Source organism: Streptomyces physcomitrii (assembly GCF_012273655.1).
Lineage (GTDB): Bacteria > Actinomycetota > Actinomycetes > Streptomycetales > Streptomycetaceae > Streptomyces > Streptomyces physcomitrii.
This window is the reverse complement of record NZ_JAAWWP010000013.1, coordinates 57672-227131: the sequence shown is the minus strand read 5'-3', so window position 1 is coordinate 227131 and position 169460 is coordinate 57672. Positions and strand designations below refer to the sequence as shown.

At 73.5% G+C, this 169460-nt stretch carries 141 protein-coding genes, 1 tRNA gene and 2 pseudogenes (1 of these 144 only partly in view); 80 read left to right on the top strand and 64 right to left on the bottom strand.

Features of this window, described 5'->3' with window-relative positions; genetic code table 11:
* The 3 genes from ccrA to HFV08_RS21550 all read right to left on the bottom strand — a co-directional run.
* Window positions 1-984: crotonyl-CoA carboxylase/reductase (ccrA, locus tag HFV08_RS21560; RefSeq protein WP_168541503.1), on the bottom strand; the 984-nt coding region annotated here is incomplete at its 3' end.
* Between the two features lie 577 nt (window positions 985-1561).
* Window positions 1562-2374 (bottom strand): TetR family transcriptional regulator, encoded by an 813-nt coding sequence (locus HFV08_RS21555; RefSeq protein WP_040246205.1) that lies wholly within the window; start codon window positions 2372-2374, stop codon window positions 1562-1564.
* Between the two features lie 136 nt (window positions 2375-2510).
* On the bottom strand, window positions 2511-4316 hold the full coding sequence (locus HFV08_RS21550; protein ID WP_168541499.1) for a 3-hydroxyacyl-CoA dehydrogenase family protein: 1806 nt from the start codon (window positions 4314-4316) through the stop codon (window positions 2511-2513).
* 330 nt (window positions 4317-4646) lie between these two features.
* On the opposite strand from HFV08_RS21550, the gene HFV08_RS21545 reads away from it, so the two are divergent.
* Entirely contained in the window at window positions 4647-5216 is a 570-nt protein-coding gene (locus HFV08_RS21545; protein ID WP_168541497.1) for an adenylosuccinate lyase, read from the top strand.
* A 25-nt stretch (window positions 5217-5241) separates the two neighbouring features.
* On the opposite strand, the gene HFV08_RS21540 is transcribed toward HFV08_RS21545, so the two are convergent.
* The gene (locus tag HFV08_RS21540) at window positions 5242-5775 is read right to left on the bottom strand and encodes a GNAT family N-acetyltransferase (protein WP_168541495.1); all 534 of its coding nucleotides are present in this window, start codon (window positions 5773-5775) and stop codon (window positions 5242-5244) included.
* A gap of 143 nt (window positions 5776-5918) precedes the next feature.
* Between HFV08_RS21540 and HFV08_RS21535 the strand changes: the two genes are divergently transcribed.
* Window positions 5919-6920, top strand: coding sequence for an ATP-binding cassette domain-containing protein (locus HFV08_RS21535; protein ID WP_168541493.1), 1002 nt, complete (start codon window positions 5919-5921; stop codon window positions 6918-6920).
* Entirely contained in the window at window positions 6917-7726 is an 810-nt protein-coding gene (locus tag HFV08_RS21530) for an ABC transporter permease (RefSeq protein ID WP_168541491.1), read from the top strand. Before HFV08_RS21535 ends, HFV08_RS21530 begins: the two co-directional genes overlap by 4 nt.
* Window positions 7727-7779: 53 nt before the next feature.
* Here HFV08_RS21530 and HFV08_RS21525 read toward each other — a convergent pair whose 3' ends face one another.
* Complete coding sequence (locus tag HFV08_RS21525) at window positions 7780-9339, bottom strand: alpha/beta hydrolase (protein WP_168541489.1); 1560 nt, start codon at window positions 9337-9339, stop codon at window positions 7780-7782.
* 152 nt (window positions 9340-9491) lie between these two features.
* Complete coding sequence (locus tag HFV08_RS21520; protein ID WP_168541487.1) at window positions 9492-10532, bottom strand: Rv2578c family radical SAM protein; 1041 nt, start codon at window positions 10530-10532, stop codon at window positions 9492-9494.
* A 135-nt stretch (window positions 10533-10667) separates the two neighbouring features.
* On the opposite strand from HFV08_RS21520, the gene HFV08_RS21515 reads away from it, so the two are divergent.
* The 9 genes from HFV08_RS21515 (at window position 10668) to HFV08_RS21480 (ending at window position 24423) form a co-directional block, all read left to right on the top strand.
* Window positions 10668-11111 (top strand): SRPBCC family protein, encoded by a 444-nt coding sequence (locus HFV08_RS21515; protein WP_168541485.1) that lies wholly within the window; start codon window positions 10668-10670, stop codon window positions 11109-11111.
* 251 nt (window positions 11112-11362) lie between these two features.
* Window positions 11363-13753 (top strand): MFS transporter, encoded by a 2391-nt coding sequence (locus tag HFV08_RS21510; RefSeq protein WP_168541524.1) that lies wholly within the window; start codon window positions 11363-11365, stop codon window positions 13751-13753.
* Window positions 13754-13959: 206 nt separating this feature from the next.
* Window positions 13960-14793, top strand: coding sequence for a M55 family metallopeptidase (locus tag HFV08_RS21505; protein ID WP_168541483.1), 834 nt, complete (start codon window positions 13960-13962; stop codon window positions 14791-14793).
* Window positions 14786-16123, top strand: a complete 1338-nt coding sequence (locus HFV08_RS21500; protein ID WP_168541481.1) for a M20/M25/M40 family metallo-hydrolase — start codon at window positions 14786-14788, stop codon at window positions 16121-16123. The genes HFV08_RS21505 and HFV08_RS21500 overlap by 8 nt, the downstream gene beginning before the upstream one ends.
* A gap of 13 nt (window positions 16124-16136) precedes the next feature.
* A complete protein-coding gene (locus HFV08_RS21495; RefSeq protein WP_376770683.1) occupies window positions 16137-18113 on the top strand; it encodes a S9 family peptidase in 1977 nt (658 codons plus the stop codon).
* 92 nt (window positions 18114-18205) lie between these two features.
* Window positions 18206-19153, top strand: a complete 948-nt coding sequence (locus tag HFV08_RS21490; RefSeq protein WP_168541522.1) for a S66 peptidase family protein — start codon at window positions 18206-18208, stop codon at window positions 19151-19153.
* Between the two features lie 652 nt (window positions 19154-19805).
* Complete coding sequence (locus HFV08_RS31195) at window positions 19806-21617, top strand: CocE/NonD family hydrolase (protein ID WP_376770685.1); 1812 nt, start codon at window positions 19806-19808, stop codon at window positions 21615-21617.
* A 121-nt stretch (window positions 21618-21738) separates the two neighbouring features.
* Window positions 21739-22317: a GNAT family N-acetyltransferase gene (locus HFV08_RS31190; protein ID WP_312885766.1), complete on the top strand. Its 579-nt coding sequence runs from the start codon at window positions 21739-21741 to the stop codon at window positions 22315-22317.
* 126 nt (window positions 22318-22443) lie between these two features.
* A complete protein-coding gene (locus HFV08_RS21480; RefSeq protein WP_168541475.1) occupies window positions 22444-24423 on the top strand; it encodes a DUF5107 domain-containing protein in 1980 nt (659 codons plus the stop codon).
* A 179-nt stretch (window positions 24424-24602) separates the two neighbouring features.
* Here HFV08_RS21480 and HFV08_RS21475 read toward each other — a convergent pair whose 3' ends face one another.
* The 3 genes from HFV08_RS21475 to HFV08_RS21465 all read right to left on the bottom strand — a co-directional run bounded on the left by HFV08_RS21475 (window position 24603) and on the right by HFV08_RS21465 (window position 27656).
* A complete protein-coding gene (locus HFV08_RS21475) occupies window positions 24603-24956 on the bottom strand; it encodes a VOC family protein (protein WP_040246186.1) in 354 nt (117 codons plus the stop codon).
* Between the two features lie 248 nt (window positions 24957-25204).
* On the bottom strand, window positions 25205-26014 hold the full coding sequence (locus HFV08_RS21470) for a methyltransferase domain-containing protein (RefSeq protein WP_168541474.1): 810 nt from the start codon (window positions 26012-26014) through the stop codon (window positions 25205-25207).
* A 112-nt stretch (window positions 26015-26126) separates the two neighbouring features.
* Window positions 26127-27656 carry a bifunctional phosphatase PAP2/diacylglycerol kinase family protein gene (locus HFV08_RS21465; RefSeq protein ID WP_168541473.1) on the bottom strand — a complete coding sequence of 510 codons (1530 nt, stop codon included), beginning with the start codon at window positions 27654-27656 and terminating at the stop codon, window positions 26127-26129.
* Between the two features lie 333 nt (window positions 27657-27989).
* Between HFV08_RS21465 and HFV08_RS21460 the strand changes: the two genes are divergently transcribed.
* The 3 genes from HFV08_RS21460 (at window position 27990) to HFV08_RS21450 (ending at window position 30170) form a co-directional block, all read left to right on the top strand.
* Window positions 27990-28223 carry a DUF6158 family protein gene (locus HFV08_RS21460; protein WP_040246184.1) on the top strand — a complete coding sequence of 78 codons (234 nt, stop codon included), beginning with the start codon at window positions 27990-27992 and terminating at the stop codon, window positions 28221-28223.
* 2 nt (window positions 28224-28225) lie between these two features.
* Window positions 28226-28813 (top strand): TIGR03086 family metal-binding protein, encoded by a 588-nt coding sequence (locus HFV08_RS21455; protein ID WP_168541472.1) that lies wholly within the window; start codon window positions 28226-28228, stop codon window positions 28811-28813.
* 76 nt (window positions 28814-28889) lie between these two features.
* Window positions 28890-30170 carry an aminotransferase class I/II-fold pyridoxal phosphate-dependent enzyme gene (locus HFV08_RS21450; RefSeq protein ID WP_168541471.1) on the top strand — a complete coding sequence of 427 codons (1281 nt, stop codon included), beginning with the start codon at window positions 28890-28892 and terminating at the stop codon, window positions 30168-30170.
* A gap of 8 nt (window positions 30171-30178) precedes the next feature.
* Here HFV08_RS21450 and HFV08_RS21445 read toward each other — a convergent pair whose 3' ends face one another.
* Window positions 30179-30787 carry a DedA family protein gene (locus HFV08_RS21445; protein WP_168541469.1) on the bottom strand — a complete coding sequence of 203 codons (609 nt, stop codon included), beginning with the start codon at window positions 30785-30787 and terminating at the stop codon, window positions 30179-30181.
* Window positions 30784-31557 carry an MBL fold metallo-hydrolase gene (locus tag HFV08_RS21440; RefSeq protein WP_168541467.1) on the bottom strand — a complete coding sequence of 258 codons (774 nt, stop codon included), beginning with the start codon at window positions 31555-31557 and terminating at the stop codon, window positions 30784-30786. Before HFV08_RS21440 ends, HFV08_RS21445 begins: the two co-directional genes overlap by 4 nt.
* A 180-nt stretch (window positions 31558-31737) precedes the next feature.
* Between HFV08_RS21440 and HFV08_RS21435 the strand changes: the two genes are divergently transcribed.
* From HFV08_RS21435 to HFV08_RS21425, 3 genes are all read left to right on the top strand, one after another.
* Window positions 31738-32187 carry a recombinase family protein gene (locus HFV08_RS21435; RefSeq protein ID WP_168541465.1) on the top strand — a complete coding sequence of 150 codons (450 nt, stop codon included), beginning with the start codon at window positions 31738-31740 and terminating at the stop codon, window positions 32185-32187.
* 142 nt (window positions 32188-32329) lie between these two features.
* Window positions 32330-34513, top strand: coding sequence for a phage holin family protein (locus HFV08_RS21430; RefSeq protein WP_168541463.1), 2184 nt, complete (start codon window positions 32330-32332; stop codon window positions 34511-34513).
* A gap of 122 nt (window positions 34514-34635) precedes the next feature.
* Entirely contained in the window at window positions 34636-35061 is a 426-nt protein-coding gene (locus HFV08_RS21425; RefSeq protein WP_040246178.1) for an OsmC family peroxiredoxin, read from the top strand.
* 43 nt (window positions 35062-35104) lie between these two features.
* Here HFV08_RS21425 and HFV08_RS21420 read toward each other — a convergent pair whose 3' ends face one another.
* Window positions 35105-35917 carry a helix-turn-helix domain-containing protein gene (locus tag HFV08_RS21420; RefSeq protein WP_168541461.1) on the bottom strand — a complete coding sequence of 271 codons (813 nt, stop codon included), beginning with the start codon at window positions 35915-35917 and terminating at the stop codon, window positions 35105-35107.
* A 111-nt stretch (window positions 35918-36028) separates the two neighbouring features.
* Here HFV08_RS21420 and HFV08_RS21415 point away from each other — a divergent pair, with 111 nt between their 5' ends.
* The gene (locus HFV08_RS21415) at window positions 36029-36334 is read left to right on the top strand and encodes a 4a-hydroxytetrahydrobiopterin dehydratase (RefSeq protein WP_168541459.1); all 306 of its coding nucleotides are present in this window, start codon (window positions 36029-36031) and stop codon (window positions 36332-36334) included.
* A gap of 90 nt (window positions 36335-36424) precedes the next feature.
* On the opposite strand, the gene HFV08_RS21410 is transcribed toward HFV08_RS21415, so the two are convergent.
* From HFV08_RS21410 to HFV08_RS21400, 3 genes are all read right to left on the bottom strand, one after another.
* Window positions 36425-37258: an aldo/keto reductase gene (locus tag HFV08_RS21410; RefSeq protein WP_312885765.1), complete on the bottom strand. Its 834-nt coding sequence runs from the start codon at window positions 37256-37258 to the stop codon at window positions 36425-36427.
* Window positions 37259-37356: 98 nt separating this feature from the next.
* The gene (locus HFV08_RS21405) at window positions 37357-39183 is read right to left on the bottom strand and encodes an AMP-dependent synthetase/ligase (RefSeq protein ID WP_168541457.1); all 1827 of its coding nucleotides are present in this window, start codon (window positions 39181-39183) and stop codon (window positions 37357-37359) included.
* 202 nt (window positions 39184-39385) lie between these two features.
* Window positions 39386-40876 carry an MFS transporter gene (locus HFV08_RS21400; RefSeq protein WP_168541455.1) on the bottom strand — a complete coding sequence of 497 codons (1491 nt, stop codon included), beginning with the start codon at window positions 40874-40876 and terminating at the stop codon, window positions 39386-39388.
* A gap of 142 nt (window positions 40877-41018) precedes the next feature.
* Between HFV08_RS21400 and HFV08_RS21395 the strand changes: the two genes are divergently transcribed.
* Window positions 41019-41996, top strand: coding sequence for an Lrp/AsnC family transcriptional regulator (locus HFV08_RS21395; RefSeq protein WP_168541453.1), 978 nt, complete (start codon window positions 41019-41021; stop codon window positions 41994-41996).
* Here the strand turns inward: HFV08_RS21395 and HFV08_RS21390 are convergent.
* Both HFV08_RS21390 and fdhD read right to left on the bottom strand, forming a co-directional pair.
* A complete protein-coding gene (locus HFV08_RS21390; RefSeq protein ID WP_168541451.1) occupies window positions 41972-43915 on the bottom strand; it encodes a sialidase family protein in 1944 nt (647 codons plus the stop codon). The genes HFV08_RS21395 and HFV08_RS21390 overlap by 25 nt on opposite strands.
* Before the next feature lie 380 nt (window positions 43916-44295).
* On the bottom strand, window positions 44296-45144 hold the full coding sequence (gene fdhD / locus HFV08_RS21385; RefSeq protein ID WP_168541449.1) for a formate dehydrogenase accessory sulfurtransferase FdhD: 849 nt from the start codon (window positions 45142-45144) through the stop codon (window positions 44296-44298).
* A 270-nt stretch (window positions 45145-45414) separates the two neighbouring features.
* Between fdhD and HFV08_RS21380 the strand changes: the two genes are divergently transcribed.
* Window positions 45415-46359 (top strand): beta-ketoacyl-ACP synthase III, encoded by a 945-nt coding sequence (locus tag HFV08_RS21380; protein WP_168541447.1) that lies wholly within the window; start codon window positions 45415-45417, stop codon window positions 46357-46359.
* Between the two features lie 26 nt (window positions 46360-46385).
* On the opposite strand, the gene HFV08_RS21375 is transcribed toward HFV08_RS21380, so the two are convergent.
* From HFV08_RS21375 to HFV08_RS21365, 3 genes and pseudogenes are all read right to left on the bottom strand, one after another.
* On the bottom strand, window positions 46386-47801 hold the full coding sequence (locus HFV08_RS21375; protein WP_168541445.1) for an amidase: 1416 nt from the start codon (window positions 47799-47801) through the stop codon (window positions 46386-46388).
* 80 nt (window positions 47802-47881) lie between these two features.
* Window positions 47882-47969 (bottom strand) — tRNA-Leu (locus tag HFV08_RS21370).
* A 93-nt stretch (window positions 47970-48062) separates the two neighbouring features.
* Window positions 48063-48287: pseudogene (locus HFV08_RS21365) on the bottom strand (MFS transporter); the annotation flags it as partial.
* Between the two features lie 359 nt (window positions 48288-48646).
* Here HFV08_RS21365 and HFV08_RS21360 point away from each other — a divergent pair.
* Both HFV08_RS21360 and HFV08_RS21355 read left to right on the top strand, forming a co-directional pair.
* Window positions 48647-49318, top strand: coding sequence for an MmyB family transcriptional regulator (locus HFV08_RS21360; protein WP_168541443.1), 672 nt, complete (start codon window positions 48647-48649; stop codon window positions 49316-49318).
* 79 nt (window positions 49319-49397) lie between these two features.
* A complete protein-coding gene (locus HFV08_RS21355; RefSeq protein WP_168541441.1) occupies window positions 49398-50216 on the top strand; it encodes an LURP-one-related family protein in 819 nt (272 codons plus the stop codon).
* Window positions 50217-50372: 156 nt separating this feature from the next.
* Here the strand turns inward: HFV08_RS21355 and HFV08_RS21350 are convergent, their stop codons facing one another.
* Window positions 50373-51323: a DMT family transporter gene (locus HFV08_RS21350; RefSeq protein WP_168541439.1), complete on the bottom strand. Its 951-nt coding sequence runs from the start codon at window positions 51321-51323 to the stop codon at window positions 50373-50375.
* 298 nt (window positions 51324-51621) lie between these two features.
* On the opposite strand from HFV08_RS21350, the gene HFV08_RS21345 reads away from it, so the two are divergent.
* Together HFV08_RS21345 and HFV08_RS21340 are read left to right on the top strand one after the other, a co-directional pair.
* On the top strand, window positions 51622-52236 hold the full coding sequence (locus HFV08_RS21345; RefSeq protein WP_040246163.1) for a TetR/AcrR family transcriptional regulator: 615 nt from the start codon (window positions 51622-51624) through the stop codon (window positions 52234-52236).
* A gap of 311 nt (window positions 52237-52547) precedes the next feature.
* Window positions 52548-55220, top strand: a complete 2673-nt coding sequence (locus HFV08_RS21340; RefSeq protein WP_168541437.1) for an ATP-binding protein — start codon at window positions 52548-52550, stop codon at window positions 55218-55220.
* 319 nt (window positions 55221-55539) lie between these two features.
* Here the strand turns inward: HFV08_RS21340 and HFV08_RS21335 are convergent, their stop codons facing one another.
* Together HFV08_RS21335 and HFV08_RS21330 are read right to left on the bottom strand one after the other, a co-directional pair.
* Window positions 55540-56484 carry a DUF3048 domain-containing protein gene (locus HFV08_RS21335; RefSeq protein WP_168541435.1) on the bottom strand — a complete coding sequence of 315 codons (945 nt, stop codon included), beginning with the start codon at window positions 56482-56484 and terminating at the stop codon, window positions 55540-55542.
* A gap of 80 nt (window positions 56485-56564) precedes the next feature.
* Window positions 56565-57629: an ATP-dependent DNA ligase gene (locus HFV08_RS21330; protein WP_168541433.1), complete on the bottom strand. Its 1065-nt coding sequence runs from the start codon at window positions 57627-57629 to the stop codon at window positions 56565-56567.
* Window positions 57630-57692: 63 nt separating this feature from the next.
* Between HFV08_RS21330 and ligD the strand changes: the two genes are divergently transcribed.
* From ligD to HFV08_RS21315, 3 genes are all read left to right on the top strand, one after another.
* Complete coding sequence (ligD, locus tag HFV08_RS21325) at window positions 57693-58715, top strand: non-homologous end-joining DNA ligase (RefSeq protein WP_168541431.1); 1023 nt, start codon at window positions 57693-57695, stop codon at window positions 58713-58715.
* A gap of 158 nt (window positions 58716-58873) precedes the next feature.
* Window positions 58874-59662, top strand: a complete 789-nt coding sequence (locus HFV08_RS21320; RefSeq protein ID WP_168541429.1) for a VOC family protein — start codon at window positions 58874-58876, stop codon at window positions 59660-59662.
* 114 nt (window positions 59663-59776) lie between these two features.
* A complete protein-coding gene (locus tag HFV08_RS21315) occupies window positions 59777-60034 on the top strand; it encodes a WhiB family transcriptional regulator (RefSeq protein WP_168541427.1) in 258 nt (85 codons plus the stop codon).
* A gap of 84 nt (window positions 60035-60118) precedes the next feature.
* On the opposite strand, the gene HFV08_RS21310 is transcribed toward HFV08_RS21315, so the two are convergent.
* Window positions 60119-61093, bottom strand: a complete 975-nt coding sequence (locus HFV08_RS21310) for an acyl-ACP desaturase (RefSeq protein ID WP_168541425.1) — start codon at window positions 61091-61093, stop codon at window positions 60119-60121.
* Window positions 61094-61256: 163 nt separating this feature from the next.
* Window positions 61257-62924 carry an ABC-F family ATP-binding cassette domain-containing protein gene (locus HFV08_RS21305; protein WP_168541423.1) on the bottom strand — a complete coding sequence of 556 codons (1668 nt, stop codon included), beginning with the start codon at window positions 62922-62924 and terminating at the stop codon, window positions 61257-61259.
* 332 nt (window positions 62925-63256) lie between these two features.
* On the opposite strand from HFV08_RS21305, the gene HFV08_RS21300 reads away from it, so the two are divergent.
* Complete coding sequence (locus tag HFV08_RS21300) at window positions 63257-63928, top strand: GOLPH3/VPS74 family protein (RefSeq protein ID WP_168541421.1); 672 nt, start codon at window positions 63257-63259, stop codon at window positions 63926-63928.
* Window positions 63929-63975: 47 nt separating this feature from the next.
* Here HFV08_RS21300 and ssgD read toward each other — a convergent pair whose 3' ends face one another.
* The gene (gene ssgD, locus HFV08_RS21295; protein WP_168541419.1) at window positions 63976-64389 is read right to left on the bottom strand and encodes a spore wall synthesis regulator SsgD; all 414 of its coding nucleotides are present in this window, start codon (window positions 64387-64389) and stop codon (window positions 63976-63978) included.
* Window positions 64390-64637: 248 nt separating this feature from the next.
* Between ssgD and HFV08_RS21290 the strand changes: the two genes are divergently transcribed.
* Window positions 64638-65336: an endonuclease V gene (locus HFV08_RS21290; protein WP_168541417.1), complete on the top strand. Its 699-nt coding sequence runs from the start codon at window positions 64638-64640 to the stop codon at window positions 65334-65336.
* 140 nt (window positions 65337-65476) lie between these two features.
* On the opposite strand, the gene HFV08_RS21285 is transcribed toward HFV08_RS21290, so the two are convergent.
* On the bottom strand, window positions 65477-66676 hold the full coding sequence (locus tag HFV08_RS21285; RefSeq protein WP_168541415.1) for a saccharopine dehydrogenase family protein: 1200 nt from the start codon (window positions 66674-66676) through the stop codon (window positions 65477-65479).
* Window positions 66677-66942: 266 nt separating this feature from the next.
* Between HFV08_RS21285 and HFV08_RS21280 the strand changes: the two genes are divergently transcribed.
* The 4 genes from HFV08_RS21280 (at window position 66943) to HFV08_RS21265 (ending at window position 72811) form a co-directional block, all read left to right on the top strand.
* Window positions 66943-68079, top strand: coding sequence for a CaiB/BaiF CoA transferase family protein (locus HFV08_RS21280; protein WP_168541413.1), 1137 nt, complete (start codon window positions 66943-66945; stop codon window positions 68077-68079).
* Window positions 68080-68182: 103 nt separating this feature from the next.
* Window positions 68183-69325, top strand: a complete 1143-nt coding sequence (locus HFV08_RS21275; RefSeq protein WP_168541411.1) for an acyl-CoA dehydrogenase family protein — start codon at window positions 68183-68185, stop codon at window positions 69323-69325.
* Window positions 69326-69382: 57 nt separating this feature from the next.
* Window positions 69383-70597 carry an acetyl-CoA C-acetyltransferase gene (locus HFV08_RS21270; protein ID WP_168541409.1) on the top strand — a complete coding sequence of 405 codons (1215 nt, stop codon included), beginning with the start codon at window positions 69383-69385 and terminating at the stop codon, window positions 70595-70597.
* 42 nt (window positions 70598-70639) lie between these two features.
* Window positions 70640-72811 carry a 3-hydroxyacyl-CoA dehydrogenase NAD-binding domain-containing protein gene (locus HFV08_RS21265; RefSeq protein ID WP_168541407.1) on the top strand — a complete coding sequence of 724 codons (2172 nt, stop codon included), beginning with the start codon at window positions 70640-70642 and terminating at the stop codon, window positions 72809-72811.
* A 119-nt stretch (window positions 72812-72930) separates the two neighbouring features.
* Here HFV08_RS21265 and HFV08_RS21260 read toward each other — a convergent pair whose 3' ends face one another.
* Window positions 72931-73668 carry a MerR family transcriptional regulator gene (locus tag HFV08_RS21260; RefSeq protein ID WP_168541405.1) on the bottom strand — a complete coding sequence of 246 codons (738 nt, stop codon included), beginning with the start codon at window positions 73666-73668 and terminating at the stop codon, window positions 72931-72933.
* Window positions 73669-73957: 289 nt separating this feature from the next.
* Between HFV08_RS21260 and HFV08_RS21255 the strand changes: the two genes are divergently transcribed.
* On the top strand, window positions 73958-75406 hold the full coding sequence (locus tag HFV08_RS21255; protein ID WP_168541403.1) for an amino acid permease: 1449 nt from the start codon (window positions 73958-73960) through the stop codon (window positions 75404-75406).
* A gap of 96 nt (window positions 75407-75502) precedes the next feature.
* On the opposite strand, the gene HFV08_RS21250 is transcribed toward HFV08_RS21255, so the two are convergent.
* A complete protein-coding gene (locus HFV08_RS21250) occupies window positions 75503-77026 on the bottom strand; it encodes a M1 family metallopeptidase (protein WP_168541400.1) in 1524 nt (507 codons plus the stop codon).
* A 335-nt stretch (window positions 77027-77361) separates the two neighbouring features.
* Here HFV08_RS21250 and HFV08_RS21245 point away from each other — a divergent pair, with 335 nt between their 5' ends.
* A complete protein-coding gene (locus HFV08_RS21245) occupies window positions 77362-79122 on the top strand; it encodes a BCCT family transporter (protein WP_168541398.1) in 1761 nt (586 codons plus the stop codon).
* A 236-nt stretch (window positions 79123-79358) separates the two neighbouring features.
* On the opposite strand, the gene HFV08_RS21240 is transcribed toward HFV08_RS21245, so the two are convergent.
* On the bottom strand, window positions 79359-80309 hold the full coding sequence (locus HFV08_RS21240) for an FAD-dependent oxidoreductase (protein WP_168541396.1): 951 nt from the start codon (window positions 80307-80309) through the stop codon (window positions 79359-79361).
* Window positions 80310-80544: 235 nt separating this feature from the next.
* Between HFV08_RS21240 and HFV08_RS21235 the strand changes: the two genes are divergently transcribed.
* The 3 genes from HFV08_RS21235 to HFV08_RS21225 all read left to right on the top strand — a co-directional run bounded on the left by HFV08_RS21235 (window position 80545) and on the right by HFV08_RS21225 (window position 85429).
* Window positions 80545-82182, top strand: a complete 1638-nt coding sequence (locus HFV08_RS21235) for an ABC-F family ATP-binding cassette domain-containing protein (RefSeq protein WP_168541394.1) — start codon at window positions 80545-80547, stop codon at window positions 82180-82182.
* 124 nt (window positions 82183-82306) lie between these two features.
* Window positions 82307-84346 carry a hypothetical protein gene (locus tag HFV08_RS21230; protein WP_168541392.1) on the top strand — a complete coding sequence of 680 codons (2040 nt, stop codon included), beginning with the start codon at window positions 82307-82309 and terminating at the stop codon, window positions 84344-84346.
* A gap of 249 nt (window positions 84347-84595) precedes the next feature.
* Window positions 84596-85429 (top strand): PIG-L family deacetylase, encoded by an 834-nt coding sequence (locus HFV08_RS21225; RefSeq protein ID WP_168541390.1) that lies wholly within the window; start codon window positions 84596-84598, stop codon window positions 85427-85429.
* A 170-nt stretch (window positions 85430-85599) separates the two neighbouring features.
* On the opposite strand, the gene HFV08_RS21220 is transcribed toward HFV08_RS21225, so the two are convergent.
* The 3 genes from HFV08_RS21220 to HFV08_RS21210 all read right to left on the bottom strand — a co-directional run bounded on the left by HFV08_RS21220 (window position 85600) and on the right by HFV08_RS21210 (window position 89919).
* On the bottom strand, window positions 85600-88029 hold the full coding sequence (locus tag HFV08_RS21220; RefSeq protein WP_168541388.1) for a Tex family protein: 2430 nt from the start codon (window positions 88027-88029) through the stop codon (window positions 85600-85602).
* 281 nt (window positions 88030-88310) lie between these two features.
* The gene (locus tag HFV08_RS21215; RefSeq protein WP_168541386.1) at window positions 88311-89177 is read right to left on the bottom strand and encodes an SCO6745 family protein; all 867 of its coding nucleotides are present in this window, start codon (window positions 89175-89177) and stop codon (window positions 88311-88313) included.
* Between the two features lie 349 nt (window positions 89178-89526).
* Window positions 89527-89919, bottom strand: coding sequence for a VOC family protein (locus HFV08_RS21210; RefSeq protein ID WP_040255986.1), 393 nt, complete (start codon window positions 89917-89919; stop codon window positions 89527-89529).
* A gap of 79 nt (window positions 89920-89998) precedes the next feature.
* Here HFV08_RS21210 and HFV08_RS21205 point away from each other — a divergent pair, with 79 nt between their 5' ends.
* Window positions 89999-90553 (top strand): GNAT family N-acetyltransferase, encoded by a 555-nt coding sequence (locus tag HFV08_RS21205; RefSeq protein ID WP_168541384.1) that lies wholly within the window; start codon window positions 89999-90001, stop codon window positions 90551-90553.
* Window positions 90554-90624: 71 nt separating this feature from the next.
* On the opposite strand, the gene HFV08_RS21200 is transcribed toward HFV08_RS21205, so the two are convergent.
* Window positions 90625-91308, bottom strand: coding sequence for a glycerophosphodiester phosphodiesterase (locus HFV08_RS21200; RefSeq protein ID WP_168541518.1), 684 nt, complete (start codon window positions 91306-91308; stop codon window positions 90625-90627).
* Between the two features lie 276 nt (window positions 91309-91584).
* On the opposite strand from HFV08_RS21200, the gene HFV08_RS21195 reads away from it, so the two are divergent.
* The 5 genes from HFV08_RS21195 to HFV08_RS21175 all read left to right on the top strand — a co-directional run bounded on the left by HFV08_RS21195 (window position 91585) and on the right by HFV08_RS21175 (window position 97789).
* Complete coding sequence (locus HFV08_RS21195) at window positions 91585-93012, top strand: DUF6421 family protein (protein ID WP_168541382.1); 1428 nt, start codon at window positions 91585-91587, stop codon at window positions 93010-93012.
* A 26-nt stretch (window positions 93013-93038) separates the two neighbouring features.
* Window positions 93039-93803 (top strand): SDR family NAD(P)-dependent oxidoreductase, encoded by a 765-nt coding sequence (locus HFV08_RS21190; protein ID WP_168541516.1) that lies wholly within the window; start codon window positions 93039-93041, stop codon window positions 93801-93803.
* A 5-nt stretch (window positions 93804-93808) separates the two neighbouring features.
* Window positions 93809-94882 (top strand): threonine aldolase family protein, encoded by a 1074-nt coding sequence (locus tag HFV08_RS21185; protein WP_168541380.1) that lies wholly within the window; start codon window positions 93809-93811, stop codon window positions 94880-94882.
* Window positions 94883-95336: 454 nt separating this feature from the next.
* Window positions 95337-96032, top strand: a complete 696-nt coding sequence (locus HFV08_RS21180) for a B3/B4 domain-containing protein (RefSeq protein WP_168541378.1) — start codon at window positions 95337-95339, stop codon at window positions 96030-96032.
* Window positions 96033-96460: 428 nt separating this feature from the next.
* Complete coding sequence (locus tag HFV08_RS21175) at window positions 96461-97789, top strand: chloride channel protein (RefSeq protein ID WP_168541376.1); 1329 nt, start codon at window positions 96461-96463, stop codon at window positions 97787-97789.
* Window positions 97790-97814: 25 nt separating this feature from the next.
* Here the strand turns inward: HFV08_RS21175 and HFV08_RS21170 are convergent, their stop codons facing one another.
* Both HFV08_RS21170 and HFV08_RS21165 read right to left on the bottom strand, forming a co-directional pair.
* Window positions 97815-98534 carry a lysophospholipid acyltransferase family protein gene (locus HFV08_RS21170; protein ID WP_168541374.1) on the bottom strand — a complete coding sequence of 240 codons (720 nt, stop codon included), beginning with the start codon at window positions 98532-98534 and terminating at the stop codon, window positions 97815-97817.
* 178 nt (window positions 98535-98712) lie between these two features.
* Complete coding sequence (locus HFV08_RS21165; RefSeq protein ID WP_168541372.1) at window positions 98713-99129, bottom strand: DUF4395 domain-containing protein; 417 nt, start codon at window positions 99127-99129, stop codon at window positions 98713-98715.
* Window positions 99130-99206: 77 nt separating this feature from the next.
* Here HFV08_RS21165 and HFV08_RS21160 point away from each other — a divergent pair, with 77 nt between their 5' ends.
* From HFV08_RS21160 to HFV08_RS21135, 6 genes are all read left to right on the top strand, one after another.
* Window positions 99207-99620: a TlpA family protein disulfide reductase gene (locus HFV08_RS21160; RefSeq protein WP_168541370.1), complete on the top strand. Its 414-nt coding sequence runs from the start codon at window positions 99207-99209 to the stop codon at window positions 99618-99620.
* A gap of 211 nt (window positions 99621-99831) precedes the next feature.
* Entirely contained in the window at window positions 99832-100341 is a 510-nt protein-coding gene (locus HFV08_RS21155) for a flavin reductase family protein (protein ID WP_168541368.1), read from the top strand.
* A gap of 257 nt (window positions 100342-100598) precedes the next feature.
* A complete protein-coding gene (locus HFV08_RS21150; RefSeq protein WP_168541366.1) occupies window positions 100599-101384 on the top strand; it encodes an electron transfer flavoprotein subunit beta/FixA family protein in 786 nt (261 codons plus the stop codon).
* Window positions 101385-101442: 58 nt separating this feature from the next.
* Window positions 101443-102405, top strand: a complete 963-nt coding sequence (locus tag HFV08_RS21145) for an electron transfer flavoprotein subunit alpha/FixB family protein (protein ID WP_168541364.1) — start codon at window positions 101443-101445, stop codon at window positions 102403-102405.
* Between the two features lie 139 nt (window positions 102406-102544).
* Window positions 102545-103831: a DUF6986 family protein gene (locus HFV08_RS21140; RefSeq protein WP_168541362.1), complete on the top strand. Its 1287-nt coding sequence runs from the start codon at window positions 102545-102547 to the stop codon at window positions 103829-103831.
* An 86-nt stretch (window positions 103832-103917) separates the two neighbouring features.
* Entirely contained in the window at window positions 103918-105663 is a 1746-nt protein-coding gene (locus HFV08_RS21135; protein ID WP_168541514.1) for a serine/threonine-protein kinase, read from the top strand.
* 24 nt (window positions 105664-105687) lie between these two features.
* Here HFV08_RS21135 and HFV08_RS21130 read toward each other — a convergent pair whose 3' ends face one another.
* Window positions 105688-106674, bottom strand: coding sequence for a LacI family DNA-binding transcriptional regulator (locus tag HFV08_RS21130; protein ID WP_210430593.1), 987 nt, complete (start codon window positions 106672-106674; stop codon window positions 105688-105690).
* Between the two features lie 188 nt (window positions 106675-106862).
* Here HFV08_RS21130 and HFV08_RS21125 point away from each other — a divergent pair, with 188 nt between their 5' ends.
* On the top strand, window positions 106863-107816 hold the full coding sequence (locus HFV08_RS21125) for an ROK family protein (RefSeq protein WP_168541360.1): 954 nt from the start codon (window positions 106863-106865) through the stop codon (window positions 107814-107816).
* Here HFV08_RS21125 and HFV08_RS21120 read toward each other — a convergent pair.
* Window positions 107806-108204, bottom strand: coding sequence for an anti-sigma factor antagonist (locus HFV08_RS21120; RefSeq protein WP_168541358.1), 399 nt, complete (start codon window positions 108202-108204; stop codon window positions 107806-107808). The genes HFV08_RS21125 and HFV08_RS21120 overlap by 11 nt on opposite strands.
* Before the next feature lie 299 nt (window positions 108205-108503).
* Between HFV08_RS21120 and HFV08_RS32130 the strand changes: the two genes are divergently transcribed.
* A complete protein-coding gene (locus HFV08_RS32130) occupies window positions 108504-109511 on the top strand; it encodes an NUDIX domain-containing protein (protein ID WP_168541356.1) in 1008 nt (335 codons plus the stop codon).
* Here the strand turns inward: HFV08_RS32130 and HFV08_RS21110 are convergent.
* From HFV08_RS21110 to HFV08_RS21100, 3 genes are all read right to left on the bottom strand, one after another.
* Window positions 109481-110941, bottom strand: a complete 1461-nt coding sequence (locus tag HFV08_RS21110; protein ID WP_312885764.1) for an MFS transporter — start codon at window positions 110939-110941, stop codon at window positions 109481-109483. The two genes, HFV08_RS32130 and HFV08_RS21110, sit on opposite strands and share 31 nt — an antisense overlap.
* On the bottom strand, window positions 110938-111627 hold the full coding sequence (locus HFV08_RS21105) for a TetR/AcrR family transcriptional regulator (protein ID WP_168541354.1): 690 nt from the start codon (window positions 111625-111627) through the stop codon (window positions 110938-110940). The genes HFV08_RS21110 and HFV08_RS21105 overlap by 4 nt, the downstream gene beginning before the upstream one ends.
* A 176-nt stretch (window positions 111628-111803) precedes the next feature.
* On the bottom strand, window positions 111804-113162 hold the full coding sequence (locus HFV08_RS21100) for a dipeptidase (RefSeq protein ID WP_168541352.1): 1359 nt from the start codon (window positions 113160-113162) through the stop codon (window positions 111804-111806).
* 174 nt (window positions 113163-113336) lie between these two features.
* Here HFV08_RS21100 and HFV08_RS21095 point away from each other — a divergent pair, with 174 nt between their 5' ends.
* The 3 genes from HFV08_RS21095 to HFV08_RS21085 all read left to right on the top strand — a co-directional run bounded on the left by HFV08_RS21095 (window position 113337) and on the right by HFV08_RS21085 (window position 116557).
* On the top strand, window positions 113337-114539 hold the full coding sequence (locus tag HFV08_RS21095; protein ID WP_168541350.1) for a geranylgeranyl reductase family protein: 1203 nt from the start codon (window positions 113337-113339) through the stop codon (window positions 114537-114539).
* An 87-nt stretch (window positions 114540-114626) separates the two neighbouring features.
* The gene (locus HFV08_RS21090) at window positions 114627-115895 is read left to right on the top strand and encodes a sensor histidine kinase (RefSeq protein ID WP_312885763.1); all 1269 of its coding nucleotides are present in this window, start codon (window positions 114627-114629) and stop codon (window positions 115893-115895) included.
* Complete coding sequence (locus HFV08_RS21085; protein ID WP_168541346.1) at window positions 115892-116557, top strand: response regulator; 666 nt, start codon at window positions 115892-115894, stop codon at window positions 116555-116557. The genes HFV08_RS21090 and HFV08_RS21085 overlap by 4 nt, the downstream gene beginning before the upstream one ends.
* On the opposite strand, the gene HFV08_RS21080 is transcribed toward HFV08_RS21085, so the two are convergent.
* Window positions 116518-116790: a DUF6332 family protein gene (locus tag HFV08_RS21080; RefSeq protein ID WP_168541344.1), complete on the bottom strand. Its 273-nt coding sequence runs from the start codon at window positions 116788-116790 to the stop codon at window positions 116518-116520. The genes HFV08_RS21085 and HFV08_RS21080 overlap by 40 nt on opposite strands.
* A gap of 75 nt (window positions 116791-116865) precedes the next feature.
* Window positions 116866-118374, bottom strand: a complete 1509-nt coding sequence (locus HFV08_RS21075; protein WP_168541342.1) for an MFS transporter — start codon at window positions 118372-118374, stop codon at window positions 116866-116868.
* Window positions 118375-118461: 87 nt separating this feature from the next.
* Here HFV08_RS21075 and HFV08_RS21070 point away from each other — a divergent pair, with 87 nt between their 5' ends.
* The gene (locus HFV08_RS21070) at window positions 118462-118872 is read left to right on the top strand and encodes a MarR family winged helix-turn-helix transcriptional regulator (RefSeq protein ID WP_168541340.1); all 411 of its coding nucleotides are present in this window, start codon (window positions 118462-118464) and stop codon (window positions 118870-118872) included.
* 19 nt (window positions 118873-118891) lie between these two features.
* On the opposite strand, the gene HFV08_RS21065 is transcribed toward HFV08_RS21070, so the two are convergent.
* The 3 genes from HFV08_RS21065 to HFV08_RS21055 form a co-directional block, all read right to left on the bottom strand.
* Window positions 118892-119407, bottom strand: coding sequence for a putative immunity protein (locus HFV08_RS21065; protein WP_168541338.1), 516 nt, complete (start codon window positions 119405-119407; stop codon window positions 118892-118894).
* 150 nt (window positions 119408-119557) lie between these two features.
* Complete coding sequence (locus HFV08_RS21060; RefSeq protein WP_168541336.1) at window positions 119558-120289, bottom strand: maleylpyruvate isomerase family mycothiol-dependent enzyme; 732 nt, start codon at window positions 120287-120289, stop codon at window positions 119558-119560.
* A gap of 130 nt (window positions 120290-120419) precedes the next feature.
* On the bottom strand, window positions 120420-121199 hold the full coding sequence (locus HFV08_RS21055; protein WP_168541334.1) for a DeoR/GlpR family DNA-binding transcription regulator: 780 nt from the start codon (window positions 121197-121199) through the stop codon (window positions 120420-120422).
* 147 nt (window positions 121200-121346) lie between these two features.
* On the opposite strand from HFV08_RS21055, the gene HFV08_RS21050 reads away from it, so the two are divergent.
* From HFV08_RS21050 to HFV08_RS21015, 8 genes are all read left to right on the top strand, one after another.
* Entirely contained in the window at window positions 121347-122231 is an 885-nt protein-coding gene (locus tag HFV08_RS21050; RefSeq protein WP_168541332.1) for an SIS domain-containing protein, read from the top strand.
* A 28-nt stretch (window positions 122232-122259) separates the two neighbouring features.
* Complete coding sequence (locus tag HFV08_RS21045; RefSeq protein ID WP_168541330.1) at window positions 122260-123117, top strand: class II fructose-bisphosphate aldolase; 858 nt, start codon at window positions 122260-122262, stop codon at window positions 123115-123117.
* 71 nt (window positions 123118-123188) lie between these two features.
* Window positions 123189-123851 carry an alpha-ketoglutarate-dependent dioxygenase AlkB family protein gene (locus HFV08_RS21040; protein WP_168541328.1) on the top strand — a complete coding sequence of 221 codons (663 nt, stop codon included), beginning with the start codon at window positions 123189-123191 and terminating at the stop codon, window positions 123849-123851.
* 38 nt (window positions 123852-123889) lie between these two features.
* Window positions 123890-125131 carry an ROK family protein gene (locus tag HFV08_RS21035; protein ID WP_168541326.1) on the top strand — a complete coding sequence of 414 codons (1242 nt, stop codon included), beginning with the start codon at window positions 123890-123892 and terminating at the stop codon, window positions 125129-125131.
* A gap of 369 nt (window positions 125132-125500) precedes the next feature.
* Window positions 125501-125932, top strand: a complete 432-nt coding sequence (locus tag HFV08_RS21030; protein WP_168541324.1) for an SSI family serine proteinase inhibitor — start codon at window positions 125501-125503, stop codon at window positions 125930-125932.
* A 443-nt stretch (window positions 125933-126375) separates the two neighbouring features.
* Window positions 126376-126651, top strand: coding sequence for an SHOCT domain-containing protein (locus tag HFV08_RS21025; protein ID WP_168541322.1), 276 nt, complete (start codon window positions 126376-126378; stop codon window positions 126649-126651).
* Entirely contained in the window at window positions 126648-127424 is a 777-nt protein-coding gene (locus HFV08_RS21020) for an ABC transporter ATP-binding protein (protein WP_168541320.1), read from the top strand. Before HFV08_RS21025 ends, HFV08_RS21020 begins: the two co-directional genes overlap by 4 nt.
* Window positions 127421-129991: an ABC transporter permease gene (locus HFV08_RS21015; RefSeq protein ID WP_168541318.1), complete on the top strand. Its 2571-nt coding sequence runs from the start codon at window positions 127421-127423 to the stop codon at window positions 129989-129991. Before HFV08_RS21020 ends, HFV08_RS21015 begins: the two co-directional genes overlap by 4 nt.
* Window positions 129992-130066: 75 nt before the next feature.
* Here HFV08_RS21015 and HFV08_RS21010 read toward each other — a convergent pair whose 3' ends face one another.
* Window positions 130067-130582 (bottom strand): ATP-binding protein, encoded by a 516-nt coding sequence (locus HFV08_RS21010; RefSeq protein WP_168541316.1) that lies wholly within the window; start codon window positions 130580-130582, stop codon window positions 130067-130069.
* A 196-nt stretch (window positions 130583-130778) separates the two neighbouring features.
* Window positions 130779-131099 (bottom strand): hypothetical protein, encoded by a 321-nt coding sequence (locus HFV08_RS21005; protein WP_168541314.1) that lies wholly within the window; start codon window positions 131097-131099, stop codon window positions 130779-130781.
* A gap of 232 nt (window positions 131100-131331) precedes the next feature.
* Between HFV08_RS21005 and HFV08_RS21000 the strand changes: the two genes are divergently transcribed.
* Complete coding sequence (locus tag HFV08_RS21000; RefSeq protein ID WP_168541312.1) at window positions 131332-132531, top strand: PLP-dependent cysteine synthase family protein; 1200 nt, start codon at window positions 131332-131334, stop codon at window positions 132529-132531.
* Window positions 132532-132643: 112 nt separating this feature from the next.
* On the opposite strand, the gene HFV08_RS20995 is transcribed toward HFV08_RS21000, so the two are convergent.
* Window positions 132644-133489: a DeoR/GlpR family DNA-binding transcription regulator gene (locus HFV08_RS20995; RefSeq protein ID WP_168541310.1), complete on the bottom strand. Its 846-nt coding sequence runs from the start codon at window positions 133487-133489 to the stop codon at window positions 132644-132646.
* Window positions 133490-133745: 256 nt separating this feature from the next.
* On the opposite strand from HFV08_RS20995, the gene HFV08_RS20990 reads away from it, so the two are divergent.
* Entirely contained in the window at window positions 133746-136142 is a 2397-nt protein-coding gene (locus HFV08_RS20990; RefSeq protein WP_168541308.1) for a lipase family protein, read from the top strand.
* Here HFV08_RS20990 and HFV08_RS20985 read toward each other — a convergent pair.
* From HFV08_RS20985 to HFV08_RS20970, 4 genes are all read right to left on the bottom strand, one after another.
* A complete protein-coding gene (locus tag HFV08_RS20985) occupies window positions 136112-138538 on the bottom strand; it encodes a right-handed parallel beta-helix repeat-containing protein (RefSeq protein WP_168541307.1) in 2427 nt (808 codons plus the stop codon). The genes HFV08_RS20990 and HFV08_RS20985 overlap by 31 nt on opposite strands.
* A gap of 111 nt (window positions 138539-138649) precedes the next feature.
* Window positions 138650-139255: an Rv1733c family protein gene (locus HFV08_RS20980; RefSeq protein ID WP_168541306.1), complete on the bottom strand. Its 606-nt coding sequence runs from the start codon at window positions 139253-139255 to the stop codon at window positions 138650-138652.
* Between the two features lie 368 nt (window positions 139256-139623).
* The gene (locus HFV08_RS20975) at window positions 139624-140079 is read right to left on the bottom strand and encodes a DUF6643 family protein (RefSeq protein ID WP_168541304.1); all 456 of its coding nucleotides are present in this window, start codon (window positions 140077-140079) and stop codon (window positions 139624-139626) included.
* A 460-nt stretch (window positions 140080-140539) separates the two neighbouring features.
* Entirely contained in the window at window positions 140540-141769 is a 1230-nt protein-coding gene (locus HFV08_RS20970) for a glycosyltransferase (protein WP_312885762.1), read from the bottom strand.
* A 57-nt stretch (window positions 141770-141826) separates the two neighbouring features.
* Between HFV08_RS20970 and HFV08_RS20965 the strand changes: the two genes are divergently transcribed.
* The 6 genes from HFV08_RS20965 (at window position 141827) to HFV08_RS20940 (ending at window position 147433) form a co-directional block, all read left to right on the top strand.
* A complete protein-coding gene (locus tag HFV08_RS20965; RefSeq protein WP_168541300.1) occupies window positions 141827-142612 on the top strand; it encodes a glutamate racemase in 786 nt (261 codons plus the stop codon).
* A gap of 218 nt (window positions 142613-142830) precedes the next feature.
* On the top strand, window positions 142831-143379 hold the full coding sequence (locus HFV08_RS20960) for a hypothetical protein (RefSeq protein ID WP_168541298.1): 549 nt from the start codon (window positions 142831-142833) through the stop codon (window positions 143377-143379).
* A gap of 266 nt (window positions 143380-143645) precedes the next feature.
* Complete coding sequence (gene lnt, locus HFV08_RS20955; RefSeq protein WP_168541296.1) at window positions 143646-145256, top strand: apolipoprotein N-acyltransferase; 1611 nt, start codon at window positions 143646-143648, stop codon at window positions 145254-145256.
* A gap of 27 nt (window positions 145257-145283) precedes the next feature.
* Window positions 145284-145757: an NUDIX hydrolase gene (locus HFV08_RS20950; protein ID WP_168541294.1), complete on the top strand. Its 474-nt coding sequence runs from the start codon at window positions 145284-145286 to the stop codon at window positions 145755-145757.
* Between the two features lie 102 nt (window positions 145758-145859).
* Entirely contained in the window at window positions 145860-146888 is a 1029-nt protein-coding gene (locus HFV08_RS20945) for a glutathione S-transferase family protein (RefSeq protein ID WP_168541292.1), read from the top strand.
* A 143-nt stretch (window positions 146889-147031) separates the two neighbouring features.
* Entirely contained in the window at window positions 147032-147433 is a 402-nt protein-coding gene (locus tag HFV08_RS20940; protein WP_168541290.1) for a VOC family protein, read from the top strand.
* Window positions 147434-147567: 134 nt separating this feature from the next.
* Here the strand turns inward: HFV08_RS20940 and HFV08_RS20935 are convergent, their stop codons facing one another.
* Both HFV08_RS20935 and HFV08_RS20930 read right to left on the bottom strand, forming a co-directional pair.
* Entirely contained in the window at window positions 147568-149103 is a 1536-nt protein-coding gene (locus HFV08_RS20935; RefSeq protein WP_168541288.1) for an AMP-binding protein, read from the bottom strand.
* 101 nt (window positions 149104-149204) lie between these two features.
* The gene (locus tag HFV08_RS20930; protein ID WP_168541286.1) at window positions 149205-149657 is read right to left on the bottom strand and encodes a MarR family winged helix-turn-helix transcriptional regulator; all 453 of its coding nucleotides are present in this window, start codon (window positions 149655-149657) and stop codon (window positions 149205-149207) included.
* Window positions 149658-149850: 193 nt separating this feature from the next.
* Between HFV08_RS20930 and HFV08_RS20925 the strand changes: the two genes are divergently transcribed.
* Together HFV08_RS20925 and HFV08_RS20920 are read left to right on the top strand one after the other, a co-directional pair.
* Window positions 149851-151872 (top strand): NADPH-dependent 2,4-dienoyl-CoA reductase, encoded by a 2022-nt coding sequence (locus HFV08_RS20925; RefSeq protein WP_168541285.1) that lies wholly within the window; start codon window positions 149851-149853, stop codon window positions 151870-151872.
* Window positions 151873-151943: 71 nt separating this feature from the next.
* A pseudogene (locus HFV08_RS20920) lies at window positions 151944-152483 on the top strand (PadR family transcriptional regulator); the annotation flags it as partial.
* A gap of 127 nt (window positions 152484-152610) precedes the next feature.
* Here the strand turns inward: HFV08_RS20920 and HFV08_RS20915 are convergent.
* The 8 genes from HFV08_RS20915 to HFV08_RS20880 all read right to left on the bottom strand — a co-directional run bounded on the left by HFV08_RS20915 (window position 152611) and on the right by HFV08_RS20880 (window position 159231).
* Window positions 152611-153198 (bottom strand): hypothetical protein, encoded by a 588-nt coding sequence (locus HFV08_RS20915; RefSeq protein WP_168541283.1) that lies wholly within the window; start codon window positions 153196-153198, stop codon window positions 152611-152613.
* 189 nt (window positions 153199-153387) lie between these two features.
* Complete coding sequence (locus HFV08_RS20910; protein WP_168541282.1) at window positions 153388-153804, bottom strand: PTS-dependent dihydroxyacetone kinase phosphotransferase subunit DhaM; 417 nt, start codon at window positions 153802-153804, stop codon at window positions 153388-153390.
* Complete coding sequence (gene dhaL, locus HFV08_RS20905; protein WP_168541281.1) at window positions 153797-154417, bottom strand: dihydroxyacetone kinase subunit DhaL; 621 nt, start codon at window positions 154415-154417, stop codon at window positions 153797-153799. The genes HFV08_RS20910 and dhaL overlap by 8 nt, the downstream gene beginning before the upstream one ends.
* 73 nt (window positions 154418-154490) lie before the next feature.
* On the bottom strand, window positions 154491-155483 hold the full coding sequence (gene dhaK, locus HFV08_RS20900) for a dihydroxyacetone kinase subunit DhaK (protein WP_168541280.1): 993 nt from the start codon (window positions 155481-155483) through the stop codon (window positions 154491-154493).
* A gap of 476 nt (window positions 155484-155959) precedes the next feature.
* Window positions 155960-156232 carry a hypothetical protein gene (locus tag HFV08_RS20895; RefSeq protein WP_168541279.1) on the bottom strand — a complete coding sequence of 91 codons (273 nt, stop codon included), beginning with the start codon at window positions 156230-156232 and terminating at the stop codon, window positions 155960-155962.
* A gap of 81 nt (window positions 156233-156313) precedes the next feature.
* The gene (locus tag HFV08_RS20890; RefSeq protein WP_168541278.1) at window positions 156314-156874 is read right to left on the bottom strand and encodes a type 1 glutamine amidotransferase domain-containing protein; all 561 of its coding nucleotides are present in this window, start codon (window positions 156872-156874) and stop codon (window positions 156314-156316) included.
* Window positions 156875-156986: 112 nt separating this feature from the next.
* The gene (locus HFV08_RS20885) at window positions 156987-158507 is read right to left on the bottom strand and encodes a catalase (protein WP_168541277.1); all 1521 of its coding nucleotides are present in this window, start codon (window positions 158505-158507) and stop codon (window positions 156987-156989) included.
* Between the two features lie 271 nt (window positions 158508-158778).
* Window positions 158779-159231 (bottom strand): SRPBCC family protein, encoded by a 453-nt coding sequence (locus tag HFV08_RS20880; RefSeq protein ID WP_168541276.1) that lies wholly within the window; start codon window positions 159229-159231, stop codon window positions 158779-158781.
* A gap of 1523 nt (window positions 159232-160754) precedes the next feature.
* On the opposite strand from HFV08_RS20880, the gene HFV08_RS20875 reads away from it, so the two are divergent.
* The 4 genes from HFV08_RS20875 (at window position 160755) to HFV08_RS20860 (ending at window position 165203) form a co-directional block, all read left to right on the top strand.
* Entirely contained in the window at window positions 160755-162011 is a 1257-nt protein-coding gene (locus HFV08_RS20875) for an ABC transporter substrate-binding protein (protein ID WP_210430590.1), read from the top strand.
* Window positions 162012-162088: 77 nt separating this feature from the next.
* A complete protein-coding gene (locus tag HFV08_RS20870; protein WP_210430602.1) occupies window positions 162089-162991 on the top strand; it encodes a carbohydrate ABC transporter permease in 903 nt (300 codons plus the stop codon).
* 1 nt (window position 162992) lies between these two features.
* Window positions 162993-163829: a carbohydrate ABC transporter permease gene (locus tag HFV08_RS20865; protein WP_040246078.1), complete on the top strand. Its 837-nt coding sequence runs from the start codon at window positions 162993-162995 to the stop codon at window positions 163827-163829.
* Between the two features lie 102 nt (window positions 163830-163931).
* Window positions 163932-165203, top strand: a complete 1272-nt coding sequence (locus HFV08_RS20860) for a pyroglutamyl-peptidase I (protein WP_168541275.1) — start codon at window positions 163932-163934, stop codon at window positions 165201-165203.
* A 155-nt stretch (window positions 165204-165358) separates the two neighbouring features.
* On the opposite strand, the gene HFV08_RS20855 is transcribed toward HFV08_RS20860, so the two are convergent.
* Window positions 165359-167413, bottom strand: coding sequence for a GTP-binding protein (locus tag HFV08_RS20855; RefSeq protein WP_168541274.1), 2055 nt, complete (start codon window positions 167411-167413; stop codon window positions 165359-165361).
* A gap of 401 nt (window positions 167414-167814) precedes the next feature.
* On the opposite strand from HFV08_RS20855, the gene HFV08_RS20850 reads away from it, so the two are divergent.
* On the top strand, window positions 167815-169460 hold the 5' portion of the coding sequence (locus HFV08_RS20850; protein WP_168541273.1) for a PIG-L family deacetylase. It continues 403 nt past the right edge of the window; only the first 1646 of its 2049 coding nucleotides appear in the window; its start codon is at window positions 167815-167817; its stop codon lies beyond the right edge, outside the window.

Below are 169460 nucleotides of genomic sequence, written 5' to 3'. Positions count from 1 at the left end.
ATAGACGGAGGCGCCGAAGGTTTCGCGGCCGGGGTGTTCGAAGACGATGTCGACGTCCTCGCCGCCGGTGAGTTCGCGGATGCGCTTGCCGAAGCGCTTCCATTCGCGGGGGTCCTGGGTGGTGGCGTCCTTCCAGAACCGGTAGTCCTCGGCCTTGCGGTCGATGATGGCCTCGGCGCCCATCTTGCGGCAGATCTCGGCCTTGTCCTCGCTGGAGACGACGCAGATGGGGTTGGCGCCGCCGGCGAGGGCGAACTGGGTGGCGTAGGAGCCGAGGCCGCCGCTGGCGCCCCAGATGAGGACGTTGTCGCCCTGCTTCATGCCGGCGCCGTTGCGGGAGACGAGCTGGCGGTAGGCGGTGGAGTTGACCAGGCCGGGGGCGGCGGCCTCCTCCCAGCTGAGGTGGTCGGGCTTGGGCATCAGCTGGTTGGACTTGACCAGGGCGATCTCGGCGAGCCCGCCGAAGTTGGTCTCGAAGCCCCAGATCCGCTGCTCGGGGTCGAGCATGGTGTCGTTGTGCCCGTCGGAGGACTCCAGCTCCACCGAGAGGCAGTGCGCGACGACCTCGTCACCCGCGTGCCAGGCGTTCACTCCCGGACCCGTGCGCAGCACCACACCGGCGAGGTCGGAGCCGATCACGTGGTAGGGCAGGTCGTGCCGCTTGGTCAGCTCCGAGAGGCGGCCGTACCGCTCCAGGAACCCGAAGGTCGACACCGGCTCGAAGATCGAGGTCCACACGGAGTTGTAGTTGACCGAGGAGGCCATCACGGCCACCAGGGCCTCGCCCGGGCCCAGCTCGGGAAGCGCGACCTCGTCGAGGTGCAGGGACTTGCGCGGGTCCTTCTCGCTCGAGTCCAGGCCCGAGAACATCTCCTGCTCGTCCTTGTGCACGGTCACCGCGCGGTAGGACTCGGGCAGCGGCAGAGCGGCGAAATCGGCGGCCTTGGCGTCCTGCGATTGGATCGCGTCCAGGATGTCCTTCACGGTGTTGCCTCCAGGGGTCCCCCCGGGCCGAGCCGGGGAGAGAAGCGCGTCTTGGGGTTTGAGGGAAATCCCCGGGATGTACGGGGCGGTACTGCTGTGGAGGTGTGCCGTCGGTTCGGCGGGTGGTGCCGGCAGCGCCTGGTGGGCGCGTGATGTCGAGTTGCCTGTGACGCAGGCGTCCGGGCGCGCAGGCCTGAGGGGGCTTGCGGGGACAGCCGGCGTACGAAGCTGCTCTGCACGCCGGCCGCCCGGACACTCTCAACGTATGGCACCGCGTGCCAGGTGACAAGACACTGCGTGCCAGCAATTTCTCTCAGGTGTCATCTGGATGTAACAAGTGAGCGATCATCGATCGAAAAGGGCCGGATTCCCTGCGAAGCGGACGCTTGCCTCGATGATCGCGGATGTGCCGGTGCCCGGCGAGCCGGGGCCGTCGGGGCCGCCTCCGGTGCCGAAGCGGAAGCGCCGGAGACGCCCGGGCGCGGGCGCCGGAACGCCGAAGTGGCCGCTGCCGGCTTCGGGTGCCGGGAGCGGCCACTTCGGGGTGGGAGTGCGGGAGGGTGCCGCCGCCGCGGGGTCAGGTGCGTTCGCGCAGCGCCTTCTCGATGGTGCGCATGACCTCGTCCAGCGGGGCGTCGGTACGGGCGACCGCCACCAGGACGTCCCCGGCCGGGTTGACCGAGGCAGGCGGCGGTGCCTCCTCCTCGGCCGTGCGACCGGCGCCTATGCCCATGCCGAAGGTGCGGCGCACGATCGCGAAGGCGTGGTCGAGCTGCGCCTCCACATCGCCCTGGCCGTCGGCGCGCAGCCAGCGGCGCAGTACGTGGTTGTGGGCGGTGACCACCGCGGAGGCCGCCACCTCGGCGAGCAGCGGGTCGTCGTTGCCGTCGCGGTGGTCCTGCTCGTCGAAGTGGCCGAGCAGATAGCGGGTGAACAAGCGCTCGTAGCGGGCCACCGAGGCGATCTCGGCCTCGCGCAGCGTGGGCACCTCGCGGGTGAGCTTGTAGCGGGCCACGGACAGCTCGGGCCGCGCCGCGTACATCCGCATGACCTCCTTGATCCCGCGGCACACGGTGTCGAGCGGATGCTCGTGCGCCGGGGCGGCGTTGAGCACCGACTCCGCCCGGATCAGGGTGTCATCGTGGTCGGGGAAGATCGCCTCTTCCTTGGAGCGGAAGTGCCGGAAGAAGGTCCGCCGGGCGACCCCGGCCGCGGCGGCGATCTCGTCGACCGTCGTCGCCTCGTACCCCTTGGTGGCGAACAGCTCCATCGCCGCGGCGGCGAGCTCCCGGCGCATCTTGAGTTTCTGCGCCGCGGCCCGGCCGAGGGCGGAACGCTCCGGTGCCTCGGGGGAACTCGTCGTACGCGGGGACTTGGCGGACTGCGGCATGCCACGAACGTACTGCATGTGGGGGGTCTCACGCGCCTGCCCCGGGGCCCCGCCGCCCCGGGTGGGCGGCGGGTTCCCCGCGGGTCCGAGGAGTCCGCCCCAGTCTGTCGCTTCCGTACGTTCTTCCCGGCCCGCCTCAGCGCCGGGCATATTCGCGGAAGCCGCGGCCGGTCTTGCGGCCGAGGCAGCCCGCCGCCACCAGGTGCTCCAGGAGGGGCGCCGGGGCGAGGCCGGGGTCGCGGAACTCGGCGTGCAGCACCCGCTCGATGGCCAGCGAGACGTCCAGGCCGACCACGTCGAGGAGTTCGAAGGGGCCCATCGGGTAGCCGCCGCCGAGCTTCATCGCGGTGTCGATGTCGTCCAGGCTGGCGTAGTGCTCCTCCAGCATCTTCACCGCGTTGTTCAGGTACGGGAAGAGCAGCGCGTTCACGATGAAGCCGGCCCGGTCGCCGCAGTCCACCGGGTGCTTGCGGATCCGCGCGCAGACCTCGCGGACCGTGGTGTGCACCTCGTCCTGGGTGAGGACGGTGCGCACCACCTCGACCAGCTTCATGGCGGGGGCCGGGTTGAAGAAGTGCATGCCGATGACGTCCTGCGGGCGCGAGGTGGCGCGGGCGCAGGCGACCACCGGCAGCGAGGAGGTGGTGGTGGCGAGCACCGCGCCCGGCTTGCAGATCTTGTCCAGCTGGGAGAAGAGCTGCTGCTTGATCTCCAGGTCCTCGGCGATGGCCTCCACCGCGAGGTCGACCTCGGCGAAGGAGTCGTAGGAACCGGACGGGGTGATCCTGGCCAGCGTCTCGGCGGCCTTCTCGGCGCTCAGCCTGCCCTTGTCGACAGAGCGCTGGAGCGATGTGGCGATACGGGCCTTGGCCTTCTCGGCCTTCTCCTCGCTGCGGGCCGCGAGCACCACGGTGAAGCCGGACTTGGCGAAGACCTCGGCGATGCCGGAGGCCATGGTGCCGGAACCGGCCACGCCCACCGACTCCACGGTGCGGCCGCGCGCGCCCTGGGCGTCCTGGTGCGGGGTGAGGGCGTCCGCGACGACGGCGGCGGAGCCCGCGGCCTCGTAGGAGTAGAAGCCGCGCCCGGACTTGCGGCCGGTCAGGCCCGCCTCGCTGAGCTGCTTGAGGATCGGGGCGGGGGCGTGCAGCCGGTCGTGGGAGGCCTGGTACATGGCCTCCAGGACGGTGCGCGCGGTGTCGACGCCGATGAGGTCGAGCAGTTCCAGCGGCCCCATCGGCAGTCCGCAGCCGAGTTTCATCGCGGCGTCGATGTCCTCGCGGGAGGCGTAGTTGGCCTCGTACATCGCGGCCGCCTGGTTGAGGTAGCCGAAGAGCAGTCCGTCGGCGATGAAGCCGGGGCGGTCGCCCGCGGTCACCGGGTCCTTGCCGAGCGCGGACACCAGGGAGGTCACCGCGGCGGCGGGCGCGGGCCCGGTCAGCACCGTGGAGACCACCTCGACCAGCTTCATGGCGGGCGCCGGGTTGAAGAAGTGCAGCCCGAGCACGCGCTCGGGGTGCTCGGTGTCGGCGGCGAGACGGGTCACGGACAGGGCGTTGGTGCCGGTGGCCAGGACCGTGTCCGGCCGCACGATGCGGTCCAGGGCGCGGAAGATCTGCTGCTTGATCTCGTACGACTCCGGGGCCACCTCGATGACCAGGTCGGCCTCGGCGGCGGCCTGGAGGTCGGTGAAGGTGCGGAAGCGGGCGAGGACGTCGCCGCGCTCCTGCTCGCTCAGGCGCTCGCGCTCCACGGCCCGGGCGGTCGAGGCCTCCAGGGCGGCCACGGCCTTGGTGGCGGCGGCCTGACTGACGTCGATGCCGATGACCTCGCGGCCTGCGCGGGCCAGCACCTCGGCGATGCCGGAGCCCATGGTGCCGAGGCCGACGACGGCGACGGTCTTGAGGGAGAGCGGGGGGAGGTCGGACAGAGGAGAGGCCATCGCGGGACTCCAGACAATGAGTGACGACTGAGAGGGTTCGCGGCGCGCAGAGGAAAGGGGGCCGCGCAGGGCAATCGCTGCCTCGCCGGGCCGCGCCCGAGGGCGCCCGGCAAGGAGAGCCGACCGGCCCTGTCCCGGGGCCGCGTCGTAGAGGTACCGAAATACCGAACCGACAAGCACTCGCGGTGGCTGCGTCACCAGGCCACCTGAGCGAGCGGGGAGGTTGTCCCGCTCGAATGAGCTTAACTCGTGAGTAACGAGCACGCCAGAGCGCGACTCATTCCTGTGTGTGACCTGTATCGCGGACCGCGAAACCCCTAAAGTCGAGTCGTGGACAAGGAGTTACGGGCCCTCACGGAGCGTCTGCGCGTCGAGGCGCGCGGTTCCGGAGGCTACGAGGAACTGCTCGGCACCGCCGACCACGAGGCGCTCGCGGCGGTGCTCACCGTGCCCGGGCAGCCCCTGTGGGCGCGCGAACTCGCCGCCTTCCGGCTGGGCAGCGCCGGGGACAAGCGCGCCTTCGAAGCCCTGGTGCTGCTGCTCAACCACCGGGATCCGGAGCGCTGCGCCACCGCGGCCGAGGCGCTGGCCCGGCTCGGGGACCCGCGCACCGCCCGCGCCGCCGCGGCGCTCGCGACCAACTCCCTGCGCACCGCCTACGCCCTCCACCCGGTACGGCTGCTGACCGCGCTGCGCGCCCCCGAGTCGGTGCCCGCCCTGATCACCACCCTGGAGCGGCTGCTCACTCCGCACGAGATCCACTGGCGGGTCGCCCTCGCCTGCGTGGAGGGCCTCGGCGCGCTGGGCGACCCACGGGCCCGCCCGGTCCTGACCGCCGCGACCGGCCACCCCCGGCTGGCCGCCGCCTCCGCCGCGGCACTGGCACGACTGGGCAGTTGACCGGCGCCGGGACCCTCCGGCGACCTCACCCGAGGCGCAGGCCGTACCGCACCTCGGTGACCGGCTCCCCGCCGACCGGATCGGTCTGCTCGGAGCCGTCGGGGCGGAAACCGGCTTGCTCGTAGAAGCGGCGGGCCCGGGTGTTGCCCGCCACCACCCACAGGCGCAGCCGCGGGTACCCGGCGGCGGCGCACCGCTCCAGGCAGTCGCTCAGCAGCAGGTGCCCGAGACCGGTGCCGATCCGCTCCGGCCGCACGTAGAGGGCGTACAGCTCCGCGTCCCGCGAGCCCTCGGACGACCCGGGCCCGGCGTCCTCACGCAGCGGTCCCCAGCAGGCCCAGCCCCTGACCTCGCCCGCCTGCTCGGCCACCGCGTCGACCACCGAGGGCGGTGCGGCGGCGAGAATCCTGCGGCGCAGGGCCGCGTCCTCGGCAGGGTCCAGGGCGTCCAGATACGCGCGCGGCATCAGGCCCGCGTACGCCGCCCGCCAGCCGTCGGTACGCAGCCGGCCCACCGCCTCGCAGTCGGCGTCCGTCATCGGGCGTACGAGAGCGTCCATGGCGGGAGCCTAGGCGGGCGTCCGGGCCCGCCGCCCCCAGGGGTACGAGCCGCTGCGGAAGCGCATTGTCAGTGGTGTGCGTCACAGTTGGGGGAGGAGCGGGCGCCGTGCCGGACGTCCGTGACCGACCGAGGGGTCCCACCATGACGTATGCCATCCAGGCCGAAGGGCTGACCAAGAGGTTCAAGGAGACACCGGCGCTCGCGGGCGTCGACCTGGCGGCGCGCACGGGCTCGGTGCTCGGCCTCCTCGGGCCGAACGGCGCGGGCAAGACGACCGCGGTCCGGGTCTTCGCCACCCTGATCCGGCCGGACGGCGGCCGGGCCTTCGTCGCGGGGCACGACGTGGTCCGCGATCCCGGCCGGGTGCGCGCCGCGATCGGGCTCACCGGGCAGTACGCCGCGGTCGACGAGAACCTCACCGGCACCGAGAACCTGCTGATGATCGGGCGCCTGCTCGGCATGCCCCGCCGTGAGGCGAAGGCCCGCGCCGCCGAACTCCTGGAACGCTTCCAGCTCAGCGACGCCGCCGGACGGGCCGCCAAGACCTTCTCCGGCGGGATGCGCCGCCGCCTCGACCTCGCCGCCAGCCTGGTCGGCCGCCCGCAGATCCTCTTCCTCGACGAGCCGACCACCGGCCTCGACCCGCACAGCCGCGGCGAGGTCTGGGACATGCTGCGCGGCCTGGTCTCCGAAGGCGTCACCGCGCTGCTGACCACCCAGTACCTGGAGGAGGCCGACAAGCTGGCCCACGACGTGGTGGTCATCGACAAGGGCCGCGTCATCGCGGAGGGCACCCCCGACGAGCTGAAGTCGGCGGTCGGCGGTCAGGTCCTGCAACTGCGGCCGGTGCACGCGGCGGACCTGTCCGCCGTGCACGCCATGGTCGTCGAGACCGCGGGAGAGGAGACCCAGTCGGAGGGCGAGCTGATCACCGTGCCGGTGAAGGACCCGGCCGTGATGCCCGCCATCGTGCGCCGCCTCGACAGCGCCGGGATCGCGGTGAGCGAGCTGGCGCTGCGCCGCTCCTCCCTCGACGAGGTCTTCCTCGCCCTGACGGGCCACCGGGCCGAGGAGCCGAAGGAGGCAGAGGAGGGCGAGTCGCCCGAGGACGCCGGTTTCGAGCGGGTGGGGAGCACGTCATGACGGCGGGATCGATCACCGCGCCCCTCGCCAAGAGCGGCCGGGTGCGCGCCGGGGCGGGGATCCGGCAGACGGCCACCATGGCCTGGCGGAGCCTGGTGAACGTCAAGCACAACCCGCTCGAACTGGTCGACTACAGCATCACGCCGATCATGTTCGTCTTCCTCTTCACCTACGTCTTCGGCGGGCAGATGGCGGGCAGCCCCAAGGAGTACCTGCAGTACGCGCTGCCGGGGATCATCGTGCAGAACACCCTGTTCATGAGCATGTACACCGCGATGTCGCTCAACAGCGACCTCACCAAGGGCGTCTTCGACCGGCTCCGCAGCCTGCCGATCGCCCGGGCCGCCCCGCTCCTCGGCCGTATCACCGCCGACCTCGCCAAGCAGCTGTGGGCGATGCTCCTCATGCTCGGCCTCGGCGCTCTCCTCGGCTTCCGCCTCACCGGCGGCTTCGCCGGATTCGTGGGCGCGGCGCTGCTGCTGATGGTCTTCGCCGCGGCGGTGGCCTGGAGCGCGGTCCTGATCGGCATGCTGGCCGGGGACCCGGAGAAGGTGCAGGTCTTCGCCTTCGTGGTGATCTTCCCGCTCACCTTCACCAGCAGCGCCTTCGTCCGGGTCGAGACGATGCCGGGCTGGCTGCAGGCCTGGGTCGACATCAACCCGGTCACCCATCTCTCGGACGCCTTCCGCGGGCTGCTCGTCGGCGGCGAGGTCGCCGAGCCGGTGCTGTGGTCCCTGGTCTGGGCGGCGGCGATCGCGGCGGTCTTCATCCCGCTGTCCATGCGGGCCTACCGGGCGCGTACGTGAGGAGGCGCACCGGAGCCTGCCGGGGCCGCGGTCCCGGCAGGCTCCGGTGGATCTCAGGGACGGGAGCCGAGCAGCCCGTGCAGCGCGATCCCGCGGGTGGCCGCCTTCTTCGTCTGCTGCGGCTCGGGGTCCGGCTGCCGGGCGCAGACCGCGTCCGCCGGGCCCTCGCCGCGCGGCACCTTGCCGGACTCCAGGTACCGGCTCAGGTACCCGTCCAGGCAGTCGCTGCCGCTCAGCGTGATGCCGTGGTTGCCGCCGCCGTCCTCGACCACGAAGCTGGAGCGCTTCAGCGAGCGGTGCAGGGTGGCGCCGCCCTCGTACGGGGTCGCGGCGTCGTCGGTGGCCTGGAAGAGCAGCACCGGCGGCAGCTTGTCGTTGGACACGTCGGGGCGGCTCAGCGACCGGGTCGGCCAGAAGGCGCAGGGGGCGTTGTACCAGGCGTTGTTCCAGGTGGAGAAGGGAGCCTTGCGGTGCACCGCCCAGTTGTCCTCGCGCCAGGTGTTCCAGTCGCGGGGCCAGTGCGCGTCCCGGCACTGCACCGCGGCGTAGACGCTGTAGCCGTTGTCGCCCGCCGCGTCCACGGCGCCCAGCTCCTGGTAGGCCTTGACCAGCGGCTTGGTCTCGCCCTTCTTCGTGTAGGCGGTGAAGGCCTCGGCGAGCTGCGGCCAGTAGCCGTTGTAGTAGCCGCCGGGCAGGAAGGTGTCCTCCAGCTCCCCGGCACCGACCTTGCCGCCCGCGGGCTTGCGGGTCACCTCCTGGCGCATGCGCTCCCAGCGGGCGCCGATCTTCTCGGGGTCCGTGCCGAGCCGGTAGGTGGCGTCGTGGCGCGCCATCCAGGCGAGGAAGGCCTCGTGCCGGGCGTTGAAGGCGAGGTCCTGGTCGAGGTTGTCGCGATACCAGACGCCCGTCGGGTCCACGATCGAGTCGAGGGCCATCCGGCGCACCCGGTCCGGGTGGAGCTTGGCGTACACCGCCCCGAGGTAGGTCCCGTAGGAGTAGCCGAAGTAGTTGATCTTCGGGGCGCCCAGGGCCCGGCGGATGCGGTCCATGTCGCGTGCGGCGCTGAGCGTGTCGATGTACGGCAGCACGTCCGCGTACTTCTTGCCGCAGGCCTCGGCGAAGCCGCGCGCCCGGTCCAGGTTCGCGTACTCCGCCTCGGCGCTGTCCGGGATGCTCGGCGGGCGCACCGGGTCGAAGTGGCCGGGGGAGCAGTCGAGGGCGGGGGAGCTCTTGCCGACCCCGCGCGGGTCGAAGCCGATGACGTCGTACTGGGCGGCGACCTTCTTCGGCAGCCCGGAGGCCACGAAGCCGGCGAGGTTCAGCCCGCTGCCGCCCGGCCCGCCCGGGTTCACCAGGAGCGGTCCCTGCGAGGTGGCGGCCGTGTGCGGGACGCGGGAGAGGGCGAGGGTGATCTGCCGTCCCTGGGGGCGGCTGTGGTCGAGCGGGACCTTGAGCGAGGAGCACTGGAGCGTGGGGTAGGTCTTGGTGCCGCACTTCTTCCAGCTGAGCCCCGCGGGCGCCGCCGGTTCTGCGCTCGCGGCGTGCGGTACGGCCGAGAGCATCCCGGCGACTACCGCGGCGGCACCGCACAGCGCGGCTGCGCGCTTGTTCATATGGCCTCCCGAGGTGGGGGGTTCGGGGCCGCGGTCACGACCCCCGCCCGCATCGTCGCGGAAAGGGCGGCCTGAAGAGCGTCTTATGTCATGAAGTGAAGAGAGTTGAACCGGATGGCGGAACACCGGGCGCCGCCGGTCCGCCGACCGCCTCAGAGCAGGGTGAGCTGGGTGGCCTCGGCGTGCGGCGGCTCCGCCTGCGGTGGTACCACCGGCAGCCGGCGCGCGGTGCCCGGGCGGCTCGGGCCGATCCCGAACTCCTCGGCCAGTTCGTGCACCTGACGGGTGATCCGCCGCTGGTACCACTTGGGGGCGTAGGCGCCCTCCGCGTACAGCCGCTCGTAGCGCCGCACCAGATGCGGGTGGTGGTGGGCCAGCCAGCTCATGAACCACTCGCGCGCGCCGGGCCGCAGATGCAGCACCAGCGGGGTCACCGAGGTGGCGCCGGAGGCGGCGATCGCCCGTACCGTCGCGCGCAGCTGGTCGGGGTGGTCGCCGAGGAAGGGGATCACCGGCGCCATCAGGACCCCGCAGCCGATGCCGTGCTCGGTGAGGGTGCGGACGACGCCGAGCCGCCGTTCGGGCGCGGGGGTGCCCGGCTCCACGGTGCGCCACAGCTCCCGGTCGGTGAAGCCCACCGAGACCGAGATGCCGACCTCGCACACCCGCGCCGCCTGCCGCAGCAGATCGAGGTCGCGCAGGATCAGGGTCCCCTTGGTGAGGATGGAGAAGGGGTTCGCGTGCTCGCCGAGCGCGGAGATGATGCCCGGCATCAGGTGGTAGCGGCCCTCGGCGCGCTGGTAGCAGTCGACATTGGTGCCCATCGCGATGTGCTCGCCCTGCCAGCGCGGGGAGGCGAGCTGACGGCGCAGCAGATCGGGGGCGTTGACCTTGACCACGATCTGGCTGTCGAAGTCCAGCCCGGTGTCCAGGTCGAGATAGCTGTGCGTCTTGCGGGCGAAGCAGTACACGCAGGCGTGCGAGCAGCCGCGGTAGGGGTTCACCGTCCACTCGAAGGGCATCCGGGACGCCCCGGGCACCCGGTTGACGATCGAGCGCGCCCGTACCTCGTGGAAGGTGATCCCGCGGAACTCCGGGCTGTCGAAGGTGCGGGTGGTCACCGCGTCCGCGCCGAACAGGGCGGCCTCGCGTGCCCGGCCCGTTCCGTCCGCTGCCAGGTTCTCCCAGCGCATGTGGCCTCCTCGGTAGCTCTGCCGAGAGAATAGAACAAACGTTCCCATGATCGTGCGACCCCGGTTTGGGGCTCGTGTCGTCCCAGTGGTTGGCTTGCCGCGACTTCCGAGCAACTCACCCCTGGAGGAACAGCAATGGCGCAGGTCGAGGCCACCACGCAGCGCACTCTCTCGGCAGAGCCCGACGACGTCTTCCGCGCCCTCGCGGACTACTCCGGCACCCGCGAGTCGCTCCTTCCCGAGCAGTACAGCGAGTACGAGGTCCGCGAGGGCGGCACCGGCGAGGGCACCCTCGTCCACTGGCGCCTCCAGGCCACCAGCAAGCGGGTGCGCGACTGCCTGCTCGACGTCACCGAGCCCGCCGGGGGCGAACTCGTCGAGAAGGACCGCAACTCCTCGATGGTCACCACCTGGCGCGTCACCCCCGCGGGTGAGGGCCGCTCCCGGGTCGTCGTCAGCTCGGTGTGGAACGGCACCGGCGGGATCGGCGGCTTCTTCGAGCGGACCTTCGCGCCCAAGGGCCTCAACCGGATCCACGACGAGATCCTGGCCAAGCTCGCGGTGACCGCCGAGAAGTGAGCCCCGGAGCGCCGCGGGCGGCAACTCACCCGCGGCGCCCGGCTCTTCACAGCTTCCCGGCAGGCCCCGGCGCCTCACCGGTTCGGGTGGTTCTCCCGCCCGGCGCTCCGCCGCCCCGCAAGCCCCCCACCGGCACCGATGCGCTCCGGCGCACGGGGCGGTGCAACTCGTCGCGCTTGCTTGCAGTTGTCGCGTAATGCGAGAAATGGGCGGCCAGGCGCGACGAGGGGAGCAGCTACGTGGGCCAGACCATGCTGGTGGAGAGTGCCGAGGGAAAGGCGCCGCCGTCCGCGCGGGCGCCGCGGGAGCCGGCCGGACCGCCGCCGGGGACCCCCGCCCACGGCCTCGGGCCCCGCCAGGTCCGGCTGGTCTTCCTCGGCCTGATGCTGGCGCTGCTGCTCGCGGCCCTCGACCAGATGATCGTGGCCACCGCCCTGCCCAAGATCGTCGGCGAACTGCACGGCCTGGACAAGATGTCCTGGGCCATCACCTCGTACCTGCTCACCTCGACCATCGGCCTGCCGGTCTACGGGAAACTCGGCGACCTCTTCGGGCGCAAGCGGGTCTTCCAGTTCGCCATCGCGGTCTTCGTCATCGGCTCCGCGCTCGCCGGGTGGTCGCGCACGATGGACCAGCTGATCGCCTTCCGCGCGCTCCAGGGCGTCGGCGCGGGCGGGCTGATGATCGGTGTGCAGGCGATCATCGCGGACATCGTCCCGCCCCGCGAACGCGGCCGCTTCATGGGCCTGATCGGAGCGGCCTTCGGCGTCGCCTCGGTCGCCGGACCGCTGCTCGGCGGCTTCTTCACCGACCACGCGAGCTGGCGGTGGTGCTTCTACATCAACGTCCCCTTCGGCGTGGTGACCTTCGCCGTCGTCAGCGTCGTCCTCAAGCTGCCCCGGCCCCGGGTGAAGCCGCGCCTCGACGTCCTCGGCATCCTCCTGATCGCGGCGCTCTCCAGCTGCCTGGTCCTGCTGACCAGCTGGGGCGGCACCGAGTACGACTGGGACTCCCGGGTCATCCTCGGCCTCGGCGCGGGTGCCCTCGTCTCGGTCCTGCTCTTCCTGCTGGCCGAGCGCTTCGCCGCCGAACCGCTCATCCCGCTGCGGCTGTTCAGGGATCCGGTGTTCTGCCTGACCGGCCTGATCGGCATGGTCGTCGGCGTCGCGCTCTTCGGCGCTGCCAGCTATCTGCCCACCTTCCTGCAGATGGTGGACGGGGTGAGTGCCACCGAATCGGGACTGCTGATGCTGCCGATGATGGCGGGCATCGTCGTCGCCTCCATCGTCTCCGGGCAGCTCATCAGCCGTACCGGGCGCTACAAGGTCTATCCGCTGCTCGGCTCGCTGCTCTCGGTCGTCGGGATGTGGCTGCTCTCCGGGCTCGGCTCCGGGACCTCCCGACTCGCCTACAGCGTCTGGATGGCGGTGCTCGGCGCGGGCATCGGCCTGGTCATGCCGGTCCTCGTGCTCGCCGTGCAGAACTCCGTACGGCCCCTCGACCTGGGCACCGCCACCAGCGCCAACAACTACTTCCGTCAGATCGGCGGCAGCGTGGGCGCCGCGATCTTCGGCACCCTCTTCGCCGACCGGCTGGCCGAGGCCCTGGCCGAGCGGCTGCCCGTTGAGGCGGACCTGCCGGACCCCGAGTCGATCACCCCGGGTCTGGTGCACTCGCTGCCCGCCCCGGTGCGGGACGCCTATATCGAGGCCTACGCGGACGCCATGCCGCGGATCTTCCTCTATCTGGTGCCGGTGCTCGCCCTCGGCCTGCTCATCGCCTTCTTCCTCAAGGAGAAACCGCTGGTGTCCCACCACAGCCCGGCCGCCGACGCCACCACCGCCGACCCCGCCGGGGTCCCCCCGGCCCGCACCGCCCCGCTCGCCGGCTCCCCGGTCTGCGGCAGCCTGCGGCACCACGACGGCACCGCGGTCCCCCACGCGGCGCTCACCCTCATCGACGTCACGGGGCGCCAGATCGGGCGCGGCGCCAGCGCCGAGAACGGGCGGTACGCGCTGTCCACGCCGGGCGCGGGCACCTATGTGCTGATCGCCGCGGCGGGCGGGCACCAGCCGCAGGCCGTCTCGGTCACCGTGGGGGAGCGGCCCGTCGAACTCGACCTGGTGCTCGGCGGCGCCGGACGGCTCGCGGGCACCGTGCTCACCGCGGACGGCGCGCGCGTACGGGACGCCACCGTGACCCTGACCAACGCGCACGGCGAGGTGGTGGCCAGCACCCGCACCGCGGCGGAGGGCGGCTACGCGCTCGGCGAGCTGGTGGCCGGTGAGTACACCCTCGCGGCCAGCGCCCCCGCCTTCCGCCCGGCCGCGCTGCCGGTGACCGTGCAGGCCGCCCGCGAGACGCGCCAGGACATCGAACTGGCGGGCGGCGCCGTGCTGCGCGGCACGGTACGCGGCAGCGGCGGCAGGCCCGTGGAGGACGCCCGGGTCACCCTGCTCGACGCCGCGGGCAATGTCGTCGACACCCTCACCACCGGAGCCGACGGGGTGTTCCGCTTCTCCGACCTCTCCTCGGGCGAGTACACCGTGATCGCCGCTGGATACCCGCCGGTCGCCACCGTCCTCCGGATGGCCGGAGGCGGCCGTACGGAGCGGGATGTGCAACTGGGGCACGAGGACTGACACGGCCTGCCGCCCGGCCGCCGGGGCGGCGTCGGGGGCGGCGGCGTCCTGGCTGGTCACGGCGGTCGGCGGGGACGCGGACCGGACCGGCGGGACGGCTCCGCGAGGTCGGCGGCGGACCCTTCCGGGCGCTCCCATTGGTCTAGACCACTGAGAGTTATCCACAGGCCTGGCCGTCACTTTGCCGACCGCGTACGGTTCGAGCCATGAAGATCCTGATCAGTGCCGACATGGAGGGCGCGACGGGCGTGACCTGGCCCGCCGACGTCCTTCCCGGTACGCCGCAGTGGGAGCGCTGCCGCGCCATGTTCACCTCGGACGTGAACGCGGCGGTGCTCGGCTTCTTCGACGGCGGCGCGGACGAAGTGCTCATCAACGAGGCGCACTGGACCATGCGCAATCTGCTCCTCGAACAGCTCGACGAGCGCGCCCAGATGCTCACCGGCAGACACAAGTCCCTGTCCATGGTCGAGGGCGTCCAGCACGGGGACGTGGACGGCATCGCCTTCGTCGGCTACCACACCGGCGCCGGCATGGAGGGCGTGCTCGCCCACACCTATCTCGCCAACTCGATCACCGGGGTCTGGGTCGACGGGGTGCGCGCCAGCGAGGGCCTGCTCAACTCCCGTGTCGTCGCCGAGTACGGCGTCCCGGTCGTCCTCTTCACCGGCGACGACCTCGCCTGCGAGGACGCCCTCGGGTACGCCCCCGGCGCGCTCAAGGTCGCGGTCAAGGACCACGTCTCCCGGTACGCCGCGGTCTGCCGGACCCCCACCCGCACCGCCGCCGACATCCGCGCCGCCGCGAAGGAGGCCGCCGCCCTCGCGGTGCGCCACGAGCCGGTGCGCGGCGGACCGTTCACGGTGGAGCTGGAGTTCGACGCCGAGCACCTGTCGATGGCGGCCACCGTGGTCCCCGGCGTGGTGCGGTCGGGGGAGCGCAAGGTCGCCTACACGAGCGACACCATGTACGAGGGCATTCGCACCTTCAAGGCGGTGACCACGGTCGTCTCGGCCGCGGTGGAGGAACAGTATGGCTGAGCAGTCCGACGCGACGGCACTGGACGAAGTGGTCCGCTTCACCAGCGACCTCATCCGCATCGACACCACCAACCGCGGCGGCGGCGACTGCCGGGAGCGGCCCGCCGCCGAGTACGCGGCCGCCCGCCTCGCCGAGGCCGGTCTCGAACCGGTGCTCCTGGAGCGCACCCCCGGCCGGACCAACGTCGTCGCCCGGGTCGAGGGCAGCGACCCCTCGGCCGAGGCGCTGCTCGTCCACGGCCACCTCGACGTGGTGCCCGCGGAGGCCGCGGACTGGACGGTGCACCCCTTCTCCGGGGAGATCCGGGACGGTGTGGTCTGGGGCCGGGGCGCCGTCGACATGAAGAACATGGACGCGATGATCCTGGCGGCCGTACGCCAGTGGGCCCGCACCGGCGAGCGCCCGCGCCGCGACCTGGTGATCGCCTTCACCGCCGACGAGGAGGCCAGCGCCGAGGACGGCTCCGGCTTCCTGGCCGACCAGCACCCGGAGCTCTTCGAGGGCTGCACCGAGGGCGTCAGCGAATCGGGCGCCTTCACCTTCCACGACGGAATCGGCAACCAGCTCTACCCGATCGGCGCGGGCGAGCGCGGCACCGGCTGGCTGAAGCTGACCGCCCGCGGCCGCGCCGGACACGGCTCCAAGGTCAACCACGAGAACGCGCTGATGCGGCTCTCCGAGGCGGTGGTGCGCATCGGCGGACACCGCTGGCCGCTGCGGCTCACCCCGACCGTGAAGGCCGCGCTCGGCGAACTGGCCGCGGTGTACGGCATCGAGGGCGCCGATCCCGCGGCGATGGACGCGGCCTCCTTCGACGCCGACGCCCTGGTCGACCGGCTGGGACCGGCCCGCTCTCTGGTGGAGCCGGTGCTGCGCAACAGCACCAACCCGACCATGCTCGACGCCGGTTACAAGGTCAATGTGATCCCGGGGGAGGCGACCGCCTTCATCGACGGGCGCTTCCTGGCCGGCGCCGAGGAGGAGTTCCGCAGCACCCTGGACGAGCTGACCGGCCCGTACGTGGACTGGGAGTTCCACCACCACGAGGTCGCGCTCCAGTCGCCGGTGGACTCGCCGGCGTTCAAGCAGATGCGTGCGGCGGTCGAGGCCTTCGCCCCCGAGGGGCGCGTCGTGCCGTACTGCATGTCCGGCGGCACCGACGCCAAGCAGTTCTCGCGGCTCGGCATCACCGGCTACGGCTTCGCCCCGCTGAAGCTGCCCGAGCAGTTCGACTACCAGGCCCTGTTCCACGGCGTCGACGAACGGGTACCGGTGGAGGCACTGCACTTCGGCGTCCGCGTTCTCGACCGCTTCCTGCGGACGGCCTGACATGGGGGAGAAGATGACAAGCCTGCCGTACGGATCCTGGCCCTCGCCGATCGACGCCGCGCTGGCCGCCGCACACGACGGGCACGCGGAGTACCTCGGCGCCGTCGGCACCGAGACCTGGTGGACCGAACCCCGCCCCGCCGAGGCCGGCCGCCGCGCCCTGGTGCGCCAACGCGAGGACGGCGTCCAGGAGTCGGTGCTGCCCGCCCCGTGGAACGTCCGCAGCCGCGTCATCGAGTACGGCGGCACACCCTGGACGGCCCTCGCCCGCGAGGAAGGCCCCCTCGTGGTCTTCGTCCACTTCCCCGACCAGCGCCTCTACGCCTACGAACCCGAGGTGCCCGGCAGCGAACCGCGCCCGCTCACCCCGCTCTCCCCGGTGGGCGGCGGACTGCGCTGGGTGGAGCCGAGCCTGCACCCCGAGCGCGGCGAAGTCTGGTGCGTACTGGAGGAGTTCACCGGCGAGGGCCCGAGCGAGCTGCGCCGGGTGCTCGCCGCGGTGCCCCTGGACGGCACCGCCGCCGAGGACCGCGGCGCGGTGCGCGAACTCAGCGACGACAGCCACCGCTTCGTCACCGGACCCCGGCTCTCCCCGGACGGCCGCCATGCCGCCTGGCTGGCCTGGGACCACCCCCGGATGCCCTGGGACGGCACCGAGATCAAGCTCGCCGAGGTGCGCGCCGACGGCAGCTTCGGCGCACCGGTCTCCTTCGCGGGCGGGCCCGAGGAGTCCATCGCCCAGGTCGAATGGCTCGCCGACGGGCAGTTGCTCTTCGCCAGCGACCGCACCGGCTGGTGGAACCTCTACCGCGCCCCGCTCGAAGGGCCCCTCCAGGCGCTGTGCCCCCGCGAGGAGGAGTTCGGCGGCGCCCTCTGGAAGATCGGGCACCGCTGGTTCGCCCCCCTGGACAACGGCCTGATCGCCGTCGTGCACGGGCGCGGGAGCACCGCGCTCGGCATCCTCGACCCGGAGAGCGGCGAGCTGGTGGACGCCGCCGGTCCCTGGAGCGAGTGGGCGCCCACCCTCGCCGTGCACGGCAGCCGGGCGGTCGGTGTCGCGGCCAGCCCGCGCAGCGGGTACGAGGTGGTGGAGCTCGACGCCATCACCGGCCGCGCCCGGGTGATCGGCGCCCCCCACACCGACCCGGTGGACCCCGCTTACTACCCGGCCCCGGAACACCGCACCTTCCGGGGCCCCGGCGGGCGCGAGATCCACGCCCAGGTCTATCCGCCGCACAGCCCCGACCACACGGCGCCGGAGGGCGAGCTGCCGCCCTACGCGATCTGGGCGCACGGCGGGCCCACCGGCCGGGCACCGCTCGTACTCGACCTGGAGATCGCCTACTTCACCTCGCGCGGCATCGGCGTGGTCGAGGTCAACTACGGCGGCTCCACCGGGCACGGCCGCGAGTACCGCAACCGGCTGCGCGAGCAGTGGGGCGTGGTGGACGTGGAGGACTGCGCGGCGGTGGCCCGCGAGCTGGCCGCCGAGGGCAGCGCCGACCCGGACCGCCTGGCCGTCCGGGGCGGCAGCGCGGGCGGCTGGACCAGCGCGGCCTCCCTCGCCGCGACCGAGGTCTACGCCTGCGGCACGGTCATCTACCCCATCCTCGACCTCACCGGCTGGGGCACGGGGGAGACCCACGACTTCGAGTCGCAGTATCTGGAGTCCCTGGTGGGCCCGCTCGCCGAGGTCCCCGAACGGTACGCCGAGCGCTCGCCCTCGGAGCACGCCGAGAGCGTCACCGCCCCCTTCCTGCTGCTCCAGGGGCTCGACGACGTCATCTGCCCGCCCGTCCAGTGCGAGCGCTTCCTCGCCAAGATGAAGGGCCGGGGCGTGCCGCACGCCTACCTCACCTTCGAAGGGGAGGGGCACGGTTTCCGCCGCGCCGACACCATGATCCGCGCCCTGGAAGCGGAACTCTCCCTCTACGCCCAGACCTTCGGCCTCACCGGTACCGGGGTTCCGCACCTGGAGCTCAGCCGGTGACCAGCACCACCGCGGGAGCGGGCGCGCGTACGGCGGCGGATCCGGCGAACGGCGCGGTGCTGCCCGGCGCGCCCCGGCCGGGGGCCGAGCCGGTGCCCGCGCTCCACCGGCCCCGCCGGCTCGCCCCGGGCGCCCGGGTGGCGGTCGTCGCCCCGGGCGCCCGGGTGGCGGTCGTGGCGCCGAGCGGGCCGGTGCCGGGCGAGCGTCTGGAGGAGGGCCTGCGGATCCTGCGCGAGTGGGGGCTCGACCCCGTGGCCGGGCCCCATGTCCTCGACCGCCACCGGGAGTTCGGCTATCTCGCGGGCAGTGACGCCGACCGCGCGGCGGACCTCCAGTCGGCCTGGTGCGACCCCCGGGTGGACGCGGTGTTCTGCGCCCGGGGCGGCTACGGCGTCCAGCGGATGGTCGATCTGCTCGACTGGGAGGCGATGCGCGCCGCGGGACCGAAGGTCTTCCTCGGCTTCAGCGACATCACCGCACTCCACGAGGCCTTCGCCCGGCGGCTCGGACTCGCCACCCTGCACGGGCCGATGACCGCGGGCATCGACTTCCTCCGCAACGCCGACGCGCGGGAGCACCTGCGGGCCACGCTCTTCGAGCCGGAGACGGTACGGACCCTCGGCCGCGGCCGGACACTGATACCGGGCCGGGCGCGCGGCGTCACCCTGGGCGGCTGCCTGTCCCTGCTCGCCGCCGGTCTCGGCACACCGGACGGCCGGGCCTCGGCGCGCGGCGGGCTGCTGCTCCTGGAGGACGTCGGCGAGGAGGCGTACCGGCTCGACCGCTACCTCACCCAACTCCTGCGCGCGGGATGGCTGGAGGGCCTCGGCGGAATCGCGCTGGGCTCCTGGGAGGACTGCGGACCGGCCGCCGAGCTGCGCCCGCTCTTCCTGGACCGGTTCGGCTCCCTCGGCGTCCCGGTGGTGGAGGAACTCGGATTCGGCCACTGCGCGGGGGCGTTGACCGTGCCCTTCGGCATCCCGGCCGTACTCGACGCGGACGCCGGGACCTTGTCCCTCGAGGAGCCTGCTCTGGCTTGAGGCGGGGCCGGGGGACGGGGGCCGCCGCTCCCGGTGCGGCCGTCGTCCCTTCAGGGCCTCGTGCGGCGCTCACGTCTGCGGCTGCTGTGGGCGCTGTGCGTGGTCCGGTTCTCGCTGAGCTGCACGGCCTCCGCATCGGCGACACCACCACGCTGCGCACCCTCGCCCCGGCGAAGGTGCGCCTGGTGGGCCTTTGAGCCGAGCTGAGCTGAGCCGGGGCCGAGCCGGACGAGTGTCCTGAGCGCCCCGGGCGGCGCCGGTTGCCGCATCCGCCACCGCGCCCGAGCATCAGCTACCCGCACCCGCACCCGCACCCGCACCCGCACCCGCACCCACGGGACCACCCCGCGCCCCCATCCCCACCCCGACGCCGATGCGTCACCCGGCGCCCCGCAACGCCGAGTTGAGACCACCCCCGCACGCGCACCTGCCCCCGCACCCCCGCGCGCGCCGGAGTGCGCGCCGTTTTCACCACTCTCCGCTGCCCCTCTGCACCGGTTCACCGCACGCCCGTTGACCCTTTTCCGTATATCTCCCAGCATGAGCGACGACCGGTACCAACCGGTCGGTAGGCGACCTCAGCGTGGAGGATTCCGTGTACCGAGCACCCCTCAAGCCCCGGCCCTTATCCCTGCTGCCTCTGCTGCCTCTGCTGTCTGCGCGACCTCTGCGTTCGACCCGGCGTCCACGGCGGGCCCTGGCCCTGGCCGCGACCGCCGCGCTGGCCGCGCCGCTGGCGTTCACCGCCCCCGACCGGGCCGCCGCCACCGAGCCGTACACCCTCACTCCGGTGCAGGTCACCGTGGACACGGGGGCCAGGGACTGCCGTGTCGACGCCGACCTCTACCGGCCCGCCGGGGTGAGCCGGGAGCACCCGGCACCGGCCGTGCTGATCACCAACGGCTTCGGCGGGAGCAAGAACGACGGCTCCACCGACGACACCGCCCGGGCCTTCGCCTCCCGGGGCTATGTCACCCTCGTCTACTCCGGCCTCGGCTTCGGCAGATCGGGCTGCACGATCTCGCTGGACGATCCGCGTATCGACGGTCGGGCGGCCTCCGGACTGGTCGACTTCCTCGCCGGTGAGCGGCCCGCCGAGGACGGCACCCGGCCCGACTTCGTCACCCTCGACCGGCGCGGGGACCCCCGGGTCGGCATGATCGGCGGCTCCTACGGCGGAGCCGTTCAGCTGGCCACCGCCTCCCGCGACCACCGGCTGGACGCCCTGGTGCCGATGATCACCTGGAGCGATCTCGGACAGTCGATGCTCCCGAACGGCAGCGGCGCGAAGGGTACTTCCGGGGACACCCCCGGGGTCTACAAATGGCAGTGGACCAACGGCTTCTACCTGATCGGCGAGGGCCAGCCGATCACCGTGCCGAACGCCGACCCCTCCCGCATCAACTCGCTGGCCTGCCTGCACTTCGTCTCCGAGGCCTGCAACATCTTCAAGACCCTCAACTCGGGGGTGCTGCGCGAGAAGCCGATGCGCGAGCTGCTCGGGTACGCGCGCGGTATCTCGGCCGCCGGGTACGCCCAGGGCATCAAGGCGCCGACCCTGCTGATCCAGGGCCAGGCCGACAGCCTCTTCACGCTGAACGAGGCGGAGTCCACGTACCGGATGCTGCGTTCGCAGGGGGTCAGCACGCGGATGATCTGGCAGTCGGCGGGCCACAGCGGGGGCGTCAGCGATCCGGCGAGGGGCGAGCTGAACATGGACGCCGGGAATCTGGAGACCTCCTACGTGGGCAAGCGGATCCTCGCCTGGTTCGACGGCTATCTGCGGCACCGGGACGTCGGCACCGGACCCGCCTTCGCCTACTACCGCGACTGGATCGAGGACCCCGCCCGCACCTACGCCACCGGCCCGGCGGTGCCCGCGCTGAGCGAGCGGCTCTATCTGTCCGGGGACGGCAAGCTGGTCGGCGAGCGGCGGCAGGTGCGGTCCGGCAGCAGGACGTACGCCAATCTGCCGGTGCCCACCAGCCATTCGGGCAGCCCGCTCCTGCACACCCTGGGCCTGCCGGATCCGGCGCCGTACGACCTGAAGGGCACCCACCTCGCCTGGACCTCGGCCCCGCTGCCGGAGCCGACCGAGGTGGTGGGCGCGGCCCGGGCGCACCTGCGGGTGCACTCGCCGCGGACCGAGCGGGTGCAGCACTCCGGTGACGCCGCCGACAAGCTGGTCCTCTTCGCGAAGCTGTACGACCTCGCCCCGGACGGCAGCAAGACGCTGGTGCACCGGCTCGTCGCCCCGGTCCGGGTCCCCGATGTGCGGCGCGACTTCAGCGTGGAGCTGCCGGGCATCGTCCACCGCTACGAGCAGGGCCACCGGCTGCAGTTCGTGGTGGCGGCCAGCGACGACGCGCACTTCGGCAACCGCGGCATCAAACCGGTCACCGTCACCAGCGCGCCCGGCAGCACCGGCACCCTCGACCTGCCGGTGGTCGGCGGCTCCGGCTGACCGCGCGGGCGGCCCCCGTCCGGTCCGCACACCACGGGCCGGCCGGGCGGGGGCTCGGCCGGACACCCCGGGCGGCCGGGCGGGGCCCTCCCGGTGCGGCGGCCTCCCGTACCGTTGCCCCGTGTCCGACGACCCTCACCTCGCCCGCGGTCCCCGTGTGGGCATCCGCCCGTTCGCCGCCGCCGACTCGGCGGAGTTCACCGCGCACGCCCGCGCGAGCGCCTCCCTGCACCACCCGTGGCTGTTCCCGCCCCGGACCGAGCGGGAGTTCGCCGCCTACGAGGGGAGGCTGCGCGAGGATCCGGCCAAGCGCGGCTTCCTGGTGTGCACCGCCGAGGACGGGGGGATCGCCGGATTCGTCACCGTCAACAACATCGTCGGCGGCGCCTTCCAGTGCGGCGCCCTCGGCTACGGCGCCTTCGCGCACGCGGCGGGGCGCGGCCTGATGACCGAGGGGCTCGGACTCGTGGTGCGGTACGCCTTCGGGCCGCTGGGGCTGCACCGCCTGGAGATCAACGTCCAGCCGGAGAACGCGCCCTCCCTCGCCCTGGCCCGGCGCGCCGGGTTCCGCAAGGAGGGCTACTCGCCGGAGTTCCTCTTCGTCGACGGCGCCTGGCGCGACCACGAACGCTGGGCCCTCACCGCCGAGATGCTCCGCGCGCGGGAGGCCGCCGGGCCCGGCGCGGACGGCCGGGCCTGACCCTCCGGGGCCGGGCGGCGCGCTTTGCGCAATCCTGTCCCGTGATCCCCTGGTCACCGCGGCGATCCCCGTGTTCCATGGTCATCGGGGCGGGGCCGGATGCCGTGCCCTCGTGAGGGAGGCCGCATGCCGAGCGCCGCGACGACGATCCGCCGCGAGCAACTGACCCTGCCCGCAGCCGAAGTGGGCCCCGACAACCCGCTGCCGCCGCTCTGCCCGCTGGACGAGGTCCACGAGGTCGACAGCCGCACCCTCGAGGGGCTGCCGCGCGCGATGGCACGCCAGATCGGCTACGAGCCGCTGCACAGCATCCTGCCCGCCCGCCTCCGGGACGGCTACGGGCGCGAGCGGAGCGAACGCGCCCTCGACGCGCTCGTCCTGGAGAACGACCATCTCAGGGTGACGGTGCTGCCGGGGCTCGGCGGCCGGATCCACTCGCTGTTCCACAAGGCCACCGGCCGCGAACTCCTCTACCGCAACCCGGTGGTGCAGCCCGCCTCCTTCGCCCTCAACGGCGCCTGGTTCTCCGGCGGCATCGAGTGGAACATCGGCGCCACCGGGCACACCACCCTGTCCTGCGCGCCGCTGCACGCCGCGACCCTGCCCGGCCCGGACGGCACCCCGATACTGCGCCTGTGGGAGTGGGAGCGGCTGCGCGACCTGCCCTTCCAGGTCGACCTGTGGCTCCCCGCCGACTCCGAGTTCCTCTACGCCGGGGTCCGCGTCCGCAACCCGCACGAGCGGCCGGTGCCCACGTACTGGTGGACAAATATCGCCGTACCCGAGGAGCAGCGCGTCCTCGCGCCCGCCGAGGAGGCCTGGCACTACGGCTACGAGCGGACCCTGCGGCGCGTCCTGGTCCCCGTCTCGGACGGCGTCGACCGCACCTACCCGCAGCGCAGCACACACGCCGCCGACTACTTCTACGAGGTGCCCGCGGACCGGCGCCCCTGGATCGCCTCCCTGGACGAGCGGGGCCAGGGCCTGGTGCAGACCTCCACCGGGGTGCTCCGCGGGCGCAAGGCCTTCGTCTGGGGCAGCGGCCCCGGCGGCCGGCGCTGGCAGGAGTGGCTGACCGAGCCCGGCACCGGCGGCTACGCCGAGATCCAGGCGGGGCTCGCCCGCACCCAGCTCGAACACGTCCGCCTGGAGGCCGAGTCGGAGATCGGCTGGCTGGAGGCGTACGGCCCGCTCGCCGCCGACCCCGGCCCGGTGCACGGCGACGACTGGGCGGCGGCCCGCGCCGAGACCGAGGACCGCCTCGCCAAGGCCCTGCCGGGCGCCGCCGTCGACGCCGCCTACGCGGAGTGGCTGCCGTACGCGGATCACGAACCGGTCGAGACGCTGGCCACCGGCTCCGGCTGGGGCGCCCTCGAAGTGCTGCGCGCGGGGCACAAACTGCCCGGTACCCCCTTCGAGGAGAGCACCCTCGGCCCGGACCAGGAACCCTGGCGGGCTCTCCTGGACACCGGCAGCTTCCCCGCGCCCCGCAGGGTGGCGCCGCCCGGGCCCTCCCTGGTGGCCACCCACTGGCGCGACATGCTGGAGACCGCGCCCGCCGAGCCGCTGACCGAGTACCACCTCGGGGTGGCGCAGTGGCACGCCGGGGACCTGGCGCAGGCCGTCCGCAGCTGGGAGCGCGCCCTGCCGCTCGCGCCCTCGCTGTGGCCGCTGCTCCGGTGCCTGGCCGTCGCCGACAGGCTCGGCGGCAACCGGGAACGCGCCGCCCAGCGCTACGCGGAGTCCTTCGAGGACCTGGTGAGCGAGCGCCGGGACACCGGTGAGACCTGGCGCGCGGTGACGGCGGCCCTCGGACGCGAGGCCATCGAGGCCCAGTTGGCGATCGGGGACACCGAGGCCGCGCGCCGCGTCTGGGCCGGACTGCACCCCTCGACGCGCGAACGCGGCCGGTTCCGCTTCCTCGAGGCCATGCTGCTGCTCGCCGAGGACAGGCGCGAGGAGGCGCGGGCCGTGCTCGCGGAGGAGTTCGAGGTCGCCGATCTGCGGGAGGGCGAGGAGTCGCTGGGCACCCTGTGGGAGAAGCTGGGCGAGGGGCGCCCGCTGCCCCAGCACTACGACTTCCGGATGCGCCCGACGGGCAACTGACCGCGCGGTTGGCCGGATCGCAGCGGTCGGGCGATCCGGCAGGCGGTCACCTCGCGAGGCGGTCCGGTGGGGACAGCCGGTCCGGCGGAGGCCGCCTGCCGGACCGCGCGGTCCGCGGCGGGCCTCGGGCGTGGCTACGTCACGGCCCACCGCACCACGGGCCGCCGCATCACCCGGCGCTACATCACCGCGCGGCGGTCCGCGTACTCGAAGACGGCCCCGTCGGGGTGGAGCGCGATGAGGTTGCGGCCCACCGGGGTGGGCAGCGGACCGGCGATCACGCGGGCGCCCGAGGCGCTGAGCACCTCCTGGGCCTCCTCCACGTCCTCCACGGCGATGGTGGCGGTGACCTTGCGCAGCACCTCGAGCTCCTGCTCGGGTCCGCTCATCAGCAGGAAGCAGCCGATCGCGGCGACGGACACGCCGCCCCGCTCGAACCGCATCGCCTTCGTGCCCGCGAGCCGCTCGTAGAACTGGACCGAGGCCTCCAGGTCCTCGACGCAGATACGCAGGGTCGCTCCCAGGATGTCCATAGGGCGGAGCCTAGTTGGCGCCGCCCGGGAAGGAGATCGTTTCGGCCGCATCGATCCGCCGCTTCGATCGGCGGCTTCGATTCGCGGCATCGGCACCCCGCCCGATCGACCGTTGTGATCCCCGCCCCGTAGCGCTCCGGTCCACCGCCCGGGCCCGCCGGAACCATGCCCCCGAAGCCGAAGCCGAAGCCGAAGCCGAAGCCGAAGCCGAAGCCGAAGCCGAAGCCGCCTCCTGAACCCTGCCCGTCTCAGGCCCGGCAGAGCACCTCGCCGTGCAGCACCGCGAACCAGCCGTCCGGTGAAGCCCCCCAGGTGCGCCAGCCCTCGGCGATCTCCCGGAGCCGGCCGGGATCGGCGTGGCCGCCCTCCACCGCCTGCTGTCCGTAAGGGGAGTTGAGGGTCCGGTCCGCCCACAGGCCGCTCCACCAGGCGCGCTCCTCGGCGGTGGCGAAGCACCAACTCCCGGTCGTCGCCGTGATGTCGGTGAAACCGGCCGCCCGCGCCCAGGACTTGAGGCGGCGGCCCGCGTCCGGCTCGCCCCCGTTGGCGCGGGCGACTTGCCGGTAGAGCGCCAACCAATCGTCCAGGGCCGGGACTTGGGGGTACCAGGTCATCGCCGCGTAGTCCGAGTCGCGGGCCGCGACCAGGCCGCCTGGCCTGCACACCCGCCGCATCTCGCTCAGCACCCGCACCGGATCGCCCACGTGCTGGAGCACCTGGTGGGCGTGGACGACGTCGAAGGACCCGTCGGGGTAGGGGAGTTCGTGGACGTCCCCCGCCTCGAAGCCCAGATTGCGCAGCCCGCGTCCGGCGGCGTCCTCCCGGGCCTGCTCCAGGATCCCCGGGGCGCGGTCGAGACCGGTGACCCGGCCCTCGGGGACCAGCGCCGCGAGGTCCGCGGTGATCGTGCCCGGTCCGCAGCCGATGTCGAGCACCGTGTCCCCGGGGCCGAGCGAACCGAGCAGATAGGCCGCGGAGTTGGCGGCGGTGCGCCAGGTGTGCGAGCGCAGTACGGATTCGTGGTGCCCGTGCGTGTAGACGGCGCTCTCCCGCGGCATGCCTGTTCTCCTCTTCGTCACCGGTGCTGCTCCCGGGGCCACGGTACGCCGCCAACCGCATGGTGAGACCGGATGTCTCACCATGCGGAAGCAGGCAGGGAGCGGGCGGGGCTCAGAGCGCCGAGGGGCGGTAGACGGTGAGCGCCTCGTGGCGCTTGTCCACCACCAGCTCGCCGCCCGAGGTGGTGGTGATCTCGCCGTCGAAGGCCAGCGGCGTACCGGGAGCCAGCCCCTCCACCACGAGACGGGTGCTGCGCACCGCGGCGTGGAAGGGCGAGCGGGTCAGCGGTCCCGCGAGGGCGGCCCCGAGCAGCCGCAGGCTCGGCAGCCGTCCGCCGTGCACGGCGCGGACGTCGAGCAGCCCGTCGGCGAGGTCGATCCGCCGGGCGGCCACCGGGCCCATCCGGGCGTAGGTGCAGTTCCCGGCGAAGAGCAGCCACAGGGCGCGCTGCTGCCCGTCCAGGCGGGCGTCGAGCGGGTGGTCCCGGCGCAGTACGTGCACCGCGCCCACCACATCGGCGAGCCGTCCGCCGACCCGCTTCGACCAGCGCTCGCGCTCGCGTACGAGTTCCGGATAGACCCCGAGGCTGAAGGTGTTGAGGAAGATGCCCTCGGTCCGCCCGGAGCGGAAGCGGCCCACGTCCACGGCGACCGCGTCTCCGTCGCGCACCGACTGGAACAGGTCCCGCGGATGCTCTATGCCGAGGTCGTAGGCGAAGTGGTTGAGGGTGCCGCCGGGCAGCACCGCGAGCGGGAGGCCGTGCCGCAGGGCCACGGCCGCCGCCGCGTTCACCGAGCCGTCGCCGCCGCAGACCCCGAGCGCCTGCGCGCGGCCCGCGGCCTTCTCCAACTCGGTCTCCAGCTCGGCACCTTCGCACTCGATGATCTCGGCGAGCGGCAGCGCGTCGGCGAGGCCCCGTACCGCGTCCGGGGTGCCCGCACCGGAGTTGACCACCATCACCAGGCCCTGGCCGCCGGGCAGCGGGGGCGCGTCCACCAGCGGGCGGCCGGGCGGCGGCAGCATGTCGCGGGTGGGCACCAGACCCCGCACCGCGAAGGCCGCGCCCGCGCCGAGGGCGGCGCCCGCGAGGACATCGCTCGGGAAGTGCACCCCGGTGTAGACGCGGGAGAAGGCGACCGAGGCGGCGATCGGCGCGACCACCGCGCCCCAGCGCTTCGACTCCAGGGCCACCCCGGTGGCGAAGGCGGCCGCCGAGGCGGCGTGCCCGGAGGGGAAGGAGGTGGTCACCGGCTGCCGGTTCAGCTGCCGTACGAGGGGGACCCCGTCGCGTACCGGGCGGGGCCTGCGCACGGCCCGCTTGCCCAGGGTGTTGACCGTGGCGGAGGCGAGCGCGAGCGAGGAGAGCCCGCGCACCGCGGCCCGCCGGGCGCGCGGGGAACCGGTGGCGGCGATCCCGGCCGCCACCCCGAGCCAGAGCACCGAGTGGTTCGCGGACTGGCTGAGAGGGGGCAGCACCTGCTGGGCGCCCGGCCAGTTGCGGGACGCCACCGTCTCGAAGGCACGCCGGTCGAGCCCGGTGAGGCGGGGGAACCCGCACCCGGCGGCGGGCGGCTCGCTCCCGAGGGCGCGCAGCAGTTTGCGGAGGCCGAGGACCCGGGGACGGGCGGTTTCGTAAGGCATTCCACTCGGTTACCCGCAAAGCGTCCGGGCACCCTGCCATGCGGCGCATTTCACGTCGATTGCCCCGCGCGGGCCTCCACCGGCGCTTCCGCCCCAGGTCACGGCCGTCTCGCCGGGCCCCGCCCGCGCTGGAAGGGACGCGGCGGCCGTGGCTTCGTACAGTGGACTGAGTACGGCCGGACGCGCGCCCCGCGGGTACCGGGCCGCCGGACACGGCACGGGGTGTGCCGGGCGGTATACGGAGCGAGCGATCGCGGAACGTCGAGGATCCCGACAGGATCGGGGAGAAGGACGGAGCCCACCCCCGGCCACGACTGAGAAGTGGGGTGCACCATGATCGGAGTCGAACCCGGGCGCCTGGACGACCAGCAGCTCATGAAGGAGCTGGAGACCATCCACCGCACCCGCCACTCCACCCTGCTGCACGGCTCGAACGACGCCCTGCACGCCCACAACGAACGCATGGCGCAGCTGGAGGGCGAGTACCTCCGGCGCCATCCGCGCCGCGTCATCACCAGCGGACGTACCCGTTCGGGCGCACGCGAACGGGAGCCGCAAGGAGAGTGACCATGCCAAGGACCGCCACCCGCAACCCCCTGCTCGAAAGGCACGGGCGGGCGCTGGACCTGTTCACCGACCGGGTCCGCGCGGTACGCCCCGCCCAGTGGCAGGACCCGACCCCCTGCGAGGGCTGGGACGTCCGCGACCTCGTCGGCCACCTCACCTCCGAACAGCTCTGGGTGCCGCCGCTGGTACGGGACGGTGCCACCGTCGAGTCCGCCGGCGGTGCACTCGACGGCGATGTGCTCGGTCCCGATCCGCTCGCGTCCTGGGAGCGCGCCGCCGAGGGCGCCCGGGAGGCCTTCCGGCAGCCCGGCGCCCTGGACCGGACCGTGCACCTCTCCTACGGCGACACCGAGGCCCGGCACTACTGCGCCGAGATGGTCTGCGACCTGGTGGTGCACGCCTGGGACCTCTCCCGGGCCGTCGGCGCCGAGGAGCGCCTGCCGGAGGCTCTGGTGGACTTCGTCGTACGTGAACTGACGCCCCGCGCGGCCGACTTGGCGCGCAGCGGACTCTTCGCCGCCCCGGTCGAACCCCCGCCGGACGCCGATGTGCAGACCAAGCTGCTCTGCCTGCTGGGGCGCAGGCCCTGACCACGGCCCGTCCGGCACCGGCGCGCGGACCCGGCGGCCGCCCCACCCGCGCGCCCCACCCAGCCCGGAGGTACGGATGACCACCGCGGACGGCGCGGCCTCCGGCGGGCAGGTCCGCCACCTGCCCCCACCGCCCGAGCAGGGCTTCGGCGTGCTCGACGAGCTGGCCGAGGCCTTCGAGCGGGCGGCCGGCAGCACCCGGGCCGTCCCGCCCGGCGGGGACCCGGCCCTCCTGGAGGCGGCCGCGGGCTACTGGGAGCGCCGGGGCCTGGCCACCGGCCCCGGGCACCTCGCCGCGGCGCCCGGCGCCGGGACCTTCCTGCTCGCCTTCGACGCCCTGCTCGGCGGTGACGTCCTGCTGCCCCGGCCCTGTCCCGCCCACTGGGCGCCGCAGGTGCGCCTGCTCGGCCGCCCGGTCTTCCCGGTGCCCGCCCCGGCCGACTCCGGGGGCGTGCCCGATCCCTACGCCCTGCTCGAAACCGTCCGCAGACTGCGGGCCGAGGGGCGCGACCCCCGGCTGCTGGTGCTCTGCCCGGCCGACGATCCGACCGCCTGCGTACCACCGCCCGAGCTGGTGCACGAGACCCTGGAGGCCGCGGCCGGGGAGGGCCTGCACATCGTCAGCGACGAGACCTGGCGGGACACCCTGCACCACCCGGACGAGACCGTCTTCCTCAGCCCGGCGGAGATGCTGCCGGAGCGGGTGACCGTCTTCGCGGACCTCTCCGGCGCCTTCCTGCCGCCGGGCTGGCCCGCCGCGGTCGCCCGCTTCCCGGCGACCGCCGAGGGCGCCGCGCTGCGCGCCCGCACCCTCGACGTACTGACCGCGCTCGGCGCCCGGCTCACCACACCGGTGGCGGCCGCCGCCGCGCACGCCCTCGGCGAGAGCCCGCCGACCACCCGGCGGCTGCTCGACTCCGCGCGTCTGCACGGCGTGGTCGCCGCCGCCGCGCACCGGGCGCTCGGCGGCGCCGGGGTGCTCGCCCGCTCACCGCAGTCGGGGCGGCATCTCTACGCGGACCTCGCCCCGCTCGGCGGCGCCCTGGAGCGGCGGGGCGTCGGCGACTCGCAGGAACTGGAGAACGTCCTCGGCGGGCTGCTCGGCATGCCCGCACCCGGCGGCCACCGCTTCGGCGACGATCCGGCGGCCCTGCGCGTACGCCTGTCGACGGGGCCGCTCCTCGGCGCCACCGAGGCCGACCGCGAGCGGGCGCTCGCCGCCCCGGACCCGCTGCTGCTGCCCTCGGTACAAGACCGCCTGGACTCCTTCACCCGGGTCTTCGCCGCCCTCGCCGCCGACAACGGGGCGGCCGGTGAGCCCGCCCCGCCCGCGTCCTCCCCGGCTCCCCCCGGCTGACCGGATCCTCACTGCCGAGGGGCGCGCACCCGCCGCCACAGTGAGGGCGCCGCGCTGATCAGCAGGGTCAGCGCCACCGCGGCGACCACACCCTGCCAGGGCTCGGGGAAGAGCGAGCCGCCGAGGACACCGATCAGCTGGTACGCCAGCGTCCAGGCGAGGCAGGCGGCGGCGTCGGCCCGCGCGAACTCCCGGGTCGGCATCCGCGAGAGCAGGCAGGCCAGCATCACCGGCAGGCGGCCCGCGGGCACCAGCCGGGAGAGCACCAGCACCGTCACACCGTGGCTGCCGAGTTTCTCCTGCGCCTGGTAGAGCTGCTCCTCCGGTGCGCGGCGGCGGATCGCCTCCAGCCAGCGGGAGCCGTTCTTCGAGTGCAGCCCGCGCCGCCCGAGCCAGTACAGCGCCACATCACCGGCGAAGGCCGCGGCGGAGGACACCACAAAGACGGCGAGCAGGCCGAGCGGCGACTTGTCGTGGAAGGCGACCACGGCCGCCGAACTGACCAGCGCCCCGGTCGGCACCACCGGCACCAGCGCGCCGACCAGCACGAGCAGGAAGAGCGAGGGGTAGCCGAAGGCCTGGTGCGAGCCCTCGGCGGAGGCGGCGGCGAGGATCACCGGCGCACCTCCGGGCGCACGCTCTCCCCGTGGTCGAGCCGGAGCACCCGGCTGCCCGGCGCCCGCACGGCGGCGAGCCGCACGAACTCCTGCCCCGGGGCGTGGAATTCGTGCGGCCGCACCGCGTCGAGCCCGATCGGCCAGTATGTGCCGTAGTGCACCGGCACCGCGTGCGCCGCGCCGATCCGGGCCAGCGCCTGTGCCGCCCGCCCGGCGTCCAGGTGCTCGGGCCCGAGCCGGGGCCCCCAGCCGCCCACCGGCAGCAGGGCCACGTCGACCTCGCCGACCTCCTCGGCCATCGCGTCGAACAGGCCGGTGTCCCCGGCGAAGTAGGTACGCGTCTGCCCGCTGAGCACATAGCCGAGCGCGGGCGACAGCTGCGGCCCGAGCGGCAGCCTGCGCCCGTCGTGCCGCGCGGGCACGGCCCGCACCCGTACCCCGCCCTCCTCGAACTCCTCGCCCGCCGAGACCTCGGTCAGCCGCAGATGGTCCAGTTTGCGCAGGGCCGGTACGGCGCGGGCGGCGCCGCGCGGGACGACCAGGCGGGCGCCGGGGGAGACCCGGGCCAGCGAGGGCACATGCAGATGGTCGGCGTGCAGATGCGAGACCAGGACCAGATCCGCCCGGCAGGCCTCCGCCGGGGGGACGGCGCCCCGGCGGCGCCGCAGATGGGCGAGGCGCCGGGCGAACAGCGGGTCGGTGAGGATCCGCAGCCCGGAGTCCTCGACCGTGCAGGTGGCATGCCCCCACCAGGTGATCTCGGCAGGCACCTGTTTCCTCCCTCGGCCGACTCCCGAGAGCCTAGCCGCCCGGTCCCGGAGACGGTCGCCCACGTCCCGCCGGGACCCCGGCAGGCGCGATTTCGACGACGCCGCCCGGGGCAGGAGTAGGGTCGGCGGCGCGCGCAGAGAGCGGGCAGGGGCCGGGGAAGACACGGAACGAGGGGGCCCATGGCGGGAAGAGGGACGGGGGCCGCCGCCCCCGCGCGGGGCCGCCCGGGCGCACTGCGGGTGACCGCGATCACCAGCCTGGTGCCCCTGGAGGAACTCGACCGCGAGCCCTTCCTCGTCGACTCCCGCAGCCAGTACGCACTGTGCGCCGCCTGGGCCGCCCGGCACGGCCACGTCCTCACCCGCCAGCTCCTCGTGCACGGAGTGCGCCCCGATCACCGCGCCCTGTGGACCGATGTCGAGGCCGGTCTCGTCGACCTCTTCGTGGCGGCCGGGCCCCGGGTCCTCGCACGGGCCCTCGCCTCGGTCGAGGAGTTCACCGCCGAGTGCGCCCGCCGCGGCGTCCGGGTCGAGAGCACCGGCCTCGGTGAGCCCTCCTACGACGCCGCGATGAAGGCCGATGTGCACCGCAGGCTCTCCATGCCCACCGCCGGCTACGACGGGCGCTGAACCCGCCGCCCTCCCCGCTCGCGCTGAGACGGCTGCCCTTGGCCCGCTCCCGCTGGGGTCGCTGCCCTTGGCCGATCGCCGTGCCGGGCAGCCGCGGCCCTGTGACAAAGTGGAGGCCGTACGGACGTGAGGTGGGCGAAACGTGAGCGACGGCAGATGGCGGGCGGCGGGCCGCGCCCTGTGGCGGGTGGTCGCCGTCTGGTCCGTCTCCACCCTCACCATGCTGGCGCTCGCCGGGATCCTGCCCGACTTCCAGCTCCAGTCCGACTCCGGTGACAGCTCCACCCGGATCGCGATGACCGCGGCCCTCGGCGCCGGAGCCTTCGGCCTGCTGTCCGCCCTCGTCTGGCCGCTGCTCGTGCGGGCCCTGCTCCTGGTGCCCGCCCTGGTGCTCGGCCTGCTCGTCTTCTTCCTCAACGGCTCCCTGCTCCTGCTCGCGCTGCGGCTCAACCCCTCCGGCCGGGGCGAGGTGGCCCCCGAGACCGCGGTGGTGGTCGCCGCCGTGATGTCCGCGGTTGCCTCCGCCACCGGCGGTGCGCTGGCCGTGCGGGACGACGACGCCTACCGCCGCCGACTGGCCCGGCGTGCCGACCGCCGCCGCAGACGCGATGCCGAGGCCGGCGGTCCCACCACCCCCGGCACGGTCTTCCTGCAGTTCGACGGCGTCGGCCACGATGTCCTCCTCGACGCCGTCGCCCGGGGCCGGATGCCCACGGTGGCCGACTGGCTGGGACCCGCGGGCGCTGCCGCGGCCACCGGTGAGTCCCCGGCCGGGGCCTCCGCCGAGGGCGCCGCCGGGACCCACCGCCTGAGCAGCTGGCGCACCGACTGGTCCAGTCAGACCGGCGCCAGCCAGCTGGGCATCCTGCACGGCAGCAACCACGACATCCCCGCCTTCCGCTGGTACGAGAAGGACACCGGCGAGGTCATGGTCAGCAACCGGCCCGCCTCCGCCGCCGAACTCCAGCGCCGCGCGGCCGAACGCACCGGCGACCGCGGACTGCTGGCCCAGGACGGCGCCAGCCGCGGCAACCTCTTCAGCGGCGGCGCCGACCAGCTCGCCCTGGTGCTCTCGGTGGCCGCCCGCCGCGGCCGCCGGAACCGCTCCCGCGCCGGATACTTCGCCTACTTCTCCGATCCGGCGAACGCGGTGCGCACCGCGATGTCCTTCCTGGCCGAAGTCGCCCGCGAGACCGGCCAGTCCACCCGGGCCCGGCTCTCCGGCCGCCGCCCCCGGGTCGGCCGCGGCGGTCTGTACCCCCTGATCCGGGCCTTCGCGACCGTGGTGGAACGCGATGTGGTGGTCGCCGCGGTCATCGGCGACATGTTCGCCGGGCGCACCGCCGTCTACGCCGACCTGGTCGCCTACGACGAGGTCGCCCACCACTCCGGGCCGCGCAGCCAGGACGCGTACAAGGTCCTGCAACGCCTCGACCGCTCGCTCGCCCTGCTCGCCAAGGTCGCCGAACACGCCCCGCGCCCCTACCGGATCGTGGTCCTCTCCGACCACGGCCAGAGCCCCGGCGAGACCTTCCGCACCCGCTACGGCCTGGGGCTCACCGATCTCGTACGGGCGGGCTGCGGGCTGCCGGTGCCGCGCCGGGCCCGGCGCACGCACAGCGGGGCGGAGGCCAGGGCGACGGTCCGCGCGGCCCTGCACCGCTCGGTCGAGGCGGACGCGGCACAGGACCCGGGGCGGCGCCCGCGCGAGCCGATCGTCCTCGCCTCCGGCAACCTCGGCCTGGTCTCCTTCCCGGACGTGCCGCACCGGATGAGCCAGGAGGAGATCGACCGGCGCCACCCGGCCCTGCTCACCACCCTCGCCAACCACCCCGGCATCGGCTTCGTCCTGGTGCGCAGCGAGGCGGACGGCGCGGTGGTGCTCGGGGCCGGCGGCGCCCGGATCCCGCTCGCGCGACTGGACGCGGAGCCGGGCCCGCTGGCCGACTTCGGGCCGGGCGCGGCCGAGGCGGTACGCCGCACCGACTCCTTCCCGCACTGCGCCGACATCATGATCAACTCCTGGTACGAGCCCAAGGAGGGCGAGGTCCTCGCCTTCGAGGAGCAGATCGGCTCGCACGGCGGCCTCGGCGGCGACCAGACCCGGGCCTTCCTGCTCTGGCCGCACGAGCTGTCCGACCCGCTGGCGGGGCAGGGCGAACTGGTCGGCGCGGAGCAGGTGCACCGGGTGCTGCGCCGCTGGCTGGGCGAGCCCGCGGGGCCCCGGGTGCCGGTCGCACCCCGCCGCCGGATCCGCGGGCTGCGCACCCCGCGCGGGGCCGGCGCCCCGGAGCGGCCCAACACCCCGCGCGAGCACAGCACCTGAGCCGCCCTCGGCCGCTTCCCGCCGCCCGCCGGTCCTCGCGTCCTGCGTGTACGCGCGGGGCCGGTGTGATCGGATGGGCCGTGCGGAATCCACGTACCGCACATTCTGAGGAAGGAACCACGGTGGCAACCACTCGCTCCGCACACACAGTCTGGGACGGCAGCCTGACCGAGGGGCAGGGGGTCGTGAAGTTCGACTCCTCCGACATCGGTGAGTACGCGGTGACCTGGGCTTCGCGCGCCGAGGAGCCGAACGGCAGGACCAGCCCCGAAGAACTCATCGCGGCCGCCCACTCCAGCTGCTTCTCCATGGCGCTCTCGCACGCGCTCACCCAGGCGGGCACCCCGCCGACCCGGCTTGTCACCTCCGCGGACGTCGACTTCCAGCCGGGCACCGGGATCACCGGCATCCACCTCACCGTCGAGGGCCAGGTCCCGGGTCTGGACGAGGCGGCCTTCACCGCCGCCGCCGAGGACGCCAAGAAGAACTGCCCGGTCAGCCAGGCGCTCGCCGGCACCACCATCGGCCTCACCGCCAAGCTGGCCTGAGACACCCGGGCCGCTGCCGTCCCCGGGGCGGCCGCGTCCCGGTTCAGTCCCGCCCGCGCAGCCGGGCCAGGGTCTCCGCGTCGGCGGGCAGGAAGGCCTCGACGGCGAGTCCGGCGACGGTCACGTCCATCGGGGTGTTGAAGGTGGCGATCGTCGACAGGAACGACAGCACCCGCCCCTCGTGCTCGATCCGCAGCGGCAGCGCGAAGTGCGCGGCGCCGCCCGTCTCCTCGGTGCCGGGATCGGCCACCGGATAGGCCGCGACCTCCTCGTACAGGGCGCGCAGCGCGGGGGAGCGGTCGAGGGCGATCTCGCGCTCCATCTGGGCGAGCAGATGGGCCCGCCACTGGCCGAGATTGCGGATCCGGGGCGCCATTCCGCGCGGGTGCAGCGTCAGGCGCATCGCGTTGAGGGGGCCCGCGAGCAGCTCCTCGGCGACTCCGGCGAGCAGGGTGTCCACGCCCTTGTTGGCGGCCACCACCTCGTAGTGCGCGTCCAGGACCAGGGCCGGATACGGCTCGTAGCCCGCGAGCAGGGCCTCGATCCCGGCGCGTACCGGCGCGAAGGAGGGATCGCTCAGCGGGGTCTCGGTGAACCGGGGCGCGTACCCGGCGGCGAGCAGCAGGGCGTTGCGCTCGCGCAGCGGGACGTCGAGGTGGTGGGCCAGCTTCAGGACCAGTGCCTCGCTGGGGCGGGAGCGGCCGGTCTCGACGAAGCTGAGGTGGCGGGCGGAGGATCCCGCCCGCAGCGCCAGGTCCAGTTGGCTGATCCGCCGCCGCTCGCGCCAGCCGCGCAGCAGCGGACCGATTCCCCTGCCGGAGGAGGGAGTCGGGGTACGGGGCGGGGCCGAGGTCATGGGCCGACGGTAGCCCAGTCAGGGGCGCGCGGCCCGGATCGGCCGCCGGGCGGACCTCCTGTGGCAGGCTGCGCAGCGGACCCCGCACCCGTACCCGAAGGAGCCGCGGCCATGGCCGTCGAACCGCTCGCCCAGCAGGACATCGAGAACCGGCTCGCCGAACTCCCCGGCTGGACCCTGGTCGGCGACAGGATCTCGCGCTCCTATGTGATCGGCCCGCACTTCGCGGCGGCGGCGCTGGTCATGCACATCGCCCAGGTCCAGGAGGAACTGGGCCACCACGCCGACCTCACCCTCGGCTACAACAGCGTGGCGGTGGCCGTGAACACCCACAGCGCGGGCGGCGCCATCACCGAACTCGACATCGACCTGGCCCGCCGGGTGGAGACCCTGGCCGCGGCGCACGGCGCGGAGTAGGCCGGACGGGCGCACCGGAACGCAGCGGAGCCGCCGCACCAGGAGTGCGGCGGCTCCGCGCTGTTGCGTACGCCTCGTGCGTACCGCCGCTCAGACGGCGTCGAAGGTGGCCGGGTCGGGGCCGAGGCGGCGCTCCTCGTTGAGGGCGCGGATGGCGGCCAGGTCCTCCTCGTCCAGTTCGAAGCCGAAGACGTCGATGTTCTCCTCGATCCGCGCGGGGGTCACGGACTTGGGGATGACGACGTTGCCGAGCTGGAGGTGCCAGCGCAGCACGACCTGGGCGGGGGTGCGGCCGTGCTTCTGGGCGATGGCGACGATCGCGGGCACCTCCAGGAGCCCCTTGCCCTGGCCGAGCGGCGACCAGGCCTCGGTGGCGATGCCCTCCTCGCCGTGCAGCTCGCGGGAGGCGATCTGCTGGAGGTGCGGGTGCAGTTCGATCTGGTTGACCGCCGGGATCACGGAGGTCTCGTCGATCAGGCTCCGCAGGTGCTCGGGAAGGAAGTTGGAGACGCCGACCGCGCGGACCCGGCCGTCCTGGAGCAGCTTCTCGAAGGCCCGGTACGAGTCGATGTAGGTGCCGCGCGAGACCATCGGCCAGTGGATCAGATACAGGTCGAGGTAGTCGAGCCCGAGCTTGCGCAGGGACTCGTCGAAGGCGCGCAGCGTCGCGTCGTAGCCCTGGTCGGCGTTCCAGAGCTTGGTGGTGACGAAGAGCTCCTCGCGGGGGACGCCGGAGCGGGCGAGTGCCCTGCCGGTGCCCTCCTCGTTGCCGTAGATCGCGGCGGTGTCGATGCTGCGGTACCCGGCCTCCAGCGCGGTCGCGACGGCCGTGGTGGCCTCGTCGTCCGGCACCTGCCAGACGCCGAAGCCCAGCTGCGGCATCTCGACGCCGTTGTTCAGGATGATCGGGGGGACCTTGCTCACGAGCTCTCGATCCTTAGTTCTCTCGGGGGTGGTACTCCCATGGTCAACGATCGGCACCCGGAGTGCATTCCAGACGGGCGGGCGGCCGGGCCCCCGGCTCAACTGCGGTACAGCGCCTCGACCTCGGCGGCGTAGACCCCTTCGATGGCCTTGCGCTTGAGCTTGAGCGAGGGCGTGAGCAGCCCGTGCTCCTCGGAGAACTGGTGCGCGAGGATGCGGAAGGTACGGATCGACTCCGCCTGGGAGACCAGCGTGTTCGCGGCGACCACCGCGCGCCTGACCTCCGTCTCCAGGTCCGGGTCGCGCACCAGCTCGGCCGGGGAGAGCGAGGGCTTCTCGCGCATGGCGAGCCAGTGCTCCACGGCGTCCGAGTCCAGGGTGACCAGGGCGGCGATGTACGGCCGGTCGTTGCCGACGACGATGCACTGCGCCACCAGCGGATGGTCGCGCACCCGCTCCTCCAGCTGGGCGGGGGAGACGCTCTTGCCGCCGGAGGTCACCAGGATCTCCTTCTTGCGGCCGGTGATCGTCAGATAGCCGTCCTCGTCCAGGGAGCCGAGGTCACCGGTGGCGAGCCAGCCCTCGTGCAGGGTCTCGTCGGTGGCCTTGGGGTTGTTCAGATAGCCCTGGAAGATGTTGCCGCCCTTCACCCAGACCTCGCCGTCCTCCGCGATGTGCACCGTGGTGCCGGGGATGGCCTGGCCGACGGTGCCGAAGCGGGTCCGCTCGGGCGGGTTGGCGGTGATGGCGGCGGTGGTCTCGGTCAGCCCGTAGCCCTCGAGGACGCTGACCCCGGCGCCGAAGAAGAAGAGGCCCAGCCGGCGGTCCATCGCCGAGCCGCCGGACATCGCGTACCGGACCCGGCCGCCCATCGCCTCGCGGACCTTGGCGTAGACGAGCTTGTCGTAGAGCTGGTGCTGCATGCGCAGGGCCGCCGAGGGGCCCGGGCCCCGGCCGAAGGACTTCGCCTCCAGGGCCTCCGCGTAGCGCACCGCGACGTCGACCGCCTTCTCGAAGGGGCCGTCCTTGCCGCTCCGCTCCGCCTTGCGCAGCCCGGCCTGGAAGATCTTCTCGAAGATGTACGGGACCGCGAGGATGAAGGTCGGACGGAAGGCCGCCAGATCGGGCAGAAGGGCCGTGGCGTTGAGGTTGGGCTGGTGGCCGATCTTGATCCGGCCGCGGACGCAGGCCACTTCGACCATGCGGCCGAAAACATGCGCGAGCGGCAGGAAGAGCAGGGTGGCGGGCTCGTCCCCGCGCCTGCGCCGGAAGACCGGGTCCCAGCGGGCGATCACGGTGTCCGCCTCGAACATCAGGTTGGCGTGCGAGATCAGACAGCCCTTGGGGCGGCCGGTGGTGCCGGAGGTGTAGATGATGGTGGCGATGGAGTCCGGGGTGATCGCCCGGCGGTGGCGGTCCACCACCTCGTCGTCGAGGTGCTCGCCCGCGGCGGTCAGCTCCCCGACCGCGTCCGCGTCGAGCTGCCAGAGCCGCCTGAGCTGCGGCAGCCGGTCGACGACCGAGCCGATCGTCATGGCGTGGTCCTCGTGCTCGACCATCGCCGCCGAGACCCCGGAGTCGTGCAGCATCCACAGGACCTGTTCGGCCGAGGAGGTCGGGTAGACGGGCACCACCTGGGCGCCCACGGTCCACAGTGCGAAGTCGAAGAGCGTCCACTCGTAGCGGGTACGGCTCATGATCGCCACCCGGTCCCCGAAGCGGACCCCCTGCGCGAGCAGCCCCTTGGCGAGCCGCTGCACCTCGTCCCGGAACTGGGCCGCCGTCACATCCCGCCAGCGCCCGTCCGCGCCCTTGCGTCCGAACACCACATGCCGCGCGTCGTCCCGCGCATTGTCGAACACGGCGTCCGCCAGGCCGCCCACGGGCGGCGGCGTCGCCACCGCAGGGTTGGTGAACTCGCGCAATGTTGCTCCTTGTGGCGCTCCGCACAGCGCCGTGACGGTACCCCACAGCGCGCCCTGGCGGGAGGGGTGCCAGGGCGCGCTCACTGGTGTATACCTACAGGTCAGCGCGGCTAAATGGGGCCACAAGGGGAGCGGCGGGACAGAACAGTTACGGGTCGGTAGGTTTCGGTGCCGTAATCTCCACCGAATCTGTACCTGCCGGTTACGGCCGATGAACGACGTCCCGGGCGCCTTCGTTCTTGATCGTCTCATCTGGCCCCACTTGTCGGGGATCGCGGACGAGCGCCAGTACGACGACCCCGGTCACTATGCCCGCCACCCCCGCGAAAACGGCAGCCGTGTTCAGGCCAGAAGCGAAGGCGTGGCGCAGAGTGCCCTCCGGGAGGGCGCCGCGCAGCGCGTGGGCGCCGCCGCCCGCCAGCGCGTGGGCCTGCTCGGCGCTGAGCGAGTCCTGCATCCGCGAGGTGACGGCCGTACCGAGCAGGGCGACCCCGAGGGCGTAGCCGAGCTGGCGGAAGGCGTTGACCGAGCCGCCCGCCATCCCCGCCCGCTCCGGCGGCACCGCGGCGAGCGCCGCCCCCGCGAGGGAGGGCGAGGCGAGCCCGGTGCCCACGCCGACCGCGATCAGGCCGGGAACCAGCGCCTGCCAGCTCGACCCGCTGTCCAGGACCGCCTGGAGCAGGCAGCCCGCGCCGATCAGCACCAGACCGCCGCCGATCGTGAAGCGCGCCGGGACCCCGTGCAGCAGCCGCCCGCCCGCCGCGGCCACCAGGAAGGAGGCGGCGGACAGCGGCAGCAGGACCAGGCCGCCGCGCATCGGGCTCATGCCGAGCACGGTCTGCAGCCAGATGGAGGTGTACGGCAGCAGCCCGAAGGCGGTGGCGTTGAAGACGAAGGCGGCCAGGCTCACCCCGAGGAAGGCCGGTGTGCGCAGCAGCCCGATGTCGAACATCGGATGGTCGCTGCGCCGCTCGATCAGGACGAAGGCGATCAGCCCGGCCAGCGCGAGCGCGGCCGACAGCGCGGTCTCGCCGGAGAGCCATCCGGCCTCGCCCGCACGCACCGCGCCGAAGGTCGCGAAGCCCGCGAAGACGGCGAAGGCCGCGGTCCCCGGCCAGTCGATGCGCCGCTCGCGCGGCCCGCGGGACTCCGGTACGGCGACCGTGGTCAGCCACACCGCGGCGACGCTGACCGGCAGGTTCACGAAGAAGATCCAGCGCCAGCCGGGGCCCTGGGTCAGCAGTCCGCCGAGCACCGGACCGAGCGCGGCCGCGGCGCCGTTTACCGCGCCCCAGACGCCGAGCGCGACCGAGCGGTCCTTGCCCTGGTAGGCGCTGGCGAGCAGCGGCAGGGTGGTCGCGAACATGGCCGCGCCGCCGAGGCCCTGGCAGGCGCGGGCGGCGACCAGCATGCCGGGCCCGGTGGCCAGTCCGCAGGCCAGCGAGGCGAGCGCGAAGAGGGCCACGCCCGCGAGGTGGACGCGTTTGCGCCCGAGGATGTCGGCCGCCGCCCCGATGCCGAGGAGCAGCGCGGCGAGCGCGAGGGCGTAGCCGTCGATGACCCACTGCAGGTCGCTGAGCGAGGCGTCCAGCGCCCGGGCCATGTCGGGAAGGGCGACGATCGCGATGGTGACGTCCAGCAGCAGCATGAACGTTCCCAGGCAGACCGCCGTGAGCGGCCCCCACTTGCGCATGTTCCAACCCCTTGGGTTTCTCGTCGGTTTCTCGCGTCGAGGGACGCGCGATTGCACTGTCGTACGATCAGCTCGCGCAGGCCGAGATCTCCCATGAGGCGGGAGTGATCGGCGGATTCCGACACCGAGGGGAGGGCAGGCGGTGAGAACTGACGCGTTCGACCTGCTCGACCGGCAGCTCGTCCAGGCCCTGGAGATCGACGGGCGGGCCCCCTTCAGCCGGATCGCGGAGGTGCTCGGCGTCTCCGACCAGACCGTGGCCCGCCGCTACCGCAGGCTGCGCACCGCCCTCGGACTGCGCGTGGTGGGGATGCGCGACGCGCTGCGCACCGGGGAGGGGCAGTGGATGATGCGCCTGCGCTGCACACCCGACGGCGCCGAACCGATCGCCGCGGCCCTCGCCAAGCGCCCCGACACCGCCTGGGTCGGCCTCGCCTCGGGCGGGACCGAGGTGCTCTGCTCCACCCACCCCCGCTCCCGGGACGAGCACGACGAACTGCTCTTCGGCAAGCTGCCGCGCACCCCGAGCATCCTCGAACTCCGCGCCCACCAGGTCCTGCACCGCTTCGCCGGGGGCCCGCTGCACGCCCTGGCCCGGAGCGGCGAGCTGACCGGCCAGCAGCGCGACCGGCTGCGGCCGCGCCACCAACCGGGCACCGGCCCCGGGCAGTTGACGCCCGAGGACGGTCCGCTGCTGGCCGCCCTGGAGCGCGACGGCCGGGCCGGCTACCCCGAACTCCAGAAGGCCACCGGCCGATCCGAGTCCGCGGTCAAGCGGCGCCTGGAAGCACTGCTCGCCTCGGGGGCCCTCTACATCGACACCGAGCTGGACCACGACCGCCTCGGCTACGGCCAGAGCGCCCAGCTGTGGATCACCGCCGCCCCCGCCGCCCTCGACGAGGTCGGCAGGAGCCTCGCCGCCCACCCGCAGATCCCCTTCGCCGCGGCCACCACCGGTTCCTCCAATCTGGTGGCCTCCGTCCTGGTACGCGACACCGCCGAGCTGTACGCCTATCTCAGCGGGCCGCTCGGCACCCTGGACGGGGTCCGGCGGATCGAGACGCTCCCGGTGCTGCGCCGGGTCAAGCGGCTGACCTACCCCTCGCCCCCGCGCGGCTGACCGGCCCCGCGGGCGGGCCGCTCGCCGACCCGGTCGAGCGGCAGCCGGAGCAGCGGGCTGCCGGTCACCGCGGCGCCCCGGCCGCCGAGGCCGCGGATCTCGGTGTCGCTCAGCGCCCGGGCGTAGACCCGTACCTCGTCGAGGTCGCCGTCGAAGGACGCCCGGCTGTCCAGGCGCTGCCCCACATGCACGCCGAAGGGCGAGGTACGGGTCACCGAGCCCGGTACGTCGGCGGCGGTGACCGGCGTCCCGTCGAGGAAGAGGCTCAGCTTCCCGCCGCCGCGCCGCAGCGCGAGATGGTGCCACCGGCCGTCGTTGTACGCCCCGGTGGTGCGCACCGAGGCGGTCGCGGGCGGGGCCGCGCCCCGGCGGGTGGTGATCAGCCCGGTGATCCGGTCCGAGGCGGGCTCGCCGCGCAGCCAGACCTGCGGCTGGGTGGTGCCGATCCCGCCCATCCAGAGCATCGGCTGCTCACCCGTGCCCGCGGTGTACCTGAACCACAGCGAGCTGGTGAAGTCCCGGCCGCCGAGCGGGAGCTGCTCCCGGTAGGGCAGGCGTACGGCGTCGTCGCGGCCGTCGAAGCGCAGCGCCTTCCCGTATCTGCCCCCGGTGCTCGCGGGGGAGCCGAGGACGGTGGCGCGTCCGGCGCCCGGGGCGCGGTCCTCGGTGCTCGGGCCGGGGCCGCGGCGCTCGCCCAGCCAGTCGAGGCCGAAACGGGCGAAGCGGATCTCGTCCCGGGCGTCGACGGTGCCGCCCTCGTAGAGCAGGCCCACCGTGTCCCGGCCGAGCGCCGCCATGTCGGAGTACCCCGACCAGTCGGTGGTGACCACGGTGCCCCGGTCCACGGTGTCCCAGGTGTCCCCGTCGTCCCAGGAGCTGCGGATCATCATGGTGCGCCGCCGGTCCGGGTCGGCCGGGGCCGCGAGCAGCATCCGCCCGCCCATCCGCAGGCAGGAGGCCTGGACCTGCGGGGTGTAGAGGTCGGGCATCGACCGGAAGGGCCGGGTGAAGCTTTCGCCGCCGTCCCGGCTGACGGTGTGGGTGCGGTGGCCGAGGTCGGTGCCGTCCTGCTCCCGGCCGCTGACATAGACGGCGCCGTCGCGTCTCTCCTCGACGGTGAGTTCCGAGGGCTTCTGCCGGAAGGTGCCGTCCGCCGCGATCGGATAGCTGTCCTTGGCGCCCACCCGCCAGTGCTCGCCCCCGTCGTCGCTGATGATCAGCGCGGCGTGGTTGGCGGTGACCCGGCTGCCGTCCCAGGACTCGGCGTTGACCCCGATGACCAGGCGTCCGGCGTGCCGGCCACGGGTGAGCTGGATGCCGTGCACCGGACCGGTGGCGTACCAGGAGTTCCACTCCTTCGGCAGGATCTCGCCGCTGAGGTCGCGGGGCGTGGACCAGGTCCGGCCGTCGTCGTCGCTGTGCTGCAGATGCGGAGTGCGGTCGCAGGGCACGTCGCAGTTGCCGCCGCCGGGCTTGCCGGTGTTCCAGGTCTGGGCGAGCAGGATGCGGCCGGTGCGCCGGTCGACCACGGGGGCGGGGTTGCCGTGGCTGTCGCCGGCGCCCTCGTCGACCACCGAGAGCGCGCTCCAGGTGCGGCCGCCGTCCTCGGAACGTTTCACCACGAGGTCGATGTCCCCGGCGTCCGAGCAGTCGTGGGTGCGGGCCTCCGCGAAGGCCAGCAGGGTGCCCTTGTTCGTCCGGACCATCGCCGGGATCCGGTAGCAGGCGTACCCCGGATCCTGGGAAGCCTTGAAGAGGACCTGCTGTTCGAGTCCCGCCGCCTTCGGGGCCGCGGCGCCGGGGGCGGCCGCGGCCGTACCGGGCAGGGAGACGACGGCGGCGGCCGAGGCCCCGGCGACCAGCAGACGTAAGAAGCGATGAGCTGCGGTGGTGAGGTGTGCCCTGCGGGGTGACGGCATGGTGCGACCTGCCCTTCATGACATCCGAACATCTGGACATCCCACGTCCAACCTGCGCAACTCAGACGCTACTTGTGCGTCTGCGCACCTCACAAGGACCGTGCGCACGGGTAATGCGGTAAGCGCATTCTCCGCTTATGTCATGCCTTAGCCGCCGCCTTCCCGGGCGGCTCTTCCCGGCCTCGCAGGGGGTCTCGGGTGTAGGTCAACTCCCGCTTTTCCGGGCTTAGTTGACGGCCGTACGACGGATGGCCGACGCCTCTCCGGGTCCCGGTGACGGTGTGTCAGGGCATGACGGAGCGCGGCGCGATACCTGATGGGCCGTCACTCATCCGGCCCCGCCTGGGCGATTCGCGCCGGGACGGGGACCCGGCGGGCGCTCAGGCCTGGTGGGCGGGTTCTTCGAGGGCGAGCCGCTCCTCGCCCGCGTAGACGTTCATCGAGGAGCCCCGCAGGAAGCCCACCAGGGTGAGGCCCTGCTCGGCCGCCAGGTCCACCGCGAGCGAGGAGGGCGCCGAGACCGCGGCGAGCACCGGGATCCCGGCCATCACCGCCTTCTGCACCAGCTCGAAGGAGGCCCGCCCCGAGACCATCAGCACCGCCCGCGACAGCGGGAGCAGCCCCTGCTGGAGGGCCCGGCCGATGAGCTTGTCGACGGCGTTGTGCCGCCCCACGTCCTCCCGCAGGTCGAGCAGTTCGCCCCGCTCGGAGAAGAGCGCCGCCGCGTGCAGCCCGCCGGTGCGGTCGAAGACCCGCTGGGAGGCGCGCAGCCGCTCGGGCAGCGCGGTGAGCAGCTCCGGGGTGAGCCGCAGCCCCGGTTCGTCCGCGAGCGGGAAGCGCGCGGTGGTGCGCACCGCCTCCAGACTCGCCTTCCCGCACAGCCCGCAGGAGGAGCTGGTGTAGACGTTCCGCTCCAGCGTGATGTCCGGGACGGCGACCGTCGGTGCGGTCCGTACGTCGACGACGTTGTACGTGTTGGAGCCGTCCTCGGTGGCGCCCGCGCAGTACACGATGCTGGTGAGGTCCGAGCGGTGCGCGAGGACGCCCTCGCTCACCAGGAAGCCGGCCGCGAGGGGGAAGTCGTCGCCGGGGGTGCGCATGGTGACGGCGAGTCGCTTGCCGTTGAGGCGGATCTCCAGGGGCTCCTCGGCGGCGAGGGTGTCGGGCCGGGCGGAGACCTTCCCGTCCCGGATGCGGACGATCCGTCGGCGTTCGGTGGCACGGCCCATGGTCAGATCAGCCCCGGTCTCTCTCGCTGCGTGCGCGGTGGCCCCCGCCCTTTCGGGCCATTGTCCGCCACCGGGCCCACCCGTGCCGAGTCCTCCGGTACGGCCTGCCTCGCGGATACCGGCTCGGCCCGCGGATAACGTGAGCGAAATGGACAAGGAGTGCCGATATTTCCTGTCGGAGTCCACGCCCCTGTGCGGCCCGGCCGGTGACCAGACTCGTCGACGCGGGGCACCGCGCACCGCAGACCACACAGACCAGGGGGGCGGCCGATGAACGGCTCGCGAATCACGGCGGTGGGCCACCACCAGCCCGCGCGCGTGCTCACCAACGGCGAACTGTCCACCCTGGTCGACACCAGCGACGAGTGGATCACCAGCCGCGTCGGCATCCGCACCCGGCACCTCGCCGGCCCCGGGGAACCGGTGGACGAACTGGGTGCGCACGCCGCCGCGAAGGCGCTGGCCACCGCCGGGCTCGCTCCCGCCGACATCGACCTGATCCTGGTGGCCACCTCCACGGCCATCGACCGCTCCCCGAACACGGCCGCCCGGATCGCCGCCCGCCTCGGGGTGCCCGGCGCCGCCACCCTCGACCTCAACGTCGTCTGCGCGGGCTTCACCCACGCCCTGGCCACGGCCGACCACACGGTCCGGGCGGGCGGCGCGCGGCGGGCCCTGGTGGTCGGCGCCGACAAGATGTCCGAGGTCGCCGACTGGACGGACCGCAGCAGCTGCATCCTGATGGGCGACGGCGCGGGCGCGGTGGTCGTGGAGTCCTGCGCCGAGGACGAGGCCGGGATCTCACCGGTGCTGTGGGGTTCGGTGCCCGAGATGAGCGACGCGGTACGGATCGAGGGCTCGCCGCCGCGCTTCCGGCAGCACGGGCAGAGCGTCTACCGCTGGGCCACCACCCGGCTCCCGCCGCTGGCCCGGGAGGCCTGCGCCCGCGCGGGCCTGGCCCCCGCCGACCTCGACGCGATCGTGCTGCACCAGGCGAATCTGCGCATCATCGAGCCGCTGGCCGAGCGGCTCGGCGCGCACCGGGCCGTGATCGCCCGGGACGTGGTCGACTCCGGCAACACCTCGGCCGCCAGCATCCCGCTCGCCCTCTCCAAGCTGATCGAGCGCGGCGAGGTGGTCAGCGGCGACCGGGCCCTCCTCTTCGGCTTCGGCGGCAACCTCTCGTACGCGGGCCAGGTCGTACGCTGCCCCTGAGCGGCACCCGCCCCCGTGCTCCCGGCTCAGCTCTCCCGGTCCTGGATCCGCCGCCAGGGCACCGCCTCCTCGATCTCGAAGGCCAGCTGCAGCAGGGTGCGCTCGTCGCCGTGCGCCGCGGAGAAGTGCACACCGATCGGGAGCCCGTCCGCGGTGCGGCCCATCGGCAGCGAGAGGCCGGGGCCTCCGGCGGTGTTGTTGAACGGGGTGAAGGCGACGTAGTCGGTGAGGTGGGCGAAGAGCCGCTCGTAACCGGCCTCCGGGGACAGGTGCCCGAGCGGCGGGGTCGTATGGGCGAGGACGGGGGAGAGGACCACATCGGCGCCGGTGAACATCCGCGCGTAGTCCGCCTTCGTCCGGCGCAGCCGCAGCACGGCGCCGGGCAGCCGCCGCCGGTGGGTGCGGAACTGCCGGGCGAGACCGGCGGTCAGCGGGTCCAGGGCGCGCCGGTCGAAGTCGCGGGCGAACATCCGCTTGCCGTTGCTGCTCAGCAGGTGGGCGAGGAGTTCCCAGTAGAGGGCGAAGTCGGCGGGGAAGGTGGGCGCCGCCGTGATCTCCACCGGGGAGACCTGGTGGCCCATGCCCTCCAGGAGCCGGGCCGCCTCCTCCACGGCGGTCCGGGTCTCGTCGTCGGTGCGCTGCCCGGTGATCGAGTCCAGGACGAGGCCGATCCGCAGCCTCCGGCGCCCCGGGCCCTCGACTCCGCCCGCGGGCATCAGCCCGCCGGAGGGGCGGTGGGTCCGCTCGATGCCGGTGAAGACCCGGGCGGTGTCCCGCACGCTGCGGGTCAGCACCCCCTCCGAGACGATGCCCACCGGGAGCAGCCCGTGCCCGGCCGGCGCGGGGAACCTGCCCCGGGTGGGCTTGAGGCCGACGAGACCGCAGGCCGCGGCGGGGATGCGGATGGAGCCGCCGCCGTCGTTGGCGTGCGCGAGGGGTACGGCCCCGGAGGCGACCAGCGCGGCCGAGCCGCCGGAGGAGGCGCCGGAGGAGTAGGCGGGGTTCCAGGGGTTGCGGGTGGGCGGCAGTCCCGCGTACTCGGTGGAGGCGTTGAAGCCGAACTCCGGGAGCGTGCTCTTGCCGAGGTTGGCGAGGCCGAGGCCGAGCAGCAGCCGGGAGATCGGCGCGTGCGCGGCGGCGGGGCGGGCGGTGAAGGCGGTGGAGCCGTGCTGTGACGGCAGCCCGGCCACATCGGTGTTGTCCTTGATGAAGGTGGGCACCCCCGCGAAGGGCCCGCTGCCCGCCGGGGCCGCGAGCGCGCCCTCGAAGTCCGCGTGCCGCACGGCGTTCAGCTCCGGCTGCACCTTCTCGATCCGGGCGATGGCGGCTTCGAGCACCTCGCGCCTGCTCAGCGCCCCGGCCGCGAGGAGTCCGGCGAGGGCGGTGGCGTCGTGCTCGCCCAGGGCGTCGTCGGCGTATGCGTGCACCCGTGTGCTGTCCATGCCAGGGATGTTACTCACGGGAAACCATGGCCCGGCAGAGGGAGACAGCAAAAAGACCCCAGGTCGACTGGGGTCTTCGCTGGTGTCCGAGGGGGGACTTGAACCCCCACGCCCGATAAAGGGCACTAGCACCTCAAGCTAGCGCGTCTGCCATTCCGCCACCCGGACAAGGTGTCTGCCGGTCCGCGAGGATCTTGCCCCGCGGCGACAGAGACAACAATACCAAGGTTTCCGGGTGCCTCTCACCTCCATATCGGCACGTCAGTGCGGTGCCTTCCGCGACGGTCCGACGGGCGCCCCGGCCTGTCCGGAGGGTGCCGGATGGTCCCGTTCGCCCTCCGGGTCGGTCAGCCGGTTGAGCCGGCCCGGGACGTCGAGTCCCACCATGAGGACGACCAGGATCGTGCCCGCGAAGGTGAGGACCGCCAGGGAGCGGCCCAGCTCCATGCCGGAGGCGAGACGGGCGCCGAGCACCGGGGCGACCGCGCGGTCGGGGTGCCGATGTCCCGGAAACCGAGGTTCGGCCGGCGAGGTCGAGCGTCCGTGTTCGGCCGCCTTCTCTCCGTGCCCGTCCCTCCCGGTGGCTCGCCTTCGCCCATGATCGCGGGGGAGGCGAGGGGAAAGGTCCGAGTACCCTTCCGTACGTCCGGTTTGTAGGGTGGCCAGGCGCGCCAAATTTGGCATTGACCTGTCAAGCATTGGCATATGCCAGGATGGTTGCGATGGCAACAGTGCCTCGTCATGGGGTACATGACGAGGGGTCGTGCGCCGTACGCTTCCGCCCCGAGGCGGGGCCGGGTCCCGCGCGACAAGAGCACACAGCCCGCAAGAGGGGTGGCGAGTCGATGGCACACCAGGCGTCAGGTCCGCGGCCGGGTCCGGGCCTGCAGGATCCCGGGCTGCACGGCTACCTCCAGGACTACGCGAGACTCCTCGACTCGGTGCCGCACCCCTCGGTCGTCTTCGACCACCGCTGGGACGTCCTGCTCGCCAACCCGGCCTTCGACGTCCTCTTCTCCGGCCTCGACCGCTGCCCCACGGCCATGCCCTGCGAGAACTTCCTGCGCTTCGTCCTCTTCCACCCGGACGCCGGGAGCGTGCTCGTCGACCGGGAGGCGCTGTGGTGCCTGCCGATGATGGCCAACTTCGCCCGGGCGGTGGAGCGCGACACCGAGGACCCCTCGCTCCAGTCCATCCGGCGCGACATCGCCGTCGACCCGCTGATGGAGGAGGCCTACGTCCGCGGACTCCCGCACTGGATCCGCTCGGTGGGCGAGGACGGGCTCGAACACGACGGCGCGGTACGCCCGTTGAGGCATCCGGACCCGCGCTGGGGCCGCACCTCCTGCCGGGTGGTCGGCGACACCCCGCGCACCCTTCAGTCGCGCGGCTACTCGCGGCTGACCCTCGTACTGCGCGAGCCCCGGCCGCGACCCGCGCCCCTCGCGGGCCGGCTCCCGCGCCAATCGCGGCGCGGGGCGGGCCACTTGAAGGCGGTTCCGCTGCACGACCGGTGAGCCCTCACTCGTACGAGTGCAGGTCCGGCAGATGGTCCGGCATCCCTCGAACGGGTGGAACCGGGGTAATGTGCCCCGGATGACGACACATGCGAACACTCCCGCCGGCTGGTACCCCGACCCGCACGGCGCCACGGGCCTGCTGCGCTGGTGGGACGGCAGTACCTGGACCGAGCACACCAGCGGCCAGGGCGGGAACACCCCGGGGCAGCAGGTGCCGCAGCAGACGGCCGATCCCGCGCGGGTGCAGCGCCAGGTGCGGCAGCAGGCCGGTCTCGCCCCGGGCGGCAAGGGCGGCGGGACGCTGTTCACCGAGCCGGTCCTGGTGGTGAACCAGAAGGCCAAGCTCATCGAACTGACCAATGAGTACGGTGTCTTCGACCAGAACGGCGGCAGTCTCGGCTCGGTCGTCCAGGTCGGCCAGAGCGGGCTGAAGAAGGCGCTCCGCTTCGTCGCCAGCATCGACCAGTACCTCACCCACCGCCTGGAGATCCGCGACCCGCACGGGCAGGTCCAGCTGGTCCTGACCCGCCCGGCGAAGTTCCTGAAGTCCCGGGTCCTGGTGGAGTGTCCGGACGGGCAGCCGGTGGGCGAGATCGTCCAGCAGAACGTCTTCGGGAAGATCAACTTCGCGATCATGGCGGACGGCCGGCAGGTCGGCGCGATCAAGGCGGAGAACTGGCGCGCCTGGAACTTCGCCATCGTCGACCACACGGACACCGAGGTCGCCCGGATCACCAAGACCTGGGAGGGCCTCGCCAAGACGATGTTCACCACCGCCGACAACTACGTCCTGCAGATCCACCAGCAGCTGCCCGAGCCGCTGCGGAGCCTGGTGGTCGCCACGGCCCTCACCGTGGACACGGCCCTCAAGCAGGACGCCCGCGGCCTCGGCTGAACCGCCGCCGGTGAGCGGCGGCCTGCCGGGGAGCGTTCCGGGCCGGTCCCGCCCCGGAACGCGGGCGGTGGGGTCCTGCCCGGGAACGCGGGTGTTCGGGTCCTGCCTGCCGGGGAGCGGCGCCTCGGGCCTGTTGGGGAGCGCTCCCCGGCCGCCTCAGCTCGCCCGCCGCTCCCGCTCCGCCCCCGGCGGCGGGGCTGTGCGCCGGTGCAGCCACCGGGGCGGGTCCGCGAGATCCGCGGGCTGCGGCGGTACGTAGGAGAGCACCGGGCCGGGTGCCGCGTCGCCGCGCGGGGGTGTGGCGCGGGCCAGCAGCAAGACCCCGCGGGCGGCGAGGCCCGCGCCGCACAGGGCGAGCAGCACCCCGAGCGGCCCGCCCTGCATGCGCTCGCCGAGGAGGGTGATGCCGATCGCGGCGGCCGCGATCGGATTGCTGAGGGTCACCACCGCGAGCGGCGCCCCGAGCCCGCCGCGGAAGGCGGTCTGGGCGAGCAGCAGGCTGCCCGCGGCGAAGGCGGCCACCAGGACGGCCACCACGACCACCTGCACACCGAACGGCGAGGCCTTGTCGTCGGTAACCGCGACGGTGACGGTCTGGGTGAGCGCGGAGGCGAGCCCCGAGGCGATGCCGGAGGCGCTGGCGAAGCGCAGCCCGGGGCGGGCCCCGCGGCAGAGCACGGCGATGAGCAGCCCGGCGGTGACCGCCACCGTCATCGCCTCGTTGGTCGACAGGGTCTGCTCCGGGGCGGGCCCGGTCGCGGTGACCAGCAGGGCGCCGAGGCCGAGGAGGGTGAGGACGGTGCCGCGCCACTCGATCCTGGCGACCCGCCGGTGGGCGAGCCGGGCGCCGAGCGGCACCGCGGCCACCAGGGTGAGGGCGCCGAGCGGCTGCACCAGGGTGAGCGAGCCGTACTTCAGCGCGGCCACATGCAGCAGCGCGCCCCCGGAGTTGAGGCTCACCGCCCACCACCAGGAGCCGCGGGCGAGCAGCCGCCAGACCCCGCCGGTGCCGCTGCGCGCGGCGAGCCGCTCCTGGGCCACGGCCGCGGCGGCGTAGGCGACCGCGGAGAGCAGGCTGAGGAGGACCGCGAGGAGGGTCGCGCTCACCGCGCGGCCCACGGGGGGACGGCGCTGGAGCGCAGCCAGACGGGGGAGTGCGCGGGATGGCGGCGGGTGCGCGTGCCGGTGGCGGCCGGCGCCGAGGCGAAGACGTCCTTCACGGTGAGGCTCCCTGACCCTTTCGCGCGGGATGCGGCGGTCGTACGTTTGTGGACACGGGAGCCCGTCGGGGCGCACCGCAGTTACCGAAACGACAGTGTACCGATACGACCCCGTACCGGTACACTGTCGTATCGATGAATCGTCGAAGGATTCCGTCACGTTCCCGGCCCGAGGGAGTGCAGCCATGACCGCGAAGGAGGCGGGTGTCGCGGTGTCCTCCTCGCCGCGGTCCAAGATCACGCCCGAGCGCGAGCAGGAGTTCTACGAGGCCGTGCTCGACGAGATCAGGGAGAACGGCTACGAGGCGCTGACCATGGAGGGGGTGGCCGCCCGTACCCGGTGCAGCAAGTCGACCCTCTACCGGCAGTGGGGCTCCAAGCCGCGCCTGGTGGTCGCCGCGCTGCGTTCCACCCGCTGTGTGCGCTTCGCCGGGATCGACACCGGCTCGCTCGCCGGGGACCTGCGGCAGGCGGCGCGGGCCGCGGGCGACGGCCCCGACGACGACACCACCCTGCTGCACGCGCTGGCGCACGCCGCGATGCGCGACCAGGCACTCCAGAAGGCCCTGCGCGAGACCCTCATCGAGCCGGAGGTCGCGGCCGTCGGTGAGATGATCCGGCGCGGAGTGCTCCGGGGCGAGCTGGCGGCCGACCACCCGGCGGCGCCCTTCCTCGCCGCCCAGCTGGTCGGGGTGATCCGGGTCCGGCCGATGCTGGAGGGCCGGTTCGCCGACGCCGAGTACCTCGGCCGCTTCGTCGAGCACTGCGTGCTGCCGCCCCTCGGGCTCACCGGCCCCTGAGCCCGGGCCGCCGCCCGCCGGACGACCGGGCGGCACTCCCGCGCGCCGCTCCGTGGGGACGGGCGCGGCGCAGGCCCGGCCGGGCCGGTCCCGCCGCCGAGAGGTGACCCCGCCCCGGCGGGCAATCGGCCCCGCCCGCGCGGGAGTTGGCCGGTTATAGCGCACCGCGGCGGCGAATACCACACCTGGGCACGGAAGTTCGTCCCACCCGGCCAAGGTGCGCGGACCGCCACCGCCGGGCGGCCGCTGCGGTTAGTCTCGAACGGGTACACCGAAAGGCGGCTCGGACAGGTGACGGTGGAGGTAGCGCGATGACGCACGGCCTGGACGGGTCCGCTGCCCCGCTGTGGGAGCGCGACACCGAACTCGCCGGAGCCGCGCAGGCCGTGGAAGCCCTCTGCGCCCCGGCCCGCTCCGGCAGCCTGCTCGTCTTCTGCGGCGAGGCCGGGATCGGCAAGACCGCTCTCCTCGCCGAGGTCCGCCGACTGGTCCGCGACCGCTGCACCGTCTGGTCGGCCCGCGGCGGGGAGGCCGTCACCTCCGTCCCCTTCAACGTCGTACGGCAGCTGCTCCAGCCCGCCCTGCTCGCCCTCGGCCCCGAGGAGGCGCGTGAATACCTCGGGGACTGGTACGACATCGCGGGACCCGCGCTCGGCATAGCCGAGCCCACCGGGCGCCAGGCCGACCCGCGGGGCGTCTGCGACGGACTGGTCGAGGCGGTCGGACGGCTCGCCCGGCGCCACTGGCCGCTGGTCCTGCTCATCGACGACGCCCACTGGGCCGACCAGGAGACCCTGCGCTGGCTCGCCGCCTTCGCCGAGCGCCTGGACGATCTGCCGGTGCTCCTGGTCGTCGCCCACCGGCCGGACGAGGCGCACGGGGAGAGCGCCGTCCTCCTTGACCGGGTCGGCGCCGCGGCCCGCCCGCGCAGCACCCTGCGGGCGCTCACCCCGGACGCGACCGCGGGCCTGACCCGCGCGAGCGTCGGGGAGCACGCCGACGCGCCCTTCTGCCGCGAGGTCTGGGCGGTCACCGGGGGCAATCCGTACGAGACCGTGGAACTCCTCGCCAAGGTGCAGGACGCCGGGCTCGCCCCCGTCGAGTCCTCCGCCGCGGAGCTGCGCGACCTGAACCGCTCGGCCCGCGGCCGCGGCCTCGTCGCCCGCCTGGAGACCATGGGCACCGACGTCACCCGCTTCGCCTGGGCCGCCGCGATACTCGGCACCCGGATCTCCATCCCGCTCGCCGCCACCCTCGCGGGCATGAAGCCGGAGGACGCGCGGCGCTGCGCCGAGCAGCTGTGCACGGCCCGCATCCTCGCCACCGGTGTCCAGGCCGCCGAAAGCCGTTACGCCGAGGGCGAGATGGAGTTCGTGCACCCGCTGATCGGCAGCGCGATCTACCAGTCCATCCCGGGCGGGGTGCGCACCGCGATGCACGGGCAGGCCGCCTGGGCGGTCACCCAGTCGGGCCGGGGCGCGGCCGCCGCCTCCCGGCACCTGCTCGAAGTCCACCCGGACGACGACGCGGAACTCGTCGAGCAGTTGCGGGAGGCCGCCCGCGAGCACCTCGCCGTCGGCGCCCCGGACGCGGCCCGCCGCTGCCTCGAACGCGCCCTGAGGGAACCGCCGTTGCCCGGGACCCACGCGGGCGTCCTGTACGAACTGGGCTGCGCCACCCTGCTCAACTCGCCCGCCACCACCGTCCGGCATCTGCGCGAGGCCCTGTCGATCCCCGGCCTGGAGGGCGAGAACCGGGTCGACGCGGTCTGCCGCCTCTCGCAGGCGCTGGTCCACAACGGTGAGCTGGAGGAGGCCGTGCGCACCGTGGACGCCGAGGCCGACCAGCTGCCGCCCGGCCCCGCGCGGCTGCGGCTGCAGGCCGTCCACTACATGTGGGAGGGCATCCACGCGGGCGAGGAGGACTCACCGGCCCGCTCGCGCAGCCTCGCCACCCTCGCCGGGCCCCTGACCGGGCGCGACAACTCCGAGCGCGCGCTGCTGATCCTGCGCGCCTTCGACGCGATGACCCGCGGCGAGAACGCCGAGGAGGTCGTCGAGCTGTGCGACCGCGCCCTGGTCAACGGTCAGCTCGCACCCGGCCTCGGCTGGACGGACACCGAGTGGGGCTTCGAACTCCTCGTCATGCTGGGCAGCGCGTACGCCTTCGCCGACCGGCTCGACCGCGCCGAGAGCCTCTTCAACGACGCGCTGCGCAGCTACGAGAGCGCTGGATGGAGCGGCGGCCACCTCGCCCTCGCGCACGCCTTCGTCGGGCATGTGCACCGCAGGCGCGGGCGGCTCGCCGAGTCGGAGGCCTTCCTGCGCGAGGCGCTGCGGCTCGCGGACCGGGTGGGCAGCGGCCTGCCCATGCACTGGGACGCCGCCTGCATGCTGATCGACACCCTGCTCGCCCGGGGCCACGTCGAACAGGCGCAGGAGATCGCGAGCCTCTACCGCATCGAGCCGCCCTATCCCTCCACGATCGTGCTCCCCGACCTGCACTCGGTACGCGGCCGCCTGCTCGTCGCCGCCGACCGGACCAAGGAGGGCATCGGCGAACTGGAGGCCGCGGAGCGCGCCGCCGCCACCCGCGGCCGGCACAACATCGTCATGGCGCCCTGGGCGGGCGACCTCGCCCGCGCCCTGGCCGGCGAGGATCCGGTGCGCGCGGGGGCGCTCGCCGTGGACGCCCGGGTGCAGGCGGAGCGCTTCGGCACCGACACCGCCATAGGCGAGGCGCTGCGCACCGCCGCCGCCCTGGAGACCGGCCAGCGCTCGGTCACCCTGTACGCCCAGGCCGTCGCCTATCTGGAGGCCTCGCCGAGCGCCTTCGAACACGCCCAGGCCCGGGTCGAGTACGGCATCGCCGCCCGCTCCCGTACCGAGCTGACCCGCGGCCTCACCCTCGCCCGCTCCTGCGGCGCCGACGGCCTGGCCCAGCGCGCCCGCGAGGTCCTGGAGACGGGGCGGGGGCTGCGCTAGGCGTATTGCGCCGCCGGGGTGTTCTCGCGGGTGACCGGTGGGTGGCCGGTGAGTGCGGGGTGGCAGCGGTGGTGAGCCCGGTTGACCGTGGAGTCCACCGATACCGTCCCCTCCACCGGCCCGGCGCAGGTCACGCCACGGGGCACCGGCCCGCAATCCCACCACGGATCAGGTCCGGGCACCTTCAGGAGGCCGCCGCCCACCACAGCAACTGCCGTCGCGGGCGCACCGGTTCGGGCTTCCAGGTGGCCGGGTTCTCGTAGATGTCCATGGCCGGAATCCTGTCGTATGCGCGCGGGCGGCCGTCGGGCGGCCCCGGTCACTCCTGCCGGTCCTCCGCGAGGACGATCCAGACCGGCCCCTCGGCGAAGGGCAGGTGCCCGCCGTCCCGGTCGGTGAACTCGGTGGCGCTCGACGCGGACGGGCGCTGCCAGCGGCCCTCGAAGGCGCGGCCGTCGCGGAGCACCTGGGCGCGGCCCGAGCCGGTGCTCTGCGAGTAGGGGGAGTTGCTGCCGCGCACGTCGTGGTAGCCGGACTCGCGCACCTTCACGTACTGCACCACCACCGTCGCCGCGGTCAGCGGACCGCCGCCCGCCGCGGTGGCCCGCCTGCCGTCCATCGAGACCAGCCAACGCCCCTTGCCCGCCGACCAGTCGAAGGTGAAGCGCGCCGAGGGATAGCCCACCGTGCGCGAGCCGAGCGCGGTGCCGCCGTCCGGCCGCGGACCGAAGTCGACACCGGCCCGGGACAGTGCCTCCTGCCCGGCGGCCTTCTTCAGCAGCCGGTCCGGGTGCAGATAGAGGTTGTGCGGGGCCGCCCGGCCGCTGTCCCGGAAGAAGGCGCCGCCGGGCGCCGAGCCCGGGGTGACGGCGCGCAGCGGGGCCCGGCCGATCACTGGCAGCAGCTTCGACTGCGCGCCGGAGAAGGCGAGCACCGGGTCCTCGAACTGCCGCAGCAGCTCCAGGTCGCTCTCCCGGGCGCTGCGCACCGGGCCGACGGTCTTCGGCAGCCGGGTGGCGTAGAGCGCCATCAGCCTGCTGAGGCCCGCCTCGACCCGCTCCACGTAGACGACGTCGGCGCCTTCGACGCCGGTCTGCGGGCGCGCCGGGCCGACATTGTCGATCTTCACCGCGAGGACGGGGCCGCCCCCCGCGGAGCGGTCGGGCGTCTTCTCGTCCTCGGGGGTGCAGGCCGGCAGCACCACGGCGAGCAGCGCTGCGGCCACCACCGCCAGCCGCCCGCGTCCCTTGCTCGCCTTGTGCATCGCGCCCCCTCAGGGTTCTGCGCCGGTTCCTACCCGGGTACGGGCCCCGGCACCCCCGGCCCGTGTCCGCGGCCCCGCGCTCAGCCGCCGAGGATCTCGTCCAGGTCGTAGCGGACCGGTTCCTCCAGCTGGGCGTAGGTGCAGCTCTGCGGGGTGCGGTCGGGGCGCCAGCGGCGGAAGCGGGCGGTGTGCCGGAAGCGGGCGCCGTTCTCCATGTGCTCGTACGCCACCTCGCAGACCCGCTCCGGGCGCAGCGGAATCCAGGACAGGTCCTTCTTGCCGGTCCAGCGGCTCGGGGCACCCGGCAGCCGGGCGCTCTCGTGAGCGGACTCCTCGGTCCAGGCGGCCCAGGGGTGCCCCTCGGCGCTCTCCATCCGCAGCGGGGCCAGCTCCTCGACGAGTTCGGCCCGGCGCTTCATGGCGAAGGCGGCGGCGACCCCGACGTGCTGGAGCACCCCGGCCGCGTCGTACAGGCCGAGTAGGAGCGAGCCGACCACCGGGCCGCTCTTGTGGTGGCGGTACCCGGCGACCACGACATCGGCGGTGCGCTCATGCTTGACCTTGAACATCACGCGCTCGTTCTGCCGGTAGCCGAGCCCGAGCGGCTTGGCGACCACCCCGTCGAGACCTGCGCCCTCGTACTCCTGGAACCAGCGCTCGGCCACCGCGCGCTCGGTGGTCGCGGGCGCCAGGTGCACCGGCGCGCGGACGCCCGCGAGGACGCTCTCCAGGCGCTCCCGCCGCTCCTGCTGCGGGGTGTCGAGCAGCGAGGCGGAGCCGAGGGCGAGCAGGTCGAAGGCGACGAAGGAGGCGGGGGTGCGCTCGGCGAGCAGCCGCACCCGGGAATCGGCCGGGTGGATGCGCTCGGTGAGCGCGTCGAAGTCCAGATGCCCCTCGCGGGCGATCACGATCTCGCCGTCCAGGACGCAGCGCTCCGGCAGCCGCTCGGCGAGCGCCGCGGCCAGCTCGGGGAAGTAGCGGGTCAGCGGCTTGCCGGTACGGCTGCCCAGCTCGACCTCGGCGCCGTCCCGGAAGACGATCGCGCGGAAGCCGTCCCACTTCGCCTCGTAGAGCATGTCCGGCGGGATGCTCGCCACGGACTTGGCGAGCATCGGCTTCACAGGGGGCATCACCGGCAGGTCCATGGGGAGATTCTGCCGCCGTATGCCGACATGCGCCCCCGGGCGGGCTGCGCCTACCGTGACCGCATGGCGGCACACGGCAAGGCCCTGGAACTCCGGGCGGGCGCCCGTACGGTCCGGCTGTCCAGCCCGGACAAGATCTGCTTCCCCGAGCCCGGCTACACCAAGCTCGACGTGGCCCGGTACTACCTCGCGGTCGGCGAGGGGATCCTGCGGGCGCTGCGGGACCGGCCGACCACCCTGGAGCGCTATCCGGAGGGGCTCACCGGCGAGTCCTTCTTCCAGAAGCGGGTGCCCAAGAACCACCCCGAGTGGATCCCCACCGCACGGATCGAGTTCCCGAGCGGCCGGCACGCCGACGAGATGTGCCCCACCGAGGTCGGCGCGGTGATCTGGGCCGCGCAGTACGGGACCCTCACCTTCCACCCCTGGCCGGTGCGCCGCGGCGACACCGAGCACCCCGACGAACTGCGGATCGACCTCGACCCGCAGCCCGGCACCGACTACGAGGACGCCGTCCGCGCCGCCTTCGAACTGCGCGCCCTGCTCGACGAGTTCGGGCTGCGCGGCTGGCCCAAGACCTCCGGCGGCCGGGGACTGCACGTCTTCGTGCCGCTGGTGCCGCGGTGGACCTTCACCGAGGTGCGCCGCTGCGCGATCGCCTGCGGGCGGGAACTGGAGCGCCGGATGCCGGGCCGGGTGACCACCGCCTGGTGGAAGGAGGAGCGCGGCGAGCGGATCTTCGTCGACTACAACCAGACCGCCCGGGACCGCACCATCGCCTCCGCCTACTCGGTACGCCCCCACCCGCGTGCCCAGGTCTCGGCGCCGCTGCGCTGGGCGGAGGTCGACCGGGCGCACCCGGCCGACTTCGACCTCGGCACCATGCCGGGCCGCTTCGCCGAGCTGGGGGATGTGCACGCCGACATGGACGAGCACGCCTTCCGCCTCGACGGCCTCCTCGAACTCGCCGAGCGCCAGGAGCACGACCACGGGCTCGGCGATCTGCCCTATCCGCCGGAGTACCCGAAGATGCCGGGCGAGCCCAAGCGGGTGCAGCCCTCCCGGGCCGCCAAGGACGAGGGCTGAGCCCGGCCGCCCGAGGACTCCGCCGTGCCCGAGGACTCCGCCCCGGGGGAGCGCGGCGGCAGAAGTCGGCCCCGGGTGGAAGACTCGGAGGTACACGCCCGTACCGGGCCGCCTGGCACCTCGGGCGTGACACGGACGTACCCGAGGAGGGTCGCATCATGCTCACCACTCGACCCGTGGACGGTGCCCCCAACTGGATCGACCTGGGCACCCCCGACATCGAGGCCGCGGGCCGCTTCTACGGGGAGATCCTCGGCTGGGAGCTGGAGCGCCTGGGGCCGGAGACCGGCGGCTACGGGATGTTCAGCGTCGGCGGGAAGTACGCGGCGGGCGCCATCCCCGTCCCCGCCGACCAGGGCCCGCCGTCCTGGAGCGTCTACTTCCGCAGCACCGACGTGGACGCCACCGTACGGCGGGTCGAGGAGCACGGCGGCAGCGTCACCTACGCGCCGATGGACGTGACCGACCAGGGGCGGTACGCGCACCTGGTGGACCCCGCGGGCGCGGGGTTCGGCGTCTGGCAGGCCGGGGTGCACCAGGGACTCGGCTTCGCCGGGGCCGGCGGGCTGTGCTGGACCGAGCTGTACACCCCGGACATCGAGGCGGCCACCGGCTTCTACGCGCGGGTCTTCGGCTGGACCAGCGAGGAGGTCGCCTTCCCGGGCGGCAAGTACACCGTGGTCAGCCCCGGCCCCGAGAAGGGCGACGGCGGCTTCGGCGGCGTCGCCGACCTGGAGTCCGACCCGAGCGAGCGCTACACCGACCCGCACTGGACCCTCTACTTCGCGGTGGCCGACGCCGACGCCGTCTGCGCGCGCACCGCGGAGCTGGGCGGTACGGTGCGCAGCGGCCCCGAGGACATGGCGGGCGTCGGCCGCCTCGCCCAGCTCGCCGACCCGCAGGGCGCCCGCTTCGCCATCCTGAAGCCCGCGCCGCAGGAGGGCTGAGCGGGCGGGCCCCCGTACCGGCGGGACCGTCTCCCAGCAGCTCGTATACGGCGTGTCCTGCGCGTTGATCGGACGTTGATCGGTCGTTTTTCGCCGGTCGGCAGCATCGTGAGCATGCAGACCAATGTGATCGCCCAGGAAGACCTCGCCTGGCAGGAACAGGCCCTGTGCGCACAGACCGGTGCCGGCTTCTTCTTCCCGGAGCCGGGCAGCTCGGTGCGCGAGGCCAAGCAGATCTGCCGGATGTGCGAGACGCGCGCCGAGTGCCTGGAGTACGCCCTGACCCACGACGAGCAGTTCGGGGTCTGGGGCGGTCTCTCGGAGAAGGAGCGGCTGCGGCTCCAGCGCCTCAGGCGGGCGGAGGCCGCCTGAGGCGCGCGCTGCGGCGGCCCGGACGCGGCGGGGCGGCGGCGCCGCGGTCGCCCGGACCCGGCGGCCCGGCGGCCCCGCCCTGGCTCAGCCCGCGGCGCGGGCGGCCATCCGGGCCTTGCGGGCCGCGAGGCGCTCGTCGAAGCGGCTGGCCTCGCTGTCCAGGCCCTCCATGTAGAGGCCGAGCTCCTGCTGGGCGCGCTGCCCCTCGGGGCCGAGTCCCTTGATCTGGAGCACGCCGAGGTAGCGCAGCACCGGCTGGAGCACGTCGTCGTGGTGGATGCGCAGGTTGTACACCTCGCCGATGGCCATCTGGGCGGCCGCCCGCTCGAAGCCGGGCATGCCGTGGCCGGGCATCCGGAATCCGGTGACCACGTCGCGTACGGCCTGCATCGCGAGGTCGGGGGCGAGCTCCAGGGCGGCGGCCAGGAGATTGCGGTAGAAGACCATGTGCAGGTTCTCGTCGGTCGCGATCCGCGCGAGCATGCGCTCGCAGACCGGGTCGCCGGAGATCCGGCCGGTGTTGCGGTGCGAGATGCGGGTGGCCAGCTCCTGGAAGGCCACATAGGCGACCGAGTGCAGCATCGAGTGCCGGTTGTCCGACTCGAAGCCCTCGGACATGTGGGTCATCCGGAAGGACTCCAGCTCGTCGGGGTCGACGGCGCGCGAGGTGAGCAGGTAGTCGCGCATGACGATGCCGTGCCTGCCCTCCTCGGCGGTCCAGCGGTGCACCCAGGTGCCCCAGGCCCCGTCCCGCCCGAAGAGGCTCGCGATCTCGTGGTGGTAGCTGGGCAGGTTGTCCTCGGTCAGCAGATTGACCACCAGGGCGATCTTGCCCAGATCGGTGACCGAGGACTGCTCCTTGTGCCAGGCCTCGCCGTCCTCGAAGAGCCCGGGGAAGTTGCGGCCCGCGGACCAGGGCACGTACTCGTGCGGCATCCAGTCCCGGGCGGACTTGAAGTGCCGGTTCAGCTCCTTCTCGACGATCTCCTCCAGCGCGAAGAGCAGCCGGGTGTCATCCCAGGTGTCCGAGGCGAGGGGGCGGGTGTGGGAGATCGTCATGGTGGCTCCAGCAAGACGTGCGGGCGGATCAGTCAACCTACGACACCGTAGGCTACGACACCGTAGGTTACGGGAGCGTAAGGATGATCGGCCCGCCGGGGCCCCGCCGGGACCGGCCGGATCCCGTGAGGGGGCCCGGCGTGGCGCGGGCCCCCTCGCGTGCTCAGTCGAGCCGGGCGCGCACCTCCTCCTCGCTGGTCGGGCGCAGCTCCCCGTCGAGGAGCAGCCAGCGGGTGAGGCCGAGGCCGGCGAGGAAGTCCAGGTCGTGCGAGGCGACCAGGAGCGCGCCCCGGTAGGCGGCGAGGGCGGTCGTGAGCCGGGCCACCCCCGAGGCGTCCAGGTTGTTGGTCGGCTCGTCGAGGAGGAGCAGCTGCGGCGCGGGCTCGGCCAGCATCAGGGCGGCGAGGGCCGCCCGGAAGCGTTCACCGCCGGAGAGGGTGCCCACCCGCTGGTCCGCGCGGGCGCCCCGGAACAGGAAGCGGGCCAGCCGGGCGCGGATCGCGTTGTCCGTGGCGCCCGGCGCGAAGCGCGCCACGTTCTGCGCGACGCTCAGTTCCTCGTCGAGGATGTCGAGCCGCTGCGGCAGATGCCGCACCGGCACCTGGACCCCGGACACGCCGCTCACCGGCGGGAGTTCACCGGCGAGTATCCGCAGCAGGGTCGACTTGCCCGCCCCGTTGCGGCCGAGCAGGCCGATGCGCTCCGGGCCGTGCACCGAGAGGCCGCCCGGCACCCGGGCCCCGGTGTACGGCAGCACCAGCTCGCGCACGGTGCACACCTCCCGCCCCGGCGGGACCGCCGTGGACGGCAGCTCGATACGGACCTCGTCGTCCTCGCGCACCGAGCGGGCCGCCTCGTCGAGCCGCTCCCGGGCGTCCGCGAGGCGCCCCTCGTGCAGCAGGCGGTGCTTGCCCGCCGACACCTGGGCCTGGCGCTTGCGCTGGGCCATGATCGCCTTGGGCTCCCGCTTGGTGTCCCACATCTTCTGCCCGTAGCGCCTGCGGCGGGCCAGCACCACCTGGGCGTCGGCGAGTTCGCGCTCCTGCCGGCGCAGATCGGCCTCCGCGGTGCGCACCTTGCGCCGCGCGGCCTCCTGCTGGGCGGCGAGTACCTCCTCGTAGGCGCTGAGGGCGCCGCCGTACCAGGTCAGGGAGCCGCTGCGGAGTTCGGCGATCTGGTCGACGCGCTCCAGGAGCTCGCGGTCGTGGCCGGCGAGGACGAGGACGCCGGGCCAGCTGTCGACCGCCCGGTGCAGCCGCCTGCGGGCGTGCAGGTCGAGGTTGTTGGTGGGCTCGTCCAGGAGCAGCACCTCGGGGCGCCGCAGCAGCAGTGCGGCGAGGCGCAGCAGTACGGACTCGCCGCCGGACAGCTCGCCGACGGTGGCGTCCAGGGCGCTGGGCAGGCCGAGGGATTCGAGGGTGGCGCCGGCCCGCTCCTCGACGTCCCAGTCGTCCTGCACCGCGGCGAAGTGCTCCTCGGCCACCTCGCCCGCCTCGATGGCGTGCAGGGCGGCGCGCACCCGGCGGATACCGAGCGCCTCGTCGACCCGCAGCCCCGTGTCGAGGGTGAGGTTCTGCGGCAGGTAGCCGACCTCGCCGCTGGTACGGACGGTGCCCGCGCCCGGTGTCAGCGCACCGGTGATCAGCTTGAGCAGGGTCGACTTCCCGGCGCCGTTCAGCCCGACGAGACCGGTCCTGCCCGGGGCGAAGGCGGTGGTGAGCCCGTCGAAGACGGTGGTCCCGTCCGGCCAGGCGAAGTGCAGTCCGGTGCACTGGACCAGGGAGGAGGCGGCGGCCGGGGTGAAGGAGGAGGAGTGGTCGTGGTGGGTCATGGAGGCCTCACGGATTCTCGGAGTGCGGGCGGCGGGGCGACGCATCCGGAACACCGCGGTCACTTGGGAGAGAGGCCCGGGGCGCCGGGAAGGGGGCTGCCCGAGGGACGGCTCGTGACACCGAGGTCGGTCACGGTGCGCGCGGCGGCCGGATACGGCAGGCTGCACGGCACGGTGTTCCGGGACCTCAGTGGAGCAACGTCCTTCTCCGTTCGGCGGGGGTGTGGCCAGGAACACCGTAGGAGAAGGGCCGGGCCGGGGCAACGGATTAACGCGGCGTCCGAGGGCGGCCGTTGCGCCGCCGCCGCGAGCCCCCGGAAAGAGGGAGCCAGATGACCGACACGCCCCGCTCGCTGCCCGCCTGCCTGTACCTCCTCGCCTGGGACACCGGCGAGGACCGCCCCGCCGCGGCCGCCGGTCTCGGCCGCCTGGTGCGGGCCGGGGCGCTCGCCGAGCTGGCCTGGCGGGGGCTGCTCGCCGACGAGGACGGGGTGGCGGTGCCCACCGACCCGGATGCCGAGACCGGTGAGGGCCCGCTCGACGGTCTCCTCGAACTCGTCGCCGAGTCCCGGCCGCGCACCTGGCAGGAGTGGGTGGGCGCGCACACGGGCGCCACCCGCACCGCGGTACGCGAGTCACTCGTGGCCGGGGGCTTCCTGCGCGCCCGGGGCCACCGCCTGCTCGGACTGCTCCCGCCGGGGCGCCATGTGCTCGCCGACCCCGCTCCCGTACGGAGCCTGCGGGCCAGGGCGCGGGCCGCGCTCTGCGGGCCGGTGCCGGTGGCGGAGGTCGGGCACCGCGTGGCGGCGATGACCGTCCTCGCGGTGGACGCCGGGCTCGGCACCTTCGCCACCGCCGGGGAGCGCGCGGCGCACCGGGACCGAGCCGAGGCGCTGGCCGCGCGCGGCGGTGAGGCGGGCCCCGCACTGCCCGGGGTCTTCCGCGAGCTGCGGGCGGCGGTGCGGGCGGCGGCGGTCACCGGGGCGGCGACGCGGGGGAGTTGAGCTGCCGGGCGGGGGTCCGGGGCGGGGCATCCCCCGCCCCGGAGGGTTCAGCAGACGTCGTCGAGGGCGTCCGCGAGATCCTGCTCGATGTCGGCGAACAGGTGCTCCTCGCCCGGCGGGACGAGCGCCCGGGTGAGGTCGAGGAAGCCGCGGAGCTGCTCGGTGACGATGTGCACCACCGCGATGCCCTCGGCGCCGTGGAACTCCAGGATGGTGCGGCCGTAGCCGTAGGGGCGCACCCGCACGTCGCCCTCGCCCGCCTCCTGTTCGAGGCCCTCGGCGAGCAGTTCGCGGCCGAAGGTCCAGCAGACCTCCTGGCCGCGCAGGGCGGCATGGGCCGGGAAGGTCATCCGTACGGCGAAGGGGTCCCGGCCGTCGTAGTGCAGGGTCGCCGGAATGACCGGAATGCGGGGGGCGACGGCGATCAGCCGGACTTCGACGGAGTGCGAGACAGAGGACAACTCCTGCTCCTTGCGGGGCCGGGGCGCGTGAAGGCGGGCGCGGGGGCGGGGGGCGGACACCCTGTGAGAGGGGCGCGGGACCGGATCCGTGCACTGGGAAGGGGAGTGACCTTCCTCACTTCCCCGGGGGCGGTTCTCGGCCAGATGGCTGCGGGTGGTCGGTCCCTGCCTGTGCGCCGGGGCGGGAGCGCGTGCGCGGCCCGCCGCGGCCGGTCGCCCAACCCCGGCGCGGCGTACCCTGGCCGACCATGATCACGAGCTTTCCGCTGCCCGCGGGCTGGCCCGCCACCGAGGCCCGGGCCCGCGCCGTCCAGGAGGAGTTGCGCTCCCGGGTGGTCCTCGGCGAACAGGGTCCCGCGCCCGGCACCGGGACGGTCACCGGGGTCGATGTCGCCTACGACGACGCCCGCGACCTGGTCGCCGCCGCGGCGGTCGTCCTGGACGCGGCGAGCCTGGAGGTCCGCGAGGAGGCGACGGCGGTGGGCCGGGCCGGTTTCCCGTACGTGCCCGGGCTGCTCGCCTTCCGCGAGGTGCCCGCGGTCCTCGCCGCCCTCCGCGGGCTGGCCACCGACCCCGGGCTGCTGGTCTGCGACGGCTACGGACTCGCCCATCCCCGGCGCTTCGGGCTCGCCTGCCACCTCGGGGTGCTGACCGGGCTGCCCGCGATCGGCGTCGCGAAGAACCCCTTCACCTTCACCTACCCGGAGCCCTCCGGGGCGCGCGGCTCGGCCGCGCCGCTCACCGACGGCGCGGAGGAGGTCGGCCGTGCGCTGCGCACCCGGGCCGGGGTGAAACCGGTCTTCGTCTCGGTCGGCCACCGCACCACGCTGGAGTCGGCCTGCGCCCATGTCCTCGCGCTCACCCCGCGCTACCGGCTGCCGGAGTCCACCCGCCGCGCGGACGCGCTCTGCCGCCGGGCGCTCGAGGAGGCCTCGGGCTCCGCCTGACGGTTCCCGTACGGCGCGGACGGCCGGACGGCCCCGGGCGCCGCCCCGGCCGACCCTTCGTAGCCGTACGACGCGGGGCGAACTGCCCGCCCCCGTACGGTGGTCGGCGAGGGCCGGGGCGGCCCGGGGGAGCGGACGCCTCAGCGCACCGCGGCGACCCGGATGGTCAGGCCCGCCGCGCGGAGCCGGTCCGTCAGGGACTCGCCCATCGCCACCGCCGGGGTGACCTGTCCCGCGGTGGCGGGCAGCTTGTCGAAGGCGAGGCTGAGCGCGGACTCGGCGAAGATCTTCGCCGTCTCGTCGTAGCCCGGGTCGCCGCCCGCCACCTCGGTGTAGACGCGGCGGCCGCCGCCCTCGCCGATGAAGCGCACCGAGAAGGTGCTGCGGGCCCGCCGCTCCGCGCTCGGGCCCTCGCCCGGCTTGAGGCGGTCCGAGAGCCAGCGCCGGGCGGGCCCGAACTGGGCCGCGGCGAAGGTGGTGGTGACCAGCCCGAGCAGGCCCGCCACGGTGGCCAGGCGCCGCACGCCCGCGTAGTGCCGGTAGCGGAAGTCGGGCCCGTAGCGCTCCAGGGCGCGGGCCGAGCGCTGGACGATCTGCGCGTCGATGGTGGGCAGCGGGAGCCCCCAGGCGCCGATCTCCCCGGAGTAGTGGAAGGTGCCGGGCGGGGCGTAGGCGCGGCGGCCCGTCGGCCGGGGCTCCAGCTGCTTGCGCTCCCGGGCGGCGGCGAGCATCTGCGGCCCCCGCGAGAAGGCCGTGAGGGCGGAGGCGAAGGTGCCCCCGGAGGCCTGCGCGTCGACCTGCACATAGCCGTCGACGCGCAGCGGCACCCCCTCGGGCAGCTGCGCGACGGTGAACTGCACACCGAGGTCGTGCGGCACCGAGTCGAAGCCGCAGGCGTGCACCAGGCGGGCGCCGGTCTCCCGGGCCCGGGCGTCGTGGCGTACGTACATCAGGTCCACGAACTCGGGCTCGCCGGTGAGGTCGAGGTAGTCGGTGCCCGCCTCGGCGCAGGCCTCGACCAGGCCCTCGCCGTAGCTGATGTAGGGGCCGACCGTGGTGGCCACCACCCGGGCGCCCGCGGCGAGTTCGCGCAGCGAGCCGGCGTCGTCCACCTCGGCGCGCACCACCTCGGGCGCGGGCCCCTCGGGCGCGAGCTCGGCCAGCCGGGTCCGCAGGGCGTCCAGCTTGGCGGGGCTGCGCCCGGCGACGGCCCAGCGCAGTTCGGCCGGTGCGTGCGCGGCCAGGTACTCGGCGGTCAGCTGCCCGACGAAGCCGGTGGCTCCGAACAGCACGATGTCGTACGTGCGCTCCGCCCGCTCGGGACTGCTCTGTGCTGCCATGACACCCCTTGTCCCCGACCCCCGTGCCTCGGGCTCCGGCGGCACCGGCCACGAGCCCGGCCGATCCGCGCGGAACGCCCTCTTCCGGGGCCGAGGTTAGCGTGCGCGATCACGGCGGCAGCGGGCCGTCCGCCTGGTGGGCGGGCGGGCATCCGGGGGAGTTACTGAGCGCTTGCTCGACAGGGCTTGTGCGCGGACCCGCTGGTTCATAACATCAACACTGTTACATCGATGGTGTCACAGTGCAGGTCGCGTACCGAGGGGTTGTGGAGTCAGTGGCAGAGCCGCCGGGACAGGGACCGCTCACCGGGGTGCGGGTGGTCGAACTCGCGGGCATCGGACCGGGCCCCTTCGCCGCCATGCTCCTCGCCGACCTCGGCGCGGACGTGGTCCGGGTGGAGCGCCCCGCCGGAGGCCTCGGCATCGCCCCGGAGAAGGACCTCACCAACCGCAACAAGCGCTCCGTCGCCGTGGACCTGAAGTCCCCGGGCGGCACCGCCGCCGTGCTCGGCCTGGTGGAGCGCGCCGACATCCTGATCGAGGGCTACCGGCCCGGTGTCGCCGAACGCCTCGGCGTCGGACCCGAGGACTGCCTCGCCCGCAACCCCCGCCTCGTCTACGGCCGGATGACCGGCTGGGGCCAGGAGGGACCGCTCGCCCAGCGCGCCGGGCACGACCTCGGCTACATCGCGGTCACCGGCACCCTGGGCATGATCGGCAAGGCGGACGAGCCCCCGGCCGTCCCGGTGAACCTCGTCGGGGACTACGCGGGCGGCTCGCTCTACCTGGTCGTGGGCGTCCTCGCCGCCCTCCAGCACGCCCGCGCCACCGGCACCGGACAGGTCGTGGACGCCGCCATCGTGGACGGCGCCGCCCACCTCGCCTCGATGATCCACGGCATGGCGGCGGCCGGGGTCTGGCAGGACCGCCGCGGGGTCAACCTCCTCGACGGGGGCGCCCCCTTCTACGGCAACTACGCGACCTCCGACGGCGGGTACATGGCCGTCGGCGCCCTGGAACCGCAGTTCTACGCGGAGTTCGCCGAACTGCTCGGCCTCGGTGAAGCCGCCGCCGCCCGCGAGGACTTCGGCCGCTGGGAAGAACTGCGGGAGGCCGTCGCCGCCCGCTTCAGGACCCGCACCCGGGCCGAGTGGACCGAGGTCTTCCAGGACTCCGACGCCTGTGTCGCGCCGGTGCTGTCCATGCGCGAGGCGCCGGACCACCCGCATCTGGCCGCCCGCGGCACCTTCGTCGAGCACGCCGGGCTCACCCAGCCCGCCCCCGCCCCGCGCTTCTCCGCCACCCCGACCCGGGTGCGCACCGCCCCCGCGCTGCCCGGCGCGGACACCGAGGAGGTCGCCCGCGACTGGGACGTACCGCACCTGGTGGCGGAGCCGTCCTGAGCCACCGAACCGCGTCCCCGTCCGGGCGAGCAGCCCGCGGGGCCCGACCGAGACCGCCGGCGCCCGGCCGGGTGCCACGCCGAACCGCCCACAGGAGGAAGCCGTGAAGCGGCTCATCTACTCGCCCGAGCACGAGGCATTCAGGGAGACGGTCAAGACCTTCCTCGCCAAGGAGGTCCTGCCGCACTACGAGCAGTGGGAGAAGGACGGCATCGTCTCCCGCGAGGTCTGGCTCGCGGCGGGCCGCCAGGGGCTGCTCGGTCTCGCGGTCCCCGAGGAGTACGGCGGCGGCGGCGAACCGGACTTCCGCTACAGCGCCGTACTCGCCGAGGAGTTCACCCGGGCCGGGGTGGCCGGACTCGCCATCGGCCTGCACAACGACATCATCGGCCCCTACCTCACCTCGCTCGCCACCGAGGAGCAGAAGCGGCGCTGGCTGCCCGGATTCTGCAGCGGCGAGCTGATCACCGCCATCGCCATGACCGAACCCGGCGCGGGCTCCGACCTCCAGGGCATCCGCACCACGGCCGAGGACCGCGGCGACCACTGGGTGCTCAACGGCTCCAAGACCTTCATCTCCAACGGGATCATCTCCGACCTGGTGGTCGTGGTCGCCAAGACCACTCCCGAGGGCGGCGCGCACGGGCTCTCGCTGCTCGTCGTCGAGCGCGGCATGGAGGGCTTCGAGCGGGGCCGCAACCTCGACAAGATCGGCCAGAAGTCCCAGGACACCGCCGAACTGTTCTTCAACGACGTACGGGTGCCCAAGGAGAACCTGCTCGGCGAGCTGAACGGCGCCTTCATCCACCTGATGACCAATCTCGCCCAGGAGCGGATGGCCATCGCGATAGCGGCCATCGCCGGGGCCGAGTACCTGGTCGAGCTGACCACCACCTACGTCAAGGAGCGCGAGGCCTTCGGCAGGCCGCTCGCCCGGCTCCAGCACGTACGCTTCGAGATCGCCGAGATGGCCACCGAGTGCGCGGTCACCCGGGCCTACCTCGACCGCTGCATCACCGACCACGCGGACGGCACCCTGGACGCGGTGAACGCCTCGATGGCCAAGTGGTGGGCGACCGAACTGCAGAAGCGCACCGCCGACCGCTGCCTGCAACTGCACGGCGGCTACGGCTACATGAACGAGTACCCGGTGGCCAGGGCCTTCACCGACGGCCGCATCCAGACGATCTACGGAGGCACGACCGAGATCATGAAGGAGATCATCGGCCGCTCGCTGCTCGGCTGACCACGACGGGCAACCGCCCCGCCGCCTCACCCTCCCCGCCCGAGAAAGGCTCCAGTCTTGACCACCGAAGCGTACGTCTACGACGCGATCCGCACCCCCCGCGGGCGCGGCAAGGCCACCGGCTCCCTGCACGGCACCAAGCCCATCGACCTGATCGTCGGCCTCATCAAGGAACTCCGCGGCCGCCACCCGGACCTGGACCCGGCGACCATCGACGACATCGTCCTCGGCGTCGTCAGCCCCATCGGCGACCAGGGCTCGGACATCGCCCGGATCGCCGCCCTCGCCGCCGGTCTGCCCGAGACCGTGGCCGGCGTGCAGGAGAACAGGTTCTGCGCCTCCGGTCTGGAGGCCGTCAACATGGCGGCGGCCAAGGTCCGTTCGGGCTGGGAGAGCCTGGTGCTCGCGGGCGGCGTCGAGTCGATGTCGCGGGTGCCCATGGGCTCCGACGGCGGCGCCTGGTTCCACGACCCGATCACCAGCCTGGAGACCAACTTCGTCCCGCAGGGCATCGGCGCCGACCTGATCGCCACCCTCGGCGGCTGGACCCGGGCGGACGTGGACGAGTTCGCCGCCCTCTCCCAGGAGCGCGCCGCCACCGCGCAGAAGGAGGGCCGCTTCGACCGGTCGGTGATCCCGGTCCGCGACCGCACCGGGCTGCTCGTCCTGGAGCGGGACGAGTTCCTGCGCCCCGGCACCACCGTCGAGGCCCTCGGCAAGCTGAAGCCCTCCTTCGCCGACATCGGCGAGCTCGGCGGCTTCGACGCGGTGGCCCTGCAGGAGTACCACTGGGTCGAGAAGATCGACCACGTGCACCACGCGGGCAACTCCTCCGGCATCGTGGACGGCGCCTCGCTGGTCGCCATCGGCAACAAGGAGGCCGGTGAGCGCAACGGCCTCACCCCGCGCGCCCGTATCGTCTCCGCGGCCGTCTCCGGCTCCGAGCCCACCATCATGCTCACCGGTCCCGCGCCCGCCAGCCGCAAGGCGCTCGCCCTCGCCGGGCTGACCATCGACGACATCGACCTCATCGAGATGAACGAGGCCTTCGCCGCGGTCGTCCTGCGCTTCGCCGACGACATGGGCGCCAGCCTGGACAAGATCAACGTCAACGGCGGCGCGATCGCCCTCGGCCACCCCCTCGGCGCCACCGGAGCCATCCTGCTCGGCACGGTCATCGACGAGCTGGAGCGCCAGGACAAGCGCTTCGGCCTGGTCACCCTCTGCGTCGGCGGCGGCATGGGCATCGCCACCGTCGTCGAGCGCCTCTGACCCGTCCCGTCCCCTTCCGGATCCCCTTACGGAGAAGCTTCCATGACCGAGAGCACCACCATCCGCTGGGAACAGGACGAGACCGGCCTCGTCACCCTCGTCCTGGACGACCCCAAGCAGTCCGCGAACACCATGAACGCGGACTTCCGCGCCTCCCTCACCGCGGTCGCCGACCGCCTGGAGGCCGAGAAGGAGTCCGTCCGCGGCGTCATCTTCACCTCCGCCAAGAAGACCTTCTTCGCCGGCGGCGACCTGCGCGACCTCATCCAGGTCACCCCCGAGACCGCCCAGCTCGCCTACGAGGGCGGCCTCGCGATCAAGCGCGACCTGCGCCGTATCGAGACCCTCGGCGTCCCCGTCGTCGCCGCCCTCAACGGCGCGGCCCTCGGCGGCGGTTACGAGATCGCCCTCGCCTCCCACCACCGGGTCGCCCTGGACGGCTCGGCCACCAAGATCGGCCTGCCGGAGGTCACCCTCGGCCTGCTGCCCGGCGGCGGTGGCGTGGTCCGCACCGTACGCCTGCTCGGCATCGCCGACGCGCTCCTGAAGGTGCTGCTCCAGGGCACCCAGTACAACCCGAAGCGCGCCCTGGACGCCGGTCTCATCCACGAGATCGCCGCCACCCCCGAGGAACTGATCGCCAAGGCCCGCGCCTTCGTGGACGCCAACCCCGAGTCCGCGCAGCCCTGGGACAAGCCCGGCTACAAGATCCCCGGCGGCACCCCCGCGAACCCCAAGTTCGCCGCGAACCTCCCGGCCTTCCCGGCCAACCTGCGCAAGCAGACCTCCGGCGCCAACTACCCGGCCGCGCGCAACATCCTGGCCGCCGCGGTCGAGGGCTCCCAGGTCGACTTCGCCACCGCGGAGCAGATCGAGGCCCGCTACTTCGTGGAGCTGGCCAGCGGCCAGGTCTCCAAGAACATGATCCAGGCCTTCTTCTTCGACCTCCAGGCCGTCAACTCCGGTGCCAACCGCCCCAAGGGCATCGAGTCCACCAAGGTCGGCAAGGTGGCCGTGCTCGGCGCGGGCATGATGGGCGCCGGTATCGCGTACTCCTGCGCCCGGGCCGGTATCGAGGTGGTCCTCAAGGACGTCAGCGCCGAGTCCGCCGCCAAGGGCAAGGCCTACTCCGAGGGGCTGTGCGCCAAGGCGGTCTCCCGGGGCCGTACCACCCAGGAGAAGGCGGACGCGCTGCTCGCCCGGATCACCCCGACCGCGGAGGTCGCCGACCTCGCGGGCTGCGACGCGGTGATCGAGGCCGTCTTCGAGAACACCGAGCTGAAGCACAAGGTCTTCCAGGAGATCCAGGACGTCGTCGCCCCGGACGCCCTGCTCTGCTCCAACACCTCCACGCTGCCGATCACCGGTCTCGCCGAGGGCGTGAAGCGGCAGGAGGACTTCATCGGCCTGCACTTCTTCTCGCCGGTCGACAAGATGCCGCTCGTCGAGATCATCAAGGGCGAGCGCACCGGCGAGGAGGCGCTGGCCCGCGCCTTCGACCTGGTCCGCCAGATCAGCAAGACCCCGATCGTGGTCAACGACTCGCGCGGGTTCTTCACCTCCCGGGTCATCGGCCACTTCATCAACGAGGGCGTGGCCATGGTCGGCGAGGGCATCGAGCCCGCCTCCGTCGAGCAGGCCGCCGCACAGGCCGGCTACCCGGCCAAGGTGCTCTCCCTCATGGACGAGCTGACGCTGACCCTGCCGCGCAAGATCCGCCTGGAGACCAAGCAGGCGATCGAGGCGGAGGGCGGCACCTGGACCGCGCACCCGGCGGAGGAGCTGATCGACCGGATGGTCGAGGAGTTCGACCGCCCCGGGCGCAGCGGCGGCGCCGGCTTCTACGACTACCAGGACGGCAAGCGCGCCGGGCTCTGGTCCGGGCTGCGCGAGCACTTCACCAAGCCCGGCCACCGGATCCCGTTCGTGGACATGCAGGAGCGGATGCTCTTCGCCGAGGCCCTGGACACCGTCCGGCTCCTGGAGGAGGGCGTGCTGACCTCGGTGGCCGACGCCAACATCGGCTCGATCATGGGCATCGGCTTCCCGGCCTGGACCGGCGGTGTGCTCCAGTACATCAACGGCTACCAGGGCGGCCTGCCCGGCTTCGTGGCCCGGGCGCGCGAACTGGCCGCCACCTACGGCGAGCGCTTCGAGCCGACCGGCCTGCTGCTGCGCAAGGCCGAGGCGGGGGAGACCTTCGGCGACGAGTGAGGGCCAGCGGGGTCGGGGTGAGCCCCGGCCCCGTACGCCCACGGGCCCCGGTCCGCGCCGGGAAGGGCGCGGGGCGGGGCCCTCCGTATGCGCTCCGCCCCGGACGTACACCCGCCCGGCTACGGAGCCGACTGCGGCCCGAACCAGCCCCGGATCTCCTCGCGCATGGAGCGCTGGAAGGCCGTGAGCATCGCCTGCACGATCAGCGGCTGCATGTGCGCGGAGAGGGACTTCATCGCCGCGGTGTGCTCCTGCTCCGAGGCGCCCTCGCGTCCGGCGTCCCAGACCTCCTCGCGAAAGAGCCGGGACATCTCGCGGGCCACCGCCCTGGTGTGCTCGATGAGCACGGTCCTGGCGGCCAGGATCGTCTCGTTGGGGATGGGCACGTCCACCATCTCCACCCCGAGGCGCAGCTGACCGGGATCGGTGTCGAAGACGTCCGGGTCCTCGGTGCGCCGGATGATGTTCATCGCGACCAGGCGCTCCAGGTCCGCCTCGGACAGCTCACGCCCGGCCCGCTTGCGCAGCTCGGCGCGGGAGAGCGGTTCGGTGGACTCCGGGGTCCAGGAGGAGACCAGTGCGCGGTGGATCGCCAGGTCCTGGGCGCTGAGGTCCTTCGGCAGCTGCTGGAGGTAGCGCTCGATCCCGGCGAGGGTCATGCCCTGGTGCTGGAGCTCCTCGATGAGGGCGAGCCGGGAGAGGTGGGCGGACCCGTAGAGCCCGACCCGGCGGGGGCCGATCACCGGGGGAGGGAGCAGCCCGCGGGTGCTGTAGAAGCGGACGGTGCGTACGGTGACGCCCGCGCGCGCGGCCAGTTCGTCTACCGTGAGCGTCGGCTCGGCGGTTTCCGCGGTCATGACGTGCTCCTGTGTCCGGTGGCGCGCACTGCTGGTGCAACAGTATTGCTGTCTCACCAGCAATGTGAAAGTGAGCGGGCGCCGGTATCCCCGGCCCCTATCCCGCTTCCTCCCGGCTGAACACCCCCTGCCCAGCATGTGAGAAGTTCCGCTCTGTGATCCATGCCACCGCGTAATCGCCGCAGCTCGGGGGAGGGTTGCCGACGGCCCGTGCCCGGCGTGATCCGGCATGGGCCGCGGCACATCCGTACAACCGGAGAATCTCCGCGTACCAGAGAGTGGTTCCACCGTGAGCAAGGAAGCCCTCGACACGGCACCCGCCGTGTCCCGGACGGACACGGCCCCCACGCCCCACGACGCGGGCGACGCCGGTTACAGCAAGGACCTCAAGGCCCGGCACGTCAACATGATCGCGATCGGCGGCGCGATCGGCACCGGACTCTTCCTCGGCGCGGGCGGCCGCCTGCACGACGCGGGACCCGCCCTGGCGCTGGCCTATCTGGTCTGCGGCATCTTCGCCTTCTTCGTCGTCCGGGCCCTCGGCGAGCTGGTCCTGTACCGGCCCTCCTCCGGCTCCTTCGTCTCCTACGCCCGCGAGTTCCTCGGCGAGAAGGGCGCCTACGTCGCCGGGTGGATGTACTTCGTCAACTGGTCCACCACCGGTATCGCGGACATCACCGCCATCGCGCTCTACACCCACTACTGGAGCCTGTTCACCGACATCCCGCAGTGGACCCTCGCGCTGATCGCGCTCGCGGTCGTCCTCGCGGTGAACCTGATCTCGGTGAAGATCTTCGGCGAGATGGAGTTCTGGTTCTCCATCATCAAGGTGGCGGCCCTGGTCGCCTTCATGTGCATCGGCATCTTCCTCCTCGTCACCCAGCACAAGGTCGGCGGCGAGAGCCCGGGCCCGGACGTCATCACCGGCCACGGCGGATTCCTGCCCCACGGGCTGATGCCGGTCGTCCTGGTGATGCAGGGCGTGGTCTTCGCCTACGCCTCCCTGGAGCTGGTCGGCGTCGCCGCGGGCGAGACCGCCGAGCCGCACAAGGTCGTCCCGCGCGCGGTGAACTCGATCATGTGGCGGGTCGGGCTCTTCTACGTCGGCTCGGTGGTGCTGCTCGCGCTGCTGCTGCCCGCCTCGGCGTACTCGGCGGGCCAGAGCCCCTTCGTGACCGTCCTGTCCAGGATCGGCGTCCCGGCCGCCGGTGACGTGATGAACCTGGTCGTGCTGACCGCCGCGATGTCCAGCCTCAACTCGGGCCTGTACTCGACCGGCCGGATCCTGCGCTCCATGGCGATGGCGGGCTCCGCCCCGAGGTTCACCGCCCGGATGAACCGCAGCCAGGTGCCCTACGGCGGCATCATGCTGACCTCCGCGGTCTGCGTGCTCGGCGTCGGCCTCAACTACCTGGTGCCCGGCAAGGCCTTCGAGATCGTCCTGAACATCGCCTCGCTGGGGATCATCAGCACCTGGGTGATCATCATGGTCTGCCACCTGGCCTTCGTCCGCCGGGCCAAGGAGGGCCTGCTCACCCGCCCGCAGTTCCGGCTGCCCGGCAGCCCGGTCACCGAGATCGCCACCATCGCCTTCCTGCTCTCGGTGCTCGGCCTGATGTGGGAGGACCCGGAGGTCGGCCGCAAGACCCTCTATCTGATCCCGCTCATCGCGGCGGGGCTGGTCGCGGGCTGGTACGCCATCCGCCGCCGGGACGCCAGGAGCGCGCTCCGGGACTGAGCCCGCCGCCCGACCCCGCGGCTCCCGGTGGGACACCGGGAGCCGCGGGAGCCGTCACCCGCCGGGAGCGACGGGAGACGTGCCGGATGCCCCGGCTCAGTGCCGGCGGCCGTCCGTGTGCGCGTCGCCGTGGTCGTGGATGTCGTGGGTGTCCGCGATCTTCTTCCAGGACTTGGGCGCCTTGGCGGGCGCCTCGGCGCGGGCCGCGAGCCCGGCCGCCTTCGCCGTGGCCCCGGCCGGCTTCTGCGGCTGGAAGAGCCAGGTGTCGAAGAAGGAGCCGAGGTCCTTGCCGGAGACCTTCTCGGCGTACGCGACGAACTCCGGGATCCGCGCGTTGCCGTGGGCGCGCTCGGTGGGCCAGCCCTTGAGGATCTCGAAGAAGGCCTTGTCGCCGATCTCGTTGCGCAGCGCCTGGAGCGTCAGCGCGCCCCGGTCGTACACGGCGCCGTCGAACTGCTTGTCCGCGCCCGGGTTGCCCGGCTTCACCGTCCAGAAGGGGTCGTCGGCCGGGTAGGAGTCGTAGATGTAGTCCGCCAGTTCCTGCGCGGTGCCCTCGCCCTCGTGCTCCGACCAGAGCCACTGCGCGTAGCTCGCGAAGCCCTCGTTGAGCCAGATGTCCGCCCAGTCGCCGAGCGAGACGCTGTCGCCGTACCACTGGTGCGCCAGCTCGTGCACCACCACGGAGACGTTCGCGCCCTTGGCGAACTGCTTGGGGCTGTAGAAGGGCCGGGTCTGCGTCTCCAGGGCGAAACCGCTGGTGACGTTCGGTACGTAGCCGCCGAGCGCGTTGAACGGGTACGGGCCGAAGACGGTCTCCAGGAACTCCACGGCCTCACCGGAGCGCTCGATGCTGGCCCGGGCCGCGCCCCCGTTCTCGCCGAGGTCCTTGCTGTAGGCGTTGACGACCGGCAGCCCGCTCGCCGTCGTGTCCGTGGTGACGTCGAACTTGCCGACCGCCAGCGTCGTCAGATACGTGGCCTGCGGCTTGCTGGAGCGCCAGCTGTAGCGGGTCCAGCCGAGCTTCGAACTCGTCGACTGCAGTGTGCCGTTGGAGATCGCCTGGCTGCCCTCGGGCACCGAGACCGAGATGTCGTACGTGGCCTTGTCGAGCGGGTGGTCGTTGGAGGGGTACCACCACGCGGCGGACTCCGGCTCCTGCGCGGCGACGGCGCCGTCCGGGGTGCGCACCCAGGAGGTCCAGTCGTTGACCTTCACCGTGGAGGGCTTGTCGGCGTAGCGCACCACGACCGTGACCGGCGTGTCCTTGGGCAGCCCGGCCGCCGGGGTGATCTGCAGCTCCTGCTCGCCCGTCTTCTTGAACTTCGCCTTCTTGCCGTTCACCCGCACCTCGCTCACCTTGAGCGCGAAGTCCAGATTGAATCGGGAGAGGTCCTGCGTGGTGGTCGCGAGGATGGTCGCGGTGCCTTCGAGCAGGTCCGTCTTGGGCTGGTACTTCAGCCTGAGGTCGTAGTGGGACACGTCGTAACCACCGTTTCCGGCGGCCGGGTAGTACGAGTCCCCGATGCTCGGGGCCCCCGGGGTGTAGTCGGCGGCCGAGGCCGGGATCGCCAGCATCAGGCCGGTCGCGAGGACGCCGGGGACGAGCAGTCTGCGGTGCACGAAATCTCCAAGTGGTGGGGTCACAAGATTGGTTCGAGCATATTCAGCCCTTTGGTCCACCGTCATGTCCATGGCTTTGTCTGACACATGACTGACATGGGGGCGACATCTCGCCCCGGCCGCCCTGGACTTTCCCCTTCCGTTTATTTCGCGGCCCACCTCGAATAACGCGGGCGTTGATCCATTGAACCCGGGTAGGCGCATGCGGTAAGCAGTCTGTCCCGGTCGCGCGTCCACGGCCTCGTACCGTTGGGGCACGCGGGGGCCAATGTGCCGAAACGGGTAAGAACCGATAAAAAATAACAATCGACCATTTCCGTGAAAGGTGCCGCCAAGTGACACAAGAAGAAAAGGGCTCGGGCACACAGGGGCCCGGCGCCACCGCGGATCTCACGGGCGGAAGGGGCGACCCCCTCGCCGGCGATCACCAGCGGCCCGTCACGGACAAGATCGTTTTCGGTGTCACCGCCGCGCTCACCCTCGCCTTCGTGCTGTGGGGCTGGCTCGCGACCGACAACCTCGAAGACGTCTCCGGGCGTGCCCTCAAGAGCCTGGTGCACAACGGCGGCTGGGCCTTCATGCTGGTCGCCTCCGCCTTCGTCGTCTTCGCGCTGTGGCTGGCCGCCAGCCGCTACGGCCGGATCACACTCGGCACCGAGGGCGAGGAGCCCGAGTTCCGTACGGTGTCCTGGATCGCGATGATGTTCAGCGCCGGTATGGGCATCGGCCTGATGTTCTGGGGCGTCAGCGAGCCCCTCGCGCACTTCAAGACACCGCCGCCCGGCACCGACCCCGCCAGCTCCGCGGACAAGATGCAGACCGCGATGGCGACCACGCTCTTCCACTGGACGCTGCACCCGTGGGCCATCTACGCGGTGGCCGGACTCGCGATCGCGTACAGCACCTTCCGCCGCCGCAGGCGCCAGACCATCGGCGCGGTGTTCGCCCCGCTGATCGGCGAGCGCCACGCGAACGGCGGTGTCGGCCGGGTCATCGACATCCTGGCCATCTTCGCCACCCTCTTCGGCTCCGCCGCCTCGCTGGGCCTCGGCGCCCTGCAGATCGGCTCCGGCTTCGAGGTCCTCGACTGGATGGACGACGTCAGCACCGGACTGCTCGTGCTGATCATCACCGTGCTCACGGCCGCCTTCGTGCTCTCGGCGATCTCCGGCGTCGAGAAGGGCGTGCAGTGGCTGTCGAACATCAACATGGTGCTCGCGCTCGTCCTCGCGGTCTTCGTCTTCATCGCGGGGCCGACCATCATCGCCCTCGACATGGTGCCGTCCTCGCTCTTCTCCTACCTCGGTGACCTCCCCGAGCTCGCCGGGCGCACCGAGGCCACCGGCGGCGAGGGCATCCGCGAGTGGCTGGGCAGCTGGACGGTCTTCTACTGGGCCTGGTGGATCTCCTGGACGCCCTTCGTCGGCATGTTCATCGCGCGCATCAGCCGCGGCCGGACCATCCGCCAGTTCGTCGGCGGCGTCATCCTGGTCCCCAGCACGGTCAGCCTGATCTGGTTCGCCATCTTCGGCACCTCCGCGATGAAGCTCCAGGAGCAGGGCAAGCTGGCCGGCGAGTCCACTCCCGAGGGCCAGCTCTTCGGCGTCCTCGCCGAGTACCCGCTCGCCACCGCCATGAGCATCCTGGTGATGGTCCTGGTCGGCATCTTCTTCGTCTCCGGCGCGGACGCCGCTTCCATCGTCATGGGCACCCTCTCGCAGAAGGGCGCGCTCGAACCCGGCCGCCTGGTGGTCGTGTTCTGGGGTGTGGTGACCGGCGCGGTCGCCGCGATCATGCTGCTGATCGGCAACGGCGAGGGCGACGCGCTCACCGGACTGCAGAACCTCACGATCCTCGCGGCCGCGCCCTTCGTCCTGGTGATGATCGGGATGTGCTTCGCGCTCATGCGCGACCTGCGGCGCGACCCGCTCATCGTGCGCGGCCGGATGGGCTCGGAGGCGGTCGGCGCCGCCGTCGTGGCCGGACACGAGAAGTACGACGGGGAGTTCGCGATCCAGGTCGGCCCGGGCGCGGGCACCCAGGTCGAGGGCGACCCCATCGGCGCAGTGGAGCCGGAGACGGTCAGCAAGACCTGACCGCCCGGGGCCGCCTCGGCCCCTCGGCCCAGAAGGTGCCCGTCACGCCGCGCGCGTGACGGGCACCTTCGCGTCTCCCGCCCCCGCCCCCGGCCTCGGCGCCGGTCCCGCCGGGTCCGGCACCTCGCACCTGGCCTCGGCTGCCGGCCCGCCGGGTCCGGCGGGAGCGCGCCCGGTCTCCTCGGCCCCTGGCCTTCTCGGCCCCCGGACCTCGGCGCCTGTCACCCCGCGGCGGCTCAGCCCACGCCGGACACCAGCTGAGCCGCCGCCCGCGCCGCGCCCCAGGCCACCGTCACCCCAGCGCCGCCGTGACCGTAGTGGTGCACCAGGAGCCCGCCGTCCGCGCGCCGGACCGCCTCCAGGCGCACCGAACGCCGCGCGGGCCGCAGCCCGACCAGGTGGCCGAGGACCCGCGCCTCGGCGATCTCCGGCCGGACGGCCGCACAGCGCCGGACGATCTCCGCGGCGGTGCCCGGATCCGGCCGCGTCGAGAAGGAGTCCTCCTCGGCCGTGCCGCCGAGCACCAGTCTGCCGGGCTGCGGGAAGAAGTACGTGGTCGTCCGCGCCCCCGGCGCCGCCTCGACGTACCAGCTCTCGACGCCCGGGTTCTCCACCAGCACCAACTGCCCCCGCACCGGCCGCACTCCGGGGTCCGGAACCAGCTCGCGCGCGCCGAGCCCGGAGCAGTTGACCACCACTGGGGCCTCGTCGAAAGCCTCGTCCAGGGCGTGGACCTCCCGGAGTTCGACGCCGCCCCCGGCCGCCGCCAGGCGTTCGGCCAGCCACCGCAGATGCACCGGCATGTCCAGCAGCGGCAGCCGCGCCCACAGCCCGCCACCCGGGCACTCCCGCCCGGTGGCCTCCCGCAGCCCCGGCACCCGCGCCGCCCAGGAGCCCAGGGAGTCGCGTGAGAGCCCCCGGTGCACGCCCGGGACCGTGCGCACTCCGCTGCCGGGCGCGCTCTCCGCGAGCTGGAGGAAGGTGCTCAGGGACTCCAGCGCCCAGTCGGCGGCGAGCGCCACGGGCTCGATCCGGTACGGCCACCACAGTGCGCCCGCCACCGCCGAGGTGGTGGCCCCGGCCGGCTCCCGCGTCCAGACCCGCACCCGCCGGCCCTGCTCGGCGAGCGCGAGCGCGGTGGTGAGCCCGATGACTCCGCTGCCGATGACGATCGCCTCGCTCTTCACCCCCGGATCGTAGGCAGCCGGGGCACCGGGCGGGCAAGGGCTGCGGGAGGCGGAGGGTGGGCGGCACCCGGTCCCGTACGTGGACCGCTCGTGTGGGCGGCACCCGGTCCCGTACGTGGACCGCTCGTGTGGGCGGTACCCGCTCCCGTACGTGGACCGCTCGCGCGGGCGACCGGGGGCCGCCGGGCTCCCGTGAACCGACCGGGCCCGCCGCCTCGTTAGGATCAGCACCCTGATGACTGCCACTCTCGTCGCCAAGCAACTCGCCGCCGGACACGGCGACCGCTCGCTCTTCTCCGGGCTCGACCTGGTGGTCGCGCCCGGCGAGGTGATCGGACTCGTCGGTGCCAACGGCGCGGGAAAGTCCACCCTGCTCCGCCTCCTCGCCGGGCTGGACACCCCGGAGGAGGGCGAGTTGAGCCTCTCCCCGCCCACCGCGACCGTGGGGCACCTGCCGCAGGAGCCGGAACGCCGCCCGGGGGAGAGCGTGGCGGACTTCCTCGCCCGCCGCACCGGGGTGGCCCGTGCGCAGCGGGAGATGGACGCCGCCGCCGAGGCGCTCGCCACCGGTGCGCCCGGGGCCGACGACGCCTATGCGCTCGGCCTGGAGCGCTGGCTCGCCCTCGGCGGCGCCGACCTGGAGGAGCGCTCCGGTGAGGTGGCCGCCTCGCTGGGCCTCGCGGTCAGCCTGGAGCAGCCGATGACCTCGCTCTCCGGCGGCCAGGCCGCCCGCGCCGGACTCGCCTCGCTGCTGCTCTCCCGCTACGACGTCTTCCTCCTCGACGAGCCCACCAACGACCTCGACCTGGACGGACTGGAACGCCTGGAGCGCTTCGTCGGCGGACTGCGCGCGGGCACCGTCCTGGTCAGCCACGACCGCGAGTTCCTCAACCGCACCGTCACCAAGGTCCTCGAACTCGACCTCGCCCAGCAGCGGATCGCGCTCTACGGCGGCGGTTACGGCGCCTATCTCGACGAGCGCGAGCGCGCCCGGCGCCACGCCCGCGAGGAGTTCGAGGAGTACGCGGACAAGCGGGCCTCGCTCCAGGAGCGCGCGCACACCCAGCGGTCCTGGATGGACAAGGGCGTCAAGAACGCGCGGCGCAAGTCCACCGACAACGACAAGATCGGCCGCAAGTTCCGTTCGGAGTCGAGCGAGAAGCAGGCCGCCAAGGCCCGCCAGACCCAGCGCATGATCGAGCGCCTCGACGTCGTCGAGGAGCCCCGCAAGGAGTGGGAGCTGCGGATGGAGATCGCCGCCGCGCCCCGCTCCGGCGCGGTGGTCGCCACCCTGCGCGAGGCCCGCCTGCGGCGCGGTGACTTCTCCTTCGGCCCCGCGACCCTCCAGATCGACTGGGCGGACCGGGTCGCGGTCACCGGACCCAACGGCGCGGGCAAGTCCACCCTGCTCGGCGCCCTCCTCGGGCGGGTCCCGCTGGACTCCGGGCACGCCGCGGTCGGCCCCGGCGTGGTGGTCGGCGAGGTGGACCAGGCCCGTGCGCTCTTCCACGGCGAGGCCCCGCTCACCGAGGCCTTCCGCGCCGCCGCCCCCGCCCTCGACCCGGCCGAAGTACGCACCCTGCTCGCCAAGTTCGGCCTCGGCGCCGAGCACGTACTGCGCCCGGCCTCCTCGCTGTCACCCGGCGAACGCACCCGGGCCGCGCTCGCGCTGCTCCAGGGCCGCGGCGTCAACCTGCTGGTCCTCGACGAGCCGACCAACCACCTCGACCTGCCCGCCATCGAGCAGCTGGAGTCCGCCCTCGACTCCTACCAGGGCACCCTGCTCCTCGTCACCCACGACCGCCGGATGCTGGACGCCGTCCGTACCACCCGGCGTATCGAGGTGGCCGGAGGCCGGGTCAGCGAGATCTGAGAAATCCGAACGGCAGAAGCGGCGGGGCCTCGCGGGAGAGCGGGGCGCCGCCGAGGCGGCTCCGGGGGAGCGCCGCATCCGGCGGGGGCATGCGCCCGGCCGGCAGGACTGAGGGAGCCCGTACATGAACCGAGCCGACACCGCCGAGCAGGGTCACCTGGAGCGACCGTCGGACCTCGTCACGATCACCGCGTGGTGGCGGCGCCTGGGCGCCGACGGATTCCTGGTGCTGCCCCCGCCGCACCGCTCCCGCTACACCCAGAGCGACGGCCACGCGGACGCCGCCGAACTGGGTACGGGCCGGACTGCGCCCTTCTCCTTCGCGTACTGGCACTGGCAGTCCCACCAGCGGGCCTTCGACCGCGCGGGCGCCCTGACCGGCGAGCTGCTGCTGCACTGGGGCGGCGACCACGCCGTCGTCGCGGCCGGGCTCGGCGCGGGCCCGGCCGGTTTCCGGATCGAGAACGGTGGTCCGGAGGGCGCCTTCCGCCTCGACCACGTCACCCACCGGGACGCCGCGGGCCTGCCGGATCCCGGGGACCCGCACGGCGTACGCCAGTTCCTGGACGAGCTGGACGAACCGGTGGACCGCCGCCGACTCCCCTTCCGCTACCGGCCGTTGAGCCGCGTCCAGGCCGACTGGCTGCATGACCGGCTGCGCGAGGAGGCGGAGGCCCCGGCCCCGTTCGTGCGCGCGCTGGAGCGGCGCGAGGCGCTGACTCCCGCCGAGGCGGAACGCCTGCTGGGGGCCTGGCGGACCGGCCACCGGGGGAATCCGGCGGACTGGGAGGCCTGGCCGGAGCTGCTGCACGCCCTGCTCCGGCAGGAGCACCACGCCGCCTGGGAGAGGTGCGACGCACTGGGCTCCGCCGCGGCCGGTGTCCTGGCCGAGGTCCCGTCCGAGCGGGGACTGGCCCGGGTACGGGAATGGGTGCTCGCCGGTGAACCCGAGACGGTCACCGAGTGGCTGGCGCTGCACCAGGCGCTCCGGGAGCCGGACCCGGTACGGGCCGCCGCCGGCCTCGCGGCGGAACTGGCCGCGCGCGGCGCCCCGGCGGCGGCGACCCGGGAGCTGGCCGGTGCCCTGGTCAACAGCGTCACGGCGGCCTGGGGCCGGGAGACCGACGCGCACCACGAGACGGAACTCCTCTTCCACACCCTGACCGCGGCCCGCTGCGCCACCGACACCCGGCTGCCCCGCGAACTGCGCGTCCGCACTGCGGAGTTGGCGCGCGACCGGGTCGAGCTGCTCCGGGAGGCGGTACTGAAGCCCGGGGGAGCGGTGTTCGCCGGGGTGGAGACCGCGGAGGTGCTGGCCGTCGTGGAGCGCTTCGACGAGGGCGCGCCCGCCTCCGGACCCGATCTCACCGCCTACGAGGGCGCCTTGGGCGATGTCTGGCACCGGTACCGGGCGCTCACCGACGCCGACACGCGCTGGCTGCACGAGCAGGTGGCCGCCCCCGGCACCGCTCTGCAGGGGCTCGGCTTCTGCCTCGAACTGCTCCTCGCCCACGGGCAGGGCACCGCGGCGGATGTCGACGCCCTGCTGCCGAGGCTCGGCGACCTCACCAAGAAGTACAAGACGACCTACACCGAGTGGCGCCACCCGCTCGTCACCCTGACCTGCCTCGCCCTCGACCTGGGACACCCGGCCGCCGCCCGGCTGCTCGCCTGGTGGAACCGCGCCCGACCGGTCTGGAAGAACGACCTGCGCCCGCTCACCCGTCTCGGCGCCCCGGACGAGGCCGGAGCGGCGGAGCTGTGGGAGTTCGTCGCCTCGGACGCCCATGACGAGGGCCAGTTGATGACCTGGGTGCTGGTCCGGGCCCGCCTCGACGGCGAGCACCCGCTGCGCGTGGCCGACCGGCTGCTCGGCACACCCGGCCTGCGCGACTATGTACTGCACCGGGTACTCCTCGGAGTCGCCGACCCCGCACAGCCGCTGTGGCACTATTCCGTCGACTCGCGCAGCCGGAGCTGGTGGCAGCGTGCCGTGGAGGTCGCCGAACACCCGGACCTCTCGCCCGCGGCGCGCGCGATCGGCCTGGAGACCGCCCGGCGCCACTGCCTGATCCGGTACCCGGACCAGCTGCGCCCGCCACCCACCGAGGCCGAACAGGCGGCCGCGCGGGCCTGGCTCGACCAGCACGCGGCGGAGGTCTGAGCGTGTGCGGGGCCGGTCCCGCACCGCGGGTGGAGCGCATCCGGACCCGGAGCGCGTCCCCGGCGGTCGCCGAGCTGCTCAGGTCGGGAACAGCAGGTCCGGGGCGCATGGTTGTCCCTCCCGGGAACCGGCCGTCGACGGGGGAGAGCGCACGCTCGTGCGCCCCCACCGGGATCCGGCTTCCCCACCCGCGGCACCTGAGCCGCCCACATGTGCAGGACACAGCGAGAGAAAATGCGAGGACTTCCGATGTCTGATCGACCCTTGGTGCTCATGGCGGTACACGCCCACCCCGACGACGAGGCCACCTCGACCGGCGGCGTCCTCGCGCGCTATGCGGCGGAAGGCATCCGTACGGTGCTGGTGACCTGTACCGACGGCGGTTGCGGCGACGGGCCGGGAGGTGTCAAACCGGGCGATCCCGGTCATGACCCGGCGGCCGTCGCCGAGATGCGCCGGGCGGAGCTGGCGGCGAGCTGCGAGGTCCTGAAGATCAGCGACCTGGAGACCCTGGACTACGCCGACTCCGGAATGGTGGGCTGGCCGAGCAACGACGCCCCCGGCTCCTTCTGGCAGACCCCGGTGGCGGACGGCGCCGCCCGGCTCGCGGAGCTGATGCGGCACTACCGGCCGGATGTGGTCGTCACCTACGACGAGAACGGCTTCTACGGCCACCCCGACCACATCCAGGCCCACCGCATCACCATGGCGGCGCTGGAGACGATCGAGCTGACCCCGAAGGTGTACTGGACGACGGCGCCCCGCTCGATGATGCAGCGGTTCGGGGAGACCCTGCGTGAGCTGGGCGAGGACATGCCGGAGCCGGACCCCGAGGAGGCCGCCGCGCTGGCCGAGATCGGCCTCCCCGACGAGGAGATCACCACCTGGGTGGACACCGTCGCCTTCAGCGGCCAGAAGTTCGACGCCCTGGCCGCGCACGCCAGTCAGGGCGAGAACATCTTCTTCCTCAAGATGGGCAAGGAGAAGTTCGCCGAGCTGATGGGCATGGAGACCTTCGTACGCGTCAAGGACACCACCGGCGCGCCCGTGCCCGAGAACGATCTCTTCGCCGGACTGCGCTGACCCCCGGGCCGGGCCGGGCCGCACCGTGCCGTGCCGTTCCGTACCGCACGGCTCGGGGGGGCTCCGGCCTGTTCCGCCCCGCGCCAGGGGGGTGCTGCCCCGAGCGGCGCGGGAGGCGGGCCGCCGTCACCGGCACCCGCCTCCCGCGCCGGGCTCTCGGCCCGCCCGGCTCAGCGCTTCTTCTTCGGGTCCACCAGGCCCGCGCGTCGCAGGGCGTCCGCCATCGCGCTGTTTGCCGGTGCGGCCTGCGGACGGCCGCCGCCCGCGCTGCCGCCCGTACCGCCGCCGCCCGAACTACCGCCGTTCCCGCGGCCGGTGCGCTCCCGGCGCTGCTGCGGGGGGCGGCCGCCGCCGCGCCGGCCGCCGCGCTCCGCACGGGGGCCGGGTCCTTCGCTGCCGGGTGCGGCCTCGTCGTCCAGGCGCAGGGTCAGCGAGATCCGCTTGCGCGGGATGTCGACGTCGAGGACCTTCACCTTCACGATGTCGCCCGGCTTGACCACCTCGCGCGGGTCCTTGACGAAGGTCCGCGACATCGCCGAGACATGCACCAGACCGTCCTGGTGCACACCGATGTCCACGAAGGCGCCGAAGGCCGCCACATTGGTGACCACGCCCTCCAGCACCATCCCCGAGGCCAGGTCCGCGATCTTCTCGACGCCCTCCTTGAAGGTGGCGGTCTTGAAGGCGGGCCGAGGGTCGCGCCCGGGCTTCTCCAGCTCCTTGAGGATGTCGGTGACGGTCGGCAGCCCGAAGCTGTCGTCCACGAAGGACTCCGGCCGCAGCCCGCGCAGCACCGCGGTGTTGCCGATCAGCGCCGCCACCTCGCTGCCGGAGCTCTCGCCCATCCTGCGCACCACCGGATAGGCCTCCGGGTGCACGCTGGAGGCGTCGAGCGGGTCCTCGCCGCCGCGGATCCGCAGGAAGCCCGCGCACTGCTCGTACGCCTTCGGGCCCAGCCGGGGCACCGACTTGAGGGCCTTGCGCGAGGGGAAGGGGCCGTTCGCGTCGCGGTGCGCCACGATGTTCTCGGCGAGACCGGAGCCGATCCCGGAGACCCGGGCGAGCAGCGGCGCCGAGGCGGTGTTCACATCGACGCCCACGCCGTTCACACAGTCCTCGACCACGGTGTCGAGGGAGCGGGAGAGCTTCACCTCGGACAGGTCGTGCTGGTACTGGCCGACACCGATCGACTTCGGGTCGATCTTCACCAGCTCGGCCAGCGGGTCCTGAAGCCGGCGGGCGATGGACACCGCCCCGCGCAGCGAGACGTCCATGCCGGGCAGCTCCTGCGAGGCGAAGGCCGAGGCGGAGTACACCGAGGCGCCCGCCTCCGAGACCATCACCTTGGTCAGCTTCAACTCCGAGTGCCCCGCGATGAGTTCACCGGCGAGCTTGTCGGTCTCGCGGGAGGCCGTGCCGTTGCCGATGGCGATCAGCTCGACCGCGTGCTCCTTCGCGAGCCGCGCCAGCTTGCCGAGCGACTCCTCCCAGCGGTTCTGCGGCACATGCGGGTGGATCACGTCGGTGGCCACCACCTTGCCGGTCGCGTCCACCACGGCCACCTTCACGCCCGTACGGAAGCCGGGGTCCAGGCCGAGCGTGGCGCGCGTACCCGCGGGGGCCGCGAGCAGCAGATCGCGCAGGTTCGCCGCGAAGACCTGGACCGCCTCGTCCTCGGCGGCGGTACGCAGCCGCAGCCGCAGATCGATGCCGAGATGCACCAGGATGCGGGTGCGCCAGGCCCAACGGACCGTGTCCTTCAGCCACTTGTCGCCCGGCCTGCCGCGCTCGGCCACCCCGAAGCGGTCGGCCACGATCGCCTCGTACGAGGAAGGGGTCCCGGCGGCCGGTTCCTCGCCCGCGGGCTCCGGTTCGAGGACCAGGTCGAGGACCTCCTCCTTCTCGCCGCGGAGCATGGCGAGCACGCGGTGCGAGGGCAGCCGGGTGAACTCCTCGGCGAAGTCGAAGTAGTCGGCGAACTTGGCGCCCGCCTCCTCCTTGCCCTCCCGGACCCTGGCCGCCAGCCGGCCGCGCCCCCACATCCGCTCGCGCAGCTCCCCGATCAGGTCGGCGTCCTCCGAGAACCGCTCGGTGAGGATGGCCCGCGCCCCGTCCAGGGCGGCCTGCGCGTCGGCGACGCCCTTCTCCGGGTCCACGAACGCCGCGGCCGCGGCGGCCGGTTCGACCGAGGGATCGCCGAGCAGGCCCTCCGCGAGGGGCTCCAGACCGGCCTCGCGGGCGATCTGCGCCTTGGTGCGCCGCTTCGGCTTGAAGGGCAGATAGATGTCCTCCAGGCGCGCCTTGGTCGCCGCCGAACGGATCTGCTCCTCCAACTCGGCGGTCAGCTTGCCCTGTTCGCGCACCGAGTCGAGGACGGCACCGCGCCGCTCCTCCAGCTCCCGCAGGTATCTGAGCCGCTCTTCGAGGGTGCGCAGCTGCGCATCGTCGAGCATCTCGGTGGCTTCCTTGCGGTAGCGGGCGATGAACGGCACGGTCGAGCCGCCGTCGAGCAGCTCCACCGCCGCCTTCACCTGGCGCTCGCGTACGCCGAGTTCCTCGGCGATCCTGCCTTCGATGGACCCTGTGAGGGCTGTGGTCACGATCCCGTACCGCCTTCTCCGCTTCAGCTTTGCGCGGCAATTGTGGCAGGCGCCACCGACAATCGGGGGAGGGGGCGGCAGTGGCGAGTTCGCCACCTCGCCGCTCGGCCGCGTGGTGGCTTTCCGCCACGCCCCGTCTCCCGGCTGCGCCCCGTCTCTCGGCTGGGCCCGGTCTTCTCGGCTGCGCCTGGCCTGTCGGCTGCGCGCGCTGTCTCTTGGCTGTGCCCTGTCCTACGACCGCGTCCTGTCCCTGGGGCCGCGCTGTGCCGGGCCTGCCGGGCTCAGTCCTTGCCGATCATGTCCGCGGGAAAGGCCCCGTTGGTGAAGGCCGTGGTCACCAAGCCGGTGGCCAGCTCGGTCAGCCGGGCCACGCCCTCCGCGCCGAGGTGCGTGTACGGTGCCGCGTCCAGCCGGTCGGTGGCCAGTTCGAGTTCCCTGCGCATCGTCAGGCCCGCCTCGCTCAACTCCCCGCCGGCGTCGAGGATCCCGCGCTCCTGGAGGCGCCCCACCGCCGCGTCCCAGTCCTCCTGCGACCAGCCGCGGGTCCCGAGCACCCACTTCGGTGACATCCCCTTGCCGGTGGCGGTGTGGCTCACCAGCGCCTCCACCGGGTCGAGCCCGGCGGTGAGCAGCAGCGCGAGATGGGCGTCCCCGCGGTACTCGCGCAGCAGCGTCGCCGCGTGCCACAGCGCGAGGTGCGGCTCCTCGGGCACCGGCAGCCGCGCGTGCGCCGCGTACAGCGGCCGGGCATGCGGGGCGCAGGCCTCGGTGGCACGCTGCGCGAGTCCGGCGGCCTCGACCAACTCGGCGGAATCCAGGGCCTCTTGGCCGAGCAGCCGCCGGAGCGTGGCATCGACGGCCCGCAGCCGGGCGCCGAGCACCTGCTCCGGGCTCGCCTGCTCCCAGACCGCGGGCAGATGGGCGGCGACGAGCTCGGGCCGGAAGTTGTAGAAGGTCGCGGTGACCGTAGCCGCCTCGACCCGCCCCATGGCGGCGGCCCGCACCGCGAAGTACCCGGCCCGGCGGTCCGTGACCCCCACCTCGGCGAGCGCGGGCGCGAGATCGGGCGAGAAGTAGTGCGTGGAGTGCAGCGGGTTCAGGACGTTGTGGCATCGGCGGGCGGCGCGGTCGGGTGGTGAGGTGGTCATGGGGGTATGTTACCGACCGGTTGGTACGGGGCGCCTCAGCCTGCGCCCAGCGCTTTCCGTGCGGCGGCCATCACGGTCTGCGCTGCCGCCCCGTAGACCGCGCTCGCCTGGAGCATCTCCCACACGCGTTCCTATGTCGCGATACCCGCGGTGTCGTCGAGCCACAGCTCCGAGTGCCAGATCTCGTGACCACCTGGCGCTGGTCGTAGAGCCAGAAGCCGGGGCCCGGCGGCAGTCCCAGCGGCGCGGAGAAGGGCACGATGCCCAGTTCCACGGTGTCCGGTCCGACCGTGCCCGAAAGGCGGTCGAGGGAGGACTCCCCCGCCCGCGCGCCCCCGTACCCCCGCCCTCACATCCCCGGCCGGTAGCGGATCGGGTGGTCCGGCGGGACCTCGACGATCGCGATCCTGACCCCGTCCGGGTCCGCGGCCCACATCTCGATCAGGCCCCAGGGCTCCTTCTTGGGCTCCCGGAGGATCTCGGCGCCGCGTGCGGTGATCTCCTTGTGGGCGGCGGCGACGTCGGGGACCTGGATCCACAGCTGGAGGCCGGGGGCGGGTGGGGAGTCGGCGCTGCCCGAGACCTCCAGGTAGCCGCCGCCGAGGAAGTAGACCGTGCCCCGCTGCGGGCCGGTGCCGAATTCGCGGTAGATCTCCAGACCGAGGACCTCGCCGTAGAAGTGGCGGCTGCGCTCGGGGTCGGTGGGGTGGAGGAGGGTCCGGCTGCTCAGTACATGCACCATGTCCACCGACGCTACCGGCAGGGTTAGGCTCGCGGGGTCCGCGCCGTGGGAGCGCTTCGTCAGCAGGAGGATTCAGGCCATGGAGACCACGCCCCGTCCGGTGACCGGCACGCTCGTCTTCCGGGACGCCACCGAGGGCGATGTGCCGGCGCTCGTCGCCCTGATCGAGTCGGCCTACCGCGGCGACTCCAGCCGGACCGGCTGGACCACGGAGGCCGACATCCTCCAGGGGCAGCGCACCGACCCCGAGGGCGTCCGCGAGGTGATCGGGGCCCCGGGCAGCAGGCTCCTGGTGGTGGAGCGCGGCGGTGAGGCGGTCGCCTGCTGCCAGCTCGAACACCGCGGCCCCGCGGCCTACTTCGGGATGTTCGCGGTCCGGCCGGGGCTGCAGGGCGGCGGGCTCGGCAAGGCCGTGCTCGCCGAGGCCGAGCGGACGGCCCGCGAGGCGTGGGCCGCCGAGGAGATGCACATGACGGTGATCTCCGTACGCGAGGACCTCATCGCCTGGTACGAGCGGCGCGGATACCGGCGTACCGGATCCATGACGCCCTTCCCCTACGGCGACGAGCGCTTCGGCATCCCGCAGCGCCCGGACCTGGAGTTCGAGCTGCTGGTCAAGCCGCTGGGAGGTTGATCGGCCGGAGGGTGAGGACCCCCCGGGCCCCGCGCGGTCCGCGGGCGGGGCCGCTCGCGCGCGCACGGGCCTCAGGCGGTGAAGCGTCCGGTGCGTTTGATGTCGGGGAAGTCGGTGGTCGCGCCGTCCAGTTCCAGGGCGCGGACCAGCCGCAGGTGCTCCTGGGTGTTGACCACCCAGCCGATGATCCGCAGCTCGGCCGCGCGGGCGCGCTCCACCGTCTCCAGGGTCAGGCGGCGGATGTTCAGCACGAGTGAGCCGGCGCCCACGGCGCGTGCGCGGTCGACCACGTCGGTGCCGTAGCGGCTGGCGACCAGGGCGGTCCGTACGCCCGGTACCAGTCGGGAGATCTCCGCCAGCGCCTCGTCGTGGAAGGAGAGCACCTCGACCCGGCCGCTGAGCTCGCGGCGGTGCATGACCTCGGCGAGGGCGCGGGCGGCGGCGACGTCCTTGATCTCGGCCTGCAGCGGAGCCGCCACCGCGTCCAGGACCTCCTCGAAGACCGGGATCCGCTCGCCCTTGCCCGCGTCCAGTCCGCGCAGCTCCGCCAGCGACTTCTCGGCGATCGGCCCCCGGCCGTCGGTGGTGCGGTCGACCTCGGTGTCGTGCATGACGACGAGGGCGCCGTCCTTGCTGAGGTGGAGATCGAGTTCGATGAGATCGAGTCCCGCCTGTTCGGCGGCGACGAACGAACGCAGGGTGTTCTCGGGCTCGACGCCCATGATTCCGCGGTGACCGATGGTGACGAAGTTCAAGGCAGGCTCGCTTTCGTCGACGGCAGCTGCGCTCCCGGCCCGTGCGTACGGCATTGGCGCAGCTTAACGGGACCCGCCGGGGATGTAACCGTATCGGCGGGGAGGAATCACGTTCGGTTGCGGTTCCGGCCCGTACCGCCGCTCGTGGGCGGCTGACGGGAAAAAGAGCGGTGAATCGGCAAGGTCACGGGAAGATCTCCAGCAAGGTCCCCTTGTGGAGGCAATGGTGTGCGCTTACGGTGGGTGTACGCGAGGTTGTCCCGTGGAGGATGCGTCATGACGGAAATTTTTGTGCAGGCAGGTGTGGCAGGGGCGGTTTCTCCCGTAGTCACCGGGAGCAGAGTCGTCGAGCAGCCGGCCTGGCCGAGGCTCAAGGACGCCGTGGAGACCCTGCGGCCCTGGCAGTCGGCCGACGGCTCGATCGACCTCACCGCCGAGGGCGCCCCGGCCGCGCCGGAGGTCCACCGCGCCGTGGACGCGATCGTCGCCGCGGTCCGCGAGCTGGCCCCCCTGCTGCCGCATGACGCCGCCTACCTGGACGCGCTTGTCACCGATCTGCTCCGCTGGGCCGACGGGGGCTTCGAGGTCCCCGACTTCCTCGACTCGCTGCTCGCCTTCCAGCCCGCCGCGCACCGCGAGGACGGCCTCCAGCACCTCGTCGTCTTCCCGATGTACACCCAGAACGGCAACCCGGACCGCAACTTCGAGGCCGTGGTGCTGCGCATGGTCTGGCCCGACTGGCTCGCCGAACTGGAGCGCACCCGCTACGACAACCCGCTCTTCTGCGGCATCACCTTCGAGGACTTCACCGCCGGGTACGACACCAACTCCGCGGTGCTCTTCCCGGAGACCATCGCGGTGCGCCAGGCCCCGGAGCGCTTCAGCTGGGGCGGCATCTTCTGCGACCGCGAGGCGGCCCGCTTCCGCCGCGTCACCAAGGCCTCCGTGGACATCCTCGGCATCGAACTGCCCGCGGACATCGCCGAGATGATCGAAAACCAGGAGCGCTGCCAGCAGGCCTTCGTCCTCTGGGACATGGTGCACGACCGCACCCACAGCCACGGCGACCTGCCCTTCGACCCGTTCATGATCAAGCAGCGCCAGCCGTTCTGGATGTACGGCCTGGAGGAGCTGCGCTGCGACCTCACCGCCTTCAAGGAGGCCGTGAAGCTGGAGGCGGACGGCGTACCGCAGGGCCGGGACGTCCAGTACGCGGTCCTCTTCGACCGGATGTTCCGCTTCCCGGTCACCGGTGAGCGCGTCCGCAACTACGACGGTCTCGGCGGCCAGTTGCTCTTCGCCTACCTCCACAAGCACGACGTCGTCCGCTGGACCGACAACACCCTGCGCATCGACTGGGAGCGCGCCCCGCAGGTCACCAACCAGCTCTGCGGCGAGATCGAGCAGCTCTACCGCGACGGCATCGACCGCCCGAAGCTCGTCCACTGGTTCGCCGGGTACGAGCTGGTCTCCCGCTTCCTCTCCCCGCACCCCGGCTCGCGCTGGGCCAAGGGCCCCGACGCCCTGGACACCTCGCTGCCGCCGCGCAAGCTCGTCGACGAGGTGCTCGCGGACGAGTTTCCGCTCAGCATGTTCTACGAGGCCCTGAGGAAGAAGCTCAAGGACGTGATCGCCTCGACCAAGGGGATCACCGCGGCCGACGAGGACGGCGCACAGCCCCTTCTCGCGGCGGGAGCAGCGTGAGCAGCGAAGGCGTGGAGGTGGCGAGGATGAACGGTCAGGGTTCGCTCGGTCAGGGTCCGCTCGACGGCGCGGTCGTCGCCGTGGCGGGCGCCGCGGGCCCGGCGGGGCGCGCGGCCCTGCTGCGGCTCGCGGAGGCGGGCGCCACGGTCGCGGCGGCGGACGCCGACGCCGCCCGGCTCGCCGAGGCGGTGGACGCGGCCCGCTACGCGCACGGCGGCGCCACCGTCACCGGCGACACCGTGGACCTGCTCGACCTCGCCTCCACCAAGGAGTGGGTCGGCAGGATCGAGAAGGATTTCGGCCGGGTGGACGGGCTGGTGCACCTCGTCGGCGGCTGGCGCGGCAGCGCCAACTTCGCCGAGACCGACCTCGCCGACTGGGAAGTCCTCGAAGACCTCCTGATCCGTACGGTGCAGCACACCTCGCTCGCCTTCCAGGAGCCGCTCCAGCGCAGCGACCGGGGCCGCTTCCTGCTCATCAGCGCGGCCGGTGCCAGCAAGCCCACCGCGGGCAACGCGGCCTACTCCGCGGCCAAGGCGGCGGCCGAGGCCTGGACGCTCGCGCTCGGCGACGCCTTCCGCAAGGCGGGGGGCGAGGACGGCCCGCGCGCGGCGGCTGCCATCCTGGTGGTCAAGGCGCTGGTGCACGACGCGATGCGCGCGGAACGCCCCAACGCGAAGTTCGCGGGCTTCACCGACGTGACGGACCTGGCCGAGGCCATCGCCGGAGTCTGGGAGAAGCCCGCCCGGGAAGTGAACGGAAACCGTCTGTGGCTGACCGAGAAGCCGTGAACCCCGTGACGAGCTCCCGCACCGCGGCCCGCCGCCACCACGACCCCGAGGTCCGCGGCTTCGCCAGCGACAACTACGCGGGCGCGCACCCGGAGGTCCTCGCCGCACTCGCCGTGGCCAACGGCGGCCACCAGGTCGCCTACGGCGAGGACGACTACACGGACCACCTCCAGCAGGTGATCCGCGGGCACTTCGGGGCGAGCGCCGAGGCCTTCCCGGTGTTCAACGGCACCGGCGCCAACGTCGTCGCACTCCAGGCGCTCACCGACCGCTGGGGCGCGGTGGTCTGCGCCGAGAGCGCGCACATCAACGTGGACGAGGGCGGCGCCCCGGAACGCGTCGGCGGCATCAAGCTGCTGACCGTGCCCACCCCGGACGGCAAGCTCACCCCCGAGCTGATCGACCGGCAGGCCTGGGGCTGGGAGGACGAGCACCGGGCCATGCCGCAGGTCGTCTCCCTCGCGCAGAACACCGAACTCGGCACCGTCTACACGGTCGAGGAGATACGGGCCATCTGCGAGCACGCCCACCGCCACGGGATGAAGGTGCACCTGGACGGCGCCCGCATCGCCAACGCGGCCGCCTCGCTCGACGTACCGATGCGGACCTTCACCAACGCGGCGGGCGTCGACATCCTCTCCCTCGGCGGGACGAAGAACGGCGCGCTCTTCGGGGAGGCCGTCGTCGTCATCAACCCCGACGCGGTGCGGCAGATGAAGCATCTGCGCAAGCTCTCCATGCAGCTGGCCTCCAAGATGCGCTTCGTCTCGGTGCAGTTGGAGGCGCTGCTCGCCAAGGACCTGTGGCTGCGCAACGCCCGCCACGCCAACGAGATGGCCGCCCGCCTCGCCGAGGGCGTGCGCGGTGTCGGCGGGGTCGAGATCCTGCACGAGGTCCAGGCCAACGCGGTCTTCGCGCGCCTGCCGCAGGAGGTCAGCCGCCGGCTGCAGAAGCGCTACCGCTTCTACTTCTGGGACGAGAACGCCGGCGACGTCCGCTGGATGTGCTCCTTCGACACCACCCAGGACGACGTCGACGGCTTCGTCGCCGCCGTGAAGGAGGAGATGGCCGCCGCCTGAGCCATCCCGCCGGATCACGGTCCACCGGCCCTCGGCGGCCCGTGACCGTACCCTCGCGGACCAGGTCCCCTGCCACACGCGCCCACGGCGCGATGCGGCAGGGGACTTCGCTTTGTCCCCGTGCGCTTCCTGCTGTCCGCGTGCGCTGCCTGATCGTCCGTACGGGACCGATCGTCCGTACGGGACGCGATTGCGCGCGCTCCGGGCATCGGTGCGGGGCCTTGCTCGGTGAGGAGCGCCTAGCCTTCGCCTTGGACTCGGAGTCCAATGGGCTGGACTGTGGCGTACTGTATGCTGCACCGCATCCCCTGGTGCTCGACGCGCTCAGGGGCGCCGCCGACCGCGAGCGGCTCCGGGCCTGGCTCCCCGCCGCGCCGCAGGATCCGTACCGCTGCGGGACGCACCGCGCGCCGCTGTCCGGCGCACCGCCCGACCACCCGAGGACGAGAGCACGATGACCCTGGAACTGACCGTCTCCGACGAGGTACGCGCCCTCGCGCCCGGCTTCACCCATGTCGCCGTGGAGGCCACCGGACTGGTCAACGGGTCCAGCACCGAGGCGAGTTCGGCCCTGCTCGACGAGGCCGCCGGGCGGCTGGCCGACCGGCTCGGCGGTCGCGCCCCGCACGAGGACCCCCACCTCGCCGCCTGGCGCGCCGCGTACACCGCCTTCGGCGCCAAGCCCTCGCGGACCCGCAACTCCGCCGAGGCGCTCGCCAGGCGGGCCCTCGCGGAGGGCGGGCTGCCCCGGATCAACGCGCTCGTCGACCTCTACAACGCGATCAGCGTGGCCCACCTCATCCCGGTGGGCGGCGAGGACGCCGACCGGATCCAGGGCGGGATGCGGCTCGTACGGGCCACCGGCGAGGAGGAGTTCGCCACCGTGGCCGCGGGGGAGGCGGCGGTCGAGCACCCCGAACCCGGCGAGGTGGTCTGGCGGGACGGCGCCGGGGTGACCTGCCGCCGCTGGAACTGGCGGCAGGGGGTGCGCACCCGGCTCACCGAGGACTCCGTCTCGGCGCTCTTCCTCCTGGAGGCACTGCCGCCCTTCGAGCACTCCGCGCTGGAAGCCGCCGGGGACGAACTCGCCGAACTCCTGGCGAAGTTCAGCCCCGGTGCGCGGATCACGGTGCGTCCGGCAGTCTCGTAGCGGAGGGATCGGGGGGACAGGGGGCGGGCAGCCCGGCGATCGCGGGGCGGGTGGCCGCCGGTTGCGGGTGGTCCGCCGTGATCGCTCGCGTACGGCACTGAGTCCCCGGGTGCGGCTCCGAGTCGGTGAGGTCCGGGGGCGAGGTCCGCGCTTGAGCCGTTCGGGCCCTTTCCCGCGCTGAGTCCCACGGGTCCCGTGGCGGTCCTCCCGGGCGCTTCGGTGAGCGGATCGTCCCCGGGGAAGCCCCGGCCGCTCCCCGCGGAAGTCCCCGCCGTTCCCCTCGGATGTGCCCGGCGGCTTCCTTCGGAACGCGCAGGCGCAGGTCCCGTCCCGTGCCCCCTCCGCTCGCGCCCCGGACCGACCTCGCTTCTCCTGGGGAGACGGCAGGCGCTCCCTTCCGCGGGGCGCCCGAAGCGGGAGCGCATCCGATGACCCAGCACGAGGCGGCAGCCGATCCCTCCGAGCCGGCGGACTCGCGGGAGGCCGACCGGCTGCGGGAGATGCTGCGGACACCCGCCTACCGCAGGGCCCTGGTGTTCAGCGGACTGATCGGCATCCCGGTCTCGCTCGCGGCCTTCTGGTTCCTGGTCGGCCTGCACCAACTGGAGCATCTGCTGTGGCAGGAGGTGCCCTCGGCGCTCGGGCACGCGGACCCCGCCTGGTGGTGGCCGCTGCCGCTGCTGGCACTGGCCGGGATCATGGTGGGCCTGGTGGCGCGTCACCTGCCGGGGGCGGGCGGCCATCTGCCGGTGGCGGGACTGCACGCGGGCGGCACCCCGCCGGTCACGCTGCCCGGGGTGCTCCTGGCCGCGGCGGCGAGCCTCCCCTTCGGCGCCGTACTCGGACCGGAGGCCCCGTTGATCGCCCTCGGCGGCGGGCTCGCGCTGCTCCTGAAAGACCTCGCGCGGGGCCCCGCGAGCGCGCAGAGCACCGCCCTGCTCGGTGCCGCCGGTGCCGCGGCCGCCATCGCGGCGATCTTCGGCAGCCCGGTCATCGCCGGGGTGCTCCTGATCGAGGTGGCCGGGATCGGCGGCCCCCAGCTCTTCGCCGTGATCCTCCCGGCGCTCCTGTCGAGCGGGGTGGGCGCGCTGGTCTTCACCGGCTTCGGCCGCTGGACCGGCCTGGACACCGGCAGCCTGGGTCTGAAGATCCCCGGTCCGCGGCCGGGACTCGACGCGGGCGACGTGCTCTGGGCGGTGCCGCTCGCGGTGGCCGTCGCCGTCCTCGTACGCCTCGCGCTCCTCGGCGGGCGGAAGGCCGCCGGGCTCACCGCGGCCCGCCCGCGCGCCGCCACGGTGCTGTGCGCCGCGGCGGCCGGCGGCTGCGCGGCGCTCTACGCCCTGCTCACCGACCGCTCACCGGAGGAGGTGGCCTCCTCGGGGCAGGCCACGCTCGCCGCGCTGGCCGCGGACCCGCACGCCTGGCCCATCGGCGCCCTGGTCGCGGTGCTGCTGCTGAAGTCCGCCGCCTACGCGCTCTGCCTCGGGAGTCTCCGCGGCGGGCCGGTGTTCCCCGCGCTGTTCCTCGGCGGCGCCGCGGGCCTGCTGGCCTCGCCGCTGCCGGGCCTCGGTGTCGTACCGGGCCTCGCCGCCGGTCTCGCCGCGGCGGCCGCGGGGATCCTGCGGCTGCCGGTCAGCAGTGTGCTCCTGGTGGTCCTGCTGCTCGGCGGCTCCGAGACGATCCCCGTGGTCATCCTCGCCGTGGTGACCTCCTTCGTCACCACCGAGCTGCTGCCCGCGGGGCCCTCGGCGCCCTGACGCCGCGAGGCTCCGGACTTCGGGCTCAGGCGGTGCGCGCCTCGGCCGCCGTCGGTGCGGTGCCACCCAGGTGCGCGGGCAGCCACCAGGAGTCCTCCGGTCCCTTGGCGCGGCCCGGGTAGGCGCGCTGGGCCAGTTCGAGGACCTCGCCGACGCGCTCGCGCAGCCGCCGGGTGATCGCGCCCGCGTACTCGTCCCGGGGCGCCTCCATCGTCTCGCCGACGCGGATGGTCACCGGGAAGTGGTTGCGCTTGAAGTTGCGCGGCTGGCCCTTGGTCCAGATCCGCTGGGTGCCCCAGACGGCCATCGGGATCAGCGGCACCCCCGCCTCCTGGGCGAGGCGGGCGGCGCCCGACTTGAAGCTCTTCAGCGTGAAGGACTGGGAGATGGTGGCCTCGGGGAAGACGCCGATGATCTCCCCGGAGCGCAGCGAGTCCAGCGCGTGGTCGTAGGCGGCCTCACCCTGCTTGCGGTCCACCGGGATGTGCTTCATGCCGCGCATCAGCGGACCGGAGATCTTGTTCCGGAACACCGACTCCTTCGCCATGAAGCGCACCAGGCGCTTCTGCGGGCGGGCGGCGAGACCGTTGAAGATGAAGTCCAGGTAGCTGATGTGGTTGCTGACGAGCACGGCACCGCCCGAGCGCGGAATGTTCTCCGAACCCTTGAGGTCGATCTTCAGGTCGAGCGCCTTGAACATCGTGAGCGCCAAGCCGATGACCGGGCGGTAGACGAGCTCTGCCATGGAGGGGGAGGACCCTTCTTGTATTCCTCGGGAGAGGGCTCCCTGCGGAAAGTTACGCTGCCGTAGGTTTTCGGCGTTTCGCCGATCGTGCCCCATCAACGAGCGCGTGGCCAGAGCTGGTGCCCCCGTTCCGCGAGATTCTCGTCACGTCGTTGACACATTGCGGCACATTGCCCTCTCAACCCCTCGCCGGCCCCACCCGCCGCAGCAGCAGATAGGCCTCGCAGCCCAGGCAGTAGCCGAAGGCCGCGTTGAGGAAGGCCGCCGCCAGAGCCGCCCCCGTCGCCGAATAGGCCAGCCACTGCGGGCCGACGAAGTGGCCGAGAAGGCCCAGCAGGGCGAAGCCGAGACCCACCGCCTGGGCGAACCGCGGCGGGGCGGGCGCCTCGAACTCGGTGGCCGGACCGAGGCGCGGGCGCACCAGGGTCCGGAACAGCAGGCCATAGGGCGAGCGCCCCACCCCGCCCGCCGCGCCGAGCGCGAAGCAGAGCGTCTGAAAGGCCAGCAGATACCCGCTGTCCAGAGCGAGTACGGCGAGGAGGACGGCGGTGGTCACCGCCGCACCGAATCGGGGTCCGCGCACATCGATGTCCATGCCCGCAAGGATCGCCCACCGAAGTCCGCACGGGCACCCGGGAATCTTTGCGGTCTCGTGAACGCTGCACCCCTTCGATGACAGGACTCTGGGTGGCCATCGGTGTGCTCGCCGCGGCGGGCCTCTTCGGCGTGCTCCACCGGCGCCGCGACGGGAGGGTGAGAGTGCGCGAGAGCGATCGCGGGCGGCGGCTGGACGCGGCCGAACTGGGCGGACCACTGGGGGAGCGCGCCACCCTGGTCCAGTTCTCCAGCGCCTTCTGCCAGCCCTGCCGGGCGACCCGGCGGGTGCTCGCCGAGGTCACCGCGATGGTGCCGGGGGTGACGCATGTGGAGATCGACGCCGAGGAACGCCTGCCGCTCGTACGGGAACTGGGCATCCTCAAGACGCCGACCGTGCTGGTCCTCGACGCGCGGGGCGGCATCGTCCGCCGGGCCGCGGGCCAGCCGCGCACGGCGGATGTGATCGCCGCCCTCGGAGAGGCGGTCTGAGCGGCCGTGACCCGTCTCCCAGATGCCGGAACCGGCTTGACTGCCAAGGCCGCCGGTCGACAGCCTGAAGCCATGCGGCCGTCATCCTCTCTGCCTCCGAGCGCGCCCGGGAGCGCCCCCGTGGACCCCGCCACCGAGTCCGGCACCCGCTGTCGGCCCTGCTGAGCATCCGCCGCCCGGTTCCGCGTCCCCGAAGCAGAAGGACAACTCCATGACGGTCTCGCCCGGCCTCGGTACGGCACTGCCCGCCTCGCCCGATCTCCTGCGCTCCGTCTTCCGGCGCCATGCCGCCGGTGTCGCGGTGATCACCGCCACCCGCGCCGGGATACCCACCGGATTCACCGCGACCTCCCTCACCTCCGTCTCCGCCGAACCCCCGATGGTCTCCTTCGGGATCGGCACCTCCGCCTCCAGCTGGCCCGCCGTCTCCGAGGCCTCCTACGTCGGGGTCCACGTCCTCGGCGCCCATCAGCGGGAACTCGCCGCCACCTTCGCGCGCAGCGGCGCCGACCGCTTCGCCGCCCCCACCCGCTGGGCCGAGGGCCCCGAGGGCGTCCCGGTGCTCGACGGCGTCCTCGCCTATCTGGTGTGCCGGGTGGTGGCGCGGGTCCCGGCGGGCGACCACCGGCTGGTGCTCGCCGAGGCGGTCGCGGGCCAGACCCCCGGCACCGGCGGGCCCCTCCTCTACCACCAGGGCCGCTTCGGCGAGCTGAGCGCCTGAGCGGCGGGGGTCACGCGGCGCCGGGTCACGCAGAGTAGGGAAGATCACAGTTCCCTTCCCGCCGCGCCGGGTTAGAAGTGGAGCAGGTTGTGAAGGTCACAGCTCACGGCGCTTGCTCCCAGGTAACGAACCGGGTGTACTGGCGAGTAATATTGGGTGCGAGGCCCCGACGCCTCGACCTGAAACCGCCGCTTGAGGCGCCTATGCTGCCCCCGACAGAGCAGCAGTAGAAATGACGATGCAGTAGGAGAGCCGGCGTGAGCTTGAGGATCGTTGTCACTGTGAAGTACGTGCCCGACGCCACCGGCGACCGGCACTTCGCCGATGACCTGACCGTGGACCGGGACGATGTCGACGGTCTGCTGTCCGAGCTGGACGAGTACGCGGTCGAGCAGGCGCTGCAGATCGCGGACGAGGCCGACGACGCGGAGATCACCGTGCTGACGGTCGGTCCCGAGGACGCGAAGGACGCGCTGCGCAAGGCGCTGTCGATGGGTGCGGACAAGGGCATCCACGTCGAGGACGACGATCTGCACGGCACCGACGCCGTCGGCACCTCGCTGGTGCTGGCCAAGGCGATCGAGAAGGCGGGTTACGACCTGGTCGTCTCCGGTATGGCCTCGACCGACGGTGTGGTGGGTGTCGTACCGGCGCTGCTCGCGGAGCGTCTGGGTGTGCCGCAGGTGACGCTGCTCTCCGAGGTCTCGGTCGCGGACGGTGTGGTGAAGGGCCGCCGGGACGGCGATGCCGCCACCGAGGAGCTGGAGGCCTCCCTGCCCGCCGTGGTCTCGGTCACCGACCAGTCCGGCGAGGCCCGTTACCCCTCCTTCAAGGGGATCATGGCGGCCAAGAAGAAGCCGGTGGAGTCCTGGGACCTGTCCGACCTGGGCCTGGAGGCCGAGGAGGTCGGCCTGGAGGGTGCCTGGACCAAGGTCGACTCCGCCACCGAGCGCCCCGCGCGTACCGCGGGCAAGATCATCACGGACGAGGGCGAGGGCGGCAAGCAGCTCGCGGAGTTCCTCGCGAGCCAGAAGTTCATCTGAGCTTCGGTCACCCCTTCCACCGCCCCAGATCCTTCGCATTCGCAGGAGAAGAAGTCCCATGGCTGAAGTTCTCGTCTATGTCGACCACGTGGACGGTGCCGTCCGCAAGCCCACCCTGGAGCTGCTGACGCTGGCCCGCCGCCTCGGCGAGCCGGTCGCGGTCGCCCTCGGCGCGGGTGCCGAGTCCACCGCCGCCGTCCTCGGCGAGCACGGTGCGGTACGTGTCCTCACCGCGGACGCCCCGGAGTTCGCCGACTACCTCGTCGTGCCGAAGGTGGACGCGCTGCAGGCCGCCTACGACGCGGTCTCCCCGGCCGCCGTCCTGGTGCCGTCCTCCGCGGAGGGCAAGGAGATCGCCGCCCGCCTGGCGGTCCGTATCGGTTCGGGCATCATCACCGACGCCGTGGACCTCGAGGCCGGGGACGAGGGCCCGGTCGCCACCCAGTCCGCGTTCGCCGCCTCCTTCACCACCAAGTCCCGTGTGTCCAAGGGCACTCCGGTCATCACGGTGAAGCCGAACTCGGCCGCGGTCGAGCCGGCCCAGGCCGCGGGCACGGTCGAGGCGCTGTCGGTGTCCTTCGGTGAGAAGTCCACCGGCACCAAGGTCGTCTCCCGTACGCCGCGTCAGTCGACCGGCCGCCCGGACCTGACCGAGGCCGCGATCGTCGTCTCCGGTGGCCGCGGTGTCAACGGCGCCGAGAACTTCCCGGTCATCGAGGCCCTCGCGGACTCCCTCGGTGCCGCGGTGGGCGCCTCGCGCGCCGCCGTGGACGCGGGCTGGTACCCGCACACCAACCAGGTGGGCCAGACCGGCAAGTCGGTCTCCCCGCAGCTGTACATCGCCAACGGCATCTCCGGCGCGATCCAGCACCGCGCCGGTATGCAGACCTCGAAGACCATCGTCGCGGTCAACAAGGACGAGGAGGCGCCGATCTTCGACCTCGTCGACTTCGGTGTGGTGGGCGACCTCTTCAACGTCGTCCCGCAGCTGACCGAGGAGATCAAGACCCGCAAGGGCTGATCACCCCCGGCCGCGGCCGGACCGAGCCCCCGTGACCCGAGGTCGCGGGGGCTCGCCCGCTTCCCGGCCTCGTTGACCTGGCCCCCGGCCCTGGTTAGCGTCACGCGCGGCAGTCAACCGGCCCACCGAGGAGGACCGCATGGAGCAGTCGGCGACAAGTCTGGGCGGCTCGGTCACCGAGACCCTCGCGACCCTCCTCGCCCCCGTGGACGCCGAACTGGCCCGCCGCTACCCGGGCGACCCCGGCACCCGGCAGCCCGTGCACACCGTCTACGTACCGGCCCACGACCTGACCGCGGACACCGTCCGCTCCTGGGGCGCCCGGGCCCTGGACGCGCTGGACGAACACGCCCCGGACGCCGAGTCCTTCGGGCAGGTGCTCGGCCTCGACGGAGAACTCGCCGAGACGGTGTACGCGCGGGTGCGGGCCAAGCTGGAGAGCGAACCCGTGGAGGACCTGCGGGTCGACTTCGAGGACGGCTACCGGGGCCGCTCCGCCGCCGAGGAGGACGCCGACGCCGCCCGCGCCGCCCGGCTGCTCGCCGAGGCCCACGCCGAGGGCTCCGCGCCGCCCGGCTTCGGGATCCGGATGAAGTGCATGGAGGCCGCCGTACGCGAGCGGGGCATCCGCACCCTGGACATCTTCCTCACCGCGCTCATCCGGCAGGGCCCGCTGCCCGCCGGACTCGTGCTCACCCTGCCCAAGGTCAGCTACCCGGAACAGGTCTCCGCCCTGGACGTCCTGCTGTCCCGCTTCGAGCGCACCCACCAACTCCCGTACGGCGCCCTCGGGTTCGAGATCCAGGTCGAGACCAGCCAGGCGGTCCTCGGCCCCGACGGCACCGTCACCCTCGCCCGCATGATCGACGCCGCCCGCGGCCGGGCCCGCGGACTGCACTACGGCACCTTCGACTACAGCGCGGCCCTCGGGGTGGCCGCCGCCCACCAGTCGAGCGACCACCCCGCCGCCGACCACGCCAAGTCGGTGATGCAGGTGGCCGCCGCGGGCACCGGCGTACGGCTCTCCGACGGCTCCAGCAATGTGCTGCCGGTCGGCGGCACCCCCAAGGTGCACGAGGCCTGGCGGCTGCACTACGGGCTGGTCCGGCGGGCCCTCGCCCGCGCCTACTGGCAGGGCTGGGACATGCACCCCGCGCAGCTGCCCACCCGGTACGCCGCCGTCTTCGCCTTCCACCGCGAACTGCTCCCGGCCGCCGCGGGCCGCCTCGCCGCGTACGCCAACAGCACCCCGGGACAGGTGCTCGACGAACCCGCCACGGCCCGGGCGCTCAGCGCGCAACTGCTGCGCGGACTGGACTGCGGCGCCCTGGACATCGGCGAGGTCGCCCGGCGCAGCGGACTGACCCGGGCCGACCTGGAGGCCTTCGCGGCACCCGGAAGCGCGGCCGGGAAGCCCGCGAACTGACCGCGCCGGGCGGGACGTTCGGCGCTGTCGGTGGCTGCCCGTAGGCTGTCCCGCACAGCACGAGGCGTCGCAGGAACGGGGCAGTGGTGGACACGGGGGAGCACCAGGAGGCGCACGGCGCGGGCAGACTGCTCGCCGGGCGCTACCGGACCGTAGCGCAGCTCGGCCGCGGCGGGATGGGCGTCGTCTGGCGGGCCGTGGACGAGGTCCTCGGCCGCGAGGTCGCCGTCAAGGAGCTGCGGACCTATACGGACACCGCGGGCCCCGAACTCGCCGACATGCAGCTGCGGATGCGGCGCGAGGCCCGCGCGGCCGCCCGGGTGCGCCACCCCGGGGTGATCGCGGTGCACGATGTGACCCAGGTCGAGGGCCGGCCGCTGATCGTGATGGAGCTCGTGGACGGGCCCTCCCTCGACGACATACTCCGCGAGCGCGGCCTCCTCGACCCGCGCGAGGCCGCCGCCCTCGGCGCCGATGTCCTCGAAGCCCTCGCCGCGGCGCACGCGGTGGGCGTCCTGCACCGCGACGTGAAACCGGGCAACATCCTGTGCGACCGCTCGGGCCGCACCGTGCTCACCGACTTCGGCATCGCCACCATGGACGACCCCGGGGACGGCTCCACCTCCCGTCTGACCCGCAGCGGCGAGATCGTCGGCTCCCTCGACTTCCTGGCCCCGGAGCGCGCCCAGGGGCAGCAGCCGGGTCCCGCCTCCGACCTCTGGGCGGTGGGCGCCACCCTGTACGCGGCCGTGGAAGGCGCCTCCCCCTTCCGCCGTACGTCCACCTGGTCGACGCTCTCCGCGATCGTCGCCGAGCCGCTGCCCGTACCACGGCGCGCCGGTGCGCTGATGCCCGTACTGGAGCGGCTGCTGCACAAGGACCCGCGGTGGCGGCCGGGGGCCGAGGAGGCGGCGGCGCAGCTGCGCGCGGTCGCGGCCGGGCAGACGGCACCGCCGCCGGGACCCGGGGCCGAGCGGCCCACCACCCCGAACTCCCCGCTGTCCCACGGGGGTTACGGATACCCGCCCGCGGCGCCTCCCGCGGCCGCGTTCGGCCCGCCCGCCGCCGGAGCCGCCTTCGGCGAGGCACCCGCGGCCCACCAGGCGGGCGCGCCCGGCAGCTGGGAGCAGGGGGCGCCCGCGACGCCGTACGGGCCCGGGCAGCCGCCGGCCGGGCAGCCGCCGCGCCGGGACACCCGTCCGCAGCCGCGGCGCGGTGAGAGCAAGCGCCGTGGGCCGGTCCTCCTCGTCGCGGTGGCGGTGGCCGTGGTGCTCGCCGTCGCCGCGACCGGTCTCGCCCTGATGAACGGTTCGGACGGGACCGCGGACGAGGCCGGGAGCGGCGGCGCCTCGTCCGGGAGCGCGCGCGAGCCCTCGGCCGAGGGGAGCCGCGGAGCCCCCGGCGGCGAGAAGAAGCCCCGGCCCCGCCCGGAGAAGGGCGGGGACCGGCCTGCCGCCTCCGCGAAGCCGGACTCCCCGGCCGGTAGGAGCAAGGCGCCGAAGCCGAAGCCGAAACCGAAGCCCCCCGGTCGGCCGGGAGGGGAGGCGGCGCCGGTCTGCCACGGCATCGGCGGCGGGAAGTTCAACTGCCAGGTGTGGCGCACCGCGACCTCGTACACCGCGGCCGGGGCCGAGGCGGGGATCCTGCGCGCGGGCACCAGCTACTTCTTCTGCCAGCAGAACCTCGGCCGCCGGGAGAACGCGGGCAAGTACACCAACATCTGGTCCGCCAAGACCGACGACGACAGCGGCAACACCCAGGTCTTCGTGAACGTGGTCAACATCAAGGGCGGCGCCGACGACGCCCCGGTGCCCGGACTGCCGTACTGCTGACGGGCACCCCGGAGCGTCGGCGCCTCAGCCCGCGGGCGGCAGTTCGCCGGAGCCGCGGGCGATCAGGCGCACCGGAAGCTCGATGCGCTCCGCCTCCAGAGGGGTGCCCCCGAGACGGCGGAAGAGCCGCTCGGCCGCGGTGCGCCCTATCTGGGCGGAGTCCTGGGCGACCACCGTGACGGCGGGGCTGAGCAGATCGGCCAGCTCGAAGTCGTCGAAGCCGACCAGCGCCGCGTGGTGCCCGGGTCCGGCGAGCACCCGCACGGCGGTCACCGTCACCCGGTTGTTGCCCGCGAAGAGGGCGGTCACCGGCTCGCTGCCGGTGAGCATCGACTCGGCGGCCTTGCGGACCCGCTCCGGGTGGGTGTCCCCGGAGGAGACCCAGCTCTCGTGCACGGGGAGCCCGGCGTCCTCCATCGCCGCCTGGTAGCCGCGCAGCCGCTCGGCGGCGGTGTGGATTCCGACCTGGTCGCCGATGAAGCCGATCCGGCGGTGGCCGTGGGCGATGAGGTGGGCGGTGCCGGTGTAGGAGCCGCCGTAGTTGTCGGAGAGCACCACATCGGCGTCGATGCCCCCCGCGGGGCGGTCGACGAAGACGGTGGCGACCCCGGCCCGCAGCTCGGGCTCCAGATAGCGGTGGTCGTCCCCGGCCGGGATGATCACCAGACCGTCCACCCGCCGTGCGCACAGGGCGAGCGCCAACTCCTGCTCGCGGTCCGGGTCTTCGGCGCTGGAACCGTTGATGAGCAGGGCGCCGTGGGCGCGGGCGACCTCCTCCACCGCGCGGCTGAGCGGGCCGTAGAAGGGGTCCGCGAGATCCTCCAGGACCAGGCCGATGCTGGAGGTGCGGCCCTTGCGCAGCACCCGGGCGCTGTCGTTGCGCCGGAAGCCGAGCGCCTCGATCGCCTCCTGGACCCGCCGCTCGGTGTCGGCGGTGACTCCCGACTCGCCGTTGACCACCCGCGAGACCGTCTTGAGCCCGACCCCCGCCCGGGCGGCCACATCCTTCATCGTGGGCCGGTTTCCGTAGCGGTTCTCTGCCCGTCGATTGGTCTCGACCACGGTGTACTGTCCTGTCGTCGGTATCGGTGTGAGGATGTGGGTTTGAGCATAGAGCCTGGACAACGTTGTCAAGAGTGGGGGAGACTGTCTGTTGCAGACTCAAGGCCTGCTCTTTTCCTCAGGGAGAACTCACACTGATGCACACCGACCTCGTCGCCGCGCTCGACATCGGCGGGACCAAGATCGCCGGAGCTCTGGTCGACAGCAGTGGGCGCATCGTGCTGCGCGGGCAGCGGCCCACCCCGGCCCAGGAGAGCGGCGAGTCGGTGATGCGTGCCGTCGAGGCGGTGCTCGCCGAGCTGACCTCCTCGGTGCTGTGGCCCGCGGTACGGGCGATCGGCATCGGCAGCGCGGGTCCGGTGGACGCCTCCGCGGGGACGGTGAGCCCGGTCAACATCCCCGGCTGGCGCGGCTTTCCCCTGGTGGACGGCGTACGGCAACTGACCGGGGCGCTGCCCGTGGAGCTGGTCGGCGACGGGGTGGCCATCGCCGCCGCGGAGCACTGGCAGGGCGCCGCCAAGGGGCATGACAACGCCCTGTGCATGGTGGTCTCCACCGGTGTCGGCGGCGGGCTGGTCCTCGGCGGGGCGCTGCACTCGGGCCCCACCGGCAACGCGGGGCACATCGGCCACATCAGCGTGGACCTCGACGGCGACCCCTGCCCCTGCGGGGCGCGCGGCTGTGTGGAGCGGATCGCGAGCGGGCCGAACATCACGCGGCGCGCGCTGGCCGAGGGCTGGCGGCCCGCCGGGGACGCCGAGCCCACCGCCGCCGCGGTGGCCGCCGCGGCCGAGGCCGGGGACCCGGTCGCCGCCGCCTCCTTCGTGCGGGCGGCGCGGGCGCTGGCCGCCGGGATCGCGGCGACGGCGACCCTGGTGGAGATCGACATCGCCGTGATCGGCGGGGGAGTGGCGAAGTCCGGCGAGGTCCTCTTCGGACCGCTGCGGACGGCACTTCAGGAGTACGCCACCCTGTCCTTCGTACGCGGACTGAGTGTCGCCCCCGCCCGGATGGGGACGGACGCCGGACTGGTCGGCGCGGCCGCCGCGGCGCTCGGCGGTGCGCCGCGCGAGGCGAGCGTCATCGGCTGACCGGTGCTGCCGCGGCCGCCGCCAGCGCCTCGTCGAGGGTGGTGTGCGGCGGCAGGCTCCGGTCGAGTCCGGTGAGAGCGAGGATCCGCCGTTGCAGAGGGTGCGTGCAGACCAGCAGGACCCGGCCGCCGTGCTCGGCCGCGCGTCTGCTCGTACGGGCGAGCAGGCCGAGGCCCGAGCAGTCGCAGAAGGTGGTGCGGTGCAGGTCCACGACGATCGCGGGGGCCTGCTCGCCGCTCAGGGCGTCGAGGAGCGGCGCGGTGTGATGGAAGGCGAGAATGTCGAGCTCGCCGTGGAGTTCGACCACGGTGAAGCCCTCGCGGTGGTGGACCCTCGGAGTGGCCTCCGGGTCCTGTGCGACGAGGACGAGTTGATCCCCCTGCTGCATGAAACTCCCCCATGCCCGTCGCCCGCCGCGGACGCGGCGGGCGGCATCGAACGGGACCCGTGGCCAGGCGCACGGGTGGCCGGATGTACGGAGCGTTGTGCCGGTCACGGTAGGGGAGCCGGGCGGCGCGGGCGGGCGGTGTACGCCTTCCCGGTACAGAGCGCCACACGATGGTGTGAAGGGCCGGGGTCGCCCTTGACGGCCCCGGGCACACTCGGGGCTCTTGCCGGAGGGCGACCGGGTTTTCGGGGAGCGGTGTTGCGGGCAAGCCTCAGGAGGCCAACAGCAGAGGGGGAACCGTGATCGTCTGGATCAACGGTGCGTTCGGCGCGGGCAAGCGGTCCGCCGCGCGCGAGCTGATCGAACTGATCCCGAACAGCACACTCTTCGATCCCGAGGCGGTCCGCGGCGCGCCGGCCCGGCTGCTGCCGCCCGAACGGGCGCGGGCGGGCGGGCCCGCCATCTGGCGGCGGCTGACCGTGGAGGCGATCGCGGCGCTGCACGCGGAGGTGGGCGGAGTCCTCGTGGTCCCCCTCGGCCTGCTCCGCCAGGAGCACCGCGACGAGATCTTCGGCGCCCTCGCCGCACGGCGCATCGGCGTCCGGCATCTGGCCCTCGCACCTGGGGAAACGATCCTGCGGGCACGGGCGGAGGCAGCCCGCGCGGAGGGCGCCGAGGAGGGTCCCCAACAGGCCGACACCGACCGGGAGCTGTACCGCTCGGCACTGTCCGGCTGGCTCGCCGCGGACGCCTGCCTCATCGACAACAGCGCCCTCACCCCCCACGAGACCGCCGTCCGGATCGCCGAGGCGGTCGCCGGGGGCGCGGCGCCCGTCACCGACATCGTGCAGACGCCCGAGCCGCGCAGCCAGACGCTCGCCTCGGGGGTGCTGCTCTTCGACGCGCGGGACCGGGTGCTCCTGGTGGACCCGACGTACAAGGCGGGCTGGGAGTTCCCGGGCGGGGTCGTCGAGACCGGGGAGTCGCCCGCGCTGGCCGCCGTGCGGGAGGTGGCCGAGGAGACCGGGCTCGCCCTGGAGGGCAGGCCGCGGCTCCTGGTGGTCGACTGGGAGCGACCCGCCCCGCCCGGCCACGGCGGCATCCGGCTCCTCTTCGACGGCGGCCGGGTCGCCGAGGGGCGCCAAGTGACCCTGCCCGGCGGTGAGTTGCGCGACTGGCGCTTTGTGACCGAGGAGGAGGCCGAGGCCCTGCTGCCGCCGGTGCGCTTCATCCGGCTGCGCTGGGCGCTGCGGGCCCGGGCCGAGGGCGCGGTGCGCTACCTGGAGGACGGCGTCCCGCTGGACTGACGCCGCGGTACGGGGCCGGGTGCCGGGTCCGCCCCGGCGCGGCGCCCGGGGCGGGCGGGCAGCAGCAGGGCGGGGACGAGCCCGAGCAGGGCGACCGCGCCGAGCAGCAGGAGCGTCGCCCCGGCCCCGGCGGCTGAGGCGCCGCCGTCCGCCCCGGGGAGGGCGCGGCCCGCGGGGGAGGCGAGGAGCAGGGTGTCGGTGGCCAGGGCGATGCCGAGCAGGGGGCCGGTGTTCATCGCGGTCTGCTTGAGGCCGCCGACCACGCCGGCGTGGGCCGGGGGCGCGTCGCCCACCACGGTCCCGGTGGCGGTGACCAGCACGGTGGCGAAACCGGCGCCGAGGGCGGCGTAGGCCAGGCCGCTCCCGGCCCAGCCCTGGTCCGCGGCGGTCCGCGACAGGGCCCCGGCACCGAGCGCCAGCAGGAGCACCCCGCCCGCCGCGGTGGCGCGCGCCCCGTACCGGCGTACCAGCCCGGCCGCCACCGGGGCCTGGAGGACCATCAGGGCGGTCAGCGGGAGGACGCGCAGCGCGGCGCCCAGCGGGTCGAGTCCGAGGACGTCCTGAAGGACGAAGGTGCAGGTGAACAGCGTCCCGAACAGGGCGGCCGAGGCGAGCAGCAGCAGGGCGGTCGAGGCCGCCACCGCGCGCGAGCGCAGGACGGCGGAGGGGAGGAAGGGCTCGGCGGCACGGCGCTGGTGTCCGGCGAAGAGCGCGCCGAGCAGCGCGGTGGCGGCCGAACTCGCCAGTGTGGGCGCGGAGTTCCAGCCGTGCACGGGGACGCCGACCAGGGTGTGGGTCAGCCCCGCCAGCGCGGCGCCCAGCAACAGGGCGCCGCCGAGGCCGAGTCGGGGCCGCCTGTCCCTCGGCGGTTCGGGCAGCCGGAGGGCGAGGGTGAGCGCCGCGACGGCGAAGGCCACCGGGACATTGACCAGGAAGACCGCCCGCCAGCCGAGCCGGGCGGCCAGTACACCGCCGAGCAGCGGCCCGGCGGCGGCCGCCAGCCCGATGGCGCTGGTCCGCACGGCCACCGCACCGCCCAGCCTCTCCGGCGGGTGGCTGAGCCGCAGCACCGCCAGGGTGGCCGGCTGGAGCAGCGCCCCGAAGACGCCCTGCAGGCAGCGCAGTCCCACCACCCAGCCGATGCCCGGCGCCAGCGCGATCCCGGCCGAGGCGGCGCCGAAGCCGAGCAGTCCGAGCAGCAGCAGCCGGGGGTGCCCGTAGCGGTCGCCGAGGCGCCCGGCGGTCACCAGGAGGGCGGCCACGGCGAGCAGATAGCCGGTGCTGCTCCACTGGACCTGGTCCAGGCTCGCCCCGAGGTCCTCGGCGAGACGCGGCTGCGCCACCATCAGGACCGTGCCGTCCAGGGCGACGAACATCGCCCCGGCGCAGCTGACCGACAGGGCGAGCCGCTGCTGCCCGGCGGTGGTCACCGGGCCGCCGGGGGCGCGTACGCGTCCAGGACGGCGGCGAGCAGTTCGTCGAGCCGGTCCGGTGCCCCGGTCTCCTGGCCCCGGCTGCCGTCCAGGGCCAGCGGCAGGCTGCCCGCGGACCACAGCCGGGCCAGCCCGTGCAGTCCCGACCAGAGTGCGGCGGCGGCCAACTCCGGTGCAAGTCCCGGGCGTTGGGCGGCGGGCAGCAACTCGCGGTGTGCGGTGAGGAGTTGTACGACACCGGTGAAGAGCGGGAGCGTCGACTCGCGGAGCCGGGGCGGGGCCGGCGCGTCCTGCCCCGTGCCGTACTGGGTGCTGTCCAGCAGATCATGACGGAACATCAGCTCGAACATGCCCGGCTGCTCCTGCGCGAAGTGCACGTACTCCCGGCCCAGGGAGAGGAGTCGGGTGCGTGGCGGGTCGGTGGCCCGGGTGGCCGCGGTGAAGCGGGCGGTCAGGTCCGCGAAGCCGCGGCGGGCGACGGCGGAGAGCAGCGCGTGGTGCGTGGGGAAGTGGCGGCGCGGGGCGCCGTGCGAGACCCCCGCCTCCCGCGCGATCTCGCGCAGCCCCACCGAGGCACTGCCCTCCCTGGCCACGAGCGCGGCCCCGGCGTCGATGAGGCGTTCTCGTAACGGGGTGTCCGAGGACGGGAGTTGGAGCCGGGGCGCGGCTGGGGTGTCGGGCATGGACAGTGTCTACCAGGGGGAGGTAGACACTGTCTACGGGCGGATGCTTCTCGCCGTGGGGCGGGGACCGGTGCGTACATGCGCCGAACCCGGCCTCGCGGGCGGCGGCAGGGTCAACTGCCGTGCGGCGAGGCCGGGTTCGGGGGAAGGGTGCCCGCTGTGAAGGGGAGGGCGGGTCAGTCGCGGGTCGCGTAGTCGCGGAGGAAGACGGCCTCGGCCACCGACATCCGCTCCAACTCCTCGGGCGAGACGCTCTCGTCGACCGCGTGGATGCTGGCCGAGGGCTCGCTCAGGCCGATGAGGAGGATCTCCGCCTCCGGGTAGAGCGAGGCGAGGGTGTTGCAGAGCGGGATCGAGCCGCCCTGACCGGCGATCTGCATCTCCTGGCCGGGGTAGGCGACCGCCATCGCCCGGGCCATGGCGGTGTAGCCGGGGCCGCTGGTGTCGGCGCGGAAGGCCTGCCCCTGGCCGACCTGTTCGCTCCGCACCCGGGCGCCCCAGGGGGTGTGCGCCTCCAGATGGGCCCTCAGGAGTTTGGTGGCCTCGGTGGCGTCACCGCCCGGCGGCACCCGCAGGCTCACCAGCGCCGCCGCGTTCGCGTGGACCGAGGGGGTGGCCCCGGCGACCGAGGGGCTGTCGATGCCGAGCACGGTCACCGCGTACCGCGACCACAGCCGTTCGGCGACCGAGCCGGAGCCGATCAGCTCGACCCCGTCGAGGACCCGGGCATCGGAGCGGAAGTCCTCGTCCGTGTAGTCCAGCCCCTCCCAGGTCTCCTGGTCGGTGAGTCCGTCCACGCGGGTCGAGCCGTCCGGGGCCCGCAGCGAGTCCAGTACCCGGATGAGGGCGGCCAGCGCGTCCGGTGCCGCCCCGCCGAACTGCCCGGAGTGCAGATTGCCCGCGAGGGTGTCGATCTGGACGCGGACCAGGGTCATCCCGCGCAGCGTGGCGGTCACGGTCGGCACGCCCACCCGGAAGTTGCCGGTGTCGCCGATCACCACGGTGTCCGCGCGCAGCAGTTCGGGGTGCTGCTCCGCGTAGCGCTCCAGGCCGCCGGTGCCCTGCTCCTCGGAGCCCTCGACGATGATCTTCACCGAGACCGGGACACCGCCGTTCGCCTTGAGGGCGCGCAGGGCGGTGAGATGCATGATCAGCCCGCCCTTGCAGTCGGCCGCGCCGCGCCCGTACCAGCGGCCCTCGCGGTCGGTCAGGGTGAAGGGCGGCGTCGTCCAGGCGGCCTCGTCGAGCGGGGGCTGCACGTCGTAGTGGGCGTAGAGCAGGACCGTCGGCGCGCCCTCGGGGCCGGGCAGCAGGCCGTACACCGACTGGGTGCCGTCCGGCGTGTCCAGGATCTCCACGTCCTGGAAGCCCTCGGCGCGCAAGGCGTCGCCGACCCAGCGGGCGGCGCGCTCGCTCTCGCTCCTCGGGAACCGGTCGAAGTCCGCCACCGACTTGAAGGCCACCAGTTCCGCCAGCTCCGTCCTGGCACGGGGCATCAGTGTGGCGACCGTCTCTGCGATCGGATGGCTCGGCATGGGCACGCTCCAGGTCGGTACGACGTTGGTCGTAGGTGTACATCTGATGTGCCTCGCCCGTGCATTGTGTGCATGCGAGGCCGTGCCGATCCTTTCACGGCGGTCCTCGGCGAAGCCCGCCGTAGGATGCCCGGAAGGATGCGCCACACACGTGAATGGGGAGCGGAGACCAGCGTGAGCAGCGAGAACTCTTCCGACGACGCCCAGGTGACCTGGGACGTGGTCGTGGTCGGAGCCGGACCGGCAGGGGCCTCGGCCGCCTATGCGGCGGCGGTGGCGGGACGGCGGGTCCTGCTCCTGGAGAAGGCCTCGCTGCCCCGGTACAAGACCTGCGGCGGCGGCATCATCGGCCCCTCGCGCGACGCGCTGCCGCCCGGCTTCGAACTGCCGCTGCGGGATCGGGTGCACGCGGTCACCTTCTCGCTGGAGGGCCGCTTCGCCCGTACCCGCCGCTCCAAGCAGATGCTCTTCGGGCTCGTGAACCGGGCCGAGTTCGACCATCTGCTCGTCGAGCACGCCCAGAAGGCCGGTGCCGAACTGCGCACCGGCGCCACGGTCGCCCGGGTCGAGCAGCACGGCCCCGAGGTCCCCGACCGCCGTACCGTCGCCGTCGTGCTGCAGAGCGGCGAGACGGTGCTCGCCCGCAGCGTGGTCGGCGCGGACGGCAGCGCCAGCCGGATAGGCGCCCATGTGGGGGTCAAGCTGCGGCAGGTCGACCTCGGCCTGGAGGCGGAGATCCCGGTGCCGCCGACCGTGGCCGAGGACTGGGCGGGCCGCGTCCTCATCGACTGGGGCCCGCTGCGGGGCAGTTACGGCTGGGTCTTCCCCAAGGGCGACACCCTGACGGTGGGCGTGATCTCGGCGCGCGGCGAGGGCGGGGCGACCAAGCGGTACCTGGAGGACTTCATCGCGCGGCTCGGCCTCGCGGGCTTCACCCCGGAGGTCTCCTCGGGCCACCTCACCCGCTGCCGCACCGAGGACTCGCCGCTCTCCCGCGGCCGGGTCCTGGTCTGCGGGGACGCCGCCGGGATGCTGGAGCCGTGGACCCGGGAGGGCATCTCCTTCGCCCTGCGCTCCGGGCGGATGGCGGGGGAGTGGGCGGTGCGCCTCGCCGAGTCGGGCGACGCGGTGGACGCCCGGCGCCAAGCGCTCAACTACGCCTTCGCGGTCAAGGCCGGGCTCGGCGTGGAGATGAGCGTCGGCAGCCGCATGCTGAAGGCCTTCGAGCGCAAGCCGAGCCTGCTGCACGCGGCGATCACCGGTTTCCGGCCCGCCTGGAAGGCCTTCGCCAAGATCACCCGGGGCTCGACCACGCTCGGCGAGATCGTACGCACCCACCCGGTGGCCCGGCGGGCGCTCTCGGCCCTGGACGGCTGAGCACCCGGCTCCCCGGGGCGTACTCCCCGGGGAGTAGCCGCGGCCACCACGCCCGGCTGACGCCCCCGGCCGCCCGCGGCGCATAGCGTGGCCGCCATGGAACAGCAGCCCACCGGGAACCGCGGCGGCGCCCCCTCCCGCGGGGCCCCGCCGCTGCGGCGCCTGGCCCACTGGTGGCGGGAGCCGCGGCGGGCGGCGGCGGAGGAGCGCACCGGCCTGCCCTGGGCCTCGACGCTGCTCGTCACCGTCTTCGTGCTCGTCGGCTCGACCTTCGCGGCCAAGGGCCAGCCGGAGCGCGAGCCGCTCGACCTCTTCTCCCGGCTGCTGCTCGTCGGCGGCTCGGCCTCGCTGCTGTGGCGGTGGCGCTTCCCGGTGCCGGTCGCCTTCGTGACGGCCGCCGCCGCGATGCTCTACCTCGGCGCGGGCTACCCGTACGGACCGGTCTTCCTGACGGTGGCGGTCGGCTGCTTCAGCGCCGTGCTCTGCGGGCACCGGAGGGCGGCCTGGTCGGCGGCCGGGATGCTCTGGGCGGGCCATCTCCTGGTGGCGCACTGGCTCTACCGGTGGCTGCCGCCCGGCGGGGACGATCCCGCGCCCTGGACCCAGGAGATCGGCATCGCCACCTGGGCCGCCGCCGTCATCGCGCTCGCCGAACTGGCCCGCACCAAGCGGGAGCAGTGGCGGCGCGAGCGCGCCGAACGGGAGCAGGCGGCGCGGCGCCGCGCCGACGAGGAGCGCCTGCGGATCGCGCGCGAACTGCACGACGTGCTCGCGCACAGCATCTCCGTCATCAACGTCCAGGCCGGGGTGGGCCTCGCCCTCCTCGACTCCGACCCGGAGCAGGCCAGGTCCGCCCTGATCACCATCAAGGCGGCCAGCAAGGAGGCGCTCGGCGAGGTGCGGCAGGTGCTCGACACCCTGCGCACGCCGGGCGACGCGCCGCGCGCGCCCGCGCCCGGCCTCGGGCGCCTGCCGGAGCTCGTCCAGCAGGCCGCGGACGCCGGCCTCACCGTGGAGGTACGCACCGAGGGCGGCCCCCGGCCCCTGCCCCCGGGCGCGGACCTCGCCGCCTTCCGCATCGTGCAGGAGGCGCTGACCAATGTCGTCCGCCACTCGGGCTCCCGCGGTGCCCGGGTCCGCCTCTGCTACGAGCCCGGGGCGCTGCGCCTCGTCGTGGACGACGACGGGCCCGCCACCGGCGAACAGGCCGGCGGCAGCGGCAACGGGCTGGCCGGGATGCGGGAGCGGGCCGGGGCCCTCGGTGGCACCATCGAGGCCGGGCCCCGCGAGGACGGCGGCTTCCGCGTCAGCGCCCTGCTTCCGCTCGCCGCCGCTTCCCTGGAGGAGGACCGTTGATCCGCGTACTGCTCGCCGACGACCAGTCGCTGGTCCGGGCGGGATTCCGGGCCCTGCTCGACGCCCAGCCCGACATCGAGGTGGCGGGCGAGGCCGCCGACGGCGAGGAGGCGGTGCGCCTGGTGCGCCAACTGCGCCCGGATGTCGTCCTGATGGACATCCGGATGCCGCTGCTCGACGGACTCGGCGCCACCCGCCGGATCACCGGCGACGAGCAACTCGCCGCGGTGCGCGTGGTGATGCTGACCACCTTCGAGCTGGACGAGTACGTCTTCGAGGCGATCCGCTCCGGTGCCTCCGGCTTCCTGGTCAAGGACACCGAGCCCGAGGAACTGCTGCGCGCGGTACGGGCGGTGACCGAGGGGGACGCCCTGCTCTCCCCGGGGGTGACCAGGCGGCTGATCGCGGAGTTCGCGGCCCGCTCCAAGGAACCGGCGGCGGCGCGCTCCCTCGCCGCGCTGACCGAGCGGGAGCGGGAGGTGATGGCGCTGGTCGGCATCGGCCTGTCCAACGAGGAGATCGCGCGGCGCCTGGTCGTCAGCCCGCTCACCGCGAAGACCCACGTCAGCCGCACCATGGTGAAGCTGGGCGCCCGGGACCGGGCCCAACTCGTCGTGCTGGCCTACGAGTCGGGCCTGGTACGGCCGGGCTGGCTGGGCTGAGCCCGGCCGGTGAAGCGCCACAGCACGAAGACCACGCGGAGCGAGAAGACCGCGGTGGCGAGCCCGATGGCGCCGAGGCGCAGCAGGCGTGTGGCGAGGTCGGGCAGCGCGAAGACGAAGGTGGGCCCGGCCACCGCGCCGAAGACCAGCGCCGCGGCGAGGAGCGCGCTGCACAGCGCGTAGCCGATCTCGACCGTGATCGCGTCCCGCTCCCGCTGCCCCCGGCGTCCCATGCCGCGAGTCTCGCGGAAGGGCGCCCGCCGGACAACACCTCGTCCGGCGGGCGCAGTTGAACACCTACGGGCTGCTCATTCGCGGGCCGCGACCGGTTCCGCCGCCGTCTTCGCCGGGTCCGCCGTGCCTGTCGAGGCTTCGGGTGCCGAGCGGGCGACCACCACGGAGTGCGCCGGGCGGCGGGTGCGCAGTCCGGGCAGGGTGAGCAGCAGTCCGGCGGCGGCGACCAGGGTGACGACGACCAGGCCGGGCCGGAAGCTGTCGAGGACCTGCTGCGGGGTGTCCTGCTCCGTGCCGCCCGCGGTGACCACCGCGGTCACGATGGCGAGGAAGAGGGCGCCGCCCACCTGGATCGAGGTGTTGAGCAGGCCGGAGACCATGCCCTGCTCGTGGTCGGCGACGCCGTTGGTGGCCTGGATGTTGAGCGAGGGGAAGACCAGGGCGCAGGCCGCGCCGATCAGCAGCATCGAGGGCAGGATGACCGCGGCGTATTGCGGGTCGAGGTCCGCGCGCAGGAAGAGGGCGTAGCCGAGGACCATCGAGGCGAAGCCCAGCACGATCAGGCGCGGGGTGCCGAAGCGGTCGATGACCGAGCCGATGCCGGTCGCCGAGAGGGCGACGAGCGCGCCCGCGGGCAGGAAGGCGAGCGCCGTCTGCAGCGCGGACCAGCCGAGCAGCGACTGCATGTACTGGGTCACCAGGAACTGGAAGCCCACATACGAGCCGAAGAAGGCCATGGCGCCCAGCTGCGCGCGGACCTGGCTGCCGGAGCGCAGCACGCCGAGCCGCACCAGCGGGCTGGGGCTGCGCAGTTCGATACGGACGAAGAGGGCGAGCAGCGCGGCGACGGCGAGGAAGGAGAGCAGGGTCCGGGCGGAGGCCCAGCCCGCCTCGGGTGCCTGGACCACGGTGAAGACGAGCAGCAGCATGGAGAGGGTGCCGGTGACGGCGCCCGGGACGTCGTAGCCGCCGCCTGCCTCCTGGCGCTCGCTGCGCGGGATGAGCCGGAGGCCCGCGAGCAGGGCGAGCAGGGCGATCGGCGCGGGCAGCAGCATGGTGTAGCGCCAACTCGCCTCCGTGAGCAGGCCGGAGAGGACCAGGCCCATGGAGAAGCCGGTGGCGGCGCAGGTGGTGTAGATGGACAGCGCGCGGTTGCGGACCGGTCCCTCGGCGAAGGTCGTGGTGATGATCGACAGTCCCGCCGGGGCGGTGAAGGCGGCGCTGAGGCCCTTGATGAAGCGGCTGGCGATCAGCAGCGGTCCGGAATCGACGAGCCCGCCGAGGACCGAGGCGACGGCGAACACCCCGAGGGCGACGAGGAAGACGCGGCGCCGTCCGAGCAGGTCGGCCGCTCGGCCGCCGAGCAGCAGCAGCCCTCCGTAGCCGAGGATGTAGCCGCTGACGATCCACTGCAAGGACGAGGTGGACAGGTCGAGTTCGGTGCCGATGGAGGGGAGGGCGACTCCCACCATCGAGACGTCGAGCGCGTCCAGGAACATCGCGGTGCACAGGACGAGCAGCGTCCCCCACAGACGCGGTGTCCAGCGTTCCTGGGGAGCGGAAGGGTTGAGCGGAGAGGTCATGGGCAGCAACAGTACATGCGCGTGCATTGAATGCAAGTGCATTTAATGTGGATGCAATGATCTCTGGATTCTGCTACGGTGCGCTCCATGGTGGCGACGAATGCCGGAGACGGTCTCGTGGAGCAGTGGCGCGGCATTCTGGCCGTCCATGCGCGCACCATGTGCGAGCTGGACCGCGCGCTGCACCAACACGGCCTGGGCGCAAGCGACTTCGAGGTCCTCGACGTCCTCGCGACGGGCAATGAGAGCGGCGAGTGCTCCTTCCGGGTGCAGGAGATCGCCGGATGCGTGCACCTGAGTCAGAGCGCGCTCTCCCGTCTCATCGGACGGCTGGAGAAGGACGGTCTCGTCGAGCGCGCGATGTGCGCCGAGGACCGCCGCGGCGTCAGCGTCCAGCTCACCAGGAAGGGCCGCGCCCTGCACGAGGAAGTGCTGCCGCTGCAGCGGGCCGTGCTCCGGCGGATGCTGGACGAGGAGCGGACCGCCCGGCACGCCTGACCGCCCCGGGCGGCGGCGCTCAGCAGCCGAACACCGACCAGCAGACGCCGTTCCGCAGCCGCTGGTCGTCGAGGACCAACTCCCGGATCTCCGCAGGCAGTTGCTCGCGCTGCCACCGGCACTCCCGGCGCCCCGCGGCCTCGGCCCCGCCCTTCGGCGCGGCGGCCCGGGCGGCCTTGATCGCATAGGCGGCCGCACCCAGTTCGTGCGCGGCGACATGGGCGACCACTCCGGCCTGGCCCGCGGCGTACGCGGCGTGCCGGGCCGCCCCGCGCAGCTCCCGGGCCGCGCCCATCGCATGGCCGCCGGTCGCCCGCGCCTCCATCATCCGCAGCTCGCCGCGCACCCAGGCGCGCGCCCCCTCGATCGCCTGCCGCGGGCGCGGGTCGGCGGGCCGTACCGCCTCGAACAGTCCGAGCACGTGCTCCGCGCAGGAGGCCGCCCACAGGGCGAGGAGGTGGTGATCGGCGTCGGTGAGGGTCCCGCCGCGGCGGATCGTCACGAAGCGGGGGTCCCGGACCTTCGGGAGGATCATGGCGGGCGGTTGCTCCTTCCGCCGGCTCGTGCGCCGGCCCGACCGGCTTCCGGCTCCCCGGGGCGGCAGAGGTGATGTGCCGTCAGAACCCTTGCAGCGTACGGAAGTTGCCGCTCCCGACGCGGACCCCGGTCCCGACGCCGACCTCGCTCAGACGATCGCGGACGTCTCCCGCCACAGCGCCGCCAGGCGGGCGTCGCCGGTGATCTCCGGGAAGGGTACGCGGTTCCACAGGGCCAGGTAGAGCTTGGAGGCCGGGCCGGAGAGAACGCAGTCGGGCTCGCCGCTGAGTCCGCGTTCGGCGACGGGCGGTCCGTCCGACAGGCGCAGGGTCCAGGAGGCGCCCTCGTCGGTGGTGAGGACGTGGACGGTGCGCGGTTCGGGAGTGCGGACCCGGCTGCGCCTGCGGCCGTGGAAGCCGGTCAGCAGCTCGTCGATGCCGTCGACCGCGAGCACCCCGTCGACCGGGGCGGGGGTGCCGCCGCGCGCCGAGTCGGCGTCGAAGCGGTGCATGGTCGTCTCGTGCGCCTGCCGCCGGGCCCAGAAGGCGAGCGGGGAGGGCGCCGCGAAGAAGGTCCAGCAGTCCAGCTCGGGGGTGGCGGACTCCAGCGCGCCGAGCAGCGCGCCGTGCCCCGCGCGGAAGTCGGTGAGCAGCTCGGCGCCGTCGAGCCCGCCCTCCGCGTCCATGGGCCGGGTCTCCGTGCGGCCCTCGCGGACGAAGCCGGTGGCCCAGCGGTGCACCGTCGCGGTGTGCCGGACCAGGTCGCGTACCTGCCAGCCCGGACAGGTGGGCACCTTGGCGTCGAGGCCCGCCTCTTCGGCCGCCTCGGCGAGGAGGCGGCCCTCGCGGTCCAGGAATCCGGTGTACGCGGAGATCTCCATGCCGCGATTCTGCCTGAACCTCTCCGCTTCCGTCCCGCCCCGGCCTGAGCGGATGCCCCCGGACCGGCCGCAGCGGATGCCCCCGGACCGGCCGGAGTCCGCGGGTGCGGCACCGGTGCCCGCGCGCGGCTCAGACCCGGACGACCCGGATGCCCGCCTCCTCGAAGCGGCCGGTGATCTCCTCGCCCGCGGCGGTGTCGGTGACCAGGGTGTCCACCCGGTCCGCCGCGCAGATCCGGGCGAAGGCGCGCTTGCCGAGTTTGCTGGAGTCGGCGGCGACCACCACCCGGTCCGCGCGCTCGCACAGCAGGCGGTTGATCGCCGCCTCGGCCTCGTCGTCGGCGGCGGCGCCGTGCTCCGGGTCGAAGGCGACCACGCCGAGCACCGCGACGTCCATGGTGATCTGGCCCAGCACCCCGTCGGCCAGCGGACCGATCAGCTCGTAGGACTGGGCGCGGGCGACGCCGCCGGTCACCACGATCTTGAACTGGGGCCGCACCGCCAGCTCGTTGGCGATGTTGAGGGCGTTGGTGACGATGGTCAGCGCGGGGGAGCCGGTGCCGAGATCGGGGCGTACCGCGAGGCAGCGGGCGACCTCGGTGCTGGTGGTGCCGCCGGTGAGGCCGACCGCCTGGCCCGGGGTGACCAGCTCGGCGACGGCCTTGGCGATGCGCTGCTTCTCGGAGGCGTTGCGGGCCGTCTTGTAGCGCAGCGGCAGCTCGTAGGAGACGCCGTGGACCACCGCGCCGCCCCGGGTGCGTACCAGCATCTGCTGCTCGGCGAGCTGGTCGAAGTCGCGCCGGATGGTCGCCGCGGAGACGTCGAGTTCGCCCGCCGCCTCCTCGACGTCGAGCCGCCCGCGCTCCACGAGGAGTTCGAGGAGGGACTTCCACCGGGCATCGCGCGACATCGCGGCTCCGTTCCGTCGTGGCCCCGGAGGCTCCTTCCGGGGTAGTGATCGGGAAGAGCCTATCCACCTTGCGCAGCAATGCTTCCTTTTGCTTGAAACCAAGCTATATTTTGCAGAAACACGCATCGATTCGAGTGGGGAACCTAGATGAGTCACGTGCAGACCGAGCTGGCCAGCCAGCCCGAGACCTGGACCCGTGCCGCTCAGCTCGCCGCCGGGAACAGCACCGCGCTCCCGGCCGCCGGCGAGCGGGTGGCGATCGTGGGCTGCGGCACCTCCTGGTTCATGGGCCAGGCCTACGCCGCTCTGCGCGAGCAGTCCGGCCAGGGCGAGACGGACGCCTTCGCCGCCTCCGAGTTCCCGGTCGGCCGCCCCTACGACCGGGTGATCGCCCTCACCCGGTCCGGCACCACCACCGAGGTCCTGGAACTGCTCGGGCACCTGCGCGGCCGGGTCCGCACCTGCGCGATCACCGCGGACCCGCGGACTCCGGTGATGGAGGCGGCCGACGACCTCGTGGTGCTGGACTTCGCCGACGAGCGCTCCGTCGTGCAGACCCGCTTCGCGACCACCGCGCTCACCCTGCTCCGCGCCCACCTCGGCCTGCACTCCGAGGAGGCGGTCGCCGACGCCCGTACCGCGCTCGCCGAGCCGCTGCCCGAAGGACTCGTCGCCTGCTCGCAGTTCACCTTCCTCGGCCGCGGCTGGACCGTGGGCCTCGCCAACGAGGCGGCCCTGAAGATGCGCGAGGCCTCGCTCTCCTGGACCGAGGCCTACCCGGCCATGGAGTACCGCCACGGCCCGATCAGCGTCACCACCTCCGGCACCGCCACCTGGATGTTCGGCCAGGCCCCCGAGGGTCTCGCCGAGCAGGTCCGCGGCACCGGCGCCCAGTGGGTCGGCGGCACCCTCGACCCGCTCGCCGAACTGGTGCGCGCCCAGCGGCTCGCGGTCGCCGTGGCCGACGCCCGCGGCCTCGACCCGGACAGCCCGCGCCATCTGACGCGGTCGGTCATCCTGCCCTCCGCCTGAGCCCAGGCACCATCCGAAAGGAGGGGCCGTGCCCCTCGCACAGACCGGCCGGCTGGTCGCCGAGGCCGCCGCGGCAGGCACCGCCGTCGCCGCCTTCAACGTCATCACCCTCGAACACGTCGAGGCGGTCGTCGCGGGCGCCGAGCACGCGGGTGCCCCCGTCATCCTCCAGATCAGCGAGAACGCCGTCCGCTACCGCTACGGACGGCTGCTCCCGCTCGCCACGGCCGCCACCGCCACCGCCGAGGCGGCGGCCGTGCCCGTCGCTCTGCACCTGGACCATGTGCAGAGCGACGAACTCCTGCGGCAGGCCGCCGACGCCGGATTCAGCTCGGTGATGTACGACGCCGCCCGCCTGCCCTACGCGGAGAACCTCGCCGCCACCCGGGCCGCCGCGCACTGGGGCCACGGCAACGGCCTGTGGATCGAGGCCGAACTGGGCGAGGTCGGCGGCAAGGACGGCCAGCCGCCGCTCGACGCGCACGCCCCCGGCGCCCGCACCCTGCCCGCCGAGGCCGAGGCCTTCGTCGCCGAGTCCGGGGTGGACTCCCTCGCCGTCGCCATCGGCAGCTCGCACGCGATGACCAGCCGCACCGCGAGCCTCGACCACGCCCTGCTCGGCGAGCTGGCGGCCGCCCTCGAGGTGCCGCTCGTGCTGCACGGCTCCTCCGGAGTGCCCGACGCGGAGCTGGCCGCCGCCGTCACCGGCGGCATCGCGAAGGTCAATGTCGGCACCGCCCTCAACATCGCGATGACCAACGCGATCCGCGCCTATCTGGCCGCCCACCCGGAGGCCGTGGACTCGCGCAAGTACCTCAGCGTCGGCCGCGAGGCGATGGCGCGCACCGTCAGCGAGCTGATCACGGTGCTGCGGCCCGCCGCCTGAGTCACCGCCCGGGGCCGGAGGGCGGCCGGCCCGCCCGGCCCTCCGGCCCCGCCGGTGCCATCATGGGGAGGATGAACGGCGAGCTGTTCCCCCGCGGCCGGGCCGAGATCGTCCCCGGCGCGGTGCACGTCCCCGACTGGCTCGGCACCGGGCGCCAGCACGAACTCCTGGACGCCTGCCGCGGCTGGGCCCGCCCGCCCGCCGGACTGCGCACCGTGCACGTCCCCGGCGGCGGCACCATGAGCGCCCGGCAGGTCTGCCTCGGCCGCCACTGGGTGCCCTACCGCTACACCGGGACCGCGGTCGACGGCGACGGCGCCCCCGTCAAGCCCTTCCCCGGCTGGCTGGGCGAGCTGGCGCACAGCGCGCTGGCCGCGGCCTACGGCGAGGCCGCCGAACCGGATCCGTACGACGTCGCCCTGATCAACTTCTACGCCGAGGGCACCCGGATGGGCATGCACCGTGACGCCGAGGAGGAGTCCGGGGCGCCCGTGGTCTCGCTCAGCCTCGGCGACTCCTGCGTCTTCCGCTTCGGCAACCCGGAGAACCGCGGTCGGCCCTACCAGGACGTCGAGCTGCGCAGCGGCGACCTCTTCGTCTTCGGCGGCCCCGCCCGGCTCGCCTACCACGGGGTGCCCCGGGTCAAGGCGCACAGCGGGCCGCCCGGGCTCGGCCTCACCGGGCGGCTCAACATCACCCTGCGCGTGAGCGGACTGCCCGCCCCGGCGCACTGATCACCGGGCGGCGCACCGGCCATGCGAGACTCGCCCCCATGAACGGCAAGGCGACGGACGGGGAACTCGGCGCGAAGCAGTCCCGGCACCGTCTGGAGCGGGGCCGCGGCGCCCTCGGACCCGCGCTCGCGCTCGTCCACACCGGGCAGGCGCCCACCCGCTCGGTGCTCACCTCCCGGCTCGGCGTGACCCGGGCGACCGCCGGGGCCGTCGCCGCCGAGCTGGAGAGCCTCGGCCTTATCCGCGTCGACCCCCGCCCGGCCGCCGCCTCGGGCACCCAGGGCCGCCCCTCGCACCGCCTGGAGATCGCCGAGGAGGGTCCCGTCGTCCTCGCGGGGCAGGTGCACGCCGACGGCTACCGCGCGGCCCTGGTCGGACTCGGCGGCCGGATCGTCGCCACCGCGCCCGGCTGCGTCACGGTCGGCGCGGACCCCTCGTACGTACTGGGCACGCTGGTGGCCGAGGGGGTGCGGCTCCTCGCGGAGAGCGGGCGGCGCTGTGCGGGCGTGGGGCTCGCGGTGCCCTCGGCGGTGGCCGAGCCCGGGGGAGAGGCGCTCAACCCGCTGCATCTGGAGTGGCCCGCCGGTGCGCCGGTACGGCGGCTCTTCACCGAGGCGGTGCGTCAACACGGCCTCGGCGTACCGGTGTTCACCGCCAACGACATCAACCTCGCGGCCCTGGCCGAGCACCGGCACGGCGCGGGCCGGGAGGCGGGCAATCTGCTCTGCGTGGCCACCGGGCACCGCGGGGTCGGCGGCGCCCTGGTGGTCGGCGGACGGCTGCACCTGGGCAGCGCCGGGCTCGCCCTGGAGGTCGGCCACATCACCGTGGAGCCGCAGGGGCGGCCCTGCCACTGCGGGCGGTACGGCTGCCTGGACGTGGAGACCGACCCGCTCGCCTTCCTGCGGGCCGCGGGGCGCGAACCCGCCCCGGGCCGCTCGCCCCTCGCGGAGGCCACCCGGCTGCTCGCCGAGGAGGCCGGGGAGCCCGCGGTGCGCGCCGCCACCGAGGCGCTGACCGACCGCCTCGGGCGGGGACTCGCCGCCCTGGTGAACATCCTCAACCCGGACCGCATCATCCTCGGCGGCCTGCACCGCTCGCTCCTGGAGGCCGCGGGCCCCCGGCTGCGCGCCGCCGTCGCGCGGGACAGCCTGTGGGGCCTGAGCGGGAGTGTGCCCGTGCGGGCCTGCTCGCTCGCCCACAACAGCCTGGTCGGGGCGGCCGAGTTGGCCTGGCAGCCGGTCCTGGAGGACCCGCTCTCGGTACTCGTGCCCGCCTGAGCCCGGGACGCCCGGACAGCTCCGCCGCGGCCCGGCGCCGTGCCTCCGAGCCGGGTCCGGGAGACCGGCCGCAGGGGAGAAACCCTTTCTCTCCGGTGGTTTCCGGTCATTCCCCGAACAGCGGGTATCGCGCCACATACCCCGCACCGGGACCGGTCGACCTGGCCCGCAGCGGCCCCATACACCCTCATCACCTCACTTCGCGCCACTGATTCAACACAGAACGTCACCTCATTCCTATGGGGTCCAGGTGTATTCGCGGCTTTGAACCGGCAGACTCACCGTCGTGGAACCGGCACAGTACGTACCGGTTCGGCACATACCCGGCACCTCATCACCGGATCAGCACCCCCGGAAGGACGCACACACATGCACCGGACCGCGCGCCTCGCAGCGACGATCTCGCTGGCGGCAGCAGCCCTCGCCCTCCCCCTCGCCCAGGCCTCCGCCGCACCCCAGGCGGGCCCGGCGGGCCTGTACGCCCCCTCGGAGCTCGTCCTCACCCTCGCGCACGGCACCTCCGCCGCCGACGCCGCGCCCGCCCGCGCGGTGACCCTGAGCTGCGGCCCCACCGCCCGCGGCAGCCACCCGGACCCGGCCGCCGCCTGCGCCGAACTCGCCGCGGCGCAGGGCGACTTCGACGCCCTCGCGGGCTCCGGGCAGGCCGTCTGCGACCGCCGGTACGCCCCCGTGGTGATCACCGTCTCCGGCGTCTGGCAGGGCAAGCGGACCGCCTACGAACGCACCTTCTCCAACGAGTGCGTCAAGAACTCTCAGGGGCGGACCGTCTTCGCCTTCTGAGGGGCCGTTCCCCGGGCGGCGCCTGACGGACGTCCGTCGCTGCCGGGCCCCTCGCACCCGCTCATACCGGTCCGGTGCCGCCGTGTGCGGACAACCGGGCGGCACCGGACCGTGTGGCGTGGGGACGCTCCGGCGAGAGCCGGGTCTGTGCGGGGCGGGAGGGCCCGGACAGGGTGGGTACGGACGGCCGGGGCGCACAGGGCCGTACGGAACGGCAGCAGGGGAACCGGCGGGCGGGCGACCGCCCGCCGGTCGCCGTTTGCCCCGGCCCCGGGCACCCCCGGGAAGCAGCCGCGCCCGCCCCGGCTACTCCCGCCGGGGTACGCGCACTGCCGCTGCCGGTACGACGACCCGGGGCACCCCCCGGGGCCACTCTCGGAACATCACCCCATCCACCGGCTCACCGGGCGACCGGCGAACCGCAGACAAGGAGATGAGCCGAGATGCTGACCCTGGCGTACGACGGGGGGCCCGGTCCCTGGATCCTGTTCTTCCCGCTGATCTGGGCCACCGTGATCGTGGGAGCCGTGCTCGTCCTGCGCCGCACCGTCTGGCGCGGCCGCCGCGGACCCTGGCACCCCGCCTGCGAGGACAACTCCCCGCTCGCGGTGCTCGGCAGGCGCTTCGCCGCGGGCGAGATCGACGAGCAGGAGTACGGGCGCCGGCTCACCGTCCTCGACGAGCGCTTCGGCCGCGGCGGCAAGAAGGGCGCGGCATGACCACCGGGACCGCCGTCCGCACCGCGGCCCGCGTCGTGGACGCCGTGAAGGTCTACGGCAGCGGGGACACCGAGGTACGGGCCCTGGACGGGGTCGGCGTCGACTTCCCGGCCGGGCGCTTCACCGCGATCATGGGCCCCTCGGGCTCCGGCAAGTCCACCCTGCTGCACTGCGCGGCCGGTCTGGACAGCCTCAGCTCCGGTGCCGCCTTCATCGGCGGCACCGAACTGGGCACCCTCGACGACCGGCGGCTGACCCTGCTGCGCCGCGACCGAATCGGCTTCGTCTTCCAGGCCTTCAACCTGGTGCCCACGCTGACCGTCGCGGAGAACATCACCCTGCCCATGGACCTCGCGGGCACCCGCGCCGACCGCGAGGCCGCCGAGTGGATCGCCACCCTGGTCGACATCGTCGGCCTGCGCGACCGGCTGCACCACCGGCCCGCCGAACTCTCCGGCGGCCAGCAGCAACGCGTCGCCGTGGCACGGGCGTTCGCGAGCCGCCCCGAGGTCGTCTTCGCCGACGAGCCCACCGGGAACCTCGACTCCCGCTCCGGCGAGGAGGTCCTCGGACTGCTCGGCCGGGCGGTACGCGAACGGGGGCGCACCGTCGTCATGGTCACCCACGACCCGGTGGCCGCCGCCCACGCCGACGAGGTCGTCTTCCTCGCCGACGGGCGGCTCGTCGACCGGATGCCCGCGCCGAGCGCGGAGCGCGTGCTCGACCGGCTGAAGGCCTTCGACGCGCGGGCCTCGAAGGAGGTGTCCTCATGAGTGCCGCCGGCGCCTCGGCGCGGCTCAGCCTCGCCTCGCTGCGGGCCCACAAGCGCCGCTTCGCGGGCACCTTCCTCGCCGTCCTGCTCGGGGTCTCCTTCCTGGCCGGCACCCTGGTCATGGGGGACACCCTGCGGGCCGGTTTCGACACCATGTTCGGCGACGCCACCCGCGGCACCGACGCCGTCGTACGCAGCGCCGACACCGTCACCACGCCCGGCGAGAGCCAGGGCGTGCGCAGCCCCGTGCCGACCTCGCTCGCCGCCCGGATCGAGCGGGTGCCCGAGGTCGCCGCGGCGGTGGCGCGCATCGAGGGCGCCGGACAGCTCGTCGGGAAGAACGGCGAGCCCGTCGGCGGCCAGGGACCGCCCACCCTGGCCGGGAACTGGATCACCGACCCCGTGCTCAATCCGTACCGACTCGCCGAGGGGCGCGCCCCGTCGAGGACGGGTGAGGTCGTCGTCAACCGGGGAGCCGCGCAGCGGGGCGGCCTCCGCATCGGCGACACCACCACGCTGCGCACCCCCGACCCGGTGAAGGTGCGCCTGGTGGGCCTCGCCCGCTTCGGCGGCGAGGACGGCATGGCCCAGGTGACCTACACCGGGATGACCGTGGGCGACGCGCAGAAGTACCTGACGCCGCGGCCCGGCGAGGCCGCGAGCATCCAGGTGCGGGCCGGGCCCGGCACCGGTCAGCGGGAACTGGTCGAGGCGCTGACTCCCGTACTGCCCAAGGGGGTCGAGGCGATCACCGGTCAGGAGTCCGCCGAGGAGAACACCGAGATGATCTCCGGGCAGTTCCTGACGCTCTTCACCACCTTCCTGCTGGTCTTCTCCGGCGTCGCCCTGCTCGTCGCCACCTTCTCCATCCACAACACCTTCGCCATCGTCGTCGCCCAGCGCTCCCGCGAGAACGCGCTGCTGCGGGCGCTCGGTGCCTCCCGGCGGCAGGTCACCGCCGCCACCCTGACCGAGGCGGGCGCCGTCGCGGTGGCCGCCTCGCTCACCGGTCTGCTCGGCGGCATCGGCATCGCGGCCGGACTCCAGGCGCTCTTCCCGGCCATCGGATTCCCTTTCCCGGAGGGGGAGTTGGTGATCAGCGGAGTCTCCCTGTGGCTGCCGGTCGCGGTCGGCGTCCTCGTCTGCCTGGCCTCCGCGGCGCTGCCCGCCCTGCGGGCCGGGCGCACCGCGCCGCTCGCCGCGCTGCGGGAGACGGCCGTGGACACCTCCGGCGCCTCCCGGGCCCGCGCCCGCACCGGCGCCGCCCTCGGCCTCGCCGCGGTGGCCGCCACGCTCACCGGAGTGCTCCTCACCCCCTCGCTGTGGCTGGCGGGCCTCGGCGCGGTCCTCGCGCTCGCCGCCTTCGTGGTCCTCGGGCCGGTGGCCGCCACCACCGCGGTACGGGTCCTCGGCGCGCCCCTGGACCGGCTGCGCGGGCTCACCGGACGGCTCGCCCGGCGCAACGCGCTGCGCAGCCCGAAGCGGACCGCGGCCACCGCGGGCGCGCTCATGATCGGGGTCGCGGTGGTCTCGCTCTTCACCGTCTTCGGCGCCTCGCTGAAGGCGACCATGAACCAGAGCGTGGACCGCTCCTTCGCCGGTGACGTCGCCGTCAGCACCCCCTCCTTCGGCGCGGGCGGCAGCGGACTCAGCCCCCGCCTCGCCCCCGCCCTCGCCGAGCGGCCCGAGGTCGCCACGGCGGTCGGCCTCGGCCGCGGGGTGGCCGAGGTGGACGGCCGGGGCCGCGCCCTGACCGTCACCGACCCGGCGGCCCTGGCGCGCACCTTCCACCTGGGCACGGTCCGCGGCGACCTGAGCGCCCTCGGCACCCGCGGCATCGCCCTCGCCGCCCCCGAGGCCGAGAAGGCGGGACTGGAACCCGGCTCCCGTACCCGGCTCACCTTCACCGACGGCAGCCGGGAGACCTTCACCGTCCGCGCCGTCTACGACCGCTCCGAACTGGTCGGCGACTACGTCCTCACCCGCGAGGCCTGGGCCCCGCACCGGGCGCAGGACGCGGACACCCTGGTCGCCGTCACCTTCGCGGAGGGGGTGGACCAGGAGGCCGGCAGCGCGGCGGTCGAGGAGGTCGCGGCGCGCTACGGCAACCCCGAGGTGCAGACCCGCGGCGAGTACGCCGAGTCCGCCGCGGGCGGCATCGACATGATGCTCACCCTGGTCTACGCGCTGCTCGCCCTCGCCGTACTGATCGCGCTGCTCGGCATCGCCAACACGCTGACCCTGGCGATCCACGAGCGCGGCCGGGAGCTGGGGCTGCTGCGGGCCGTCGGGCAGACCAGGGCCCAGCTGCGGGCCATGGTCCGCTGGGAGTCGGTCCTGGTCGCGGCCTTCGGCACGGCGGGCGGGCTCGGGCTCGGCGGTTTCCTCGGCTGGGTCCTGGTGGCGGCCTCGGACGGGGCGAGCGAGAGCGCCTTCGCCTTCGCCCTGCCGCCCGGCCGGCTGCTCGTGGTGGCGCTGGTCGGGCTCGCGGCCGGGGCCCTCGCGGGGCTCCGCCCGGCCCGGCGGGCGGCCCGCCTGAACGTCCTCGGGGCCATCGCCGCCGAGTGACGAAGGCGGCACGGCGGGCCCGGTGGACATCCGTCCACCGGGCCCGCCGCGTTCCTGCGGTCCCTCACCGCCCGGTCAACTGACAACGGCCGACCGGGCGGGAGCGTGCGGGGCCATGGCCACGGGTTCCAGCTCCGCGAACGGCCCGGTCGTCGCCGCCCCGGGAACCTGCCAGGTGGCGAAGAGCGGCACCCGAGGCGGTGTGGGCAGGGTGAACCACACCGTCTTTCCCCTGTCGCCCAGGGGTTGCACTCCCCAGCTCTCGCTGACCGCGGCGATCAGCGCGAGGCCCCGGCCCCCGGTGGCTCCGGGTTCCGCCTCGTGCACCAGGGGCAGGTGCGGATCTCGGTCGTGGACGGATACCGTCAGCCGGTCGAGCTCCAGCTCGATGCGGACGGTGCATGTCTTGTCGGTCCGTACGTGTCGATGCACATTGGTGAGCAACTCGGTGACTCCGAGTGCCACTCGGTCGATGAGCGGATCGAGACGCCAGTAGCGCAGTTGCGCCGAAAAGATTCTGCGGACCTGGCTGATTCGCGACGGCAGGGCCTGGAGCTCCACCGCGCAGTGCCTGCTCGGCTTGCTGATCACGGCTGCGACTCCCCGAATTGAGTCCGGAAGAGGATGGGTTCAGCAAGTGGGCCGCCGTCACACGGCCCGCCTGCTGCGAGACCGGCACGCTGGTCCGCAGCGTGATCGCCGGTAAACCCTCAGTGACGTGAGACAAGCCTGACCCAGCAGGTGTGAACTCGCAACTCGCGAACGGAAGACAGCCGCTCCGACCTGCTCAGGAGCGGCCCCCGCGGGCCTTGCGGACGGCCTCCAGGAAGCGGCGCGCGGTCCTCGGCGCACGGTCGGGGACTTCCTGGCCGTCGCCCAGAGTGAGCGAGTACCGGGTGCCGTTGACCTCGGCGGTGGCCCGGTCCTCGGCCCCGAACCAGGACTTGCCGGCGCGTACCGCCTGCACCGGCGCGCTGTCGATCTCCCGCCCCGCGCTGGTGAGCAACTCCAGCCTGCCGTCGGCGATCCGCACCTGGCCGGCCCGGGTCAGCGACCTGAGCCCCTTGCCGATGCGCACACCTCTGGCCGTGAACTCCTCGTCCTTCATGGTGGTTCCCGCCCTTCGTGGCCGAACTGCCGTTACCTGCCGGCGCGCGTGGGGGTTCCGCCGGAGTGCACCCCGTTGCGTGCAGTGTGCTCCTCGGCGGACCCGAGCGCCAGTCCCTCCCCACGGGCTGGCGTCCTCGCTCGGCAGAGATCTACCCCGGCCTGCCCCAGCCAAGTCTTTCACTCTCCCAAAGGGATGTTTATGCAGGTGGGAGCCGGGAGCCGAGCTGCTTATGATCGGCAGCAGCCGTCCGGTGGCGGGCGGCCCGAGCCCGAGGAGCACCGTGGTGCGCAGTGCAGCACAGGACCGTCCAGGCCCCGCCCTGCCGACGCTCGACGCCGACCGCAGCGACGCCGCGTACCGCGACTGGCTGAAAGAGGCGGTGCGCAAGGTCCAGGCCGACGCGAACCGGTCCGCCGACACCCATCTGCTGCTCTTTCCGCTGCCCGAGCACTGGGGCATCGACCTCTACCTCAAGGACGAGTCCACCCACCCCACCGGCAGCCTCAAGCACCGGCTCGCCCGCTCGCTGTTCCTGTACGGGCTGTGCAACGGCTGGATCCGCCCCGACCGCCCGGTCATCGAGGCCTCCAGCGGCTCCACCGCCGTCTCCGAGGCCTACTTCGCCGGTCTCATCGGGGTGCCCTTCATCGCGGTGATGCCCCGTACGACCAGCGCGGAGAAGTGCCGCCTGATCGAATTCCACGGCGGGCAGTGCCACTTCGTCGACGACTCGCGCACGATGTACGAGGAGTCGGCCGCCCTCGCGGCGCGTACCGGGGGCCACTACATGGACCAGTTCACCTACGCCGAGCGCGCCACCGACTGGCGCGGCAACAACAACATCGCCGAGTCGATCTACCGGCAGCTGGAGCGGGAACGCTACCCGGAGCCCGCCTGGATCGTCGCCACCGCCGGTACGGGCGGCACCTCCGCGACCCTCGCGCGCTACGTCCACTACATGCAGTACGACACCCGTATCTGCGTCGCCGACCCGGAGAACTCCTGCTTCTTCGAGGGCTGGACCACCGACAGCGCGGAGGCGGTCTGCGAGAGCGGCTCGCGGATCGAGGGCATCGGGCGGCCCCGGATGGAGCCGAGCTTCGTGCCCGGGGCCATCGACCGGATGATGAAGGTCCCCGACGCCGCCGCGATCGCCACCGTGCGCGCCCTGGAGGCCGCCCTCGGGCGCAAGGCGGGCGGCTCCACCGGCACCGGCCTGTGGGGCGCCCTGAAGATCGTCGCCGAGATGGTCGGCCAGGGCCGCACCGGCAGCGTGGTCACCCTGCTCTGCGACCCGGGGGAGCGCTACCTCGACAAGTACTACTCCGACGACTGGCTCACCGCCCAGGCCCTGGACATCCGCCCCTACGCCGCGGCGCTCGACACCTTCCTCGCCACGGGCAGTTGGCCCGAGGAGACCGCCATCTGACCGCGCGGCCCGCGAGCCCGAGTCCGGGGGGCGGGCGGTAACTCCGTACGTCCTGAGGGGAGTTGTGCGGCGCAGCCTCAACGCCCGGGCGGCTCGGGCCGGTTGGCCTCGCTCAGTCGTCCTCGGCCGCCGCGGCGGCTTCGGCGGGCTCGGGCTCGCCCGCCACCACGAGGCGCAGCTGCTCGGAGACCTCGGCGCGTGTCGCGGCGGGCAGCCCGGCGTCCGTCACCAGGGTGTCCACCTCGTCGAGCTTGGCGAAGGAACTCAGGCCCACGGTGCCCCACTTGGTGTGGTCGGCGACCACCACCACCCGCCGGGCCGACTGCACCAGGCGGCGGTTGGTCTCCGCCTCGGCGAGGTTCGGGGTGGACAGGCCCGCCTCGGCCGATATGCCGTGCACGCCGAGGAAGAGCACATCGAAGTGGAGCGAGCCGATGGCCTGGTCCGCCACCGGCCCCACCAGGGAGTCGGAGGGGGTGCGCACCCCGCCGGTCAGCACCACGGTCGCCGAGTCCGCGCGCAGCCCCGAGACCTGCTGCGCGCTGTGGAAGACATCGGCCACCCGTACCGAGTTGGTGACCACCGTCAGGTCCGCCACGTCCAGGAGATGGTGCGCGAGCGCGTAGGTCGTCGTACCGCCGGAGAGCGCGATCGCGGTGCCCGGGGCGACGAAGGCGGCCGCGGCGCGGGCGATGTCCTCCTTGGCGCTCAGCTCCAGGCCCGACTTGGCCTCGAAGCCCGGCTCATGGGTGCTCGCCTCGAAGACCGGCACCGCGCCGCCGTGCACCTTCTCCACCATGCCCTGGCGGGCGAGGGCGTCCAGGTCGCGGCGGACCGTCATGTCGGAGACCCCGAGCCTGCGGGTGAGTTCGTTGACCCGCGCGCCGCCGCGCCTGCGCACCTCGTCGAGGATGAGCGCCCGTCGCTGTTCGGCGAGGAGGTTCTGGTTCTCGCTCACGAGGCTGCGCTTCCCTTCGTCCTTCGCGGCATCCGGCGGCTCACCGGCGGCAGGCGGCCCCGCCCACCGGGCCCACCAGCAGGGACACATCCTCGCACGGGGCCGCGGCGCCCGTCCCCGGGGCGGCTCCCGGCCGCCGCCGGCCGGACACAAGATCGGGGAGATTCCGTGACGAGGGGTGCACAAGGAGTGCCGGAGCGGCGATCCTGGTGTCCCGCACAGCCAACCACGCGCGGTAACGGGGGACGACGCCACAGTGGACCGTGCCACAGAAGCCGCCCCGCCCGGCCCGAGTGCCCCGGCCGAAGAACTGGCCCTGGAACTCCTGGTGCACGGAGTCGGCGGCACCACACCGGCCGAGATGCTCGACGATCCGCGGACCGTGCGGATCACCGGCGACGAACGGGCGGCCGTCTACCGCCGCCCCGAGGACGTGCACGCCGAGGACCGCCCGCCGGGCGAGGCCCCGCCCGAGGGCGCCGAGGAGGGTGGGCGCCCCCGGCCGATCCCCGAGGCCTACGTCTGGTCCAACCTCACCTCCGGCAACGGCTCCCGCGCCCTGTGGCTGCTGCTCCTGCCGTTCATGGTGGTCAACCTCGCGCACTGGATGCGCCCGAGCTCCCGGCACCGCAGCCGCGCCGTCCGCGGCTACGGCATGCTCGTCCGCCTCGCCGGGCTGACCCTGACCCTGCTGCTCACCGCGGCGGCCTGCGAGGTCGCCCTCGACCTGACCGCCTGGCAGTGCGCGGGCACCCGGGCCTGCGCCGCCGAGCACTCCTGGCTCGGCTTCGTCTCCCCGGAGCTGTCCGACCGGGGCTGGTGGTCCCAGCCGGGGCGCCGGCTCGCCCTCGCCTCGCTGGCCCCGGCCGCGCTGGTGGCGCTGCTCTGGTTCCTGTCCCGCCGGACCTGGAGCGCCTACGAGTCGGCGCTCCCGCTGCCGCCCGACGCCGAGGCCAAGGAGGAGACCAGCGCCACCGCCCTCGCCGAGCCCGGGTTCTGGTACGGCAGGCGCCTGGTCGCCCGGCTGCGCGCCGCGCACACCGCCGCCGGGCTGCTCACCGTCGCCGCCGCGGTCGGTACCTCGGCGGCCCGCTTCGACCGGCAGGGCGGCGGACCCGTACTCCTCGACGTCCTCGGCCGGATCCTGGAAGGGGCCCTCGCCCTCGGCTTCGCCCTGGTGCTCTGGGTGGTCTGCCGCCGGGGCCGCAGCGAGCGCCGGGCCGACGACCGCCGCGACGGGCGCCTGGTGCGCGCGCTGCCCGCCGCGGCGCTCGCCCTGCTCGCCCTCTCCCTCCTCTACGCCTCCTGGTCCAGGCCTCATTGGGACTCCGAGGGCCGCCTGCCCGGCGACTTCACCTTCGGCTCGCTGGTCCTGGTGCAGGGCGCGCTCGTCGTCGTCCTCGGGGTGGTCGCCTACGTGCTCCAGCGGCGCGCGCCGGAGTCCCGCACCGCGCTCGGCGGTCTGGGCGGCCCCGCGGTCACGATGCTCGCCTGCGCCCTCGGCGGGGTCATGTCCGGCGGCGTCGCCCAGCGGGTCGGCGACTGGCTGGACGGCGCCGGCACCCCGGGCCAGGGCTCCTGGATCCCCGGCCCGCCGGTCATGCTGACCTGGCAGGCCTCCGGCATCCCCGTACTGCTCCTCGCGCTCCTCGTGCTCTTCGTCTTCCTCGCGGTACGCACCACCAGGCGCACCCGCGCGGGCATCCCCCGGGTGCACCGCGACTACCCGGACGGGCCGCACGACACCATCCGCACCCGCCGGATCGCGGGCACCCGCTCCCGGGCCCGGCTCACCGACGAGGCGCCGCTCCTGGTCGGGGTCACCGCGGGCTTCACCCTGCTCCTCGGGGCCGCCGCGCTCGCCGGGGCCTGGGCCACCGGGGAGGTGCCCGCCGAAGCGGCCCGCGGCGAGGCCGACTTCGTCTCCGGCGGCGCGCAGGTGGCGCAGGCTCTCGGCTCCTGGTTCATCGGACTCGGCTTCGTCCTCCTGGTGACCTCGGGGCGGCGCGCCTACCGCGACGCCTCGGCCCGCCGCACCATCGGCATCCTCTGGGACGTCGGCACCTTCTGGCCGCGCGCCGCGCACCCCTTCGCGCCCCCCTGCTACGCCGAGCGCGCGGTGCCCGACCTGAGCTGGCGGATGGCCACCTGGACCCGCACCACCGGCGGGCGCCTGGTGATCTCCGGCCACTCGCAGGGCAGTGTGCTCGCCGCCGCCGCGGCCTGGCAGCTCTCGCCCAGGGCCCGCCGCCGGGTGGCCCTGCTCACCTACGGCTCCCCGCTGGAACGCCTCTACGGCCGCTGGTTCCCGGCCCACTTCGGACCGCGCACCCTGCACGCCCTGCACCGCGACATCGACTGCTGGCGCAACCTCCACCGGGACACCGACCCCATCGGCGGCCCGGTGCGGGTGGACGCCGGCGAGGGCCCCGAGGTCGACCGGCCCCCGCTGCGCGACCCGCTCGCCTACGGCCGTACGCAGCTGCTCCCGCTGCCCGCCCCGATCCTCGGCCACTCCGAGTACCAGGCGGACCCGGCCTTCGCCGAGGAGCGCGCACTGCTGCTCGCCCGGCTGCGCCCCGCCGTCCCCGCACCGCGGCCGGGCACCGGGGAGGAGGGGACTCAGACCAGTACGGGCACGTCCTCCGGGTAGAGCAGGCTGAGGTCGTCGGTGCTCGTCTCGGCGAGCTGGGCGACCCGGCCCGCGTGCCGCTCGACCATCGCCTCGAAGGTCTGGCGGGCGGTGCGCCCGTTGCCGAAGGCGGGGCCCTTGGGGATCGCGGCGAAGTACTTGAGCACCGACTCCGTGGCGCCCTCGGTGAGCCGGTACTCGTGCTCCTCGGCCTGCTGCCCGACGATGCTGAGGAGTTCCTCGGGGCTGTAGTCGCCGAAGGTGATGACCCGGGAGAACCGGGAGGCCACCCCGGGGTTGACGGAGAGGAAGCGCTCCATCTCGGTGGTGTAGCCCGCGACGATCACCACGACCGCGTCCCGCTCGTCCTCCATCAGCTTGACCAGGGTGTCGATGGCCTCCCGGCCGAAGTCGCGGCCCGAGTCCTCGGGGGAGAGGGCGTAGGCCTCGTCGATGAACAGCACACCGCCGCGGGCGCGTTCGAAGGCCTGCTGGGTGCGGATGGCGGTGGAGCCGATGTGCTCGCCGACCAGGTCGACCCGGGAGACCTCGACCAGGTGCCCCTTCTCCAGGACGCCGAGCGAGGCGAGGATCTCGCCGTACAGCCGCGCGACCGTGGTCTTGCCGGTGCCGGGGGAGCCGGTGAAGACGAGATGGCGGCGGACCGAGGCGGCCTTGAGCCCGGCCTCCTTGCGGCGGCGGCCGACCTCGATCATGTCGGTGAGCGCCCGCACCTCGCGCTTGACGCTCTCCAGGCCCACCAGGGCGTCGAGTTCGCCGAGGACGTCCTTGGCGGGGCGGGCCTCCGGCTCCGGGCCGGGCTGACCTGGCTCGGCGGGAGCGGTGGCCTGGGCGGGCAGCGCCCCGAGGAGCCCCGGCGACTGCACCGCGGTCAGCGGCGCGGTGTCCGCGGCCGGTGTCCGTATCTCGGCGCTCTCGTCGCTGGTGCACTCGGTGACCAGCGGACCCGAACCGGCGGTCGCGCCGGTGGCCTCCGCGAACTCGTAACCGCCGCGCGCGCAGCGCTCCGTACGGCATTTGTGCAGGGTGGCCCGGCAGCCGTCTATGACATGGAAGCCGTAGCCGGCGCTGCCCGAGACGCGGCAGGAGCGGAAGGTGCCCCGGCCGTCCGCCGAGACGTAGAAACCGGCCTCGGCGGGGGAGGAGACCGTGCAGCGCTCCACCGTGGGGTCGGCGCCCTTGGTGACGATGACCCCGGTCTGGGTGCCGTCGACGGTGCAGCCGGAGAGGGTGCCGCCGCTGCCGTGGTCGCGGAACCAGGCGCCGGTGGCCGCGTCCCGGATCCGGCAGTCGTCGAGCTGGGCGGTGGCGCCGTCGCTCACCGAGACGGCGGTGTTGCGGACCTGGGCGAGGTCGCTGTCGACCACGTCCGCGCGGGAGCCGCGGTCCAGGACGAAGAGGGCGTCGGGCACGTCGTGCACCCGGCAGGAGTCGAGGACGGCGGCGGCGCCGTCGCTGATCCAGACCGCCGGATAGTCGCCGGTGCTCTCGTGGATCTCGCACTCGTGGGCGTCCACCCGGGTGCCCGGGTCCCAGACGGAGAGGCCGTTGCGGCCGAAGCGGGAGACGGTGGAGCGGGTCAGGGTGAGCACCGAACGGGAGCGCAGGTCCACGGCGTTCTCGGGGATGTCGTGGATGCGGCTGTCGGCGAGGGTGAGCACCGCGTCGGTGTCGAGGGTGACGCCGTCGGCGGTGGTGCGGTGCACATCGCAGTCGGTGAGCTGGGCGCCGGCCCGCTGGGTGACCTGCACGCCCGAGCCGCGCACCTCGTAGATCTCGCAGCCCACCGCCTCGACGCCGGACTGCTCGCCCGTGACCGCGAGCCCGGCCCCCGCGGTGTGGTGGACCCGGCACCGCTCAAGCCGCGGACGGGCGCCGCCGCGCACCGCGATGCCGGACTGCCCCGCGGCGACGACCTCGCACTCCTCGAAGAGGCCCGCCGCGCCGTCCAGTACGGCGATGCCGACGCCCGCCGGATTGTCCACGGTGCAGCGGCGGACCGTCGGGCGGGCGCCGCCGCGCACCTCGATCCCGGCGGCGGAGCGGGTGACCACCCGGACGTCGGTGATCTCCGGGGTGCTCTCCTCGACCAGCAGGGCGGGCGCCGCGGCGTCCTGGCCCTCGACCTGGAGGCCCTGCACGGTCGCCGGGGCGCGCACGGTCAGCGGGACCCCCTCGACGGGCGCGATCCGCACCGAGCCGGCGCCGCCCTCGGGACCGCGCAGGGTGACCGCGCGCTGGACGACCAGATTCTCGCGATAGGTGCCGGCGGCGACGGTGAGGACGTCTCCGTCGGCGGCGGCCTCCAGGGCGGCCGACAGCGAGGCGTACTCGCCCGTGCGGCGCCGCCACCGCGAAGTGCCGGTGTGCGTCACCTGGACCGTGCCCTGTGCCATGGGTAGTTCTGTCCCCACCTCGTCGTACGCGGGATCGTGCCTGCCGCCGCTGGGTTGGCCGGTCAACCGTAGCGCGTGGTGCGGGCGTTGCTGACCTCGGCGGCCTTCCGCTCAGCTGCCGGTGCCCGTCCTGCCCCAGTCCGGCCCGGCTTTGTCCCAGGCGCGGTCCCACTCCGCGTGCCGGCGCCGCACCAGACGCCACATGACCAGCTGCCGGGTGCCCTCGGCCGCCCCCGCGGTGGCCAGGGCGCCGCCGAATCCGGCGAGTACGGAGTGGGTGGCCGCCGCGGCCCGGTTCATCGGGCGGGTGACCGGCCTGCCCTGCTTGTCGGTCCATATCCGGAAGCGGTCGCCCGTCCTCGGGGTGCGCAGATATGTCTTGACCGCGCCGGTGTGCGAAGTCCCGTCCGGCGCCGTCCACTTGGCGACCGCGCGGCTCAACCCCTCGCGTACCGGGGCGGTTTCGGGGTCGGTGTCGAAGGAGACCGGGCGGACCGGGCGGAGCACGACGGCGGTCACCGCCTTGCGCTGCGCGCGCTGTTCGCGGGCCGCGTCCAGCAGCGCCTGATGGCACAGGGTGCCGCTGACCACGCCGACGAGCGGTGCGCCCAGCAGGACGCAGAGCAGTGTCGCGAGGGCGGCCCAGCCCTCGATGCGATCGGTCCGGCGCCAGAGCGGATTGCCCCGCCAGCGCCACAGTCCGCGGATCGTCCGCAACGACCCACCCCCTCCAGTCCGTTCAGCCGCGACCTGAGCACCTGACGCCCGGGGGACGGCAGGCGGCGGCAGCCCCCTGCTGCCGGTCGCGACGGATCACCGCTCCCCACGAGTGTGCCCTGCGGAAGGGTTCCCCGGGCGGGTATCGGCCAATGACCGCCCCTGGAGCGGGGGTTGGGAGAGTAACGCGAGGGGCGCACGGACCGGCGCGCGCCGCGCGTGCGACGGCACGAGGAAACCCCGCGCGGGGACGGCCGGTTCCTCCCGTCCGGGTCGGGACTCGGGCCCACCCGGCAAATCCGTCCGGCCCCGCGCGGGGCATCGTGCTCGGTCCTGCGGTCCGGGCCGCACGGGCCCGGACCCGGGCGTCAGTACGCCCGGTACTGCTGCTGTCTCTGGTACGGGTCCTCGTACGGCCCGGGAGCCTGCCGCGGCGCCGCGGGACGCGGGGCGGCGGGCCTCGGCGCCGCAGGGCGCATGGCCTCGTAGCCCGTGCCGGTCGACATCGGCCGCTGCGGGGCCTGCTGCGCCTGGTAACCGCGGGGCGGCACCTGCTGCGGGATGTACGGCGCCGGAGCCTGCTGCAGCCCGGCGTGCTGCGCCGGCGGATAGCCGTACTGCGGCTGCTGCGGCGCCGAGGGCAGCGCGGGAAGCGCCGACGGGAGAGCGGGCAGATGACTGCTGCTCTCGTACGCGGCGGGGACCCGGATCGGAGCGATCTGGGGTGTGCCCCGCTCGGCGACCAGGGAGTCGTAGATCGGAGTGTCCGGGAAGGACGGCGCGGAGTAGTAACCGCCGCCATATGTGGAGCGGGGGGAGGTCATGCCAATAAGTTAAGCCCACGATGTGCTGGTTGGGGAGACCGATAAGAAGGTTGTTTCGAGCGCTTGCTGAGGCCGACGATCCGCAATGCGAGCGAACTCGGCAAAATCGGTCGTTGCGGCGTGTAGGAAACGCGTAAAAGTGAAGCTTCCCGAGCGTTGCCGGTAGATGGCGATCAGAGGTGAGAGCCCAGCAAGATCGCGGGTTTCGGCGTTCGCGGGTGCACTCCGGAACCCCTCCGCGCGCGGTGTCGCCCAGTCATCCGAGGACATGACAAATCTGCGGGGAGAGCGAAAAGCCTCCGGCCCCGAAACCGGCCGTGCGGACGGAATTGGCCCGGCTTCCCGCTCACGGAAGCGGAAGGCCCCGGCGAGGGCTCTCCCCGTGATCCGGAAGCCGGGGTCCGGCCGTCCGAGGCGTGCGGCGTCGAAAGCGGGCGAAGGGGGCGAATCCCCTTGCCGCTCAAGGCTGTTCGGGAGCCGCCCGGGGGATCCGCTCGTCCGAGGTGTGCGCGCCCTCGTCGGCTGCGGGCCCGGCGGCGGGCTTCGGGTAGGTCCGGCCCTTCCAGGAGGCGCCGCGTCCCCGGTAGTGCCGCACCGCCGAGTCCACCGTCATCAGCAGGTACAGCGCCGCCACCAGGGGCAGCAGCGGCGCCAGCCAGAGCGTCTGCCGGTAGTGGCGCAGCATCGGGACGTAACTCCCCGCCATCAGCAGCCAGGTCGCGCCGCCGGTGAGCGCCAGGGCGCCCTCGCCGCGGACCAGCCCGGTCAACAGCCCGGCGGGCGGGGCGAGATAGACCAGGGCGAGACCGAGCACGGTGCCGAGCAGGATCAGCGGCTGGTGCCGCAGCTGGGCGTAGGCACTGCGTGCCACCATCCGCCAGAGGTCGGCGAGGCGCGGATACGGGCGGACGCTGTCCACCCGCTCGGCGAGGCCCAGCCAGATGTGCCCGCCGCCGCGTTTCACCTCCCTGGCCAGCGAGACATCGTCGATGACCGCGCCCCGGATGGACTCCGGGATCCGCGCCCGCTCCGCCGCCGCGGTGCGCAGCAGTACGCAGCCCCCGGCCGCCGCCGCGGTGCGCCCGCCCCGCCGGTTGACCCACCGGAAGGGGTAGAGCTGCCCGAAGAAGTAGACGAAGGCGGGCACGATCAGCCGCTCCCAGGCGCTGTCCACCCGCAGCCGCGCCATCAGCGAGACCAGGTCGTAGCCGCCGCCCTCGGCCGCCGCCACCAGCGCGCGCAGGCTGTCGGGCTCGTGCGCGATGTCCGCGTCGGTCAGGAGCAGGTACGCGGGGTCCGTCTCACGCGCCCGTTCGATCCCGTGCCGTACCGCCCACAGCTTCCCGGTCCAGCCCGGCGCGGGCTCCGGCGCGCTGAGCACCGTCAGCGGGAGCCCGCCCGGCGCGCGCCCCAGCTCCGCGGCCGACTCCCCGGTGCCGTCGGTGCTGTTGTCGTCGACGAGGAAGATCCGCGCCCGGCCCGGATACTCCTGGGCCAGCAGCGAGGGAAGGCTCCGGGGCAGCACGGCCGCCTCGTCACGGGCCGGTACCACCACCGCCACCGCGGGCCAGCGCGCGGGTTCGGCGCCCGGGGGCAGCCGGACATCCGTACGCCAGAAGTAGCCCTGGCACAGCAGCAGCCACAGCCAGGCGAGGAGCGAGACGGCACAGATCCACAGGAGGGCGCTCACCGTGGCAGTGTGCCGCACGGCCCCGGGGCGCGGCGGCCGATCCCTTAGGGTGAGCGGGTGAAGATCGCGCTCGTGGACTCCGGTATCGGACTGCTCGCCGCCGCGGCCGCGGTACGCCGCCTGCGCCCGGACGCCGACCTCCTGCTCTCCTGCGACCCGCCGGGCATGCCGTGGGGCCCCCGCGCGCCCGAGGACATCGCGGCGCGCGCGCTGGCCGCCGCGGAGGCCGCCGCCGGGTACGGACCCGGGGCCCTGATCGTCGCCTGCAACACCGCCACGGTGCACGGTCTGCCCGTGCTGCGCTCCCGCTTCGAGCCGGGGCTGCCGGTCGTCGGCACGGTCCCGGCGATCAAGCCCGCCGCGGCGGGCGGCGGCCCGGTCGCCATCTGGGCCACCCCGGGCACCACCGGGAGCCCCTACCAGCGCGGCCTGATCACCGAGTTCGGGGGCTCCGCCGAGGTCACCGAGGTGCCCTGCCCCGGCCTCGCGGACGCCGTCGAGCACGCCGACGAGCGCGCGATCGACGGGGCGATCGCCGCCGCCGCGGCCCTCACCCCGCCCGAGGTGACCACCGTCGTCCTCGGCTGCACCCACTACGAGCTGGTCGCCGAGCGGATCCGCGCGGCCCTCCAGCAGCCCGGACTCCCGCCGCTGGTGCTGCACGGCTCGGCGGGCGCCGTCGCCGCCCAGGCCCTGCGGCGCCTCGGCGAGCACCCCGCCCCGGGGGCGCCCGCCACCGGGGGCCTCACCGTGCTCCTGAGCGGGCGCGAGGGCGGACTCCCCGAGCCCGCCAAGGCCTACGCGGACGGCAGGCTGCTCACCGCGGCCGGCGCCACGCGCTGAGCGTCCCGTCCGGCGCGGGCGGTTTCCTCATGCCCATGCCGTAGACGGCACCGCTGCCGTGGATGCCGCCTCGGGGGTGCGCGACCCCTCGCACCCCCGCCGACCAGTGCGGTCTCCGGCGCTCCGCGCGTAGAACGATCTATGTCTTGTGTCCCGATTTCGCCGCGGTGTTTCCTGCGCCACTGCCAGCCGCGCGGATCGTGCGTACGCTCGGGTCCATGAGCGAGAACCGCCACGCGGGCGCGACCGCCGACCCGCACGAGACCTGGCACGGCCGGGCCACCAACCGTGTCCAATGGCTGCTCGCCCTGATCGGCGGCGGCTGCATCGCCCTCGGCGTCGAGCTGGCCGTCGACTCGGCCTGGAACTCGGGCAACGCACCCCTGGTGATGTCGGTCGTCGGCTGCATCGCCGCCGGGCTGCTCGTCCTCTTCGGCACGCTCGCCTTCGTGCACGTCGCCGTGAAGGTGGACCGCGACCACCTGGAGATCCGCTGCGGACACATCGGGCTGCCGCGCCGCCGGATCCCCCTCGACCAGGTCGTGGCGGCCGACTTCGTCCCGACCGTCACCCCCCGTCACTGGGGCGGCTGGGGCTACCGCTGGCGCCCCGAGAAGGGCACCGCCGTGATCGTGCGGCGCGGTGAGGGCGTCATGCTCATGCTCGGCGACGGACACATCTTCACCATCACCGTCGACGACGCCGAGGCCGCCGTCCGCGTCATCCGCGACCGGCTGCGCCCCCAGCCCGCCGGTTCCGCCGCCTAGGGTCTGTCGTCAGACTCCCCTCGTCGCCCGGAGGGCGGCGTTGCGGCGTCTGGTGCGTGCTCTCGGTGTGCCGGGTGCAAGGCCTCGTACTGGATGTACTCGGCCTTGCGCCCGGTGCGGCGAGAGTGCGTGCCAGGCGTCGCGACGCAGAGGGGAGTTTGACGACAGACCCTAGGGTCTCCCGATCAGACTGGGGCTCGAACGAAGACCCCAGGCCGGACAGGGGCCCGCTCCGCGACCGCCCCGCACCGCCGTAGACTCCCCGAGTGACCGCCACCGCCACCACCGCAGACGACGCGGAACGCCTCGATCCGCCCCCGGCCGCCGCCTCGCGCCGGGTGCGTCTGCTGCGCCGCCTGGTCCGGCCGCTGACCGCGGCCCTCGCCGGTGTCCTGCTCTACCTGAGTTTCCCGCCGCGTACGGTCTGGTGGCTGGCGCTGCCCGCCTTCGCCGCCCTGGCGTGGTGCCTCCGCGGCCGCCGGGCCCGGGCCGGGTTCGGGCTCGGCTACCTCTTCGGGCTCGGCTTCCTGCTGCCCCTGCTGGTGTGGACCGGCGTCGAGGTCGGCCCCGTCCCCTGGCTCGCCCTCGCCGCGATCGAGGCCCTCTTCGTCGGCGCGGCCGGTGCCGGCATCGCGGTGGTCTCCCGGCTGCCCGGGGCGCCCCTGTGGTCCGCGGGCGTATGGATCCTGACCGAGGCCGCGCGCGCCCGGGCCCCCTTCGGCGGCTTCCCCTGGGGCAAGGTCGCCTTCGGCCAGGCGGACGGGCTCTTCCTGCCGCTGGCCGCGCTCGGCGGTACGCCCGTACTCGGCTTCGCGGTGGTCCTCACCGGCTTCGGCCTCTACGAGGCGGTCCGGCTCCTGGCGGCGGCGCGGGCCGGCCGACCCCCGCGGCGGACGCTCGCCGCGCTCGCCCTCGGCGCCCTGGTCCTGCCGCTGCTCGCCGCCCTCGGCTCCCGCGCCCTGGTCAGCGACGCGGCGGAGGACGGCACCACCACGGTGGCGCTCGTCCAGGGCAATGTGCCGCGCGCGGGGCTGGACTTCAACGCCCAGCGCCGGGCCGTGCTCGACTACCACGCCCGCGAGACGCGGCGGCTCGCCGACCGGATCTCCCCGGGCGAGGTGGATCTCGTCCTGTGGCCGGAGAACTCCTCCGACATCGACCCCTTCACCAACGGCGACGCCCGCGCGGTCATCGAGGACGCGGTACGGGCCGTCGGCGCGCCCGTCTCCATCGGCGCGGTGGTGGAGGACGGGGACCGGCTCTACAACCAGCAGGTGCTGTGGGACCCGCGCAAGGGCCCGGTCGACCGGTACAACAAGCGGCAGGTCCAGCCCTTCGGCGAGTACATCCCGCTGCGGTCCCTGATCAGCGTCTTCAGCTCCGATGTGGACATGGTCCGCCAGGACTTCAGCCGGGGGAGCCGGCCCGGTGTGTTCCGGATGGCGAACGCCCGGGTCGGCCTCGCCACCTGCTACGAGGCGGCCTTCGACTGGGCGGTGCGCGACGCCGTCGAGGACGGGGCCCAGATGATCTCCGTACCGAGCAACAACGCCACCTTCGGGCACAGCGAGATGACCTACCAGCAGCTGGCGATGTCCCGGATCCGGGCCGTCGAGCACAGCAGGACCGTGGCGGTGCCGGTCACCAGCGGGGTCAGCGCGGTGATCATGCCGGACGGGCGGATCGTCGAGAAGACGAAGATGTTCACCGCCCAGTCGCTCGTCGAGGAGGTGCCGCTGCGCTCCTCCCGGACCCCGGCCACCCGGCTCGGCACCCTCCCCGAGGGACTGCTCGTCCTGGTCGGCGCGGGCGGGCTCGGCTGGGCGCTGGCACCCGCGGCGCGGCGCCGGTTCGCGCGCCGCGGACGTCCGGCCTGAGGCACAGCCCCCGGTTAGGGTCGTGGCATGGCTACACCTGAGTTCATCAGCACCCTCCGCGCGAGCGCCGGACACCAGCTCCTGTGGCTGCCGGGGGTGACCGCCATCGTCTTCGACGACGCGGGCCGGGTGCTCCTCGGCCGCCGGTCCGACAACGGCCGGTGGTCGGTCATCGGCGGCATCCCCGACCCCGGCGAGCAGCCCGCGGCCTGCGCGGTGCGCGAGGTCTACGAGGAGACCGCGGTGCGCTGCGTGCCGGAGCGGGTCGTCCTCGTCGAGTCCGGGCAGCCCGTGCAGTACGAGAACGGCGACATCTGCCAGTTCATGGACATCACCTTCCGCTGCCGCGCGGTCGGCGGTGAGGCGCGGGTCAACGACGACGAGTCGCTGGAGGTCGGCTGGTTCGAGGTCGACGCCCTGCCCCGGGTCCACGAGACCGGCCTGCGCCGCATCAAGCAGGCGCTCGCCGAGGAGCCGACCTGGTTCCCGCCGGTGGCCTGAAGCGGCCCGGAACACCGCGGGCCGTGTGGATCACCCTGGACCGCGGGAAGAGTAGGGCGGGCGGGGCACCACCCGCGTATCTGCGAACTGAGGAGATCCGTGATGAGCGGCACGGCCGGGATCGACGGCGGCAACGCCACGTACGGCAAGAAGCCCTTCAAGCGCTCGCGCAGCCACTTCACGGACCGGGTGACCGCCGACGGGCGCGACGGCTGGCCCGTCGAGCCCGGGCGCTACCGGCTCGTGGTGAGCAAGGCCTGTCCCTGGGCGAGCCGGGCCCTGGTCTCGCGCCGCCTGCTCGGCCTGGAGGGCGCGCTCTCGCTCGCGGTGGCCGATCCGATCCAGGACCACCGCAGCTGGCGCTTCACCCTCGACCCCGACGACCGCGACCCGGTGCTCGGCATCCGCTACCTCCACGAGGCCTACGACGCCCGGGAGACCGACTACCCGGGCGGGGTGAGCGTGCCCGCCGTGGTCGAGGTGCCGAGCGGCAAGCTGGTCACCAACGACTTCCAGCAGATCACCCTGGACCTCGCCACCGAGTGGACCGCCCTGCACCGCGAGGGCGCCCCCGACCTGTACCCGCCCGCCCTGCGCGAGGAGATCGACGAGGTCGCCGAGGACGTCTACCGGGACGTCAACAACGGCGTCTACCGGTGCGGCTTCGCCCATGAGCAGAAGACCTACGAGGACGCCTGCCGGACCCTGTTCGCCCGCCTCGACGCGCTCTCCGAGCGGCTCGCGAACCGCCGCTACCTGGTGGGGGACCAGATCACCGAGGCCGACATCCGGCTCTTCACCACCCTGGTCCGCTTCGACGCCGTGTATCACGGCCACTTCAAGTGCAATGTGCGCAAGATCGCCGAGGATCCGGTGCTCTGGGCCTATGTACGCGACCTCTACCAGACCCCCGGCTTCGGGGACACCGTCGACTTCGACCACATCAAGCGGCACTACTACCAGGTGCACACCGGCATCAACCCGACCGGCATCGTGCCGCTCGGCCCCGACCTCTCCGGCTGGCTGACCCCGCACCACCGCGAACAGTTCGGCGGCCGCCCCTTCGGCGAGGGGACACCGCCCGGGCCGCCGCCCGCGGCGGAGCGCGTCCCGGCGGCCGGGCGGCCCTGAACCCGCCGCCCCCGGCGTCCGCCGCACCGGAGGCTCGACGGCCCCCGGTGCGGCGCCTACGATCACGTCACGGCATCGCGTGCCGGTCACCGACCGGGTGAGGCATGGAGGTGCCGTGAGTGTGCCCTCGGAGGCATTCCACCGTGTCAGCAGAGCTGAACCACCTCATCGTCCACGCCCGTGACAACCGGGAGTCGGCGGACTTCCTCGCCCACATCCTCGGTCTGGAGACCGGCCCCGAGTGGGGCCCCTTCATCCCCCTCACCACCGCCAACGGCGTCACCCTCGACTTCGCCACCGTTCCCGCGGAGTCGATCGTCCTGCAGCACTACGCCTTCCTGATCTCCGAGGAGGAGTTCGACGCCGCCCTCGCCCGGATCGAGGGCGGCGGCACCACCTACTTCGCCGATCCGCACCGCGAGCAGCCGGGCGAGATCAACCGCAACGACGGCGGCCGGGGCCTGTACTTCATGGACCCGGCGGGCCACGGCATGGAGATCCTCACCCGCCCCTACGGCAGCCACCCGGAGCCGGACGGCGACTGACCGCGGTGGCCGCAGGGCCCGCCCCGTGCTTCACCGGGGCGGGCCCTGCGGCGCGAACTCGGCCGCATGGAAAGCGAGTTGATGGCCTGTCAGCTGACGAAGTGTCACCTGACAGGCCATCACCTGACAGATCGTCAATTCACTCCGCGCTCGCGCCCCTGCCAGTACGGCTCGCGCAGCTTGAACTTCTGGAGCTTGCCGGTGGCCGTGCGGGCGAGGGTGTCGCGGAATTCCACCGAGGTGGGCGCCTTGTACCCGGCGAGGCGGTCCTTGCAGTGCCGGATCAGCTCGGCCTCGTCCACCTCGGTGTCCGGGGCGCGGACCACCAGGGCCTTGATGGTCTCGCCCCACCTCTCGTCGGGCACGCCGATCACCGCGACCTCCTCCACCGCGGGGTGGCTGAAGAGGGCGTCCTCCACCTCGACGGAGGAGACGTTCTCGCCGCCGGTGATGATCACGTCCTTCTGGCGGTCGCTGATGGTGAGATAGCCCTCCTCGTCGAGGGTCCCGCCGTCGCCGGTGTGGAACCAGCCGTCCCGCAGCGCCTCGGCGCTCGCCTCGGGCTGGCGCCAGTAGCCCTCCAGGACGACATTGGAGCGGGCCAGCACCTCGCCCTGCTCCGAGGTGCGCAGCGAGACCCCGAGCGCGGGCGCCCCCGCCCGGACCAGCTTGCCCGCGCGCTCCTCCGGCGGCAGTGCGTCCCACTCGGCGCGGCCGCGGTTGACGGTGAGCAGCGGGGAGGTCTCGGTCAGCCCGTAGATCTGCAGGAACTCCCAGCCGAGCTCGGCCTCCACGCGGGCCACCGTACGGGTCGGGGGCGGGGCGCCCGCCACGATGATCCGCACCCGGTCCCGGCCCGGGATCTCGCCCTCCCAGGACTGCGCGGCGGCGAGCACCGCGTTGACCACGGCCGGGGCCGCGCACATCACGGTCACCCCGTGGGCGGCGACCCGGCGCAGGATCTCGGCGCCGTCGACCTTGCGCAGCACGATCTGCGGGACGCCGAGCGCGGCCATCGCGAAGGGCATGCCCCAGCCGTTGGCGTGGAACATCGGCAGGGTGTGCAGATAGACGTCCCGGTCGCTCACCCCGGCGTGCAAGGCGAAGGTGGTCGCGTTGACCCAGATGTTGCGGTGGGTGATCTGCACGCCCTTGGGCCGGGCCGTGGTGCCGCTGGTGTAGTTGAGGGTGGCGGTGGCGTTCTCGTCCGGCTCCGGCGGCTTCGGATCGGTGGCGAAGTCGTACAGCCGGGCGTCGGTCTCCTCGCCGAGGGTGAAGGTGTGCCGGCACTCCACCCCGGCGAGCCGCTCGGTCAACTCCGGGTCGATCAGGAGTACTTCGGCCCCGGAGTCCTCGACGATGTAGCGCACCTCCTCCGCGGTCAGCCGGAAGTTCACCGGGACGAGGACCCGCCCGTACCCGCTCACCCCGTAGAAGGAGGTGAGCAGCCGGGCGCTGTTGGGGGAGACCACGGCGACCCGGGCGCCGTGCGGGACGCCGAGCGCGTCCAGGCCGGCCGCCTGGGCGCGGGCGAGTTCGCCGATCCTGCGGTAGCTGAGCCCTTCCCAGGGGCGGGCCGGCTGCTGCGGCTCGTCCACGGCGCCCACCCGGTCGCCGTAGACGGTGGTGGCACGGTCGAGGAAGTCGCGCACTGCGAACGGGACGATCATCTGGGCTCCCGGAACTGGACACCGAACTGGACACCGGCTGGTGGCCGAGTCTGCCGCAAGTGATCGTCCGGCGCTGCCCCTTGGACGCGGCCGGGTGCTCCTCAGCCGCCGACCGCGTCGTTGTAGCGGACCAGATACCCGGCGAAGCGCTCCAGGTCCTCCTCCGGCCAGTCGGCGAGGCGCTCGCGGATCAGCGCCCCGCGCAGCCGCATCGCCTCGCCGAGGACCGCGGTGCCCTTCGCGGTCAGCTGGAGGACCTGGACGCGGTGGTCCTCGGGCGGCACCCGGCGCTCCACGAAGCCCGCCTTCTCCAGGGCGGCGACCTGGCGGCTGACGGTCGACTTGTCGAGGGCGTAGTGCGCGGCGAGGTCGGTGGCGGTGCAGCCGCCGCGGTCCTCCAGATGGCTGAGCAGGGTGAAGGAGACCAGGGAGAGTTCCGGGTGGGTGCGGGCCGCGGTGGACCTGGCCCGTCGCGAGAGGGCGGTGATCTCGCGGTACAGCACCCGCAGTGCCGTCTCCGCGGCCGCGGTGCGCGGCTCGGTGCCCTGGTGCATCCGTACTCCCTCGTCCTGTCCGGGGCGCGTGGTCGCACCGTACAACCCCCTCGGTCCTGATCCGTCCGCCGGATGTGCCGGCGGCTGCCCCGTCCGGGGGAGTGGCGCGCGGCACAGTCTTGTGCAACTTGTTGCACAAGCGCCTCCGGCTGCCCTAGAACAGACTCGACGAGAACTCCCACGGAGGACCCCCATGAGCCGTTACCCGCACCTGCTCGAACCCCTCGACCTGGGCTTCACCACCCTGCCCAACCGCGTGCTCATGGGCTCGATGCACGTCGGACTCGAGGAGGCCGAGGACGGCTTCGCGCGGATGGCCGCCTTCTACGCGGCCCGCGCCCGCGGCGGTGTCGGCCTCATCGTCACCGGCGGCATCGCCCCGAACGAGGTCGGCCGCCCCTGGGCGGGCGGCGCCAAGCTGACCACCGCCGAGGAGGCCGCCGAGCACCGGGTGATCACCGAGGCGGTGCACCGCGAGGGCGGCCGGATCGCCATGCAGATCCTGCACTTCGGCCGGTACGCCTACCACGAGGACCTCGTCGCCCCGAGCGCCCTGCAGGCGCCCATCAGCCCCTTCCCGCCGCACGCCCTGAGCGAGGAGGAGATCGAGCAGACCATCGAGGACTTCGCGCGCGCGGCCGAGCTGGCCAAGGAGGCGGGCTACGACGGCGTCGAGATCATGGGCTCCGAGGGCTACCTCATCAACGAGTTCATCGCCGCCGCCACCAACCACCGCGAGGACGGCTGGGGCGGCTCCTACGAGAACCGGATGCGCTTCCCGGTGGAGATCGTCCGGCGGGTCCGCGAGCGGGTGGGTCCCGACTTCATCCTGATCTACCGGCTCTCCATGCTGGACCTGGTCCCGGGCGGCTCCACCCTGGAGGAGGTGCTCACCCTGGCCCGCGCCGTCGAGGCGGCCGGGGCCAGCATCATCAACACCGGTATCGGCTGGCACGAGGCGCGCATCCCCACCATCGCCACCTCGGTGCCGCGCGGGGCCTACGCCTGGGTGACCAAGAAGGTCATGGGCGAGGTGGGCGTGCCGCTGGTCGCGGTGAACCGGATCAACACCCCCGAGATCGCCGAGGACCTGCTCGCCGACGGCGTCTGCGACATGGTCTCGCTGGCCCGGCCGCTCCTGGCCGACCCCGACTTCGTGGCCAAGGCGCGGGCCGAGAAGCCCGAGGCGATCAACACCTGCATCGGCTGCAACCAGGCCTGCCTCGACCACACCTTCAGCCTCAAGATCACCTCCTGCCTGGTCAACCCGCGGGCCTGCCACGAGACCGAACTCGTCCTCGCGCCCACCCGGCGGCGCAAACGCGTCGGTGTCGTCGGCGCCGGTCCCGCCGGGCTCGCCTGCGCCGTCTCCGCCGCCGAACGCGGCCACGAGGTCACCCTCTACGACGCCGCGCAGGAGATCGGCGGGCAGCTCAACGTCGCCCGCAAGGTCCCCGGCAAGCAGGAGTTCGACGAGACGCTGCGCTACTTCCGCCACCAGCTCGCCGAGTACGGCGTGGACGTGCGCCTGGGCACCGCGGTCAGCGCGGAGAAGCTGGCCGGGGAGGAGTACGACGAGATCGTGGTCGCCACCGGGGTCAGCCCGCGGACCCCGGAGATCGCCGGGACCGACCACCCCAGCGTGGTCGGCTACCTCGACGTGCTGCGCGAGGAGGTGCCGGTCGGCGAGCGGGTCGCGATCCTCGGCGCCGGGGGCATCGGCTTCGACGTGGCCGAGTTCCTCACCGACGAGGGCGACCACGCGAGCGCTGACCCGGAGGTCTTCTTCCGCCACTGGGGCGTCGACACCGGCTACGCCACCGGCGGCGGCCTCACCGCCCCCGCGCGCCCCGCCCAGCAGCGCACCGTGCACCTGCTCCAGCGCAAGACCTCCAAGGTCGGCGCCGGGCTCGGCAAGACCACCGGCTGGATCCACCGCCTCGAACTGCGCCACCGCGGTGTCAACATGGTCGCCGGTGTCACCTACGAGCGGATCGACGACGAGGGACTGCACCTCACCGTGGACGGGCAGCGCGAGGTGCTCGCCGTGGACACCGTCGTCCTGTGCACCGGCCAGGAGCCCCGGCGCGACCTGTACGAGGAGCTCCTCGCCACGGGCCGCAGCGTGCACCTCATCGGGGGCGCCGACGTCGCCGCCGAACTCGACGCCAAGCGCGCCATCAAGCAGGGCACCGAACTCGCCGCCGCCCTGTGAACCGCCGCCCGGCCGCGGTGCGCCGCGGCCGGGCCGTCCGGCGCCGCGGCACCCCTCCTTAGGATCTGTCCATGTCCCTGCCGCACGCGATCCTCATCGCCCTGCTGGAGAAGTCGTCCTCCGGTCTCGAACTCACCCGCAGATTCGACAAGTCGATCGGCTACTTCTGGTCCGCCACCCACCAGCAGATCTACCGGGAACTGGGCCGCCTGGAGCGCGAGGGGCAGATCCGGGCCATCCCCGCCCCGCAGCCCGCCCGCGGCAAACGCAAGGAGTACGAGGTCCTGCCCGCGGGCCGCGCCGAGCTGATCCGCTGGAAGGCGGTGCAGGACGAGCCCAAACGCCCGCGCGACCCGCTGCTGCTGCGCCTGCGTGCCTCCGGAGTGGTCGGCACCGAGGGTCTCGAACCCGAGCTCCGCCGCCATCTCGACCTGCACCGCGCCCAGTTGGCGGCATACCAGGAGATGGAGAAGCGGGACTTCGCACCACCCGAGGACACCGAACGCGGACGCGTCCACCACCTCGTCCTGCGCGGCGGCATCATGATGGAGAGCTTCTGGGTGGAGTGGCTCGGCGAGGTCCTGGCCGGCCTCCCGGGGCAGCCGCCCGCCGGGGACGAGGCGGCACCGGGGGTGGACTACGCGGACTACGCCGACTACGCGGACGAGGCGGCGCCCGGGGAGGGCGAGGCGGACCGGACGGACACGGGCTGACCCGGCCGCCCGGCCGTCCCCGGGATCAGGACGGGCGGCGCCGGGACAGCCGCCGCAGCTGCCAGAGGGTTCCGGCCGCCGCGGCGGTGACCAGGGCGCTGCCGCCCGCGAGGACCAGGGTGCCGTAGTCGTCGCGGGAGCCGCCGAGCCCGCCCTGCACGCCCCGCGAGGGCGAGGCGCTGACGGCGGGCCGCGGGCTGGGCGGCGGTGCCGAGGTCGCCGAGATGGTGGGGGTGGTCGTCGGGGCCGCGTTCGGCGCCGAGACCGACAGCGCGGAGCCCGGCACCCGGACCGTACGGGCACCGGGGGAGGAGCCGTCCCGGCAGAGCACGCTCACCGTGTAGACGCCCGCGTCGAGTGCCGACCAGGAGGCCGTGCGGCGCTCACCGCCCGCCTTGAGGGTGGCGGTGCGCCCCTGTACGGGGTTGGCCCGGCCGGTGGCGACCAGTTTCGCGAGACCGCCCTGGGCGCAGGCACCGGTGCGCAGATGCACGGAGTCCCCCTGCGCGGTGACGGTGAACTCCGGGGCGGCCCGCGCCGCACCGGCGGCGGTCAGCGGCAGGGCGGCGGCCACGAGGGTGAGTCCGGTGCGGACGAGGGGCGCGGTACGCATGCTTCCTCCGGCGGCACGGACGACGGTACGCCGAATGTGCCGCCGAGGAGGGGGAGCGGCCGTGCTGCTCTGCTCCGAGCCAAGGCCCCCTGCGCGCCCGGCGCATGCGGGCGCGGTCCGGGCAGGTGACCGGCTCCGCCATACGGTGGGTTCACACCCGTCGGGCCCGCTCCCCGCCCGCCCGGCTGCTCAGACCTTGCGGTACGCGTAGGCGTCGGCCGCCGCCGCGGCCACCGCGTCGAGGTCCGCTCCGGCCGCGGCGCTGACGTAGGCCGCCACCGCGCCCTCGACGAAGGGGGCGTCCACCAGCCGGGTACCCGGGGGCAGTTCGTCCTCCTCGGCGAGAAGGGTCTTCACCGTGAGGACCGCGCTGCCGAGGTCGGCGAGGACCGCGACGCCCGCACCGCGGTCCACCGCCCGCGCGGCGGCCACGATGAGCGCGGCACTGGTGCCGAGGGCGCCGTCCTCGGTGCCGCCCGCCGCCTCGATCAGTACCTCGCCGCCGCCCGGCGCGAGACCCGTGGCCAGCTCGGCGGTCGCCCGCGCCAGCGCGGCGCTGTGCGAGACGAGGACGACGCCGACCGGTCCGGTACCCGTCTCACTCATCGGAGCCGCCCTCCCCGCCCGCGGCGGTCTCGGCCAGCGCGGCGAACAGCAGCGCCGAGGAGGTCGCCCCGGGGTCCTGGTGGCCGATGCTGCGCTCACCGACGTAGCTGGCCCGCCCCTTGCGGGCCTGGAGCGGGGTGGTGTCCACGGCGCCCTGCTCGGCGGCCTCGCGCGCGGCCTCGAAGGAGGTGGCCAGCGCCTCCGCGGCCGGAGCCAGGGCGTCGATCATGGTCTTGTCGCCGGGTGCGGCGCCGCCCAGGGCGGCCACCGCCTGCACCCCGGCGCCGAGCGCCGCCGCCAGCTCCTCCCGGGAGACCTCGGGCGCCTCGCCGAGCGCCTTGCCCGCCCGCCGCAGCAGCGTGCCGTACAGCGGACCGGAGGCGCCCCCGACGGTGGAGATCAACTGCCGCCCGCACAGGGTCAGTACGGCGGAGGGGGTGGGCGTCTCCTCCTGCTCCAGGGCGGTCGCCACGGCACTGAACCCGCGGTGCAGATTGGTGCCGTGGTCCGCGTCGCCGATGGGCGAGTCGAGCGAGGTCAGCCGGTCCGCCTCCCGGCTGATCAGGGCGGCCGCCCCGGTCATCCAGCGGCGGAAGAATGCGGCGTCGAGCACGGAGTCTCCAGAAGGTCGGTACGGGCGGTGCGGCGGTGCCGGGCGAGGCGCGTGCGGCGGCGTGGTGCGGGGCTCACACCCCCCAGCGCAGCGCGGGCGTCCGCACGGGCGCGTCCCACAGCCGCAGCATCTCCTCGTCCGCCTCGCACAGCGTCACCGAGGCACCCGCCATGTCCAGCGAGGTCACATAGTTGCCCACCAGGACGCGAGCCGTCACCACCCCGCGTTCGGCGAGCACGCGCTGCACCTCGGCGTGGAATCCGTACAGTTCGAGCAGCGGGGTGGCGCCCATGCCGTTGACCAGGAGCAGAACGGGACCGCGCGGGCGGAGGTCGCCGAGCACGCTGTCCACGGCGTAGTCCGCGATCTCGCGCGAGGTCATCATCGGCCGCCGCTCCCGGCCCGGTTCGCCGTGGATGCCGACGCCGAGTTCGAGTTCACCGGGCGGCAGATCGAAGGTCGGGCTCCCCTTGGCGGGGGTGGAGCAGGCACTCAGCGCCACCCCGAAGCTGCCGGAGCGCTCGACCACCCGGTGCCCGATCTCCCGCACCTGCTCCAGCGGCCGGCCCTCGTCCGCGGCGGCCCCGGCGATCTTGTGCACGAAGAGGGTGGCGCCCGTGCCCCGCCGTCCCGCCGTGAAGGTGCTGTCCCGTACCGCCACGTCGTCGTCGACGAGGACCTTGGCGACCTGGATGCCCTCCTCCTCGGCGAGTTCGGCGGCCATGTCGAAGTTGAGTACGTCGCCGGTGTAGTTCTTGACCACGAAGAGCACCCCGGCGCCGCTGTCCACCGCCGCCGCGGCCCGCAGCATCTGGTCCGGCACCGGGGAGGTGAAGACCTCGCCGGGACAGGCCGCCGCGAGCATCCCGGGCCCGACGAATCCGCCGTGCAGGGGTTCGTGCCCCGAGCCGCCGCCCGAGACCAGCGCGACCTTCCCGGCCACCGGGGCGTCCCGGCGCACGATCACCCGGTTCTCGACGTCCACCGTCAGCTCGGGGTGCGCCGCCGCCATGCCGCGCAGCGCGTCGGCGACCACCGTCTCGGCGACATTGATCAGCATCTTCATAAGTGCCTCCATGGGAGCCTAGCAGGCCAGTCACCAACCTGCTTCTTTGCTGGTCAGAGGGGTTTTGATCGGTCTGTTCCCCAGGCTTTTTCACGGTGCTCCACAGCGGTCCGCAGCGGGGCCCGGCGGTGCTGACGCGGACTCGTCGCCGACTGCTGTGACGGGCAGTCAGGTCGAGGGAATGGTCGGACGAGCCCTCGGCCGTGATGCCGTTGTCGGCAGTATCGGCCGTGGCGAAGCGAAGGTCACGCGCAAGTACGTCATTGGGCGCGAGCCGGGCCGCTCGCGGCGCGCGGGAAGGCCGACGGCGGGCGCGGCCACGGCCGCCGCAGGTCCGGCCGACCGGGCTCCGCCGTGGCGGGTGCTGTCGGGCGGGCGCCGCCCGGCGGACCGGCGGGCGGCGCCCGTATCTCTGCGCGAGGCGCGCGACGGAGTCCCGCCACCCGCCTTTCCCGGCTGCGCCTCCGGTTTCCCGGCTACGCCTGCGGACCTTCGTCGCTCAGCTGCTCGTGCTCGTTGGTCCCATGGGCGAGCTCCTGCAGGATCTCGTGCTGGGTGCGTCCGGTGTCGCCGGCGGCCTTCCGAAGGAGCAGGGCGCAGAGGGCCGCGGTGCCGTCGAGCATCTGCGCGGCCGCCTCGGGGTTCTCGTGCCGCTGCTCGCTGATGTACCGGGTGAGCATGTCGTCGCCGGAGGCGTAGGCGGTCATGAACTCGATACCGGCCCGGACCCGGTCGTAATCGTTTTCCATGGCGCAACCGTGGCACAGGCCTCGGCGGGCGCTCCCCTCGGGGCGGCTCCCGGACCCGCCGCCCCGAGGCCGGTCCCGGGTTCAGGCGGTCAGGGCGTCGTCCACGGCGCCGAGGAAGGCCTTGAGGTCCTCGGGTGTGCGCGAGGTGATCAGCGTCCAGCCGTTCGCGCCGCAGACCTTCACCTCCTGGTCGACCCAGGTGCCGCCCGCGTTGCGGATGTCGGTGGCGACCGACGGGTACGACGTCAGGGTCTTTCCCTCCAGGACGCCTGCCTCCACCGCCAGCCACGGCCCGTGGCAGATCGCCGCGACCCCGCGGCCGGACGCGGAGAACGCCCGCAGCAGCGCCACGGCGCCGTCCTCCAGCCGCAGGCTGTCGGCGTTGATCGTGCCACCGGGCACCAGCAGCAGGTCGTAGCCGTCGGCGGACACCTCGCCGAGGCGGTGCGTGGCGTGCAGCGGAGAGCCGGGATCGCGGTCGCCGACGAGGGTGTCGATACGGTCCCCCTCCGGGGCGGCGATGTCGACCGAGGCGCCCGCGGCGCGCAAGTGGTCGACGGGCTGGGCGAGTTCGTCCTGTTCGACACCGTAGTTGGTGCAGACGGCGAGCACGCGGCGGCCGTTCAGGTCGGGGGCGGGCATGAGATCTCCTCCTGTCGAAGTCCGCCGACGGCCGCGCGGGGCCGCCGGCGGACGGTTGACGGCCGCGCCGGGCCGTCGGGCGGACAACTGCTGTCCGTTCGGGTGCGGGCTGTCAGGCCTTGCGCTGCATGCCGGAGCGGGCCGGGTTCGCCTGCTCGTCGGCCTTGGGGTCCTTCTCGTCGGCCTTGGCGCGCACCCCCTGCTCGATGCGCTCGCCCACGCCCTTGTCGATGTTCTTCCAGTAGGTGAAGGCCCGTCGCAGGACCGGCTCGCTCACCCCGTTCAGCAGATGGCCGACGACGTTGTCCACCAGCCGCTCGCGCTCCGCCTCGTCGAGGACCTCGCGCACCATCGTGCCCGCCTGGCCCCAGTCGTCGTCCTCGGGATGGTCGACGTACGCGGTCCGCGTGAGGTCGCCGTCCGCGTACCAGCTCGGCGGTGTGCCGTAGCGCTCGACATCCGCGGCCGGGCCGCCCTTGGAGTTCGGCGCGTACACCGGGTCGGTGGTCTTGCGGTAGGCCATCGCCCCGTCCTTGGAGTACGTGTGCAGGGGCGCGAGGGGAGCGTTGACCGGCAGCTGCTGGTAGTTGGCGCCGATCCGGTACCGGTGGGCGTCGGCGTACGAGAACAGGCGGCCGAGGAGCATCCGGTCGGGGCTGGGGCCGATGCCCGGGACCAGGTTGTTGGGCTGGAAGGCGGCCTGCTCGATCTCCGCGTGGTTGTCCGTGGGGTTGCGGTCCAGGGTCATCCTGCCGACCTCGACGAGCGGGTAGTCGGCGTGCGGCCACACCTTGGTCAGGTCGAACGGGTTGAAGCGGTAGCCCGCCGCGTCCTCGTACGGCATGACCTGCACGTACAGCGTCCAACTCGGAAACTCCCCATCCTGGATGTGCTCGAAGAGATCCCGGGTGTGGTAATCCGTGTCCGCCGCGCACATCTGGTCACCCTCGTCCTGGGTGAAGAACTCGATGCCCTGGTCGGTCTTGAAGTGGTACTTCACCCAGAAGCGCTCGCCCTGCGCGTTGATCCACAGGTACGTGTGGCTGCTGTAGCCGTTCATATGGCGCCAGGTCCGCGGGATGCCGCGGTCGCCCATCAGCCAGGTGACCTGGTGCGCGGACTCGGGGGAGAGGGTCCAGAAGTCCCACTGCATGTCGTGGTCGCGCAGATTGTTGTCGGCCCGGCGCTTCTGGGAGCGGATGAAGTGCTGGAACTTCATCGGGTCCTTGATGAAGAAGACCGGGGTGTTGTTGCCGACCAGGTCGTAGTTGCCCTCGCTGGTGTAGAACTTCACCGCGAAGCCGCGCGGGTCGCGCCAGGTGTCCGGGCTGCCGCGCTCACCGGCCACCGTCGAGAACCGGATCACCAACTCCGTCTCGGTTCCCGGCTGGAACAGCGCCGCCTTCGTGTACCGGCTGACGTCGTGCGTCACCTGGAAGCGGCCGAAGGCACCGCTGCCCTTGGCGTGCGGCTGCCGCTCGGGGATCCGCTCCCGGTTGAACTGCGCCATCTGCTCGATCAGGTACGAGTCCTGCAGCAGGATCGGCCCTCCGGCACCGACGGTCAGCGAATGCTCGTCGCTCTCGACCGGCGCTCCGGAGTCACTGGTGGTGGCGGGGGTGTTCTCTGTCATCGTCTTCCCTTTTCCTCGTCCGTCTTCCTCGTCCGTCCGCAGCTCGACGCCGCATCTACCCGCCGACAGATCGGAGCCGTGGTGGCTCCTCTCACCCGGCCCCTTCCTGGTTCCTTGCTTCCTTGCTCTCTTGCTCTCCTTGGTGGGAGCCGCGCCGCAGGCGAAGAAGGGGTGTGAGGTCCGGACAGCCGGATGTTCGCAGAGCCGAACGGGCGGTCTGCGCCGAGGAGTCCGCGACCTTCCGGGACTCTCCGGACCGGTGAGCCCGCTGTCAGACGGTGCCGCGCCAGGCTCCGGTCTCGGCGCCTCCGCGTGCCTCGATGAACTGCTTGAACCGCTTCAGATCGCCGACCGCCTGGCGCCTGACCAGACCGAGCTTGTCTCCGACGGTGTCGGCCAGACCCTCGGGGTCGTGGTCGAGCTGAAGCATGATCTTGGTGGTGGTGTCGTCGATACGGTGGAAGGTCACCACACCGGCCTGCCGGGCCTCGCCGCCGACGCTGGTCCACGCGACCCGCTCGTCGGGGATCTGCTCGGTGACCTCCGCGTCGAACTCCCGCTCGACACCGGCGATCCTGGTCTTCCAGTGGGTCAGGGTCGGCGTGCGCTGCTCGACCCGTTCGACGCCGTCCATGAACTTGGGAAAGTCCTCGAACTGGGTCCACTGGTTGTAGGCGGCACTGACCGGGACACCGACCTCGATGGACTCCTCGACCTGCGACACAGGGCTACCTCTCTTCCCGCTCGGCTCTCATTTCGGCTCTCATCCGGGTCCCACTCGGGGACGTCACCGACGAGTGCCCCGAGTCGGCTGGGGCATGCGGGAGCACCCGGCTCACAGGGCAAGTCCGCTGATCAACCACCCGAACGGGGCAATGGCGGGGGAGAGGGGCACACTTTTCCGTGGGTGGCCTCGTACGCCGTTCAGCGTCCGGCTCTTCCCGGCGGGCATGCCCTCGCCGAGCCTGAGGGGGTGGGGCTCACCTCCGCTCGCGCGGAGAAAAGGGGCTCGTCGTGCTCAACATCGGGCGATTCGGCGGCTCACCTCCGCTTGCGCGGAGAAACGACCGCGACACGCTCACCTCCCACGTGGTGCGCGGCCCACCTCCGCTCGCGCGGAGAAGACCCACCCGGGAATGCCCAGAGCAGCTCGCCCTCCGGCCCACCTCCGCTCGCGCGGAGAAGACGCCCACAGCTCGCGGTTGCGGGCGCCTGCGAGCGACCCACCTCCGCTCGCGCGGAGAAGACTTGGCGGCGGCCCGGTCCGCGTCCTGGCGCGCCGACCCACCTCCGCTCGCGCGGAGAAAACGGTGGTGAGGCTGCGCTTCACGGGGTGGCCTCCGACCCACCTCCGCTCGCGCGGAGAAAACGCGGTACGGGGTGGGCTGGGTCATCGGGGCTCCGACCCACCTCCGCTCGCGCGGAGAAGACGACGTCGGGTTCACCGACGGCTCGCTGGTGTCCGACCCACCTCCGCTCGCGCGGAGAAGACGGCGTAGCCGCCTGACCGGCAGTCGCCGAACCCGACCCACCTCCGCTCGCGCGGAGCAAACCGCATCGGCCATCGTCCGGTGGCCGATGATCGCGACCCACCTCCGCTCGCGCGGAGCAAACCAGCGCCGCCTGCCGGGCCTGGTCCTGCGCGCCGACCCACCTCCGCTCGCGCGGAGCAAACCTCGGTGATGTGAGAGGGGAAGGGTTCGGTGACGACCCACCTCCGCTCGCGCGGAGCAAACCAAGGCGCTGAACAAGTCGACGGCGCAGATCACGACCCACCTCCGCTCGCGCGGAGCAAACACCTAGGCCGGCCAGTACGTACGGCCCCAGGGACCCACCTCCGCTCGCGCGGAGAAAACACTTCCTGACCCGCAACGTCAGAGGGGCTTTGCCATTTCATTGCCAGGCGTGAGGCCAGGCAGCGGGTGACCAGTACGCACGGTCCGCACTGTAGGCGAGGCAGCCCTTCGGGGAGCGGGAATGATCCGATCGGCTTGCGTTGCCGGGGTGGGTCGGCAGGGGTGTGCAGTTGCTCGGTGGTTGTCGCGGCCTGTTCGCGTGGACGGTGGGCGGCAGGCTCGCGGTCGGGGGACAGGAACGGCAAAGCGGCGGCATCCCGGGCATCGCCCCGAGCCCGCTCCCCAGGCGGGGTGACATGCGGCCGCAATACCCCTGTCGTAATCCGCTTGCATGGTTGATCGTTGGGCCCGACACCGCAGCAATCGAAGATCAGCGCAGGGGGATCAGCTCATGACCATCAGCCGCAGAAGGATGCTCGCCACCGGTACCGCGCTCGGCCTGCTGACCGCCTGCGGCTCCAACACCGGCCGGGAGGACGGCGGTTCGGGCAAGGGGCCGAAGCTCTCGCACTGGTACCACCAGTACGGCGAGGCCGGTACCGAGGAGGCCGTGAAGCGGTACGCCGCCGACTACGAGAAGGCCGACGTACGCGTCCAGTGGCGGCCCGGCAACTACGACGAGCAGACCGCCGCCGCGCTGCTCACCACCTCGGGACCGGATGTCTTCGAGGCCAACGGCCCGACCCTGGACCAGATCCGCGGCGGCCAGGTGCTCGACCTCACCGAGCAACTCGGGGACGCCAAGGACGACTTCAACCCGGTGGTCCTCAAGCCGAAGACCTACGAGGGCCGGATCTGGGCGGTGCCGCAGGTCGTCGACATGCAGCTGCTCTACTACCGCAAGAGCCTGCTCTCCGAGGCGGGCGTGCGGCCGCCGCGTACCCTCGACGAACTGGTCGACGCGGCAAAGGAGTTGACCGGCAAGAAGACCAAGGGCCTGTTCCTCGGCAACGACGGGGGCGCCGGGGTCCTCGGCGGCACACCCCTGAACGCGGCGGGCCTGAGCCTGGTCACCGACGACGGCAAGGTGGGCTTCGACGATCCGGCCGCCGCCCGCGCCCTGAGCAAGCTGCGCGCCCTGTACGCGGCGAAGTCGCTGCTCCTCGGGGCCCCTTCGGACTGGTCGGACCCCTCGGCCTTCGTGCAGGGGCTGACCGCGATGCAGTGGTCCGGGCTGTGGGCGCTGCCCGCCGTGCAGAAGGCCCTCGGGGACGACTTCGGGGTGCTCCCCTTCCCGGCCGACGGACCCGGCGGGAAGGCCGCGGTGCCGGTCGGCGCCTACGGGGCGGCGGTCAGTGCCCGGGCCCGGGACAAGGCGGCGGCCAAGGCGTACGTGAAGTGGCTGTGGGTCGAAAGCACCGACCACCAGCGGGACTTCGCGCTCTCCTACGGTTTCCACATCCCGGCCCGGCTGTCCCTGGCGAAGAAGGCGGACACCCTCACCAAGGGCCCCGCGGCCGACGCGGTGCGCTACTCCACCGACCACGGCAACGCCGAGCCGCTGCTGTGGACGCCCGCGAGCCGGGTCGCCTACCAGGACGCGCTGAGCCGGATCATCAAGTCCGGCGCCGACCCGGAGCGCGAGCTCAAGAAGGTGGTGCGCAAGGTGTCGGCGGAGCTGGCCCGGACGCGGAAGAAGTCCGCGTGAGCGCAGTCGCCGAGCAGAAGACCGCCCCGCACCCGGAGACCGCGGCGGCACCGGCCGGGGCGGGGCGGTGGCGGCGCCTGGCCGGGCCGCAGAACCGCAATGTGTGGTTCTGGGTCTTCGTCGGCCCCTTCGCGCTCGGCCTGCTCGTCTTCACCTACGTCCCGCTGGGCTGGAGCGTCTACCTCAGCTTCTTCGACGCCCACAACACGGTCTCGCCCACCGAGTTCGTCGGCCTGGACAACTACACCGCGCTGCTGCGCGAAGAGGCCTTCACCGACAGCCTGTGGACCTTCGCGGTCTTCACCGCCTTCATCGTGCCGACCACCTTCGTGCTCTCGCTCTCCCTCGCGCTGATGGTCAACCGGCTGCGCCGCGCCCAGGCCTTCTTCCGTTCGGTGTTCTTCCTGCCCGCCGCCTGCAGCTATGTGGTCGCGGCCCTCATCTGGAAGATGTCCCTCTTCAACGGGGTGCGCTTCGGCCTCGCCAACACCGTGCTCGGCTGGTTCGGCGCCGAGCAGACGGCCTGGCTCTCCACCACCGACCCGCCCTGGTACTGGCTGGTCATCGTCACCGTACGGCTGTGGCTCCAGGCCGGTTTCTACATGATCCTCTTCCTGGCGGCGCTCCAGCGGATCTCCCCGGCGCTGTACGAGGCGGCGGCCGTGGACGGGGCCCGGCCCGGCTGGCAGGTGCTGCGCCACATCACCCTGCCCCAGCTGCGGGCCACCTCGGTGGCGGTGGTGCTGCTGCTCGTCATCAACGCCTTCCAGGCCTTCGACGAGTTCTACAACCTGCTCTCGGACGCCCGCGGCTACCCGCCCTACGCCCGGCCACCGCTGGTGTACCTGTACTACACGGCCCTCGGCCAGGGGCAGAACCTCGGCTACGGCAGCGCCGGCGCGGTCCTGCTCGCGCTGATCATCGCCGTGGTGACGGTCGGCCAGGCGCGCTGGTTCGGTCTCGGCCGGAAGGAGGACTGAGGTGTACGACGCGTGGATCCGGGTGGGCCGGGCGCTGCGGCTCTCCCTGCTGATCGCCCTGGCGCTGCTCTTCCTGGTGCCCTTCTATCTGCTCGTCCGCAACGGCCTCTCCGCCGAGGCGGACATCACCGCCCCCGACTGGACCTTCTTCCCCTCCACCCTGCACTGGTCGAACGTCACCGAGCTGTTCGAGGACTCCACCGTCCCGATGGCCCGCGCCCTGCTCAACTCGGCGCTCATCGCGGTCCTCACCACGCTCGGCACCCTCCTGCTCGCCTCCCTCGCGGGCTACGGCCTGGCCCGCATCCCCTACCGCTACGCCCAGCACGTCTTCTACGCGATCCTCGGCACCCTGATGATCCCGGCCGCGGTCACCTTCGTACCGACCTTCGTGCTCGTCTCCTCGCTGGGCTGGGTCTCGACGCTGCGCGGGCTGATCGTGCCGACCCTCTTCTCGGCCTTCGCCTGCTTCGTCTTCCGGCAGTACTTCCTCGGTTTCCCAAGGGAGTTGGAGGACGCGGCGCGGGTGGACGGGCTCGGCTACTGGCGGACCTACTGGCGGGTGGTGGTGCCCAACACACGGCCGGTGTTCGCCGCGGTGGGCACCATCGTCTTCATCGGCGCCTGGAACTCCTTCCTGTGGCCGCTGGTCATCGGCCAGGACCGGCAGGCGTGGACGGTCCAGGTCGCCCTCGCCTCCTTCACCACCTCCCAGGTGATCCGCCTGCACGAACTCTTCATCGCGGCGGCGGTGTCGATCCTGCCGCTCCTGGTGGTCTTCCTCTTCCTCCAGCGCTGGATCGTGGCGGGGGTGGAACGCTCCGGCATCGACGAGTGAGGACGGCGCCCTCGCGCGAACGCCGGCCCGCCCCCATGGCGCCGCCTCGGCCGGTCCCGCGATACTGCGGCCACCCCGTTCCCCCCCCCCGGAAGGACCCACGTGACGCACCAGCCCCCCATACCCACCCGGCTCGGCCTCGGCGCGGCGGCGCTCCTGCTCGCCCTGGCGGGACCGGCCCTGCCCACCGCCGCGGCCTCCCCGGCCGACACCGGGCGCGGCGCCGCGCAGCCCACCGCCGAGGAGCAGCGCCTCGACCGGGCCGCCCCGCAGGAGATCCTCCGGCGCAGCGGATTCGACGCCCTCGCCCCGCGCTTCGCCCGCGCCCTGGAGAAGGCCCGTACGTACGCGGAGGCCGAGCGGGCGGTCACCCGCCATGCCTCGGCGCTGTGGCAGCGGGCGGTGGACCGCGCCCAGGGCCGGGGGCCCGCCGGGGGCGACCTCAGCCGGGGCGACGACCGGCCGCTGTACTGGGCCCGGCTCGCCCTGAGCCGCGAACTGCGCGCGTGGACACCGGAGTTCACCCTGGACGACGGCCGGCGGGCCCTGCGCGCGGCCCTGGAGACCTCCTCGCGCGGCCAGGACGACATCCGCCACCCCGGCGGCCACCGGGTGAAGCGGGTCCTGGTCACCGGCTTCGACCCGTTCACGCTGGACCGGGACACCCGGATCGGCAACCCCTCGGGCGCCGGCGCGCTCGCCCTGGACGGCACCCTCGTACGGACCGCCGAGGGACCGGCCCGGATCGAGACCGCCGTCTTCCCGGTGCGCTGGACGGACTTCGCCGAGGGCACCGTCGAGCGGGTACTCGCCCGGCACCTGCCGCAGCTGGACCTGTTCACCACGGTCAGCCAGGGCCGGGCCGGACGCTTCGACGTGGAGCGCACCAACGGCGCCTGGCGCGGCGGCTTCCCGGACAACGAGAACCTCTCCCGCACCGAGACCGTCCCGGTCGCCGACCCCGCCTCGCAGCCGCAGTGGACCTCCACCACACTCCCGTACCGGCAGCTCACCGAGGCGGACACCGGCCGCTTCCCGGTGTACGACCACACCGAGGTCACCGAGATCCCGGCGGGCGGCACCGAGCCGGTGGTCAGGCCCGAGGGGCCCACTCCCGGTTCCACGGCGCGGGCCGGGGGCGGTGGCGACTACCTGTCCAACGAGATCGCCTACCGGGCCACGCTGCTCCGCGACCGCCTGGGCCTGCCGAAGCTGCCCGGCGGCCATCTGCACACCCCGGTCCTGGAGTTCGGCGCGGGCAACACCGACCCGGCGACCGGCGCCGTCACCGACCCGGGCTTCGAGAAGAACCGCTCGGACATCGTGGACCAGGTGCGGGCACTGGTGAAGACGGCGGTGGGCACGGCCCGTTGAGGACCGCGCCCCGGTGGCCGGCGGCGAACTGAGGCCGCCGGCCACCGGGGTTGGGGGCCACCGGGTGCGCGTGCCGGGTGTGTACCTCGGGTCCCGGCCCTCGCGGGTACGAGCCTGCGCCCGGCCACCAGGTGTACGTACCGCCGTGCGGGCGGTCAGGGACGTACCGGATGGTCCTGGTCCCGCGCCCCCGCGGTCCGGCGGACGGTCTCCAGGAGGTAGTCCTTGCGCCGGAGCGCGTCGGGCTCCGCGCGCGGGCGCGTGGGAACCGGGCCGCGCACCGGCGCGTAGTGGCCGAAGACCGCGGAGAGCACCCCCTCACCGCTGGTGAGCGAGGGCAGCCGCAGTTCGAGCGCGTGCACCGAGGCGGCCGGGACCTCGCCCTCCAGGACGAGGTCCTCGCCGCGCGCCTCCGAGGTGCGCGGCACCGCCCGCAGCCGGGTGAGTACCGGCAGTACGGAGCCGAGGGCGCCCGCCGGGATCTCCAGGGTGAAGCGGTGCAGGGGTTCGAGCACGGTGGTCCCGGCCTGCTCCAGGGCGCTCATCAGCACCAGCGGGGTGAGGTGGCGGAAGTCGCCCGCGGTGCTCGACATGCTCTTGTCGAAGACCGCGTGGGCGTGGCTCTGCCGGGGCGCGTAGCCGCAGTGCGTCAGGGTGATCGCGCAGTCGGTGACCCGCCAGCCGTGCAGTCCCTGCTCCAGGGCCGCGTGTACGGACTCCTCGACGGCCTTGAAGAAGGCCGCGGGCATCGAGCCGAGTTCGACCCCGAGCCGGAAGTCCACCCCGCTGCCGCTCGCCGCCGGTTCGAGGCGCAGGCCCACGGTGGCGAGGAAGGGGTTGCCCTCGGCGTGCAGGAACTCGGCCGTGGTGCCGGTGGCCCGGGGCCGTTCGATGTGCAGGGTGGTGCTCTCCCGGAACTCGGCCCCGACGCCGTACTCCTCCGCGAGGGTCGCCTGGAGGACCTCCTTCTGGACCTCGCCGTAGAGGGAGACCGCCAGTTCGCCCGAGAGCGCTTCGCGGCGCAGGCCGATCAGCGGGTCCTGCTCGGCGAGCCGCAGCAGCGCGGTGTGCAGCGCCCCGCGGTCGGCTCCCGCCACCGGGACGACCACCGTCTCCAGCGAGGGCGGGGCGAACTCCGGCGGGGGCAAGGCGAACTCGCGGTCCCCGGCGGTCCGTTCGCCCCGCTCGCCGACGCGGTCCCCGATCCGCACCGGACCGAGCCCGCGCAGGGTGCCGATCTGCCCGGCCCGCAGTGACCCGGAAGGGCGGCACTCGCCCTGCGCGAAGACGCCGATGCCGGTGACCTTGCCCTCCCGGTCCTCGCCGTAGCCGAGGCGCTGCCTGGTCCGCACGGTGCCGGAGAACATCCGTACCCAGGCGGTCCGGTCGCCCGCCGGGCCCTGCTCGATCTTGAAGACCGTACCGGCGGCAGGTCCACCGGACTCGCTCGCCGTCGTGGGCAGCAGGCCGGTGAGCCGGGAGACCAGGGCGGCCACCCCGGTACCGGTGGCGGCCGAGCCGAAGAGGACCGGGTGGACGAGGCCGCGCCGGGACCGCGCGGCCAGCTCGCGGAGCAGTCGCGGATACGGGAGTGCCGACTCGCCGGGCGGCAGTGCGAGCCAGTCGGCGAGCAGCGCCTCGTCCCGCTCGGCGAGCAGTTCCGTCAACCGCTCGGTGAAGGCGGTGTCTTCGGCGCCGAGGGGAACGCTGCGGGCCGCCGGGGTGCCGATGTCCTCGACAAAGTCCAGGGCGAGACAGGTGGGGGCCAGGCGTTCGGTGAGGGTGCGGAGCAGGGGCGCGTACCGGGCGCCGGCCCGGTCGACCTTGTTCACGAAGACCAGGGTGGGCACCCGCAGCCGCCGCAGGGTGCGCATCAGGATCCGGGTCTGCGCCTGGACGCCCTCCACGGCGGAGACCACCAGGACGGCGCCGTCCAGTACCCGCAGCGCGCGCTCCACCTCGGCGATGAAGTCCGGATGCCCGGGGGTGTCGATCAGGTTGACCGCGACGCCGTCCACCGTGAAGGAGGCGACGGCGGACTTGATGGTGATCCCGCGCCGCCGCTCCAGCGGCAGGGAGTCGGTGTGCGTGCTGCCCTCGTCGACGCGGCCGATCTCGTCGATGACTCCGGCGGTGTGCAGCAGCCGCTCGGTCAGGCTCGTCTTGCCGGCGTCAACATGCGCCAGGATGCCCAGGTTCAGGGTGTGCAAGGGGTGTCATGTCCTCGGTGTAGACAGTGGCTTCCGTCTGGATGGACACGGACAGTCCTCGCATGACCACGGCTCCTCGGGTCGGTGGCTGGACCCGTAGTGCAGCACCGGGCGCGGCGGCGGGGCAACGGGTTTTCCGCCACCGCCCAGGCGCCCGGCGGCCGTTGATCGTCTCGCCCGCGCATCCCCGGTGAGCTGCGCACTCGCCGACGGCGCACCCCGAAGTCGCCTTCCTCACATCAGGCAACCATCACGCCCCGTTCACGTTCTCTACCGGTGGACGTCACCCGTCACAGGAGTGCCGTCCTCGCACAGGAACCTCATGGCAGCGCACGTGTGTCCGCTGCGGGTAGCGGACGGAGAAGTGGCGCGTGCCCCTGGGAGCATTCCGGAACACCCCGGTGTCCGGATCATCGAACGACGCCGCGGCGCACCGGCCGGGGCGGGCCTCCACACCCCGGCGCAGGGCGCTGCTCGGCGCGGGTGTCCTCGCGGCGGCCACCCTCGGCTTCCCCGGCTCCGGGGTCAGCGACTCCCGGGCCCGCGCCACCCTGCCCGCCCCGGCCTCGGGCGCCCCCGCCGCCGAGTCCGCGCGCCCGCTGCTCCTCCAGGTCCTCGCCCACCCCGACGACGACCTGTACTTCATGAACCCGGACACCCAGCGCGCCCTGGCCGCGAAGGTGCCGGTGGTCTGCGTCTACGTCACCGCGGGCGAGGCGGACGGCGTCAACCGGATACCCGGGCAGCCGCGGCCCGCCGCCGACCACGAGGCCTACTCCGCCGCCCGCCACCAGGGCCTGCGCCAGGCCTACGCCGCCCTGCTCGGGCTGCCCGTCTTCGCCGCCTGGCGCACCCGGATCACCGAACTCCCCGGCGGGCGCAAGGCGGAGACAGCCACCCTGGAGCACCAGGGCCGCACCGTGGAACTCGTCTTCCTGAACCTGGCCATGCACACCCTCGGCGGCCACCAGGCCGTACCCGCGCTCTGGCGGGAGCGCGGCCTGCGGCTGCGCACCGCCCTGGCCGCGGGCTCCCCGCTCGACTCGGCGCAGAGCTACGACGCCGAGGGCCTGCTCAGCGTTCTCGTCGGGCTCTTCGCGCGGTACCGGCCGAGCCTGGTCCACACCCTCGACCCGGACCCCGACATCCAGCACAGCGACACCCGTACCCGGATCCGCGACAGCGAGCAGCCGGGCTACTCCGACCACGGGGACCACACCGCCGTCGCCCTGTTCACCTGGGCCGCGCTCGCCCGCTGGGCCGACAGCGCGGTCGGCGGGCCGCCCCCCTTCGCGGTGACCGCCTTCCGCGGCTACTACAACAACCACTGGCCGAAGAACCTCCCCGCGCCCGTCCTCGCCGAGAAGGCGGAGCGCCTGGTGCCCTACGGCGCCGCCCCCGACTGGGCCTGCGGCAACCCCGCCGGCTGCGGCGACTACAACGTGGGCGGCGACCGTCCGCTGCGCAACCGCAAGGGCTGGGTCCGCGCCACCCACCACCGGCATCCGGGCCCGCGCCTCGCGCTCGCCCCCGGCGGGAGACGGCTCACCGCCTACGGGGTGCTCGGGATGCGCGCGGTGCGCTGGCAGGAGGGCGCCGAGGGCGAGTTCGGCGCCGCCCAGGACCTCGGCGGCGGACCGCTCGCGCCCGCGGTCGGCTTCGCCGCGCTCGACGACGGGCGGCATCTGCTCTTCGCGCTGCGCTTCTCGGCCCTGGACCCCGGCGGCGGCAACCTCCGCGAGATCGTCCTGCTCGAACAGCGGCGCCCCGGCGGCCCGTTCGCGGCCTGGACCGGGCTCGGCAACCCCGAGTCCGACCCCGAGCGCACCCGCCGCGTCGGTGTCCCGGTGGCGGTCACCGCACCCGACGGGCACGTCCACCTCTTCGTCCGCGACGCCGACCAGGGCGTCAGCACCCGGGTCCGTACACCGGACGGCGAGTGGTCGCCCTGGCGCGGACTCGGCGGCGGCCCGGTGCAGGACGGACTGACCGCGACGCTCACCCCCGACGGCGCGATACGGGTCTACGGGGCGGGCCGCGCCGCGGT

What these genes read in the sequence shown, in the direction of transcription:
- HFV08_RS21555 (WP_040246205.1), bottom strand. Translation starts at nt 2,374, where the DNA reads ATGCCGCAGTCCGCCAAGTCCCCGCGTACGACGAGTTCCCCCGAGGCA.
- HFV08_RS21550 (WP_168541499.1), bottom strand. Translation starts at nt 4,316, where the DNA reads ATGGCCTCTCCTCTGTCCGACCTCCCCCCGCTCTCCCTCAAGACCGTC.
- HFV08_RS21540 (WP_168541495.1), bottom strand. Translation starts at nt 5,775, where the DNA reads ATGGACGCTCTCGTACGCCCGATGACGGACGCCGACTGCGAGGCGGTG.
- HFV08_RS21535 (WP_168541493.1), top strand. Translation starts at nt 5,919, where the DNA reads ATGACGTATGCCATCCAGGCCGAAGGGCTGACCAAGAGGTTCAAGGAG.
- HFV08_RS21530 (WP_168541491.1), top strand. Translation starts at nt 6,917, where the DNA reads ATGACGGCGGGATCGATCACCGCGCCCCTCGCCAAGAGCGGCCGGGTG.
- HFV08_RS21525 (WP_168541489.1), bottom strand. Translation starts at nt 9,339, where the DNA reads ATGAACAAGCGCGCAGCCGCGCTGTGCGGTGCCGCCGCGGTAGTCGCC.
- HFV08_RS21520 (WP_168541487.1), bottom strand. Translation starts at nt 10,532, where the DNA reads ATGCGCTGGGAGAACCTGGCAGCGGACGGAACGGGCCGGGCACGCGAG.
- HFV08_RS21515 (WP_168541485.1), top strand. Translation starts at nt 10,668, where the DNA reads ATGGCGCAGGTCGAGGCCACCACGCAGCGCACTCTCTCGGCAGAGCCC.
- HFV08_RS21510 (WP_168541524.1), top strand. Translation starts at nt 11,363, where the DNA reads ATGCTGGTGGAGAGTGCCGAGGGAAAGGCGCCGCCGTCCGCGCGGGCG.
- HFV08_RS21505 (WP_168541483.1), top strand. Translation starts at nt 13,960, where the DNA reads ATGAAGATCCTGATCAGTGCCGACATGGAGGGCGCGACGGGCGTGACC.
- HFV08_RS21500 (WP_168541481.1), top strand. Translation starts at nt 14,786, where the DNA reads ATGGCTGAGCAGTCCGACGCGACGGCACTGGACGAAGTGGTCCGCTTC.
- HFV08_RS21495 (WP_376770683.1), top strand. Translation starts at nt 16,137, where the DNA reads ATGACAAGCCTGCCGTACGGATCCTGGCCCTCGCCGATCGACGCCGCG.
- HFV08_RS21480 (WP_168541475.1), top strand. Translation starts at nt 22,444, where the DNA reads ATGCCGAGCGCCGCGACGACGATCCGCCGCGAGCAACTGACCCTGCCC.
- HFV08_RS21475 (WP_040246186.1), bottom strand. Translation starts at nt 24,956, where the DNA reads ATGGACATCCTGGGAGCGACCCTGCGTATCTGCGTCGAGGACCTGGAG.
- HFV08_RS21470 (WP_168541474.1), bottom strand. Translation starts at nt 26,014, where the DNA reads ATGCCGCGGGAGAGCGCCGTCTACACGCACGGGCACCACGAATCCGTA.
- HFV08_RS21465 (WP_168541473.1), bottom strand. Translation starts at nt 27,656, where the DNA reads ATGCCTTACGAAACCGCCCGTCCCCGGGTCCTCGGCCTCCGCAAACTG.
- HFV08_RS21460 (WP_040246184.1), top strand. Translation starts at nt 27,990, where the DNA reads ATGATCGGAGTCGAACCCGGGCGCCTGGACGACCAGCAGCTCATGAAG.
- HFV08_RS21455 (WP_168541472.1), top strand. Translation starts at nt 28,226, where the DNA reads ATGCCAAGGACCGCCACCCGCAACCCCCTGCTCGAAAGGCACGGGCGG.
- HFV08_RS21450 (WP_168541471.1), top strand. Translation starts at nt 28,890, where the DNA reads ATGACCACCGCGGACGGCGCGGCCTCCGGCGGGCAGGTCCGCCACCTG.
- HFV08_RS21435 (WP_168541465.1), top strand. Translation starts at nt 31,738, where the DNA reads ATGGCGGGAAGAGGGACGGGGGCCGCCGCCCCCGCGCGGGGCCGCCCG.
- HFV08_RS21420 (WP_168541461.1), bottom strand. Translation starts at nt 35,917, where the DNA reads ATGACCTCGGCCCCGCCCCGTACCCCGACTCCCTCCTCCGGCAGGGGA.
- HFV08_RS21415 (WP_168541459.1), top strand. Translation starts at nt 36,029, where the DNA reads ATGGCCGTCGAACCGCTCGCCCAGCAGGACATCGAGAACCGGCTCGCC.
- HFV08_RS21400 (WP_168541455.1), bottom strand. Translation starts at nt 40,876, where the DNA reads ATGCGCAAGTGGGGGCCGCTCACGGCGGTCTGCCTGGGAACGTTCATG.
- HFV08_RS21390 (WP_168541451.1), bottom strand. Translation starts at nt 43,915, where the DNA reads ATGCCGTCACCCCGCAGGGCACACCTCACCACCGCAGCTCATCGCTTC.
- fdhD (WP_168541449.1), bottom strand. Translation starts at nt 45,144, where the DNA reads ATGGGCCGTGCCACCGAACGCCGACGGATCGTCCGCATCCGGGACGGG.
- HFV08_RS21380 (WP_168541447.1), top strand. Translation starts at nt 45,415, where the DNA reads ATGAACGGCTCGCGAATCACGGCGGTGGGCCACCACCAGCCCGCGCGC.
- HFV08_RS21375 (WP_168541445.1), bottom strand. Translation starts at nt 47,801, where the DNA reads ATGGACAGCACACGGGTGCACGCATACGCCGACGACGCCCTGGGCGAG.
- HFV08_RS21360 (WP_168541443.1), top strand. Translation starts at nt 48,647, where the DNA reads ATGGCACACCAGGCGTCAGGTCCGCGGCCGGGTCCGGGCCTGCAGGAT.
- HFV08_RS21355 (WP_168541441.1), top strand. Translation starts at nt 49,398, where the DNA reads ATGACGACACATGCGAACACTCCCGCCGGCTGGTACCCCGACCCGCAC.
- HFV08_RS21345 (WP_040246163.1), top strand. Translation starts at nt 51,622, where the DNA reads ATGACCGCGAAGGAGGCGGGTGTCGCGGTGTCCTCCTCGCCGCGGTCC.
- HFV08_RS21340 (WP_168541437.1), top strand. Translation starts at nt 52,548, where the DNA reads ATGACGCACGGCCTGGACGGGTCCGCTGCCCCGCTGTGGGAGCGCGAC.
- HFV08_RS21335 (WP_168541435.1), bottom strand. Translation starts at nt 56,484, where the DNA reads ATGCACAAGGCGAGCAAGGGACGCGGGCGGCTGGCGGTGGTGGCCGCA.
- HFV08_RS21330 (WP_168541433.1), bottom strand. Translation starts at nt 57,629, where the DNA reads ATGGACCTGCCGGTGATGCCCCCTGTGAAGCCGATGCTCGCCAAGTCC.
- ligD (WP_168541431.1), top strand. Translation starts at nt 57,693, where the DNA reads ATGGCGGCACACGGCAAGGCCCTGGAACTCCGGGCGGGCGCCCGTACG.
- HFV08_RS21320 (WP_168541429.1), top strand. Translation starts at nt 58,874, where the DNA reads ATGCTCACCACTCGACCCGTGGACGGTGCCCCCAACTGGATCGACCTG.
- HFV08_RS21315 (WP_168541427.1), top strand. Translation starts at nt 59,777, where the DNA reads ATGCAGACCAATGTGATCGCCCAGGAAGACCTCGCCTGGCAGGAACAG.
- HFV08_RS21310 (WP_168541425.1), bottom strand. Translation starts at nt 61,093, where the DNA reads ATGACGATCTCCCACACCCGCCCCCTCGCCTCGGACACCTGGGATGAC.
- HFV08_RS21305 (WP_168541423.1), bottom strand. Translation starts at nt 62,924, where the DNA reads ATGACCCACCACGACCACTCCTCCTCCTTCACCCCGGCCGCCGCCTCC.
- HFV08_RS21300 (WP_168541421.1), top strand. Translation starts at nt 63,257, where the DNA reads ATGACCGACACGCCCCGCTCGCTGCCCGCCTGCCTGTACCTCCTCGCC.
- HFV08_RS21290 (WP_168541417.1), top strand. Translation starts at nt 64,638, where the DNA reads ATGATCACGAGCTTTCCGCTGCCCGCGGGCTGGCCCGCCACCGAGGCC.
- HFV08_RS21285 (WP_168541415.1), bottom strand. Translation starts at nt 66,676, where the DNA reads ATGGCAGCACAGAGCAGTCCCGAGCGGGCGGAGCGCACGTACGACATC.
- HFV08_RS21265 (WP_168541407.1), top strand. Translation starts at nt 70,640, where the DNA reads ATGACCGAGAGCACCACCATCCGCTGGGAACAGGACGAGACCGGCCTC.
- HFV08_RS21260 (WP_168541405.1), bottom strand. Translation starts at nt 73,668, where the DNA reads ATGACCGCGGAAACCGCCGAGCCGACGCTCACGGTAGACGAACTGGCC.
- HFV08_RS21235 (WP_168541394.1), top strand. Translation starts at nt 80,545, where the DNA reads ATGACTGCCACTCTCGTCGCCAAGCAACTCGCCGCCGGACACGGCGAC.
- HFV08_RS21230 (WP_168541392.1), top strand. Translation starts at nt 82,307, where the DNA reads ATGAACCGAGCCGACACCGCCGAGCAGGGTCACCTGGAGCGACCGTCG.
- HFV08_RS21225 (WP_168541390.1), top strand. Translation starts at nt 84,596, where the DNA reads ATGTCTGATCGACCCTTGGTGCTCATGGCGGTACACGCCCACCCCGAC.
- HFV08_RS21215 (WP_168541386.1), bottom strand. Translation starts at nt 89,177, where the DNA reads ATGACCACCTCACCACCCGACCGCGCCGCCCGCCGATGCCACAACGTC.
- HFV08_RS21210 (WP_040255986.1), bottom strand. Translation starts at nt 89,919, where the DNA reads ATGGTGCATGTACTGAGCAGCCGGACCCTCCTCCACCCCACCGACCCC.
- HFV08_RS21205 (WP_168541384.1), top strand. Translation starts at nt 89,999, where the DNA reads ATGGAGACCACGCCCCGTCCGGTGACCGGCACGCTCGTCTTCCGGGAC.
- HFV08_RS21195 (WP_168541382.1), top strand. Translation starts at nt 91,585, where the DNA reads ATGACGGAAATTTTTGTGCAGGCAGGTGTGGCAGGGGCGGTTTCTCCC.
- HFV08_RS21190 (WP_168541516.1), top strand. Translation starts at nt 93,039, where the DNA reads ATGAACGGTCAGGGTTCGCTCGGTCAGGGTCCGCTCGACGGCGCGGTC.
- HFV08_RS21180 (WP_168541378.1), top strand. Translation starts at nt 95,337, where the DNA reads ATGACCCTGGAACTGACCGTCTCCGACGAGGTACGCGCCCTCGCGCCC.
- HFV08_RS21175 (WP_168541376.1), top strand. Translation starts at nt 96,461, where the DNA reads ATGACCCAGCACGAGGCGGCAGCCGATCCCTCCGAGCCGGCGGACTCG.
- HFV08_RS21170 (WP_168541374.1), bottom strand. Translation starts at nt 98,534, where the DNA reads ATGGCAGAGCTCGTCTACCGCCCGGTCATCGGCTTGGCGCTCACGATG.
- HFV08_RS21165 (WP_168541372.1), bottom strand. Translation starts at nt 99,129, where the DNA reads ATGGACATCGATGTGCGCGGACCCCGATTCGGTGCGGCGGTGACCACC.
- HFV08_RS21160 (WP_168541370.1), top strand. Translation starts at nt 99,207, where the DNA reads ATGACAGGACTCTGGGTGGCCATCGGTGTGCTCGCCGCGGCGGGCCTC.
- HFV08_RS21155 (WP_168541368.1), top strand. Translation starts at nt 99,832, where the DNA reads ATGACGGTCTCGCCCGGCCTCGGTACGGCACTGCCCGCCTCGCCCGAT.
- HFV08_RS21145 (WP_168541364.1), top strand. Translation starts at nt 101,443, where the DNA reads ATGGCTGAAGTTCTCGTCTATGTCGACCACGTGGACGGTGCCGTCCGC.
- HFV08_RS21140 (WP_168541362.1), top strand. Translation starts at nt 102,545, where the DNA reads ATGGAGCAGTCGGCGACAAGTCTGGGCGGCTCGGTCACCGAGACCCTC.
- HFV08_RS21130 (WP_210430593.1), bottom strand. Translation starts at nt 106,674, where the DNA reads ATGAAGGATGTGGCCGCCCGGGCGGGGGTCGGGCTCAAGACGGTCTCG.
- HFV08_RS21125 (WP_168541360.1), top strand. Translation starts at nt 106,863, where the DNA reads ATGCACACCGACCTCGTCGCCGCGCTCGACATCGGCGGGACCAAGATC.
- HFV08_RS21120 (WP_168541358.1), bottom strand. Translation starts at nt 108,204, where the DNA reads ATGCAGCAGGGGGATCAACTCGTCCTCGTCGCACAGGACCCGGAGGCC.
- HFV08_RS21105 (WP_168541354.1), bottom strand. Translation starts at nt 111,627, where the DNA reads ATGCCCGACACCCCAGCCGCGCCCCGGCTCCAACTCCCGTCCTCGGAC.
- HFV08_RS21100 (WP_168541352.1), bottom strand. Translation starts at nt 113,162, where the DNA reads ATGCCGAGCCATCCGATCGCAGAGACGGTCGCCACACTGATGCCCCGT.
- HFV08_RS21080 (WP_168541344.1), bottom strand. Translation starts at nt 116,790, where the DNA reads ATGGGACGCCGGGGGCAGCGGGAGCGGGACGCGATCACGGTCGAGATC.
- HFV08_RS21075 (WP_168541342.1), bottom strand. Translation starts at nt 118,374, where the DNA reads ATGACCTCTCCGCTCAACCCTTCCGCTCCCCAGGAACGCTGGACACCG.
- HFV08_RS21070 (WP_168541340.1), top strand. Translation starts at nt 118,462, where the DNA reads ATGGTGGCGACGAATGCCGGAGACGGTCTCGTGGAGCAGTGGCGCGGC.
- HFV08_RS21065 (WP_168541338.1), bottom strand. Translation starts at nt 119,407, where the DNA reads ATGATCCTCCCGAAGGTCCGGGACCCCCGCTTCGTGACGATCCGCCGC.
- HFV08_RS21060 (WP_168541336.1), bottom strand. Translation starts at nt 120,289, where the DNA reads ATGGAGATCTCCGCGTACACCGGATTCCTGGACCGCGAGGGCCGCCTC.
- HFV08_RS21055 (WP_168541334.1), bottom strand. Translation starts at nt 121,199, where the DNA reads ATGTCGCGCGATGCCCGGTGGAAGTCCCTCCTCGAACTCCTCGTGGAG.
- HFV08_RS21050 (WP_168541332.1), top strand. Translation starts at nt 121,347, where the DNA reads ATGAGTCACGTGCAGACCGAGCTGGCCAGCCAGCCCGAGACCTGGACC.
- HFV08_RS21040 (WP_168541328.1), top strand. Translation starts at nt 123,189, where the DNA reads ATGAACGGCGAGCTGTTCCCCCGCGGCCGGGCCGAGATCGTCCCCGGC.
- HFV08_RS21035 (WP_168541326.1), top strand. Translation starts at nt 123,890, where the DNA reads ATGAACGGCAAGGCGACGGACGGGGAACTCGGCGCGAAGCAGTCCCGG.
- HFV08_RS21030 (WP_168541324.1), top strand. Translation starts at nt 125,501, where the DNA reads ATGCACCGGACCGCGCGCCTCGCAGCGACGATCTCGCTGGCGGCAGCA.
- HFV08_RS21025 (WP_168541322.1), top strand. Translation starts at nt 126,376, where the DNA reads ATGCTGACCCTGGCGTACGACGGGGGGCCCGGTCCCTGGATCCTGTTC.
- HFV08_RS21020 (WP_168541320.1), top strand. Translation starts at nt 126,648, where the DNA reads ATGACCACCGGGACCGCCGTCCGCACCGCGGCCCGCGTCGTGGACGCC.
- HFV08_RS21015 (WP_168541318.1), top strand. Translation starts at nt 127,421, where the DNA reads ATGAGTGCCGCCGGCGCCTCGGCGCGGCTCAGCCTCGCCTCGCTGCGG.
- HFV08_RS21005 (WP_168541314.1), bottom strand. Translation starts at nt 131,099, where the DNA reads ATGAAGGACGAGGAGTTCACGGCCAGAGGTGTGCGCATCGGCAAGGGG.
- HFV08_RS21000 (WP_168541312.1), top strand. Translation starts at nt 131,332, where the DNA reads ATGATCGGCAGCAGCCGTCCGGTGGCGGGCGGCCCGAGCCCGAGGAGC.
- HFV08_RS20985 (WP_168541307.1), bottom strand. Translation starts at nt 138,538, where the DNA reads ATGGCACAGGGCACGGTCCAGGTGACGCACACCGGCACTTCGCGGTGG.
- HFV08_RS20975 (WP_168541304.1), bottom strand. Translation starts at nt 140,079, where the DNA reads ATGACCTCCCCCCGCTCCACATATGGCGGCGGTTACTACTCCGCGCCG.
- HFV08_RS20960 (WP_168541298.1), top strand. Translation starts at nt 142,831, where the DNA reads ATGAGCGAGAACCGCCACGCGGGCGCGACCGCCGACCCGCACGAGACC.
- HFV08_RS20950 (WP_168541294.1), top strand. Translation starts at nt 145,284, where the DNA reads ATGGCTACACCTGAGTTCATCAGCACCCTCCGCGCGAGCGCCGGACAC.
- HFV08_RS20945 (WP_168541292.1), top strand. Translation starts at nt 145,860, where the DNA reads ATGAGCGGCACGGCCGGGATCGACGGCGGCAACGCCACGTACGGCAAG.
- HFV08_RS20935 (WP_168541288.1), bottom strand. Translation starts at nt 149,103, where the DNA reads ATGATCGTCCCGTTCGCAGTGCGCGACTTCCTCGACCGTGCCACCACC.
- HFV08_RS20930 (WP_168541286.1), bottom strand. Translation starts at nt 149,657, where the DNA reads ATGCACCAGGGCACCGAGCCGCGCACCGCGGCCGCGGAGACGGCACTG.
- HFV08_RS20925 (WP_168541285.1), top strand. Translation starts at nt 149,851, where the DNA reads ATGAGCCGTTACCCGCACCTGCTCGAACCCCTCGACCTGGGCTTCACC.
- HFV08_RS20915 (WP_168541283.1), bottom strand. Translation starts at nt 153,198, where the DNA reads ATGCGTACCGCGCCCCTCGTCCGCACCGGACTCACCCTCGTGGCCGCC.
- HFV08_RS20910 (WP_168541282.1), bottom strand. Translation starts at nt 153,804, where the DNA reads ATGAGTGAGACGGGTACCGGACCGGTCGGCGTCGTCCTCGTCTCGCAC.
- dhaK (WP_168541280.1), bottom strand. Translation starts at nt 155,483, where the DNA reads ATGAAGATGCTGATCAATGTCGCCGAGACGGTGGTCGCCGACGCGCTG.
- HFV08_RS20895 (WP_168541279.1), bottom strand. Translation starts at nt 156,232, where the DNA reads ATGGAAAACGATTACGACCGGGTCCGGGCCGGTATCGAGTTCATGACC.
- HFV08_RS20890 (WP_168541278.1), bottom strand. Translation starts at nt 156,874, where the DNA reads ATGCCCGCCCCCGACCTGAACGGCCGCCGCGTGCTCGCCGTCTGCACC.
- HFV08_RS20885 (WP_168541277.1), bottom strand. Translation starts at nt 158,507, where the DNA reads ATGACAGAGAACACCCCCGCCACCACCAGTGACTCCGGAGCGCCGGTC.
- HFV08_RS20875 (WP_210430590.1), top strand. Translation starts at nt 160,755, where the DNA reads ATGACCATCAGCCGCAGAAGGATGCTCGCCACCGGTACCGCGCTCGGC.